Genomic DNA, 230,686 nt, shown 5'->3' on the forward strand with positions numbered 1-230,686 from the left:
GTTCGTCCGGGCTTGAGGCTCTTTAGCCCTTCAACACCATATAAAGTAAACCAATTTATCCATCTTCCAACGGAAGAGCGAGCAGCACAGAGCAGTTTGGCGACGTCGGTGACGGTCATTCCCCGATGCAGCATCAGTATGGCGATGAGTCGTCTGGAATGGTTTTTATCGCGAGTTTGTTGGGCTTCTTTACGCATTAGTCGTCGTTCTTCATCAGGGATTGCTGCTATGATCGGCATCGCTCAGTCCGGTTGGTGATTTGTTTTGATTTGGCGATTGATCAGATCGCACAACTCGGACTGAGTTCCCTTCGAGTGATCTACTATTTGGCGAAGCTATTTAGCCATCTGCAACTTGCTAGTTCCGTAGTTCCTTCAGTACATATCCCATTTGGAATAACGAACCAATGAAATATATCTTAGTATTTTAATCGTGATATATAAAAATTTTTTTATAATGTCATGATTTTTTCTGTTAGAAAATTAGGTAACTCTGCTTCGATTCATAAGAAGGCTTTGGCAGAATTCTCAGGTGCTAAAAGATACTCGGATGGTTTTAAGATAACGCTCCTGACGGGTTTTCTATCACATAGAAAGCCCGTCAGGAGCCAACAAGCGCAGCGCGTTAGCCGCAATCAATCTTCTCTTCTGTAACTTCGCGCATAAATATACGGTGCGACATATCCTTCGCGGTTGACGTCCATATAGTCCGACCACCACTGCATCATTTTGATTCTGGCTTCCAGATGCTCCGCTTTATGCACGTAGGCAGCTCGTACGCCGTTGCGCTTGCCGCTCAATGGCATCCTTTGACCAGCATCCGGACTCGTTCAGAGCGCTACAGGCCATGGTCCTGAAGCCGTGGCCGCAAATTTCTGTCTTGGTGTCAAAGCCAATCACGCGCAGCGCCTTGTTGATGGTGTTTTCACTCATCGGCTTGTTTAGCGTATGTGCGCCCGGAAAAACGAACACTGACTCGCCAGAAATCGCCTGAATTTGTTTCAGCAGAGCCACCGCCTGTCGTGACAGCGGCACCAGATGTTCATCCTTCATCTTTGAGCCACGCTCTGAGAATCGCACGCCGTTTACTGCCTCGCGCTGGGCGGGTACCGTCCAGATATGGGCTTTCAGGTTGAACTCGTCCCAGCGGGCAAGTCGGAGTTCACTGGAGCGCAGGAAAACATGCAGATTCAGCTCCATCGCCAGACGGGTCAGTATCCGGCCTTTGTAGTTCTCCATCTTCGCCAGCAGTTCAGGCAGGCGTTTCAGCGGCAGGGCGGGGTGATGTTGGGTCGCCATAGGGGTCACGACGCCATCTAAATCGTAAGCCGGATTGTATTTGATGACGCCCTGCTGCACGGCGTGGCGCATGATTTTGGTCAGATGCTGGCGCACCCGTCCGGCGACGTCATGCACGCCTTTGTCGTCAATGGCCTTAACCAACTGTGCCAGATGGTGGGTTTCGACCTGAGCGATATCCATTGCACCAATGGCGGGGAAAACGTAGCGTTTCAGGCAGATGAGGATTTTATCTGCATGGGCGTCCGACCAGAGCTTGAGGCTGCTGGTGTGCCACGCCATCGCGATATACTGAAAGGTGCGGGATTCCTCAACGGCGGGATTGTTCGATTTACGAAGCAGAGAAGGGCTGAGTCCAGACGCCAGCAGCTTCCGCGCCGCATCGCGCTTTTCGCGGGCTTCCGCCAGCGTAGTCTGAGGATAGGGGCCAAAGGCAAGACGGTTTTCCTTACCGCCGAAGCGATAGCGGAAATACCATAACTTAGCGCCGCGGGTGGATACCGTCAGGTACAGGCCTTGCGAGTCAGTGAGCTTGTAAGATTTTGCGAGAGGTTTCGCGGATCGGACTTTGCCGTCAGTTAACATATGAGGCTCACTCCAGTTGTCGAACCGAATGACCCGCAATCTGACCCAAAAATTCCCCGATACGAAGGGATAAATCAAAACGCATCGGAAAAGATTTTCACGCCAACTTACTGAATCGCAATAACATAGGGATTTATAGGGAGGCATAAAAAAGGAAAGGTGGTGCCCGGACTCGGAATCGAACCAAGGACACGAGGATTTTCAATCCTCTGCTCTACCGACTGAGCTATCCGGGCAACGGGGCGCATTAAACCGTATTTGGGTGCGCGTCGTCAACGGGTTTGTCAGCGAAAGCGCATAAAACCCTGCTGACTGACGACTTTTCAGACAAAGGATAGTGTGCGCCTGACGTCAGGTTAATGCGCCGTTCTTGCGGCATAACGCAAAGCGCAAAACATCCTCGGCCAACCGCTGGGCTGTTGCGATGCTGGAAGCCTGATGTTTGACCAGCAGGTTGCTGAGACAGCCTTCAAGAATTAGTTCCATTTGCTGCGCCACCATGTCTGGATCGTCGGTTTCCAATACTTCAAGCAAATCGCGGGTGTAACGATAGGATTCCTGTTTTTGCTGCTCGGCAATCTGATGAATAGGGTGAGTAATATCAGGAAAAAAACTACAGGCTGCAATAAACAGGCAGCCGGGGTAACGCTGTTTGGCGACGGCGTCATGCAGTACCTGATAGCGAGCAAGCAGTTTTTGTTCGGTGCTTTTGGTGTCATCCAGCAATAGTTGACGTCGCCAGATATCCACCTGCTGGCTGTGGTAACGCAGGCTGTCGTAAAGCAGTGCTTCGCGGTCCGGCCAAAAAGCTTGCAATTCCTCTATCGGGACATCCAGTTTTTTCGCCAGCATGTCTAATGTCGTCATGGCGAAACCGTGCTGCTCTAGCAGAGTGAGTGCATGTTCCAAAACCTCTTCACGTTGCATTGTTTCTCCTCCAGAAGAGCGAATAACAGACTAAGAAGTGTCGTTTAAGGTACAAATTTCTGCAAATGCGCCTGAAATTTTTCCGCGTCCATAAATCCGGTTACCCGTGAACCAGGGATCTCTTTTCCCTGTGCGTCAAAAAACAAAATGGTCGGCAATCCCAATATCTGCAATTTTTTTAGTATGGCATTCTGATCCGCATTGTTGGCGGTCACGTCCGCCTGTAATAAAGTCAGGCGCGACAATTGGCTTTGTACCCGATGGTCGCTGAAAGTGTATTTTTCAAACTGCTTACAGGCGACGCACCAGTCAGCATAAAGATCGAGCATGATCGATTGATGACTTTTCATCAGCGCGTTATTTAACCCAGCCAGGTTGGTGACCGGCGTAAACGTTAGCGCGGATGCAGCGGATTTTTGCTGTGAATCAACCGGAGAAAATGCCCAGTCTTGCAGAGGTCTTGCCGCCACCAGCGCGCCAGCCAACAACAATAGCTGAACGACGCGCATTGTCCCTGTGTGGCTGCGCAGGCTCAGGGCAAACGCCCAACCAAAGAATGCAACCCCAAGCAGGCTCCATAGCCTGATCCCCCAGGTTTCACCGAATATTCGTTCGAGTAAAAAGATTGGCAGGGCGAGAATGATGAATCCAAATGCCTCTTTGACATACTGCATCCACGGCCCGCTGCGCGGTAAAAGTCGATTGCCGAACAAGGTCGCCAGAATCAGCGGCAACCCCATGCCTAACGCGTACAGATAGAGCGAACCGCCGCCTGCGAGCAGGTTACCGCTTTGGGCAATATAAAGCAGGATGGCGCTGAGCGGCGCGGTGGTGCAGGGTGAGCAGATTAATCCCGCCAGTGCGCCCATAGCGAATACGCCCGTCAGCGATCCTCCTTGCTGGCGATTGCTCCATTCTGTCAATCGCGTTTGCAGGGAAGAAGGCAGTTGCAGGCTGTACAGGCCGAACATGGAAAGCGCCAGCGCAACGAACATCACCGACAGACCAATCAACACATACGGGTGTTGCAGCGCCGCCTGAAAACGCAACCCCGCCGCCGCCACGATCAGTCCGAGTAATGTATAGGTTAACGCCATCCCCTGGACGTAAGTCATGGCGAGCAGGCATGTTCGGCGCAGCGTCAGTTGCTGCTTTCTGCCGAGAACCAGAGCGGATATCAGCGGGTACATCGGTAATACGCAAGGCGTAAACGCCACGCCGATGCCAATCAGTAGCGCCCACCAGGGAGAGAACGGTAACGCGGTTTCCTGGCGTGACTGATGTGGCGTCGTGTCGCCGCCGGATGCCGGTAAAACCTGGCTTAGCGGGATAGTTCGTGTTTCGGGGGGATAGCAGAACCCGGCCTCGGCACAGCCCTGATAGGTTACCTGAATGGTCGCCGTGTTATCCGCCTGAACCAGCGGAATGGTCAGCGTCAACTGTTGTTTAAAGATGAAAACCTCACCGAAAAACTCATCCCGGTGGCTGAGACCGGGCGGGATATCGAACGTACCGATAACGGCGCGGTTTCCTTCAATCTTAATCTGCTGTCGATACAGATAGTAACCCGGTTGTATTTCCCAGCGTACGGTGAGTTGATTATCCCGTTGCTGAAAATCAAACGCGAAAGCCCGATCAACAGGTAAATACTGTGCATTCTGGTTGTTGCCAAACAACGTTTGACCAAACGGCGACGCCAGCGTAGTCGGCGCACTGAAGGCCGTCCATAGCAGGAAAATCAGCGTAAAGATGCGTTGAGCCATGTCAGATAATCGCTGTCGCCCCCCGATACCGGCAGTACCAGCAGTTCAGGCGTTTCATAAGGATGGTGGCGTTTCAGATGCGTCAGCAATGCCGACTGATGTGACGTATCGCTTTTGATCAGCATTTGTACTTCCGTTTGCCGCTCAAGTTTGCCCTCCCAGTAATAAAGTGATTGCGCGCCGGGCAACAGCGTCACGCAAGCCGCAAGCCGAGCTTCCAGCAACAGGTTGGCGAGCCGTTGTGCACAAGACTCATCAGGCGCGGTACAAAGTATAACGACGGCATCGCAGACAAGGCGGTCAGACATCGTATCCTCAGTGTCAGATGAACAAAATCATGATCGTAGAGCGGGACACTATACCTTGCTTTGCGGCATGAGGGGAATGGTACGGATCGAACCGCTGCGTCAATCCATAAGCGGGACGTTTTTTTCTTCCGCCTGAACGCGGCATAACATACAGGCACGCTATTCGTTGGGAACGGGCGTGCCTGGAATCGTTCAGATTATAGGTTTAAGGAAGCTCATTCTCGTCGGTATAACGTCTGGCTTTGTATGCCGGATGCATCAGATTCTGAATGGAAAAAATGTCATCCAGTTCCGCTTCCGTCAGCAAGCCTCTTTCCAGCACCACTTCACGCACGCTCTTGCCGGTTTCCGCACAGATTCTGCCGACGATATCGCCGTTATGGTGGCCGATAAACGGGTTCAGATAGGTGACGATCCCGATAGAGTTAAAGACATAAGCCTCACATACTTCTTTGTTGGCCGTGATGCCGTTAACGCATTTTTCCAGCAGGTTGTAGCAGGCATTGGTCAGGATATGCGTGGACTCGAACATGGCCTGGCCGATAACCGGTTCCATGACGTTCAATTGAAGTTGTCCCGCTTCTGACGCCATGGTGACGCAGGTGTCATTACCGATGACTTTAAAGCACACCTGATTAATCACTTCCGGCACCACCGGATTGACTTTGGCTGGCATAATTGATGAGCCCGCCTGCAACTCCGGCAGGTTGATTTCATTCAGACCGGCGCGCGGGCCGGAAGATAGCAACCGCAGGTCATTGCAGATTTTCGATAGCTTCACCGCCAGACGTTTCAGCGAGGAGTGAACCATCACGTAAGCGCCGCAGTCTGACGTCGCTTCAATCAGGTCTTCCGCTGGCACACAAGGTAAACCGCTGACTTCCGCTAACCGTTGTACCGCCAGTTGCTGGTAGCCTTCCGGCGTGTTCAGCCGGGTGCCGATCGCCGTTGCCCCCAAATTGACTTCCAGCAGCAACTCAGCGGTGCGCAGCAGATTTTTGTTTTCTTCTTTCAGCAGCACGTTAAAGGCATGGAACTCCTGGCCCAGCGTCATTGGTACCGCATCTTGCAACTGGGTACGACCCATTTTCAGGATCATTTCAAATTCTTTGGCTTTACGCTCAAATCCGTCGCCAAGTTGCGTCAGCGCATCGATCAACTTCAGGATGGAGGCATAGACCGCGATGCGGAATCCCGTTGGGTAGGCGTCGTTGGTGGACTGACATTTATTCAGATGGTCATTCGGATTCAGGTACTGGTACTCGCCTTTTTGATGGCCCATCAGTTCCAGACCGATATTGGCTAACACCTCGTTGGTGTTCATATTTAAAGAAGTACCGGCACCGCCCTGATAAGCATCGATCGGGAATTGATCCATGCATTTGCCATTGTTCAGCACTTCATCACAGGCCTGGATAATGACATCGGCAATTTTGCGGGGAATGGTTTGCAGTTCCTTATTCGCCAGGGCCGCGGCTTTTTTGACCATGACCATGCCGCGCACGAATTCAGGGATATCGCTTATCTTGCTGTTGCTGATATAAAAGTTTTCAATAGCCCTGAGCGTGTGGACGCCATAATAAGCATCTGCGGGAACTTCCTTAGTGCCTAACAGGTCTTCTTCAATACGAATGTTATCTGACATGAGAGCCTTCTCTTATTACGCTGCTGACATAAAATTTATGTGAAATAATTGTATTACCATAGATAACAATATCAGAACATTTAACTATTACTGCATGTGTTATCATGATGATATGCTGTAAAATCAAGGGAAATAGTAGCCTGGATCACTATCTGATCTTTCAACCATGCTCAGATAAATAAACTGTGATAGTCGTCACGAGTAACGGTTTAAGATAACAAATGGCGTTATCACAGCTTGAAAATAGCCGACTGCGCTACCATCTCAGTGAATTATAATGTGCAGTATAGTGATACCTGGTCATATTAGTTTTCAATAACATAATTTGTTTACAACAACTGCGTTTGTTTTTAACAGTAAGCATTTTCAATCAACAGGAGAATCGGGTGCGCTGGTTACCATTGTTATTAATCTTTCTTTTTGCCTACATAGAGATATCGCTGTTCATTCAAGTGGCAGAGGTGCTTGGCGTGGCGATAACCCTGTTGCTGGTGGTCTTCACTTCTTGTGTCGGCGTGTCGCTGGTACGTAACCAGGGCATGAAAACCATTGTCCAGATGCAGCAGAAAATGGCGGCGGGCGAGAGTCCGGCTGCGGAAATGGTGAAAAGCGTTTCACTGGTGCTGGCGGGATTTCTGCTGTTGATTCCGGGGTTTTTTACCGATTTTCTCGGATTGCTGCTGCTCTTGCCGCCGGTACAAAAACGTCTGACGTTAAAACTGATGCCTCATTTGCACATCTGGCGTTCCGGCCCCGGCGCGCCGCCTTCCGGCGGCAATACCTTTGAAGGCGAGTATCAACGTAAAGATGACGGGCGCAGAAATATTGAGCATCGTGATGAAAACGATGATCGTTGACGGCGAGTTGGGTTGCGTGACGAGCAAGGGTTATCTTACTGATAATCCTTGTTTTTTATTTTTTTGTGTATAAAAAAAAGACGCTTGATGCAAAAAAATTATATTTCCTCACTTGAAGGCGTTGGAAACGTCCCCATTTAGAACACCACAAGGTCGGATATGACTGCATATCCGGTGTTCATCCTAAAAACTGATATGGACTTTCTCAAAGGAGAGCTATCAATGAAAATTCGTCCATTGCATGACCGCGTGATCGTCAAGCGCAAAGAAGTAGAATCCAAATCTGCTGGCGGTATCGTTCTGACCGGCTCCGCCGCAGGTAAATCTACCCGTGGTGAAGTTCTGGCCATCGGCCATGGGCGCATCCTGGAAAACGGCGAAGTGAAGCCGCTGGATGTGAAAGTCGGCGATATCGTTATTTTCAATGATGGCTATGGCGTGAAAGCCGAGAAGATCGATAACGAAGAAGTGTTGATCATGTCCGAAAGCGACATTCTGGCAATTGTTGAAGCGTAATCATCTGAACTGAACGAATTTAAGGGAAATACACCAATGGCAGCTAAAGACGTAAAATTCGGTAGTGACGCTCGCGTAAAAATGCTGCGTGGCGTGAATGTACTGGCTGATGCAGTGAAGGTTACCCTGGGTCCGAAAGGCCGCAACGTAGTACTGGATAAATCCTTCGGTGCACCCACTATTACTAAAGACGGTGTTTCCGTCGCGCGTGAAATCGAACTGGAAGACAAGTTCGAGAACATGGGCGCGCAAATGGTGAAAGAAGTTGCCTCTAAAGCGAACGACGCCGCGGGCGACGGCACCACCACCGCAACCGTACTGGCTCAGTCCATCATCACTGAAGGCCTGAAAGCCGTTGCTGCGGGCATGAACCCGATGGATTTAAAACGCGGTATTGATAAAGCCGTTATCGCCGCGGTTGAAGAATTGAAAAAACAATCTGTACCTTGCTCTGATTTCAAAGCAATCGCGCAGGTTGGCACCATCTCTGCAAACTCTGACGAAACTGTCGGTAAACTGATTGCAGAAGCGATGGAAAAAGTGGGCAAAGAAGGCGTCATCACCGTTGAAGAAGGCACTGGCCTGCAAGACGAGTTGGACGTTGTGGAAGGTATGCAGTTCGATCGCGGCTACCTGTCCCCTTACTTTATCAACAAACCGGAAACGGGTTCTGTTGAACTGGAAAGCCCGTTCATCCTGCTGGCTGACAAAAAGATCTCCAATATTCGCGAAATGCTGCCGGTCCTGGAAGCTGTTGCCAAAGCCGGTAAACCGCTGCTGATCATTGCGGAAGACGTTGAAGGCGAAGCACTGGCAACGCTGGTGGTTAACACCATGCGCGGCATCGTGAAAGTGGCTGCGGTTAAAGCGCCGGGCTTCGGCGACCGTCGTAAAGCCATGCTGCAAGATATCGCTACCCTGACGGCCGGTACGGTGATCTCTGAAGAGATCGGTCTGGAACTGGAAAAAGCCACCCTGGAAGATCTGGGTCAGGCGAAACGTGTCGTCATCAACAAAGACACCACCACCATCATTGATGGCGTGGGCGATGAAGGCGCAATCCAGGGCCGCGTTACTCAGATCCGTCAGCAGATTGAAGATGCAACGTCAGACTACGATAAAGAAAAACTGCAAGAGCGTGTGGCTAAACTGGCCGGCGGCGTCGCCGTTATCAAAGTTGGCGCCGCAACTGAAGTTGAAATGAAAGAGAAGAAAGCACGCGTTGAAGATGCGTTGCACGCGACGCGCGCAGCCGTGGAAGAAGGCGTGGTTGCCGGTGGCGGCGTTGCACTGATTCGTGCCGCGACCTCTATTTCAGCGTCTGGTCTGAAAGGCGATAATGAAGATCAGAACGTCGGCATCAAAGTTGCGCTACGCGCAATGGAATCGCCGTTGCGTCAGATCGTGGTTAATGCCGGTGAAGAAGCCTCGGTTATCGCTAACACCGTGAAAGCGGGGGAAGGCAACTATGGCTACAACGCGGCAACGGAAGAATACGGCAACATGCTGGACTTCGGTATCCTGGATCCGACCAAAGTAACGCGTTCCGCTTTGCAGTACGCCGCGTCTATCGCCGGCCTGATGATTACCACCGAATGTATGGTTACCGATCTGCCGAAAGAAGATAAAGCAGATTTAGGCGCCGCTGGTGGTATGGGCGGCATGGGTGGCATGGGCGGTATGATGTAACGCGATAAGCGTTATGCAGGGCGCTACCTGCGCGGGAGCGCCCATTGTTAACACTGATGTTTCGAGTGCTTACGCCTCTCCCGCGAAAATAGCTGATATGTGATAAAACCCGATATTCCAGTCCATTTGTCTGGCAGGAATATCGGGTTTAATTTTGTGGATTGCCGCCAGTGTCTGCTATCGATCAACATCGGCGAATTCTCCTGTCGCTTTTATTCCCTTCTTGCTGAATGATCCTAATTCCGCGGCAACGCCTCGTTATCGGAACTTTCCCCTCTCTCTCACCACCTATACAGATATAGGGAATAGTGGTGCGAACGATGGTTGCTTCGAACGTAAAGTAGTATGCAAGGATAATGATGTCGTTCAAGAATCGCTGTTGAGTCAGGAGTGTTGAGGACACGGTTTATGCGACCTATCTTCGGGGCAGGACAGCCACCGTCAGCTTATATCGAGCCGTCCGGCATTCAGGACGCTCAGATTTCTCATTCTCGCTCTCCGAAAGTATCTGGCGCTGCGGCCCCTGCCAGCGAGCGTGTTTCGTCGTCCGGCTTGCCGCATGTGGAAAAAATCAGCTTAAAGCAGGCACTAACCAAAACAACGTCACTGAGTCGATTAGAACAACTTCCGCTGGGAGGTCGATTCTTGTCAGCACTGAGTTGCTTCAGACCTGCCCCATCATTACCTATTCCTCCCCGTGGCCCGGCATTCGGTCAATTCATGGCATCCGTGGATGCCGATGTATCAATGCTGGCAGATAAGACAGGCGTGGATAAATTTACGGCGGCGGAACAGATGCGCAAGGCCATAGAAACCGGCGATTTCGGTGCCAAGGCAAAGCCAGAGAATAAAATTCGTATGATGTTAGCGCTGTATTCGATACGAGAAACCGAGTCCGCCAGGCAAGAACTTGCATCAGTAATGGCTAAGCATCCGACATTCAGTTCGGTGAATATTGATAATGTATGGCGAATGCTGATCGACAGTTCCGCTCATGACGATGGCAGACACAATGGCTTACGTTTTGAAAATGAACCGGGTTACATCGCTGGCATGTACAGAGGATTAGCGCAGGTCTTGCATAACGATCTACGGGCCGATGGCGATATGTCCGGTAATGTCATGATCAAGCAACTGCATGATAAGGCTATTGATGGCGTTATCGATTTCAGCAGGCTTAAGCGAGCGGTGAATTTGGCCAGGACGGGCGACCCCGCCGAAGTGAAAGCGCTATTGGCCCACGTCGCTTCCTATACGAGTACCACCAGACCCGCGCATACGCCGGGCGTAACGGATGATGGAAGTGAGAATGTATTAAAGTTTATGGATAAAGGATACCGAACGGAGTCAGTATTTTTTAGCCTGAATCAGGGGAAAAATTGTTCGCAACAAGGATTTAATGAACTGCTTGACCGTTATTTTTCGTCAGCCAATGAACTGCCGTTCAGCTTTTGGAATTATAAAGAAAACAGGGGGGAGAGCATGGAAGGAGCATCATATGAGACAGCGACCGTTGGGCTATGCAGCCGCCCATTCGAAGAAATACCGCCTTCGTTACAGCCCGCTCCTTATACTAAATCGCAATTTAACCATTATCGGCAGGAGATTGCAGCGGCGAAAAATGATGACGATAAACTTTCGTCAATCGCACGTCTCTGTTGTAACCTGGAGCAGGCGCACTGTTTTACGGATGGTAATGCAAGGACGCTTGGATTTTTGCTGGTCAACCAACTTTTGCTCGAAAACGCCCTCAGCCCTACTGTTATCACCGATCCTAACCGCTTTGACGGTTTTTCCAATCAGGAACTGGTGGATGAAATCAAGAAAGGACAGCGGCTTTTTAACCAACTTTAGTCTACTCAATCCATTATCAATCAACATATGACCATCAGGTCGCTGCGTAACATAGTCAGCGCCTGCTTCTTCTCCCGCGCACTCTTGTATAGAGATATCATCCTGAAACCGATGTTGTATAAGAAGCATACTTATCGTTAACCGTGCGTTCAGAACATGTTATCAGGGCGCTATTCTGCGCTACAATATGGGACGTTTTCTTGGTTTATGCGTCAATCCTGAGTGGAGTAGGGTTAATGTCTGATGATGTACCCATTTCCCTGCGTGCTATCGAATGGTTTACCGATCCGCCAACAACCGTGCCCGCCAGCATTGAAGGCTGGCTGATGGAAACCGGTTCAATGACGCGTCGTCTCGATGACTGTTGCGAGCGACTGGTGGTAACGATCTGTAATGAGCGCTTTATTTTGCCGAGAGAGTTATTGAATGATGAGCTTGCACATTTGCCTGCCAGCGAGCATTACTGGTTGCGCGAGGTGGTACTGCATGGCGACGGGCGTCCCTGGTTGTTCGGTCGTACTTTGATCCCACAGCAAACTCTGGATGACGCAGGCGACGCCTTGACGAAAATCGGTAATACGCCGCTGGGTCATTATCTGTTTCAACAAGATGCGCTGACGCGTGATTATATTCATACTGGATGCTGCGCGGGTTTGTGGGCGCGGCGTTCCCGTTTGTGTCTTTCTGGCAGCCCGTTTCTACTGACTGAACTGTTTCTGCCAGAAGCACCGCTTTATTTTACGGATAGTTATGAAGGCTAGCCGGTAATTGAGGAGATGACTCCGTTGGAAAGAAGTATAACGGCGGGAAAATGGCTGGCGTATTGTCGTTTGATGCGCATTGATAAGCCGATCGGTTCCCTGTTGCTGCTATGGCCAACGTTATGGGCGTTATGGATGGCGGGCCGGGGCATACCCGATCCGTGGGTGTTGTTCGTGTTCGTCGCCGGTGTTTTTCTCATGCGGGCGGCAGGCTGCGTTATCAATGATTATGCTGATCGCCATTTCGACGGTCATGTGAAACGCACCGCCGCACGTCCCTTGCCCAGCGGCGAGGTCAGCGAACAGTCCGCTAAAGCGCTCTTTGTGATTTTGGTTCTGCTGGCGTTTGGTCTGGTGCTGACACTGAACAGGATGACGATTTGGCTGTCGGTCGGTGGTTTGGCGTTGGCCTGGGTATACCCTTTTATGAAGCGTGTCAGTCATTTACCTCAGTTAGTCTTGGGCGCGGCATTTGGCTGGTCGATCCCGATGGCGTATGCCGCCGTTAGCCAAACCTTACCGTTAACCTGCTGGATGATGTTTCTGGCGTATATCTGTTGGACGGTGGCTTATGACACGCAGTACGCCATGGTTGACCGGGATGATGATCTCAAGGTCGGTATTAAATCCACGGCGATCCTGTTTGGCCGTTTCGATACCTTGATAATCGGCCTGCTGCAATTGAGCATGCTGTTGTTGATGACCGTGCTGGGTTATCTGACATCACTGGGGCCGATCTTTTATGGCACGCTGTTGGTCGCCGCCGGGCTGTTTGTTTATCAGCAAAGGCTGATTGCCGGGCGGGAGCGCGACGCCTGCTTCAAAGCTTTTAAAAACAATAATTATGTCGGTATGGCCTTGTTTGCCGGTGTGATATTGGGATTGTAATATTGTGATTGCAGCGCGCAATGGTTCTGATAAAACGGCGGCGAAAGTTTCGCCGCCGTTTTATTGGCGTGTTATGCCTGAGGGGGAGCTTCCTGCGTCAACAACGTATCGCTTTCCATTTCTACCGGTGAACTGGCGCTTTCAATCGTCAATCTGACTTCCGGGGTGATCAAATTAGCCAGAATGTTGTAGATCGCCAGAATATCGCCATGGGCGGTCTCAGCACTGTCTGTGATATAGCCTTCGCTGCGCAACGTCGCAACCAATGTTGAGAAAACGGCTTTATCGAAGAATTCAGGTGCGTTAATGCCGTGCAGAACGGACAGGCGTTGCGCCATGTTCCGGCTCTCTTTTTCCAATGTCCCGCGATTGATATCGCGATTCGCGCCCAGCAATGACAACGTGATGGCATAACGTTGCAGGGTTTCTCGCACCCCCGCCGCTAACAGTTGCAGCGTGCGGATACGCGCAGGGTTGATGACCAGCACGCCTTCTTTGGCGCTCAATAGCTGTTGCCGTGTTAATTCGGCAACCAACGTGGATATCGCTTCCGGCAATTGTTCCGTGGAGTAATGCAGGAACAGTTCTGCCTGGAGCAACGGATAAATCAGGGTCACCTGACGAACGACTTCCGCAAGCGTAATACGGCGGTGGTGAATGGCTATGCTGGCAATCAGTGACGGCAATATCAACAGGTGCTGAATGTTATTGCGGTAATAGGTCATCAGCACGGCTTGCTCTCTGGGCAGGATAATAATGTCGCCGATACTGTCCTTCTCGACTTCAAATTTATCCATGCCCAACGCATGTTCCAGCAACTCATTCGCTGTCTTTTTCGGCGCCGTGATATCTTTATGATAGGGCGCGTTATGCAGAAGTTGCAGGTAACAATCCAACTGTTCCTGCATTTGTTCTCTGGTCAATGAACGCTGACGCGATGCCAGCAACGCTGTTGAACAGAGGTTCATCGCGTTTGCCGCCGCCGCGTTGTTGATGCGCACCATGATATCCATCGCGATATCCTGCACGGTCGGCGACAGCCAGCCTGGACGTTGCGCTTCAATCGGATCAATGGCATCACGCCATTGCGGAACATGCTGATTCAGATAGGTGGTCAACGGCAGCGGTTCGCCGAAATTCACGTAACCTTGTCCGAGATTGCGTAATTTACGCAAGCCTCGAACCATCTGTATAAAGCCTTCTTTTTCTTTAGTCGCGCCGCGCAACTCTTTCGCATAGGTGCCGACTTCCATGACGTGCTCATAGCCGACATAAATAGGCACCAGCGTAATGGGACGCGTACCGCCGCGCAGCATTGCCTGAATGGTCATCGCCAGCGTGCCGGTCTTTGGTTCCAGCAGGCGTCCGGTACGTGAGCGGCCCCCTTCGACAAAATATTCAACCGAGTAACCACGGGCGAAAAGTTCGCCCAAATATTCACGAAAAATAGTGGAATACAGTTTATTACCTTTGAAGGTGCGGCGAATAAAGAATGCGCCCAGCCGACGGAAGATCGGGCCGGCAGGCCAGAAATTCAGGTTGATGCCCGCCGCGATATGGGGCGGAACCAGCCCCTGGTGGTAAAGCACATAGGACAATAGCAGGTAGTCCATGTGACTGCGGTGGCAAGGCACGTAGACAATTTCATGTCCGTCCTGCGCCAGTTGGCGCACCCGCTCGGCGTTATGAACGTTAATGCCCTGATAGAGACGGTTCCATGTCCAGCCTAATACGCGGTCCGACAGGCGAACGGCTTCATAAGAGAAGTCGGCGGCGATTTCCTCCATCAGGGCTATCGCGTTTTGCTGCGCCTTTTCATGGGAGATTTTTTTGCTGCGCGCCTCGTCATCCACCGCCTTTTTGATCGCCCTGGAGTCAAGCAACTTGTTAAACAGTTCCTGACGTACCGGCAGACGCGGTCCTACCGCCGCCAGTCGTTGACGGGAGAAGTGCATACGCGCGACGCGCGCCAGCTTATGGGCGATGGTTTTGTCCGTTCCGTGCTCGGTTGCCATATAGCGTAATGACACCGGGCTGGAAAATCGGACAAAGCTGTCGCGCCCCAGCCACAGTACGGCAAAGAACTTCTCGATACCGTTCAGCAGCCGCAGATGCGGGGTCGCCTGATGTTGCCCTTCGCGACCAGGCGAACGGCCGAACATGACGGAAACCGGCACCATCTGCACGTCCAGATCGGGATTGGCGCGATGCAAATCCAGATAGTCATGAAACAGTTTTACCGATTTCTGCTTGGGAACGTAATAGCGGAAAACACGCGGGCCATCATTGATAAAGACATGACTGGGCAGTTCCACGCCGCGAATGTCCACGGGCAGCAGCGGATCGGGCAGACCAAGCGCCTGACATTTTGTCCGCAGCGTCATTAAATCTGCCTGAGAATTGTAAGGCAAAACATAGAGAATCGGACGTGAGGGGTCTAAACCCAGTTCAGTCACGGGATCTATGGGTATGACTTTACTTTTCACCAACAGCCTGAGTGGGAAACTCAATAATTTATAGTAAATTCTACGCCAACCTGACATAACGACTTGAAGCCTCTTGTTAGCAATGCGTCGCAAGGATACCAGAAACTGCGCTTGAGATCTGTTGTGATGAGACAACGGTTAAGCGCTAAAATGCGGGCGCGCACTGAATAAATAATGGTGGATGAATGAATAAAGCAACGGGAATAACCCGGATTATCAACGCAACCGGCTATTCGCTGAAAGGGCTGCAACAGGCGTGGCGGCATGAAGCGGCTTTCCGTCAGGAAACGGTATTGACGGTGGTCGGGGTGATTCTCGCCTGTCTGCTGCCTGTTATGCTGGTTGAAAAATTGCTGCTTATCGGCGTGCTGGTGTTGATCATGCTATTCGAATTGGTGAACAGTGCGATTGAAGCGGTAGTGGATCGCATCGGCACTGAACATCATGAATTATCCGGTCGGGCGAAAGATATCGGTTCGGCGGCGGTATTCGTCGCTATTTTGCTGGCGGTTGTCGTCTGGGGCAGTATTCTGTGGCGTTTTTTTGCGTAAAGGCTTGCAGGAATTAATAAAAAACCGGGGTTTACGCACATCCTGGTTCCCAATTAAGGATGACCTGTATATACTCACAGCAAGACTGTATAAACAACCAGGGGGCGGAATGAAAGTATTAACAGCCAGACAGCAACAGGTTTATGACCTGATACGCGATCATATCGTGCAGACCGGTATGCCGCCTACGCGCGCGGAAATTGCCCAACAATTGGGGTTTCGTTCGCCCAATGCCGCTGAGGAACATTTGAAGGCACTGGCGCGTAAAGGCGTGATTGAAATCGTATCCGGCGCTTCTCGCGGTATCCGTTTGCTGATGGAAGAAGAGACTGGCATTCCGTTGATTGGTCGTGTCGCCGCGGGTGAGCCGCTTCTGGCGCAACAACATATCGAATGTCATTATCAGGTTGACCCCGACATGTTCAAGCCCAGTGCGGATTTCCTGCTGCGGGTCAGCGGCATGTCGATGAAAGATATCGGTATTATGGATGGCGATCTGCTGGCCGTGCATAAAACGCAAGATGTCCGTAATGGTCAGATTGTTGTTGCCCGCATCGAAGATGAAGTGACGGTAAAACGACTAAAAAAACAAGGCAATACCGTTCATCTGCTGGCTGAAAACGAAGCGTTTTCACCGATTGTTGTCGATCTGCGTCAACAGAGCTTGTCCATTGAAGGGCTGGCGGTTGGCGTCATTCGTAACAGTGACTGGCACTGATTTCCCCCCCGATAGCGTTTTCCGATGATGATATAGTTTATCAATATAATTTTCCGACATTTTCCATATATCGCCCCGTTCCGGGGCGATGTGGTCTACCTCTTTTCCTCATGCATTGCACCTCGATTAATCACTCTGCGCTTTTATTTTTAGGGGATGTGATTGATACATTTATTTACAGTTGAGCGTAAATAAAAAGCGCTGATTACTTCCTGTTTTCGCTGTGTTTTTAAACTATGCTATTGCTCCGAAGTGAATTTTTTAGATTTACATTCCGATTTAAATAAAATATTCAGAATTATTTTCTATAATTAATTTTGAGGTAAGCATTATTATCTTCACTGATTGTGAAGCCACCGCTGTTTTGGTTGAGCCTAAACATCGCTGACAGGTTCTGGCAGGGCAAGATAAGACGTTGCGGCGGCGCTTACTGATACAGACAAGATTTATCTGAAACTGATAATGGGCATAAATCGCTATTTTTATGCCATCTGACCTAAGCTATGGAGATTATTATGAATAAAGACCAAGCCAGCGGTAACTGGAAGCAGTTTAAAGGTAAAGCGAAAGAGCAGTGGGGCAAACTGACCGATGATGACCTGACGGTTATTGAAGGCAAACGTGACCAACTGGTTGGCAAGATCCAGGAGCGTTATGGTTACGAGCAGGAAGCCGCTGAAAAAGAAGTGAAAGACTGGGAAAGTCGCCAAAAATACTTCTGGTAGAAGCTGTAAGTTCTTATTGCGTTGACCCCTATCGAGGAAAAACTCGCTCTCACGAATTGTCGTGAGAGTTAGCGCTTTTTGATCGGTATGCTGTGGTCGTGATCGCAATGATCCGTTTGCGGACATGCCGCCACTTCCTGACAACCTTTGCACAATCCATGCGCTTCAATCACGCTATGACGTAGGGTAAAGCCCGCCTGATATGCCAAATCACGCAGTGTTTCTTCCACGCCTTCCGTCTGACGCTCGGTAACCTGACCGCAGCGATCGCAAATAAACAGCGCGGAGGTATGGCTATGATCCTCAATATGATGACACAGCACATAGCTGTTGTTTGACTCGACTCGATGGATAAACCCTTGTTCCAGCAGAAAATCCAGCGCGCGATAAACGGTTGGCGGCTTAGCTTGCGGTTCTGATATCCGTAGGAGATCGAGCAGATCATAGGCGCTGATGGCGCCAGACTGTTGCGCCATCAGGCGTAACACCTCCAGTCGCTGTGGCGTCAGACGAACGCCACGCTGCTGACAAATCTGTTCAGCCTGGGCAAGTAGTTTGTCCTGTGAGGTTGAATCCATTGTCATATCACCTTGACGGAGGGAGGAATAAGGAGAATATCTTATCATGGCTGGAGAAAAACGCCGAACCAGCGGGCGCTGGTTCATAACGTGGGCGAGCGTCTCAGGCGACCAGATCGATTAACAGGGCGCGTAACGGTGTTCCAGCTTGCACAGTCAACGCCGTTTCATGCTGGATAAACGCGCCGTCGCCACAGTTCAGCGTCTGAAGCGCTGACTTCTCATGGATATTCATGGCGCCGTTGATTAGCTGAAGATAAGCCTGATTTCCTTGCAGCGTAATGGTTTGCTGCTCATTTTCTTGCAATTCCAGATGATGGATCCACACTTGTTGACGGAGTTGCAGACTGCCTTGATCGCCTTCCGGCGAAGCTAATAAACTGTGGCCGTTTTTGTTCAGCGACAGGCGTTGTAACGAACTGTTTTCGCGCGTTGGGCAGGCATCCAGCCACAATTGCAGACGTGTCAATGGTTTACAATCGCTGGTGTTGTATTCGCTGTAACTGACATTCGGCTGAGTTGCGAGCAGTAAAACTTCACCTTCTTTAGCGTGAAGGTGGTGACCGTTGCTGTCGCGGTATTCCGCTTCTCCCTGGAGAATGATATTTAAAATATCCACGCGTGGGTAAGTGCGCGGCTGGAATGAAGAGCCAGGCGCCAGCACTTCCTGATTTAATACCCGCAGCGAGGCATAACCCAGTAACTGAGGATCGAAGTAGTGTCCGAAGGAGAAGGTATAACGTGCTTGCAACCAGCCATAGTCAGCTTGACCGCATTGTTCTGCTGTTCTTTTTATGATCATGGTAATTGCCTTGAAGATTTATTTCTTAAACAGATAGTAATTGTGTGGACGCTGGATTGTTAGCTAGTTAATCTGGTGGGTATATTCAAAATTCCTGAATGAGTACGAAAATGTCTAAAGAACGAGCATTGACGTTGGAAGCCTTAAGAGTAATGGACGCAATTGATCGTCGGGGAAGTTTTGCCGCCGCCGCGGATGAGTTAGGACGGGTGCCTTCCGCTCTGAGTTACACCATGCAAAAGCTGGAAGACGAACTGGATGTGGCGCTATTCGATCGTTCTGGACACCGTACCAAATTCACCAACGTGGGCCGTATGTTGCTGGAGCGCGGGCGTATCCTGCTGGAAGCGGCGGATAAGCTTACGACGGATGCGGAAGCATTGGCCCGCGGTTGGGAGACTCACCTGACGATTGTGATGGAAGCATTGATCCCCTCTCAGCGACTTTTCCCATTGCTTGATAAATTGTCCCTGAAAGCCAACACGCAGGTTTCTCTACTGACTGAGGTGCTGGCAGGCGCATGGGAGCGTCTGGAACAAGGACGGGCAGATATTGTGATTGCGCCGGATATGCATTTCCGTGCGTCTTCCGAAATCAATACGCGCAAACTATATACGATGAAGAATGTCTATGTCGCCAGCCCGGATCATCCTATTCATCAGGAACCGGAGCCGCTGTCGGACGTCACCAGGGTAAAATACCGGGGGATTGCCGTTGCCGATACCGCGCGTGAACGCCCGGTGTTAACCGTACAGTTGTTGGATAAACAGCAGCGTCTGACGGTAAGCACGCTGGATGATAAACGCCGTGCTCTGCTGGCAGGGCTGGGGGTGGCGACCATGCCTTATCCGATGGTCGCTCAGGATATCGCCGAAGGCCGGTTACGCGTCGTCAGCCCCGAATACTCGATGGATAGCCAGATTATCATGGCCTGGCGGCGTGATAGCATGGGCGAAGCGAAATCCTGGTGCTTGCGGGAAATCCCCAAATTGCTCAATCAGGCGTGAGGCGCGACCAACGGCTGACAAGTTAGGCGCTTTGTCGTGAAGGCGGCCTGCCCCGGAAAAGGGAAGGCCGGGTGGGACGTTAATCCGCAAACTGTTTATCACGCCTGTGAGGGCTATTCAGGTCCTGTTCCGGGCCTTGCGAAATCACCCCATGTGGATTGATTGTGCCGTGGCTGCGGTAATAGTGGTGACGGATATGCGCCATATTCACCGTATCGGCGACGCCCGGCATCTGGTAGATATCGCGTAAGAACGCAAACAGATTCGGGTAATCACTTAAGCGGTATTTATCGCACTTAAAATGGGTATGATAGACCGGATCAAAACGTATCAGCGTGGTCCACAGCCGTAAGTCCGCTTCGGTTAACTGAGCGCCGGTCAGATAACGCTGTCGCGCAAGGATGGATTCCAGTCGCGATAGCGCGGCGAACACTTGCGTTGCGGCTTCATCATAAGCGGATTGACTGGTGGCAAAACCGGCTTTATAGACGCCATTGTTCACCTTGTCGTAGATCCAGCCGTTCAGTTCATCAATCAGCGGGCGCAGCGCAACCGGGTAATAATCGCCTGGTTTGGCGCCGACCTGATCGAACGCGCTGTTAAACATACGGATGATATCGGCGGATTCGTTGCTGACGATGGTATGTTGTTCCGTATCCCACAGTACCGGCACCGTTACCCGACCACTGTAATCAGGCTTTGCATGGAGATAGAGTTGATAGAGGAATTCGTGCTGATACAGTGAATCCCCCGTTGCATCTGGAAAATCGACATCAAAAGTCCAGCCATGATCCAACATCAGGGGATGAACCACGGAAACCGGAATATGTGTTTCCAGTCCTTTCAAATGACGCATCAATAAGGTGCGGTGCGCCCACGGGCAGGCAAGCGAAACATAGAGGTGATAGCGGCCCGCGGCTGCCTGAAAACCGCCATTGCCGCTAATGCCCGGTTGACCGTCTGCGGTAATCCAGTTGCGAAAATGTGATTCTGAACGCTTGAAATGTCCGCCGGTAGATTTTGTTTCGTACCAGGTGTCGTGCCATACGCCGTCAACCAGTTGCCCCATAAATCCTCCCACGAATCGAATAATGGCAAAACGACGACAAATTGTTCGTTTGTCGTCGTTTAAGTGGATATTAAGTGTAGTGCAGCCAAAACAGGCTAGGTCTTACCACTTTTTATTCAGTACACGGTCGATGCTGTATGCGCCTGGACCGGTTACCGCCAGGAGAATGTAGCCGCCTGCGATGGTCAGGTTTTTCAGGAACATCAACTGATTCACGCCATCAGCAAAGTTGGTGTGGAAAATCAGCGCGGTCAGGATGGTGAAGCCCGCAGTGAACAGCGCAACGGTGCGAGTCAGCAAACCGAACAGAATAGCCAGACCACCACCCAGTTCCAACAGAATGGTCAGCGGCAGCAGGAAGGTTGGCACCCCCATGGCCTGCATATACTGTTGGGTACCTGCATAGGCGTCGCCTAATTTGCCGTAACCTGCGGTAATAAACAGGAGCGGCATTAAAATGCGAGCGATCAGCAGTGCGGTACTTTCTAAATTTTTCATCATCTTCTCCAATCAATTTTTTTAAAATATACTTACCGTCGTGTTCTGGTGACTGGCTTATCGTGGTATCGGGCCGGTCATCAACTATGGGCAGATACTATAGGGACCTTGTATACCGTGCCAGCGAGTATAATTGTTGGTTTATTTCAGAAAAATTGATGTTTCACTAAAAAGCATCGTTATCCTGGCACTGGGCCGTACCGCTAATGAAATAGAGAAAGCTTTATACCCTTGATGGACCAAAACAGTCCGTTATATCCAGGTGTGTAGGGACGGTTCTAAGGTGGAGGCGACTGCTCAGCGCAGAAAGAGAGTTTTACGGATTAGCCTCACCGTCCCCCAGAGCCCTACAGCTCGTTTTCCCCAGCGCAACAAGCGGCTTGGATGACGCACATTATAAAGCGCGATGAGACCGGAGCCGACAATCCAATATCTACGCCACTGCACCAGACCGTGCCAGTAGCGATCGTATTTTGCGGTTGAATCCAGCCAGGCATTTTTTCCTGCACAAAGATCTAATCGTTGTTGCTGTATGGTGCGTAGCAGTTGTGCTTTTTTTCTGTCGCGCTGCTGCTGACTCATTTCAATTTATCCTCCAGCAACGCACGGTCGGTTTCCAACTCTTTACGGGTGGCTTTGAGCAGCGTGGATTTGCGTACTTTCACTAATACCCAGATGCCGATAATCAATGCCAGTCCAAGCAGGGTGGCGGTAATGCATCCCAGCGCAAACAGGCGATATTGGGGCTCAATGCTCAACACGATCGACGCAATCAGAGTCATTAAACCGAAGGTGGCGAACAGCAGCGTCAGACCCACCATTATCAGTAATTGAATCAGATTGGTTTTTTCTTCTTCCAATTCAATGACGGCCAGACGGACTCGCGTTTCCACCATGCTGACAAGGATGGAAATAATACGTTGAGCAGAGGCGATGGCCCCGCTTGCGGGGCCTTGTCGTTGTTTATCAGTCATAATGTCAGGTTAATTAGCGACGGGAGAGCAGAACACCGAGTACAACGCCAATGGCTGCACCGATACCAACACCTGTCCACGGGTTTTCACGCACGTAATCATCCGCGCATCCCATCGCTTCACGGGTCTGGCTGGCAATGCGCTCGCCAGTATCACTCAAGCGGGAACGGGTTTCTTTCAAGGCCGCTTCTGCTTTGCTGCGCAGTTTATCCAATTCTGCTTTGGATTTATCACTGGATGAACTTAATACTTCTTCGAGCGTGTCCGCCAGCGATTTTAATTCAGCGCGTAAAAACTCAGAATTTTGATCTTTAGCCATATTAAATAACCCTTAATGTTGTAAACCAGAGTTTTAACTATAGCCGAAGTTTTGATTTATGCCCGTAAAACGTGATGAGGATATTTCTGATAACGTGCTGTAAGTTTTAATGATTTGTGTCTGGTCATAAATTGGTCGCTAATGAATATGACGATGCTCACAACCTGTATTTTCACATCGTCACCCTAATTTTGACTGTTTCTGTGTGAGTTTTTGCTGCCAGAAAGGGGGGGGCGTCACGGTTTGCTGGGTAGTGATATTTGCTTTGGGCAGTGACAGACGCAGTATATTCCTGGCAGCGACGCTCTGCTCAGGCGAGGCCAGACGGACAACCATACTATCCTGGGCGGGGGTAATGCTTTTTATCGCAATGCCACGTTCATTGAGCCGTTGATAAATATAAAATCCGTCCGGCAGGGCGGCGCCCTGATAAAGCGGCTTGATGTGCAGCATCGCATCGTTCTGATAGCGGTGCGGCGATTGGCTGATCACCAGGATTGGCAACGCGATCAATAACAACAGGCGCCATATTTTTTTATGACGGCTATCCTTACCCTTCAAGCCGTCACTGCGTGACGTTGAAAAACTCGCCTGCGTTTTTTTAGGGTATAGCCAGCGGAGCGACACGGTTAATTTCCTTTTTCTGCATTAACAGTTCGTTTTTTACGCCAAAGTACAAATAATGAACCAAAGAGGCCGATAAACAACAAGGCTAACGGCAGCATCATCAGGAAAAACATTAATTCATCTTCGTATTTCAGAAATACGGGGGTTTTCCCCAATGCAAAACCCATCGAAACCAGAATCAGCACCCAGAGCAACGCGCTCATCCAATTAAAGAACTGAAAACGCGCATTGTCCAGACCGGACAGGCCGGCGATGGTAGGCAGCAGAGTACGCACAAATGCCAGAAAGCGTCCGATCAGCAGGGCAGAGAGGCCGTGGCGGTGGAAAAGCTGGTGCGCGCGTTGATGATAGTGCGCCGGTAAGTGTGATAACCAACTTTGTACTATTCGGGTATTCCCCAGCCACTTGCCTTGAATATAGCTCACCCAGCATCCCAGACTGGCGGCGGTGGTCAACAATACGATGGTAAAGGGGAAATTCATGGTGCCTTTGGCAACCAACACACCCACCAGAATAAGCAGGCTATCGCCGGGCAAGAAAGCGGCGGGCAAGAGGCCATTTTCTAAAAACAATATTAAAAATAGCAGTATGTAAATTGTCCAGACCAGTTTGGGGTCGGCTAAGATATCGAAATCCTGATGCCAGAGTGCGTTCAACAATTCTTTAATAATATCCATCCGGTATCCTAATACTACTGTATTTCATTCAATCCGGTTCTGTAAAAAGCGCCCGGTCATGCTAAGGGTGGTACGGTTCACCTGATAGTACATTCCAACACGTTATTATGATTATTAGATAAAATCCGCCATCCTGCTGGTGGTAAGCCTATCCGAGGGTGATATTCTCCGCTGTTTTCGCATTATCTGAATTGTGGGTAAAAGCCACTCACTTGCGAATTGTCCGCCATTAACGCGTTTTACCTGCGAAGCGACGCATTAAGCGTAATAAAAACACTCTAACTGTAACAAAATCGGTGTGGCTGAGACAGAAAAATATCACCGCAACCAAATGGATTTTAGGCGGTTTGCGGGCTGAATATTGAGGTTTCCGCCCTATTTTACACTCACTGACAGAAATCGACGCTTTTTGACTTATTGCCCCGCCTATCATTCCAGGGGCGATGGCGGGGGAAACATTAGAATTTATTGTTACTCATCTGATCCAGATGAACCACCGGATTTTCGGCAAACATATAACGATCCACATTGAATTCAAAGTCATCCGTGGTAGCCCGAAACAACATTTGCTTGGTATTTTCCAAATGTTGCCACATGGCGAGCTTGGCGGCGTGGGGATCTTTGCGAATCAGCGCTTTGAGGATCTGATCATGCTCGTCGCACCAGCTTTCGATAGACTTATCATCAATATGTTCATGTAGCTTGCGCCAGTACGGGTTATGGATGCGTTGACTCCACATTTTTTCCACAATGGTCGCCATCGCTGAGTTTTGTGTGGCGAGAGCAACCTGTACATGGAATTTCAGATCCCACTGCGAATCACGAAAGCGATCTTCCTGCCGGGCATGCTCCTGGATTTCCATCAACTGGATAATATCCTGCCGGGTGACCTGGGTTGCCGCGAACTCGGCGATATTGCTTTCGATAAGCTGGCGAGCCTGAAGCAGTTCAAACGGGCCGGCGGTGATAAACTCCGCATCGCCACGGGGGGCTAAGCGATTTTTCTGCTGGTTGGCGATGACATGAATACCCGAACCCTTGCGGACTTCAACATATCCTTCGACTTCCAGCATGATAATGGCTTCCCGCACCACGGTGCGGCTGACATTCATTTCTTCCGAAATATAGCGTTCTGCCGGTAATTTTTCTCCAACCGGATAAACACCGCTTTCAATACGCTGCGTTAATTCTGCGGCTAATTGTCGATAAAGACGTCGGGGTTCAGTAAGTTCCATGATACCTGCTGTTAGAGATGGCGATACTGAGCAACACAGGGCCTGAAGCGCTATCTTGTTAATCTCTGAGAATGATTTGTTATACCACCTGATATTAACCGCAACCCACGCTGCTGTCACTTAAATGACCAGTGGGTTGGCCGCGCTTGGTGATGCTTCTTCCGCCTGTGAGATTTTTGCGATCGTGGCCTCACTAATGGCAGGAGATATCGATCATAATTGGTATGATATCTTTAAGAAGTCATACCAATATGATACATAAAAGTGCGGTGAGGAAGAAAACATGTCCCCGTTTTTGAGTGAAGACTTTTTATTAGACAGCGAATTTGCCCGCCGGTTGTATTATGAATATGCTGTGGATCAGCCGATATTTGACTACCATTGCCATTTACCGCCAGAACAGATCGCGGAAAATTACCGCTTTAAAAATCTGTATGACATCTGGTTGAAGGGCGATCACTACAAGTGGCGCGCCATGCGTACCAATGGCGTGCCTGAACGCCTGTGTACCGGGGATGCCAGCGACTGGGAAAAATTTGCAGCGTGGGCGGCAACCGTTCCTCATACCCTCGGTAATCCGCTCTATCACTGGACTCATCTTGAACTGCGTCGCCCGTTCGGGATCACCGGCACGCTGCTGTCGCCATCAACGGCAGAAATGGTTTGGGAGCGCTGTAATGCGCTGCTGGAAGATGATGACTTCACCGCGCGCGGCATCATGCGGCAGATGAACGTGAAAATGGTGGGAACGACGGATGATCCGATTGACGATCTGCATCACCACCACGCCATCGCACAGGATAGTCATTTCAACATCAAAGTGTTACCGAGTTGGCGCCCAGATAAGGCGTTCAACATCGAACAGCCCGCGTTCAGCGATTACATGACGAAGCTGGGCGAGGCGTCCGACACCGATATTCGCCGTTTCAACGATCTGCAAGCCGCGCTGAGTAAACGTCTGGATCACTTTGCGTCTCACGGCTGCAAAGTCTCCGATCATGCGCTGGATGTGGTGCTTTTCGCCGAAGCGGACGACGCCGCGCTGGATCGTATTCTGGCTCGACGCCTGGCCGGGGAGATGCTGAGTGAATATGAAGCGGCGCAGTTTAAAACGGCGGTTCTGGTGTGGCTGGGCGCGGAATATGCGCGTCGCGGTTGGGTTCAGCAGTATCACATCGGTGCGTTACGCAATAACAACTTGCGTCAGTTCAAGCTGCTCGGGCCGGATGTCGGTTTTGATTCCATCAATGATCGTCCGCTGGCTCAGGAACTTTCACGCCTGCTCAGCAAACAGAATGAAGACAATCTGCTGCCGAAAACCATTCTTTACTGCCTGAATCCGCGTGATAACGAAGTTCTCGCCACCATGATCGGCAACTTCCAGGGTGAAGGTATGCCGGGCAAGATGCAGTTCGGTTCCGGTTGGTGGTTCAACGATCAGAAAGACGGCATGCAGCGTCAGATGATGCAGCTTGCACAGCTTGGTCTGCTGAGCCGCTTTATCGGGATGCTCACCGACAGCCGTAGTTTCCTCTCCTATACCCGGCATGAATATTTTCGCCGCATTCTGTGCCAGATGATGGGACGTTGGGTGGTGGATGGCGAAGCGCCTGCCGATCTGCCGTTGCTGGGCGAAATGGTGAAAAACATCTGTTTTGATAACGCCAAAAATTATTTTGCCATTGAACTGTAATGCCATTGACGAGCCTCGTTCGGGCTTGTCGTGTTGGTGAATTTTGCGCAGAGATAACGGTGATGTGGAATCAGCCAGCCGTGCCTGCAATGTGCGCTTTCGTCCTGAGGTAATCTGCTAATGCAAACGTTGAATCGTCATAATTTCCCCGGTCGTCAGCACCCGGATCGGGTCATTCAGTTTGGTGAAGGTAATTTTCTGCGCGCTTTCATTGACTGGCAGTTGGATTTGCTGAATGAGCATACGGATTTGGATGCGGGTATTGTCGTTGTTCGCCCCATCGATACGGATTTCCCTCCGGCGCTTGATACGCAGGACGGGCTGTATACCACCCTGATTCGCGGCCTGAACGAGCAGGGCGAAGCGGTGTGTGAGCCGCGTCTGATTCGCTCCGTAAACCGTGAAATCAACGTCTATCGCCAGTTTGATGACTATCTGGCGCTGGCCCGCGATCCCAATATTCGCTTTGTTTTTTCCAATACTACGGAAGCCGGTATCAGTTATCACGCCGATGACCGTTTTAGCGACGCGCCGCCAGCCAGTTTCCCGGCCAAGCTGACTCGCTTGCTGTATGAGCGTTTCAGTCACTTCAACGGCGCCGCGGATCAGGGTTGGGTGCTACTGCCTTGTGAATTGATTGATTATAACGGGGCGGCGCTGAAAGAACTTGTGTTGCGTTATGCCGAACAGTGGCGACTGTCGCCCCGCTTTGTTGCCTGGCTGCATGAAAGCAATACCTTCTGTTCAACGCTGGTGGACCGTATTGTCACCGGTTATCCGCGTGCGGAAGTCAGCGCGTTGCAGCAGGAACTGGGTTATCAGGATGTCTTTCTCGATACCGCCGAATACTTCTATCTGTTTGTGATCCAGGGGCCGCAGTGGTTGGCGGAAGCATTGCGTCTGAATTCGTTGCAACTGAACGTGCGCATCGTTGACGACATCAAACCGTATAAAGAACGCAAAGTCGCCATTCTGAATGGCGCGCATACGGCATTGGTTCCGGTCGCGTTTCTGGCTGGTATGGATACGGTTGGCGAATCGATGGATGATGCGCAGATTGGTCAATTTATAGAAAAAACCATCGCGCAAGAGATCATTCCGGCGCTCGACTTACCGCATGATGAACTCATGTCTTTTGCTCAGGCGGTATTAAGCCGTTTCCGCAATCCTTTTATCCAACATCAACTGCTGTCTATCGCGTTGAATGGCATGACCAAATTCCGCACGCGAATTCTGCCGCAGCTACTGACCTATCGCCAACGTCGGGGTGATCTGCCGCCGCGTCTGACCTTCGCGCTCGCGGCGCTGATTACCTTCTATCGTGGCGAGCGCCACGGCGAACGTTATCCGTTGCAGGATGATGCGCGTTGGCTGGAACGCTATGGCGCACTGTGGGGCGGGGTGAAAAACAACACGGTCAGCCTGGCGCAACTGGTGCATATCGTATTGAGTGACGAGGAACACTGGGAACAGGATTTGACACAAGTTCCGGGGCTGGCTGCGCAGGTAACCCGGCAGGTGCAAACCATTGTTGAGCACGGTATGCGATCAGCCGTGGCTGATTATTGCTGACAGCAGAAAGGGTTCTTCATGCAAAGCATTATAAAAATTCATTCTTTGGACAATGTGGCTGTCGCGCTGCGCGATTTGGAACAAAATGAAACGATAACGGTGGACAGCCATACGGTTAACCTGTTGCAACCGGTGGCGCGTGGGCATAAATTCGCGCTGGAAAGCCTCGCCGCCGGGGAGATGATCATCAAGTACGGCCTGCCTATTGGTCATGCGCTGGTGGCAATCGCGCCCGGCGAACATATCCATTCACACAATGCGAAAACTAACCTGAGTGATCTGGATAAATATCAGTACCAGCCGGCGTTCATCGATCTGCCGCAACCAATGCCGGATCGTGAAGTGCGGATTTATCGTCGCAACAACGGCGATGTCGGTATCCGTAATGAACTGTGGATCCTGCCGACGGTCGGTTGCGTCAACGGGATTGCCCGTCAGATCCAGCAACGTTTCCTGAAAGAAACGCAGGATGCGCAGGATATCGATGGCGTCTATCTGTTCAGCCATCCGTTCGGTTGTTCTCAGTTGGGGCAGGATCATCAGAATACGCGCACCATGCTGCAAAATATGGTTCGTCATCCGAATGCGGGAGCGGTACTGGTTATCGGTCTGGGCTGCGAGAATAATCAGGTGGACGCATTTCGCACCACGCTGGGCGAATATGATGCTCAGCGAGTCGGCTTTATGATTTGTCAGCAGCAGGATGATGAAGTGGAAGCGGGCCTGGAAAGGCTACGCATCCTGTATCAGGCGATGCGTAATGACAAGCGTTCGCCAGGCAAACTCAGCGAACTGAAATTTGGTCTGGAATGCGGTGGATCGGATGGTTTATCTGGGATTACCGCCAATCCGCTGCTGGGCCGTTTCTCGGATTATATGATTGCCAACGGCGGCACAACCGTGTTGACCGAAGTACCGGAAATGTTTGGCGCCGAACGCATTCTGATGAGCCGTTGCCATGATGTGGCCACCTTTGAAAAAACGGTGCATATGATCAATGCGTTCAAACAGTATTTTATTGCCCACGATCAGCCGATTTATGAAAATCCGTCGCCAGGCAACAAAGCGGGCGGCATCACGACGCTGGAAGAGAAATCGCTCGGCTGTACGCAAAAAGCCGGACAAGGCAAGGTGATGGATGTATTGAAATATGGTGAGCGCTTACTTACCCCAGGCCTTAATTTGCTCAGCGCGCCGGGTAATGATGCGGTGGCAACCAGCGCACTGGCTGGGGCCGGTTGTCATATGGTGCTGTTCAGCACCGGGCGCGGAACGCCTTACGGCGGTTTCGTCCCCACGGTCAAGCTGGCGACCAACAGCGATCTGGCGAACAAGAAGCCGCACTGGATCGACTTTGATGCAGGCCGCATGATTCAGGGGGTGTCGATAGAGGCATTGCTGACGCAGTTTATCGAACTGATTGTCGAGATTGCCGATGGCAAGCGGGCCAGGAATGAAATTAATGACTTCCGTGAACTGGCAATATTTAAAAGCGGTGTCACATTGTAAAGCGATAATATTCTAATTAATATAAAACAACATTTCATTTATTGGCGCCCGTGAGATACTCAATGCGATTCGCACGCTGATCTCGCCGATCGCCCGCAAAAAAGATGCCCGCCAGGGCAGGCATCGCGAAATAAGACGTTTCCTGCGTCGCAGGTATTACAGCATATTCAGGCGCTCTTTTTCCGCTAGTTTGGCGTCTTCGGCTTCACAAACCGCGGCAATAAAGATCACGTCCGTTGAGGAGTTGACGGCGGTTTCCGCAGAATCCTGTAACACGCCGATGATGAAGCCAACCGCAACCACCTGCATGGCGATATCGTTTGAAATGCCAAACATGCTGCATGCCAGTGGAATAAGCAGCAGCGAACCGCCCGCCACGCCAGACGCGCCGCAGGCGCAGATTGACGCAACCACGCTAAGCAGCAGAGCGGTCGGCAGATCCACATGAATGCCCAGCGTGTTGGCTGCGGCCATCGTCAGTACGGTAATGGTAATTGCGGCGCCAGCCATGTTAATGGTCGCGCCCAGCGGAATGGCGACGGAATAGGTATCTTCATCCAGATTCAATTTACGGCACAGTTCCATATTCACCGGAATGTTGGCGGCGGAACTGCGGGTAAAGAAGGCGGTAAATCCGCTTTCCCGCAGGCAACGCAATACCAGCGGATAAGGGTTTTTCCGCGTTTTCCAGTAAACAATCAATGGGTTAACGACCAACGCAACCAACAGCATGCCGCCGATAAGCACCATCAACAGATGCGCATAGCCCCACAGCGCGCCGAAACCGGTTTCCGCCAGCGTTGAGGATACCAGGCCAAAGATGCCCAGCGGCGCGAAACGAATCACCACGCGAACAATGAAAGTCACGGCGTCGGAAGCGTCGTTAATCATGGTTTTGGTGCTCTGAGCGCCATGACGGAATGCGATCCCCAGTCCAATGGCCCACACCAGAATGCCGATATAGTTCGCATTGAGCAGCGCATGAATGGGATTGGCGATGATGCTCATTAACAGCCCTTCCAACACGGCAACAATTCCTGATGGCGGCGTGATATCTTCCGCTTGCGCGTTGAGCACCAGCGTGGAGGGGAAGAGAGTGCTGAGCACTACGGCAACCAGTGCGGCGGAGAAGGTGCCAATAAGATAAAGCATCAATATCGGACGAATATTGGTTTTTTGGCCTTGCTGGTGGTTGGCGATGGATGCCATGACCAACATCAGCACCAGTACCGGGGCGACGGCTTTCAGCGCGCCGACGAACAGGGTGCCTAACAAGCCTGCGGCGATGGCGGCTTGCGGGGAAAGGGATGCCAGAATAATACCGGCAGCGAGTCCCAGGAGAATTTGTTGTACCAAACTGCCTTGAGTAAGGTACTGCAAAAAACGTGATTGATTCTTTTTCATATTTTTGACGGTGCGACCGTTTCCAATGCGTGGTTGTGTTTTACGGAAGTCTGCCTCAGGCGTGAATAACGACTGGTTTTTTATTTTTTTCCGTAACGAAATGTATTTGCGCGCATCAGTATATGAAAATTTGCTTGCTGGGAAAGAGTAAATGCCGTTTTTTCTGTTGCGGAGCGGAATTTATTCGGGCCTCGCGCTTTCCGCGCAACATCTGTCTGACGCGGAAAGCGCGAAGAGGCGAATTATTGTGCTGCGCGGCGGTTAACCCAAACGTTGATCAACATGGTGATAATCAAAATACCGGCGACCACACCGAGCGAAATGGCGATCGGAATGTGGAAGATATCGATCAACAGCATCTTGATACCGATGAAGATCAGGATCACAGCCAGTCCGTATTTCAGCAGAGAGAAACGTTCGGCAACGCCAGCCAACAGAAAATACATGGCGCGCAATCCCAGAATCGCAAACAGGTTAGAAGTTAAAACGATAAAGGGATCGGTCGTGACGGCAAAAATGGCCGGGATACTGTCAACGGCGAAAATCACATCGCTGATTTCCACCAGAATCAGCACCAGGAACAGCGGCGTCGCGTACAACAGCCCATTGCGACGGATAAAAAACTTATCGTTTTCGATCGTGTCGGTCATGCGCAAATGCCCGCGTATCCAACGCACCATCGGTTTATCGCCAATCGCGCCGTCATCCTCTTTGGCCATCGCCATCTTGATGCCGGTAAATAGCAGGAAGGCGCCGAACACATACAGCAGCCACTGGAATTGCGTGACCAGCCAACTGCCGCCGAACACCATCAGCGTTCTCAGCACGATGGCGCCCAGCACGCCATAAATCAGCACGCGGCGCTGATATTGCGGTGGAATGGCGAAATAGCTGAACAGCATTAGCCAGACGAAAACGTTATCAACGGCCAGCGCTTTCTCAATCAGATAACCGGTCAGGAAGGCCAGAGACTGGGTATTGGCGACTTCACGCCCCAGGGTTGCGTCCAGATACCACCAGAAGCCCGCATTGAACAGTAAAGAGAGTGTCACCCAGACAATGGACCACACGGCCGCTTGTTTGAATGTCATCACCGTCGACCCTTTTTTACCCTGATAGAGCAGGTCGATGGCCAGCATAACGATAACAATGGCAGCAAAGCTGCCCCATAACCACGGCGTGCCAATGGTGTGCATAGCAATATCCTTAAAATAAAAACAAAAACGGCCAACATCGGAAGACGTTGGCCGCTCGATCATCAAGCCGCAAATGAACCTCGCCTTCCGGCAAGGTCTCACTTACAACCGTCATGAAATTGTTTCATTAAGTTGCCCGGTAACCGGGTGCGTGACGCACCGTAATGACGATTAACCGGCGGAAAAGTTACTCCCCTTTGCCCGACAAAAGATAGGTGAAATACTGATCAAGGTCAAATAATTATCCGGCGGTTGTTTATATTGGGCTTCCCGCCGCCACCGTATCGGCAGGAAAAACCACCCCGGTTTGTCGGCGGATTTCGGTCAGTAACCCCGCTACCGTGCGTGAACGGGCAAGCTCCGCATGATTCAGATGATTATCCGCCACTAATGCGGCAAAGTTTTCCGCCTCATACAACATGCTGTTAATGTGTTGCGGTTGGCTGAGATCGAGTGATTTGCCGTCACGGGGAATGAAGGTGATCCGCTGGCATTCAGACAGTTTCTCAATAACCAGTGTACCTTCTTCCCCCTGAATCTCACTGGCAATGGCGGAGTGACTGACTTTGGAATGCACGATGGTTACATCAAAATCACCATAATTCATGATGATGCTGCCATGCGCGTCCACCCCGCTGTCCAGCAGCGTTGCGCTGGCCTGTATCGTACCTGGCTCTCCCCATAGCGCCACGGCGAATCCCAGACAGTAGTAGCCAATGTCCATGACGGAACCATTCGAAAACGCCGGGTTGAAGGTATTCGGATTTTCGCCCGCCAGATATTTCGGATAGCGGGAAGAGTATTGGCAATAGTTCAGCAGAACCTTGCGCAATTTGCCGACTTTCGGCAACGCCTGCTGCACCACGTTGAAGTTCGGCAGGCTGGCGGTTTTATAGGCTTCAAACAGCACCACCTGATTTTCTCTGGCGCAGGTGATCATCTGCTCGACTTCATACCGGTTGGAAGCCAGCGGTTTCTCACAGATAACGTGTTTGCCATGACGTAAAAACAGCAGAGATTGTTCACAATGCAGTGAATTGGGGCTGGCGATATAAACGGCGTCGATCAGATCGGATTTCGCCATCTCCTCCAGTGAGTCGAATAGCGTATCGACCAGATAGTCCGTCTGATATTGCTGCGCTTTCTCTGGCGTTCGCGAGTAGATGGCTGTCAGCTTCATTTTACCGGTTTCGTGGGCGGCATCGACAAACTGACGGGTGATCCAACTTGTTCCTATAATAGCAAAGCGAATCATAATTGTTTGGTATCCTGCTGAGAACCATACGAAACCTCAGATTACCATGAGGAAATGCCAAGGCAATGTTACTGTTTTAATGCTGTGGAAAAACACGCATTTTTCCAGCGTATTGAGAAAAGCATTTACTGGCGTGCGATTTTAAGGGATAAACAGCGCAAATTTTATGACTCAGGAGAGGCGAATGAGCCAACTCGAACTGGAAACGCATAGCCTGACGCTGGCGCGTTATCCTCAAGTGGCGGATAACTCGGCGCTACAGGCGTGGGAAGCGGCGGATGAATTCTTGCTGCGCGAGCTTGCCATGATGGAGATTGCCCCTGGGCCACGCCTGATTTTTAACGATGCTTTCGGCGCGCTGGCCTGTGGTTTACAGGCGCAATCGCCGATCAGCATCAGCGATTCTTTTATGAGCCAACTGGCGACACGCTATAATCTGGCGTTGAATAATTTTGCGGAAGATTCGGTCGAACAACTAAATAGTCTGGCGCCATTACCTGACTCGCCCGCGTTGGTGGTGATCAAAATTCCAAAAACCATGGCGTTGTTGGAGCATCAGTTGCGTATGTTGCGCAAGGTCGTTACCCCGCAAACGCGGATTATTGCCGCAGCCAAAGCCCGCGATATCCACACCTCTACTTTACAGTTGTTCGAGCGCATGCTGGGGCCGACTAAAACTTCATTGGCCTGGAAAAAAGCGCGCTTGATCCACTGCGAGGTCGCGGACTTAAAAGTAAGTGAGCAACCACTTACTTCTGTTTGGGATCTGGAAGAGTACGGTTACCGCATCCACAACCATGCGAATGTGTTCTCGCGCAGCGGGTTGGATATTGGCGCACGTTTATTCCTGCAACATCTTCCGCAACAGTTGTCAGGCAAGATTGTGGATTTAGGGTGCGGTAATGGGGTGATCGGGTTGGCGGCCTTGTCGGGCAATCCTGATGCATTCGTCAGCTTTTTTGATGAATCCTACATGGCGGTGGCGTCCAGCGAAATGAATGTCGAAGTGAACTGTCCGCAAGACAAAAATCGCTGCGGTTTTGCCGTTAACCACGGCTTGGCAGGCATCGGACATGACAGCTTGCAGGCGGTGTTGTGTAACCCTCCATTTCATCAACAACAGGCCGTTACAGACCAGATTGCCTGGCAGATGTTTCTTGATGCCCGTCGCTGCCTTCAGGTTGGCGGCGAATTACGCATTGTGGGCAATCGTCATCTGGATTACTTCCACAAGCTGAAACGCTTGTTTGGCAATTGTGAACTGATCGCCAGCAACGCCAGGTTTGTGGTGCTTCGGGCGGTAAAAACGGCGGCGTCTCGTTAATTCATATCATTAATGCCAGCCGGGTGGAGCAAGATAGGCGGTTTAAGGATGCGCCCGGTTGTTTGTTGTCCGGGCCGTGTGTCATTATAATCCGCCCAATAATCAACCGAAGGTCTGTTTCATGTGGATTGAAGAATTGGAAACGCGTCTGGAGGAGGCATTGCAGGCGTTGGAACGAAGTGTTCAACAGCAGCAATCCCGCTGGCGGGATGATTGCCAACAGTGGCAACAACAACTGTTATTGGCCGAGCAGCGTGAAGCGCAGCTTGCTTCACAGATTGAACAGTTACTGGCGCGGATGAACGCTATGGATAACTCGCCGGAACGTAATCCGCTGCTGCAAAAAGTAAAAATCATCAGCGCTCATCTTGATGCGCTGGCTAAAGATGCGTCAGCGTTCACGCGTTCGCTTCCCTAATCGGACGTGGTGAATGACGCGAAATAAGTCATCACCGACTTAACATAACTTTCCCGCTTTCTTACACAATTCCTCCGTACTCTCCACAATTGCTGCAAATGTGAAGTTATTCCTTGCAGAGATTTACGCTTGCTCTAATTAACTGAAGCTGTCACGCCTATACTTAGCTCCGATAGCACGACAATCGTCGTCAATGAGTTAAATCTGAGTGAGGGATATAATAATGCGTAAATTAACAGCGATATTGGTCGCATCGTCTCTGGCGTTGGGTTCAGTGAGCATTGTTCATGCGAATGAAACATCCAAAGGCGATATGCCGGAACACAAGATGATGATGAAGAAGGACGGCAAAGAGCACCGTGGCATGATGGGGCCTGACATGATGTTTAAAGAGTTGAATCTGACGGATGCGCAGAAACAGCAGGTTAGAGACATCATGAAAGACTCGCGTGAGAAAATGCATAAAGCCATGGTGGATGAGCAGCGTGAAATGCACAGTCTGATCGCCTCTGATTCGTTTGATGCACAAAAAGTTCAGGCGCAACTGGATAAAGCCGAAGAGATCCGTAAAACAAGAATGCTCAATGGGCTAGAAACCAAAAACAAGATTTACAACATCCTGACTCCTGAACAGAAAAAGCAATACAACGACAATTTCGAAAAACGTCTGACTCAGCCGCCGCAAAAACGTGATGGCAAGCCAATGCCTATGCCTGCTGAATAAACGGCAGATTGTTGAAACCGCCGGATTATCCCACTTCAGAATGTGTTGTGGCGGGATGGTTCGGCGGTTTTCTTTCATCTATTGCTTGACCTTCCCCTTAGTGGAACGTCTATCCTGAAAAATGAATTCCACTAGCTGAATGAGAGGTTACGATGAAAAAAGTAAATCTGTTAATAACCACGGTATTCCTGACGCCGCTTTTCGTTTTTGCTGCGGACAGTGCTCATAGTGGGCATGGGAGTTCAGGCGGTCATGACGCCGGGGACAAAACCGTGTCATCGCAACAGGCTTATACGAAAGGCATGGATGATATGCATGCCCGGATGATGGAAGGAATGAAGACCAGCGATCCTGATATTGCGTTTGCCAAAGGCATGATTGCTCACCATCAGGGGGCCATTGACATGGCGCAGACCGAGCTCAAATACGGTAAAGATCCTGAGTTACGCAAGCTGGCCGAAGAGATTATCAAAGCCCAGCAGCCAGAGATCGATCAGATGCAAGCCTGGTTGGAAAAGAACAACAAACCCTAACCGGCACATTGATTTAGCGCGGGCTTCAACCTGTCCACTCTGTATCTGGATGCGTTCCTGAACCGGGGCTTTGCCCGCTTTCGGAGAACGCGCTATTTTCCCCGTCAGACAAAGCGAACCTGATCCCGTTTCGGCTGACGGGCTATCACATCAGAAAAATTTAGTGATGTTTTTCACAAAATAAAACTCAGCGATAGCTTTCTCCGCATTGACTTGTTAGAAATAAGTCCAAGGACGCCACCAGAATTTTCTGGGCGAGACCTGGATAAAACAGTGTGCAACACACTGTTTTATCCAGGTTTTTTTTTGCTTTTTTCCTGCTGGCCAGCGGACACCAGCAAGGTGATGTGAATTGTGTGGAGCAATTGCAACCATTTACGAAACGGGAAGTGTCATTATGAATAGCAAAGCGCTCGCAGAAAGTATTCTGAGGTTGATCGGAGGAGAAGCGAACGTCTCTACTCTGGTGCATTGTGCAACACGCTTACGTTTTAAAATCGTGGATAACGCCAGGGTGGATTTGGCGGCGTTGGAAGCGTTGGATGGCGTTATCACCGTAGTCAAAGGATCAGGGCAGTTGCAGGTGGTTATTGGCAACCGGGTGCCGGAAGTTTATCGCGCCTTTGGTTCTATTTCGGATCTGCTTGAAGACGGCAATAGTAAGCGTCCGGCGGCGGAATCTGAAAAGAGCGTTTCAATCATGGGACGACTGATTGATTTGGTGGCGGGAATTTTTACCCCATTGCTGGGCGCAATGGCGGCGGCCGGGGTACTGAAAGGCGTGCTGGCCATCGCGATAGCGGCGGGATGGTTGAACAGCAAGGAAAGCACTTATGTCATTTTGCATGCCGCTTCCGACAGTCTGTTCTATTTTCTGCCGATGCTGCTTGCCATTACTTCGGCACGTAAATTTGAAACGAATATTTTTGTGGCGGTATCCATTGCTGGTGCTTTGGTTTATCCCACGATCCAGGGATTGTTTGACGCCGCTCAGCCCGTTACCTTCTTTGGTTTACCGGTGGTGATGATGAAATATACGTCATCGGTGATCCCCATTATCTTCAGCGTATGGTTGATGTCGTATATCGAACGTTTTCTGAATCGTCATATCCATGAAAGCGTGCGTAATATTCTAACGCCGTTCTTCCTGTTGGTGCTGATGGTGCCGCTGACGCTAATGACCATCGGGCCGATTGGGATCTCGGCCAGTGAGTTAATCGCCGCGCTGTTTGTGAAAATTTATAGCTTCAACCCGATTATCGCCGGGGCGCTGATTGCCGCCGCATGGCAGATTCTGGTGATTTTTGGCGTCCACTGGGGATTTGTCACCGTCTTTATCAACGATATTTCCGTCATGGGGCGGAGTTACCTCAAGGCTGCATCCAGTCCGTCGGTTTTTGCCCAGTCCGGGGCGTTGCTGGCCGTAATGCTGCGCACCAAAGATAAAAAACTCAAAGCGCTGGCGGGCAGTACCTTTATTGCCTCGCTGTTTGGCATCACCGAACCCGGCGTATACGGTGTCACGCTGAAGCTGAAAAAACCGTTTGTCTGTGCGGTGATCGCGGCCGCAATGGGCGGCGCGGTAGTGGGCTATGCCAAGAGTTCGGCGATCTCAATGGGGATGCCTGGATTGCTGACGCTGCCTATTTTCTATGGTGAAGGATTCCTGGGTTTTATCATCGGCTGTGTTGTCGCTTTTGTCGTCAGCCTGATATTAACCATGATTGTCGGATTTGATGAACCCAACGCGCCACCTGCTGCGCAATCGCCTGTGACGCCTGCGCCAGCAAAAAGCGATGCGTCAGTTGAAACCACCCGGTTGGCCGCCATGCCCGCCTTCAGCCAGCAGATAGGATCACCAGTGAAAGGTGAACTGGTGCCGTTGGCTGACGTTGACGATAAAGTCTTTTCCTCCGGTATCGTTGGCCCGGGGATCGCCGTCCGCCCACAGGAAGGGCGAATCTATTCGCCGGTAGACGGCGTTATCGCCAGCACTTTCGCCAGCAGCCACGCGATTGGTATTCGTTCATCCGCTGGCGTCGAAATCCTGATCCACGTAGGGATCAATACTGTGCAACTGCAAGGCAAATATTATCGTATGCAGGTTGCGGAAGGGGATGAAGTAAAGAAAGGGCAACTGCTGATTGAGTTTGATCTCGATGAAATAACAAAAGCAGGTTATGACATGGTGACGCCTGTCGTTATTACTAACGCAGAAGATTATCGCATATTTAGTCTCAGTACCGAACGTTATCAAAAAGCAGGCGATACTATCATTGCCTTGGCATAACGTTGAAAAAGGCGGAGAAGGTAATTCCTCGCGCATGAAATCAGGGCACGGGTTTTCGCTTAAACGCGTCATTAATAGCTGTGGAAAATTAAAATGTGTTATCCGAAATAATGTTGAGCATTGTTTATGATGGTTGACGATGTTTTTAATTATTCTTTTTTGCGCTCTTTCTTATTATAAATTGTACGACATTAACCGTTTTTTCAGGTGATGCTGCTCACGTTAGAAATTATAAATATTGAATTAATAACTTTGGTTAAATTAATTATAGTGACCTTAAATAGAAGGTAACTGATTTAATTATGGATTGAGATTATTCCTCATTCGACAGGATCGGTTTTTTTATCTGGTAAATAGCATGATGAATAGATGATTATCATTTTTTAACTTCATCAGGGATATGTCACTACGGAGTACGGTCACGTGGTGATTTTCGATATTAATAAGGAATAAATGATGAACAGAACACGTCTGACATTAAGAAAACGAGCGGTCACTTGGAGTCAGTGAAAATATGCTTTTTCCAACCAAACTGATGAGCAAAAAGCGGCGCAAATCCGTTTTACCGCGCCAGATGTTAAGGTCGTGACACCATTCATATTGTTCTGGAAGGTAAAGATAACGGCTTGCCGACACTAACATCTTATCGGCGGGCGATTGTGACGGTATTGCCCGCCGCGAGGTAATGCAGAGATGAAAGCGCAAGAAGAAGTATAAAATTGTGCGCTATTGCGATGGCGGTCTGACGAGCGCGGCGAGAACACGGCGCTCGTGCGGTAGTCACAGTGATTCGCCGTTGCTTTCAATCACGGCTTTGTACCAGTAGAAACTGTTTTTACGCAGACGGGTCAGTGTTCCTTGGCCTGTATCATCGCGATCGACATAGATAAAACCATAACGTTTTGACATCTGCGCTGTGCCTGCGCTCACCAGATCGATAGGTCCCCAACTGGTATATCCCAGCAACTCCACCCCATCGGCAATCGCTTCACGTACCTGAATCAGATGCTGGCGCAGATAGTCGATACGGTAGCTGTCGTTAATACTGTCGTCAGCCTCAACCACATCCCGTGCGCCCAATCCATTCTCTACAATAAACAGCGGCTTCTGATAGCGGTCATAAAGTTCGTTAAGCAAGAAGCGCAGCCCCTCCGGGTCTATCTGCCAGCCCCATTCTGACGCGCTGAGATGTGGATTGGGGATTAAACGCACAATGTTTCCACGCGAGGATTGATATTTCTCCGGCTCGAAGGTGGCGCAACCGCTCATGTAATAACTGAACGAGACGAAGTCCACCGTGTGGCGCATATCCTCTCTGTCCTGCTCGGTAATCGCCAATACAATGTTATTTTCCTGGAAATAACGCTTCATCCAGACCGGATAAGCGCCCCGCGCTTGGACATCGCCAAAAAACAGCCATTCCCGATTTTTTTTCTGCGCTTCCAGCACGTCTCTCGGATGGCAAGTCATCGGATAGCGCACGGCGCCCAACAACATGTTGCCGATTTTCGCATCCGGGATGATGTCATGGCAGGCTTTTACCGCACGGGCGCTGGCTACAAGTTGATGGTGGATAGCCTGATAGATGGCCTGTTGTGATGGCTCCCCACTCAACCCAACGCCGGTAAAGGGTGAATGTATCGCCATGTTGATTTCATTAAAGGTTAGCCAATACTTCACCTTATCTTTATAGCGAGTGAAAACGGTACGGGCATATTTTTCAAAATGGTCGATGGTTTCACGGTTGCCCCAACCGCCAAATTTCTTGACCAAACCATAGGGCATTTCATAATGGGATAGTGTAATTAATGGCTGGATCTGATATTTCGCCATCTCATCGAATAAACGATCATAAAAGGCCAATCCGGCTTCACAGGGTTCCGCGTCATCCCCTTCAGGGTAAATACGCGTCCAGGCGATGGAAGTTCGCAATACCTTAAAACCCATCTCAGCAAACAGTTGAATATCCTGCGGATAGCGATGATAAAAATCGATGGCGATGTCTTTGATACAACTGACGCCTTCTGTTCGCTCTGTCACCGGGCCATGTATGCCTTGTAATTGCAGATCGGAGGTAGAGACACCTTTACTGTCCTTCCGCCAAGCGCCTTCAACCTGATTTGCCGCCATAGAACCGCCCCATAAAAAACCTGCGGGGAATGCCTTCATTTTACCTCTCCTATTTCGCTGCCGATATTGCAGACTGAACCGAAGGGCTTAGCCAGATAATAGGCAAAAAAAACCTGGACGAAAGAGAGTGAACTTCACTCTCTTTCGTCCAGGTTTCGCCCGCGTAGCGCGGTCACGTCCTCTTGAAGAAACACTATACGATCCAACACGTCCACGACAATGCCATCCTTTGGTTATGTGATTCTTGTCACGACATTATCCGATCGCAGGAATATCCAGCGCTGCCGATAGCCTGATGGTATATGCCAGGGCAAGGCCCGCAGAGTTCGAGTTTAATTCGATGAAAAGTAGAAAAAGGAGGAACAACGTTGCGTGATGCTTTTGGGATATGGCGTTGAATATCTATAATCAATTCTACTGAGAAGTATATTAATTGATTGAATTTAAAAAGAAATTTATGGTGGCCCCTGTTGGGTTTGAACCAACGACCAATCGATTATGAGTCGACTGCTCTAACCACTGAGCTAAGGGGCCGGACGGGCGGAGATTATACGGTAATGTGCGGGGAAAGGTCTATAGCTCTTCAGCCGGATGGCTGTTTTCTACTCAGGATAGCTTATTGTTATTATTGTCAGATTTTGCGATAACAGCGGTAAACTCCACATCAAGGGGACGTATGATTACGGATATTCTGGCGCCAAATCTGTTAGTGGCTTTTTGTGGCATCAACCCAGGGTTATCGACGGCTCACCATGGGTATCATTTTGCCAATCCCAGCAACCGTTTTTGGAAAGTCATCCATCAGGCTGGGTTCACCGAGCGTTTGTTGAAACCGCAAGAAGAAGTGCATTTACTGGATACCGGCTGTGGCATCACGATGCTGGTTGAGCGCCCGACGGTAGAAGCGACGGAGTTGGCAGAACAGGAATTGTTGCAAGGCGGTGGGGCGGTTATTGAAAAAATGCGCCATTACCAACCGCGCGCGCTGGCCGTTTTGGGTAAGCAGGCATTCAGTCTGGCATTCGGTATTAAAAAGGTGGATTGGGGACGCCAGACATTGACCCTCGGCGATACTCAGGTCTGGGTTCTGCCTAATCCCAGCGGCTTGAATCGTGCGACGCTGGAATCGCTGGTGTTGTCCTATCGGGCGCTTTATCAAGCGCTTCAGGAAGGCTAGGCGGTCTGTGGAGAAATGCATGGCAAAAAATAACCCCGGCGCAAACCGGGGTTATCAGGAATGATGATTAATAATCGAACGAACTAATCATCCAGGAAGCTGCGCAGTACTTCTGAACGGCTAGGGTGACGCAGTTTGCGTAACGCTTTCGCTTCGATCTGGCGAATACGTTCACGTGTTACATCAAACTGTTTACCCACTTCTTCCAGCGTGTGATCGGTATTCATATCAATACCGAAACGCATACGCAGTACTTTCGCTTCACGTGCGGTCAGCCCTGCCAATACGTCGTGTGTGGCTGAACGCAGGCTTTCCGAGGTTGCGGAATCCAGCGGCAGTTCAAGCGTCGTATCTTCGATAAAGTCGCCCAGATGTGAATCTTCATCATCACCGATTGGCGTTTCCATCGAAATCGGCTCTTTAGCGATCTTCAGCACCTTACGAATCTTGTCTTCCGGCATCAGCATACGTTCGGCAAGCTCTTCCGGCGTCGGTTCGCGCCCCATTTCCTGTAGCATCTGGCGTGAAATACGGTTGAGTTTGTTGATCGTCTCAATCATATGCACCGGAATACGGATGGTACGCGCCTGGTCTGCGATAGAACGCGTAATAGCCTGACGAATCCACCAGGTGGCATATGTCGAGAATTTATAACCACGGCGATATTCAAATTTGTCTACCGCCTTCATCAGACCGATATTGCCTTCCTGAATCAGGTCAAGGAACTGCAAACCACGGTTGGTGTATTTCTTCGCGATGGAAATAACCAGACGCAAGTTTGCTTCAACCATCTCTTTTTTCGCACGGCGAGCTTTCGCTTCACCAATCGACATACGACGGTTGATGTCTTTGACCTGCTCGATGGTCAGACCGGTTTCTTCTTCAATCTGATGCAGTTTTTGCAGGCTGCGCTTAACGTCATCTGCTACATCATGCAACTTCTCTGACCAGGGTTTGCCCATCGCAATCGCGGCGGTAAACCAGCTTTCGCTGGTTTCATTGCCTGAGAACAGCGTAACGAAGTTTTTCTTCGGCATTTTACACTGTTCAACGCACAGCTTCATGATCAGACGTTCCTGAATACGCACACGATCCATCATGGAGCGCATGCTGTTGACCAGGAAGTCAAATTGTTTAGGCACCAGACGGAATTGTTTGAAGACTTCCGATAGATTCAGGATCTCCTGCGCCGCTTTCGCATGATTACGACCGTGCATCTTGATGACCTGACGCGTCGTTTCATATTGCTGACGCAATTCCGTAAATTTCTCACGGGCCAACTCAGGATCGATGCTGTTATCATCTTCGGTATCGTCGTCCTCTTCTTCCTCTTCGTCATCGTCCATTTCTTCGCTCGAAAGCTCAGAACCGACGTGAGTCGCGGTAGGCGCGATATCTTCCTCCGCATTCGGATCGACAAATCCGGTGATCAGATCGGATAAACGACTTTCACCTGCCTCGACACGATCATATTGTTCCAGCAGGTAAGTAATCGCTTCCGGGTACTCGGCAACGGAACACTGAACCTGATTGATGCCATCTTCGATACGCTTGGCGATATCAATCTCACCTTCACGCGTCAGCAGTTCAACGGTGCCCATTTCACGCATGTACATGCGAACCGGATCGGTCGTGCGGCCGATTTCCGATTCAACGCTGGATAGCACTTGAGCAGCAGCCTCTGCCGCATCTTCATCTGTGTCAGCGGTATTTTCTGCCAGTAAGAGATCATCCGCATCCGGTGCTTCTTCCATCACCTGGATGCCCATGTCATTAATCATCTGGATGATGTCTTCGATCTGATCGGAGTCGATGATATCTTCCGGCAGATGGTCATTGACCTCAGCATAGGTCAGGTAGCCTTGCTCCTTACCACGGGTGACAAGTAGCTTTAGCTGTGACTGCGGGTTTTGCTCCATAAGACGGTATCCACACTTCAGAGTATTTGGGTTGGTGTCGGTCGGCGTAATTCGCCAACAATAGCATTAGGGGTATTTTTCTTATCGCCGCAGCCCCTGTCACGGCTCTTTGCAGAGCTCAACTCCGCTATTTCTCGGCAATTAAGCCTCGGTAATTAGTTTTTTCTGGTTAACGCTAGTTGCAACGCCCAAAGTTCTTTTTTCTCTTTGGCGTTAAGCCCATGTGTTCTTTCACGCGCAATCAATGTTTCCTGACGCTGCTTTAGCAGTTGATCGTAGAGTTCCGCCAGGCTTATCCTGAACTTGTCGTCCAGTTCATCCTCTTCGATCATATGGTTCCAGGAAGCCATGGTTTCAAGCTGCTTGCGGTATTTACTGTCCCTGTATTTCTCAAGTAACAACCCCATGCTCATTCCGGGGCTGGCGTTACAGGTTTTTACCAAGTCCTGAAACAGAGACAAACCTGCGACCTTGCTTTCTTCAATCCCTTCCAGTGTAAGGTCAGGAACTTCCGCCGACAGTCTGGGGTTCTGCACCAAAAGCCCTATAAGTATACGCATAGTTGTGACTTTTAGCTGCGGCGGCTGATAGGGTTGAACCTGCTCCGCCACTTTTGGCAACAGTTTGTCCAACTGGCTGTCATCCAAAATCCCCAGTTTATTGCCAAGCTGCTGGCGCAAATATAAACGCTGCGTCTCGCCTGGAACCTGACCAATCAAGGGCAGGGCCAGCGTGCTGAGTTTAGTTCGTCCGTCGGGCGAACTCATGTCCACCTGCTGTTGTAATGTCTCAAAAAGAAATTGCGACAGCGGTAAGGCTTGCTCCATCCGCTGCTCGAAAGCGGCCTTGCCTTCTTTGCGAACCAGCGTGTCGGGATCTTCGCCGTCAGGCAGGAACATGAAACGTAGCTGACGGCCATCATTCAAATAAGGCAGCGCGGTTTCCAGCGCGCGCCACGCGGCTTCCCGGCCAGCGCGATCGCCGTCGTAACAACAGACGACCTGATCAGTGGCACGAAATAGTAACTGAATATGATCGGCCGTAGTGGATGTTCCCAACGAGGCAACCGCATAATCAATACCAAACTGCGCCAGGGCAACCACGTCCATGTACCCCTCAACCACCAGTAATCGTTTAAGTTCAGGGTGGTTTTGTTGTGCTTCATACAGGCCATAGAGTTGACGGCCTTTATGAAAAATCTCTGTTTCAGGCGAGTTCAGATATTTTGGCGTGCCATCGCCCAATACCCGACCGCCGAATGCAATAACCCGACCGCGCTTATCGCGGATGGGAAACATCACACGTTCGCGAAAACGATCGTAAGTGCGACCCTGATCATTAGTCACCAACATGCCGGCATCGTTCAATGTACTGCGAGCATCACTGTTGCGACCGAAACGTTTTAATGCGTTGTCCCAACCGGGAGGCGCAAAGCCAATAGCAAAATGACGAATCACATCGGCGCTTAATCCCCTCTGCTGCAAATATTGCAAGGCAGGGGCGCCAACGGACTGACTTAATGTTTGTTGATAGAACACACTCAATTGTTCCATCAAGGCATATAAATTTTGTCGTTGGTGACGTTCAAGCTGGGTTGGTCCAGTACCGGTTTCATACGGCACTTCAAGGCCATGCATCGTAGCCAGTTCTTCAATACTTTCGACGAATTCAAGCCGATCGTAATTCATCAAAAAGTCGACGGCGTTACCATGCGCGCCACAGCCAAAACAATGATAGAACTGTTTATCACCATTAACGGTGAATGACGGGGTCTTTTCGTGGTGGAACGGGCAACACGCATGATAATTTTTGCCCTGCTTTTTCAGTTTGACGCGCGCATCGATAAGATCGACGATGTCAGTGCGAGCAAGCAGGTCATTGATAAATACGCGTGGAATTCGTCCAGCCATAAGCCCCTGTTTCTTAACTTATAAACGATAGCTTATAAACGACAACAAGCCGCGCATTCCTTTCGGAAAGCACGGCCTTCGTATGCAACTGCTAAGTCTGCGGATTAATCACGCGGTGGAGGAAAGCCTCCTGAAAATTAATACAGACGAGTGCGGCGTGCGTTTTCTCGAGCCAATTTCTTCGCGTGACGTTTCACTGCGGAAGCTTTAGCGCGCTTGCGTTCGGTCGTTGGTTTTTCATAAAACTCACGACGACGTACTTCAGCTAAAACACCTGCTTTTTCACAGGAACGCTTGAAGCGACGCAGAGCTACGTCGAACGGCTCGTTTTCACGTACTTTAATTACCGGCATGTGCCTCTCACCTCAATAAATTCGGTTTGCCGCTGGCCTTGTGCCAGCCTTTTCAAAATGGTGCGGAATTCTACTGCAAACGGGGCGCCTTTGTAAAGCATTGCGGTGATCATAAAACACCCGGTCTTCGTCGGCACAGAAACCAGGGCGCTTATGGTAGACTATTTACCGCATGAAGCAAGCTGCATTAATGAAAGCTTGCCCCGTAATAAAAGTAGGAACAGCAATGCGCGTATTGGGTATCGAAACATCCTGTGATGAAACCGGCGTGGCCATCTATGACACGCAGGCTGGTTTACTCGCCAATCAACTCTATAGCCAGGTAAAACTGCATGCCGACTACGGTGGCGTAGTGCCTGAACTGGCGTCGCGTGATCACGTGCGTAAAACGGTGCCGTTGATCCAGGCAGCACTGCTTGAAGCTGGGTTAAAACCCTGCGACATTGATGGCGTGGCATATACCGCAGGCCCTGGACTGGTTGGCGCGTTGCTGGTTGGCGCAACTGTTGGGCGAGCGCTGGCATTTGCCTGGAATGTGCCGGCGGTTCCGGTTCACCATATGGAAGGACATCTGTTGGCGCCGATGCTGGAAGATAATCCGCCGGAATTTCCGTTTGTGGCATTGCTGGTTTCCGGTGGTCATACCCAATTGATTAGCGTGACGGGGATTGGCGAATATCAACTGCTTGGTGAATCGATCGACGATGCGGCGGGGGAAGCCTTCGATAAAACGGCAAAACTGTTAGGGTTGGATTATCCCGGCGGACCGATGTTGTCGAAAATGGCGCAGGCTGGCGACGCCGCGCGTTTTACGTTCCCGCGTCCGATGACCGATCGACCTGGCCTGGACTTCAGTTTCTCCGGTCTTAAGACGTTTGCCGCCAATACCATCCGTAATAATGATGATGATGCGCAGACACGCGCCGATATCGCTCGCGCATTTGAAGATGCGGTTGTCGATACGCTATCAATCAAATGCCGTAGAGCGTTGGATGAAACCGGCTTCAAACGTTTGGTTATCGCGGGAGGGGTGAGCGCTAACCAGACGCTGCGTCAGCGTCTGGGGGAATTGATGACCAAACGCGGCGGCGCGGTATTTTATGCGCGCCCTGAGTTTTGTACCGATAATGGCGCCATGATTGCCTATGCTGGCGTGGTGCGTTTGCAACACGGGCAAAGCCGTGATCTCGGTGTCGCCGTGTGTCCTCGCTGGCCGCTGGCCGAGTTGCCCGCCATTTAATCGATTATCACCAGCAACTTACATTACTGGTGATATAGCAATATCAATGTTTAGCAAAATTGCAGAGCGTTATCGCGGTTTTCCGTGATAACGCCCGTTATAATTCCTGCTCGAAAAGAATCAGAATGGCTTCATAGAGTTGTTTGACGCTGAAGCCTCTGGCTGGTGTGGTGAAAATGGTGTCATCCCCGGCAATGGTGCCCAGAATGCCTTCCGATTTTCCCAGGGAATCGAGCAGGCGGGCAATCAGTTGCGCGGCGCCTGGGCTGGTGTGGATCACCACTACGGCATCATTATAATCAACATCCAATACCAGATTTTTCAACGGACTGGTCGTGGTCGGCACACCAAGCTCTGCGGGCAGACAGTACACCATTTCCATTTTGGCATTGCGTGTACGGACAGCACCAAATTTAGTCAGCATGCGTGAGACTTTGGATTGATTGATGTTTTCGAATCCATCATCTTGTAAAGCCTGCACAATTTCGCTTTGGGAACTGAATTTTTCTTCCTTCAGCAGCGCTTTGAACGCTCTAACTAAATCTTCTTGTTTTATCGAGTTACGCATTCTGCACCGGATTAGCATTATTGTTGGTTTTATTATTATGCAGAGGAGTGAATTTTTATGCAATGAAAATGCCTATAACATCATCTGTCAGTGTTCACCACAGCTCACTAAGATAATTAAACGTTCATGGTATCGATAGGCTGAGAAATGTGTGACACATCACATAAAAGTGAATAAAATGTTATCAAGATGATGTTTTTTGCATATCGTTGCACGATGTAATGTAGCTGACCCGTTAATTGACCGTAGATCTTCGTCAGGTTACTCGCCTGATGCTCCATTAACTTTACTTACCTTACAAACGCATGACGATTTTTGGTTTATTATTAGGGACATAGTGTATTTTTTCGTCTCTTGCGACACATGCTGAACGGTGGGTTGAGGGGCGTTGCTCTATCTCTTCTCGAATTTGAGTTTATAACCATATGAGTTCACGGCACTTTTTTATTTTACGATAATAAGGAGTTTAGGATGAAAGTTGCAGTTCTCGGTGCAGCAGGTGGTATCGGTCAAGCCCTGGCGCTCCTCCTCAAAACCCAGCTTCCTTCAGGTTCAGAATTATCCCTTTATGACATTGCTCCGGTAACACCAGGTGTTGCTGTTGATCTAAGTCATATTCCGACGGCTGTAAAAATCAAAGGATATAGCGGCGAAGACGCAAAACCCGCGCTTGTTGGCGCGGATATCGTTCTTATCTCTGCGGGGGTGGCGCGTAAACCGGGTATGGATCGTTCAGATCTGTTCAATGTGAATGCCGGGATCGTGCGTAATCTGGTTGAACAGATCGCCATTACCTGCCCTAAAGCTTGCATCGGTATCATCACCAACCCGGTGAATACGACGGTTGCTATCGCCGCTGAGGTGTTGCGCAAAGCAGGGGTTTATGACAAGAACAAACTGTTTGGCGTCACCACGCTGGACATCATTCGTTCCAATACGTTTGTCGCTGAACTGAAAGGCAAACAGCCGCAGGACATCAATGTTCCGGTTATCGGCGGACACTCTGGCGTGACTATTCTGCCGTTGTTGTCACAAATCCCTGGCGTGAGTTTTAGCGAACAGGAAGTCATCGATCTGACAAAACGTATCCAGAACGCGGGTACGGAAGTGGTGGAGGCTAAAGCTGGCGGCGGTTCGGCCACGCTGTCGATGGGTCAAGCGGCTGCGCGTTTTGGTCTGTCTCTGGTTCGTGCCTTGCAGGGTGAAAGCGGTGTGGTGGAGTGTACATACGTTGAAAGCGACGGTGAGTATGCCCGCTTCTTTGCACAGCCGGTTCTGTTAGGTAAAGACGGCATTGTTGAGCGTAAAGCGATTGGTACGCTGAGCGATTTTGAACAGCAGGCGCTGAAAAATATGCTGGAAACCTTGAATCAGGATATCGCCCTGGGTGAGTCATTCATCAATAACTGATGGTGACATGGATTGACGTATCCTTATAAAAAAGCCGGAGATTTTATCTCCGGCTTTTTTACTCATTCACTATTATTATTGGGGCGGATTAATTTTTTTCTATCAATGAGTTGGTTGGTTTCTGGATCGTAATATCGGCTGGGCCATATCTCTGATGGATGAATGCCTAATGCATCGGCGATGAGCCATTCTCCCTTAGGCCAAGGCCGTGACAGAGCATTGGCGAGTGTTGATGAACTCAATCCGGCAGCACGTGATACCGCAGCCAGCGTAGTACCTTTCTTGCGCAGAGCAGCAATAATATCAGCGGGGTGCCAGTCATGTTTCCTTGAACTCATAATCCTTCCCTTATTTGCTGTAAGACGACTGTGTATTAGTGGTATAAATAACGGATGTTAGTTATTAACCGAACTAACATTCGTTATTATTTGGAAATAATATAGCATCAATTTTCTAAAATTTTCTCAAAAAATTTCCAAGTAAGTTGGTTTTTGTTAGGAGTAGCACTATCAGGATGAAAGGCGATGAAAAAAGAGTGGTTTGCAACCAGCGAACTGGTTGGCGTTGGCGGTCTTCCGAAATCAAGACAAGGGCTGAATAAGCGCGCGCGCGAAGATGGATGGGAAAAGCGCCGACGTAAAGGCGTTCAGGGGCGGGGAGTGGAATATTCGATTCACAGTCTGCCGGATTCGGTAAAAAAATCCCTATTGCTTGAAAGCGAGTCGCCGCCATATGCTATCAAGCAGCCTGCTACGCTGGCGGTTTGGATGCAGATTTATTCTCAACTCTCTGAAACAGAAAGAAATGAGCTTATTGCTTATATTCTGCGCGTCGGGGTGTCCGCCACGCTCAGGCAGTTAGGCATACTCTCGTCAGATGACGCCGCTGACTCTGATGATACGCCCGACGAATAGGTTTCAGTCTGTATTTGCCATCTGAAAGCTGTCTGGACGGATGGCAATGAATCTTTCTCACTATTTTGTTCTGCAACTTTGTTCTGCAACGCTGTTCTCATTCTCTTCCTCAAGCCATCTGGTTTACGCCATAAATGATGAATCACGCCAGTTTTAGTGGTACTAATAACGTGTGAAAGTTAGATGTTTAGGTAATAATAGTCTATTATATGGAAACTTTTTGGGGCAAAACTCATGTAACTGCCCGTACCGGACTAGCAAGGGAGTGATAAATATGGACAAAGAGTGGTTTTCAACCAGTGAATTGGTTGGGGTGGGCGGATTGCCCAAATCTCCCCAGGGACTAAATAAACGGGCTCGTGATGATGGCTGGGAGAAACGCCGACGCAAAGGCGTCCAGGGACGCGGCGTCGAGTATTCCATACGCAGTTTGCCGTATGAGGTCAGAAGCTCGCTAAAGATGAATGAAAACATGCCGCCAGCATATCAGGCGGAGAAACAGCCGGCGTTACTGACATCATGGGTGCATATTTTCAATCAGTTATCAGAAAGTGAGCAATCGCGACTGATTAATTTCATTTTGCGTGAAGGCACGCGAGCGATGCTGTCTCGTCTGGAGGATGTAACGGATGACCAGACAGCATAATCGGTAACGGGCCGTGCAACGCGTTCAGAAGTCGCGTTGCACGGCTAAATGCGCAAGACCTTCAAGTGCGGTGCGGAAAGGGGTTTCCGGGAGATGACGCAGCGCGTCAATTGCTTTATCGGCTTCTTCCTCTGCTCGCTGGCGCGTGTAGTCGAGCGAACCGCACTGCTGCATGGCGGTCAGTACCGGTTCCAGCAAATGACGTCCGTTGCCTTCTTCTATCGCCTGACGAATCATGGCGCTTTGCTCGACATTGCCATGGCGCATGGCATGCAGCAGCGGCAGTGTCGGTTTGCCTTCGTTGAGGTCATCGCCGGTATTTTTGCCCAGCGTCTGGCCGTCGGCGCTGTAATCCAGCAGGTCGTCAATAAGCTGGAACGCCGTACCCAGATAGCGGCCATAATCCCGCAACGCGGTTTCCTGATCCGGTGTGGCGCCGGAAAGAATAGCGGAAGCTTGAGCGGCCGCTTCGAACAGACGCGCGGTTTTGCTGTAAATAACCCGCATATAGCTTTCTTCGGTAATATCAGGATCGTTACAGTTCATCAACTGCAACACTTCTCCTTCCGCGATCACATTCACCGCTTCCGACATCAGCGCCAGCACCCGCAATGATTCCAGGCTGGTCATCATCTGGAAGGCGCGGGTATAGATAAAATCGCCAACCAATACACTGGCGGCATTGCCAAAGGCGGCATTTGCGGTTGCTTTGCCACGACGCATGTCGGACTCATCCACAACGTCGTCGTGCAGTAATGTGGCGGTGTGAATGAATTCTATCAGCGCCGCAACCGTAATATGCTTGTTGCCTTTATAGGCAAGCGACCTGGCGGCAAGAACCGCGATCATGGGACGGATACGTTTGCCCCCGCCGCTGATAATGTAATGACCTAGCTGGTTAATGAGAACGACATCCGAGTTGAGTTGTTCAAGAATGACTTCATTGACCGCGTTCATGTCTTGCGCGGTTAGCGCTGTAATTTGTTCTAGATTCATTTTGTGTGCCAGCTGTTTTCTTCAACATTACCGTAGGATAGCTGTTTCATAATCGGCATATGGATGGAACTTGTTGAGTTGATTGTACTTGAAAAATGAGAGAGATAAACGGCAGTTGATAGGTTGTATTCTTTTTCTTCACATCCTTCGATTATGCACTTGTCATCGTCAGGTTTTTTGCGTAGAATTCGCGCCCTATTGTGAATATTTATAGCACACTTTGAATAATCATACGTTGAGTGTGCGGAAAGCGGAGTTTTTTATGTACGCGGTTTTCCAAAGTGGTGGTAAACAACACCGAGTAAGCGAAGGTCAAACCGTTCGCTTGGAAAAGCTGGACATCGCAACTGGTGAAGCTATTGAGTTTGATCAGGTTCTGATGGTTGCCAATGGTGAAGAAATCAAAATCGGCGTTCCTTTCGTCGATGGCGGTAAGATCAAAGCTGAAGTTGTTGCTCATGGTCGTGGCGAAAAAATTAAGATTGTTAAGTTCCGTCGCCGTAAACACTACCGTAAGCAAGCGGGCCATCGTCAGTGGTTCACTGACGTGAAAATCACCGGCATCAGCGCTTAAGATTTAGGAGAGCGGATTAATGGCACACAAAAAAGCGGGCGGTTCAACTCGTAACGGCCGTGACTCAGAAAGTAAACGCCTGGGCGTAAAACGTTTCGGCGGCGAAGCAGTATTGGCTGGCAGCATCATCGTTCGTCAGCGCGGAACCAAGTTCCATGCTGGTAGCAACGTAGGTTGCGGGAAAGACCACACTCTGTTCGCTTTGGCTGACGGTAAAGTTCAGTTTGAAGTTAAAGGCCCGAAAAACCGTAAATACATCAGTATCGTTGCTGAATAATATTTCGCGTTAGGTCTTACAGATTTAAGCCCTGCAATTCGTTGCGGGGCTTTTTACATTTCTGATTCTGCGTAATCAACCAGAGAAAAGCATGAACACTAAACAACAGACAGGTATCGGTCTTGGTCTGGCGCTGACCACGGCAATATGCTGGGGGGCGTTACCGATAGCCATGAAACAGGTTCTGCCTGTCATGGAGCCTTATACTATTGTTTGGTATCGCTTCTTAATTGCATCAATAGGTCTCGGTGTGCTGCTTTTCTCACGCAATAAACTTCCGCCGATGCGTATTTTCCGGCGTCGGCGGTGGCTGATTGTCTTGCTGATTGCGACATGTGGTTTGCTGGGCAACTTTGTTTTTTTCAGTTCATCATTACAGTATCTTAGCCCAACGGCCTCTCAGGTTATCGGTCAACTTTCTCCTGTTGGTATGATGTTCGCCAGCGTCTTTATCTTGAAAGAAAAGATGCGTCCAACGCAAATTATCGGGGCCGTCACCTTGATTTGCGGTCTGATTCTGTTTTTCAACACTAGCCTGATAGAGATTTTCACTCGTCTGACGGATTACACGTTGGGCGTTATATTGGGGGTGTGCGCGTCAGCGGTATGGGTTTCTTATGGTGTGGCCCAAAAAGTGCTATTACGGCGTCTGACGTCGCAGCAGATCCTGTTTCTGCTTTATGTACTCTGCGTTCTGTTTATTACTCCTTTTGCCGATCCTGAAACTATTTTGCAACTCAGTGGCTGGCAGCTTTTATGTTTACTGTTTTGTGGTGCCAATACCCTGATAGGTTATGGCGCGTTGGCTGAGGCCATGGCTCGCTGGCAGGCGGCACAGGTCAGTGCGGTGATTACGCTCACGCCATTGTTTACGTTGCTCTTTTCTGATCTGCTGGCGTTGGCGTGGCCGGACTTTTTTGCCGCGCAGGTGCTTAACTGGGTCGGGTATTCAGGCGCTTTAATTGTCGTGGCCGGGGCGATGTTTTCGGCGATAGGACACCGTTTCTTCCCTGGGCGGCAACAAAATTCGCCGATCGTTATACCAAAATGAGCGAAGAATCATTTGCGTCAAATGATGTTTTGAGATTCCATGTGGGCTGTTTATTTTTAATACAGATGAAAAGATTGGTATAAGCGGGTACAATTCGCCCCCTTGCCGGAACAGGTTCTGGTGCGTCAGTTTTTTATGACAGATACATAATTGTTATCTGCCTTTAAATCAAAAAGTTACGCCGAAGAGAACCAATAATTAGCCTAAAACAAGTAGATATTCTCTATTGGTTTTTTGCGGAGAGAGTCAATGAAGTTTGTAGATGAAGCAACTATTTTAGTGGTTGCAGGTGACGGCGGTAATGGCTGTGTCAGCTTCCGCCGCGAAAAATACATTCCCAACGGTGGGCCTGATGGCGGCGATGGCGGCGATGGCGGCGACGTATATCTGCTGGCCGATGAAAACCTGAATACGCTGATTGACTATCGTTTTGAAAAATCATTTCGCGCTGAGCGCGGTCAAAATGGTCAAAGCCGTGATTGCACCGGTAAACGTGGTAAAGATATCACGATTAAAGTACCTGTCGGCACCCGTGTGCTGGACAAGGGAACTGGCGAAGTGCTGGGCGATATGACACGCCATCAGCAGAGACTGATGGTGGCCAAAGGTGGTTGGCATGGACTGGGCAACACCCGGTTTAAGTCTTCCGTTAACCGCGCGCCGCGCCAGAAAACGAACGGTACGCAGGGTGAAGAGCGTGAACTGATGCTTGAACTCCTGTTGCTGGCTGATGTCGGGATGCTGGGGTTGCCGAATGCGGGGAAATCGACGTTTATCCGCGCGGTTTCAGCAGCCAAGCCGAAAGTGGCGGATTATCCTTTCACCACGTTGGTGCCAAGCCTTGGCGTGGTTCGTATGGACAGCGAACAAAGCTTTGTTGTAGCCGATATTCCTGGTCTGATTGAAGGCGCTTCCGAAGGCGCGGGTCTGGGCATTCGCTTCCTTAAGCATTTAGAACGTTGTCGGGTTCTGTTGCATCTGGTTGATTTGGCACCGATTGATGAATCCGATCCGGTAGAAAATGCCAAAGTGATCATCAATGAATTGCAGCAATACAGCGCGGGTTTATCTGAAAAGCCGCGTTGGTTGGTTTTTAATAAAGTTGATTTAATCGATAAAGCAGAAGCGGAAAAACGCGCAAAAGAGATTGCAGCCGCGTTGGGCTGGGAAGAAAAGTATTACCTGATTTCCGCGGCTAACCGTGAAGGGGTCACTGCGCTGTGTTGGGATGTGATGAATTTCCTGAAAGTGCAGCCTAAAGCGATGGCGATCGAAGAAAGCACGCCAGAGAAAGTGGAATTCATGTGGGATGATTATCACCGGGAACAGTTGGCGGTCGCTGAAAGCGAAGCGGAAGAAGAATGGGATGATGATTGGGACGACGAGGATGAAGAAGGCGTCGAAATCGTTTATCAACGCTGATAGTCATCCGGGCTGATAAATCATATCCAGCCCGATGAGAAATGGCTGTCAGGCCACTCATTCCAAGCAAGCACAGCGCAGAAATATGCTGTGCTTTTTACTTTGGATTAATTGCTTTGATAAATGTCTTTGTATAAACGACTTTCAAACCGCACCAGAGGCACCCGGCGCGAGCGCTGGTCTTCCGGCGGAACGGCGTAACCGGAAAGGAATTGAACGAACGCCATCCGCTGGCCACTTGCCGTGGTAATGAAACCAGCCAGATTATAAACGCCTTGCAATGCGCCGGTTTTCGCGGAAACTTTACCATTCACACCTGCTTCATGTAATCCGCCCCGATAGCGTAACGTTCCGTCATAACCTGCAAGCGGCAGCATCGTAATATAATTCAGTTCCTGATCGTGCTGAGCGATATATTGTAATACCTGCATCATGGTTGCCGGAGAGATCAGATTGTGGCGCGATAGGCCTGAACCATCGACAACGATGCTGTTACCCAGATCGATTCCCGCTTTCTGACGCAATATTTGACGCACGGCGTCAGCCCCGGCACGCCAGGTGCCCGGCACATTGAAGCGTTCATGCCCGATAGTGCGGAAGACCGTATCCGCAATCATGTTGTCCGATTTTTTCAGCATGACGGTCAGTAGATCATGCAATGGCGCGGATTGGGTCTGCGATAACACTGTACCGGCGGGGCCCGGTTGAGTCTGGCGGCGCAAATTGCCTTTGATTCTGATATCCGCCTGTTGAAGCTCATCTTTTACAATGGCCCCGGCGTAACTGGCCCCATCCTGAATGGCAAACGCGAGTGGCAGCGGTTCAGCCCGCTGAGTCAGGCAACCGGTTAGCGTAAAACGATTCAGTTCTCCCGGCACAACGTCCAGTTCGCAGTATTGCGCGTCTGGAGAGCCTTTTGCCAAGGTGCGTACTTCACTGAACATTTGTACCGGATAGTAAGAAGCCACGCGGATAAACGCGTTATCGCCAGCTTTGGGCGCGCCATAGAGAGAAACGGAGAAGCAGTTGCGATCGACAATCGCCGCGGAAGGCGGCGCGCTGAAACACTGCGTCATGTCGTTCCATGGCCAGCCTGGTGCTTTGTCATGGCTGGCGAACACTGATGTGTCGATCATGACGTCCCCCGCAATTTCCTGTATGCCACGCTTTCTTAATTCCAGCACCATATTGCGTATTTGCTGGCGCTTCAGAGTAGGATCGCCGCTGAAGCGGACGATCAGATCGCCACGTAATATCCCGTTACTGACGGCCTCATGGCTTTCCATTGTGGTCACAAAACGGTAGTCTGGGCCTAACTGGAGTAGTGCCGCCAATGCGGTTATCACCTTTTGCGTACTGGCGGGTAGCGCCATTTGTTGGCTGTTAAAGGCCATTGCCGGTGTGGTCGCCCCGATTTTTTGCACAACCAGCGCTAGATTGGCGCCATCAGGCAAATATTGGATGTGATCTTCAACAGTCGCTGCATTGGCATGCAGAATAAAAGCGCAGGCAAGTCCGGTAACAATCGATGAAAAACGCATAATCTCAGCTAACAACAGGGTAACGTGTGGTCATACTACGGCGCAACACGGTCTAAAGTAAACGATGACCCTCATGGAACTCTGGGTTAAAATACGTATCAAAATGCAAAATCGATACCGGCCTGGACAGTTTGTTCCGGGACTGGTTGCTTTTGTTTTACGCCCGGAAAGCGCTGTCGTGCGCAGACACGATGCCGTATTTAATTTTTAACAGTCAGGATGACAACGACTTTGTAAGTCTAACGGATTTTTTTAGAGGTATAGACAATATGAAACAGTTTCCGATGACGTTGCGTGGCGCGGAAAAATTACGCGAAGAGCTTGAGTATTTAAAATCAGTTCGTCGGCCCGAGATTATCGCCGCGATTGCTGAAGCCCGCGAGCACGGTGATTTGAAAGAAAATGCGGAGTACCATGCAGCGCGTGAACAACAGGGTTTTTGTGAAGGTCGAATTCAGGATATCGAAGCTAAACTCTCTAATGCTCAGGTTATCGATGTAACGAAAATGTCCTCAAACGGTCGTGTGATCTTTGGCGCGACGGTGACCGTCATGAATCTGGATAATGAAGAAGAGCAGACTTATCGTATCGTCGGTGACGATGAGGCGGATTTTAAACAAAATCTGATTTCTGTTAATTCCCCGATTGCCCGCGGTTTGATTGGCAAAGAGGAAGACGATGTGGTGGTTATCAATACGCCGGGCGGTGATGTTGAATATGAGATCATCAAGGTTGAATATTTGTAATTTTTTCTGGATTGGCGATTAAAACAGCAAAGTTTGTAAAGAAAAGAAAAAGGCCGCTCGCGGCCTTTTCTCTAACAGGCAGGCATGGCACCTTTCCGTTAAAACAGCTTATGTTGAAATAAAAATTGCTATCGTGGTAACACAATTTTACGTTCTTTTGTCGGACGATAAAGTACCAGCGTATGGCCGATGACCTGAACGTTATTGGCGCCGGTTTCGCGAACAATTGCTTCAACTATCAAAGCCTTGGTTTCGCGATCTTCGGTAGCGATTTTTACTTTGATCAGTTCGTGATGCTCCAAAGCCTGTTCGATCTCAGCCAGAACACCTTCGGTGAGGCCATTATTGCCCAGCATGACAACCGGTTTTAACGGATGCGCCAGACCTTTCAGGTGTTGTTTTTGTTTGTTACTTAGGTTCATTGTCTTTTTTGCTTAGGTTGGGATTGAAAACGGGTCATTCTACCGCCATCTCATGATTATAACCAATCTCACGATGTCGATTGGAGATATGTGAGAAGAGAAAAATGCAGGGAAAGAAATAGTAAAGTGTTCCCCGCGTCCGCGCGGATAAACCGTTTCCACTCACCGAGAGCGTCTTACAAGAATAGTTGGAAAACAGATGGCTAATAAGAAGCGTTCTGCTAGCTCCAGTCGCTGGTTGCAGGAACACTTTAGCGATAAATATGTGCAACAGGCGCAGAAAAAGGGACTCCGCTCACGAGCTTGGTTTAAACTTGATGAAATACAGCAGAGCGACAAACTGTTCAGACCGGGTATGACCGTGGTTGATTTAGGCGCCGCGCCGGGTGGCTGGTCGCAGTATGTGGTGACGCAGATCGGCGGACAAGGCCGTATCATTGCCTGCGATATTTTACCGATGGATCCTATTGTTGGTGTCGATTTCCTTCAAGGTGATTTTCGTGATGAATTGGTCCTCAAAGCGTTGCTGGAGAGAGTGGGGGATAACAAGGTTCAGGTGGTGATGTCCGACATGGCCCCGAACATGAGTGGTACACCGGCGGTTGATATCCCGAAATCGATGTATCTGGTTGAATTAGCGCTTGAAATGTGTCGGGATGTATTAGCGCCAGGCGGAAGTTTCCTGGTGAAAGTGTTTCAGGGAGAGGGTTTTGATGAATACCTGCGGGAAATTCGTTCCCTGTTTACGAAGGTGAAGATTCGTAAGCCAGATGCTTCGCGCGCCAGGTCGCGTGAAGTGTATATTGTAGCGACAGGGCGCAAACTGTAGTACCCTAACGCTGTTTTTTAACACAGTTGTAATATGAGGTTAATCCCTTGAGTGACATGGCGAAAAACCTGATTCTCTGGTTAGTCATCGCAGTAGTGCTGATGTCCGTATTCCAGAGCTTCGGGCCCAGCGAGTCGAATGGCCGTAGGGTGGATTATTCAACCTTCTTGACTGAAGTGAATCAGGATCAGGTCCGTGAAGCACGTATTAACGGGCGTGAAGTTAGTGTTATCAAAAAAGATAGCAACCGATACACGACTTATATTCCTGTCAATGATCCCAAGCTACTGGATAACCTGCTAACGAAGAATGTGAAAGTCGTTGGAGAACCACCGGAAGAACCAAGCCTGCTGGCTTCGATCTTCATTTCCTGGTTCCCAATGCTGCTATTGATTGGTGTCTGGATCTTCTTCATGCGTCAAATGCAAGGCGGTGGCGGTAAAGGCGCCATGTCTTTTGGCAAAAGCAAGGCCCGGATGCTGACGGAAGATCAGATCAAAACGACTTTTGCTGACGTAGCGGGTTGTGACGAAGCAAAAGAAGAAGTAAGCGAACTGGTCGAGTATTTACGTGAGCCAAGCCGTTTCCAGAAACTGGGCGGCAAGATACCGAAAGGTATCCTGATGGTCGGGCCGCCGGGTACGGGTAAAACGTTGCTGGCAAAAGCTATCGCCGGTGAAGCGAAAGTACCTTTCTTTACTATTTCTGGTTCTGATTTCGTTGAAATGTTCGTCGGTGTCGGTGCTTCCCGTGTTCGCGACATGTTTGAGCAGGCCAAGAAAGCGGCGCCTTGCATCATCTTTATCGACGAAATCGATGCGGTAGGTCGTCAGCGTGGCGCGGGTCTGGGCGGTGGCCACGATGAGCGTGAGCAGACGCTGAATCAGATGCTGGTTGAAATGGATGGGTTTGAAGGCAACGAAGGCATTATTGTCATCGCCGCGACTAACCGTCCCGATGTACTCGACCCTGCGTTACTGCGTCCAGGCCGTTTTGACCGTCAGGTAGTTGTTGGCTTACCCGATGTGCGAGGCCGTGAGCAGATTCTGAAAGTACATATGCGTCGAGTGCCTTTGTCGCCAGATATTGATGCCTCTGTGATCGCGCGTGGTACGCCGGGTTTTTCCGGTGCGGATTTGGCTAACCTGGTCAATGAAGCGGCATTGTTCGCCGCACGCGGTAACAAGCGCGTTGTGTCGATGGTCGAGTTTGAAAAAGCGAAAGACAAAATCATGATGGGCGCTGAGCGCCGTTCTATGGTGATGACCGAGCAACAGAAAGAATCAACGGCTTATCACGAAGCAGGACACGCGATTATTGGTCGTCTGGTTCCTGAACACGATCCGGTGCATAAAGTGACGATTATTCCACGTGGCCGTGCGTTGGGTGTGACGTTCTTCCTGCCGGAAGGCGATGCGATCAGCGCCAGTCGTCAGAAGCTGGAAAGCCAGATTTCCACCCTGTACGGCGGTCGTCTGGCCGAAGAAATTATCTATGGTGCGGAAAAGGTTTCGACCGGTGCGTCGAATGACATTAAGGTAGCAACATCCATTGCACGCAATATGGTCACACAGTGGGGCTTCTCTGAAAAACTGGGGCCGTTGCTGTATGCCGAAGAAGAAGGCGAAGTGTTCCTGGGGCGTTCCGTTGCGAAAGCCAAACATATGTCTGATGAAACGGCCAGAATCATTGATCAGGAAGTGAAATCCCTGATTGAGCGGAATTATGTGCGTGCGCGTGAGTTGCTGATGGCAAACATGGACATATTGCATTCAATGAAAGACGCGTTGATGAAATATGAAACCATCGATGCCCCGCAGATTGATGATCTGATGGCGCGTAAAGATGTTCGCCCGCCGGCAGGCTGGGAGGAGTCTGGCTCGGATAGTAATTCTGATAACGGCGGTTCGCCAAAGGCGCCAACGCCAGTTGATGAACCCAATACCCCAAATCCGGGTAATACGATGTCAGAACAACTGAGCGATAAATAACGCGTCAGATTATATTTTGTTGCACGTAGTGTTTCTGCAAACCCCGGCTTAAAAGCTGGGGTTTTTTACTAATGAGTTTGCTGGAAAACGTTTAAGATAAGCCCTTGATGTCGAGGAATATGTCATGCAATTAATTGCCAGAGGGTCAATCCTGGATCTGTCTCGCCCCAATGTTATGGGCATTCTCAATGTTACACCTGATTCATTCTCTGATGGCGGCAAACACAACACTGTAGAGGCCGCGTTATATCATGCTCAGGAGATGATTGCCGCTGGCGCCACATTAATCGATATCGGCGGTGAATCGACTCGCCCTGGTGCTGATGATGTGAGTATCGAAGAGGAACTGGCGCGTGTAGTACCGGTGGTTGAAGCGTTGTCCGCACGTTTTGATGTATGGATTTCCGTCGATACCTCAAAGCCGGAGGTCATTACTGCCTCTGCTCAAGCCGGTGCGCACCTGATCAATGATATTCGATCGCTGCAAGAGCCGGGTGCTTTAGAAGCGGCGGCGGCAACGGGGCTGCCAGTCTGTCTGATGCACATGCAAGGGGGGCCGAAAACCATGCAGCATGATCCCCATTATGACGATTTGATGGCGGAAATCGGGGCGTTTTTACAACAGCATATCGATCGTTGCGTGAACGGCAATATTCCGAAAAATAAGCTATTACTTGATCCCGGCTTCGGCTTTGGTAAGAATTTGGCCCATAATTACGAGCTTCTGGCCCGGCTGGGGGAATTGCATCGCTTTGGACTGCCGTTGCTGGTGGGGATGTCCAGAAAATCCATGATTGGTCAACTACTTAAGGTGCCGCCATTACAACGCGTCCAGGGCAGCGTGGCGTGTGCGGTGATTGCTGCGATGCAAGGCGCGCAAATCATCCGCGTGCATGATGTAAAAGAAACCGTTGATGCCATGCGCATTGTTGAAGCGACGCTTGCAGCAAAGGAATAAAAACAACTATGAGTAATCGCAAATATTTTGGGACGGACGGCGTACGCGGCAAAGTTGGCGATACACCGATAACGCCTGACTTTGTGCTGAAACTTGGCTGGGCGGCGGGTAAGGTCTTGGCGCGCCACGGTTCCCGTAAGATCATTATCGGTAAGGACACCCGAATTTCCGGCTATATGCTGGAGTCTGCTCTTGAAGCGGGGCTGGCGGCAGCCGGTTTGTCCGCTTCTTTTACGGGACCGATGCCGACACCCGCGGTTGCTTACCTGACTCGTACCTTCAGGGCTGAAGCCGGGATCGTTATCTCTGCTTCACACAATCCTTACTATGATAACGGTATTAAATTCTTCTCTATTGACGGTACCAAATTGCCCGATGAGGTGGAAGAAGCCATTGAAGCCGAGATGGAAAAACCGTTGACCTGTGTGGAGTCCGCGGAATTAGGGAAGGCAAACCGTATTGTCGATGCGGCAGGTCGTTACATCGAATTTTGTAAAGGTACGTTTCCCAGCGAACTCAGTCTCAGCGGCTTGAAAATCGTGGTTGACTGTGCGAACGGCGCCACATACCACATTGCGCCAAGTGTGTTGCGCGAACTGGGCGCCAAAGTGATTTCCATTGGTTGTGAACCGGATGGAATGAACATCAATGAAGAATGCGGTGCGACGGATGTCAGACAGCTACAGGCCCGCGTTTTGGCTGAGAAAGCGGATGTTGGACTGGCATTTGATGGCGATGGCGATCGTCTGATTATGGTTGACCACCAGGGTAACAAAGTAGATGGCGACCAGATTCTGTACATCATTGCCCGTGAAGGTTTGCGTCAGGGACAATTGCGCGGCGGCGCGGTGGGCACGCTGATGAGCAACATGGGCCTGGAGCTGGCGTTAAAGCAACTGGGCATTCCTTTTGCCCGCGCCAAAGTCGGTGATCGTTATGTGCTGGAAATGATGCAGGCAAGAGGATGGCGTATCGGGGCCGAGAACTCCGGCCACGTGATTCTGCTGGATAAAACCACGACGGGCGACGGCGTGATCGCCGGTTTACAAGTGCTGACGGCGATGGTCAGAAACCACATGAGTCTGCATGACTTATGCAGCGGCATGACACTTTTTCCGCAGATTTTGGTTAATGTGCGTTTCTCTGGCGAACACGATCCGCTGGAGGATAAAACCGTGCAGCAGGTGACTCAGGATGTCGAAAAAGATCTCACTGGACGAGGACGTGTTCTGTTACGTAAATCGGGTACTGAACCGCTGATTCGCGTCATGGTTGAAGGTGAAAATGAAGCAACGGTAATTGAATTTGCGAATCGGATTGCGGATGCGGTAAAGGCAGTGGGTTAAAGGGCGTTAAACCCTGTCAAACAAATACATAGGGCTTTCGGTTATTATCATATGCTGAAAGCCGCTGTTTTTTTCTTCAATCAGCAAACGACGGTCAAATTACCCTTGCGTACTCTACAGCCTTTGGTTAGTATTCAGACCCGCTTGATATGGGATGAGTGTTCATTCGATTTAGCGGATTAGACGCGGTTTACCGCAAGAATATAGCATTCTCCATTGATTATGGGGAAAACGGTCACAGGTACAACTATGTACGAAGCTCTTTTAGTCATTTTCCTGTTAGTAGCGATCGGCCTTGTTGTCTTGATTATGCTGCAACAAGGTAAAGGTGCTGATATGGGCGCTTCGTTCGGAGCAGGTGCTTCTGCCACTTTGTTCGGTTCGAGCGGCTCCGGTAACTTTATGACTCGCCTGACGGCGATACTGGCGGCATTGTTCTTCATCATCAGCCTGGTGCTGGGAAATATGAGTTCATTGCAGAAGAAAGGCAGCGCCTGGGATAACCTGAGCCAGCCAGAGAACGCGGAGCAAACGACAACGCCTGCCGCGCCTGCTGCACCAGCCAGCGATATTCCGCAGTAATGGTTTGAAGTATTAACGATAGTCGTTACTGTGCAAAAGTTATTTTGATGCCGAGGTGGTGGAATTGGTAGACACGCTACCTTGAGGTGGTAGTGCCCGATTGGGCTTACGGGTTCAAGTCCCGTCCTCGGTACCAATACAGAATCAATAGACGTCGATGGACGTCTATTTTTTTGTATACAATAAAGCGGCATTGTTTATTTTCTGTGATGCAGCCCTGGATTGACAACCACACCGACTCAAAACGCTCCCGGAAAATCGGGGCGGTTCAGGTACGCCTCACTACAGCGTAGCCTTAACGCTGCCATTTATTCTCTTTGAGAACTATCACAACTTACGCATCTGCGACTTATAAACCTGACTTTATTTACCGACAATGGAATCCCCCAGGGCTGACAGAGGAGTGCTTATGCTCGCTGAAGACGCCATTACGAACATTCCAGGATGGAACACATTTCCCGCCCCTTTACAGCAGTCTTTGTGTCGTAAGACACGCATCCGATGCGAAAAAGCGGGCAGCATTGTGTTTCATCAGGGCGCTGATGTCGAAGTGATTGCCTGGACGCTAAAAGGCCATCTCTTCACGAGTGTCCATCACGCTAACGGAAACCAGACGCTGCTGAGTCATGTTCCGGTTGGCCGTCTGATCCTGTTTAATTTTATCTGGAAAAATGCGCCGCTGGATCGCAATTTTATCGCTATGACCGATGTAGCTCTGCTCATCCTGCCCCGCGCCAGTGCCATCCATTTACTAGCCCAGCACGATGAGCTAAAAATGCAAGTTATCGATTCCATTACCGAGCGGCTCAATGATCTGGACAGAGTAATATACACCCATAAAGTCGCCTCACGTGAGGCCAGCATCGCGGCTTTTCTGGTAGATTGCGAAGAAGGCCAGCATGGGACGCGTAACGAACACTATATTCCTTTCAGCATGCAGTTTATGGCCGAATGTCTGCGTCTTTCACGTCCGTTTGTGGCGAAAACGCTGAAACATTTTGCAGACCGGCAACTGATTGCACTCAACTATGGGCATATCGAAGTCCTGGATATTGATGGATTACGCCGTGTCGCCGCCTGTTAAATTCACCATTCATTTAATGCCTGAAATGTGAACCGTCTCGTGCATCAAATGTCAATTCTTTCCATTTCTCCGCCCCGTTACCTGCCAGGATAAGCAACCAACTTTTCTCTTTGGAGCAAAATCATGGCTATGCACGGTGAAGATTATCGTTTTGCGGCTTTAGCCCTTCCTCGGTCCCTGGATGCTTCCTTGTCCGATCCGCATATCATGACCAGAATGATGTTTTTCGTGAATCTGGTGACCACGGGCTCAATTTCATCTGCCGCGGAGCGGATGGGGATCTCCATTTCATCCGGTTCCCGCTGGCTGTCCGATCTGGAAAAAGAAATTGGTTGCCTGTTGTATCGCCGCAATAACAAGGCAATGCCGCTTACCGACGCCGGAGATTATCTGTACCGCAATTTTTGTTTGATTGGCGATAAAGTCAGCCAGCTTAAGCGTGAACTCACCTATTTTTCGACCCAACGCCGCGGCACGATCCGTATCTGCTGCACACCGGTTTATGCCGAAAAGTATCTGATCCCGGTGGTGGCGAACTATCTTGCAGGCAACCAAGAAGTGAATTTTGCTGTGCAGGTTTCTGCGTTCGGCATTCAGAACTGGAAGGATCACGATATTATTATTGGCGCGGTTAACGCGCAAAGTCAGCAACGGGATCAAGAGTTACCTCTGGTGAAACGTAATCTGATCGCCGAACCTTTTGTCACCGTTGCGGCACCGCAATATCTGTTAATGAACGGCACGCCTTTGCATCCCAGAGAATTGGTTCATCACCGTTGCCTTTTCGCCAGTTCCCTGACCGGCAGTAACGACTGGTCATATGAGATTAACCATGAGCGACATTTCTTTAAAATCCCGAAATCCCTGGAGGTCTGCGACAGCACCTTATTACATAAAGCGGTGATTTCCGCAGCGGGCATTGCATATCTGCCAGAATATGTCGTGCATCGGGATATTACCAAGGGTAAGTTGGTCCCGCTATTTAAAGACATGAAAACATCAGAATGGTTACTCAATCTTTATTATCCGGCGCGCAGTCAGATTACCGAATGTGTTTCATCGTTTAAACACTATTTAATTGAACAACACAATACTATTTTTACAAAATAGCAATGTGGTTTATTAATGCTAATCAATGTGGTTTCACTCTAAATAACGATTTGCATATTTGAAAAGCTTGTTTTTATTTATGCTATTCCAGCAGCGCAGTTAGGTTGTTAATCTTATTTTAGTATGTGACTTATCCCTTACAAAAAATATTACCCGCAGTCGATTTTTTTCATAAAAAACATGCTGTCTTTTATATAAGCCAGTGAAAAAATGATTAAATTTATTAACCGGGTGAGGATTATGCAAAATACAAATAAAATTATAGCGTCAACATCCCCCCCTTCCAACACCCGCAGCAACTTTGGCGGCTGGGGTTGGAGTATGGTCGGCTTTAGTATGCTGATGTACTACAACTTTGCCGCCTGGACCGCCGATGGCCTGAACGTCATCGTGCAGAGTTTTGTCGATCTGCACGGCTGGGATTTCGCCACGCTATTATCCTTTTCCACGCCCGCGGGCTGGATCGGCGTTATCGGCGCCCTGATGATCGCCGAAATGATCAAACGCAGAGGAGCCAAAATCGTCGCCATCGTCGGTTTGCTGGCGCTCGGTCTGACCATGATCTGGTTTGGTCGCGTGACCTCCTATATGGAATATGCCATTGGCCTCGCGCTCATGAACCTGCTGGCGACCGGTTGTTGTTTTAACGTGCCTGCCACGTTGCTCAACAGTTGGTTTCCACGCAAAAAAGGCCTTGCCCTGGGCTGGGCGACGATGGGGATGTCATTTTGTACCGCGACGCTCATTCCCATCATGTTTTTCCTGTTCGAACGTTTTGGCGTGCCGGGCGCCTATGGTGTGGTTGGCGGAGCGCTGATCACCCTCGGCGTCATTTCTATCTTCTGGATCCGCAACACGCCGGAAGAATTGGGACTGTATCCAGATAATGAACCTATCTCGCGCGAGCAGCAGGCGGCTAACCTTGCGGCGCAAGTTGATTATCAAAGTCCATTTACTTACCGCGTGCTGTTTCGTGATAGAGATATGTGGTTGATTTCCGTTGGTTTCGGCCTGCTGTGGCTGGTGGATATCGGTGTGGTCAGTCAGCTTATTCCACGTTTGATCTCCGTCGGTTATGAGAAAGAGACTGCTGTCTGGATGTTTACCAGCGCTGCGCTGATCTGCGCCATTTTCAGCTACTTCTGGGGCTGGATGGACGTGAAGATCGGTACCCGTAAAGCCAGTATCGCCTATGCATTCTTTTTCGCGCTAACTCATGCTTGCATGCTCGTCCGTGGTAGCAACCTCTTTACGTATTTCACCTTGTTGATGGTCGGCGCCAGCATCGCCGGGATAAAAGAACTGTGTACGTCAATGGTCGGTACCGTTTATGGACGTTATGACTTTGCCGCGGCCAACCGACTGGTTTCGACCATCGCTTGTTTATTCCGCGTCAGTTGCTTTGCGGTTGTCGCCGTCAGCCTTAAATATACCGGTGATTACGACGCCGCTTATATCTCTTTTATTGGTCTCGATATTATCGCTGCCGTACTCATCTTCATGATTAGGGATCAATGTAAAGGAAAGGAAGATATTTCCATCGCGTAATGACGTATTAACAGATTTTATTCAGGGCCAACACCATGCTGGAAAAAGAGCAAATATCAGCGCAACAGGCAGCTGCAATGATCGAAGATGGAATGACGATTATGATCGGCGGATTTATGGCAGTCGGTACGCCGGAAAATATTATTGATGCGCTCATCACCAGGGGCGTGCGTCATTTAACTATTATTGCCAACGATACCGGTTTTATCGATCGCGGGATCGGCAAACTCGTGGTGAATAAGCAGGTAAAAAAGATTATTGCCTCGCATATTGGTCTCAACCCGGAAACCGGCAAGCAAATATCCCGTGCAGATCTGGAAGCCGAACTGGTTCCGCAAGGAACGCTGGTGGAGCGTATCCGGGCCGGCGGCGCTGGGTTGGGGGGCGTACTCACTCGAACTGGTCTTGGCACTGTAGTGGCGGAAAAGAAGCAGCAGGTGATGATTGACGGCCAGTCATGGCTGCTGGAACGACCGTTGCAGGCAGATGTCGCGCTGATCCGCTGTTCCATTGCTGACCGGGCTGGCAATGCAATGTTTAACAAGACCACCAAAAACTTCAACCCCGTGATGGCAACCGCCGCCCGTGTGGTGATTGCAGAGTGCGAGAACATCGTACCAATGGATTGTACCGCCGCCGACCGTTACAACACGCCAGGCATCTTTATCGATTATCTGGTGAAAGGAGAATCAGGTCATGGATAAGCATGCTGTCAGGGAACGTATCGCCCGTCGGGTGGCGCAAGAACTGCATAAAGGCGATCTGGTTAACCTCGGCATCGGTCTGCCCACTCTGGTTGCCAACTATGTAGATGACCTTCTGGGCGTGATTTTTCAATCTGAAAACGGGCTGGTGGGGCTGGGCCCAATGCCGGGGAAGGAAAATATTGATGCCGATCTGACAAACGCCGGCGGACAACCCGTGACCGTCGTTCCCGGTGCGGCATTTTTTGATAGCGCCCTCTCATTCGCCATTATTCGCGGTGGCCACGTTGACGTCACCGTGCTGGGAGCGTTGGAGGTGGATCAGGAAGGTAATCTGGCTAACTGGATCATCCCCGGCAAGATGGTACCGGGGATGGGCGGCGCGATGGACCTGGTCAATGGTGCGAAGCGGGTCATTATCGCCATGGAACACTGCGATAAAAAAGGCCAGCCTAAAATCCTGCCGCGCTGCCAACTCCCTCTCACCGCGGTCGGTCAGGTCAATCTGATCGTGACGGAAAAAGCCGTTATTGAGGTTAACAACGGCCTGCTCCTGCGTGAAATCGCCGTGGATACCACCGTCGAAGCGGTGATTGCGCAAACCGCGGCAACACTGCGGATTTCAGAGACATTAACGCAATTTTCCTGAAAGGACAGTTCTAATGAAAGTGATCCCTGTTAGTGAAGCAAAACCCTACAGCCCGCCGTTACATCACGCGATGGTGGCCCTAAAGCTGTGCGATGCCCAACAGTTCTGGTGCGGCCTCTCACATTTTCTCCCCGGCGGCGGGGCGGAATGGGCATATGAAGACTCCCCGACCGAGAAGCTTTACATCGTACTGGAAGGTGCCATCACTATTCGTACAAAAATGGCAACCCGAGTCGTCAACAAAGGGGAGGCGGTATTTCTCGCGCCTTTTGAGGGGCGTGATGTGGTTAACCACACCAATTATCCAGCCAGCATGCTGGTCATTGCCAGCAATGCGTAATGAATAAGGAGCACACACCATGGATCAGTCCTGGGATAACAAAATAAAAGCGCTATTCAACCTGGAAAATAAAGTCGCCGTGATTACGGGGGGCGCGGGTGCGCTAGGTGAAGGCGTCGCCCGCGGTCTGGCTAACTTTGGCGTGAAAGTAGCCGTCACCGGGCGCACGCTGACAACGCTGGAAAAAACAGTGCGGCAGGTGCGGGAAGCCGGCGGCGAAGCGATTGCCATCGCCGCGGATATGACGGATGAAGAGGCCGTGAAAGTCGTGGCCGATAAGGTCATCGCCACCTGGGGAAAAGTCGATTATCTGATCAATATCGCGGGGATCGCGGTACGCCATCCGGCTGAAGCGTTCGATATCGGCGACTTCCGCAAAGTGATGGATATTAACGTCACCGGCACGTTTATTCCCTGCAAAGTATTTGGCGATGTCTTTATTAAGCAAGGATTCGGCAAGATAGTGAATACCTCCTCGGTTCGGGCTTTTGCCGGTCATCCCGGTGGCTACGCCGCTTACGGTACTTCGAAAGGCGCGATTAATCTGTTGACTAAACAACTGGCGACCGAGTGGGCAAAGTACAACATCAACGTCAATGCCGTCGCTCCGACCATTTTCTGGACACCGTTAACGCAGGAAGTTCTGGAAGATGAAAAGCTGAAAAAAATCTTCCTTGATCGTATCCCGATGGGGCGTGCCGCGATGGTGGAAGACATGGTCGGTTCGGTCGTCTATCTGTGCTCCTCTGCGGCGGATTTCATTACCGGCCAGATTATCTATATCGATGGCGGCTGCACGGCGGGCTAAGGAGAAGGGCATGAACCATCAGGTCACGCAAATTACGGTGTGTGGCGGCGGATTGATGGGCAGCGGCATTGCTCAGATCTTTGCGGCTAATGACGTCAACGTCACTATTTATGATATCGATGCCAGCGTGTATGCCGCACCGCAAACCATTCGCGCCAATATGCAACGCCTACAGGATGATGAGCGTCGAATTGAGCAAGTGCTTGCCCGTATCACTTTCAGTGACCGGCTGGCTGAGGCGATTGTCGGGGCGCAAATCGTCTTCGAATGCGTGCCGGAAAAGCTGGCGCTCAAGCAGCAGCTATTTCATGAACTGGACGCGATGTGTCCGCCTGAAACCATCCTGGCCTCCAACACATCTGTTATCAGCATCAGTGAAATCGCCCGCGACGTGCGGCATAAGCAGCGTGTGCTCGGTACTCATTTCTGGAATCCGGCATTTTTGATCCCGTTGGTGGAGGTTATTCGCACCGAATGGACGAACGAAGATGAATTTGAGCGCATGGTGTCTGTTCTCGCCTGGGCAGGAAAACGTCCGGTCAGGGTCAACAAAGATATACCGGGATTTCTGGTCAATCGTCTACAGCATGCCCTGTGGCGAGAAGCTATCTATCTGGTGGAGCAGGGTATTGCCGATGCGCAAACGGTGGACGAAGGCATTCGTTTTGGCTTCGGGCTACGCCTGCCAACGCTGGGGCCGCTGGAAAATGCCGATATGGTGGGGACTGACCTGACACTGGCTATTCACGACTATATTTTCCCTCATCTGAATAACGCCACGACGCCTTCCCCGTTGCTGCGCCAACTGGTGTCAGAAGGCAAGCTGGGCTTTAAATCCGGCGAGGGTTTCCAGTCGTGGGATGCCGCATCAATCAATGAAAGTCGTGAGCGGCTACTGAAGTATCTGCAACGCATCAATCAGATCACAGAGGAGTAATATCATGGGTAAGAAAATCTTTGTCGATTTAACACATCCTTTTAGCGCCGATACCCCTCGCTGGCCTTATTTTGATAAGCCAGTGATCGACAGCGCGCATACCATGGCGAAGGGCGGGGTATTAACTCAGAAAATTTCTTGCACCATGCATACCGGGACACACTGTGATGCGCCCCGCCATGTGATGGAAGTGGAATTTGATGGCAAAAGAGCGCGTTATACACATGAAATGCCGGTAGATGCTTATACCGGTGACGCCATTTGTCTGGAAATCAAGATCGGACGCTGGGAGCTTATTCAGCCGGAACATCTGGAAGACGCCTGCAAGCGTGCAAATATTAAAGCTGAAGAATTAGCTGGCATGGTGGTGTGCCTGAATACCGGTATGCACCGTAAATTTGATGATTCCAAAGAGTATTACCACTATTCCTGCGGCACAGGCGTCGAAGCCGGAAAATGGTTCGTCAAGCATAACGTCAAATGCGTGGCGATGGATATGCAGGCGCTTGACCACCCATTACATACGGCAATAGGCAATAATGGTGCGACACGGATGAATCTACTCGGTGCATCGGGTCGTCCGGTGACTGAAGAATATATTGAGCAGTTTGGCGAGGCGGCTTATGCGGAATTTGATAAAGATCTGTATATCAAATTGCATGGTCAGGAAGCCTATGACGCCAAGTTTGGCGATCTTGAAGCCATCGGTTGCTGGGGAACCTGGGAACCGTGCCACAAGCAGATGCTGGGCCACGGCATTGTCGGTGTGGAGAATCTCGGCGGGGATTTGGATAAAGTCGCGGGTAAACGGTTCCGATTTTTCTGTTTTCCCCTGCGCTGGTATTTAGGTGATGGTTCGATGGTGCGCTGCGTCGCGGAAATTGATGAAGACGATATTCTCGACGTACCGGACAGATCATATAGCTATGGCGGCTGTATTTAATTGAATATTAAATCACGCAAATCAATCTCAATATATATCGTCAGATAGTCATCAAATCTGTTTTATTTGCGTCATATTCCGTCACCCGGTGATTTAACTGAAAACGAATGGGCGTAAGAAAATAATCAACGCGCTGGTTCACCATTTATTTAATGATGAACCATGACGTAGCTATCGACAATATATCACTCTGTAACCCGAGGACTATTTATATGGGTATGAAGGATGTTGTCATTGTCAGCGCAGCCCGTACGCCAATTGGTTGTTTCGGTGGCGCACTAAAAGATCTCTCCGCCATCCAGTTAGGTGAATATGCCGTCTCAGCCGCGATATCGCGCGCAGCAATAAAAGCGAGCGAGGTTGATGAGGTCATTATGGGGAATGTGCTCGGCGCCGGTTTGGGCCAGAACATTGCCCGTCAGGTGGCCATTAGCGCCGGCATTCCCTTTGAAAAAAGCGCCTTTAGCGTCAGTAAAGTGTGCGGATCAGGGTTGAAAGCGGTCATTCTTGGGGCTCAGGCCATTGCCCTGGGGGATGCGGAGGTTGTGGTCGCTGGCGGCACAGAAAGTATGAGTAACACGATGTACCTCGCTTCTGCCGCTCGTTGGGGGCAACGGATGGGCGATAGCGCACTGGTAGACAGCCTGCTTAGCGACGGTTTAACAGATGCGTTTTCTGGCGAGCATATGGGCAATACCGCCGAAAATCTGGCGCAGAAATATCATCTCACCCGCGAGGCGCTGGACGCCTATGCCGCAGAAAGCCAGCAGCGGGCGGAATGGGCGCAAAAGAACGATCGCTTTGATAACGAAATCGTGCCGATCAAGATCATCAGACGTACAGAAGAACGCTGCATCAACGCCGACGAGTTCCCTCGTCACGGCACAACAGCGGAATCCCTTTCACGTCTGCGGCCAGCTTTCCGCCCGGAAGGGGTGGTCACGGCGGGAAATTCCTCCGGTATTAATGATGGCGCTGCCGCACTGGTACTGATGAGCCGGGAAAAGGCGCAGGCGTTACAGCTTCAGCCACTGGTTGTCATCCGCGCCTGGGGCGGCGGCGGCGTCGACCCGAAGATCATGGGGTACGGCCCGGTGCCGGCTACCCGGCTGGCGTTGGAGAAAGCAGGTTTGCGCGTGGAGGATCTCGACCTCATTGAGGCGAACGAAGCCTTTGCCGCACAGTCGCTGAGCGTGATGAAAGGATTGGGGCTTGATCCGCAAAAAACCAACGTCAACGGCGGCGCAATCGCGCTTGGACATCCTATTGGCGCTTCCGGCGCCCGGATTCTGGTCTCTCTGGTGTATGAAATGCAGCGCCGCCACGCGCGATACGGCCTTGCCACACTGTGTATCGGTGGCGGTATGGGCCTGGCGATAGTGGTGGAAAAAGAAGAATCTTGAGGAGTTAATCATGTCTGCTGAAAACAACGTTATTCTGACCGTCGCCTGTACCGGTGCATGGCCGCAAAAAAGCGATACCCCTTACATCCCGCTGACGCCGCAGGATCAGGCGGATGAGATCGTCCGTTGCTGCGAAGCCGGCGCGTCCATCGCCCATATTCATGTGCGTGACGATGAAGGCAAAGCGTCGATGGACTTTGATCAGTTCGTTGAAACCGTGCGTCTGGTGCGTGCGCGCTGCGATATCGTCATTAATCTGACTACCTCCGGCGGCCTCGGCCTGAGCGACGACATTCGGATGAAACCGTTCCAGTTGCTGCGCCCGGAAATGGCTTCCTTCGATGCCGGAACCATGAACTGGGCGCACGCGACGGTCTTTGAGAACAGCCCGCGTTTTCTGGAGAAACTGGCTATCAGTATGGCGGAATGCCAGGTCAAACCGGAGTTCGAGATCTTCGATGCCGGAATGATTTACAACGTACTCTATTACATGAAAAAAGGGCTGATTCAGGGACGCCCGCACTTTCAGTTCGTACTGGGCGCGCCTGGCGGCATGACGGCGGAAGTGCGTAACCTGATGTTCCTGCTTGATACCTGCAAACAGCATCTGAAGGATAATTTTAGTTGGTCAGCGTTGGGGATTGGCCGTGGACATCTGCCCATTATTTATGCGGCGCTGGCGTTGGGTGGCAATATCAGGGTGGGTATGGAAGACAATATCCTCTATCGCAAAGGCGAGTTGGCTCAGTCCAATACCTGGTTTGTCGAGCGCGTAAAACGTCTGGCGGGGGAAATGGACAAAACCATCGCCACGCCGGATAAAACGCGCGCCATTCTGGGGCTGACACAACCGCAACCCATCACCGCCTGAGTTCATCCTCATGGCGCAGCAATGAGGATGTCGCGAACATCATGAACGACATTGCGGGTAGGCGCTTTTTAACCTACCTGCTGGAATATTTTAATAATTAGAATTATTAATGATTTGTGGGCCAGAATAGGACTTTGCTTTCTTCCTGCTTCACAGGTATGATGCGTCCGCATATTCTGACCGCTGAATGACGTTTTACCGTTTGCGGGAAAGAATTCGGGAGGAACAAACCAGAGTACATGTGCATGGTTTAATAGACGCCTTTATGTATCAATACAATAGGTTAAATTTTCAATTTCCCTCCGGTGCTATTCCTATTGATAACTTGCATTTTTGCGGTTGTCAGCGTAGTATTTGCCACGTTTTCAGACGCGGGGTGGAGCAGCATGGTAGCTCGTCGGGCTCATAACCCGAAGGTCGTCGGTTCAAATCCGGCCCCCGCAACCACGTAACTTTCCTGGTTGAGTTTCTTTCAAAAAAACTGTTCAGTAAGTTTTCATCACTTCCACAGTCATTTTTGAAAGAATCCTTAACCGAAAGTTATGCCGCGTTGTTTAGCGGTATTAGGGTCCAGTTGCATAAAGCCCCGATATATCGGGGTTTTTTGTTATTTGGCAACAGAACTACTGGGCTATTAAGCCCTTTTTTTATGTCTTGGGGGTGGGCTTGTCCACGTTAGAGCAAAAGTTAACAGAGATGATTTCAGCGCCAGTCGAAGCATTAGGTTACGAATTGGTCGGAATTGAGTTCATCCGAAGTCGCCAATCGACGCTGCGTATTTATATTGATAGTGAAGATGGGATCACTGTTGATGATTGTGCTGATGTCAGCCATCAGGTCAGTGCGGTATTGGATGTTGAGGATCCTATTACTGTCGCCTATAACCTGGAGGTATCTTCTCCAGGGCTTGAACGCCCCTTGTTCACGGTAGAGCACTATGTGCGTTTCATCGGTGAAGAGGTCACGGTGGTGCTGCGCATGGCAGTCCAGAATCGTCGTAAATGGTTGGGCATTATCAAAGCCGTTGATGGCGAAATGATCACCATAACAGTGGAAGGTAAAGACGAAGTGTTCGCGCTGAGCAACATCCAGAAAGCGAATCTGGTACCCCACTTTTAAAGTTTGGATGAGGCAACTAGGATGAATAAAGAGATTCTGGCTGTTGTTGAAGCAGTTTCCAATGAAAAAGCCGTCCCGCGCGAGAAGATTTTTGAAGCGTTGGAAACCGCACTGGCGACAGCAACAAAGAAAAAATACGAGCAGGAAATTGATGTCCGCGTCAGTATCGATCGCAAAACGGGCGACTTTGATACGTTCCGTCGTTGGGTGATCGTCAATGAAGTGACTCAGCCGACGCGCGAAATTACGCTGGAAGCGGCTCAATTTGAAGATCCTGCGCTCGGTGTGGGCGATTACGTCGAAGATCAGATTGAATCGGTAACGTTCGATCGTATTACCACGCAAACGGCAAAACAGGTTATTGTACAGAAAGTCCGCGAAGCTGAACGCGCCATGGTGGTTGACCAGTTCCGCGAGCAGGAAGGCGAGATTATCACTGGGGTGGTGAAGAAAGTCAGCCGTGATAATATTTCGCTTGAAGTCAGGCCGGTCGATGGTTCCAACACAAGTGCCGAAGCGGTCATTGGCCGTGAAGACATGCTACCTCGTGAGAATTTCCGCCCTGGCGATCGTATCCGTGGCGTTCTTTACTCGGTTCGTCCCGAAGCACGTGGCGCACAACTGTTCGTCAGTCGTTCTCGCCCGGAAATGCTGATTGAACTCTTCCGTATCGAAGTGCCGGAGATCGGTGAAGAAGTCATCGAAATCAAGGCCGCGGCCCGCGATCCGGGTTCCCGTGCGAAAATTGCGGTGAAAACAAACGACAAGCGTATCGATCCGGTTGGCGCCTGCGTAGGTATGCGCGGCGCGCGCGTGCAGGCGGTATCCAGTGAACTGGGCGGCGAGCGTATTGATATTATTCTGTGGGATGACAATCCTGCTCAATTTGTTATCAATGCCATGGCGCCGGCCGATGTCGTCTCCATCGTGGTTGATGAAGATAGCTGTACGATGGATATTGCGGTTGAATCCAGCAATCTGGCGCAGGCGATTGGTCGTAATGGACAGAACGTGCGTCTGGCTTCCCAACTGTTAAAGCAGCATCGTTCAGATGATCGTTGGGAACTGAACGTGATGACGGTAGAAGATCTTCAGGCAAAGCATCAGGCTGAAGCGCATGCCGCTATCGATGTCTTCACCAAGCACCTTGATATTGATGAAGAGTTCGCCACGGTGCTGGTCGAGGAAGGCTTCTCTTCTCTTGAAGAACTGGCCTATGTGCCGATTAAAGAACTGCAAGCTATCGAAGGTCTTGATGAAGAGACCATTGAAGCCTTGCGCGAACGGGCTAAAGCCGCGTTGACCACGCTGGCGTTGGCGCACGAAGAAAGTCGCGGTGATGGCCAACCCGCGGACGATTTGCTCAGTTTACCTGGCCTGTCGCGTGAGATGGCATTCAAGCTGGCGGCACGCGGTGTTTGTACGCTGGAAGATCTTGCTGAGCAGGGCGTTGACGATCTGACGGATATTGAAGAACTGGATAATGAAAAAGCGGGTGAGCTGATAATGGCGGCCCGAAATATCTGTTGGTTTGGCGACGACAACGAATAACGAACTGTAGCAGGAAAGGAACAGCATGACAGATGTAACCGTAAAATCGCTGGCCACAGAGATTCAGACTTCGGTTGACCGCCTGATACAGCAGTTTGCTGATGCGGGAATTACCAAGTCTGCATCAGATTCTGTGACTCAGCATGAAAAAGAAACATTATTGGCGCACCTTAACCGTGATCGCGGGAGTGTGCCTGGTAAACTGACGTTGCAACGTAAAACGCGCAGCACATTGAATATTCCAAGCACTGGCGGTAAGAGTAAGTCGGTGCAGATCGAAGTCCGCAAGAAACGCACTTATGTAAAACGCGATCCTATGGATGCCCAACAACAGGCGGAAGAGGAAGAGCTGGCACGGCGTGAAGCGGAAGAACAGGCGCAACGCGCAGCTGAAGAGCAGACTAAACGCGAGGCTGAAGAGAAAGCCAAGCATGAAACTGCTGAAAAAGCTAAACGTGCTGCCGAAGAGCAAGCCAAACGTGAGGCCGCCGAAAAAGCTAAGCGTGATGTAGCGGAAAAAGAAAAAGTGACGAATCAACAAAACGAGAGTATGACCAAACCGGCTCAGGCTGAGAAAGCGAAACGCGAAGCTGAGGCTGCGGAACTCAAGCGTAAAGCGGAAGAAACTGCCCGCCTTAAAGTTGAGGAAGAGGCTCGACGTATCGCGGAAGAAGCCCGTCGTATGGCGGAAGAAAATGCCGGACGGTGGGAAGCGGAAAGCAATAAGCCTGAAGAAGCCGCAGATTATCACGTCACCACGTCTCATCACGCCCGTGAAGCGGAAGATGAAAGCGACCGTCAGGTCGAAGGTGAGCGCCGCAGCCGTGTTCGTAGCAAAACAACCAAGCAGAAGAAAGGCAATCGCCTGTCCGAGTCTAAAGCCGATCGCGAAGAAGCGCGTGCCGTTACCCGTGGCGGTAAAGGCAAACGTAAACCCAGTACGTTGCAGCAGAGCTTCAACAAACCTGTTCAGGCGGTTAACCGTGATGTGGTCATCGGCGAGACGGTGACTGTCGCTGAATTAGCCAACAAAATGGCGGTTAAAGGCTCTCAGGTTATCAAAGCGATGATGAAACTGGGTGCGATGGCGACCATCAACCAGGTTATCGATCAGGAAACCGCGCAACTGGTAGCGGAAGAAATGGGTCACAAAGTGATTCTGCGCCGTGAAAACGAGTTGGAAGAATCGGTAATGAGCGATCGTGATACGGGCGCCGCCGCGGAGTCTCGCGCGCCTGTCGTGACCATTATGGGTCACGTCGACCATGGTAAAACCTCACTGCTGGACTACATCCGCTCAACCAAGGTTGCGGCTGGCGAAGCGGGCGGAATTACCCAGCACATCGGTGCTTATCACGTTGAAACCGATAACGGCATGATCACCTTCCTCGATACCCCTGGACACGCCGCGTTTACCGCAATGCGTGCTCGTGGTGCTCAGGCAACGGATATCGTGGTGTTGGTCGTTGCGGCAGATGACGGCGTGATGCCTCAGACAATCGAAGCTATTCAGCATGCGAAAGCGGCTCAGGTGCCGGTTGTGGTGGCGGTGAACAAAATTGATAAACCGGAAGCCGATCCGGATCGGGTGAAAACCGAGTTGTCCCAGTACGGTATTATGCCGGAAGAGTGGGGCGGCGAATCTCAGTTTGTGCATGTGTCCGCAAAAGCTGGCACTGGCATCGACGAACTGCTGGACGCGATCCTGTTGCAAGCCGAAGTGCTTGAACTGAAAGCGATTCGCAGCGGCATGGCCAGCGGCGTAGTCATTGAATCCTTCCTGGATAAAGGTCGTGGTCCGGTTGCGACCGTTCTGGTGCGTGAAGGTACGCTCAATAAAGGCGATATCGTTCTGTGCGGCTTTGAATATGGTCGTGTGCGCGCCATGCGCGATGAACTGGGCCGTGAAATTATTTCTGCGGGGCCGTCGATTCCGGTTGAAATTCTGGGGTTGTCAGGCGTGCCCGCCGCGGGTGATGAAGCGACGGTGGTGCGTGATGAGAAGAAAGCACGTGAAGTGGCGCTCTATCGTCAGGGCAAATTCCGTGAAGTCAAACTGGCGCGTCAGCAGAAATCCAAACTGGAAAACATGTTCGCCAACATGACGGAAGGTGAAGTTTCTGAATTGAATATCGTACTGAAGTCCGATGTTCAGGGCTCTTGTGAAGCCATTTCCGATTCACTACAGAAACTGTCTACCGATGAAGTGAAAGTGAAGATTGTTGGTTCCGGCGTGGGAGGCATCACGGAAACCGACGCAACACTGGCTGCGGCTTCAAATGCGATTATCCTTGGCTTTAACGTTCGCGCCGATGCGTCCGCCCGTCGTATTGTTGAAGCGGAAAGTCTGGATCTGCGTTACTACTCCGTAATCTATGACCTGATTGATGAAGTCAAACAGGCGATGAGCGGTATGCTGGCGCCGGAATACAAGCAAGAGATCATCGGTCTGGCGGAAGTGCGTGATGTGTTCAAGTCACCGAAGTTTGGCGCGATCGCGGGTTGTATGGTCACGGAAGGTGTGGTCAAACGTCACAACAAGATCCGTGTATTGCGTGACAACGTGGTGATCTACGAAGGCGAACTGGAATCTCTGCGCCGCTTCAAAGATGACGTTAACGAAGTTCGTAACGGTATGGAATGTGGTATCGGCGTGAAGAACTACAATGACGTCCGTTCAGGCGATGTAATCGAAGTCTTTGAAACCATTGAGATTAAACGCACTATCGCTTAATGCGCTCTTGCGCGGCGCAGTGGGTTGTTTGTAAGGGGGGGCCTGGCGCCCCCCGATTTTTAATTGAGGATTGAATATGGCAAAAGAATTCAGCCGCACCCAGCGCGTGGCGCAGGAAATGCAAAAAGAAATCGCCATTATTCTTCAACGTGAAGTAAAAGATCCACGGATTGGTATGGCAACCGTTTCCGGCGTTGAAGTTTCCCGCGATCTGGCCTACGCAAAAGTATTCGTGACATTTCTGAATGATAACGAGCCGGAACAGGTGAAAACAGCGGTTAAGGCGTTGCAGGACGCTTCTGGGTTTATCCGTGTGCTGTTAGGTAAAGCCATGCGTCTGCGTGTTGTGCCGGAATTGACATTCGCTTATGACAATTCTCTGGTGGAAGGGATGAGAATGTCCAACCTGGTCACCAATGTGGTCAGAAATGATGCGGAACGTCGTTCTGCCGCGGGCGAAGAAGATCAGGAGGATTAATGAGTCGTCCTCGTCGCCGTGGCCGTGATGTACACGGCGTATTGTTATTGGATAAAGCTCAAGGCATGTCGTCTAATGACGTCTTGCAAAAAGTAAAACGGATTTTCAATGCCAATAAAGCCGGTCATACCGGGGCGTTGGATCCGCTGGCGACCGGTATGTTGCCCATCTGTCTCGGTGAAGCCACCAAATTTTCTCAATACTTGCTGGATTCCGATAAACGGTATCGTGTGATTGCCAGGCTTGGTCAGCGGACGGACACCTCGGATGCGGATGGAAACGTCATTGAAACGCGTCCGGTAAACGTTTCACCAGCGGATCTGGCACAGACGCTGGAAAGCTTTCGCGGCAAGACACAGCAAATTCCTTCCATGTACTCGGCCTTGAAGTATCAGGGACGCCCGCTCTATGAGTATGCGCGCCAGGGGCAGGTTGTGCCGCGCGAGGCACGTGAAATCACGGTCTATGAACTGCTGTTTATTCGTTGCGAAGGCGATGAACTGGAACTGGAGATTCACTGCTCCAAAGGCACTTACATTCGCACCATCATTGACGATTTAGGTGAGAAGTTAGGTTGCGGCGCGCATGTGATTTACCTGCGCCGTCTGCAAGTTTCCACCTATCCGACTGAGAAAATGGTGACGCTGGAGCAGTTGAACGACTTACTGGCGCAGGCGCAGGCTGACGATCAGGCGCCTGCGTTACATCTTGATCCGCTCCTGATGCCGATGGAGAGTCCGGTCATGGATTTCCCTGAAGTCAATTTGAATCCCATCGTCGCCGGTTACTTAAAACTGGGACAAGCGGTTCAGACGCCAGATACGCCGGTGCATGGCATGGTGCGCATCACGGAAGGCGAAGCGCATAAATTCATTGGTATGGGCGAAATTGACGGCGACGGACGAGTTGCGCCGCGCCGTTTGGTTGTTGAATTGCCGAATTAATCCGGCCTGATGCCGCCTTGCTATCGCAGAGGGCTGAGAGTAGAATAATGCGGCTTGACTATTGGGTGGCTGAATTAGAGATCGGCGCCTGTTTTTTATCTATAATGTATGGGGTATTACAATGTCTCTAAGTGTTGAAGCTAAAGCTCAAATCGTAGCGGAATTCGGTCGTGGCACCAACGACAGTGGTTCCACGGAAGTTCAGGTTGCTTTGCTGACCGCGCAGATCAACCATCTGCAAGGCCACTTTGCTGAGCACAAGAAAGATCACCACAGTCGTCGTGGTCTGCTGCGTATGGTTTCTCAGCGTCGTAAGCTGCTGGACTACCTGAAGCGTAAAGATGTAGCACGTTACACCAGCCTGATTGAACGTCTGGGCCTGCGTCGCTAAGTCTTCTGAGTTTCAGTAGGAAGGGGCCTCTTTGGGCCCCTTTCTTCTAGGAAGCGCTGGTAAAACAGCGTAATGTATTGTTGTTTAAATTATGATCTTTCATTACAGAGGTTCGCGCGGCTAATGAGAGGCTTTATCTGCATGAGCAGAATAAAGGTTGTCATTAGTCGCGAGGATGTAGTGCAAAGATCGGGAGTTCACTGGCGTGTCCATCCTGAATAAATGCGACATGCCCCAGTTAAGGATATTATTTTGCTTAATCCGATCGTTCGTAAGTTTCAATATGGTCAACATACCGTCACGTTAGAAACCGGTATGATGGCTCGCCAGGCTACCGCCGCTGTGATGGTAAGCATGGATGATACCGCTGTATTTGTTACCGTTGTTGGCGCCAAACACGCTAAACCCGGTCAGAGTTTCTTCCCGCTGACGGTCAACTATCAGGAGCGTACTTACGCTGCCGGACGTATCCCAGGCGGTTTCTTCCGTCGTGAAGGCCGTCCGAGCGAAGGCGAGACGTTGATTTCCCGTCTGATTGACCGTCCGATTCGTCCGCTGTTTCCAGAAGGTTTCCTGAATGAAGTTCAGGTTATCGCTACCGTGGTTTCTGTTAACCCGCAGGTTAACCCTGACATTGTCGCCATGATTGGCGCGTCTGCCGCACTGAGCCTGTCTGGTATTCCGTTCAGTGGTCCCATTGGCGCGGCCCGCGTCGGTTACCTGAATGATCAGTATGTACTGAACCCGACGACTGACGAACTGAAAGAAAGCCGTTTGGATCTGGTGGTGGCCGGTACTGAAGGCGCGGTACTGATGGTTGAATCCGAAGCTGATCTGCTAAGCGAAGATCAGATGTTGGGTGCGGTGGTATTTGGCCACGAACAGCAGCAGATTGTGATTGAAAATATCAACGCACTGGTTGCTGAAGCGGGCAAACCGAAGTGGGATTGGCATGCGCCGGAAGTGAATGCCGATTTACACCAGCGAGTACAGGCGCTGTCTGAAACGCGTCTCGGCGATGCTTATCGCATTACTGAAAAACAAGAGCGTTATGCGCAGGTTGACGTCATCAAGGCGGAAGTGGAAGCGGCATTGCTGGCGCAAGATGAAACATTGAACGCGGGCGAAATCCAGGAAATTCTGGGCAACATCGAGAAGGATGTGGTGCGTAGCCGTGTCCTGCGTGGCGAGCCGCGTATTGATGGTCGTGAGAAAGACATGATCCGCGGTTTGGATGTTCGTACCGGCGTATTGCCACGTACCCACGGTTCAGCGTTGTTCACTCGTGGTGAAACACAGGCGCTGGTTACCGCGACATTGGGTACTGAGCGTGACGCGCAAAATATCGATGAACTGACCGGCGAACGTACCGATCGCTTCCTGCTGCACTACAACTTCCCTCCGTACTCTGTCGGTGAAACCGGTATGGTGGGATCGCCGAAACGTCGTGAAATTGGTCATGGCCGTCTGGCAAAGCGTGGCGTATTGGCGGTTATGCCGAAAGCGAATGAATTCCCGTACACTGTGCGTGTGGTTTCTGAAATCACGGAGTCCAACGGTTCTTCCTCCATGGCGTCAGTCTGTGGCGCTTCACTGGCGTTGATGGATGCGGGCGTGCCGATTAAAGCGGCTGTCGCGGGTATCGCCATGGGGCTGGTCAAAGAAGGCGACAACTTTGTGGTGTTGTCTGATATCCTGGGTGATGAAGATCATCTGGGCGATATGGACTTCAAAGTGGCCGGTAGCCGTGAAGGTATCACTGCATTGCAGATGGATATCAAAATCGAGGGGATTACCCGCGAAATCATGCAGGTTGCTTTGAATCAGGCCAAGGGCGCGCGTCTGCATATCCTGGGTGTGATGGAACAGGCTATTAGCACGCCGCGCGGCGATATCTCTGAATTCGCGCCGCGTATTCATACCATCAAAATCAGTACAGACAAGATCAAAGATGTTATTGGTAAAGGTGGTTCGGTTATCCGTGCGCTGACTGAAGAAACCGGTACGACTATCGAGATCGAAGATGACGGCACGGTGAAGATTGCTTCTACAGATGGTGAAAAAGCGAAACATGCCATTCGTCGTATTGAAGAAATTACCGCTGAAATCGAAGTCGGACGTGTCTATCAGGGTAAAGTGACGCGTATCGTTGATTTCGGTGCTTTCGTTGCCATCGGTGGTGGTAAAGAAGGTCTGGTGCATATTTCTCAGATCGCTGACAAGCGTGTAGAGAAAGTGACTGACTACCTGCAAATGGGTCAGGAAGTGCCGGTCAAAGTATTGGAAGTTGATCGCCAGGGCCGTGTGCGTCTGAGTATTAAAGAAGCCAATACTCAGTCTCAGGACGTGGCGACGCCAATTTCTGAGGAAGAATAACTGTTATACAGTTGCAGCACCGAATCGTGTCAGTTAACGCCGAGGTGTTGCGTGTATCATAAGGATATGGATGTCCTTATGTTGAGCAGGCCGGGACAGGATGTTCATCCAATGTTTGTCTTCGGGAGTGGGAAATGAAGCCTTTCTTGCGCTGGTGTTATGTTGCAACAGCACTTATGCTGGCAGGATGCAGCAACACGGATTGGCGTAAAAACGCAGTATTGGCGATCCCGTTACAGCCTACTTTGCAGCAGGAAGTGATTCTGGCGCGCATGGAACAGATCTTTGCGAGCCGGGCATTAACCGATGATGAACGAGCACAGCTATTATATGAGCGCGGAGTACTGTATGATAGCTTAGGGTTACGAGCGTTGGCGCGAAATGATTTTTCACAAGCGTTATCGATCCGCCCTGATATTCCAGAGGTTTTTAACTATCTGGGGATTTACTTAACGCAGGCAGGCAATTTTGATGCTGCCTATGAAGCGTTTGATTCTGTACTAGAGCTTGATCCAACTTACAATTACGCGCGTTTAAACCGGGGCATCGCTTTGTATTATGGCGGTCGTTACCTGTTAGCGCAGGATGATCTGCTGGCGTTTTATCGAGACGATCCAAATGATCCTTTCCGTTCGTTGTGGCTATACCTCGTGGAGCGAGAAATCAACCCGGAGACAGCCAAAGTAGCGTTGCAGAAACGTTATGACGGAGCGCAGAAAGGGCCTTGGGGATGGAATATTGTCGAATTCTACCTGGGCAGTATCAGTGAAAAGACACTGATGCAGCGTCTACAGGAAGAAGCTACGGATAACACTTCGCTCGCTGAGCATCTCAGTGAAACTGACTTCTATTTAGGTAAGCACTACCTAAGTCTGGGGGACAAGAACACCGCTTTGGCGCTGTTCAAGCTGACGGTTGCCAACAACGTTCATAATTTTGTTGAGCACCGCTATGCATTGTTGGAATTGGCGCTATTAGGCCAAGAGCAAGACGACCTATCAGGATCGGACCAGCAATAGCTGACGAACAACTAATCAGCCTTAATGACTACGGTTATCACCTTAACAGGTGAGGGCTTTTTTGTTCGCTTTTTAATCCAATTTGAGCCGGTTCACACTTTTCAATGAAAATGACTGAAAATTTTCTCGATGAGTTATGTAGACTGGCCGCCATATACAATGAGGCACGTGTACATGACTGATTTATCAATTTCTTTTGCTGATTTGGGGCTGTCTGCTCCGATTATTAATGCCCTGACCGATCTGGGCTACGAAAAACCCTCGCCGATTCAGGCGGAATGTATTCCTCACCTGCTGAGCGGCCGCGATGTGCTGGGTATGGCACAGACCGGCAGTGGTAAGACGGCGGCTTTTGCTCTGCCATTACTCAATAATTTAAAACCTGAGCTAAAAGCGCCGCAGATGCTGGTATTGGCGCCGACCCGCGAACTGGCGGTACAGGTGGCTGAAGCCTGTAATGATTTTGCCAAACATATGCATGGCGTCAACGTGGTTGCCCTGTATGGTGGTCAGCGTTACGACGTACAGCTTCGCGCTTTACGCGGTGGCGCGCAGATCGTTGTCGGTACGCCGGGGCGTCTGCTTGATCACCTGAAACGCGGTACGCTGAACTTATCCAATCTAAGCGGCCTGGTGCTGGATGAAGCGGATGAAATGTTGCGTATGGGCTTTATTGATGATGTAGAAAACATTATGGCTCAGATCCCGGCTGAACATCAGACCGCGCTGTTTTCCGCTACTATGCCGGAAGCGATTCGCCGTATTACGCGTCGTTTCATGAAAGATCCTCAGGAAGTCCGCATTCAGTCAAGTGTGACAACGCGTCCCGATATCAGCCAGAGCTACTGGACGGTACAAGGCGTTCGCAAAAATGAAGCGCTGGTTCGTTTCCTGGAAGCTGAAGATTTTGATGCGGCGATTATTTTCGTTCGTACCAAAAATGCGACGCTGGAAGTGGCTGAAGCGCTGGAGCGTAGCGGTCATAACAGTGCGGCGTTGAATGGCGACATGAACCAGGCGTTGCGTGAACAAACTCTGGAACGTCTGAAAGATGGTCGTCTGGATATCCTGATTGCCACCGATGTTGCTGCTCGCGGCCTGGATGTTGAACGTATCAGTCTGGTGGTCAACTACGATATCCCGATGGATTCTGAATCCTACGTGCACCGTATTGGTCGTACTGGTCGCGCCGGTCGCGCCGGTCGCGCGCTGTTGTTTGTGGAAAACCGCGAACGCCGCCTGCTGCGCAACATTGAACGTACCATGAAACTGACGATCCCAGAGGTGGAACTGCCAAATGCGGAACTGCTGGGGCAACGTCGTCTGGCCAAGTTTGCCGCTAAAGTACAGCAACAGTTGGAAAGCAGCGATCTGGATATGTACCGTGCGCTGCTGACTAAACTGCAACCGCAGGAAGAACTGGATATCGAAACGCTGGCCGCCGCCTTGCTGAAGATGGCGCAGGGCGAACGTCCGCTGATCCTGCCGCCGGATCCGGTATTTGATCGTCGTCCGCGCCGTGAATTCCGTGAGCGTGATGATGCAGGTCGTGACGATCGTCGCCGTGATCCACGCGACAGCCGCGATGGTGAGCGGCCGCCACGTCGTGAGCGCCGTGATGCGGGTGATATGGAACTGTATCGTATTGAAGTGGGCCGCGATGATGGTGTTGAGGTTCGTCATATTGTGGGCGCGATTGCCAACGAAGGCGATATCAGCAGCCGCTATATTGGCAACATTAAACTGTTCGCTTCTCACTCGACGATCGAACTGCCAAAAGGCATGCCGGGCGATTTGTTGTCGCACTTTACCCGTACTCGTATTCTGAACAAGCCGATGAATATGCAGTTGCTGGGTGATGCTCAGCCGCATGAACGCCGTGAAGGTGGTGAACGTCGCGCCAGCCGTCCTGCCGGCCGTGGTGAGGGCGCACCGCGTCGCGCTTTCAGCGGCGAACGTCGTGAAGGTAATGGCGCTCCGCGTCGTGAGCGTTCTTTCAACCGTGATGCCGCCGCGCCGCGTGCTCCACGTCGCCGTCCAGCCGATGCGTAATACGTTGATGCCAGAGCAATAACCTCTCTGGCTGCGGAAAATCGGTTTTCTGATAAGAATCCCCCTTCACACAGAAGAGGGATTTTTTTTATCTCAGCACATCCTGTTGCACGCTCATGGCAATTTCAAACGAGCGCAAACGAGCCTGATGATCAAAAATCTGGCCGTTGATCATCAATTCATCCACCTGCGTTTCGCGTAGCAAACTCTGTAAGCCGTGTCTGACGGTTGTCTGGTCGCCGACGATCGACAGACGTAAAGCCTGGTCAGCGCCAAATTGCTCCGCGGGCGAGCAAATGGCGGCGATATCCTCCACCGGCGCGGGCAATGGCCCCGGTGCACCGCGGCGCAGATTGATAAAGTGCTGCTGTATTGAGGTAAAGAGGAAGCGGGCATCACGATCGCTGTCGGCGGCAACCACGTTGATACATGCCATCGCGTAAGGTTTAGGATGGGCAGCGGACGGTTTGAATGACTCGCGGTATACGTGTAGCGCTTGCAGTAGCATATCCGGCGCAAAATGAGCCGCGAACGCAAAAGGCAACCCCAAGGCCGCCGCCAACTGAGCGCTGTATAAGCTTGAACCCAATAGCCAGATTGGGATCTGTAGACCCTGTCCGGGGACGGCTTGAACCGGCTGGCCTGGCTGAACATCCGCAAAGTAGCGTTGCAGTTCCTGCACATCCCGTGGGAAATCATCAATATCGGCATTCAGATGGCGGCGTAGCGCCATCATGGTCCGTTGATCGGTGCCTGGCGCACGACCTAATCCAAGATCGATACGGCCCGGATAAAGCGACTCCAATGTGCCGAACTGCTCCGCAATCACCAAAGGCGCATGGTTAGGCAGCATGATGCCGCCTGAACCGAGGCGGATACGCTGCGTACCCGCGGCAAGGTAGCCAATCAACACGGAGGTGGCTGCACTGGCGATGCCTGTCATATTGTGGTGTTCCGCCAGCCAGTAGCGGTGGTAGCCCCAGTTTTCAGCATGTTGCGCCAGATCCAGCGAGTGGTGGAAGGCCTGACGCGGACTGGCGCCTTGCGGAACGGGGGCAAGATCAAGAACGGAAAACGTAACCGGATGATGGGACATAACGAAGCTCACTTTGTTGATGCGACAGGCAAAAATATCATGCCAGCCTCTGATGAGAGTGCCTATCAGTATTATGCCATTGCGCACGATTACACAACTTTTCCGCCAGCAAAAGCGAGCGGAAAACGCGCTTCCGCCCATTTAGACGCCGCACGCTATTGGACTAATTCCAACCCTGCGACGCGGCGCCAGTAACCGTTGCAATCTGCCTGATTAGTCAGCGTCAGGGGAGATTCGCCACGCTCATTGGCGCGGAATTTATCCAGCATCGTCAGAGTATCCATGCCGTCTGGAGAAAGCCGGACAATGTCCACCAGATCCCGCATTGAGGTCAGATCATTACCCAGGTTATAGCAATAGCCGCTTTGCGTTTGTATCCCGTTGAGTACAAACACCGGCTGATTTTCCTGCGACAGCACTTTTCGACCCTGTGGATAATTGATGCAACAGGTTTCACATTCGTCTTTGGCCCGATTTTCTGAACGAGCGGTAAAACAGCGGGCCGAGTATGCCAGCGGCAGATGTCCGTAGCTCAGGACCTCGACTTCGAATTGATGACGGAATCCAAGCTCGTCACACTGGTTCAACAGGTTGTACAGCCAGTCGTGCGAAAGTTCCACTGGCATACACCAACGCACCATGCCCTGTTTATACAGTAAACGCAGCGTATAGGCGTTGTAGCAATTCAGGGCATGTCCGGCGACGAAGGGCAGTCGGCGATCGGCTGCCATATTGACGGCGCCGAGATCGTTCGCTTCCAACAGAAACTCGCCGTTTTCCACATAGCGTTTCAGTTCATTCAATTCAGAAGGCGCCTGAAGCAATGCCAGTGTGGAAATCACCACCTGTTTGCCGCTGCTTGCAATCTGTCTGGCGAGATCCAGCCAGTCGTTGACCTTCATTGAGCGGCGTTTGCTGCATACCGTCTCTCCGAGATAAATGATATCGGCGCTGCTGTTCATGGCTGCCTGATAAAATGTTTCCACATCTTGTGTCGGCCAATAGTAGAGGATGGCGCCCAATGCATATTTCATATGTTCTCCAGCTACTGCCATTTCCGGTGGTACGCGCCCAGGGTGGTTTGCGTGCCTTCCGCTACCGCGCCCAGCGTATCCATCCATTCTTGCGTAGGGCTGAAGGTTTCAGGATTGGCCTGACAGCGATCAATCGCCTGTCGCCAGACGCGGGTTATCTGGCTGACGTAGGCCGGACTGCGCTGACGTCCTTCGATTTTCACCGAAGCGACATTGGCTGCCAGCAGTTCGGGCAATAGCGCCAGCGTATTCAGACTGGTGGGTTCTTCCAGTGCGTGATAGCGCTGACCGTCGACCAGATAACGTCCCTTGCATAACGTGGGATAACCTGCGTTTTCATGCATCTGATAGCGGTCGATCAACACGTTATTCAACCGTGACTCCATGCCCTTGGGCGTATCCTGCCAGCGGACAAAACGTGCCGGAGAGCAAGCGCCGACCGTGTTGGGCGATTCGCCGGTCAGGTAGGAGGAGAGATAGCACCGGCCTTCAGCCATGATGCACAGGCTGCCGAACGCAAACACCTCCAGCGGAACGGTTGTGGCGCGCGCCAGTTGTTTTACCTGATGGATAGAGAGCACTCGCGGCAATACCACGCGGGATACGCCAAAGTGACGCTGATAAAAATGAATCGCTTCCGTATTGGTGGCGGATGCCTGCACGGAAACATGACGTTCAATATTGGGATAGCGTTCCGCGGCGTATTCAAGCATGGCGAGATCCGCGAGGATCAGTACGTCAGCGCCAATTTGCGCCGCCATATCCACCGCGCGCCGCCAGCGCTGGTAACCATCGGGATGAGCAAAAGTATTGATGGCGATGTGAAGTTTACGGCGGTGGCGCTGAACATATTCACGCGCTTCCTGCAACTTTTTATCGGTAAAGTTCAGTCCGGCGAAATGACGCGCGTTGGTGTCGTCTTTCAGTCCGATGTAGACCGCATCTGCGCCATTATCAATGGCGGCTTTCAATGCCGGAAGATTACCGGCGGGACAAAGCAGTTCCATACCATTTCCTTCATTAATCAAAGTCCCGGCGAGAAAAACCAGCCAAAACGATCAATGATGTTTGCAGACTGAGATGTTTTTTATGACGGGCCGTTCTGCCTGTCACCTTTCGGACCGTCGCAAGCGACGATTGAAAATCGCTCTGCTCCCGGCGATTTTTTATCAGTCAATGAATGTTTTTAACGACAGAGGATCTTAATTAACCTGATGTTGACATACTTTGATTTAAACCAGCTTATACGTTAATGATGTGGACAACTTGAAATAGATAGAGGATCTGTGGATAACTGATTAAATTATTGACATAGACCGCTGCGGGTTTTATTTGATGTGGCACAATGCTGCCAGATTATCTGAAAAGTCAGCTTGCTTTAAGAGGAGTACGCCAGTGTTGGAAAAACTACGGGCGCGGATTGTGCGTCAAGGGCCGGGCTTGTTGGGTAAGCCGCTAAAGTTCACTCCTTTTGCTATACAGCGTCAGGTTCTGGAGCAGGTGTTGCGCTGGCAGTTTCGTCAGGCGCTGGATGACGGCGAACTGGAATTTCTGGCAGGACGCTGGTTGAAAATTGAAGTCCGCGATGTTGGGCTGCAATGGTTTATGACGTTGCGTGATAACCGTCTGGTAGTCAGCCATCAGGCAACGCCGGACGTTAGTTTTAGCGCCGATGCCAACGATCTCATTCTGATTGCGGCGCGTAAGGAAGATCCCGACACGTTATTCTTCCAGCGCCGTTTGCGTATCGAAGGGGATACCGAGCTTGGTCTGTACGTAAAAAACCTGATGGATGCGATTGAACTGGAAACCATGCCGACCGCGCTGCGCATCGCTTTGATGCAACTGGCTGACTTTGTTGAGGCGGGATTACAAGAGGGCGTGGTACAGACTGCCGATCACGCATCCGTTTCATGTTAGTCCGTGTTGAAATACCGGTTGATGCGGCGGGGATCGACAGCCTGTTGCGTCGTGTCTTCCCAACAGGCGCAGAGGCCGATTTGGTTCATCAACTGCGGGAAGATGGGCAACTGACGTTGGGTATTGTCGCAACGGATGATGAAGGGGGCGTGGTGGGGTACGCCGCATTCAGCCCGGTGCTAATCGATGGGGAAGATCAGCAATGGGTGGGGCTCGCGCCGCTGGCCGTGGAAGAAAATCTGCGCCGGCAAGGATTGGGCGAAAAACTGGTGTACGAAGGGTTGGATGCCCTTAACGAGTTCGGTTATACCGCCGTTGTCGTGCTGGGCGACCCTGCTTATTATTCTCGCTTTGGTTTTGTACCCGCCATTGAGCAGCAACTTCATTGCCGTTGGCCGGACAGTGCAGGCACCTTTCTGGTTTATCCGCTCTCGGATAATCCTTTGGCGGGTTCGAGCAGATTGCTGGAGTATGCTGAGCCTTTTAAACGTTTTCTTTAAGGGAAACGTTCGGATAATGACGAAGGTTGGTCTTGCACCAGCCTTTCTTTTTGACTTTTATTCAACTGCTTTACCTGATATTCAAGCTTTGAGGCGCTTGAGCGATTACCCGCCAGACAGTGAAAGACCAACGTCAGTTCGCCTTTTCCCCGTAACGCTTTCGCTCCTTTTCCTGCCTGATGCTGAGCCAGGCGTCGCGCCACATCCGTGGTAATGCCCGTGTAGAGCATGCCTGTCGCTGTTCTGAGGATATAGAGATACCAGCAGGGTTCGGTGAGATTTTTGCGCATGATTGACGCGAGTACCCGATAGGCGGCGAATGGCGTAGTTTTAATTTTACGGGGCTTTTCCTGTGTATTGAAGACATATCTGTCTGCAAATCGTGCTTATCCCACGATTTTTCCCCCTCTTGATTTATCGATTTTTGCTTCCTGTTGCCGGAGTTTACCGAAAGAAAACGCTATGATTAATGCAGGCAGTAATGATGCAATACAGCATTGTTTGTGAGATAAATCACATATAATTCCACTTCGTTACACTGTTTTTACATTAAGTGTGAATATAAGCACGAAATGGTCTGATGGTGCGTGGTCAAATACGCAGAGTGTTTCTGTAGGAAAAACGCCATCAGGTGTAGAGAAAGGCTATCTGCGGTGAGAGGGATGTCGGTGGCGGTGACAGGTGAGTTCCCCCTGAGCGCTATCTTCAAGCAACCAAGTCCGCTCGCCAAACGTACTGATATTGAACATATCCGTTGATGTTTCCCGCCGGTCAACCGGCTGACGAGTTGGAGTGTTGCATGACCACATTAACTGCCTCAGCACAGCGTGCGCTGGGGTTGATGGATTTAACTACCCTTAATGATGACGATACGGATGACAACGTGATCGCACTGTGTCATCAGGCTAACAGTCCGGCAGGAAAGACTGCCGCTATCTGCATCTATCCTCGTTTCATTCCCCTGGCGCGCAAGGTGCTGCGCGAGCAAGGCACGCCGGATATCCGTATTGCCACCGTGACCAATTTCCCGCATGGCTTCAATGATATCGATATTGCCGTAGCCGAAACCAAAGCGGCTATCGCTTACGGAGCGGATGAGGTGGATGTCGTGTTCCCCTATCGGGCGCTGATGGCGGGCGATGCGCAGTCTGGTTTTGCCCTGGTTAAAGCCTGCAAAGCGGCATGTCAGGCGGCCAATGTGCTGCTGAAGGTCATCATTGAAACCGGTGAACTTAAGCAGGAAGCCTTGATCCGTCAGGCCAGCGAAATCGCTATTGAGGCGGGCGCGGATTTCATTAAAACCTCCACCGGCAAGGTATCGGTGAACGCCACCCCGCAAAGCGCGGAGATCATGCTGAAAGTGATCCGCGATAAAGGCGTGGGCGATAAGGTTGGGTTCAAGGCGGCTGGCGGTGTCCGCAACGCCGAAGACGCTGCCATTTATCTGCAACTGGCTGATGACATTATGGGGCCGGATTGGGTTAATGCACAGCATTTCCGCTTCGGCGCCTCCAGTTTATTAGCCAATTTGCTAACGGTGTTAGGCCATCAGACGGCCGGACAGCCGAGCGGCTATTAATCACGCGGCAGTTCATGGTAGGGCGGTTTTCATTGCGTGGCCCATGCATTTTTCGCTAAGCAGGAGTGCAAGCCTTGTTTCTGATTCAGGAAATTATTCGTAAGAAGCGCGACGGCAATCCGCTGAATGCCGAAGAAATCCGCTTTTTCATTAATGGCGTACGTGATAACACGGTGTCTGAAGGGCAAATCGCGGCGTTGGCCATGACTATCTATTTCCACGATATGTCGATGGAAGAGCGGGTGGCGTTGACGCTGGCGATGCGCGATTCCGGCACGGTGCTTGACTGGAAAGGACTGAACCTGAACGGCCCGCTGGTGGATAAACATTCAACCGGCGGCGTAGGGGACGTGACTTCGCTGATGCTTGGGCCGATGGTCGCCGCCTGCGGCGGTTATGTCCCGATGATTTCAGGCCGCGGCCTGGGACATACTGGCGGCACGCTCGACAAACTGGAATCGATACCGGGTCTGGATATTTTTCCCAATGACAGCGCGTTTCGCCAAATTATCCAGCAAGTCGGCGTGGCGATTATCGGCCAGACCAGTTCATTGGCGCCCGCGGATAAACGGTTGTATGCCACGCGCGATATTACAGCCACGGTGGATTCTATCCCGCTGATCACCGCGTCCATTCTGGCGAAAAAACTGGCCGAAGGGCTGGATGCGCTGGTCATGGATGTCAAAGTGGGGTCTGGCGCATTTATGCCGACCTACGCGCAGTCCGAACAACTGGCTCAGGCTATCGTCGGCGTCGCCAATAATGCTGGTTGCCGGACCAGCGCGCTGTTGACCGATATGAATCAGGTGCTGGCTTCCTGCGCGGGTAATGCGTTGGAGGTGCGTGAAGCGGTACGCTTCCTGACCGGCGAGCAGCGCAATCCGCGTCTCTATGCCGTGACGATGGCATTGTGCGAAGAGATGCTGCTGGCGGGCGGCTTGGCCGCGTCGCCAGCCGATGCCCGTACCCGTTTACAGACCGTGCTGGATAATGGCGACGCGGCGGCGGTATTTGGGCGCATGGTTGCCGCACAACGCGGTCCGGCGGATTTTGTCGAGCGCTATGCGCGTTATTTGCCGGTTGCGATATTAAGTAAACCGGTATTTGCCGACCATGACGGCATCGTCACGGCGATGGATACCCGTTCACTGGGCATGGCGGTGGTGGCATTGGGCGGAGGACGCCGCCAGACCAGTGATTCGATTGATTACAGCGTAGGGCTGGACGAGGTGATTTGTCTGGGCGATCGGGTGGATCGACAGCGCCCGCTGGCGGTGATCCACGCCAATACGGAAGCGCAATGGCAGGTTGCCGCCACAGCGGTTCGCGCCGCCATTACGCTTGGCGAGGTCGCGCCTGCGGCCACCCCGATGGTCTATGGTCGAATCAGTGCTGAGGATTGATATTTTCCAATGCCGTCAGGCTTGGTTTGCAGCGCTTGACAGCGCAGGAGATGAATAATGAAACGTGCCTATATTATGGTACTCGACTCGTTTGGTATTGGTTGCAGCGCTGATGCCGAACGTTTTGGCGATGCGGGTTCGGATACGCTGGGCCATATTGCACAGGCTTGTGCGGCAGGCAAAGCCGATCAAGGGCGTAAAGGGCCGTTGCATTTGCCTAACCTGAGCCGATTGGGGCTGGGGCAAGCGGCGCAAGCCTCAACAGGAACATTCCCCGCCGGACTGGATGCACAGGCCGACATTATCGGCGCTTATGCGTTTGCCAGCGAGATCTCCTCCGGGAAAGATACGCCGTCGGGTCATTGGGAAATCGCCGGCGTGCCGGTACTATTTGACTGGGGTTATTTCAGGGATGAAGAAAACAGCTTCCCCCAGGAACTGTTGGACTTGCTGGTCGAACGCGCCGGTTTACCGGGCTATCTGGGCAACTGTCACGCTTCCGGTACGGTCATTCTGGATAAGCTGGGTGAAGAACATATGAAAACCGGGAAGCCGATTTTCTATACCTCGGCGGATTCCGTATTCCAGATTGCCTGTCATGAAGATACTTTCGGTCTGGAAAAACTGTATGAACTGTGTGAAATCGCCCGCGAAGCGCTGACCGAAGGCGGCTATAACATCGGGCGCGTCATTGCGCGTCCATTTATCGGCGATAAACCCGGTCATTTCGAGCGCACCGGCAACCGGCACGATTTGGCGGTTGAACCGCCTGCGCCGACCATATTAAAAAAACTAGTCGATGAGCGGGGCGGCGAAGTGGTATCGGTGGGGAAAATCGCTGATATTTACGCGCAGGTCGGCATTACGCAAAAAGTGAAAGCGACCGGTATCGATGCGTTGTTTGACGCCACATTGAAAGAGATGGATAAGGCGGGAGACAACACCATCGTATTTACCAACTTCGTTGATTTCGATTCCGCATATGGTCACCGTCGTGATGTCGCGGGTTATGCCGCGGCGCTTGAATTGTTTGACCGTCGTCTGCCGGAAATGCTCGCGCGCGTGACCGGGGACGATATGCTGATCCTGACCGCCGACCACGGCTGCGATCCGACCTGGCACGGCACCGAGCATACCCGTGAACATGTGCCGGTGTTGATTTACGGGCCGAAAGTGAAACCGGGTGGGTATGGACATCGTGAAACGTTTGCGGACATCGGTCAGACGGTGGCGAAATATTTTGGCTTATCCCCGATGGATTATGGCAAACCGATACTGTAGAACTCGCGGCGCATCAGTTGGGTGTGACGGATTTATTTTATGTTGATTAATAAGGAATAAGAGCATGGCAACGCCACATATTAATGCTGAAATGGGTGACTTCGCTGACGTAGTGCTGATGCCGGGCGATCCGCTGCGCGCCAGATATATTGCGGAAACTTTTCTGCAAGAGGCCCGTGAAGTGAACAATGTTCGCGGCATGCTGGGGTTCACTGGAACGTATAAAGGCCGCAAAGTATCGGTGATGGGACACGGTATGGGCATTCCTTCCTGTTCGATCTATGCAAAAGAATTGATCACCGAATTCGGCGTCAGGAAAATCATCCGCGTGGGCTCCTGCGGCGCGGTGCGCAGCGATGTGAAACTGCGTGACGTGGTGATCGGCATGGGCGCCTGTACGGATTCCAAAGTGAATCGTATGCGCTTTAAAGATCATGACTATGCGGCGATTGCCGATTTCGACATGGTGCGTAATGCGGTGGATGCGGCGCAAGCACAGGGTGTAGCCGTTCGCGTCGGTAATCTTTTCTCCGCCGATCTTTTCTATACGCCTGATCCGCAAATGTTTGATGTAATGGAGAAATATGGCATCCTTGGGGTGGAAATGGAAGCGGCTGGCATTTACGGCGTCGCTGCTGAGTTCGGCGCTAAAGCGCTGGCCATCTGCACGGTGTCCGACCATATTCGCTCTGGTCAACAAACCACCGCCGAAGAGCGTCAGACCACGTTCAATGACATGATCGAGATTGCGCTGGCGTCGGTTCTGCTGGGCGATAACGACTAAAAATCATACTGCGCCGGATAGCTTTATGCTATCCGCGTCAGGAAGGTGGCTGGTTTCAGCCATTGCTATCAATGGCATCAATCCGGTCGGGTTTGTCCCGGTGTGTGAATCTTACGTTGCGGGAAAACCCGCCGCTAGCTGATTCTGTGCAGATAAGGCGGCAGGAGGGGAACCGGAAGAACGGACAGGACTTTGAGTTTTTGCAGTGTCCTGATTTGCGCACGCTCAAGATGTTCATGCAGACTCATTGCCGCCAGTTCCCAGCTTTCCTGAAGCAGCATTTCATAGATGAGCCGATGCTCGTTGATGGTGGCGGTATCAACCGCGATGGCCAGCGTCTCATAGAAAATACGGGTCACGATGAGCGGAGACTGACTTTGCCGCAGAATTTCGATCAGCGTCCGGTTGCCGGCCGGCTCCAGACAAAAAAGGTGTAGATCATCCTCAACCCGCTCCAACGCTTCGGCAGTCACTTTACCTCTTTTCAGTTTTTCCAGCCGTTCCAGATTTTCCATGATCTGGTGTTGCGCAAGATAAGGCGCGGCTTTACGTAACGCAGCCGGTTCAAGGCAGGCACGGATCTGATAATGATCCCGGATCTCTCTGGCTGTCAGCGGCCCGGCCCGCCACTGCGAGTAAGGTTCTTTCTCAACCAGTCCCCGATCGCGCAGGCGTACCAGACTCTCACGAATAATATTACGGCTGACATTGTAAAAGGTTGCCGCCTGACCTTCATTAAGCTGGTAATGACCGAATACCATGCAGGTTGACAGGGCTTCTTGCAGATCGCTCAACACCTTTTCGCCGACGCTGCGGGTATCAACCAGAGCATGATCTTGATCGAGCCCCAGAATCGTGCGGTTTAACGCCAGACGCTGCGGTTCAACGTCCTCATCTTCGGCGGCGACAATAAATCCGCGTCCTTCAAAGCGGGCGATAAGTCTTTCTTTATGCAACAGGCCCAGCGCACGCCGTACAGGAACCCGGCTGGTGCCAAACAACTCGGCTAACGGCCCTTCCAGTAAGACTAATCCAGCCGGTACGGTTTGTGCGGTTATCGCTTTCCTGAGCGCCTGATGGATCATCTCATAGCGCGCCGCGCCGCGGGCTTCGGTTTTTACCTCTTTGCTTTCGTTAAGCATCCTTTGGCTCATTGATCCTCGCCTGAGTGAATACCGCATTATGACATACCACCGGATTAAGTTGCTCGTTCCTGCCAGGTGAACAACATGCATTTCTATGGTGCGCTCGCACAATAATGAATCATGATGATAAATATCCATTTTAGTGCATATTTATTATTCGCTCTGCGCAATGATCTTTTACACATTATATCCACGGATTAAAAGCCGCTTTATAACAGTGCGTTTTGATTATATCCACGCAATCAGAACAAAAACCAATGATCTTCGTCTATGTTTTGGCATTTTACTTGCTAGGTTAAAAATGTATTTTTTTATTAAAGATACATTTTAAGTGGTAAGGAGTGAGCGATAACGTCAATAGCATTTTTATGCCTTGCCGTCAGGCGGGGTGAATATCCGCCAGTTTGTCGCTCAGTGTCGAAACGGCAGCCCTTCAGTCTGTATCCGCTAACGGCTGTCATTTGTTTTTCTTATTACGAGTAATGGAGAAATAACATGGCGAAAGAGATCCTATGTGCATTCGGTGTTGATGTTGATGCGGTCGCAGGGTGGTTGGGTTCTTATGGCGGTGAGGATTCCCCGGACGATATCTCACGCGGGTTATTTGCCGGTGAAGTTGGGGCGCCGCGCCTGCTGAAGTTGTTCGCGGATCATCAGTTGCGCACCACCTGGTTTATTCCTGGTCACTCTATCGAAACCTTCCCTGAGCAGATGAAAGCCGTTGCGGACGCGGGACATGAAATTGGCGTGCATGGTTACAGCCATGAAAATCCTATCGCCATGACGCCCGCGCAGGAAGAAGCCATTCTGGATCGCTGCATCGATCTGGTCACCGATCTGTCAGGCAAACGTCCGACCGGTTATGTGGCGCCGTGGTGGGAATTCAGCAATGTGACGAATGAACTGTTGCTTAAAAAAGGCATCAAGTATGACCACAGCCTGATGCACAACGACTTCCACCCTTATTATGTGCGTGTCGGCGATAGCTGGACGCGCATTGACTACAGTCAGCATCCCGATAGCTGGATGAAACCGCTGGTGCGCGGTGAAGAGACTGATCTTATTGAGATCCCGGCGAACTGGTATCTCGATGATTTGCCGCCGATGATGTTCATCAAAAAATCCCCTAACAGTCATGGGTTTGTGAATCCGCGTCATCTGGAAGAGATGTGGCGCGATCAGTTCGATTGGGTCTATCGCGAGAACGATTACGCGGTTTTTACCATGACCATCCACCCGGACGTATCCGGGCGCCCGCAGGTGCTGTTGATGCTGGAGCGCCTGATTAAACATATTCAGCGCCACGAAGGTGTCCGTTTCGTGACCTTTGATGAGATTGCCGATGATTTCCGCCAGCGCCAGCCTCGCGGCCTGTAATTTTCTTCCACCAAAATAAATAAAGAGTGATAGAAAAATGAGCCTGTATAAGAAATCTACGATTAATGGCTGGCAACCCCAGCAACTGACCATCAGGGATGTAAAATTCGCCACCTGGATCGCGTTCTTTGCCTGGGTATTCGCGGTCTATGATTTCATTCTGTTTGGCACCCTGCTGCCTGAAATCGGCAATCATTTTGGCTGGAGTGAAGTTGAACAGGCTGAGATAGCCACCTGGGTTGCCGTCGGCGGCGCGGTGATCGCGCTGGCGATCGGCCCGCTGGTAGACCGGCTTGGCCGCCGTCTGGGGATTGTCATTACCGTGGGCGGCGCGGCGATTTGTTCCTTGCTGACGGCGGTGGGCGGCGCATGGGGTAAAGGCGCGCTGACGGCCATTCGCTCGGTGGCGGGGCTGGGTTATGCCGAGCAAACGGTTAATGCCACCTATCTGACGGAGCTTTATGCCGCGCTCGACGATCCGCGGCTGAATCGGCGCAAAGGATTTATCTACAGTCTGGTTCAGGGCGGTTGGCCGGTAGGCGCGCTGGTGGCGTCCGCGCTGACCGCTATCCTGATGCCGCTGATTGGCTGGCAAGGCAGCTTTATTTTCGCCGCCTTGCCGTCATTGGTGATCGCGGTGCTGGCCTTGAAACTGAAAGAAACGCCACAGTTTCAGGTTCATCAGTATATCCGTCAGTTGCGTCAGTCCGGTCAGGTCGATGATGCCCGTCAGGTGGCACAGGACTACCATATTCACTATGAAGAACATCAGCAAGCCGGTCTCGGCGCGGCTTTTCGCGGTGTGTCGCTGCGCGCCACGCTGGTGCTGGGCAGCGCTATCCTGATTAACTGGTTTGCCATTCAGATCTTCAGCGTACTTGGAACGACGGTGATTACCCGCACGCACGATGTCTCTTTCAGTAACTCGCTGCTGATCCTGGTGCTGTCGAATCTGGTCGGCTACTGCGGTTATCTGGTGCACGGCTGGCTTGGCGATCGCTTTGGCCGCCGCAATACCATCGCCGTGGGCTGGATGCTGGGCGGCGTGGCGTTTACCGGCATGCTGTACAGCCCGGATAGCTTCGCCATCATTGTCGTGCTGTACAGCATCGGTCTGTTCTTCCTTATCGGGCCTTATGCCGCCGCATTGTTTTTTATCAGCGAAAGCTTTCCCACCGCGATCCGCGCCACCGCCGGCGCGTTGATTGGCGCAATGGGGCCGGTGGGCGCGATCCTCGCCGGTATCGGCACCACCAGCACGCTGAGCAGTGGCGGCGACTGGCAGCAGGCCGCGCTCTGGTTCGGCGCGCTGCCGTGCTTTGTTTCCGGCATCATTATTTTGTTTGCCCGCCATGTGCGTGCGGAAGATGTGAAATAACCCCGCAGGAGAACGGCAATGTCTGAAACCTTAATTTCCTCGCCGGTGGCGTTGATTAGCGGCGCCGCCAGCGGTATCGGACTGGCGCTGGCAAAAACCTATGCGCGCCAAGGCGTGCGCGTCGCGGCAGGCTACTACCCGGCTGATCCGCACGATCCGATCAAGGCGCAAGCGGCGGTCGCCGCCGCTGGGGGCGAGGCGATCTGGCTGCCGCTGGATGTCGGTTCAACCGACTCGGTGGCCTCTTTTACCGCCCGCGCCTACCAGCATTTTGGTCGCATCGACTACATGGTGGCCAATGCGGGCGTGCTGCGCCGCTCCCCGATTGGGGAAATGAGCGACGCCAACTGGGACGACATGCTCAACGTGGATTTAACCGGCGTGATGCGCTGTTTCCGCGAAGCTTCCGCCTATCTGGGGACGGGCGGCAGTCTGGTCGCGGTGTCCTCTATCGCCGGAGCGTTTTATGGCTGGCAGGATCATGCGCACTATGCGGCGGCGAAGGCGGGCGTACCGGGGATTTGTCGCTCCGTGGCGGTGGAACTTGCGCCGAGGGGAATTCGCTGTAACGCGGTGATCCCAGGCCTGATCGAAACGCCGCAGTCGCTTGACGCCGAGAATTCGCTAGGGCCGGCAGGATTAAGGCAGGCGGCGCTCGGCATTCCATTGGGGCGGGTGGGCAAGCCTGAAGACGTGGCGAACCTGATCGCCTTTCTGACCAGCGATGAAAGCAGCTATATCACCGGCCAGAGCCTGATTATCGACGGCGGCCTGACCGTGCGCTGGCCTGACTAGGAGGACATGATGCTATTACACAACCGAAAAGTGGTGATTAGCGGCGCCGCCAGCGGTATCGGCATGGCGATTGCGCAACAGTTCGCCACCGAAGGGGCGCGTCTGCTGCTGGTCGATTATGACGCCGCCCGTCTGGATGGCGTGGTTAATGCGTGCCGCGCGCTCGGCGCGCAATGTCATGGCGCTGTTGCCGATGTCGGCGAGGTGGTTGGCGCGCAGCACGGCGTGGATCAATGTATCAACCATTATGGCGGTATCGATATTTTGGTGAACAACGCCGGGATATTGACTCAGGCGCGTTGCGGCGATATCACGCTGGCGATGTGGGATGAGATGATGGCGGTGGATTTACGCAGCGTGTTTATCGCCTCGCAGCGGGCGCTGCCGATTATGATGGCGCAAAAGTGGGGGCGGATTATCAACATCGCCTCGCAACTGGGGATCAAAGGCGGCGCCGAACTGTGTCATTACGCGGCCGCTAAAGCAGGCGTTATCGGGTTCACCAAGTCACTGGCGCTGGAAGCGGCGCCGTACAACGTACTGGTGAACGCCATTGCGCCGGGGCCGATTGAAACCCCGCTGGTTGAAGGCATCAGCAGCGCCTGGAAGCAGGCGAAAGCTGCGGCGTTGCCGCTTGGACGTTTTGGTCGCCCGGAAGAGGTGGCGCCGGCGGCGTTGTTGCTCGCCAGCGAACCGGGCGGCAATCTGTTCGTGGGACAGACGCTGGGGCCCAATTCCGGCGATGTCATGCCCTGACATAAGGAGAATGACGATGTGCGGAGTTTGCGGCTTGCTCGACAGCGGACCGCAGTGGAGCGATCCGCTGCAAAGTTCGCGGCCCCGTTATCAGCAACGGCAACAGCAGTTGGCGGTGTTGAACCAGGTGCTGGCGCCTTTCGGACTCAAGTTGAATGACTTTCATCAGCGCTGGATGTTGGCGGGGCCGACGGGACAACAGGTGATAGTCGATACGCTTGATCAACTTTGGCCGCAAGCGGAAAAAATCATCAGACGATCGCTCGATCCGCTGGATGATGGCTGGCTTGCGGCGCTGGAAAGCAAGGGGGAGTGATGCGTCGGGAAGAAAAGCTGGTGGTGCATGTTCTCAGCGGTTTTCTTGGCAGCGGAAAAACCACATTGTTGCAGCATTGGCTGCGCAGTCAGGACATCAATGATGTGGCGCTGCTGGTCAACGAGTTCGGCGAGGTCGGCATCGACCATTTTCTGCTGCAACAGGTGGCGCCGGATACGGTATTGCTGCCCAGCGGATGCGTCTGCTGCCAGATCCGGGGGGAGTTGAAACAGGCGCTGCTGGATCTGTATGAGCGCAGAGCGCGGGGAGAATTGCCGCCGTTCAGCCACATAGTGCTGGAAACCACCGGCCTTGCCGATCCCGCGCCGATCCTCTCCACATTGTTATATGATCGGCAGTTGCAATATCACTTCAGCCAGGGAAGTCTGATCACGCTGGTGGATGCCGAGCACGCCTGGCAACAGGCGGAAAATCAACCTGAATGGCTGACGCAAGTGACGGCGGCGGATACCTTGTTGTTGAGTAAAGGCGATCGCGTCGGTGCGGACGCCCTGGCGCCGCTCAGGGAGTACCTCGCCCGGCTCAATCCGCTGGCATGGATTGCAGACACGGCGCTCGCCCTTGCGCATCCCGACCAGCTGTTTACGACGCGCACGCCGCCGGGCGGGAGCGCCAGCGCGATTAAACGTCAGGTGTTCCGCTGGATGGGGAACGCGACGTCATCAACGGCGTCAGGCAATGTGTCGGCGCTTGCTGAGCCGCGCCATCCGCAAACCCGTACCTGCGTGATTACGCTGGCGGAAGAGATTAACTGGAGCGCTTTCGTCATCTGGCTGTCGCTGTTGCTGTATTGCCACGGTAAATCGGTGCTGCGTATGAAAGGAATTCTGAAGGTGAATGAAAGCGCCTCGCCCATTGTGATCCACGGCGTTCAGCACAGCCTGCATCCGCCGGAGCATCTGACGGCATGGCCGGGTACATTGCGCGAGTCGCAACTGGTATTTATTATGCGGGGCATTGAACCGGAAGCGCTCAGTCAGGCTTTTCTACGTTTTCAGCAGCCCTTTATCAGCGAAAAGGCCCGGCAATGACATCGGTTTTATCTTCTTCCAACATCACGTTGCGCGTACTGGGAACATCGGTCACGCTCCTGGAACTATTGCGTAAAAGGGCGCAGCAGGATCTCGGCGTCAACATTGAGTATCTGACGCATAACGTCGAGGACGCGCAGCGTATCGCGGTGATGCACCCCGAATGCTACGACCTGTACGATCAGTGGTTTCATAATATTGATTTCGTCTGGCCGGCGCGCGCGATCCAACCGCTGGAAATCAAGCGTCTGCGCTATTGGGATGAGATCAATAATTTGCCCAAGTTGGGTTCGCTGCTGCCCGGCGGACGTCCCGGCGACGGCAGCGTACCGGCTGATCGGCTGTACGTCCAGCGTGATAATCACCTTAGCAGTCGGCCAGCCGATCTTATCAGCATGCTGCCGCTCACCCACAATGCCGACAGCTTTGCTTATCACGCCGACCGGTTGCCCGATTCGTTGCGCGGCGAAGAAGAGAGTTGGGCGTGGCTGCTGCATCCCGCTTATACCGGGCAAGCGGCGTTGCAACATGATGCGGCGATGGGCGCGCTTGATGCGGCGCTGGCGGTGCAGGGCGCGGGGTTGACGCGTTTTGCCAGCGTAGGGAATCTGACGCTGGAAGAGATTGACGAACTGACGGATATTCTGGTCAGCCATCGCCGGCACGGTCATTTTGCCGCATTCTGGGCCACCCCGGATGAAGCCGGTAAACTGATTGATGATCGGCAGGTGGGGATCCAGAGCCTGTGGGCGCCGACTTACTTTCGCCACCATTTTCGCCAGAGCGGTTATAAGCTGGCGATGCCTCGTGAGGGCTACCGGGCCTGGTACGGCGGACTTTCGCTGTCGCGTTGTGCGACAGGGAAAGTAAAAGACGTCGCCTATGAGTATCTCAACTGGTGGCAGTCAGGGTGGCCGGGCGCGGTGATGGCAAGACAGGGATATTATATTTCCAATCCGCAGCGCAGCCGGGATTATCTGTCGGCGGCGGAATGGAATTTTTGGTACGACGGTCAACCCGCGTTGGAAACCTTACCCGATGCGTTTGGCGAGCCTTTGATTGCCAAAGGAGAACGCCGCGACGGTGGCTGTTATGCGCAACGCATGAGCCACATCGCGGTCTGGAATTCGGTGATGGATGAACACAACTATCTGGTTCGGCGCTGGCAGGATTTTCTTCATGCCTGACGGGAAACATCGACGCATTATCCCAGCGGCAGCGCCATGATGATCGCGTCTTCACGCCCCGCGGCGGTAGGGTAATAGTCGCGGCGTAGCGAAACTTCGTTAAAGCCCAGACTTTCATATAGCGCGATGGCCCGTTGGTTGGAGGCGCGGACTTCCAGCCACAACGTCAGAATGCCGCGTTTCTCCATCTCCTGAATGAGATGATCGAGCAATGTCCGGCCAAACCCCTGACGCTGGAAATCCGGGTGAACGGCGATGTTGAACAGAGTCGCCTCATCCAGCACTACCTGTGTAATGGCATAGGCGGCTATGCGTCCGTTGTGAGTCAGTTTCAGGTTGACGTAGCGCTCCCCTTGATTGCTGACAAAGGTCTTTTCCGTCCACGGAAAAGCATGACTGGCTTGTTCAATCTGAAAGGCTTGCGCCAGATCGGTAGGCGTCAGAGAAGATATCGTGTTCATGTTCGCAAATTTGTTGCCATAGCGCGCGCCTGGCGTCGGCACGCTGAGAAAGCTCGGTCAAAACCGGGCTGGTTAGCTGAACGCCTTCCAACGCAAGCGGCGCATCCACTCCCAGACGCCAACTGTGGCAGCGAATGTTCTCAGGGAGCATTATGGTTTGTTGCGGGGTCAGACAGTAGGTTTGCTCTGGCGTCAGCGCCAGACTACGTAACACATCGTGTAACAGCGGGGCGTCGTCGGGCAACGGTTCGGCGGATACGATCACCAGACGGACCTGCGCGGGCAGACTGACGGCAATTTCGCCCTGCAACGCAGACGGACGTCTCAGCGTCCACTGCGTAATGCCTAACTGTTGTAGCATCCAGTCACGTCTTGATTCCATGCTTTATCCTGTCTGGATCGCGATGACGCCGCGCTATACCTTTCACTTCTCAAGTCGCAGGGGCGTGGGCCGCCCGGCTGCATCTTGAAATCTATTGGGCTTATGCTAGCAAACCCATCGAACATGCGCCAACAAAGCTCTATAATCCCCGTTCAATTATTAAGGAGCTATAGTCTGATGTCCGCATTAACCCCTGCCAGTGAAGTCATACTGCGCCATAGCGACGAATTCGTCTCACGCCGGGTTCTGTTCGCCGGTGATTTACAAGACATGTTTCCAGCGCAGTTCGAGGCGTCTGATGTGCGTGTCCACGCCACGCAATTTCACCATTGGCAGCAGTTAAACCGGACGTTGGGCGAGCAGGTTCAGTATGGTTTGCTGGCCGATGCCGCGCTGGTGGCTGACTGCGACACCCTGATTTATTACTGGCCGAAGAGCAAGCAGGAAGCGCAATTCCAGTTGTTCAATCTGCTGTCGTTACTGCCTGTCGGCGCTGAAATTTTTGTGGTGGGCGAGAACCGCAGCGGCGTGCGCAGCGCGGAAAATATCCTGGGCGATTTCGCTGCGCTGGCGAAGATTGACGGCGCACGTCGCTGCGGACTTTATCATGGACGGGTTGAGAAGCAGACCACTTTCAATCTGGATGACTGGTGGGATGAATACCTTATTGACGGCGTGACGGTGAAAACCCTGCCCGGCGTGTTCAGTCGCGATGGACTGGATCCGGGCAGCCAATTGCTGTTGTCGACGTTTGAGCCGCATATGAAAGGCAAAGTGCTGGATATCGCCTGTGGCGCGGGGGTGCTGGCCGCTTCGCTGGCGAAGCAGTCGCCGAAAATCCGCCTGACGCTGAGCGATGTCAGCGCCGGCGCGATTGAATCCAGCAAGGCGACGTTGGCCGCCAACCAACTGGAAGGCGAAGTCATTGCCAGCAATGTTTATTCGGACATGACCGGTCGTTTTGACCTGATTATCTCCAATCCGCCGTTCCATGATGGTTTGCAAACCAGTCTGCAAGCGGTGGAACTATTGATTCGCGGCGCGGTGTCGCATTTGCCGATTGGCGGGCAGTTGCGCATTGTCGCCAATGCCTTCCTGCCGTATCCGGCATTATTGGACGCGGCCTTTGGCAGCCATGAAGTGCTGGCGCAAACTGGGCGCTTCAAGGTTTACCAGGCCACGGTCGGCCGGCCGCCCCGCACGGCGAAGAAAGGCCGTCGTTAACCTCTAAACATCAATCTGCGCCATGCTTTCTTTGCCATAGCGTTCTCCCGCTGCGGCATCGAAAGGGAAAAACGCTTCGATGGCGGACAGTTCTTCAGCCGTTAGCGTGACATCCAGCGCGGCGAGGTTTTCTTCCAGATAACGACGGCGTTTGGTTCCTGGGATCGGCACAATGTGTTCGCCTTGCGCCAGAACCCAGGCCAGCGCCAACTGTGATGAAGTGATGCCTTTTTGCGCCGCCAACTGGTTGATTTTATCGACTAATTGCAGGTTTTTGACAAAGTTTTCTCCCACAAAACGCGGGTTGTGGCGGCGGAAATCATCGGCGGCCAGATCATCCGTGTTGCGGATCGATCCGGTCAGAAAACCGCGACCTAACGGGCTGTAAGGGACGAAACCTACGCCAAGACGTTTACAGGCGGGCAATATGCTGATTTCCACATCCCGCGTCCATAGCGAGTATTCACTCTGTAAGGCGGTGATCGGATGAACCCGGTGGGCGCGCTCCAGAGTATCGGCGGATGCTTCACTTAATCCGATGTAACGGATTTTTCCTTCCCTGACCAGATCGGCCAGCGTACCGACGCTCTCTTCAATCGGCACCGCAGGATCGACACGGTGCTGATAGTAGAGGTCGATTTCTTCCACGCCCAACCGTTGCAGACTGTCTTCAACCGCACGCCGAATATATTCCGGTTTACCGCAGACGCTACGATCATTCTGATTGTTCAGATTACGCACAATGCCGAATTTGGTGGCCAGAAAAACTTGTTGGCGCTTGCCCTTGATCGCCTTGCCAACCAATTGTTCATTGGTATGCGGGCCGTACATATCGGCGGTATCCAGTAGCGTGACGCCTAACTCCAGCGCGCGATGCAGCGTAGCGATGGACTCTTTTTCATCCTGGGCGGTGAAGTAGAAATCGCTCATGCCCATGCATCCCAAACCTAACGCTGAAACGGATGGGCCATTAAGACCTAATTGACGTTGTAACATTGTGCCGTCCTCATGATGTGTTTGCCGTCAGATCAGTGTGGTTGTTTATCGAGCAAAGATAAATCATCTATTTTGTGCAACACTGTTCAAATATTAACAACAATGGTACATGACCATGGATCAGATTCAGGCGATGCGAATTTTTGTGCGTATTGTGGAACTGGGAAATTTTAGCCGTGCGGCCGAAAAGCAAGGGCTGCCGCGGGCCACCGTAAGCCATACCATCAAACAGCTTGAAGCGCGGCTGGGCGTGCGTCTGTTGCAAAGAACCACCAGGCAGGTGAAGATCACCGACGAGGGTCGGATTTACTATCAGCGCTGTATCCACCTGCTGGCCGAGATTGAAGAATCCGATACGCTTTTTACCCACCACAAACACCAGCCGGTGGGGAAAGTGCGAGTCGATATGCCGCATTCGTTAGCCAGAGATGTGGTTATTCCGGCGTTGGGGGCGTTTTACCAACGCTATCCGCAAATAACATTAATGCTGAGCGCCAATGATTCGGCGATTAACGTGCTGCGTGAAGGGGTTGATTGCGTACTGCGCGCCTGGCAGGTGGACGATGATTCGCTGGCGACCCGGCACCTGCCGCCCATGCCGCAGATAACCTGTGCGTCCGCGCATTATCTGGCGCAGTTTGGCACGCCTTTGTCATTGGACGATCTGGCCGGGCATCAGGCCGTTGGTTATTTTTCATTACGCTCCGAGCAGCTTTATCCGTTGGAATTCATGCAAAACGGCGAGCGGATGACATATAGGTTGCCGGGAAAATTGCAGGTGAACGGCGCTGATGCCTATATTGCCGGTTGCCGCGCCGGATTAGGGCTGATTCAGGCGCCGCGCCATGGTTTACAGCCGTGGCTGGACAGCGGCGAACTGGTGGAAATATTGCAAGACGCCCCTGCGCCGGATATGCCGCTATATGTGATGTATCCGCCCGGACGTTTTCTTGCGCCACGGATTCGGGTATTCATTGAATGGCTTAGTGAATGCTTTGCGCATGATACTGTCGTGAGATGATGATTTTTGCAGCAACTCCCGCATTTTCGGGGAAATAATCATTGACCTTAACGGTAAAACCTCTAGAATTCGCCTCCGTGGTGGCATTACGTAACGTAATGCGGACAGGTTTGCGAAGGTGGCGGAATTGGTAGACGCGCTAGCTTCAGGTGTTAGTGCCTTAACGGGCGTGAGGGTTCAAGTCCCTCTCTTCGCACCATATCACCATTAACGTGTTGCACGACAATTATCGTGTCCCACGACCATTTGTATCGCACAGCATTATTGCGAAGGTGGCGGAATTGGTAGACGCGCTAGCTTCAGGTGTTAGTGTCTTAACGGACGTGAGGGTTCAAGTCCCTCTCTTCGCACCATGTTGTGACCCGAATTATGTTGTCACTCGAATGGCACTGTCGATACGAATTGAGCTTTTTCTGTGCGAAGGTGGCGGAATTGGTAGACGCGCTAGCTTCAGGTGTTAGTGCCTTAACGGGCGTGAGGGTTCAAGTCCCTCTCTTCGCACCAATCCTTTCTTGATGTTTCCTGCTTTGATGCTATTTTCTTGCTGATGTTATCCCAGCGTGTTGAACATAATCGATACCACCGCCAGTCCGCCTGACAGCGCCACGCATGATGGCAGTAACAGATAGTGTCGCAAACGCTGATGAAACAGCATGAGCAGAGTTGCCAGCAAAGCGATGGCGATAATCAATTTAAGATGTAGCAGATTGAGACCCTGCATCGCCAGTAATAGCATGATCGCGCAGGGCAGTAATACGCCCCAGGCGCTGGACAGATGCTTTCCCATACACCCGCTTACTCCCCGCAATCCGCACGCGGTAATCATTGCTGTCAGCATTTTTTATCACCGCCAAACATGATAATGATAACCAATATCATATAAGAATTTATATCAATTACCAGTTTTTTGGCGCACACGCCTAGGCGTTGTAGGAGCGGCAATGGTCGACATTGTGACCTCAATGGTGCCGTAACTGTCCACGCAGCAGGGCGATCATGTTCTGAACGGCAGGGGAGCGCTCGTGCTTGCGCCAGATAACCGCGATTTGCGTCGTGATGTGCGGCAAGTCAATTTCATGGTAGGTGACGTTATCGGCTTTGATGCAGGATAGCGAGGCGGGGACGATGGTTACGCCAAATCCTGCCGCTACCATACCAATCGTCGCGGGTAGCTGAGGCGCGAACTGACTAAGTTTCGGCTCATAGCCGGACAGATAGCAGGAGCGGATGATCATATCGTGCAATCCCGGACAGACATCGCGCGGAAAAATGATCAGCGGTTCCTGTCGCAGTTCGCTCAACTGAATGCGTTTTTTCCTGCCCAACACATGATTTGCCGGTAGTACCAACTGCATCGACTCTTCCGTCAGAATTTCACCATTCACATCGTCGCCCACATTGCATGGCAGACGCAGAAAAGCCAGATCAATGTTTCTGTCATGCAGTTCCGTCAGTAACGTGGGGGCGTTGTCCTCCTGCGGCATGGCCAGTACGTTCGGATAGCGATGCTGGTAGGCATACAGCAACGCCAGCACCGCCGGATGGAAAGACGCTGACGAGGAAAAGCCCACATTAAAACTGCCTTTCTCGCCACGGGCAATGCTTTTGGCTTTGTCGAGCGCCATATCCGTCTGTTGCAGGATCTGGCGTGCGTCTTTATATAGCGCTTTGCCCGCCTCGGTCATTTCCACGCCGCGCGTCAGCCTTTTAAACAGCGGCGTGCCGATCTCCTGTTCAAACTTTTTAATCTGCTGGCTCAGCGGCGGTTGCGAAATGCCCAGCTTTTCCGCGGCTCGGGTGAAATGTCTGGCTTCGGCGACGGCGACAAAATAACGCAAATAACGTAGTTCCATTTACCAGGCTCCATATTTTTTAGATCTCGAAATAACAATATTTACATATTGGAATTTTGTACATTTCCGCGTCAATCTTAAAAAAAAGTTAGAAAAATTTAAGTAATAAACCACGCAAGAGAGGAGATATGCAAGAGAATATGGACGGAGATCCCTGTGTGCTGGAGATCGCGGATTATGCATTAACCCACCAGTGCCAGCATCCAGAGTGCGTTATCTATCAGGTGTCGTTGATGAGCGGGCTTATCAACGGCGTATATGAAGGCAACCGGACCATCGCCGAACTGCTGCAACATGGCGATTTTGGATTAGGAACATTTAACAATCTGGATGGGGAATTGGTCGCCCTCAATAGCCAGATTTTCCAGTTGCGCGCCGATGGCAGCGCGCGCATGGCGCGTCCGGAGCAGAAGACGCCGTTCGCCGTCATGACGTTCTTTCGTCCGACGGAGCAAATCCGCTTCGACAAGCCTATTGATCGCGACAACCTGCACCAGAAAATCGACGAGCGGATCGACACGGACAATCTCTTTTGCGCCCTGCGGATAAATGGCGATTTTCGTTACGTGGAAACCCGTACTGTGCCACGGCAGGAGCGGCCCTATAAACCGATGCAGGAAGCGATTGCCAGCCAGCCGACTTTCCATTTTGCACACTGTCGCGGCAGCGTAATCGGTTTCCGCAGTCCCGCCTATACCCAGGGAATCAATGTTGCCGGTTACCATGAACACTTCATTACCGACGATCGCAAAGGCGGCGGACACATCCTTGATTATGAAATGGAAAAAGGGATTTTGACATTTGGCGTGATTGCCAAATTGATTATCGACCTACCGCTGGATCGGGATTTTCTCAATGCCGATCTGTCATCTGAAAATCTCAATAGCGTTATCCAGTCAGTGGAAAGTTAATTGGCCAGTGGTCGTTATTTCATCGGAGTCATATTATGGAAAAATCAATCGAGCGATGCAGTTGGGACTGTGGTGCTTCTCTGATTGTGAAACATCTGGAACAACAGGGCGTTAAACATATCTTTGGCATCCCCGGCGCCAAAATCGACCGCGTTTTTGATGCGCTGGAGGATTCCCCGATCCAGACCATTCCGGTTCGCCATGAGGCAAACGGCGCTTTTATGGCGGCGGCGATAGGGCGTCTGACCGGCAAAGCCGGTGTAACGCTGGTCACCTCCGGGCCGGGATGTTCCAATCTGGTTACCGGACTGGCGACGGCAACATCGGAAGGGGATGCGGTGGTGGCGCTGGGCGGCGCGGTCAAACGGGCGGACAAGTACAAGTTGACGCACCAGAGCTTGGATACCGTCAGCCTGTTTAAGCCGGTGACCAAGTTCAGCGCGGAAATCATCGCGTCATCCGCCATTTCTGAGGTGCTGGCCAATGCTTTCCGCGCGGCGGAACTGGGACGTCCCGGCGCCGCGTTCATCAGCTTGCCGCAGGATATTATCAACGAACCGGTGGTCAGTCAGGTATTGGTTTGTCCGACACTGCCGATGCTCAATGGCGCGCCGCATCATGATATTGTCGAGGCGTCCCGCCTGTTGCGTCAGGCGAAAAATCCGGTTTTGTTGCTTGGGTTGATGGCGAGTCAGCCGGAGAATGCCGAGGCGCTGCGGCGTTTTTTACACCACAGCCGTTTGCCGGTAACCAGCACCTATCAGGCAGCCGGGGTTATCGATCAGGCGCATTTCGACCATTTTGCCGGACGGATTGGGCTGTTCAACAATCAGGCGGGCGACAAACTGTTGCAGCAGGCGGATTTGATTATCACTGTGGGTTACAGTCCGGTGGAATATGATCCTATGCTATGGAACAGCGGCAAGGCGACGCTGGTGCACATTGACGTGTTGCGCGCCGAGATTGACAGCGCCTATCGGCCTGATTATGAGTTGCTCGGCAATATCGCCCTGACCATTGATGCGCTCAGCGCGTGTATCGACACGCCGCTGCCGCTCTCTTCCCAGACACTGGCGGTGTTGGAAGAGCGTTGTCGTCAGCGCCACGATCTAAGCACGCGGGCGATCGACATGGGCGGGTTTGCAATCCATCCGTTGCGTCTGGTCAGGGTCATGCAGGATATCGTCAATAATGACGTGACGCTGTGTGTGGATATGGGCAGCTTCCACATTTGGCTGGCGCGTTATCTGTACAGCTTTCGCGCCCGTCAGATCCTGATGACCAACGGGCAGCAAACTATGGGCGTCGCGCTGCCCTGGGCGATTGCCGCCTCACTGGTGCAACCCGGCAGGAAAATCGTGTCGGTTTCCGGCGACGGCGGATTTATGCAGTCGAGTATGGAACTGGAAACCGCCGTGCGCCTGAACAGTAACCTGATGCATATTATCTGGGTGGATAACGCCTACAATATGGTGGAAATGCAGGAGCAGAAAAAATATCACCGCGCATCGGGGGTCAGGTTTGGCCCGATCGATTTCAAAGCCTATGCGGAAGCGTTCGGCGCCAGAGGGTTTGCGGTGGAAAGCGCCGATGAACTGGTCAGCAAGTTGCATCAGGCGATGGACGTGAATGGACCGTCGGTGATCGCGATACCGGTGGACTATTCTGATAACCATTGGCTGATGGAGAACCTGAATATCAGTATGTTGATATGAATATGCGCCGGTAACCGGGCGAGGCGGGATTTGTTATCGCAAATGAATATAAGTAGTATTGCTAATCGTTATCATTTCGTTTAGCGGAACATTTTCTTATGCCGATATTTTCTTATGCCCATAGCTAAAAATATCACCCGCCTTGCGCAACCGGCGGTCTTTCCCGCCGGTGATCGGCAATTGGCGGATGCATTGCATGCTATCCTGCGCCAGTATCGTCCTGATTGCCTTGATACGATCAAATTTGGCGAAGCGCCGCCGCCAGACGCCGTTACGCTGGCGGAATGGTCGCGGCCCGTGGTGTTTCGTCAGTTGCTGCAACGCTATGGCGATGAGTTATACCGGGCCTGCCCCGATCAGGCGCGCGAGGAAAAGCCGCTGCAATCGTTGTGGGCGCAGTGGTATGTCGGGCTAGTGGTTCCGCCATTGATGCTCGTGCTGCTCAAGCACACGGCGGCGCTGGATTGCTCATGGGCGCGCATTTACGTTGAGTTTCATCCTACCGGTCGTCCGGCGGCGTTTTATATCGCTACGCAGGTTGCCGCTGATATCGGCCCGTCGCCACACCAGCGGCTGGAAATGTTGTTGCATCAGCACCTCATCCCGGTGGTGACGGCGCTGGATGGTTTTGGCGCGCTGAACGGCAAATTGGTGTGGAACAATACCGGTTACCTGATGCACTGGTTTTTGGGGGAACTGGCGGCGTGTCTGCCGCAGGATGTGCTTACCGATGTGCAAAACCATCTGTTCTTTTCTCCTTCGCTGCTTGATGGCGGCGACAACCCGCTTTATCGCACGGTGATCCCGCGCGGGGGGATTATTCAGCGCCGCAGTTGCTGCCAGCGCTATCGCATCCCCGGCGTGGAAAAATGTCTGAACTGTACGCTCAATACGGCGGGATAACACGAGCGATCTTTCCGGCACGGTCAATGTCTGGCATCCTCACCGGGGTGTCTTTTTGCTATGATCCTGATTTCTCTGTGGGCGAAAGGACACGATAAAAGGGCGGCTTTCGTCAGGGACTTGAAACGGAAAATCAACATGATGCTCAAATCTGTCAGGCGGGTGATCAAACGGGTTGTCATTCTTTTTGCTGTGGTGGCGCTGACGCTGCTGGCGATCCGGGTTTACGATACCCAGAGCGGCCCGCCGCTGGCGCTCTGGCACACCTATGTCCCTGATGAGCTTTCAGCGGATGAGTTGGATAACGCGGATTGGGCGGCGTATCTGCGGGCGGAAAAACGCCTGTTTCAGCAGGTGAATCAGCATGTGACGCAGGCGCTGGACGCGGATGAGCAACGGCCCATTAACCGCTATTTTTCCGGCAGCCCGGTTTATCCGGGGAAATTCCAACATGACTGGAACCGTTCTTATAAACTGATGCCGGATGGCGCGCCGAAAGGCGCGGTGGTGCTGTTGCATGGCTTAACCGATGCGCCTTATAGCCTGCGGCATGTCGCCGAGCGTTATCGTCAGCGCGGTTTTGTGGTGGTGGGGATCCGTTTACCGGCGCACGGTACGGTGCCGGGCGCCCTGACGGATGTTCGTTGGCAGGATTGGCTGGCCGCGACGCGGCTGGCGGTGCGTGAAGCGGGGCGTTATATTGGCGCGGCGTCAGGCCGCGTTTTGCCGCTGCACATTGTCGGCTTTTCCAATGGCGGCGCGCTGGCGCTGAAATATGCGCTGGATGCGTTGGATGACACGACGCTGGCTCGCCCGGATCAACTGATCCTGATTTCACCGATGATCGGCATTACCAGCTACGCCCGTTTTGCCGGTTTAGCCGGGCTGCCGGCAATTTTCCCGCCGTTCGCCAAATCCGCCTGGCTGGGGATTTTGCCGGAGTTTAACCCGTTCAAATACAATTCATTTCCGGTGAATGGCGCACGCCAGTCATGGCTATTGACGCACGAACTGCAACGGCAACTGACCCGCAAAGCACAACGTCAGGCGCTGGCTGAACTGCCGCCGGTGCTGACGTTTCAATCGGTGATGGATTTTACCGTCAGCACCAGAGCGGTTATTACGGCGTTTTATGATTTATTGCCTGCTAACGGCAGCCAACTGGTGCTGTTTGATGTCAATCGCACTATCAGTTTTGGCTTGTTATTACGCGACTCCGCCAATAACGCCATCAGCCACTTGCTGCCTCCGGCTCCTCGCCGCTACGACACCACGGTGATTACCAACGCTTCGCCCGACAGCGCGCAAGCCATCGCGTTTGATGTCGCCGCCGGCATGACGCGGGAACGTTCCCGTGATTTAGCGATTGATTATCCGCCGGATGTTTATTCACTGTCGCATATCGCGCTGCCTTTTCCCGATTCGGACGCGCTGTACGGGCGTTTTTCGCAAAATCCCCATGAGTTTGGTTTGCCATTGGGGATGATTGCCGCCCGCGGCGAGCGTTCAGCGCTGGTGGTTGATCTGGATACATTGTTGCGTCTCTCCTCCAACCCGTTTTTTCCTTATCTGATACAGCGTATCGAAGAAAAAATTCCGCAATAGCCAGCGTTTTTCGTCCACCTCCGTCCGTCCTTGAGTCGCCAGGGCGGAGGAAACGGCACCGGTACCCTGGCTGACGGGGTTATTCAATCAGACGCAGTTCAGTCAATGAGTTGGCAATGCTGGAGAAGGCGGTGGGGAGATCGTTGACATTGGTGGCGTCGAAATAATAACCGCCCTGCACGCCGCTGGAGCACGTCTGCATCAGCGACTTGGTTCTGTCATTGATGCCGTCGCCCAGAACCACCGTATAGATCATGATATTTTGGCGCTTGATGTTTTCACACAGATCGGCGGTGAGTTTATTCAGCGTCTGATTACCTACCTGCCAGTCCTGCCTATTATTGCGTCCCTGATACAATTTTCCATAGGGAACGATGGCTGTCGAATTGTTATTCATCTCCTGCTCACTGCCGACTCGCAGGGAACTGAAATCGGAGCTATTGGAAAAGTAACGATCCAGCAGATGCTTATCATTGCTGAAACCTGCCAGCGTATCCTGATAACTACCTGATTGTGTTTCATTGCCGCGGGTGAGTTGATAATTGATGGTGTAGCTGACGGCGATCGGCTCGGCGTCAATAGCGACGTCGTCATAATGGTTGCGGGTATTGTTCGGATCGAGCGGGTCCAGACCGTTATTGCCATCGGTGAGCAGTACAATAACTTTGATCAGACCGGGTGTCTCATCACGCGGTTTTAAATCATCTCCCCAGCCTGAGTTTCCACGCCAGTTTGGATCCAGCATGCGCCACGACCACAACAGACCCAGCGGAATGATGGTTCGGCCATCAATACTCAAATCAGTAATTTTCTCTTTCAGTCTGGCGGCCTCGTTGTTCAGGAACGCCATCGCACGGCTGGAAGAACAGTTGGTATTGCTGTTGCCATATTGTATATAGCGTGACGGAAAGGCAAACCGCGCCACGAGCGTGTCGCCGACCTGTCGGGTATCGATAATCCGCTCGCTGCTGACGGAGAGGAGTTTAATCTCGTCACTTTTCCTGCCCAGTTTTTCCGCCATCTTCTCTGGGGTGAAGGTTTTCGTACCCCATGTCATCAGAGGCGTAAACCGTCCCGGCAACCCCGGCTCGGCTTTGAATGCGCCATCATAAGGCTCTAGCACGCAGCCATCCCAAACGCTGCCGGATTGAATGTAAGGATACTGTTGCGCCTCGGTATTCAGCCAGTAGCGTCTTTCATCGTTTTCATTGCCCACATACACGGTATCGGCAAACGGAACGATGCCGATAAATGTCTTGTCCAACTTGCCGCTGTTATCCGCCGCGCCGAGCACCTTATCCACCAGATCCGCGGACGCTTTTTTTAAGGTTTCAATTTTATTGCCTCTCATTGAACCGGTATGGTCGAGCGCCAGCACCATTTCAATATCGCTGCGGGTACGGCGCACCGCTTTGTTTTCGGCGTACAGTCTGAAAGCGGTTTGATTCAGATAACCGGTGATCAGCAACGGCAGCGTACCGCTGGCGGTCATATGCACCAGTTGTCCGGTTGCCTGACTCTGATCGTTGCTTTCCTCGCTGTAGTCGATGCTCACGTCGTCTTCCGCGATGGTACTGCCGAGAAAATTTTTCGGCATGTTGCTGTAAAAATAACTTATGGCATCCTGACGCCAGGCGGATTCGGCCTCAGCGCTCGCATTGGGTGTAAAATGGTCCAGATTGCGCCCAGCCGACAGCACCGTAATGTCCAGCGCATTTTGCAGTTTGCTTTGCGCCATATTGTAACGGATAAAGTCGATGGCGCTCAGCAGCGCCAGCGTGATGACAGGGAAGCAGATCAGGTAGGTGAGCGCGGCGGCGCCCCGCTGGTCGCGGCGCAGTTTCCGCCCTATTTGTCGTAATGTGGCCATCTTTGGTGTCATCCTTCACTTGATGGGTAAGTCGCTAAACCGTGGCCGGTAGAAGGCGCGCGCCGTCAATTGCTGTTCCCCTCCCAATTCCTGCCAGAAGGCGGAAGTGAGCGTGAATGGCGTGTAGCGATAAAACACCTCGACCACGATCGCCGAGTCATTGGCCGACGGCTGTGGGAAATTAGCGGGCGGTCGCAGTGTGGCGGCGACGGGATGCGTGTTTTGCTCGCCCTGATAAACTCTTTGCCATTCAGGTGTTGTCCGCCAGACGGCTGTCCCGGTACTGTCGGTATCCGTGGCGTACAGGCTGATGACCATGCCGCCGTAGCGACGGTAATCAAGCGGCGTCATCAGATCCTGCGCGATGGTGTGGTAAGTGCAGATATCGTTTGCCAGGCGGCACTGCTGGTTATCGTTCAACTCGCGCTGCATGGACAGACTGTTTGCGATGGTGAACGCGGCGCGATCCACCACCGACGCGGTTCTGAAGTAGTGATACAGTTCCATGCTGCCGATGACGATGAACACCGCCAGAGGGATGATCAACGCCGCTTCAATTGCCACCGCGCCTCGTCTGGCGAGCCAGAGGCGATTTTTTTTCAGGCGTAAACATAGGGTACGTAGATGTTTTTTCATGGTTCGTTCTGGATCAGAATGACGCGTTCAAAACGTATGCGATCACCGCCCAGCCAGGAAATCAAGCCGGTCATCCCTGGCCGGTAGAAACCTAGCCGATAGATCACCATATCCCCTCGCGCGCCGTCATCGCATTCCGGCTGATAATCGGCCTCCTCCCAATCGGGAAAGGGCGTATTATCGCCGGGCCGGTAGATTTTAACGTCGATATAAGATGGCCTGGCGGTACGAACCCAGGGCGAAAGCGTATCGTCCAGCACGGCTTGTACCGTCTGGCGGCAATCGCCGTTGATGCCGATACGCCCCATGCGCGCAATCCGGTTGGCGGCGGTGTCCAACTGCGCGTCCGCCAGCATGATGAAAGTGACTTCGATGGTGACGAACAGCACGGCGAACAGCAGCGGCGCGATCAGCGCATACTCCAGCGCGGCGATACCGCGTTGTCCGCGACGAAGGCGCCGACACCACTGGTGTCCATTAAGGCAACGCTTTAACATCGGATTGCTCCAGGTTCTGGCGCAGATAGCGATAAAACGTCAGATTATCCTGCACAATGTCGCGCGGTTGACTGGCTGTCAGAATCTCTTCCGCCGCGTCGTCCCGTCCCAACAAGCCGTAGGCCAACGCCAGATTATCCCGCTCCTGCGGCAGCGTATTGGTAATGCCATTGACGCCCAGCAGGATGTTTATCGATTCGCGCGCCTTACCTTCCAGCGCCAGCGACAGCCCCAGATTGGTACGCAAGGCCGCATCATCGGGATGCTGTTTTAATCCGCGCCGGTAGATGCTTTGTGCCTGAGCGTGTTCGCCAGTCAGATCATGGCTGACTCCCAGTCCCGATAATGCCAGCGGGTGATTGGGAAAACGCGTCAGGATCGTCTGGTAGCGCTCAATGGCTTGCGTAAACTGGCGCTGTCTGAGCAGAATGCGCGCCTGGCCCAGATACGCGTCGATGTTATTCGGCGCCAACTGTTGTGCGGTTGCATAGGCTTTACTGGCGGTTTCCAGTTCGCCGGATAGAAAGTGGGTGTCGGCCAGACCCAGCCAGCCCGCGGGCTGTTCGGGATTCGTCTGGGTAAAACGACGATAAATTGACCCGGCGACCTCAAGATCGCCGCTTTTCAAGGCGCTGGCGGCGATATTTAGTTCGCTCTGATCCGATTTCAGGCTGACTGGCTGTTTGCTGCGTTCACTATCAGGTTGAGACAACGCCTGACAGCCCGTCAACGAGGCAAGCAGGCAAAAGAGCATCATTGCACGATATTTTTTGTCCATCATGGTTACCTTATCTGTCTGTCGTTATCCTTACTACGTGAGTTATCCGTACTACATGCGTGATCAATACTGTGTGGCGAAAAATTCGATAATTCCCAACACGGCGGGGCCGGCGGCGACGATCAAGACGGTGGGCAGAATAAATAACATCATGGGCAGCGTAATTTTTACCGCTAGTTTGGCGGCAGCCTCTTCCAGACGCATCATGCGGGTGGTGCGTTCGGCGCGGGCCAGGATGCGCAGTGCTTGCGTAATGGCGGTGCCATATTGACGCGATTGCAGCAGCGTATTGACCAGTGTCTTGACCGATTCCAGCCCGGTGCGTTTCACCAGTCGATTGAGTACGGCTTCGGTATCGTTGCTGATTTGGAGTTCGCCGGATGTCAGCCGCAATTCGTCAGCCAGCACCGGACAAACCAGCGCCATTTCCTCGGCGACCCGCTGGATGGCGCTGTTCAACCCCAATCCAGAGTTGGTGCAGATAACCAAGAGATCGAGCGCATCCGGCAGGCTTTGCTGGATGATGTGCTGACGTCTGGCGACCAGTCTGTCGAGCACGATACGTGGCAGCAAGGTGCCGAGATAGAGGGCCAGCAGGCACAGCAGCACGCTGTATAGCGATTGGTCCGCCAGCAGAGGCCAGAACAGCACGATAACCAGCGCCAGCAGCGCGAACGATGAAATCAACGATAACGCAATGACCAACAGCAACGCTTTTGGCCCCCGGAAGCCCGCGCGCACCAGCTTATGCGATATTTCCAGCCGCTGGGCGGCATTGAATAACGGCGCCCGGTGTCCGAGGTGGTGCAACATCGCCATCAATCGGCGCAGCGCGTTATGGTGTTGCCAGCCGCGCGTTTGCGGCTGGATGTTTTTACGCCGAACTTCGTACTGCATCCGTTCCACCAGGCGGGCGCGTCGGCTGGCGCGGGCATAGAGATACAGTGCGACGCCGATCAGGGCGCACAATACGGGAAAGAGTCGAAGTAACATGACGTCAGATCTCCATTCTGGCGATTTTGCGGATCATCAAGACCCCCAGCGTGAGCATTGTCGCCGCCAGAAACAGCAGTTGTTTTCCAGCGGTGGTGTAAAACAGCACGTTGATGTAGTCGGGACTGAGCGCGAACAACGCGCCGCAAATGATAAACGGCAGCGACGTCAGGATAGTGCCTGATAAGCGGCTTTCCGCCGTCATCGCTTTGGTTTTCAGACGCAGGTCGCGGCGGTTACGAATAATGGTTGATAAATTTTCCAGCGATTCAGTCAACGAGCCGCCGGTGCTGCGCTGTAGCGACAGGCAAACGGCGAAAAAGGCGAAGTCGGGCAGTTCAATGCGCAGCACCGCTTCGTCCATGACTTCCTGCAAATCGTGTCCCAGCAGCAGACCGTCCCCAATGCGCCGGAATTCCGGTCCCAGCGGCGCGGCGAAGTGGTTACCGACGTTGCGAATGGATTGCGTAATCGGTATTCCGGCTTGGCTGGCGCGGGTGATCATATCAATGGCATCCGGCATCTGGATGAGAAAGCTCAGTTTGAAGCGTTCGACCAGTTTGCGGTAAATCACCAACGTCAATCCCACGGGCAGCGCGACAAACAGTAACGTAACGCTCCACCAGGCGACGGGTATCAGTCCGAAATAGAAGAGCGCCGACGCCGTCAGGATGATGGTGCCTTGCGCCGCGATAAGCTGCTGGTAGCTGCGGCGATTGCCCACTGTTTCCAGCCGGTTAAGATAATAACCCAGCGTTCCCATAGCCTTGCGCCGGTGACGCCGCCTGACTTCAGCCTGCGCCCGCTCCAGTTCCATTACGATTTTCTGGCGCGAGGCATGGCTTGAAATGCTGACCAGCGTTTTCAGCCGCTGGCGGATACGAGCGGTCGGACGTTGTTGCACGACATCGGCCAGCGTCATCGCCGCCAGCCCGAACAGAACGAAAATCGCAAAGGTGAGTACCAGAATGATATCGGAAAATGTCATGGTCGCATGGCCTCCTGCAGCGCGATTTCCATACCGTAATAACGTGCGCGTTCAGTGAAGATGGGTCGCATGCCGCTACTGTCGAAGGAACCGGAGACTTCATCCTCAAAGGCGCTGGCGTCATAGTTGAAGCGGAACAGATCCTGAGTCACGATAATGTCGCCCTCCATGCCTGCCAGTTCGGTAATACTGATGATGCGTCTCGAACCGTCGCGCATGCGTTCCACCTGCACGATCAGATGCACCGCGCTGGCGATTTGCCGCCGGATGGAGTACAGCGGCAAATTACCGTTAGCCATCAAGACCATACTTTCAAGCCGGATCAGCGCGTCACGCGGATTATTGGCATGCAGGGTGGTCATTGATCCGTCGTGACCGGTATTCATCGCCTGAAGTACGTCCAGCGCCTCCGCGCCGCGCGTTTCACCGAGGATGATTCTGTCCGGGCGCATACGCAGCGCGTTGCGCACCAAATCGCCTTGCGTAACCCGGCCTGTGCCTTCCAGGTTCGCCGGACGGGTTTCCAGGCGCAGGACGTGCGGTTGCTGAAGCTGGAGCTCGGCGGCATCTTCAACCGTAATCACGCGTTCGGCGGTGGAAATGAAGCGCGACAGCGCATTAAGCAGTGTGGTTTTCCCTGAACCGGTGCCGCCGGAAATAATCACGTTGAGCCGGCTGGCGGCGGCGATTTCCAGCACTTTCGCCATCGCCGATGACAGGCTGCCTTTGGACACCAGCCGTTTTAGCGTCAGATCCCGGCGGGAAAATTTACGGATGGAAATGGATGCGCCGTCGATGGCCAGCGGCGGCAGAATCACGTTTACCCGGCTGCCATCGGTCAGTCTGGCATCCACCATTGGGCTGCTTTCATCCACCCGCCGTCCCACGGATGAGGCAATACGCTGAGCCACGCTGATGACATGGGCGTTGTCGATAAATTTAAGCGGCGTCAGTTCCAGCCGCCCAAAGCGTTCCACGTAGATCTGATCGGGCCCGTTGACCATGATGTCGGACACTGTTTCATCTTGCAGCAAAGGCTCAATCGGTCCCACGCCGAACATATCATTGAGAATTTCCTGTCCCATCACACGCTGTTCACTGAGAGGAACCGACAGATTTTCCATCACCACGGTTTCAGCGATAATGGTTTCGATATCCGCTTTCACTTCTTCATAGGAGCGCGCCAGCGCGCCGGACACGTCGATGGTGGAAAATACCGCTTGTCTGATCAGGGCGTAATGCGCGGAGCGAATGACGGACGCCGTGTTCTCCGACGCGGTGTTCTCCGCGCGCGCCGGACTGATGGCGCTGATGGCGGAAATCGTCTGGATCAACGCATTGTCGTGCGCCGATGGCGATTCAGAAAAAACAGACTGACGTGTCGGCCCATATGTTGGCTTTGTTGCCGATTTGCGACCAAAGCTCATTTGTCACCTCTTTATTCTTAAGGGTAGCCACCAGGTATCGCGTGACCTGGTGTTTGCCTCTCCGGTCAACAGGTTGACGAGTTGCTTGATCCCCTGAGCAAACGGGCTGCTGTCGGGCAGCGGCGACGCGAGATTTTCCGACAGCGACAGCGCCAATGGATCGTGACCGATCGGAATGACCGGCAGTTCGATGGTTTTCACGAAGTCCTTGAGGTTGACTTTATTGCGGTTTACCGGCTGGGGTTGATTTACGATGCTGTACACCGTGGCCGGGTTCGGATGAGCCTCGATATGGCGTACCAGCCGCAGGAGCGTTCTGGCTGAATAGACCGATTGTTCCGCCACGACGCAGGCAAGATTGGCATTGAGAAACGCTTCTGACGCCAGCGCGCCGCCGCGCTGCGGGACATCCAGAATGATGTAATGGTAATACTGACTCAAGGTGGCGCACAGGTTGCTCAGTTTTCCTTCCTGAATGCTATAGGGATCGGCGTAGTCCAGTTCGGCGCTGAGCGCGTATAGCCGGTTATCCACCGTGGTCATGGTCCGTTCCAGATATTGCGCATCGAGGCGATCGGCGTTACCCATCACCTCGATCAGCGCGTTGCCGCCGGCAATGCCGAGCATACAGGCGCCGCTGCCGCCATATACATCGAGATCAAGGTAGACTATCCGCCGGTGCGTTCCGCCGGCGATAAGCCCTCTGGCCAGATGTACCGCCACGCTGCTGGTGCCGATACCGCCACGGGTGCCGACGACGGCAACGACTTTTCCCAGTCGCTGCTGACGAACCGGCGTGTTGCCTTCCTCGTCCAACACTTTGCGCAATAGGCCCGAACCCAACGGTTTGACCAGATAATCCTGCACGCCTTGTTGCAGTAGGCTGCGGTAGAGGCCCACATCATTGCGATCGCCGATGGCATACACCTGTACCCAGGGCTCGCAGGCGTCGGCCAGCCGGTTTAAATCATCCAGCGGGCCGTCTGAACCGGAGATATCCACCAGTAATCGACGCGGGGAGCGTTCGACTTTCTTCAGCCAGGCAATGGCCTCATCCACGCCGCCGCGCTCTACTTTGTAGTCGGTCAACGTACTGGACTTGAGGAAATGAGCGACTTCCTCTTTGCCTTCTGCATCCTGAATAAACGCAGCGAAATTGACGCTGCGGGCGTTGCCATGTTCTATATCCGTTAGCACACTCATAGACTGATATCCGTGTTATTTATCGATTTTCAACGTGGTGGACTCACGTAGTGGCTCAACCCGGTTTTCACGATAGCGAGTCACCGATACCGTCGCGGCCTCCGCCGCCGTACCTTTATAGCGCCGGGGAAGCTCTAAATCCCGCGGACGGACCAGGCTATGCGCCAGATTGGTGTAGGTGGCGCAGCCAAACGCCACCTGCGCGCGATTAGCGTTGTCCCAGTCGCGTTCAGGCTGCGCCAGCGCATAACAGGAAGGCGGGTACGCCACCCACTGTTTGCCGCGTTGTTTTAGCTGGATGCTCGATATATCCGGCATACCGTCCGGGTCGCGTTGCCATGACGAACAGCCAGCTACGCCTCCCAGTACGACTCCTCCCAATACCATCGCCAGAAGCAGACGGCAGGACGCGTGGCGTAATGTGACGGAAATCCGCATTGTTGTACTCCTATGCCATCAGTGGGCGGCGCTATCGCCGCATCCATGATTGTCAGTAAACAAAACCTGCCGCGCCGGTTAAGCGCGGTACCTTATTCTGATGAGGGTCAAATCCGGTTTTTTTCTGGAGCAGATACTCGATATCGGAGGCCGGGCGCATGCTGTTCAACGGCGTGGTCAACTGCCCCGGCGCGCTGGGGCGCACCAGATAAGGCGTGACTATCACCACCAGTTCGCTTTTGTTGTTGCGGTAATCCGAAGAGGAGAACAGTTTGCCGAGTACCGGCACAGAACCCAGACCAGGCACTTTGGACAGCACATCGGTGACGTTATGTTGCAGCAATCCGCCGATGGCGAAACTCTGACCGCTGGCCAGTTCCACTGTGGTTTCCACCCGGCGCACGGAAATACCGGGGATGGTCAGGTTTTCCATGACGATACTGCTGTTGGGATCGAGCTCGCTGACTTCCGGGCGGACTTTGATGCTGATGCGATCATCGGATAGCACCGTGGGCGTGAAGTCCAGCGCCACGCCGAAGGGCTTGAATTCGACGGTCATGGTGTCCGAGTCCTGCTTGACGGGAACCGGAAACTCCCCCCCCGCCAGGAAACTGGCGGTCTGGCCGGAAACCGCAGTCAGGTTGGGTTCCGCCAGTACGCTGATCAGGCCTTCTCTGTCCAGCACATCGATCATTGACTGAATCGAGGTATTGCCCCTGCTGTAACCGCCGAGGAAGGAATAACCCTCGCTTGCTTGTAGGTAGGACGAACCGTTGCCGCTGCTAAAATCACGACCGTTTCCCAGGCCGATGATAAAGTTTCCCGGTTTGGTCAATACATCCCAGTTGATGCCCAGTTTCTGCGTCACCTCGCGTGAGACTTCCGTCACCCGCACCCGCAGGTGCACCTGTACCGGACTGTTGACGCTCAGTTGATTGAGCAGTTGCTCCTTTTCGCCCAGATAAGGCCGTATGGTCTGGATGACGGCTTCGGCGCTCTCTGCGTTCGGCGCCATGCCCGAAACCATGACGGAACCGGGACCGGAGGCCAGCGATAACCGTAGCGTCGGGAAACGCTGGCGCAGCATGGTCTGCATTTCAGACAGGTTATGCCTTACGACCAGCGTACGTTGCAGCAATGTCTTGCCTTGCGCGCCCAGCACATACAGCGAAGTGCTGCCCGTGCGTTTGCCGAGCACCAGCACGGCGCCTTCCGCCGGGGATTGCACATCGGCGATTTCCGGGTCGGCAACGAATACCGTGGCGATTTCGCCTTTTACGCTAAGCAGTTTGCCTTCCCCGATCGACAGCGCCAGCATTTGTCGGGCTTGTGCGCCCGGAACCAGACTCAAGGCGGTGACTGCCATCAGCAGCGCCATAAGCGTATGTAATAACGTTTTAACGTGCATAGGGGGTAAATTCCTGTTCCTGTCGTTGGCTACCGCGCAAAATGATGACCCGATGAGAGGTTAACGAAGGGGGCTGTTTTTCTGCTGAAGCGTCCTGTTCTCCCGATAGTGCGCGTGAGATATCATTTCCCCATACCGGCTGGTTCTCTTTGCTGAGATCGCTGCTCCACGCCACGACGGACGCGGTTTTTGCCAGTGGATCGTTATCGGTGAGCATGTTGCGGTCTTCCACCGCGAAACTGCGCAGCGCCATCGACAGGCTGCCGAGTTGAGCGGCGACGGTAACGGCCTCTGCCGCTCGTTGCGCGACTTCGATGGTGACGGTTCTGGCGCGGTTCGGTTTGCTGTTTTCATCTATCCGACGCTGGAATTCCGAACCGACAGCAATTACGCGCACCCGTTCCACCACCGTTTCGCTGACCACCAGCCGATGCTTGGCATTCAGGCCGTTTTCCGCCTGATTGAGACGCTGTGTCAGGATGATATCGACGAAATCGCCCGGCTGGATCAACCCGGCATTGCCGGAAACATCGTCAATCGGCACGGAAACGGCGCGCGAGCCGGGTTTCAGCACGGCGGCCAGAAAGCCTGGCGCGCTGGGCCGAATAATGTCTTCGGCGGTAATGGGCGTCCCCGCGGTTACCTGTCTGCGCACCAACGCGCCATACAGAATGGCGTCGTCGCTGCCTTCAACCAACGCGCCTTTCGGCAGTTGGGATTTTGTATAGGTTTTCCAACTGAGATCGCCTTCGCGCATCAACAAGCCGGCCGGTAAGGTCGCCGCCGCCACGCGTACCCGGATGTTATCCTCACGGGAAATATTCTCGTCTGAGCCGCTGACGAACAGCACCCGGACGATCACTGTCAGTACGGCGGCGGCGAGCAGAATCAAGGCAAATTTCAGGAGAGAAGACATGGGTTGGCCGCTCCCGATTTGACTGATGCAACGTGCGAATGAGGGAAATAAGTAAACGTAAACATAGAGAGACCATCCTGGTTTTTGCTAATGAATAACGATGGTTTAAGTCGGTATCCAACCGTATTGCTCCGCCAGCGCGGTTATTCCTCCGCATACCAGCGCAACGCCATAAGGCACACCGCGACGTGCGGACAACGCTGCCTGCCATGCCGTCCCTGATGTGGTTTGCGACGTGCGGCATTTGTCCGTCAACCAGCCCGCCATACCCAGCAATGCCCCTGCCAGACTTACGACAATCAGCACGGCTGCTGAGGATGAAAGCCCTGCCCACAGCATCACTACCGTGCCTAATTTGACATCTCCGCCGCCGATGCCGCCGCGAGTGAATAGCAACAACAGCAGCAGGAATGCCGCCAGCGCCGTCACACCGTGGCCAATGAGTTGCGTCCAGTTCATGTCCATACCCCAGGCGTAAAAGGGAAAGAGCAAGGCATAGTATGCAATCCAGCGGTTTGGCAGACGGCGCCGAGTCAGGTCGGCGTGTGCCAGCAGCGCAAACAGGCCTGCCAGCAACACTAATACCGTCAGTTTTATGACGGGATTCATCATTTATGGATTAGGATTTGCATTACTGGCATCATTTACCGCGGTTTTGACACTCTGTCCGGCATCAGTGAACACCGTTTTTACGTCATTACCGAATTGTGTAACTCCTGCGACAATCACCACAACCAACACACCTGCAAGAATGGCATATTCCAGTGCAGACACACCTCGTTCATCCTTTTTCAATGCCTTAAATAAATCACGCATTAGCGTTTCTCCAATAGTTAATGTATTAAAATGAAAGTCCTATAATATAACCACAGCATTCAACCATAGCGGCGCTTAAGCGTCGTCACGGAAGTCGGGGTGTGATAGTCAAAAAAGGCTTCTCAAGTAAAATATAAGAGCTCACCATTATTTTTATGTAAAAATAATGGGCGGCTATTATTTTTCGAATGAATCATTAAGTTGAGGTGTCCATTTTATTATATTTGAATTATTATCCTGCTAATTAATTTGAATTGCTTTTACTTTTCTTTTTTATGTGTTTCTGTTATTTAAAATAATAAAATATAATGTTAATTATCATATAGTTAACTATTTTTATTTATTGGAAATAAATAAGGTTTTTACTCTTTTTTCACACAAATGAAAGCGTGATGAATATTTGATTAAATTAATTATTTCTCTATTTTTCGTTGATTAGGATTAGAAACAAAAAAAGAATTTAAAACAAATCATTTATACCGATCGATATTGGTTACTTTGATAGGCTAAACCTGTTTTATTTGTTATTTTGATCGTTTATGCCGATCGTTAGTTTGTCGGTAAATATAAGGTTTTATGAGGCGCTAATAGGAGATTCGGCTGCTGAATATTATTATGATGTGTATTTATCATGTCTTATCAGAAATTGACTGATTTCTTTTTTAATTAACGTTACTGGGTGGGGGTGTTGAAAGAAAAATATAAAATGTGATGTGTGTTGTGTTTTCTTCATAAATAAACCAACGTGGGGAAAATATTTTATGGTTATGTTAATTAATATTATAATTTGTGTTATTAAAAAATGTCGCTTTATTTTTTAATAATGACGTCAGATACATCAATTCATCTTCCTTTCACCCACCTTATGTGCTGTTTGTGCGCTAACTTTCCGCAGGGCAGGGGGCGTTGATCTATTGATCTATCTTGGTGTCGCGGTGTCATATCCAGCATGGAAGAAGATATCCTTGAAATAATCTAATTTCACATCATTTTCGCATTACATAATCTAATCCTTAAGGCGGCTTCCGTGAACGGGGATTTTCTAACTTATCCATCTTTTTTACTATTATTATATGTTAATTTTGTTTTTAATGGTTTCTAATGCTTTTTTATTTGTTTTTTATGGTTTTTTTAACTATTTGATTATGGTGGGGCAATGTATTCTTTTCGGGATATATATATTTTTACTTATGAATAAGCAGGTGGTTAACCGGGGCTTTCGATGATAAGTTCACCCACAGGGTATCGTTTGCGTCATGTCTTTTCTCCCCCCTGACAAGGCGCAAAACAGCGACAGAGGGAAAAGATGGTAAAGCAGACTCCGTTGTATCAGCAGCATCTGGCGGCCAGCGCCAAAATGGTTGATTTTCACGGCTGGATGATGCCGCTGCATTATGGCTCTCAGTTGGATGAACATCACACTGTACGCCGTGATGCCGGCATGTTTGATGTGTCTCATATGACGATTGTGGATTTACACGGCGCCAGAACGCGTGAGTTTCTCCGCTATCTGCTGGCCAATGATGTCGCCAGGCTGACACAGCCGGGTAAGGCGTTATACACCGGCATGCTGAATGCTTCCGGCGGCGTGATAGACGATCTGATCGTCTATTTTCTGACGGAAAATGAGTTCCGGTTGGTGGTGAACTCCGCCACGCGGGAAAAAGATCTGGCCTGGATCACCGAACACGCCAGGGCGTTTATGGTGGAGATTCATGAGCGCGGCGATTTGGCGCTGATCGCGGTACAGGGGCCAACGGCCCAGGAAAAAGTACAGTCGGTGCTGAAAGCGCATAACGCATTGAATGACGATCAGATTGGACGGATTGCCGGCATGAAGCCATTTTTTGGCATGCAGGCACAGGATTTCTTCATTGCCACGACGGGTTACACCGGCGAAGCCGGCTATGAAATTGCGTTGCCGCAGGAACAGGCGGCGAGCTTCTGGCAACAACTGTCCGCCGCCGGGGTTAAGCCTTGTGGGTTAGGCGCTCGCGACACCTTGCGGCTGGAAGCCGGGATGAATCTCTACGGCCAGGATATGGATGAAAGCGTCTCCCCGCTTGCTGCCAACATGGGCTGGACCATCGCCTGGCAACCGCAGGATCGTCAGTTTATCGGCCGCGAAGCGCTGGAAAAACAGCGTGAAAAAGGCACCGATCAATTGGTCGGGCTGGTGATGACCGAAAAAGGCGTGTTGCGTAATGATTTACCTGTGCGCTTTACTGATAGTGATGGTGTGATGCAGGAAGGGGTTATTACCAGCGGATCATTTTCACCAACGCTCGGCGTAAGCATTGCATTGGCGCGTGTGCCGACGGGCATTGGTGAGCAGGCTATCGTTCAGATCCGTAATCGTGAGCTACCTGTGCATGTCACCAAACCCGGTTTTGTCCGCGCCGGGAAACCCATTGTGCAGTATTAACCGTTTTGTGAAGGAAAAGAGAGGGTGGCAATGAGCGATGTACCAGCAGAACTAAAATATACCGCTTCGCATGAGTGGGTGCTGTCGGAAGGTGAAGGTGTTTACAGCGTGGGAATTACCGATCACGCGCAGGAATTGTTGGGCGATATGGTGTTTATCGATCTGCCGGAAGTCGGTGCGATCGTCGCGGCTGGCGATGATTGCGCGGTCGCCGAATCGGTAAAAGCGGCTTCTGATATTTATGCGCCGATCAGCGGCGAAATTATCGAAGTTAATGAAGAACTGGAAAATGCGCCCGAACTGGTTAACAGCGCGCCGTATAGCGATGGCTGGCTGTTCCGTATCAGATCGTCCGATGAGTCTGATCTGAATGAACTGCTTGATGCTGAAAGCTATCAGGCCTCGCTGGAAGAAGATGAATAATGACTGCGCCCCGGACTCTGCTGAGCCGGGGCGTTTTTTTGTTCCCTTGCCCGCTAGCAAATCAGGGCAATGGCATGTTTTACGCAGGAAATTTCCGTAATGACTCAGACTCTCAGCCAACTTGAACATGACGGCGCTTTCGTGGCACGCCACATCGGTCCTTCCGCCAGCCAACAGCAGCATATGCTGTCCGTGGTCGGCGCGGCGTCACTGGATGCGTTAATCCGGCAGATTGTGCCGGCTGATATTCAATTGCCCAGCCCGCCCGCGGTCGGCGAGGCGGCCAGCGAGCATCAGGCGTTGGCTGAGTTGAAAGCCATCGCCAGCCGTAATCAGCGGTATAAAAGCTATATCGGCATGGGATACAGCGCAGTGCTGATGCCGCCGGTGATCCTGCGTAACGTGCTGGAAAACCCAGGCTGGTACACGGCTTATACGCCCTATCAGCCGGAAGTGTCGCAAGGGCGTCTGGAAGCATTGCTGAATTTTCAACAGGTCACACAGGATTTAACCGGGCTGGAACTGGCTTCGGCCTCGTTGCTGGACGAAGCGACCGCAGCGGCGGAAGCGATGGCGATGGCAAAACGCATCAGTAAACTGAAGCAGGCCAACCGATTTTTTGTGGCTGACGATGTTCATCCGCAAACTCTGGATGTCGTGCGCACACGTGCTCAGACGTTTGGTTTTGACGTGGTGGTGGGCAACGCGGCAGCGGCGCTGGATGATGACGCGGTATTCGGCGTGTTGTTACAACTGGCGGGCACCACGGGCGAATTACACGATTACCGCAACCTGATGGCGCAACTGAAAAACCGCCAGGTGATTAGCTGTGTCGCCGCCGATATCATGGCGCTGGTCGCGCTGTCCGCACCGGGCAAACAAGGCGCGGATATCGTTTTCGGCTCTGCCCAGCGTTTTGGCGTGCCGATGGGATACGGCGGCCCGCACGCGGCCTTTTTTGCCTGCCGTGATGAACATAAACGCGCGATGCCGGGCCGGATTATCGGCGTCTCGTGCGACGCCGCCGGAAATGCCGCGTTACGTATGGCGATGCAGACCCGCGAGCAGCATATCCGCCGCGAAAAAGCCAACTCCAATATCTGTACCTCACAGGTGCTGCTGGCCAACATCGCGGGCCTGTATGCCGTTTTCCACGGCCCGGAAGGGTTGAAGCGCATTGCCGGACGCATTCATCGTCTGACGGATATTCTGGCGCTCGGCCTGCGTCAGACGGGTATGACGCTGCGTCATCAATCTTGGTTTGATACCCTGACGGTCGAGGTGGCGGATAAAAACGCCGTGCTTGGTCGTGCATTGAGTTTCGGCATCAACCTGCGGGGCGATCTGGATGGCGCGATCGGCATAACGCTGGATGAAACCACCACGCGTGACGATGTGCAGGCGCTGTTTGCCGTGCTGCTGGGCGACGCGCATGGCCTGGATATCGACGCGCTTGACACGGCGGTCAGCCAGCAATCGGACTCTATTCCCGCCGCCTTACAGCGCAGCGAGGCGATTTTAGCGCACCCGGTTTTCAATCGTTATCACAGTGAAACCGAAATGATGCGTTATCTGCATCGTCTGGAACGAAAAGATTTGGCGCTCAATCAGGCGATGATCCCGCTCGGTTCTTGCACCATGAAGCTGAATGCGGCGGCGGAAATGCTGCCGATTACCTGGCCGGAGTTTGCGGAGTTGCATCCGTTTTGTCCGCCAGAGCAGGCGCTTGGCTATCGGCAGCTGATCGAACAGCTTTCCGGTTGGCTGGTGCAACTGACAGGGTATGATGCGATCTGCATGCAGCCCAATTCGGGCGCGCAGGGCGAGTATGCGGGCTTGCTGGCGATCCGCCGCTATCATGAAAGCCGTCATCAGGCGGCGCGTAATATCTGCCTGATCCCCAGTTCCGCGCATGGCACTAATCCGGCGTCAGCACAAATGGCGGGCATGAGTGTGGTGGTGGTGGCCTGCGATAAGCAGGGCAATATCGATCTGCACGATCTGCGCGAAAAAGCACAGACGGCGGGCGAGCGCCTGGCTTGCATCATGGTGACCTATCCCTCTACGCACGGCGTTTATGAAGAAACCATCCGCGAGGTGTGCCAGATCGTGCATCAGTATGGCGGCCAGGTCTATCTGGATGGCGCCAACATGAACGCACAGGTCGGTATTACCACGCCGGGTTACATTGGCGCGGATGTGTCTCACTTAAACCTGCATAAAACGTTCTGTATTCCGCATGGCGGCGGCGGGCCGGGCATGGGGCCGATTGGCGTTAAAGCGCATCTGGCGCCGTTCGTGCCGGGGCATCAGGTAGTGAAAATCGACGGCGTTCTGACCGGGCAGGGCGCGGTATCCGCCGCACCGTTCGGCAGCGCCTCCATTCTGCCGATCAGTTGGATGTATATCCGCATGATGGGGGCGCAAGGGCTGAAACAGGCAAGTCAGATGGCGATCCTCAACGCCAATTATATCGCCGTCCGGCTGCAATCCGCGTTTCCGGTGCTCTATACCGGGCGGGATGGCCGCGTGGCGCATGAATGTATTCTTGATATCCGTCCGCTGAAAGAGAGCAGCGGCATCAGTGAAATGGATATCGCCAAACGCCTGATCGACTACGGTTTCCATGCGCCAACCATGTCATTCCCGGTTGCGGGAACATTGATGGTCGAGCCGACGGAGTCAGAGAGTCAGGTGGAGTTGGATCGCTTTATTGACGCAATGCTGGCGATCCGAACAGAAATTGATCGTGTGGCGCAAGGCGAGTGGCCGCTGGCGGACAACCCACTGGTGAACGCGCCGCATACGCAGTCGGAACTGGTCGCCGACTGGACGCATCCGTACAGCCGCGAACTGGCGGTGTTTCCAGCAGGAAGCGAGCATAAATACTGGCCGAGCGTAAAACGTCTGGATGACGTTTACGGCGACCGTAATTTGTTTTGCTCTTGCGTGCCGGTATCCGACTACGCGTAGATGCCAGGCTGATTAATACATTGGACCAGGGCCGCTCTTCTCACGGGAGCGGCCCTTTTTTCATCCCCGCTTTATCATGCCGCGATTGCCAGCGGAATTAATAATTCGCAGGAAAATATTTTCTTGCGGAAAACAAACTGTCACTAAACTGACGCCTCTCTGACATGCAAGCTCTCTATGGTAATGCCTCTGTGTTTCACACGATGTGGCAAATGCTTATGCGTGCAAAATGCTTTCCATACCTGGTGTTGCTGCCGACGCTGGTTTTCCTCTTCGCTTTCACCTATTTCCCGCTGTTGCGTTCGGTCATCGACAGTTTGTATGACGCCCGACTGAACGCCGATCAGCCGCGCTTTGTCGGCCTGGATAATTTTGTCCGTCTGTTGCATGACGATGTGTTCTGGCAGTCGTTGCTGAATAATGTGCTGTACATCCTGATGACGGTGATCCCCGGCGTATTGCTGGCGTTAGTGCTGGCGGTGGCGTTATGGGAAAATACGCGCCTCAATCGCTGGCTGCGCACCGCGTTTTTCTTTCCGATGATCATTCCGCTAGTGAGCGCGGCGACGCTGTGGCTGTTCATTTTCATGCCGGGCCTTGGCTTGCTGGATTATTATCTGGCGCAGGCGTTCGGGCCGATGAACAACAACTATCTGGGCATGAGCGACAGTGCGCTGGTGGCGGTAAGCGTTATCGGCATCTGGAAATTCGCCGGTTACTACATGCTGTTTTTCCTCGCCGGTTTACAATCCATTTCCACCTCGGCGCGTGAAGCCGCGCTGATGGAAGGCGCATCGAGATGTCAGATTTTTTTCTATATCACGCTGCCATTGTTGCGGCCAACCATCGCGTTTGTGGTGACGATCGCCTTTATTTACGCGATTACGCAGATCGACCACGTCGCGGTCATGACGCGCGGCGGGCCGAATAACGCCACTACTGTGCTGCTCTACTACATTCAGGATCTGGCGAACGATACCCACGATCTCGGCAAAGCTTCCGCCGCCACCTTTCTGACGCTGGTGTTGCTGTTTGCGTTTTCCATCATGAACCTGAAAGTGCTGGAAAAAGGGGCCCATTATGAGCGTTGAACACCGCCATCCGTTGCGTGTCGCCACGCGCTTTACGCTGCCGCTGTTATTGCTTTGCGCCGCCGTTCTGTGGATCAGCCCGTTTATCTGGATGCTGTCATCTTCCGTTAGCACCAGCAGTTTCGGCAGTGATATGGCCTCGCTCTTGCCTCGCTTGCCGTTGACGCTGGACAACTTTCGCGATGCGTGGGATAGCGCGGACTGGCTGCGTCTTTACGCCAATACCGTGATCTTTGCGCTGGGGACCTTTCTGGTTCAGCTGGTGACCATCACCACAGCCGGATACATCTTCGCGTATCACCAGTTTCGCGGCAAAACGTTGTTGTTTTACCTGCTATTGATTCAATTGATGATCATGCCGGTGGTGATGATGGTGCCGAACATGATGACGCTGAAGCAACTGGGATTGTTGAACACCCTGACCGGCGTGATGATGCCGTATTTCGCCTCGGCGTTTGGCGTTTTCCTGATGCGTCAGGCATTTCTCAACATCGCCAAAGAAATTGAAGAAGCGGCGCTGATGGAAGGATGCCGCTGGTGGCAGGTGGTGTTTCACGTGCTTATCCCCATGACCTGGCCCGCTATTCTGGCTTTCGCCACCGTCAGTATTACCTATCACTGGAATGAATATCTCTGGCCGCTGATGGTGCTCAACGATCCCGATAAGCAGGTGCTGACTATTGGTCTGGTGTCGTTCGCCATGGGTGCGGAATCCGGCGGGCAGTGGGGGTTGATCTGCGCCGGCACGCTGCTGGTGTGTCTGCCGCTGATGCTGGCGTTTGTGCTGTTCCAGAAGCAGTTTCTGAGCAGTTTTGGTTTTTCAGGCATTAAATAAGAGGTTGGCGTTATGTTACTGGCACAGATTTCCGATCTGCATTTTCGCAGTGAAGGCCGCAAGCTGTATGAATTTATTGATGTTAATGAGCAAAACGCCGAAGTCGTCAATCAGTTGAATGCATTGCGTGAGCGCCCGGATGCGGTGGTGATAAGCGGCGATATCGTCAACTGCGGACGTCCGCCGGAGTATCAGATGGCGCAACGTGTGTTGCAGATGCTGGATTACCCGTTGTATGTGATCCCCGGCAATCATGACGACAAGCGCCATTTTCTGAATGCCATGCGCCCGCTGTGTCCCTTACTGGGTGATGACCCGGAAAATATCCGTTACGCGGTAGACGATTTTCCCCTGCGTCTGCTGTTTATCGACTCCAGTCTGGCGGGGCAATCCAAAGGCTGGTTGACGCCATCAACGCTGGACTGGCTGGAGCAGCAACTGACGGCGCATCAGGCGCGTGAGACAGCGATTTTTATGCACCATCCGCCGCTTCCCCTCGGTTCCGCGCAGATGGACCCCATCGCCTGTGAAAACGGTGATGCGTTGCTGACCTTGATCGAACGTTTCCCGCAACTGACCAGGATTTTTTGCGGTCACACCCATCGCTTAATCATGACGCAATATCGTCAGGCGATCATCGCCACCGTACCCGGCACGGTGCATCAGGTGCCTTATTTTCATCATGATGATGCGCCTTATTACAATCTGGAGCCAGCCGCCGTGGTGATGCACCGCTATGTGCCGGTCACCGGTCTGGTCAGTTACAGCCAGTCGCTCGCCATGTTTCCCGGCCCCTATCTTTATGACTCACGTATCAGTTGCCCGGTGGATGAATAATGGCGGTGATTCGGTTACGCAATATCAGCAAACAATTTGAACAAACGCAGGCGCTGTCCTCATTATCGCTGGACATCGCCGATGGCGAATTTTTGGTACTGGTGGGGCCGTCCGGCTGTGGCAAAAGCACGCTATTGCGCATGCTGGCCGGTCTGGAGACGGTCAGTGCGGGGCAAATTCTGTTGGGCGAAGAGGACATGACCACCTGGAGTCCGAAACAACGTAATTTTTCAATGATTTTTCAGAATTATGCGCTGTTTCCCCACCTGACGGTGGAGCAGAACATCACCTTCGGCATGCGGATGCGCGGCGAACCGAAAGCGGACTATCCGCAACGTGTGCGACGGGTGGCTGATTTGTTGCAGCTTGAACCGCTACTCAAACGTAAACCGGGAAAACTCTCCGGCGGTCAGCGTCAGCGGGTAGCGATGGCGCGGGCGATTGTCCGCGATCCCCGGCTGTTTCTGATGGATGAGCCGCTCTCGAATCTGGATGCCCGACTGCGCAGCGAAGTGCGCGACGGCATCATGGCGCTGCATCGGCAGTTGAAAACCACCACCGTGTATGTCACGCACGACCAGATTGAAGCCATGACTATGGCGGATCGCATCGCCGTGTTGGATCGCGGCGTGCTGCAACAGGTCGGCACGCCGGAGCAGCTTTATTCGCACCCGGCCAATGAGTTTGTGGCGGGTTTTATCGGTACGCCGGCGATGAATATGCTCACGCTGCCCTGTAAGGGCGGACAGGCTTTTTTGCTGGAGCAGGCCATCGCGCTGCCGGTCACGGAAGAAACCCGTGCGATGGCGAGCGTGCGGCTGGGGATTCGCCCTGAGCATATTAGCGAACAAGCCGCGCCGGACGGTGGGTTGCAGTTGCCTGGTACGGTCATGCAGCGGGAATTGTTTGGGGCGGAGTACCTGATTCATGTGGCGACCCCACTGGGCGGGATACGTTATCGGCGGCCAAACCGCGATAGCGTGCCGGACATTGGTATGCCTCTGGTTCTCCATTTATCACCGCAGGATTGTCATTGGTTTTCCGGGCAAACCGCCCGTAATTTATCCCTGGAGAAAATAAATGCGTAAGCCGCGAATTATTGCACTGGCGCTGGCCTTGCTGATGTCTGGCCCGCTGCTGGCAAAACAGCGTATCGACTTCATGTTCCCGGCGCCGGTGGACGGCAAGTTGACGATGGAAATGACGCGCATCATCAAAGAGTACAATCAGTCGCAGGATCAGGTGGAAGTCCGTGGCATTTTTACCGGCGGCTATGATACGACCAAAGTGAAAGCTGAAGCGGCCGCGAAAGCGGGCGATCCGCCTGCGCTGGTGATTATGTCCGCCAATTTCACTGCCGATCTGGTCATCAAGGATCAGATCCTGCCGATGGATGCGTTGTTCAAATACGGCAACGAAAAAGCCGCCTCGTTCCTGAATAAAAACTTCTGGCCCGCATTGCATCAAAATGCGCAGGTAATGGGCGTGACTTACGCCATTCCGTTCCATAATTCGACGCCGATTTTGTATTACAACCAGGATATGTTGAAACAAGCGGGCTTTAACGAACCGCCGAAAAACTGGGATGAAGTGGTGACGATAGCGAAAAAGCTGACCGATCCGGCGAAAGGGCAGTGGGGCATCATGATCCCGTCCACCAATGATGACTACGGCGGTTGGATGCTATCGGCCCTGACGCGGGCGAACGGCGGCGATTATTATAATGCGGATTATCCCGGCGAAGTGTATTACAACACCGTCTCGACCAAAGGCGCGCTTCAGTTCTGGCGCAATCTGGTTTACCGCGACAAAGTGATGCCGGGGGGCGTATTGAACTCCAAGCAAATCAGCGCGGCTTTTTTCTCCGGTAAGCTGGGTATGGCGATGCTGAGTACCGGCGCATTGGGCTTCATGCGTGAAAACACCAGAGAGTTTCAACTGGGCGTGGCGATGATGCCGGAAAAAGCGCGTCGTGGCGTAACTATCGGCGGCGCGAGTCTGGTGAGTTTCAAAGGCATTTCCGAAGAGCAGAAAAAAGCGGCCTGGCAGTTCCTGAGCTATCTGGTCAGCCCGGAAGTGAGCGGACGCTGGAGTCGTTTTACCGGCTACTTCGCCCCGCGGATGGCGGCGTATGATCTGCCGGAAATGAAGGCTTATCTGGCGAACGATCCGCGTGCGGCGATTGCGCTGTCGCAGTTGCAGTACGCGCATCCGTGGTATGCCACCTATGAAACGGTGGCGGTGCGCAAAGCGATGGAAAACCAGCTTGCCGCGCTGCTGAACGATCCTGATATGAGCGTCGATAAAGCGGCGGCCACCGCCCAGCAGGAGGCGGATGCCATTATGAAGCCGTATGTGGAGCAAACGGCGCTCAAGCTACCGGAATAAAAATGATTTTTATCTGTTCAGCTTTTGTGAATTACTTTTACTCAGGCCAAAAGAGTATTTTTTATCTGGCGTAAAAGGGGCTGAGCCGGGAGATGACTTCAGGATGAACCGCATGGATGCGGTTCAAGCCAGTGTCGCGTCGGGAACGCGTCACTGGCGGTCCGTCAGAAGGCGTCTCCCTGCGAAGGAACCGCGTAGCGGCCCCGTTCCGCCAAAAGCCAAGGTCAAGGAGCGCCGCGCTTGAGCGCTCCTTGTCGGGCGTGACACGTTGTATACAGAGAACGGTGATGCTTATCACGCACGAAACAGGACACTGAACCGATAGAGTTAGTAAGTGTTCGAACCATGCAGAACCTACTGCACTTCCTTACTGTAACCATCCTTTGGCCTTGGCCTCTTCCAGATGTTGTTTCAGGTATTGCCACAGTTCAGGATTGATATTAGCGATAAAATCGGCGCGGCCTAACACCTGTTCCAGACGGATGCCGTTTTCCACCCAGCTTTGGCCGCCGTTATGCAGGTTCATCAGTATCGGCATGATGCGATCGAGCATCAGTGCGAATTGCGCGCTGGCGGTTTCCCCCGCTTCGTATTCCAGCCAGAGATGATGGAATCGCTGGCGCTGTGGTTCGGGCAATAAACCGAAAATTCGCGCCGCCGCCGCCACTTCCTGATCATGAATGGCAAGGCGGGCGGAGAGGTCGTAAACCATCACGTCACCGGCATCGATCTCGACGATATCATGGATCAACGCCATCTGGATCACGCGCTGAATATCCACCTCATCGCTCGCGTAAGGCGCCAGCGCCATCGCCGCGACCGCAAAATGCCAACTGTGTTCGGCGGAGTCTTCATGGCGATCGCTGCCAATGATTTTTGAACGGCGCTGTACGCACTTTAATTTATCAATTTCAATCAAAAAGCCGATAACACCGGTCAGCGAGCCGAAGTTCAGAATAGATGGAGCGGACGACATGAAAAACCACCTCTTGCAATGAAAACCAGTAAAAATGGCAGAGTCTTTTAACCATTAAAATCGCTATACCCATCGGTTTCGGGATGCAGAACGGGCAATGAACCTGCAACGGGAAAGATAAAAGGTATCGAAGCTGATAATTGTAGGGGATGCAACCGAAAATTTACATGAATGATTGCCGTATAAAGTTGAAATGTAATGTCACGTAATTATTTAGCTTACACCTGTATACTGAAACTATTCTCAGCTAAGCTGCTCAAAGGTTAACCGCCTGCGCTTGCCGATCAGGTGTCTCGGTTGCGCATCTGGCGAGCATATCCGTGCTGATTAAGGTCATTATGTCAAACAATGTACAGGCGCCAGGATACTCACTGGCAGAGGAGATCGCGAATAGCGTCAGCCACGGAATTGGTTTGGTTTTCGGTATTGTCGGGTTGGTGCTGCTGTTGGTGCAGGCAGTCAATAACGGCGCGGATGGTATCGCCATCACCAGCTACAGTCTCTACGGCGGCAGCATCATTCTCTTGTTTCTCGCGTCGACGTTGTACCACGCCATTCCTTCGCCGCGCATCAAACCCTGGTTGAAAAAATTCGATCACTGCGCCATCTACGTGCTGATTGCCGGAACCTATACCCCGTTTCTGCTGGTCGGGCTTGATTCGCCATTGGCAAATGGTCTGATGGTGGTGATCTGGAGTATGGCGCTGTCAGGCATCATCTTTAAGCTGGCCTTTGCCCATCGCTTTGAAGTGTTGTCGCTTATCACCTATCTGGCGATGGGATGGCTGTCGCTGGTCGTGATTTATCAGCTTGCCCTGGCGCTTTCCGCGGCAGGCATAACCCTGCTGGCGGTCGGCGGGATCGTCTACACGCTGGGCGTCATCTTCTACGCCAGTGAGCGTATTCCCTACAATCATGCCATCTGGCACGGTTTCGTGCTGGGCGGCAGCGTATGCCATTTTCTGGCGATTTATCTGTATGTGTGATTTGAACCATGCCGTTTGGCTACGCGCCCCGTGTGGGGCGCGGTATCACGTTCAGTCTGTGATTTCATAAGGCAGCGGCTGAATTTTCAACTGGCTATCGGCATCTTCCCGCACGCGCAACAGGCTGTCTCCCGCCAGATCGTTATTCATTACCACCTGAACCCACACACTTTCATCCTGTAAACGGCACGCTGCCAGCACGGTGCCGGTACGTCGCCAGTTTTCCCCTAATTGCAACTCCAAATCCTCTCCCGCTTCGGGAACACGGCTGGCCTGACCCGCCAGCCAATAGAGCGCACGTTTGTTGGCGCCGCGGTATTTGGCTCGCGCCACCATTTCCTGCCCGGCATAGCAACCCTTGCTGAAACTGATGCCGTTTAAGGCCTGTAGATTCGTCGCCTGCGGGATGAACTGCGCACTGTTTACGCTGTCAATAATCGGCAGACCGGCTTCGATATCCAAAGCTAGCCATTGGCGACTATCATTGAATGCGGTTTTCCCTTCAAGTCGCGCGATCAGTAAAGCGCTCTGGGCAGGCGTCAGCACCAGCAGAAAGCGTTCCGTCGGCAGGGAAAAATGCAGCAAGGTTGCGTCCTCAATCTGAACGACCGGATGCCCGGCATCTGGCAGGATGCTGAAAACGGACGACAACAATTCACGCATCCGGGCGCCTGCCGCTCCCAGCAGAACAACATTATCCTCTGCTACTATCGTAGTTTTAGAGAAAACAGCGTATTTTTTCAGTTCGCTAAGCTGGGCATCGCGTAAGTTACGGCGTTCAATAAATGCGAAGCCGTCACCATGTTGAAAAAGACGCAGGTTGCTCCACATTTTTCCTTTGGCGTCACAGTGGGCGCAAAGCGTGTGCTGGTCGGCAGGCAGGGCGGCAACATCGACTGTCACCTGTCCTTGCAGGTATTTGATGGTATCCGGGCCGGTTAAGGTCGCCAGCGCCCAGTCATCCAGAGAGATGAGGGTGGCGGGAAGCCGGGCTGAAGCACTCGGGCGCTGTGATGCAAAAGGAAATGGGTTGGCCATATTACGATCCTGCTGCGTTGATGCGGTATATGAATGGCCTAATGGTAAAATAGCGGCGACGCTTTGCAAGCGGTTATTGTGCGTAGCGTGTCGCAGCCTGGGTGCGATGGCATCGTAATGCAAGAGTAAAATATGTCAAAGTGTTACTATTAGTTGAGAGCCTGCGGGTGAAATCGGGTTACACTAGGGCGAAACATCGATAACAAGGTGAATATTAAGCATGGAAATCGATAATAAGTCACGGATCCACTGGGCGTGTCGCCGTGGCATGCGTGAACTGGATATTTCTATCATGCCGTTCTTCGAGCATGAGTATGACGCATTGAGTGATGAGGACAAACGAACGTTCGTGCGTCTGCTGCAATGCGACGATCCCGATTTGTTTAACTGGCTGATGAACCACGGTGAGCCGCAAGATGAGGCGTTAAAACGCATGGTTTCACTTATCCAGAAGCGAAATAAAGACCGTGGCCCAGTGGCAATGTGATATTCGTGTTTCCTGGCGCATGCAGCTTTTATCATTGATCGTGCATGGGCTATTGGTGTTACTGATACTGCTGGCTCCCTGGCCGGACGGTTATGCCGTGCTGTGGCTGGGCCTGGTTACGCTGGTGGTGTTCGGTTTTATTCGCAGTCAGCGGAATATCAAATCCCAGCAGGGGGAAATGTTGCTGCACAGCGAAACCTATCTGCGCTGGCAGCGTCAGGAATGGCAGATTATTAAACGTCCCTGGGTGCTGAAGAACGGCATCTTGCTCTCTCTGAGAGCGTCCGATGGGAAAGGACGGCAGCGATTATGGCTGGCCTCGGACAGTATGGGAAATGATGAATGGCGTTGTTTACGTCAACGGCTGTTACAGCATAAAAGTTGGGTCAGGTAACGTAATAAAAAAACAACGGCAGTGATTTACGGGGATTGCCGCAGCAGGTATCTTACACGCCGTTTAATGAGAGATAAGCTGATGACAACCCCTGCCAATAAATATGCGGCCCAAAAGACCGTGCTGCACCCGCGTAATCGCCATCGTGGTCGTTATGATTTTACTGCGCTGAAACAGAGCCATCCGGCGTTGATCCCGTTTGTAAAAGTGAATCGTTATGGTGATGAATCGGTGGATTTCGCCGATCCTGACGCGGTAAAAGTATTAAATCAGGCGCTGTTGCACCACTTCTATCAGATTGATCACTGGACGATCCCGGCGGGTTTTCTCTGCCCGCCCGTTCCCGGTCGCGCTGACTATATCCATCACCTTGCCGATCTGCTGGCTGAAGATAATCACGCCGTTATACCGCGTGAGGCGTCGATGCTGGATGTGGGCTGTGGCGCCAACTGCATTTATCCGCTGATTGGTCACCGTGAATACGGCTGGCGTTTTACCGGCAGTGAAATCAACCCGCAGGCGATGCAGGCCGCCAATGCCACTATCGAAGCCAATCCCGGTCTGAATCGTGTGATTCGCCTGCGCCGTCAGAAAAACAGCAAAGCCATTCTGACCGGCATTATCCATAAGAATGAAACCTTTGATGCGGTGCTGTGTAATCCGCCTTTCCACGCTTCGGCTGAGCAAGCGCATCAGGGGTCGCAGCGTAAACTGCATAATCTGGGACTGAACAAACATTCCCCACTCAATTTCGGCGGGCAGCAGGATGAACTCTGGTGCGACGGGGGCGAGATAGCCTTTATCAGTCAGATGATCGCAGAGAGCGCCGGTTTTGCCCGTCAATGCCTGTGGTTTACCTCGCTGGTATCCCGCAAGGAGAATCTGCCTGAGCTTTATCGTGCGCTGGAAGCGGTGGGGGCGGAAACGATCAGAACCATCAATATGGCGCAAGGACAGAAACAGAGCCGTTTTGTGGCATGGAGTTTTTTTGACGGCGCCGCCCGCGCCAGATGGTTACAGAAGCGGTGAGCGGCTGGACAATGACTTTTCTGCGCGAATGAAAAGTCATTATCATGTCTGTTACAGCAAGGTCGCCATTTCTTGCAGAATTTGCTCGCACCACTGTTCTATGCGCTCGTCGCTCAGATCGTATTGATTAACTTCATCCAGCGCCAGCCCGACAAACTGTTCGCCATTGGCGGTTAGCGGTTTAGGGCTGGTGAATTCGTAGCCTGCGGTCGGCCAATAGCCGATAAATTTCACGCCCAGCGGCAGCAGTTGGTCGTGCAGCATACCCAGCGCATCCAGAAACCACTCGCCGTAACCCAGTTGGTCGCCCATGCCATACAACGCCACGATCTTGCCGTTGAGATTCAGCGTGGCGAGTTGTCCCCAGATATTCTCCCAGTCTTCCTGAATTTCACCGAAATCCCAGGTTGGAATACCGAGGATCAGTATGCTGTAATCTTCCATATGCTGCGGATCAACATCTTTGACGTTGTGCAGATCCACCAGATCTTCACCCAGAATGACGCGGATCTTCTCCGCCGCCATTTCGGTATAGCAAGTGCTTGAGCCGTAAAACAGACCGATTTTCATAAGCAATAGAATTTGTCAGGTCAACGTGATGTCGGAAGCGGGTATTCTAGAGTGAGAACATCAGGAAAGAAAGGCGCAGTGAGGGCCATCGCCCTCACCGCAGGGAACTAGCCCAGAGACTGATGACGCGTTTCTTTACTCAATAGCAACGCAATCAGCGTCAGCGACGCCATGGCAGCCAGATATACGCCCACATAGAACAAACCGTAATTGGCCGTCAACCAGGCGGCGATATAAGGTGCCACCGATGCGCCCAGAATAGAGGAGACATTATATGAGAACGAGGCGCCGGTATAACGGACTTCCGTCGGGAACAATTCCGGCAGCAAAGCGCCCATCGGACCGAATGTCAATCCCATCAGGCTCAGGCCGAGCACCAGAAAACCCATGACCAGCGCCTGGTTGCCGGAACCGAGCAGTGACGGGAACAACATGGAAAATACCAGCATGATGCAGGTCACGATGATCATGGTTCTGCGGCGTCCGAAAGCATCCGCCAGATAGCCGGCGACAGGGATCGTCAGACCAAAACCGATAACCGCCACCATCAGCATCCACAAAAAGCTATTGCGTGAGAAACCGAGGCCGTCTGGAATCGGCTTGGTGCCGTAAGTCATGGAATACACGGTCATGATGTAGAACAGCGTATAGGTGGCCAGCATGATAAATGTGCCGAGGATCGTCACTTTCAGGTGTTTGCTGAGCAGCGTAGCCATCGGAATACGTACCTGTTTACCGGCTTTTACCGCCTTGGTGAAAACGGGCGCTTCATGCAGCGAAACCCGCACATACAGACCAATCAGCACCAATACGGCGGAAGCCACAAACGGCACGCGCCAGCCCCATGACATAAACTGTTCGTCCGTCAGCAGCCAGGACAGCAGCAGGAACGTTCCATTCGCAAAGAAGAAGCCGATTGGCGCGCCAAGTTGTGGGAATGAGCCGTACAATGCGCGTTTGCGCGCCGGAGCGTTCTCCGTTGCCAGCAGCGCCGCGCCGCCCCATTCGCCGCCGAGTCCCAGACCTTGACCGAAACGCGCCAGCGCCAACAGGATGGGCGCCATAATCCCGATGCTTTCGTAGCTGGGTAGCAAGCCGATCATGACCGTTGAAATCCCCATGGTCAGTAACGAAGCCACCAACGTGACTTTGCGTCCGGCGCGATCGCCGAAATGACCAAACAACGCCGAACCGATCGGGCGAGCCACGAAAGCAATGGCAAAGGTTGCCAGTGATTGCAGCGTGGCGGCGGTCGGATCGCCCTGCGGGAAGAAAATATGTGGAAACACCAGCACTGCGGCTGTGGCGTAGATATAGAAATCGAAGAATTCAATGGCGGTGCCCACCAGCGAAGCGATAACAACCTTGCTGCGTGAATTTACTGGCGGCGCCTCAGCTTCTGCGTCGATAGTTGGAGCGATGGTGGCTTGCATAATGTTTCTTTATTTTAACAACACGAACGATCATTCTACGCATAGAAAAACCGGCTTTTCAACGCCGATTATGTAGGGATAAGCCGGGCAGGGAAAAGGCGTTGAGGAGCCTGTTCCGGCATACAGACAATACGGAAAATATAATGTGCCAAGGGTCCATTTTTGCCGGAGAATGTTATGGTGATGTTGATGTTCGCGGAATAAGTGAGATCGCACAGAATCGTGCGCGCCTGAGGCGGCGCTCAGGCATAATAGGCGGACGAATCGAGAGGACACCGTGATGCAAGCTCAGGATCAGGCATTCATCGAACAATTTCTTGATGCGTTGTGGCTGGAGCGCAATCTGGCGGAAAATACGCTGGAGTCTTATCGGTTGGATTTACGCGCCCTGGCGGACTGGCTGGCGCACCATGATAATGATTTACTGCGCGCGCAGGCCATCGATCTGCAATCGTTTCTGGCTGAGCGCGTGGAAGGCGGTTATAAGGCCAGCAGCTCCGCACGTTTACTGAGTGCGATGCGCCGCTTGTTTCAGTATCTTTACCGGGAGAAAATCCGCAGTGACGATCCAAGCGCCGTGTTGTCATCGCCCAAGTTACCGCAGCGTTTACCGAAAGATTTGAGCGAAGCGCAGGTGGATGCCTTGTTGAATGCGCCGAATGTTGATCAACCGCTGGAATTACGCGATAAAGCCATGCTCGAAGTCTTGTACGCCACGGGTTTGCGCGTTTCTGAACTGGTGGGGCTGACTATTAGTGATGTCAGCCTGCGTCAAGGCGTGGTGCGGGTGATGGGCAAAGGCAATAAAGAGCGTCTGGTGCCGTTGGGCGAGGAAGCGGTGTACTGGATCGAGCAGTATCTTGAACATGGTCGACCGTGGCTGCTCAACGGGCGCACCCTGGATGTGTTGTTCCCCAGCAACCGCGCGCAGCAGATGACGCGTCAGACGTTCTGGCATCGCATCAAGCACTATGCGATGCTGGCGTCCATTGACAGCGGGAAACTGTCGCCGCACGTGCTCCGGCATGCGTTCGCCACTCACTTGCTGAACCACGGCGCGGATTTACGGGTCGTACAAATGTTGCTGGGCCATAGCGATCTTTCCACCACCCAGATTTATACCCATGTGGCGACGGAACGTCTGAAACAGCTACACCAGCAGCATCATCCGCGGGCGTAGCGAAAGATTTTTGCGGCGGCGTGGATCAATACGACGCATTGACAGATACATCGAAACAGGACTGACAACATGAAAAAAGGGCTATTACTGCTTTCTTTGCTGGCAGCAACGGCGACGGGTTTTGCTCATGCTGATGATTCGGCAATCAAACAGACATTGACTCGTCTGGGAATGCAGAATGCGCAAATCCAGCCTGCGCCGGTTGCGGGCATGAAAACGGTATTGACGGACAGCGGTGTGTTCTATATCAGCGAGGACGGCAAGCACCTGGTTCAAGGGCCGCTGTATGACGTTAGCGGCGTCTCGCCGGTCAATGTCACTAACCAGATCCTGAAGGGGAAAATGGATGCGTTGCAGGATCAGATGATCGTTTATAAAGCCGCGCAGGAAAAACACGTCATTACCGTATTTACCGATATCACCTGCGGTTATTGTCAGAAGCTGCATGAGCAGATGAAAGATTACAATGCGCTGGGAATTACCGTGCGTTATCTGGCGTTCCCACGTCAGGGGCTGAACTCGCCGGCGGAAAAAGACATGCAATCCATCTGGTGTATGGCGAACCGCAACAAAGCGTATGATGCCGCGCTGAAAGGCGATGAGATTTCACCTGCCACCTGTAAAACCAACATCGCTGGTCACTACCAGCTTGGCGTGCAGTTCGGCGTACAGGGAACACCGGCCATTGTTCTGGAAGACGGCGTGGTCGTACCCGGTTATCAGGCGCCGAAAGAGATGTTGGCGATGCTGGATGCACACAAGGCGTCGTTGAAAACGGGTGGTTGATGTAGCGTGGAACTGATAACTCAACTCCGTCGGCGTCCGCTGATGGAGGATATTGATTTACCGGCAACGATGCCGCCTTTGTTGCGTCGCTTGTATGCCCAACGCGGCATAAAAAGACCGCAGGAGTTAGCGCGTAGTCTGCGCGGCCTGTTGGATTACCGTCTGTTGAGCGGTATCGAACAGGCGGTAGATTTTCTGCAACAGGCGCTGGCCGAACAGCGCCGCATCGTGATTGTCGGGGATTTTGACGCCGACGGCGCCACCAGCACCGCGCTGACGGTGCTGGCGCTACGCGGCATGGGCGGCGTTAACGTTAAGTATCTGGTGCCGAACCGCTTTGAAGATGGTTACGGACTTAGCCCGGAAGTCGTTGCGCAAGCGGCGTCGCTGGGGGCGGAGATTATCATCACGGTGGATAACGGCATCTCTTCTCACGCCGGTGTGGAAGATGCGCATCGGCGCGGCATCGCAGTGCTGGTGACCGACCACCATTTGCCGGGAGAAACGCTGCCTGCCGCCGATGCCATGATCAATCCTAATCTGCGTGACTGTGCTTTCCCGTCGAAATCGCTGGCGGGCGTGGGTGTGGCGTTTTATCTGATGATGGCGCTGTTTGTGCGCCTGCGCGAAAGCGGCTGGTTTACCGAAAAAGCGCTGGCGGAACCGAAACTGGCGGAACTGCTGGATCTGGTCGCGCTGGGGACAGTGGCGGATGTGGTGCCGCTGGACGCCAATAACCGTATTCTGGTGGCGCAAGGGCTGAGCCGCATTCGCGCCGGCGTCTGTCGTCCCGGCATCAAGGCGTTGTTGGAAGTGGCGAACCGCGATGCCCGTCAACTGGTCGCCAGTGATCTGGGGTTTGCGCTTGGTCCACGGTTGAACGCTGCCGGACGGCTTGATGACATGACCGTGGGGGTGGCGTTGTTACTGAGTGACGACATCACCCAGGCGCGTATGCTGGCCAGCGATCTGGATGCATTAAATCAGGATCGCCGTGAAATTGAGCAAGGCATGCAGGTGGAAGCGTTGCGCCTGTGTGAAACGCTGGAGCGCAGCCGGGACGAACTGCCGTATGGTCTGGCGATGTACCACCCGGAATGGCATCAGGGGGTGGTCGGAATTCTGGCATCCCGCATCAAAGAGCGCTTTCACCGTCCGGTGATTGCGTTCGCACCGGCGGGTGGCGGCATTCTCAAAGGTTCCGGGCGTTCCATCGCCGGTTTGCATCTGCGTGATGCACTGGAGCGTCTGGATACGCTGTATCCGGGCCTGATGTTGAAATTCGGCGGTCACGCGATGGCGGCAGGGTTATCGCTGGCGGAAGATCAATTCGAGCGCTTCCGGTTATGTTTTGGCGAACTGGTCGGCGAATGGCTGGATGCTTCTCAACTGGAAGGCGTGATTTGGTCGGATGGCGAACTGGCGCTGCCGGAGTTGTGTTTATCCACCGCGGAAATGCTGCGGGACGCGGGGCCGTGGGGACAATCTTTTCCCGAACCGACGTTTGATGGCCGTTTCCGCATTCTGCAACAGCGGCTGGTGGGCGAGCGGCATTTGAAAGTGATGGTGGAGCCGATAGACGGCGGCCCGTTGCTGGATGGCATCGCGTTTAATGTGGATACGCTGATGTGGCCTGACAGCAGTGTGCGCTCAGCGGAGCTCGCCTATAAGCTGGATGTGAATGAGTTTCGCGGCAAACGGTCGGTGCAATTGCTTATCCAGCATTTATGGCCGCTATAACTTGACGGATGAAAGTCTATAAACCACGCGCTTAATCCGCTAGAATAGCCCGTTTCCGTTGTCGACGACTTAACGTAAGAACATAAAATCATGTTTGAAATTAATCCGGTAAAAAACCGCATTCAGGATCTGTCTGAACGTACCGCCGTTCTTAGGGGGTATCTTTGACTATGATGCCAAGAAAGAACGCCTCGAAGAAGTAAACGCCGAACTGGAGCAACCAGACGTCTGGAATGAGCCGGAACGCGCTCAGACGCTGGGGAAAGAACGTTCCTCGCTGGAAGCCATTGTGGATACCATCGACCAATTGACCCAGGGGCTGGAAGATGTCGCAGGTCTGCTTGAACTGGCGGTGGAAGAAGATGACGAAGATACCTTCAATGAAACCAGCGTGGAACTGGATGCGCTGGAAAACAAATTAAGCCAGCTTGAGTTCCGCCGTATGTTCTCTGGCGAATATGACAGCGCGGATTGCTATCTGGATATTCAGGCGGGTTCCGGCGGCACCGAAGCGCAGGACTGGGCCAGCATGCTGGTGCGTATGTACCTGCGCTGGGCGGAAGCCAAAGGCTTCAAAACCGAAATTATCGAAGAGTCTGATGGTGAGGTGGCCGGTACGAAATCCGCCACCATCAAAATCATGGGCGATTACGCGTTTGGCTGGCTGCGTACTGAAACCGGCGTGCATCGTCTGGTGCGCAAAAGTCCGTTCGACTCCGGTGGTCGCCGTCATACCTCGTTCAGTTCCGCTTTCGTTTATCCTGAAGTGGACGACGATATCGATATTGAAATCAATCCCGCCGATTTGCGTATTGACGTTTACCGCGCGTCCGGCGCGGGTGGTCAGCACGTTAACCGAACCGAATCCGCGGTGCGTATCACTCACATTCCGACCAACATTGTCACTCAGTGTCAGAATGACCGTTCCCAGCATAAAAACAAAGATCAGGCGATGAAGCAGTTGAAAGCGAAACTGTATGAGTTTGAGATGCAAAAGAAAAATGCTGAGAAACAGGCGATGGAAGACAACAAGTCGGATATCGGTTGGGGAAGCCAGATCCGCTCTTATGTACTGGATGATTCACGTATCAAGGATTTACGTACCGGCGTGGAAACGCGCAACACTCAGGCAGTGCTGGATGGCGATCTGGATAAATTTATTGAAGCAAGTTTAAAAGCGGGGTTATAAGAATTCACATGGCTGAATCACAATCACAGGGTGCCGATCTGGGGCAGGATCTGAATAACGAACTGAAAGCGCGCCGTGAAAAGTTGGCTGCGCTGCGTGAAAACGGCATCGCGTTTCCGAATGACTTTCGCCGTGACAGCACGTCCGATGGTCTGCACGCCGCCTACGACGACAAGGAAAACGAAGAGTTGGAAGCGCTGGACATCGAAGTGACCGTCGCCGGTCGTATGATGACCCGCCGCATTATGGGTAAGGCGTCTTTCGTTACGTTACAGGATGTGGGTGGTCGTATTCAGCTATATGTTTCCCGCGACGATCTGGCGGAAGGCATTTACAACGAGCAGTTTAAAAAATGGGATCTGGGCGATATCCTCGGCGCGCGCGGCAAGCTGTTCAAAACCAAAACCGGTGAATTGTCGGTTCACTGTACCGAACTGCGTTTGCTGACCAAGGCCTTGCGCCCGCTGCCGGACAAATTCCATGGTCTTGCCGATCAGGAAACCCGTTATCGTCAGCGCTATCTGGATCTGATCGCCAACGACGAATCCCGTAATACTTTCCGTATCCGCTCCAAAGTGATGGCGGCGCTCCGCCGCTTCATGGTGGAAAACGGCTTTATGGAAGTGGAAACGCCGATGATGCAGGTGATCCCCGGCGGCGCCGCGGCGCGTCCGTTTGTGACGCACCATAATGCGCTGGATATCGACATGTACCTGCGTATTGCGCCGGAACTGTACCTGAAACGTCTGGTGGTGGGTGGTTTTGAACGCGTATTTGAAATCAACCGCAACTTCCGTAACGAAGGGGTTTCTCCGCGTCATAACCCCGAATTCACCATGATGGAACTTTATATGGCGTATGCCGATTATAACGATCTGATCGTGTTGACGGAAAATCTGTTCCGCGCCTTGACGCAGGATGTGCTGGGTTCCACAACGGTGACCTATGGCGACCAGACTTTCGACTTTGGCAAGCCGTTTGCAAAGCTGACCATGCGCGAAGCCATCTGCAAATACCGCCCGGAAACCAACGTCGCCGACCTGGATGATCTGGCTAAAGCCACGGCGATTGCCGAGTCTCTGGGTATCAAGATCGAGAAAAGCTGGGGGCTGGGCCGGATCGTCACCGAGATCTTCGAAGAGACGGCGGAAAGTAATCTGATTCAGCCGACGTTCATTACCGAGTATCCGGCGGAAGTGTCGCCGCTGGCGCGCCGCAATGATCAGAACCCGGAAATCACCGATCGCTTTGAATTCTTTATCGGCGGACGTGAAATCGGTAACGGTTTCTCCGAATTGAATGACGCGGAAGATCAGGCCGAGCGTTTTGCGCAGCAAGTGAGCGCCAAAGATGCGGGTGATGATGAAGCCATGTTCTACGATGAAGACTACGTGACGGCGCTGGAACACGGTATGCCGCCAACCGCTGGTCTGGGCATCGGTATCGACCGTATGGTGATGCTGTTTACCAACAGCCATACCATCCGCGACGTTATTCTGTTTCCGGCGATGCGCCCGCAGAAATAATGCAACGATAAAAAACGGCGTGTACAGCGCCGTTTTTTATCCATTGTCGTCCCTCGTTTCCGGGGGATTTTTGCATCTTTCCCTGCTGATTTCTTTGTGGCGCCTATGCGCCTTCTTCTCTCATCGCCGCTGCGGTATTCCTGCTCAGAAGGTATAGATACGCGCTTCCCACGGCTTCATTTGGAGCGTTGTGCCTTGTTCCTGATCGCCGGCACGATTGGAAAGCTGCAACTGGTTGGCGGAAAGTCCGTCAGGCAGTGAATAATCCACCGTGTCGCCGGAGAAGTTCAGCACAATCAGATAACGGGCATTGTTTAACGTCCGGGTATAGGCATAGATTGACGGGTGTTTCGGATCAAGATCGCGGTAGTCGCCGTAAATCAGCGCGGGCGTTTTGGCGCGTAGCGCAATAAGACTGCGGTAATAGTGATAAATGGAAGCGGGATCGTCCACCGCTTGCCGGGCATTGATGGTGGTATAATTGGGGTTGACGGCCAGCCAGGGCTTCGCCGCCGCGGTAAAGCCGCCGTTGGCGGAATCATTCCACTGCATAGGCGTGCGGGCGTTGTCGCGGCCCACTTTGCGCAGACCATAAATATAGGTCATCGGGTTTTCCTGTCCGGTCAATACGCGCTGTTTCCATCCCTGGTGCGCTTCAATCGCGTTAAATTCCCGGATATCCTTGAAGGGATAATTGGTCATGCCCAATTCGTCGCCCTGATAGATAAACGGCGTGCCTTTTAGCGTGAGCAGCAGCGTGGCCATTAGCTTTGCGGAGTGGATCCGAAATTTCGGCGAATCATCCCCGAATGCGGACACCAGGCGAGGGTTATCGTGGTTGGACAAGAAAAGCGTATTCCATTCGCGAACGTTGAGCGATTTATCCTGCATATTGTAAACGGCTTTTAATTGCGGCAGCGTCCAGTTTTTCCACTGAAATCCTTTCCGGTTCACATGAATCGCATCAAAGTTAAAGGCCATATCGAGTTCCTGGCGGTCAGCGTCGATGAAATTATGCAGTTGGTCCAGCGTGATACCGAACGTTTCCCCAATGGTTACCGCATCATATTTTGACAACACTTCGCGATGCATTTCCTGTAGATAGTCATGTACGCGGGGGCCACTGGCATAGACATTGGCGAATTTCCTTATGTCCGGCAGATTCGGGAAGGTCTGGTCCTTGGAAATAAAAGAGATGGCGTCCATGCGGAAGCCGGCGACGCCCTTATCCAGCCAGAATTTCATCATCTGATAAATTTCCTGGCGAACTTTCGGATTATCCCAGTTCAGGTCGGGTTGGTTGGCGGCGAAATAGTGCAGGTAATACTCATTGGTTTCAGGATCGAGCGTCCAGGCCGGGCCGGAGAAAAAAGAAGGATAGTTATTCGGCGCTTTGCCGTCCTTGCCGGGACGCCATATATAATAATCGCGGTATGGATTGTCCTTTGATTTGCGGCTTTCCTGGAACCACTGATGCTCGTCGCTGGTGTGGTTGACGACCAGATCGATCACAAGACGCATATTGCGCTGTTTCATTTCCCGAACCAGTTCATCGAAATCCTCCATGGTGCCAAATTCCGGCATCACTTTGCGGTAATCGCGTACATCGTAGCCATTGTCCACATTCGGTGAATCGAAGTGCGGGCAGATCCAAATGACATTAACGCCAAGACCCTGAATATAATCGAGTTTAGATATAATGCCTTTCAGGTCGCCGATGCCATCGCCATTGGCGTCCTTATAAGAGCGGGGGTAGATCTGATAGACCACCGCTTCTTTCCACCATTTGGGATCATATCCGTTGATCAACGTTACTGACGGCGGCTCTGTCGCTTCGGTGGCCGCGGGGGCTGAACGGTTGTTACCTGCATATGCGCTGTTGCCTGAGGAAATCATCAGCCCGGTTACAGAGATAAGTGCAGCCGCACGCAACAATGTCGATATTTTTATCAACGCGGTATGTTTGCCTGGCTGAAACGCCGTCATTATCCGGCTTGCGATTGGTCGGGATTGGAAAGAGTTTTCATGTAGCAGCATGGCTTTTATCCTTTATATCTTTATTATTTACATATCAGTCCATTACATGCTTATCAATAAGCATGGGTGAGAGTTATGCTGGCTAAATAATTTAGCTAAAACGATTTAGCTAAAGAGTGTAAACTGCTGGATTTTGACTGACAAAATAATCAATTAAATTGTTTTAATATTTGTGACCGTCATAACAAATAAAACGGATGAACCCGATGGCATCGGGGATTTTGGCAACAACTGTTTGCTCACAACGCCAGCAATCAGCGGGTTTTTTGCTTGCCCGGCAACGGGATAACGCTATAATGCCAGGCGCGTATCTCTGCGAGTGTAGTTCAATGGTAGAACGAGAGCTTCCCAAGCTCTATACGAGGGTTCGATTCCCTTCACTCGCTCCAAGTTCTCTTCTGTGCATATCGCCTGAATTCAATAAAATTAAGTAAAATCAACGAATACAGGCTTTTCTGACCTCTTTGTTTCTACTCGCTCAAGCAAAGCCATTTCATTGTGGTAATCTTCAACTAACGCACAGCACTGTTTGCCGCTATTGCTGGTAAAGTGCAATCAAACAAAATGACCGGAATCCATATCGATAGAATCCGACCAATCTAAGGTTTTAATGACGTAAACCTTCTCTTAACGTTGGATTCTCAATGATGAAGAGAAGTAGGATTGAAAACGGATACCAACCAACACCCAGCCTGAAAAGTAAAAGCGATTATATAACCATTACGTTAAGGGCATTACCGCATGGAATTCAAAGATTATTATGCCGCGTTGGAAGTCGCCCCCTCAGCTGATCTGAAAGCGATTAAAACGGCTTACCGCAGACTGGCGCGCAAATATCATCCCGATGTGAGTAAAGAGCATGATGCGGAAAATAAATTCAAGGATATTGCCGAAGCCTATGAGGTGCTGAAAGACAGTTCACGTCGTGCCGAATATGACGAACTGAGACAGCATCGCAACGATCCGCGTTTCTCCGAACCACCGCCGGGTTATGATGACGGCGGCCCGCAATGGCATGGCGCGTCTGGCGGTCAGGATGACTTTTCCGATTTCTTCGAGTCTGTTTTTGGTCGTCGGGCAGCGCAAGGACAGCGTACTGCTTCTTCTCGGCACGCTTATGCTGCCCGTGGTCAGGATCTTGAGATGGAGATCCCACTGTTTCTGGAAGAAACGTTGACTGAGCAAAGCCGACCTATTTCTTATGCGTTGCCGGTTTTCGATGAACTGGGACGTCAGACGAAAGAAATAAATAAAACGCTGAATGTAAAAATTCCCGCCGGTGTGGGGGATGGTGAACGCATTCGTCTGAAAGGGCAGGGCTGTGCCGGTTTTGGCGGCGGTCCGAATGGCGATCTGTTTCTGACAATGCGTATTGTGCCGCATCCGTTGTTTGATATTGACGGACATAATCTGCATATCGTCTTGCCGCTGGCTCCCTGGGAAGCAGCATTGGGAGCCAGCATTGAAGTTCCTACCCTCACTGGAAAAATTGCCCTGACGATCCCACCCGGCAGTCAAAGCGGAAAACGGTTGCGCGTCAAAGGCAAAGGTTTGGTGGGGAAAAACGGAGCGGGTGACCTGTATGCCGTACTGAAAGTGATGATGCCGCCGACGTTGGATGAGAAAACCGCTGCACTGTGGAAACAGTTGAGCGAACAGGCGGCATTTAATCCTCGTCGTGAATGGGAGTCAAAATAATGGCGCAAGAAATGACATTTACCGTGGTGGAACTGTGCCAGTGCGTGGAGATCACTCAGGAGGAATTGATTGAAGTTGTAGGATTGGGCGTGATTGTGCCGCTTGAAGCGGATGAATCGCACTGGCGCTTTGACGATAGCGCGTTAACGTGTCTTCGGCGGGCGCAACGCTTACAGATAGAACTGGATCTCGACTGGCCGGGAGTCGCCATGACGCTGACCTTGTTGGATCAACTCGAAGAATTGAAAAAAGAAAATCAACAATTGCGCAGACAACTTGAACGTTTCATGATGACGTCCTGATTATGGTTCGCAGTGGGCTGAAGACTGTTTTTTAGCCCTCGGAGAGAAATGTATTAATAAAACTTAAGCATCAACGCTTGTTTAAATGGCATGCCGCAGTTGATTTTTCTTTGTCATTTTTCTGATTACAGATGAAAAGCCGCTGGATTTTCCCGCAAAGTATGTTTTTTCCTGGCTTTTCGTTTGCTAAATAATTTTTTCTTTTGTGTATTTTGAATATGTTTCTTGAATGAATAAAGCGCAACTAAAATTAGGAATAGCGCAAAGATTAACATGGTCATTTTTATCACATTGGGAGATGTTCGAGTTCATATGTCGTATAAATATGTCCTTGTATTCCATCGACTCCGCAGTTTTTCAGTAGGAAGTATTCAGATTGATTTTGTACTCCTTCAATAATGACGCCGTGGCAGTATCTTTTTATATTGGAGATAAGGGCGGGAAGCAGATGGGCTTTTCTCTTTCTTATCATTTCCCAGTAGAATGATTTATCTAATTTTACATAATGAAACAGTGACTGGCTGACGGCATAAATATTGGCATTCCCACGACCAAAATCATCCAGCCACAATGGATAGCGGTTATAAAGCTTTGAAAGAAGTGGATTACGTTTCCCATCATTGAGATTAGGAAATCCCTCGTTTATTTCAAGACGAACAAAAGATAGGTTTTCCAGCAGATTTTCTGTGTAGCGATCCTGGAATAAAAACAGCGCCATAGAAAAATCGAGATTTATCGAAAGCAGAATGTGGTTATTGATAAAGTATGATTTTTTTTCCGTCACACACTCCAGTTGATCGATAAACAGTTGCTGTTTGTCATCAATACTCATTTGCTGGATGTGTTCTTCTGTACACAAATCTTCTCCAAATCTTGTCAATAGTTCCATCGCAAACAAGATATTCTGACTGTTATGGATTGGCTCCATAACATAACGCCTTTTGGCCTCTGGAATTGGGTCCGCAATCATCATTGTGTCTCGGTTTAAATGTTTTCAGCATTATTGATCGATCTGTAAAACTGATCAATATTTTTGTTTTTACAACTAAAAATGGTAATTATGCCGATCGATCCGGCTGATTTTGATAGGTCAAACCATTGATCGTTATCAGAAAATATTATGGCAGGCATTTCATAGGTAATATCGAATAATTTGAAGTTAATTAACATGTAAATCTGATTGATAGTGTCAGTTTTACCGAATAATCATAAATCTATTCTTCAGCTATTTCTCTGCATCTTGAAATCTATTGCTTACCTGATGATTTCAATCAACGTCACGTTATTGAGTTTTCCGTGCAAACATTGTTTTATTTTTCATTCTGAAGTATTAACCATTTTGAGTGCGTGGGTAATCAAGTCTGTTAGCCGTCGTGGTCATCTTGCTGTCTGAACCGGAAATGTGTCATTTAATCTGAAATTCCAGGGGGAAGGATGTCAGTTTCTGCAAGAAATCAATTAATAGGCGTTGTTTATAGCGTCATCGAAGGGGCGGTTAATAACGAAGTCGTCCTGAAGCTTGAAGGTGGAGAGCAATTGACAACCGTGATTACCAAGGCAAGCAGCAATGCTTTGGAATTGGCTCCGGGTAAAACGGCGATTGCGTTAATTAAGGCGCCGTGGGTTATTTTGGCATCGTCAGATTGTGGATTGAATTTTTCAGCACGAAATCAATTTGCCGGAACGGTGAAGAAAGTCGTCAAAGGCGCAGTAAATTCTACCGTTCACGTTGAAACCAGTAATGGCCTATTGCTAACCTCCAGCATTACTAACGAAAGTATTGATGAAATGACGATTGTTGATGGCAGCAAAGTGATCGCTTTGATTAAAGCATCCAGTGTGATTCTGGCGACCCAAAAATAATGTTGCTTGATATTCAATTATGATGATAACCCTGATGGTTCCCCGTATGTTAGCGGGGAACCTATTTTATTGATGATAAATCAGGACAAAATTGTTCGTTTTTCGTCTGTTTTTTTCAGCCGCCTGAGTTTCTTTGAAATAAAGGCTTGCTATAAAAAATCATTCATGCGTTAATGACGTCATCGGCCTGTGATACAGACCTATTTATGAAAGACATTGTAATTAAGCGGTTCCTAGTTCAAGCGATGCACCCAATCTCTTATCCGACGAATTTCCTTCTTATAAGCGCCCATAAGTAATCACTGTAACAGTCCCTGTTCCGCCCTATAGTGGCTTCTAAATATATAAAGGAAATTCTCTATGTCTAATAAAATGACTGGATTGGTAAAATGGTTTGACGCTGGTAAAGGTTTTGGTTTCATCACCCCGACTGACGGCAGCAAAGATGTATTCGTTCACTTCTCAGCCATTCTTGGCCAGGGTAACGATTACAAAAGCCTGGACGAAGGCCAGAAAGTAGAATTCAACGTTGAAAGCGGCCAGAAAGGTCCATCAGCGGTGAATGTCAGCGTGATCTAATGGTCTTTTACTGATGACAGTTGAGCCGGCCATGTTGCCTTTGCCCATAATCATCAGAAAAAACAACTGATTATGTATTAAGCCCCTTAGAGATTCTGAGGGGCTTAATTATTTGTATTCTTATCACTCCTTTCCCCCTGTGAATTCGAGTATGATGTAAGTCGCCTCAGGCCTTCAGACAGGTTGGTTCGAGTACCTCCCATGGGACCCTTCATCATTATCAGCGTTTTCATCTGGTGTTAATCCTCGTGATTGTGATGGTTAGAATAAATTTTATGCATCATGGCAACTATAACGATGGGAAAGTGTCTCAATGAACGTAGCGCGCCAAGAACGGCGATTCTTTATGCGGTACGCATATTGACCACTTAACGATAAAGTTCATGAAGATTAAACAGCGATTTACCCAGTCATTACTTCATCCTCGCTATTGGCTTACCTGGTTTGGCCTTGGCATTCTGTTCCTCCTGGTACAACTTCCTTATCCCTTGTTGATGAAAATCGGCAGTAACGCCGGGCGCTTATCACGTCTTGTCCTGAAACGCCGTGTATCTATCGCCCGACGTAATCTTGAATTGTGTTTCCCCACTCTTTGCGTTGCAGAACGTGAAGCGATGATTGTCAACAATTTCGCCTCGTTGGGGATGGCGCTGGTTGAAACCGGTATGGCCTGGTTCTGGTCGGATCGCCGCGTGCGTCATTGGTTTGATGTGTCGGGACTGGAAAATTTACAGCAGGCTTGCGCTAAACAGCGCGGCGTGATGGTCATCGGCATCCATTTTATGTCGCTGGAACTGGGCGGCAGGGCGATGGGGCTGTGTCAGCCGATGATGGCGATGTATCGTCCGCACAATAATAAAGTGATGGAAAAGGTGCAGACCTGGGGACGTTCCCGTTCCAACAAGGCAATGATTGATCGCAAGGATCTGCGCGGCATGGTGCACGCGTTGCGGCGCGGTGAAGCGGTATGGTTTGCTCCCGATCAGGATTACGGTCCGAAGGGCAGTGTATTTGCACCGTTTTTTGCGGTAAAAAACGCAGCGACGACCAGCGGAACCTATACGATTGCTCGTCTGGCGAAGCCTGCCATGATCACGACGGTCTTGATCCGTAACCTGGACGCCTCCGGGTATCGTCTGGTGATCCAGCCTGAGCTTCAGGATTATCCTTATCACGATGAGCAAAAGGCGGCATGTTATATGAATAAGGTTATCGAACGCGAAATTATGCGGGCGCCGGAGCAATACCTTTGGCTGCATCGCCGCTTCAAAACGCGCCCGACGGGAGAAGTTTCACTCTATGCCTGAGAATGAATTTAAGCAAACCGGCACACCTTATCCTGATATCCGAGATTATTATTCGCTGGGATCACGGTGTGCGGAAACGACGCGGGGATAATGTTAATCCTTGCGTAGCAGCAAACCGCGCATCGCAGCGCGGCCCGGCGTCGCGATCTTTTCGCGGCGCGCCAGATAGCGATAGCAACCCGCCCCAAGAAAAGCGCCGATAAACCAACTGAAATTCGCCGCTGCCTGCCACCCCGGTGTGAAAGTGATAAACAGACCGATGCCTACAGAGGGTAATAGCGCCATCACCGCATTCGGATTGAAACCATTGCGATACCAATAGCGTCCTTTGGAAGAGGCATCGAACAGGTCGTCCACATAGATATTGCCGCCTTTGATGAGATAAAAATCCGTCAGCAGAATGCCAAACAACGGACCGATAAAAGCCCCCAGCACATCAAGCGTATAGTGGATCAATTCCGGCGACTGGAACAGATTCCACGGCGTCAGCAACACAGAACCCACGGCTGCGATCATCCCGCCGGTACGGAAACTGATACGTTGCGGCGAGCAGTTGGAGAAATCGAACGCCGGGGAGACGAAGTTGGCGACAATATTAATACCGATAGTGGCAATAATCATTGTCAGCAGACCCAGCGCCACCGCCACACTGTTACCCACGCGGCTGACAGTCTCGATCGGATCGGTAATCATCTGGCCGAACAGCGTCTGCGTACCGGAAACAATCACCACGGTAACGATAGAAAACAGCAGGAAATTGAACGGCAGGCCCCAGCGATTGCCGCGGCGGATTTCCTGCATGCTTTTGCCGTAACGGGCGAAATCGCCAAAATTGAGCAAAGGGCCGGAGAAATAGGAAACAACCAGCGCCGTAGCCGTAAGCATCTGCCACGTTTGTTCACCGGGGGTGAGTTGTTTGCTGCCAAGAGTAAACGAGATGTTTTCCAGACCGGTTTTGTAAATGATCCATCCGGCCAGCGCCAGCATCACGACATAAACGGCTGGCCCGGCAATATCGATAAAACGTTTGATGGCATTCATGCCGTGCCAGAACACCATGGCTTGCAACAACCACATCAGGCCAAAACAGATCCACCCCAGGGCCGAGAGGCCGAGCCAGTGACTTTGCGTCAGCGGCGTCAGTGAAGGATAGAACTTCAGCAGCACCAGCATCAGCGCGTTCGCCGCCAGATAGGTCTGAATACCATACCAGGCGAAAGCGATCAGGCCGCGGATCACCGCCGGGATATTGGCGCCAAACACCCCGAAAGCCTGACGGCACACCACCGCATAGGGTACGCCGCTGATCTGACTAGGTTTCGCCACCAGATTGGCGCACAGTTGCACAATGCAAATACCCGCCAGCAGGCATAACAACACCTGCCAGCTTGCCAGTCCCAGAGTGAAGAAGCTCGCTGCGACTACGTATCCTCCCATGCTGTGGACATCCGACATCCAGAACGAAAAAATGTTGTACCAGGACCAAGTCTGGACGCGGGTGGGTGCCAAATCGTCATTACATAATCTGGGACTGTAATGTGCCTGTGCGTCATGGTCTAACGGCGTATTTTCTGGCATGGAAACTGCTCCTTTTAACAACATTGGTAAAATGAATCACGTCGATGTATGCAAAAGGATGTTGCATTAACCAGGCCAGAATTTATTTTTTGTATACAAAAATGTTGATTTATGTATACGATTTAACAATGCAATGATGACGAGAAAAACCGATGAATTATACTTATGGACTTGAATCAGCAGCCCTTTTTGAACAAAAAGATGACGTTATTTATTACGCTTTGTTAAATGCGATTGTCGAACATCAGTTATTGCCCGGAACCAAATTGCCTGAAGAAGCATTGGCGGATGTCTTTGATGTCAGCCGCACCGGGATCAGAAAAGTGTTGCAACGTCTTGCTTCGGTGCAAATGATCACCCTAACGCCCAAACGTGGTGCACATGTTACGACGCCATCGGTGGAAGAAGCGCAAGCAATCTTTCAAACCCGCAGCCTGCTGGAATGCGCCAATTTGCCGCAAGTGGCGGCTCACTGCCAGACACCTCATCTGGCTGCGCTGGAAAATCTGGTACAGGCGGAGCAGCAGGCTCACCGCGATCAAAACGGCCCGGAGGCGATCCGCCTGTCCGCCGCCTTTCATATTCAACTGCAAGCTGTCTCCGGTAACGCGGTGCTGACGGCCATGGTGACGCAGTTGACTCAGCGCTCCTCACTGGTCATTGCCGCCTACGGCGCGCCTTGGGAGCAGGGATGCCGCTGTCACGATCATCAGGATCTCCTGATGCTATTGCGTGAGAAAAAGATCGAGGATCTGTCTGCCGAAATGCGGCGTCACTTTGCTGATATTGTCGCCAGCCTGCGTTTTGATCGGGATGAAGAGGTCGCGCCTGATTTTGCGCGTCTGTTTGGTCATCTTAAGGCGGGCAGAGCATGAAATCGTGTGTGATCCAGGTTATTAACCCGAATACCAGCCTTGCCATGACCAAGACGATAGGCGATGCCGCTCGCCGGGCGGCTGCGCCGGGAACGGAAATTATTGCGGTCAGCCCTTCGCAGGGCGTGCCGTCGATAGAAGGCCATTTCGATGAGGCGATCGCGGCAATTGGCGTACTGGAACAGATAAAACAAGGTAAAGCGCAAGGCGTTCAAGGGCATATTATCGCCTGTTTTGGCGATCCAGGGCTGCTGGCGGCGCGTGAGTCGGCCAGCGCGCCAGTGGTGGGGATCGCTGAGGCCGCCATGCATATGGCGACGCTCGTGGCGACGCGCTTTTCGATCGTCACGACGCTGCCGCGCACACTGATTGTCGCTCGTCATCTGCTCCAGCGCTATGGTTTTGAACATCATTGCGCCGGGCTGCATGCCATCGATCTGCCGGTGCTGGCGCTGGAAGCGCACGCAGATATCGCACAACAGAAAGTGCGGGAATATTGTATACAATCCAGCCGTCAGGATGGTACAGGCGCGATCGTGCTGGGCTGCGGCGGAATGGCCGATCTTGCATCTGCGCTGACGCAGGAATTGGGGATGCCGGTGATTGATGGGGTCAGCGCCGCCGTTAAACTGATCGAATCCCTGGCGTCGCTGGGGATAACCACCAGCAAGCGCGGCGATCTGGACTACCCGCTGGCCAAACCGCTGACTGGCATGTTTAACCAACTCCGTTAAGTAAGATCGCCACATGCAGTAAATCCTGTGGTAATGAGGAAGCCGAAATGAGGAGCGAGTGATGAAAAAGTCATCGGAAATGGAGCGTGATTATCCGCGTGATTTAATCGGCTATGCCGGTAAACCGCCTCACGCCAACTGGCCGGGTCAGGCGCGGATTGCCGTACAGTTTGTGCTCAACTATGAAGAGGGCGCGGAAAATCATGTCTTGCACGGCGATGCCGGTTCAGAGCAGTTTCTTTCCGATATTATTGGCGCGGCTAGTTATCCCGCGCGCCACATGTCGATGGATTCGCTCTACGAGTACGGTTCCAGGGCTGGCTTCTGGCGGATCCATCAGGAGTTTCAGCGACGCCGGTTACCGTTAACGGTGTTTGGCGTCGCGATGGCGTTGGCCCGCAATCCGGCGGTGGTGGATGCCATTATCGATGCGAATTATGACGTGGTCAGTCACGGCTGGCGCTGGATTCATTACCAGAATATGGACATCGCCACCGAACGACAGCACATGCAACGGGCGGTGGAAATGTTGACCGAACTGTTCGGCAAAGCGCCGTTGGGTTGGTATACCGGTCGTGACAGCCCCAATACCCGCCAACTGGTGGTGGAGCAAGGGGGATTTTTGTATGACAGCGACTATTATGGCGACGACCTGCCCTTCTGGACGAAGGTTCAACTTGCCGACGGCGAGATGCGACCGCACCTCATCATCCCTTATTCGCTGGAAACGAACGATATGCGCTTTGCCTCACCGCAAGGATTCAACAGCGGCGAGCAGTTTTTTACCTATCTGAAAGACAGCTTTGATGTGTTGTATGCCGAAGGGGAAACGTCACCGAAAATGCTATCGATAGGCATGCACTGTCGTTTGCTGGGACGACCAGGCCGTTTTCGGGCATTGCAACGCTTTCTCGATTACCTTCAGCAACATGATCGGGTATGGATTTGTCGTCGTCAGGAGATTGCCGAACACTGGCGTCAGCAGCACCCTTATCCAAGGGCCTGAAGACAGCGCTGAGGCGCTGAAAAGAAAATGGCCGCCGGATGGCAGCCATTTCGAGCATCATTATCGTACAAGGGCAATCAACGGAAGATGGCGTGGGAGTTGACACCGCGATAAGTTTTGCCCAACGCTTTTATTAATTGATTGATTTTACGGACAATTCGCATTTTCTTACCTCGCGCGCATACTTTCATAATTAGTGGTTGAATGTACCAAAGTCGATTTTGATGTTTTCAAACATAGCGATGATTTTGTTCAGCAGTTTCATATTGATCTCCTCGTCAGTGAATGTTTTTTGTGATGCTGTTCACGTTTTTAATCCTACTCGCGCTGATACGGCAGGTCAATTTTTTTGTGAACCAAATCACAAAAAAATGAATATTTAGTTTGTTTTAAATAAACCTGCATTTTGATTTCTGCTCGATCGTTTATTCAGTACGGGGTTTTAACCAATATCCTCATTAGCGCCCGCCGGGAAATCAACAAGTCTGCGACGTGAAAGTGCGAAAGCATAGGTAAATAGTCTTGTTTAGCAGTTGAAATAAACGCAGATGAAGCAGGATAATCACTCGCTTCAAATAACCCGGCAAAATTTTGTGGTTTTGCAGGCGATAAACTCATCGTCGGTGTGCAAGACCATAGGGTTCAATGGTGCGTCAGTCATGCTGATGTACTCCCGGTGCAAGGCCGGGTGAACCGCCTGTGATTTACCATTAAATAATGACATTTCAGGGGATACCACCATGTCAAATACGACACGTCAGGCTGATGCGGTACGTCCGCATAATGCGCTTGATGCATTTTTTAAAATCTCTCAGCGCGGGAGTAACGTGCGTCAGGAAGTGTTGGCGGGGTTAACCACCTTCCTGGCGATGGTTTACTCGGTTATCGTTGTGCCGGGCATGTTGAGTAAAGCGGGTTTCCCGCCGAACGCGGTATTTGTCGCCACCTGTCTGGTCGCCGGTTTAGGTTCATTGTTGATGGGCTTGTGGGCCAACCTGCCGATGGCGATTGGCTGTGCGATCTCCCTGACCGCGTTTACGGCTTTCAGTCTGGTGCTGGGGCAGCAGATTAGCGTACCGGTCGCGCTGGGGGCGATTTTCCTGATGGGGGTGCTGTTCACTCTCATCTCCGCCACCGGGATCCGTACCTGGATCCTGCGCAATCTTCCGCTGGGCGTCGCGCACGGTACAGGGATCGGTATCGGTCTGTTCCTGCTGATTATCGCCGCCAACGGCATTGGTTTGGTGATTAAAAACCCGATTGATGGTCTGCCCGTCGCGCTGGGGGATTTCACCTCATTCCCGGTGATTATGGCGCTGTTGGGGCTGGCGGCGACGATCGGTCTGGAGAAACGTCGTGTTCCCGGCGGCATTTTGTTGGTGATCATCGCCATCTCTCTTATCGGTTTGATTTTCGATCCGAGTGTGAAATATCAGGGCTTTTTTGCGCTGCCCAGTCTGACGGGCGCGGACGGCACCTCTCTCATCTTCAGTCTGGATATCATGGGCGCGTTGCAGCCGGTGATATTGCCAAGCGTACTGGCGTTGGTGATGACGGCGGTCTTTGACGCCACCGGCACCATTCGTGCGGTAGCGGGCCAGGCGAATCTGTTGGATAAAGACGGACAAATCGTCAACGGCGGCAAAGCATTGACGGCGGACTCCGTCAGCAGCATCTTCTCCAGCCTGGTGGGAACCTCGCCAGCGGCGGTTTACATTGAATCCGCCGCTGGTACGGCAGCAGGAGGCAAAACGGGTTTGACCGCCACAGTGGTCGGCGTGTTGTTCCTGCTGATTCTATTCCTGTCCCCGTTATCTTATCTGGTGCCGGGCTATGCGACGGCGCCGGCGCTGATGTATGTCGGCCTGCTGATGCTGGGCAACGTGTCCAAACTGAACTTTGACGATTTTGTCGATGCCATGTCCGGCCTGGTGTGCGCGGTGTTTATCGTGCTGACCTGCAACATCGTCACCGGTATCATGCTGGGCTTCGGTTCACTGGTGCTGGGCCGTATCTTCTCTGGTGAATGGCGCAAACTGAATATCGGTACGGTGCTGATCGCGATAGCGTTGGTGGTCTTCTACGCCGGTGGGTGGGCGTTGTAACCCGGCACGGCCTTCGGAGATTTCACGAAGGCCGTTTTATTCCTGTTTTTCCGCTGTTTTCTTGTCACACTGGCTGTGTCCGCTCATTCGTCTGACGCAAATTTCTGTTCCATTGATATCGCTTTTCCGTTTGCTTCTGGTTGATGCTGGGACGGTGCTCAGCAGGAAAACAATTACCTTTATTCTCCGCTAAGAAATTCATTTTCATGCTTCGATAAATGCGCTAAATATGAGATCGTACTTCACGGTCTAACGGATGGAAAACCAACTTTATTGCTGTAGGAGATAGTCTAAGGAAAGCATGGAAATCTTTTTTACGATCCTCATTTTAACCCTGATGGTGTCGTTATCAGGGGTGGTTACGCGAATTTTACCTTTTCAAATACCTTTACCGCTCATGCAGATTGCCGTCGGCGCTATATTGGCGTGGCCTCAGTTTGGTTTGCATGTCGATTTCAATCCTGAATTGTTCATGGTGTTGTTTATTCCGCCGCTGCTGTTTGCCGACGGCTGGAAAACCCCCACGCGCGAGTTTCTGAAACATGGCCGCGAAATTATTGGTCTGGCGCTGGTCCTGGTGCTGATAACGGTGGTGGGCATCGGTTACTTCATCTACTGGATGGTGCCGGGCATGCCGCTGATTGCGGCCTTCGCGCTGGCGGCTGTGCTATCGCCGACGGATGCGGTGGCCTTGTCTGGTATCGTCGGCGAGGATCGTATCCCGAAAAAACTGATGGGTATTCTTCAGGGCGAAGCACTGATGAACGACGCGTCCGGTCTGGTCGCGCTGAAGTTTGCGGTGGCGATCGCGATGGGGACGATGGTCTTCTCCGTGTCGGGCGCGACGCTGGCGTTTCTTAAGGTCGCGGTAGGCGGATTACTGGCCGGTGTCGCCGTCACCTGGCTGTACAGTAAATCCTTGCGCATTATTAGCCGTTGGAGCGGGGATGATGCCGCCACGCAGACGGTTTTGCTGCTGCTGTTGCCGTTCGCCTCTTATCTGATTGCGGAACACATTGGCGTATCGGGTATTCTGGCCGCGGTCGCCGCCGGGATGACCATCGGTCAATCCGGCGTCATTCGTAATGCGCCGCTGAACATGCGATTACGGGCAAACAGCGTCTGGTCGATGCTGGAATTTGTGTTTAACGGCATGGTGTTCATTATGCTGGGGCTGCAACTGCCGGGTATTTTGGAAACGTCGATTACCCAGGCGGAGTTGGATCCGACGGTAGAAACCTGGATGTTGTTTAGCGATATTGTCGTCATCTATACCGCGTTACTGCTGCTGCGTTTTTCCTGGTTGTGGGGAATGAAAAAATACAGCATGTATGTTCAGAAAAAGCGTCCTATGGAGTTCGGGCAATTTACCACGCGCGAGCTATGGATCGCCTCGTTTGCCGGGGTGCGTGGCGCGATTACGCTGGCTGGCGTGCTCTCGATACCACTGCTATTGACCGACGGCACGGCGTTCCCTTCGCGTTACCAACTGGTGTTTATTGCGACGGGGGTGATTCTGTTCTCTCTGCTGTGCGGCGTAATGGCGCTGCCTTTGCTGCTGCGTGGCGTTGTGGTGGCTGATAAAGCCGCTTATGCGAAAGAGGAACGTATAGCGCGCGTCGCCGCTGCGGAAGTCGCCATCGAAAGCCTGCATAAAATGGAGGAGCGCCTGGGGGCGGATCGCGAGGAAAATATCGATCCGCAAGTGCTCAAAGAAGTCAGCGCGCGCGTCATCGGTAATCTGCGACGGCAGGTGGTGGATAAAGACAATCTGGAAAACAGTTTGTTAATTGAAAATCTTGAACGGCGTTTTCGCCTGACCGCGCTGAACTCTGAGCGCGCGGAACTGTATCACCTGCGTGCAACCCAGCAAATCAGCAATGAAACATTGCAAAAAATGCTGCGTGAGTTGGATCTACTGGAAGCCGTGCTTATCGAACGAGGGTAGAGGCATAGCCGTCCTCAGCCCGTATGTCATTGATCTTTTTCCTCTCCTGTTAACCCCATCGCGTCAGCGGTGGGGCCTTTGCCGCATCCTTACCTGATCCTGACACGCCAAACCTGCTGTTGCGATGGTAAACTACTTGTCACTAAATGATAATGATTGTTATTATCTGTGAGGAAAATTCTTAGATCCGCCTTTTATGCCCATGTCGCGCCAGAGTCTGGTTGCGCTGGACACGGTCTGCTATGGCGGGCCGAAAATAATAAATTGAGTATTAACCATAAATTAAATAGGTGAACAGGCCTTGTTTGGTAGGGGAAAGTTATGCGCGTACTGGTAGTTGATGATGATTCCGTTCTGTGCCATTGGCTGGGTTCTAAATTACATTCGCACGGTCATTCATGCCGCATGGTTCATGATGGCGAGCACGCATTAAAAGCGATAAAAGATGAAGTTTATGATGTGGTGTTGCTGGATAGAATGCTGCCAGTGATGGACGGATTTACCGTATTGCGTGAATTACAGGGATCGCGTCATCCGCCCATTATGCTGCTTTCCGCGCTGGATCGGGATGTAGATCGGGTAATGGGATTGGAACTTGGCGCGGAAGATTACCTGGGTAAACCCTTTAATTTTAATGAACTCAGATTGCGGCTGGATATTATGGCGCGGCGCGGTAAACGCCATGCGGATAATTCTTCCGTCCTGACATTCGAAGACCTGCAACTTGATCGTCTGCAACGGGTGGCCTGGCGTGGCGGCAAGCGTATCGATCTGACGGATAAAGAAATCAAGTTATTGATTATTCTAATGGAAAATCCCGGTCAGGCGATAACCCGCACCATGTTGCTGGAGCGAGTATGGGGCTACAATTTCGATCCGCAAACCAATCTGATTGATGTCCATATGTCCAAATTGCGGGCAAAAATCGACCGGGGCTTTCCGCGGCCATTAATTAAAACATTAAGGGCAATGGGGTATTCATTAGGTTCTGTTGACAAGGATAGAACGGATGTCGGCAGCCACGCTGAATAAAATAAAGACCAGGAAACGGAATCGCCGTTGGCAGATAAAAATAAAACACTGGCAATTAATAGGCGCAAATCAATATCCCGGCTTTTTATGTACCGCTAATTTCCGCCAGGCTATCACCATTGCCTTTTTATTTTTGCTGATGATGCTGATGTGTATTATCGGTTTCAGTTTATTAAGTGAAACCCTGGTCAGAACGCATGTCCGTGAAGTTATTCTGGGTAATATTTATGATTATTCCATGCAGTCGCGTTTAAAAAATGCAAATAATCTGATCACCCAACTTCGGCAGGACAATCTGGCGAAAAATGATGAATTACCGCTATTTTTGGTAGCCGATAAAAACGGCGATGTCTTGTATCACAACCACCCGCTGAAGGATCTGCAAAACACCCCGTGCCGGATGGACGTGGCCTGCCTGAAAGCGACGCTGTCGAGTAAGCATGACGCCAATCTGATCGGGTTGTCCGTCATGTTGGACGATGGGACGGTGTTGTTTACCGCCTACAACATCAAACCGATGCTTGAGCGTGTGCGCACCATCCCGCTGGTGGCGGGCGCCGGGCTGTTTATCGTGCTGCTGTTCTGCCTGTTCGTCAGCCGTCACTTCAGCCTGCGGAGCCTGCGCAGCGTCGAGAAAATCCGCGCCGCGCTGCACCGCTACAGCACTGGCGAGCAGCAGGTGCGTATGCCGTTGTCGCGTTATGGCGACGACTTCGACAGCCTGAGCGCGGATATCAACCAGAATCTGGAACGCATCGAACGCCTGATGGAACAAGTGCGCAGCACTTCCAGCCATATTGCTCATGAACTGCGCACACCATTGACGCATCTGCAAAATCGTCTGTTCAACCTGACTGAACGTACCGGTCTGGCGGGCGATGTGCGTGATGAACTGAATCTGGCAGTGGAGGAAGTTCATAAAATTCTCGGCCTGTTCCGCACAGTGATGCGTATTGGTGAAATCGAAAGCGGACGCTGTGTGCATCAGTTTGAAAATATCGAAGCGCGACAATTGCTGGAAGAACTCGCCGAATATTACCAGCCGCTAGCGGAGGCGCGCGGCTGTCGTTTGTTGATAGAGATTAAGGCTGGCATCCAGTTGTTCGGCGATCGGGCGTTGATATTTCAGGCGCTGGCCAACCTGGTGGAAAATGCGCTCAAGTATGCCGCGCAGGGAAAAGAAATCACCCTGGGGATGACGTTATATCAAGGCTGGATCGCGCTGCGCGTTGCCGACCGTGGGCCAGGCATTCCCACGGTGCAGCATGAGAAGGCGCTACAACGCTTTCAGCGGCTGGACGTCAGGCCGCAACAGCCTGGCTACGGGCTGGGGCTGTCATTGGTGAAAGCGATTACCGATCTGCACGGCGGCAAGCTGTGTCTTGAGTCAGCCAATCCGGGATTGACGGTCTATTTATGTCTTAAACGTGTTAAGTCCGTATTAATTCCCCGGTAAATAACCTGCATATTTATTACCCTTGTATTTATTGTGAATTTATATCTTTCATTGATTTATCTGGTTAATTCAACGCGTTTAAAGATTAACTAATATTAATGTTCTGCTTCTTGTTGTTCATGATAATAAGTCTCATTATTAATCCTGTTATCGTCATGGCTCCCGTCAATTGCCATGATCCCTTTGGCTGCGGATAAGAGATATTTCCCATGAATAATATGAAAACCAAACTGCGTGTATTCCTGCGTGATGAAAGCGGTGTAACGGCGATTGAGTACGGCATTCTGGCGGCGGCGATGGCGGCGGCAATTGGCGCGATTTTCGGTAGCGACGGTATTTTTGTTCAGGCGCTGAATGAAAAATTCAGTGAAATCGCCGATCAGATCACCGGTTCCGGCACCAGCGGATCAGGCGCGTCAGGGACAGCGGCGAAATAATCCAGTGGTTGCGTATTCCGCTCAGTGGCTGCAAACGGCAGTGCTGGTTGGGTGTCTGTTGTGGTGTATCAGCACTGATCTGTTGGCGCGCAAGATCCCCAATCAGGCGGTTGTGGTCTTATTGCTGGGTTGGTTGCTTGCCAGCGCGTCGGTGGTCATGCAATCCGGCGCGCCAGATATGACAGCCTTGCGGCAGGCGCTGTGGGCGTTGCCGGGCGCGGTTATTGTTCTGATGGTTGGTTTTTTACTTTTTCTCACCGGCAGGTTGGGCGCGGGAGATGTAAAGCTGATGAGCGTGTTGTGTCTGTGGGTGGGACATGGACACCAGATCGTTTTTGTCATGGTCACCGCCTTGGCGGGAGGCGTGCTGGCGCTGAGTCTGCCGTTACTCAATACCGTGCCGGGTATCATCGGCATGGGTATTCAAACCACGAATCGGATGTTTAAAAGCCGGTTGCCCATGCCGCCCGATCTGCCCGCCGAACTTTCTCAGGGCATTCCTTACGCGCTCGCCATTGCCTTTGGCGCGATGTATGTCCTGATTTTTCCCTTGTTTTAGTTTCGTCGTCACGTTGAGACACGCACGGCTGAGGTAGAACCGTTGAAATGAAAATTAACTCTACATACGTACTGTCAGGGGCGTTGATTCTGGCAGGCATTGTCGCGCTGCTGGTGCGCAGTCATTTGTCGTCGCCGCCGCCCGCGCCACAGGTTGAGATAAAAGCGCCGCAGCAGGTCGCGGTTCTGGTAGCCGCCAAAGATCTCCATCCCGGCGATTTTCTGGATTCCTCCTCGCTGCGCTGGCAGGTCACTGAAGAGCCGGTATCGCGCACATTTAATTTTATCCGTGGTAAAGACAGCCAGACATTGCTGCTGGGCGCCACGCTGCGTGAAACGGTGACCGCCGGCACGCCGCTGACCAGCAATGTGGTGGTCAAGCCCAATGAACCGGGATTCGTCGCCGCCGTGTTGCGTAAAGGGATGCGCGCTATCTCGATTCCAACCAACGCGGTGGCCAGCAATGCCGGTCTGGTGGCGGCGGGCGATCGCGTTGACATTATCCTCAGCCTGAAAAAAGACGAACAGCCGGAACGACAAGCCAGCGGCAGCCAAACCATCGCCTTACCTCTACTGGCATCGCAAACCATCGTGCGCGATTTACGCGTTCTGGCGCTGAATAATCAAACCGACACCGACGTGCGCCCACGACAGGATGTGGTACAGGAAGATAGCGGCGAGACGGTGATGCCCAGCCGTAGCCGCCTGCCTGCCGGCAACAACCGACCGCGCACCGTCAGTTACCAGACGGTCACGGTCGAGGTCACGCCGCAACAGGCCGAAGTGCTGGCGGTGGCGAAAGAGGTTGGCATGTTGCATCTGGCTTTACGCAGTTCAACGCCGGACGAACAGGATGATGGCCGCCAGGATGCGACGCCGCGGGTCACCACGCTGACGCAAAGCACCAGCATCTATAACGGCCTGTCCGGTAGCGGTCATCAGGTTAAGGTTTTCCGGGGCGCACAGAAAGATGTCGTGATGTTCCCATCCCGCTAGCAGCAACCTCACCGCCGGTGAATGGCTGCAAGGTTGCGCATGAAAAAAATGAAGCCCATTACGGAAATTAAGTAAATGACGATCTTTTCCCTGTTTTTGAAATCGGACTTTTGGGATACACGTAAACGATGGCTGGCCGCCGTTTGTCTGACGATGCCGCTGCTGCCCGGCGCCGTTTTCGCTGCGGGAATGACCGAAGTCGCTGAAACCAACGTGGTGCGCATGACGGTGCATCAGGGACGCTTATTGCAACTGGATGCCTTACCCGACAGCGTATTGGTGGCTGACCCGGAAATCGCCAGTTTTGAACTGCCTTCTCCGGGCAACTTGTTCATCTATGCCAGGAACGTGGGAACCACCACGTTGTATGCCATGGACGAGAGCGGCAATGTCATCCATGCCATCCGCATCGTCGCCGAACACGATCTGAAAGCGCTGAGTGAAAGGATGAAGCGGGAATTTCCCAATGCGGATATCCAACTGGAAGCCGGGATCCCCAGCGGGGTGATCGTGCGCGGCAGCGTCGATACGCCGCAGGACGCCAAACGGGTGATCGACAGCGTACAGGCTTATATCGCCGCGTCTTCCTCTTCTTCCGCGAGCGGCGGTGGTGGCGGCGGCGGACAAGGTCTGCCCGGCAGCAGCGAGTCATCCGGCAAAGTCGTCAATCAACTCAAAATCAAAACCCCGTCGCAAATCAATATCCGCGTGCGGGTGGTGGAAGTCTCCCGCAACCTGACCCACGAATTGGGTTTCAACTGGGAAGCGTCGCTGAACCGGGGCAGCGCCAACTTCGGTCTGGGAACCGGTACGGTCGGCGGCTTTTTTGATTCCAGCACCGGGGCGTTTACCGGTGTTGAAGGCAGTAACTTTCTGGGCGTCAATGTCGGCGGCGGCGAGGGTTCGCTCAGCGGATTGTTATCCGCCATGAACAAACAAGGCATGGCTTCCGTGCTGGCGGAACCGAACCTGACGGCCATGTCGGGCGAAACCGCCGCGTTTGCCGCCGGCGGTGAAGTGCCCGTGGTCATCATTACCAATAACAACGTCAATATCGATTACAAATCCTACGGCGTGATCCTGCGCATGACGCCAACATTGCTCTCCGCCAACCGTATCAGTCTGCACATTGCGCCGGAAGTCAGTGAATTGACCTCCGTGGGCGCCGTTGAACTGGAAGGGGGATCGACCATTCCGGCGCTGACGGTGCGCCGCGCCGATACCACCGTTGAACTGGCCAGCGGACAGAGCTTTGCGCTGGCCGGCATGTTGCGCAGTTCCAACAGTCAGACCGTGACCGGGGTGCCGGGGCTGAGCAGCATTCCGGTGATTGGTCGTGCCTTTGAAAATGAATTAACAAGCCATGAGGAAACGGAACTGGTGATTATCGCCACCGCCTATGTGGTGGCGCCAGTGAATGCGGGTGATCTTCAGGTGCCGGGACAGGGCGTCAAAACACTGGACGCCGTGATGCCAAGTTATGGCGCGGTGGGTTATCTCTACTGAGCCTGATGATGAAGGGGGAACACAATGCATAAAAAGACGATTCGCAACGCCGGACGCGTCGCACGAAAACCTTCAGGCAGGCCGATTTCTGGCCTGACGCTGTGCGCCTGCGCCTTTCTGCTGGCGGCCTGTGGTGATAACTCCGTGAACAGCCAACGCATGCAGCGTTATGCGCAACCGGCGCTGGAGCCGATTGAAGTGCGTCCATCCTCGCTGGCGGTCACGTTGCAAGTGGCGGCGGACGGGCGGGGTTTTACCCCGGAATCACTTAAGCGACTCAATGTGATGCTGAAAGATCAAGGTCGGCTGGCCAAACAAACGCTGACGCTGATCCCCCGTACGGCGCGTGGCGAACAGATGGCGGGGCGGTTAGCTTTGGTGCTGAAAAACGCCGGAGCGGACGCGCGGAAAGTGAAACAGATGCGTATCGCGTCCGCCAGCGGTCAGTCCGGCGACCTGGAGGTGATTTCCCAAGCGCTGGCGGTAAAAACCGCCCGCTGTCAGGTGAACGATCCCGGTCTGCTGATGGTAAAGCCATTCGAAGGCATGGGCTACCTGGGCTGTGCGACCCAGAACAATCTGGCGATGATGGTCGCACAGCCGCGTGATTTGCTTCAGGCCAAAACCCTGGATGACGCGGACGGCGTGGTGGCGGTTAACAGCATCGAACGTTATCAATCCGATGAGGTAAAAGAGCTCATCGATATTGACTTTGATGACTAAGGGAGCGGCATGCCATGAGTGAAATGACCCTGGTTGACAACGAAGAACTGGCCGCGCCGCTGGCGGCGTTTGTTCACGCCGCGGAGGAGATCGCCGAGCTTGGCGATCAATTTACGCGCCTGAAACAGCAAGACGTGCCGGTGATGGCGGGCGGCGTGGCGGCGGCGCGCAAGTGGTGTGAATTGAATATCCCGCCGCGCATTCTGCTGGTGGATTTGCAAGGCGCGCGCTGGCCGTTGCCTGAACTGGAAGCTTTGCTCAGCATCTGCGGCCCGACCACGCAGGTGATCGCCACGGGCAAAGAACAGGATGTGGCGCTGTATCGCGCGCTGTTGCAGCTTGGGGTGGTGGACTACCTGCTGAAACCGTTCACGCTGGATCTGCTGGCTTCGACGCTGGCGAAATGCGCGGGCCAGCAAGCCGGGCCGGAGTATGCCCGCATGGGGCGCACTATCGCGGTAGTCAGCGCCAGCGGCGGTTGCGGCGGTAGTACGGTGGCGATGGGATTGAGCCGGTTGTTGTCCGGCGAACGTCATTTACCGGTGGCGCTGGTGGATTTTGACCGTCGTAACGGCGATCAACTGTTGTTGCAGGGACAAAGCGCCGATGCCGGACTGACCGCCGTGCTGGAAACGCAGGAACTGGATACCCGGCTATTGCAACGCGCTATGTTGCGCATTGATCCCCGTCTGCATCTGTTGGCGCAGCATCCTGAACTGGGCGAATTGAACCCGGTGGAGGTGGACAACGTGCTGAATCTCGGCAGCGCGTTGTGCCGCATGTTTAATCAGGTTATCTGGGATCTCCCCAGCAGTTATCCGCCTGGGGCGCTGGATGTGCTGACCTACGCCGATCTGCGCATCATCGTCACCGAACTGACGCTACAGGACGCCCGTAATATTCGTCGCGTACTGCATGAAATTGGCGATGAAAGCGAAGGGCAGCGCCTGTTGCTGGTGCATAACCAGAGCCGTTTCGCCGGGACAACCCCGCTGAGCCGTGAGCAGTTCGAGCAGTTTGTCGGCCGCAAAATCGATGTATCGCTGCCTCATGCCGGTCATACATTGGCGCAAAGCCTGACGCTGGGCGCGTTGAATCTGGCGGCGGCGCCCGCTTTCCAGCAGGCATTGCGCCAGTTGGTCGATCTGGCCTGCGGGGTGCGTACCCAACCGGCGGCAAAACGCTGGTTTTCCCGTTGGTTGAAACGGGCATGAATATCATCCGCATCACCCCGTTGCGACAAAGGGTTAACCGACTATGTTGATTCGTAAAAATAACCTGCAAAAAGGCGAGGCGCACAAAAATACGCCTCAACCGGCGACCGCCAACGTGACCGAACTGAAGGCGCGTCCGGCGGTAGAGAATCGTGCGCAGCCGACGGCAAATAATCCGCCGGCGTCAACCTCCGCCACCCGGCAGGCGGACAGCCGCAGCAGCCAGCGCCGTCTGATCCGCGCCCAGCTTTACGATCAGATCGATGCGGGCAAAGCGGCCATGATGACGCGCGACAAGCTGCTGGTGCAGATCGAAACCGTGATCCGCCGCATCTGCGATGAACAGCGTTTGCAGCTTTCTCGTCAGGAAGAGGAAGTGATTGCGGCGGAAATGCTGGATGAGATGACCGGTATCGGCCCCATCCAACCGTTGCTGGCCGACGACACGGTCAACGACATTCTGGTGAACGGGGCGAATCAGGTCTTTGTTGAACGCTTCGGCAAGCTGGAACTCTCGCCGATCACCTTTATTGATGAAGAACATGTGTTCAACACCGCGCAGCGTATCGCGGCGGCGGTGGGGCGGCGCATCGATGAAGCCAGCCCGATGGTGGACGCCCGTCTGCCGGACGGCAGCCGCGTGAATGTGATTACCTATCCGCTGGCGATCGACGGCACCACTATCTCTATTCGTAAATTCATGCGCCGTAATCTGTCGCTGGAAGCGCTGGCGGAGAGCCGCTGTATGTCCTACGCCATGGCCGATGTGCTGAATAGGGCGATGCAGGCGAAGATTAACGTAATTGTCTCTGGCGGAACCGGCGCGGGTAAAACCACGCTGCTGAACGCGTTATCGCAAAAGATCGGCAGCGACGAACGCATCATCACCATTGAAGACGCCGCCGAACTGCAATTACAGCAGGAGCATGTGATCCGGCTGGAAACGCGTCCCATCAGCGCCGAAGGCACTGGTCGGGTCGATCAGCGCGATTTGGTGCGCAACGCCCTGCGTATGCGTCCTGACCGCATCATCCTCGGCGAAGTGCGCGGCGGCGAAAGCTTTGACATGTTGCAGGCGATGAATACCGGTCATGACGGTTCATTGTGTACTGTTCACGCCAATACCTCGCGGGATTCGATACAGCGTCTGGAAAACATGGTGATGATGGCCAACATGCAATTGCCGCTGATGGCGATCCGCCGTCAGATCGCCAGCGCCGTGCATCTGATCGTACAGATAGAACGGATGCGCGACGGCGTGCGTCGCGTGGTATCGATCACTGAAGTCTGCGGTATGGAGAATGAAGTGATCCAGCTACAGGATCTGTTCACTTTCCAGATCACCGGCAAAGACGCACAGGGCAAACTGACAGGCGAATACGTACAGCACATTCAGCGCCCGCAGTTCTACAGCGATAAAGCGCATTTGTTTGATGCGTGACGACCCGCAGAGGAGATGCCGATGACCGCTTTACACCTGAATCTGATCACGCTGTGGGTATTTTGCGGCGTACTGCTGTTGTGCTTTGCCGTCTATCGCTGGCAAAAGGCGCGTCAACGTCTCGCTCAGCGCGAACAACGCTGGCGGCAGATTTTAGCGCAGGTGGAGCCGCCGCCGGCGCAGCCGGTTTCCGACTCTATTCTGCGTGATGAAATAAAAACGCCGTTGATGAACGTTCCTCTGCTGGGGCGCTGGCTGGCGGGGATCTGGTCGCAACTGGCGTTCATCGGCTGGAAAAAAAACCTGCGTCAACGAACGTTGATCCTGGCTGCGCTGAGTCTGACGCTGGGGATGGTCATGGGGCAACGTACTTTACTGCCATTGACGCTGGGGCTGGTTTTCTCTGCGCTGTTGTTTATCGCAATTGGCGCGGTGCTGTTTCGTGCCGCATTGCAAAAGCACCTGAAAGCCCTGCGCGAAAGCCTGCCGGAAGCGATTGACGCCATTACCCGCAGTTGCCGGGCGGGGGTGCCGGTGGCGAATACCTTTGCGATGGTGGCGGAGCATTTGAGCGGGCCACTGGCGCATGAATTTAATACCATCGATCACTGGCTGAAGCTGGGCATTCCATTACGTCAGGTAATTCAGGCATCGGCGCTCAGGGTGCCGATGGCGGAATATCGTTTCTTCGTGGTGATCCTGATCATCAACCAGGAAGCCGGCGGGCGTCTGGGAGAAACGCTGGAGCGCCTTTCCGCCACATTGCGCGCCCGCCGCGAGCTTCAGCTAAAAGTGCAGTCGAAAACCTCGGAAGCGCGGGCGTCCGCCAAAATCGTGGCGGCGTTGTTCCCCTGCTGTCTGGCCTATCTGTATCTGCGCTCTCCCGCTGATTTCAATTTTCTGTTTTCCGACCCGGTAGGAACCACGGTATTGATTTACGCCTTATGCAGCGTGGCGCTTGGGATGCTGGTGACGCATTTCATGGTCAGACGGATAAGCTGAGGACAAGGGAGAAGCCGACATGACGATATTCAACGATCCCCTGTTACTGATGGCGCTGGGCTTGATTGGCGCGGGGATAGTGATCGCGCGTTTCAATAACAGCCGACGGCGGTTCAGGCACTTGGCCGAGCGCATGCAGGCGCATTTACCCGCCGCCTCTATCGGGGCGGCCTCGCAGGATACGATCCTGCGAGGCCAGGGAACAACAATAACACCCTGGATGGAAAAAATGCTTTTACCGATAGCGCAACAGGGCTATCGCCTGTCTGGATCCGAACGGGATCGTCTTAATTTCCGCCGTCTGCTCGATCTGGCCGGATTCCGCCGTAACGAAGCGGTGGGCTGGCTGGTGATGGGCAAATTTTTCATGGGGTTGTTATGCGCGCTGACGCTGGTCTGGGGCGGGTTGCCGCCTGCCGACCGTCTGGGGCTGTCGGGGATCGCCGCCGGGCTGATTGGCTTCTTTGTCGGCGCCATGCTGCCGGAGTGGTGGCTGAAATGGCGCGCCGCCAGCCGGGGCGAAAAGTTGGCGCGAGCGGTGCCGGATGCGCTGGATTTGATGGTGGTCTGCGCCGAAGCCGGGCTACCCATTGGCCGGGTGTTGCAGGTGGTGGCGAAAGAACTGGGCTTGTCCTCGCCGGAAATGGCGGACGAGTTGCATTACACCGCCGCCGAGTTGCAGATCCTCGCCGATCGCACGCTGGCGATGATACATCTGGCGCAAAGAACCCGTGTCGCGGAAATAGAAAGTATGGTCGCCACCTTAATTCAGGCGGAACGTTACGGCACGCCGCTGTCGCAGGCATTACGCACCATTGCCGACGAAAGCCGTAAAACGTTGATCCTGGGGCTGGAAGAGAAAGCGGGCAAACTGCCGGCCCAGCTTAGCGTCCCGTTGATGGCGCTGATCCTGCCGCCGATTGTCGCGATTATGGCGTCGCCAGCGTTGGTGCGAGTGATTCGGCTACTGACGCAGTAACGGTGCCGGAATTCGTCATTCCCGCGCAGGCGGGGATCTTACAGCAGAAAAAGAAAGTATCGAGGGGATGCGAACATGTTTGGTCGGGTGAAAAAAATGGCAACCGAAGGTCGGTGGGGCGGTCGTCTGTTCCTGGTGCTGTTGTTGGGTTCGCTGGCGGGTTGCGGCAGCAGTTCAATGACGATTAAAGGCACCAAGGACGAAGGGCTGCGGCTGGCTCGCTTGCTGCGCGATCAGGGCCGACTTGAAGCGGCGACGGAAGTCTATGCCCGCATCGATAGTCGCGGCGAACTGAAAGGCGCTGAACTGCTGGAGTATGCCAGCGTCGCGTCGTCGGTACGTTCGCCGCAGCAAACGCTGGAATTGTATGGCCGCGCGCGACACGCGCTGGGCGGCGATACCAATAAACTTGAACCGCAGGAAGCGCTGGCGATTTGTTTAGGCATGGGACGCGCGCAGTTGGCGATGGGGCGTCATGCGATGGCGCGCCAGGATTTCGCCTGCGCCCTGCAAGCCCAGCCGGATAGCGCGGGCGCGCTCAATGGCATGGGCGTGGTGATGGAAGCGGCGGGTCAGCACCGCGAAGCGCGTCAACTGTTCGAAAAAGCGCTGCGGGTAAACCCGGCGGATGTGGCTGCCATCAACAATCTGGCGCTTTCCTGGCTGGTGAGCGGCGAGGCGGATAAAGCGATTGGTTTACTGCGCACGGTGGATAGCGGCAATCCCGCCGGCAAACTGAATCTGGCGCTGGCTTATCTCTACAACGATCGTCAGGAAGAGGCGCGCGGTACGTTGGCGACCATTGCTCAGCCGCAGCGCATTGACGTGCTGATGGACACGTTGAACCAGCGCGTCGCGCAGATGCGGCAAGAGAAAGATCGCGGCGAAACGCTGCTGTTGTCCAGCCGTCAACGTTTGCAGCTTAGCAACCCAGAAGAATGAAGATGTGCTGGCGCAACGATCGGGATTGGCGCGATACGCAAGGCGTGATCGCCGTGGAAGTCGCGTTTCTGGTGCCGGTGGTATTGGTCGGCGTGATGATGCTGTTCGAACTGGCGCGGATCGGCCTGGTGATCGCGGTAGGCAGTGCGGCGCTTGATAAGGCGGTGCAGACTTTTCGTCTCGATGATCTCAATACCGACAGCGCAGCGATGATGAGCGCCGATCTGAAGGAACGAATGATCAGCGCGTCTTATGGCTATCTGCGACAGCAGGATTTAACCGTCAGCGTCTTGCAATTCGACAACCTGAGTCAGCTTGGCGGGCTGGAAATCGCCTCTGACGAGGAAGAGGGCGCCGTCTCGAATACCTTGCCCGTTTGGTCGGTCACGGTGCAGATACAAAAGGCGTTCCTGACCCCGTTGCCGGAAGTGCTGACGCTGGGCGACACCTTTCGCTATCAGTACAAACATGTCTTCGGCACGGAACTGCGCAATGAAGAGTAATGGTTTGTCGCGGCTGCGGCGGTTTTACATGTCGAAACGCGCTTCCGTCGCGGTCGAAACCGCGTTGGCGCTGCCTATTGTGCTGGCGGTCGGCACATTGTGCGCGGATATCTACAGCGTCGGGCTGGAGCGCGAACGTATGGAGCAGCGGGCGGGCGCGCTGGTATCCATTCTGGGCATGCAGCAGGAACTGACGCGGGAAGGGCTGCAAGGTCTGCTGGATGCGGTATTGCCCGAACAACATTTGGGCAATTACCAGTTGCTGATAAGCAATGTGCGTCAGACCGGGGAAGTGTACTGGCAGCTTGACCGGGGCAACGCCGACGGGATATGCGGCGACAGCGTGGCGGCATACGGCGCCGCCTATCCGGGGGATTTGCCGGAAAAAGACCCGGAAAACGGCAGCGAACTAGTCTCGATGGTGGTGGTGGAGTGGTGTCGTGAAGGCAAGGATATCAGTTTGCTTGGCGGGCTATCGCTGAGCAACCTGCTGCATGTCACGCTGGTAAATCGGGTGGGGAATGGCGTGATTACGCTGGATACGGCGTTGGGGCGGGAGGCGGGACAGCCAGAGGAGGAGTATGACGATAATGAAGGATAATGCTGCCCGCCGTCGCTGGCGTTTACCGCGGGCTGTACGGATTTTTGCGCGCCAGGAGCGCGGCGCCGGGGCGTCGTTTTATGTGTTGGGCGTGATGGCCTTGCTGGTCAGCGCGGCGTTTATTGTGGATTCCTCCACCGCGACCGGCGATGCGACCCAGATTAAGCGCGCGACGGATGCGGCGGCGCTGGCGGTGGGCCATCAGGTCGTTATCAGCGGGAATGAAAACAGCGCCTTCGACCAGCAGCAAATGACGGAACTGGCCTTCGAGTACGTTAAAGCCAATCTGGGGCTGAATAGCAAGCTGGCTGAAGCGATAGCGCTCGACAACGTGATCGTCAGCGAGGGGCGCAGCGATGACGACTACCCGACCTATACCGTCACCGTCGCCTTTACCACCGCGCCTGCTTTGCTGCGTATGGGGAACCGCCAACAGGAGATTTACTCCACCGCCGAGGTGCGCAACCGATCGCTGGAAGTGGCGCTGATCCTGCCCAACTCCGCGACCGAGGACGGTGAAAATTTGGCCGTGCTGCGTCGCCTGGCCAACGAGTTTGCGGAAAGCCTGATCAGCGGTCAGGAAAACACCTGGTTGGCGCTGGTGCCGCATAGTCAGGCCGTCAGCGTCTACGACGCCGATTACCCTAATCGCATCAGACAGTGGGCCGCTTCGAGCGCGCTCAATCCGGTGGAACTCACCTCGTTGTTCCGTTCGGGCTACGGCAGTCTGGCTGATCGCCGCATCCCGGATCGCCGTTTCAACCTGCTGTGTATGTATCGGGGGCTGAATCGGGGTGAAAACTACTTCTGGGACGAGGCGCCAGCAGGACGGTTCGGCATCTACTATCGCGCGGATCTGCTGGCAAACGCTTATGAATCCTACGCCATCTCCTGGATCGGGCCGAACCCGGACTTTGGTCAGGCCAACGGCGTCAACGACACGCGCTATTTGATCGTGGATATGGGCTGCCCCTACGCGCCTTTGCTGCCGCTGACCAACGATCTCGACAAGATCGCCGCGCGGCTCGACGAAATGCGCACCGGCTTCAACATCAACTACGCCATTGCGATGGGCTGGGCGGCGATGGCGCTGGCGCCGGCATTTCGCGGCAGCGTCGGCTGGGGGCTGGAGGACGATCTGCCCAAAGATTTCGACCAGGGCAACGGCGAGCGCACCAAGGCTATCGTGATGCTGGTCAACTCCAGCGACATGCTGTGGTTCGACAGCGATTCTTACAACACCTACGTGGGTCAACCGCTCGATGGTTGTCGCGCGCAGACCGTGGGCAATAACGGTTGCAATGACGAGCGGTTGACTATCGAACGCTTTGCCAATCTGTGCGCCAGTTTCCGTGAACGCAACCTGCGATTTTTCCTGGTGGTGACCGGCAACGACGAGGAGGATAACGAATCGGACGGCGGCACTATCGCCAGCGCCTCGGCGTTCCGTCGCGTCGCCGATGCGGGACTGGCGGGCTGCGCCGATAAAAGCGCCGATCTTACCTATTACAACGGCGTGGATTTCGTCGCCTCGGAAAACAAGTTCCGGGAGCGCCTGAATGAAATTACTGACGAACTGCATCAGAAAAGCGGTTTCGTCCGGCTGATTGAGTAAAGGCCGCAGCGCCTTTTGACTGACAGGATATGACACCATGACCTATTCCCGTTCCACGGCGCGTCGGCGCCTTCCTCAACAGGCATGGGCGCTGGAGCCGCGCATGATGTTCGATGCCGCCGCCGTCGCCACGGCGGAAGCCGTGGTCGCCGCCACCGCTGACGCGCCCGGCGTGACCGCCAGCGGATCTGAGGCCACCATCAGCATTGATGAGTCCTCCACCGCGCAAAACGTGGATCTGTTCAGCGGCGTGACCGTCTCTAACGACGCCAGCGGCGAGGCGCTGAACAGTCTGGTGATCACCGTGGACAGCAGCGGCGACAATCAGGCGCTGATTATTGACGACAGCGCCATCGCGTTGACGACCGGTTCCGGCACCACCGCCGGCAACAACTATTTCTACTCGGTTCAGACCAGCGGCGGTTCCACTATCATTACCCTCAGCATCGCCTCTTCTGAGGCCTATGCCGCCTCGGACGTCGCCGCGCTGATCGACGGCCTCGCCTACAGTACGTTGGACAACACGGTGGAAAGCGGCACGATCACTGTTACGTTGACCAGCCTGCGCGACGACGGCGGCGAAACAGCCGAGTTAGGCATCCATTCCACCATCGCCATCACCAGCACTATCAACGTTGCGCCGGTGCTGTCTGACGACGGCGCGCTTGAGGCTGCCGAATCCTTTACCAGCGATGAGCTTGGCGGCAGCGCCGCAGTGGTTTATTCCGGCGATGGACAATACGCCTATGTTGGCGGCGAGAGCGGTATTTCGGTCTTTTCCATTGATGATACAGGGCGGCTGACGCTGGTACAGACCTTCGGTGACGAGGCCAATCTTGGCGCCGTCAGCCAGATGACGCTTAGCGCCGACGGTAAATCGATCTACACCCTTTCCGGCGGCAATATCATCACCCTGAACGTTGATACCGACGGTACGCTCAGCTACGGCGGCACCACCAGCGGAGAAAATGGCGTACTGATGGATCTGGCGCTTTCCGATGACGGCGGGCAACTTTATGTCACCACCGAGTATAACGGTCTGGTGGTTTTCACACGGGATGGCGGCACCGGCGCGCTCACCCCTCTTCAGACGGTGGATGAATCTTCACTGGGCGTGGTGCGAGCCGAAACGGTGATCAGCGCCAACGGTTATGTTTTCGTCATCGGCGATCAGACCTCGTTTGTGGCCTACACCGACACGCTGGCGGTACTGAAAATCAACGACGACGGCACGTTGACGATGATCAGTTCCGTGACGGCAGATGCGACCCGATTCTCCAGTTCGACGTATTCAATGGCCGTCAGCGAGGATGCCGCGTTGTTGTATCTGGGTAATTCGTCTGGCGGCATTCAGGTCTACCGCTTCGACGGTAGCGAACTGATCCTGATGGACAGCGTCACGCTTGACGGCGTGACCAGCATTGCCCTGAGCGGCGACGGCAGCCTGCTGTACGCCGCCGCCAGCGACGGAACTATCAACGTCTACGCGGCGGATGGCAGCGGCAACCTGGCCCTGGCGAGCAGCACTGTCGCCAGCGCCAGCGGCAGCGACATCGCGGTTTCCGGCGACGGCCTGTCCGTACTGGTGGCGGGCAGCGGCGGCGTGACGCGCTACAGCGCCGCGCAAACGCTCGTTCAGGGTTCCCAGGCTGTGTTCGCCAGCGGCATCACGTTGGCCGACAGCAATTTCGATACCCTCAGCGGCGGCGAAGGCAACTATAAGGGCGCCAGCATTAGCGTTAGCCCCAGCGTGACGGGCGGCAGCTTTGGCTTTGCCGACGGCAATGATTTGATTTACAGCGACGGCGCGATCTCGCTTAATGGCAGCGCGATCGCCACACTGAGCGAGAGTAACGGCGCGCTGACCGTCACGTTCACTGCCGATACCACCAGTGAGGTCGCCAACCGGGTGCTGCAACAGATCGCCTATGGCAACGACAGCGTCGCGGTCGGCAGCTACGTCCTGCTCACGGTTGCCGTCAACGACGGCGCGTTGACCAGCAACAGCGTGGTCGTCACGCTGAGAATCAATGGGGAGCCGCAGGTCAATAGCGACGCCGCCGCCGGCTATGCGCTGAGCAAGGCCACCAGTGAAACCGCCTACAGCTTTACCTTGTTCTCTGGTCTGTTTAATGATGCGGACGGCGATTCACTCACCTGGAGCGTCAGCGGACTGCCGGACGGACTGACCTTTAACGCCGCGACCCGTACGATTTCAGGCGCAGCCACGGAAGTCGGGACATTCACGCTCACCGTCACGGCGACTGACGCCACCGGCGCCAGCGCCGCGTTGGATCTGGATTTGGTGGTCGAGCAGATCGTCAACCGCGCTCCCGAAGTCAATGCGGCGGTCGGCACCACGCTGGATACCTTTACCAAAGGCGAATCCGGCAGCATTACGTTGGACGGCGGCTTGTTTACCGACGCCGACAGTCTCTACGGCGACAGGCTGACATGGAGCGTGAGCGGCCTACCAGAAGGATTGAGTTTCGATGCCGAGACGCTCGCCATCTCCGGCACAGCCAGCAATGCGGGCGATTACACCATCACCATGACGGCCACCGACCAGTCAGGGGCCAGCGCCGCCAGCGAACTGACGCTGCGGGTTATCACTCAGGCGGAGGCCGACAATAACGCGCCGGGACTGGTGGGCGACGCCAGCGCCCTGACCTATGCCAGCGATGGTTCGCTCAGCGGTTTCAGCCAGTACGTCAATAGCATCACGCTGTCTGATGACGGCACGATCCTGGTGATTGCCGCCAGCACCAGCAATAATGGTAATGGCGACAGCTACTTGTACGTCTACCGCCGCGACACGTCCAGCGGTGAGTTGGCTTTATTGCAGACCTTTACTCAGGGGACGGAAAACGATGGCGACGATGCCAACGGCATCGAGCTTGACGGTCTATCAGGCATTACCTCTGTATCTTATTCCAGCGACGGCAGCCTGCTCTACTTGTCCGGTTATGCTTCCACCGGCAGCAGCAGCGCCTATTCGATCAGCGTCTTCAGCGTCGGCGATGAGGGGTCGCTGACGCTAGTTGATCAGGTGGCTGATATCGCTGAAAAAGTGTTACAGATCGCCGTGGCGCAAGACAGCGGCGCGTTTTACGCGCTTTCGGCAACCACTGTCTATGCTTACCGCATCGGTGACGATGGCGCGCTCACGGCAATCGATGCGTATACGCCGGAAAGCGGTTTCGGCACGGCGGTCGCCATGCAAATCGACGACGACGGCAGCGTCTATGTGCTGAGCGGCGGACGCCTGACCGTCTACACCGTCGCCGCCGATGGCGGCCTGAGCTATGCTGGTCAACTGACGCGCAGCGGCACCACGCTGACCTGGCGCGATGCCGTCGGCGCCAACGCCACGGCGGGAACGCTCGGCAGTACCGGTGCCTTCAATGGCGCCAATGCGTTCGTGGTTTCCGATGCCGGTTACCTCTATCTCACCACCGGCAATGGTTTCCTGACCACATTGCAATACGACCGTTCAACCAACGCCATGAGTCTGGTTGATACGGTCAGCGCCTATTCCGCCCTGACCCAGTATCCGCATGGCATCGCCATGTCACAGGATGGCACCACTCTGTATGTGACGAGCGCCGCCAGTTCCAGATTGGTTATCTACACTATCGGCGAAGAGGGCAAACCGACCTATGCAAACATCGTCACGACGAGCGAAGGCATCTCAAAACTGGTGGTCAGCGCCGACGGCCAATCCGTCTATGGCGGCAGAAACCTCTATTTTGGCACCCCGCTTCTCAGTATGATCGGCGCCACTGGCGTCACCGTGACCTACACCGAAGGCGACACGATCAACCCGATCGCCAGCGTCGTGTTATCCGACGCCGACTACGATGCGCTAAATGGCGGCGCGGGCAACTATAACGGCGCGACGATTACGTTGGTACGCACCGACGGCGCCGACGGCAACGACAGTTACGGGTTCACCGACGGCAACGGTCTGACGCTGGCTGATGGCATAATCTCTCTGAACGGCGCAGCCATCGCCACGCTGGTCAGCACAGACGGCACGTTGACGGTCGCCTTCACCGCCGATGTCACCACCGCCACCGCTAACCTGGTGTTGCAACAGATCAGCTATACCAACGCCAGCAGCGATCCGGGCAGCAGCATCAGTCTTACGCTGAGCGTCGCCGACCAATACGCTTCCAGCCGCTTCGATCTGCTGCTGTCCGTCGCCGTGATTAATAATGCGCCTGTGTTGGAAACTGAAAGCCAGAACGTGACCTATATCAGCGGCGGCAGCGCGGTGAAACTGTTTAACGACAGCATGCTGTCCGGCGGGGAAGAGGATCAGGCGATCAGCGCCATCACCCTGACCGTTGCTGGTCTGGTGGACGGAGAACACGAAAAACTGCTGCTCAATGGCAACTACGTTTCGCTGACCGACGGCACAAGCCTGAGCAGTTACGTCATGGTGGATGTCGTCGAGAGCGATGGCAACGTCAATTCTTATACCTACGTTTACAATATCGACGTCAGCGTGACCGAGGGCGTTGCGACCGTTACGTTAAGCAATAATGAGGGCTTGCCGACGGCGGTTGCCGAGGCGGTGGTCAACAGTATCGCCTACCTCAATACCGCCTATGAAAACGCCCTTGAGGATGCGACCACCGGCGATCGCACCATTACGCTGACTTCCATTCAGGACAATGGCGGCACCGGCAACGGCGGCGTGGACACCACCGCACTGGCGATCGGCGCCACGGTCACGGTCAGCCTGACCAACAGCGCACCGGTCATCACCGCCAGCGATGCATCGAACAGCTATACCGAAAAGGGGGCGGCGACGGCGTTATTCAGTGACGTTGCGGTTTCCGCCGGTGAGCCGGGGCAGACTTTCATCAATATCGAACTGACGATTTCCGGCCTGAGCGATGGCGACAGCGAAGTGCTGGTCATCGACGGCGCCGTTGTCGCGCTGACCGCCGATGCCTACGGGGAAACCACCAACGGCTACGGCTACTACGTTTCCCTTGAGGGCGATACGGCAACGCTTTATCTCTACAGCAGTGATGGGATTGCGGTGAGCGACGCCACCGCGTTGATTGCCGGGCTTGCCTATGCCAACCAGAGCGATGATCCGACGCTGGGTACGCGCACCATCCGGCTTACCACCGTTCAGGACAACGGCGGCACGGCCAACGGCGGCGTTGATACCGTTTCACCCGGTATCGCGGCGAGCGTGACGGTGGTGGCGGTTAACGATGCGCCGCGGGTCAGCGCCACGCCTGTGGATACCCTCTACGCCACCGTCGGCAGCAGCGCCGCACTGTTCAGTGATGTCGTCATTTCGACGGTGGAAAGCGATCAACGCATTTCGTCGATTACCTTTACCGTTTCCGGTCTGGTGGACGGTAGCCGCGAAACGCTGACGGTCGGCGGCACCCGCATCGCGTTGATTGACGGCAGCGGCACGCTCGACAACGGCGACAGTTACACGGTGGCGCTTAACGGCGATACGGCCATAGTGACGATTGGCAGCGCCAGCGGTATGGCCGTTGATGCCGCCGTCAGCCTGATTGAACAGACCAGTTACGCGAATCTCAGCAACACCCAGACTGCCGGCCTGCGCACCATCAGCCTCAGCGTGCAGGACAGCGGCGGACAGGACAACGGCGGTAGCGATACCACCACGCTGGAAGCCGTCGCCGCCATTGACGTGGTGAATAATAGCGCGCCTGAGTTCAGCGCCGGCGCTGATTACACCAGTCTGGAGGCGGCAACCAGCCTGACGGCCATCAGCGGTCTTGCCGATATCGCCTCCGGCACCCTGTCCCCGGACGGCGCTTACCTGTATGTCGTCAGCAGCGCCGGCGATATCGCCATTTTCAGCCGCAACACCGCCAGCGGCGAACTGGCGCTATTGCAGACGCTGGACAGCGGCGTTTCTTCCGTTTCGCTGATTGAAGCGAGTGATGACGGCGGCACGATCGCGCTGCTTGGTGCGCAGGGCGACAGCATTACGCTTTTCGCTCGCAATGGCGCTGACGGCAGTCTGACGCTGGTACAGACATTGACCACGGAAAACGTAATTGATTTGGCGCTATCCGCTGACGGCGGCGCGCTTTATGTGGTGGATGGCAACTACTCCGGCCTGCTGGTCTACACCCTGAACGCGGACAGCGGCCAATACGCGTTGAGCCAGTCCATCACCGCCGCCACCGGCAGCGAACCTTATCTGTTTACCGCAGTGGGCGTCGACGTGGTGGGCGACTACCTGTATGTGGTTACCGATCCGGTCGCCGAGACGGTCGCCAATACCCTGATCGTCTATCAACGCGCGGAAGACGGCACGCTCGCCGCGCTCGCCTGGCTGCGTGACGGCGCGCTGGCTGGCGCAGGTACGGTCGATATGTCCAGCCCCGTCGATATCGCCGTTTCCAGCGATGGCGGAACGGTTTATGTCGCCAGCGAGGACAGCGTCGCCGTATTCAGCCTTGACGTCGCCAGCGGCGCGTTAAGTTACCTCGGCGCGGTGAGCGGCCTGTCCAACGTCACCGCCATCGCGCTGTCCGGCGACGACGGCACGTTGTATGTCACCGGTTCGGATAGCGGCATCAGCCGCTACAAGTCCGATGCCGGCGCATTGACGCTGCTTGAAACGCTCTCTGGCGCATCGATAACCGCACTGGCTGACGCGCAGCGCGTGGTGAGCGGCGCTCACGGCGCGGTGGCAGTTATTGGCGGCGGCGGTCTGGTCAGCCTGAACGATGCGCTGACGGATATCTCCCTTGATTATCACGAGCAGGGAACGGTCGTGCTGGCTGACGTCATCACCCTCAGCGACGCGGATTACGACGCGCTGGCCGATGGCGCGGGCAACTACAACGGCGCAACCATCACAGTTATCCGGGAAGGCGGCGCCGACAGCGCCGACAGCTACAGCATTGCCGACGGCAACGGTCTGACGCTGGCGGACGGTACGCTCTGGCTGGACGGCGCGGCCATCGCCGCCTTCACCAACAACGGCGGCGCGCTGACGGTGACCTTTACCGCCGAGGTGACGACGGTCATCGTCAATCAGGTGCTGCAACAGATTAGCTATACCAACACCAGCGCCGATCCGGGCGCGAGCATTCGGCTGGTGATCGGCGTGACCGATGCCTATGCCGCTGGTACTCAGATGGTGGCGGCGCTGAGCGTCGCCGAAGTCAACGACGCGCCGCTACTAAGCGCGACGCCGACCAATCCGGGCTACATGGCGGGGGACGGGGCGGTAGGGTTGTTCGATGGCGTTAGCGTTTCCGCCATCGAAAACGGTCAATCCATTGTCGCGCTGACCGTGACTGTCGCCGGCGTCGTTGACGCTGCCGAGAGCCTGAACATCGACGGTACGACCGTCATGCTGACCGATGGCGCCGCATACACCACTTCCAGCGGCCTGAACGTTACGGTCACGCTGGCTAACGGCGAAGCCAGGCTGACGATTAGCGGCAGTGACGGCATCAACGCCGCTGCGTTAGTCGAGGGGCTGGCCTATGCCAATCCCAGTTCGACCGTTACCAGCGGCGAACGCGTCGTCACCCTGACCGCAATACAGGATGACGGCGGCACCGCCAATGGCGGCGTGGATCGCCGTGTATTGGACATTGCGGCGGTGGTCAGTATCGCCAACAGCGCGCCGCAGGCCACCGACAGCGCGGCGAGCTTGCCGCAGGCCATGTATGCGGCGGCATACCGCGCTGTGCTGTCGTCCGATTGGTTCAGCGACGTTAACGGCGACGCGCTGACCTGGAGCATTGAGGGATTGCCGGACGGCCTGAGCTTTGACGCCGCTACGCTGACCATCAGCGGGCAAACGCGGGCGGTCGGCAGTTTCGAACTGACGCTGACGGTGAGCGACGGTCAGGGCGGAACGGCGACCCGGTTCCTGACGCTGGCGGTCGATAAACCACCGGTGACGCCGGTGGTTTTGCCCCTGACCGGCATGCCGGGCGACATGATGACGCGCTGGTGGGAAGCGCGTGAGGACGAGCGCGAGCGGCAGAATGAGACGATAAGCATTGCGCTGCGCGGGGCGGCGTCCACTCCGGCGGCTGAATCTGCGCCGCTGTCCGGCGAGGCGTTGTCAACGTCGCAGTATCCGCTGGTGAACGGGGAAATAGATTACGCAGATACGCCCTGGCGGTTGGAACCCATTATGACGCCGCTGATGCCAGCGCTGGAAGCGGTGGATTTCTCATCGCTGCGGACGACGAATGCGCCGGTCAGCGCGGCGGAAAATAGTTTGACCGGGGGGCGTATGCCGCTGGCGGAGAGCGCGGAGGGAAAGGCGGCGTTCTCCGCGCAACTGCACCAGTCGCAGACCGAGTTTGATGAACTTCTGACCGCATTGAATCTGTTAACGGAAAAGCGGGCATCACCTACGCAGTGACGCGAATTTTTTTCGATATAAATAACAATATCAACACACTACATTAGATGGGGAGAACCCTGGTGAATCAGCACATAGCAAAACTCTGGGATGGTCGGCAAAAAACGGCTGGCAAGCCAACATCCGCCGGTTCTCAGGCGCTGACATTGGCCATCGCGCTGGCTTGTCTGGGACTGGCCGGTTGTGCGGTAAAACCTGAACCGGTGACGATGGAACAGCAGGTGGCGCAGGCATTAAGCGATCGCACGCGGATGTTCGCTGATCAGGAGCCGGTACGCGGCATCATTACGCTGGATGAAGCGATCGCCCGTGCGTTGAAATACAACCTGCAACAGCGGGTTGCGCTCATGGAACAGGCGATGGAGGATAACCTGATCGGCGTTTCCAGTCTGGATATGTTGCCGAAGCTGGCGGCGCGGGCGGGGCTGCAAACACGTAACAACGTGGCGGGTTCCAGCAGTGAGTCGGTAACCACCGGCGAGCAGTCGCTGGAAGCGTCCACCAGTCAGGATAAAACCCTGCGTACCGCAGACCTGTCGCTGAGTTGGAATGTGCTGGATTTCGGCATCAGTTATTTCAACGCCAAAGTACAGGCGAATAAATCTCTGGCCGCCGAAGAACGCCGTCGCCGCGTGGTGGCGGATATTACCCGTCAGGTACGCACCGCCTATTGGGAAGCGGCCACCGCTCAGCGTTTGCAGCCGGAGGTGACGGCGGCGCTGGCCGAGGCGCGTCAGGCGCTGGCCTACGCCCGTCAGACCGAGCAGCAGCGTTTGCTGGCGCCGGTGGAAGCGCTGCGTTTCCAGAAAAACATGCTGGAAATGGTTCGCCAGCTTGAGATCGTCGATAGCGATCTGGTGATGGCCAAATCCCGGCTGGCATCATTGATGAACTTACCGCCTGCCAGCAAATTTGATGTGGTCGTCCCCGGCGAAAGCAGTCTGGTCACGCCGAAACTGGCCTATACCCTCGACGATCTGGAAAACTTTTCGATGGTGCAGCGGCCTGAGGTGCGTGAGGAACGTTATCTGGCGCGCAACGCGGTGCTGGAAACCCGTAAATCGCTGTTGCGCCTGTTGCCGGGCATCTCGCTGTTCGCCGGGATCAATGGCGACAGCAACAGTTATCTGGTCAATCATCAATGGGCCAACGCGGGTGTTCAGGTGAGCGGCAACCTGCTCAATGTGCTCGCCTGGTCGCCGGTGAAACGGGCGGGCGAGGCGAACGAAGAACTGGCGGCGGCGCGGCGTCAGGCGCTGCGCATGGCGGTATTGACCCAGGTGAATGTGGCGTGGCAGGAGTATCAGCAAAGTACGCGCATGTTCAATCGCTATCAGGAACTGGCGCGTATTCAGCGCGGAATTCTCCATCAGACCGAACTGACGGTACAAAACCGGGCCGCGACGCAGATGGAGCAGGTGCGCGTCAGCACGGAAACCATCCTCACCACGCGCGCGCGCGACCGTAGCTTCGCGCAGGTACAGAATGCGTTAGGCGCGGTGTATCAGGCCGCGGGGTTGGATGTGCTGCCCGATAATGTCGGCAATACCAGTCTGGCCGCATTGAGCGACACTATCGCCCGCACCACCGGGAATATTGAAAGCGGCGCGCTGCCGGTTCCCCGGTTGGCACTGGCCGCCGCGCCCGCGCCAACCACGGCGACAGCGACGTCCGTGGTCGGTAATCCGGCGGCAACGCCCGCGACCGCCAGCGTGAAGCCGTATCGCGTGGTGAATACCGACATGTGGGATAACCTGCAATCCTTACAGGCGGGAGGAACGCGCTGATGGGGTGGCGGTCATGGGGACTGGCTGGTGCGTTAATGGCGCCGCTGATGGGGCTGGCGGCGGAGTCCGGCGATATTCGCGTACAGCTTAGCGCTCAGCGTTATACCGTGCTGTCGAGCGAAATTGCCGCCAAAATCACCGATATCACGGTAAAAGAGGGCGAGCATTTTAAACAGGGCGATACGCTGCTGACATTCGACTGTGCGGTGTTGAAGGAAAAACTGAACTATGCCGCCGCCGCCGAAAATGCGGCGCGTAACAAACTGGCGATTGCCAATCGGCTGGATAAGCTCAATTCGATCAGCCTGTCTGAAGTGGATCAGGCACGCTCGGCGGTTGTCATGGCGCAGGCGGAAAGCGGCGTAAACCGCGCCATGCTGCAACGTTGCGCGATCAAAGCGCCATTTTCCGGTCGGGTCACGGAAACCAGGGTAAAACGCTGGGAATCGGTGGCGGAAGGCAAGGAACTGCTGGCGATTTATGATGACAGCGCCTTCGAACTGGAAATGATCGTCCCTTCCCGTTGGCTGGTGTGGTTAAAACAGGGCAATGCGTTTCAGGTGACGCTGGATGAAACCGGGTTGAGCTATGCGGCGCAAATCAGCCGTATCTCCTCGGCGGTCGATCCTGTCAGTCAGTCGGTGAAAGTGTTTGGCCGTATTACTCAATCCACCGCCGGGCTGTTGCCGGGGATGAGCGGGGTGGCGCAAATCGCGCCGCCAGCGGCAGGCGACGCGCCATGACCGGTAATCACACGGCGGCGCGGGCGGCAAACGAGTCGGATAGTCGGTTGGCGCTGCTGGCGGAGTTATTGCAGTTGCAAAGCCGGGCCAGAGCGCGGGAAACGCCGGACGAACTGGCGTTCCTGATGGTCAATGACACGCACGGGCTGGTGAAATATCGTCAGGCGTTGTTGTGGGATTGCGAAACACAGCGTCTGCGTACTGCTTCCGGGCTGGCGTCCATTGATGATAATGCGCCGTTTTGCATCGAATTTGGTCGCCAGTGCCGTCAGTGGCAGCAGGAGGATCGTCAGACTCAATCTTTGCGCTGGCGGGATCTTCCCGTTAATGACCCGTTGCTGTGGCAGGCATATCTGCCTGAATTTTTACTCTGGTTGCCGTTGCGACGTCCGCAAGGAGAAACCCCGCTGGTGCTGATTCTGGCCCGCGACAGCGCCTGGCAGCCAGCGGAATTGCTGTTGCTGGAAAAACTGGCGGATGCGTATTCCCATGCGTGGATCAGCTTGCGCAATACCCGGCGCGCCAACACCAAACGTCATCCCAGGCGGCGACGCCTGATACTGGCGGGTGCGATCGCGCTATTGCTGGCGCTGTTGTTCCCGGTGCGCCAGTCGGTGCTGGCGCCGGCGGAAATTGTCGCGCACCGTCCGGTGATGGTGCGTGCGCCGGTGGCTGGGGTGGTGGACGCCATTCTGGTGCGGCCCAATCAGCAGATTTCCGCCAATCAACCGCTGGTGCGCCTCGATGCCCGCGAACTGGAAAACCGGCTGGAGTCTTCCCGCCAGGCGTTTGCCGCCGCGGACGCCCAGTATCGTCAGGCGCAGCAACAGGCGCTGTTTGACGCCAATAGCAAAGCGAGCCTGGCGGTGCTGCAAAGCCGGCGCGAGCAGGCGCAGAGCGACATGCGTTTTCTGCAACGGCAACTGGAACGGATGCAACTGGCTTCCCCGCGCGACGGCGTGGCGATCTTTGATGACGCCAGCGACTGGATCGGGCGTTCCGTGGCGGTGGGCGAAAGGATCATGATGATCGCCGATCCGCGTGATGTCGAACTGGAAATCCAACTGCCCGCCGCCGATGCCATCGCGCTGGAACAGGGCGCGGATGTTCGCCTGTTTCTCAATGTCGCGCCGAATGCGGCGCAACGGGCGCAACTGGCGCAGATCGGCTACCGGGCCGCGCTGACGCCGGACAATGTGATGGCCTACCGGCTGAGGGCGCGCTTTACCCAGGATGATCCGCAATTGCGCGTCGGGCTGAAAGGCACGGCGAAATTGTACGGTCAGCGCACGCTGCTGATTGTCTATCTGTTGCGTAAGCCGCTGGCTTCGCTGCGCGTATGGTTGGGCTTGTAATGCGTCAGCTAGCCATGCCGAAAGCGTCATCCGCCGCTCAATCCGACGCCGCCGGGCTTGGCGCCTTGCGTGATGAACTGATCCTGCACCCCGGCCCCGCCAACCGCGATGGGTCGCCCAGTTGGACGCTGGAAGATCCGTTGCGCGGCTTGTTTTTTCGTATCGGCTGGGCGGAAATGGCGATGTTGTCGCGCTGGTCGCTGGGCAGCGTCGCCCGGATTGTCGCCGCGGTGAACCGTTCATCAACGCTGGTGATTGACGATAGCGACGTCCGCGCTTTCAACCAGTTTTTACAGGCCAATAATCTGTTGCGCATCGCGGGCGACGAGGCGCTGGCCCGGCTTGGACGACAACAGGCGAAAATGCGCGCCTCAATAGGCCGTAAACTGTTGAAGAATTATCTTTTCTTTCGTATTCCCCTGTGGCGCCCGGATCGCTTTCTGGCGGCAACCTTGCCCTGGGTGATGCCTTTTTTCAGCCGCGGCTTTTTCATTCTGACGCTGGGCGCGGCGTTGCTGGGGCTGTTTCTGGCTGGTCGTCAGTGGGAAACCTTCAAGCATACGTTTCTGTATTTTTTTTCGCTGGAAGGGGCGGCGCTGGCGTTGCTGACGCTGATGTTCAGCAAAATTCTGCATGAATTGGGACACGCCTATACCTGTAAACGTTTCGGGGCGAAAGTCGCCACCATGGGCGTCGCGTTTCTGGTGTTGATGCCGGTGTTGTATACCGATACTTCCGGTGCATGGAAGCTGACCCGCCATCGGCAGCGTATGGCGATTGGCGCCGCCGGGATGCTGACTGAACTGGCGCTGGCGGCATGGGCGACGCTGGCCTGGAGTTTCCTGCCGGACGGCATGCTGCGCAGCGCGGCTTTTATGCTGGCGACCACCACCTGGGTGATGACGCTGGTGATTAATCTCAGTCCGTTGATGCGTTTTGACGGTTATTTTCTGCTGTCCGACGCTTTACAGATCCCGAATCTGCAAAACCGGGGTTTTGCCCTGGCGCGCTGGCGGTTGCGCGAAGCGTTGTTCGGGCTGGGTGACGAACCGCCGGAGCTTTTCCCGCGTTGGTTGCGGCGCACGCTGGTGGGTTACTCCTTTTGTGTCTGGATTTATCGTTTCTTTCTGTTTACCGGCATCGCCCTGCTGGTTTATCACATGACGTTCAAGCTGCTGGGCATGGTGCTGTTTGCCGTGGAAATGGGTTACTTCGTGGTAATGCCGGTAGTGAACGAACTGCGTGAATGGCGTAAACGCCGCAAGGATTATCGTATGAATCGGAATATGATCGTGACGCTGACATCCGGCTGCGTATTACTGCTGCTGTTGACCCTTCCCTGGCAGCGCGGCGTTTACGCCCCGGCGCTGTTGCGTGCCGAACAACAAAGCAGCCTGTATATGCCGCTGCCCGCGATGATAAAGCGTATTGATGTTCAGGTTGGTCAACCGGTGCAGGCGGGACAAGTGCTGTTTACGTTATCCGCCGACGAGTTATTGCACGAACAGCAGCAGTTGGCGCGACAGATAGCGACGCTGAATTGGCAAGGGGCGTTTCAGGTGTTCAACAAGGAAGCCGTGGCAGAACATCAACGGGTGAAACAGGAATATGACGCCGCCCGGCAACGGCTCAACGTGTTGCAAAGACAGTCGGCGCAGTTGATCGTCAAGGCGCCGATAAGCGGCGTGGTGGCGGATATGGCGACGCCGCTGGCAACCGGCGAGTGGCTGGCGCAGGGCGAATGGCTGGCGGTGATCACCAAACCGACTGGCGGTCTGGTTGAAGCCTTCGTATCGGAAAAAGACTGGCAGCGCCTGAAAACCGGCGGGCAGGGGCATTTTTATCCGCGTGATGTCAGCAGCCCCGCGTTGCCGGTAACGATCGTGGATATCGACCATACGGCGACGCGCGATCTAAGCGCGGTGCCGGAACTGACTTCGATCTACGGCGGCGATATCGCCACGTTGAGCGATGGGCAGCGTAAACTGCATCCTGAACAAGCCGTCTACCGGGTGGTGCTCAGTTTGCCTGCCGACGGTCAGCGGCAACAGCGGATTCAACAGCAGATAGTACGTGGCACGGTGGTGATGGATGGCGATGCGCAAAGCCTGTTGGTTCGCGGCTGGCGCTGGGCGTCGGCGGTGTTGATTCGGGAAATCGCGTTTTAATCAGGCGTCTGACTCGCCGGGTGATCCGGCAAGCCAGACGTTTACCGTCAGAGACAACTGGCGCCCTGTTCCGCTCCGGTGATGCTTTCCCGCAACGCCCTGAACAGTTCACGTCCCGTACCAACGTGTGACGCGGATAAATCAGGCTGCGCCGCGCTGCGGCGTTCCAGTTCGACTTCATCCACCAACAGATTGATTTCGCCGCGAATGCCGTCAACCTGAATCATATCGCCATCCCGCACTTTAGCCAGCAGACCGCCGCTATACGCTTCCGGCGTGACATGGATTGCCGCAGGCACTTTGCCGGAAGCGCCGGACAGACGGCCATCGGTGACCAGCGCGACGTTAAAACCGCGATCCATCAACACGCCCAGCGGCGGCATCAGCTTGTGCAGTTCCGGCATCCCGATCGCCTTCGGCCCCTGAAAACGCACCACGATCACGCAATCCCGATCCAGTTTTCCGGCATTGAACGCGGCATCAATATCATATTGGCTTTCAAACACCACCGCTGGCGCTTGAATGACCTGATGATCTTCTGGCACGGCGGAGGTTTTCATCACCGCGCGGCCCAGATTGCCGGATAAAACCTTGGTGCCGCCGTGCTTGACGAACGGCGTATCCAGCGTCGCGATCACCTCTTTATCCAGCGACGCGTGCGGGCCGTCGCGATACACCAGTTTGCCGTCTTCAAGGAACGGTTCCTGCGTATAGCGCTGCAAGCCGAAACCGGCGACGGTATGGACATCTTCATGCAGCAAACCGCCTTGCAGCAACTCACGGATCAACAGCGAGACGCCGCCAGCTGCCTGAAAATAGTTGATATCGCCAGGGCCGTTGGGATAAATGCGGCACAGTAGCGGCACCACTTCCGACAATTCTGAGAAATCATCCCAGGTGATGGTGATCCCGGCGGCTTTCGCCATCGCCACCAGATGCATGGTGTGGTTGGTTGAACCGCCGGTCGCCAGCAACGCGATAATACCGTTGACGATGACTTTTTCATCCACCAGACGGCCTACCGGCAAATAATCGCCAGCGGTTTGGGTCATGCGGGTGACCTGACGCGCGGCGGCTTCGGTCAGTGCATGGCGCAGCGGAATATCGGGATAGACAAAAGACGAACCGGGCAGGTGCAGCCCCATGATCTCCATCACCATCTGGTTGGAGTTGGCGGTGCCGTAGAAGGTGCAGGTGCCGGGCGAATGGTAGGCGCTGGCTTCGGATTCCAACAGGGCGTCGCGGCCAACTTTACCTTCGGCATACAGTTGGCGGATACGCACCTTCTCTTTATTGGAAATACCGGTACGCATCGGGCCGGCCGGCACGAAGACGGCGGGCAGGTGGCCGAACGCCATCGCAGCGATAAACAGACCGGGGACAATCTTATCGCAAACGCCGAGAAACAGGGCGCCGTCAAACATATTGTGAGACAGGCCGATCGCCGCTGACATGGCGATCAAATCGCGGCTGAACAAAGACAGTTCCATACCGTCCTGTCCTTGCGTCACGCCATCGCACATGGCCGGCACGCCCCCGGCCACCTGACCGATAGCGCCAACGGCGTGCAGCGCTTCTTTGAGCAGAGCGGGGTAATGTTCATACGGCTGATGCGCGGACAACATATCGTTATAGGACGTGATGATGCCGATATTGCTTTTAACCATATTCTTCAGGCCGGATTTATCATCGGGCGAGCAGGCGGCGAAACCGTGGGCCAGATTACCGCAGGCCAACTGCGAACGGTGTACGGTTTTACTTTTTGCCGCGTCAATGTTGGCCAGATAGCTGGCTCTGTCAGCCTGAGAACGCGATATGATGTTCTGGGTAACGCGTGCAACGGTAGGATTCATGCTATGCCCCATTTTCTTCAAGATTGATGACTTAAATCGTTAAACGCGGGTCGCGCCAAAAATAAATAGCTGTGCCGCCGGGTTAAAGCCGGTGTTGTTATTTTCTTGAGATAAACGGCGTTATCGTTCTAATGACGGAACACGGATAAACTTTCAGCGGGTGAATAGAGAAGTACGTCAGCTAATTTAAAGTCCAAACCGGGTTTTACCTTATTGACTGGCTTATTGACATCATCGGTCTATCACCTGATTTATTTCGCGCATCAAGGTACGCTTTTATGCAATAAGGTTACTATATACTCGAATGATACCGGTAACAATGCATTTTTATCACTGGCTTTACTCGATTCAGCCAGTGTTTAAGTGGTTTTGTGACGAGTGTCACATTGTGGTTTTCGAGCCGCATCCGGGTATTTTTCCGACAGCGGCAAAGGCGCAGTAACACACCATGAAATTCCAGCGGGAGATTAGATTGATAATAAACAGGAAAACGAACGGAATAAGTAAATTCCGGTTAAGTAATGGCAGTCGAAAATATCAGCAAGGGCGTGGCGAATTGCGCTGAGAAATCTTTTTATAAAAGTCCAACCATTCATTTAGCGAAAACTACGAATAAATGTTGTGCGCTGAAAAATACCATAATGACCATCGCAACAGAGATTTTCCAGGGTAACGGACTGATTAGTATGGACAACAGACAGACCTGATTTTCTTTGTTAAACTATGTTACCGGATAACGACATCTTAATTGATTGAAAATGAAGAAAAAAAGACCTGGACTACAGGATGTGGCCAACCAAGTTGGCGTCACGAAGATGACGATCAGTCGTTATCTGCGCGATCCACTCATGGTTTCCGTGGCGTTGCGCGACAAGATAGCCGCTGCGCTGGATGAGCTTGGCTACATTCCTAATCGAGCGCCTGAAATTTTGTCCAACGCCACCAGCCGGGCGATTGGCGTATTATTGCCTTCACTGACCAATCAGGTATTTGCCGAAGTATTGCGTGGCATTGAAAGCGTCACCGACTCTCATGGTTACCAGACCATGCTGGCGCACTATGGTTATCATGTCGAACGTGAAGAGAGGCGCCTGACGTCTCTGCTTTCCTATAATATCGATGGGCTGATTCTGGCTGAGCGCGCCCACACCGAACGAACGCGGAAGATGATTGAGGTGGCGGGCATTCCGGTGATTGAAATTATGGATAGCGAATCGCCGTGCATCGATTTGGCGGTCGGGTTCAATAACCATGAGGCGGCTTACCAGATGACCAAAACCATACTTGAATATGGACACTCCCGCCCGGTCTATCTCGGCGCCCGTCAGGATGAGCGTACCATCATCAAAATGCAGGGTTATGAGCAGGCCATGCGCGATTACGGCCTGACGCCCCGCAGCGTCTGTACGGAGCGTTCATCTTCTTACAGTCTGGGCGGTGAATTGATGAAGGAAGCGCGCCAGCGCTATCCCGATACTGATAGCCTGTTCTGCACCAACGATGATATCGCCATCGGCGCCGCCTTTGAGTGCCAGCGTCAGGGGCTGCGTATTCCCGGAGATATGGCGATTGCCGGTTTTCACGGCCACGATATCGGTCAGTCGATGGTGCCCAAACTGACCAGTGTGTTGACGCCGCGAGAAAAAATGGGGCAAGTCGCGGCGGAGCGGCTTCTTGCCCGTTTACGCGGAGAAACGGTGATCCCGCAACGGTTTGATTTGGGGTTCACTATCTTGCACGGGGAAAGTATTTAAACCCCTTAACGACGGGATATCACGCCAGCATTGCGCAAGGCGCTAACGCCTTGAGCGACGACTTCGTCGAAACTGCCGCTGATATCGATAGGCACAACGTCAACTTCGTCCGCAGCTGGTTCTTCCAGGGCTTCAAACTGACTTTTCAGCAGATCGGTGGGCATAAAATGACCGGCGCGCGCTTTCAGACGTTCCATAATGACGTCGAAGCTGCCTTTCATATACAGGAAGAGCATTTCCGGGTTGTCTTCACGTAGACGGTCGCGATAGCGACGCTTCAGCGCGGAGCAGACGATCAGACCAACCTCGTTTTTATGGCGCAGACTATAAGCGGCATCGCTTAGCCGTTCGAGCCATGGCGCGCGATCATTGTCGTCTAAGGGATGACCGCTGGCCATTTTTTGAATATTAGCCCGTGGATGCAGGTCATCCCCGTCGATAAATTTAGCCCCCAATGCGTGGGCAATGGCTGCGCCTACGCTGGATTTACCGCAACCCGACACACCCATGATAATTATGCTTTGTCCCGCCATAAGTTTGATCTCTATCTCAAAATGAATATTTAGCCTTCTCAATAGTTCCTTATTTTATCACGTTACCGGTATCATGATACCGGTAACAAACAAGGGTGTGATAAATATCACAAAGAGAACGAAAAACAATCATATTAGTTATTGTAGATAAAACATGAAAAACAGCTGAATGTTTTTAAACAATGTGTGGTGTTGGACCATAAAAAAAACAATGTCATCTTTATGAAAAATAATCGTTTTTTGAATTACCTATGATAACTGGGTCAGAACTGTACGATACATATACCGGAGAATTATTATGCCATTAATCATTGTAGCGATTGGCGTAGCCCTACTACTGCTACTGATGATCCGTTGCAAGTTGAACGGTTTTATTTCATTGATACTGGTCTCACTGGCGGTCGGTCTTGCCCTTGGTTATACCACCCAGGGCGCCTTCAACGTCAATGGCGTTATCACTTCCATTAAAAATGGGGTGGGCGGCACATTGGGAAGCCTGGCGCTGATTATGGGGTTTGGCGCCATGCTGGGCAAACTACTGGCTGACTGCGGGGGCGCTCAACGCATCGCCACCACGCTGATTGAAAAATTCGGCAAAGACCGTATCCAGTGGGCTGTGGTGCTGACCGGGTTCGTGGTCGGTTTCGCCTTGTTCTATGAAGTCGGCTTTGTGCTGTTGTTGCCGTTAGTCTTCACGATTGCGGCGGCTGCGCGTATTCCGCTGTTGTTCATCGGTGTGCCGATGGCGGCGGCGTTGTCGGTAACCCATGCGCTGTTGCCGCCGCATCCCGGCCCGACCGCTATCAGTATCCTGTTTAAAGCTGATATGGGCAAAACCCTGCTGTTCGGGACATTAATCGCTATCCCGACTGTCATTCTGGCTGGTCCGGTTTATGCCCGTTTCCTGAAAAGCATAGATAAGCCGGTTCCCGAAGGCTTGCATAACCCGAAAGTCTTTACCGAGAGTGAAATGCCTGGCTTCGGCATCAGCGTGGCGACCACACTGATCCCGGTGATCCTGATGGCCGGTCGCGCCGTTGCGGAAATGACGTTGCCGAAAGGCCATACGCTGTTGTCTTACGCCGAATTCCTGGGCGATCCGGTGATGGCTACCATGATCGCCGTGTTGGTCGCTATCTTTACCTTCGGCCTTAACCGTGGCCGCTCGATGGAACAGGTGATGGATACCATTGGCGACTCGATCAAGATTATCGCCATGATGCTGATGATTATCGGCGGCGGCGGCGCCTTTAAACAGATTCTGGTCGATGGCGGCGTGGCAACATATATTGAGACGTTGATGGCCGGCAGCACATTGTCGCCGCTGTTGATGGGATGGGTGATTGCCGCAGCGTTGCGTCTGGCATTGGGGTCGGCGACCGTGGCGGCGATGACGGCGGGCGGTATTGTCGCGCCGCTGTTGACCATCACCGGCGTGAGCCCGGAACTGATGGTGTTGGCGGTAGGTTCCGGCAGCGTTATCTTCTCCCACGTCAACGATCCTGGTTTCTGGTTGTTTAAAGAGTATTTTAATCTGACCATCGGCGAAACCATCCGGTCGTGGTCGGTACTGGAAACCATCATTGCGGTTTGCGGGCTGATTGGTTGTCTGCTGTTGAATATGGTTATCTAGCATTCGGCTGGCAAAAACGACACGGGGCAATGCCCCGTGTCGTTTTTTTAATTTAATCCCCGGCTCCTGGTCAGCGGAAACCGGCGCGATCCTCAAGACGAGGACGTGCTCATGGCCTGTTTTTCTTCCAGTAGTTTTTCCACCACGCCCGGATCGGCCAGGGTAGATGTATCCCCCAGATTACTGGTGTCGCCCGCGGCGATTTTGCGCAGAATGCGGCGCATAATTTTACCGGATCGCGTTTTCGGCAAAGCGTCTGTCCAGTGGATAATATCAGGCGTCGCGATCGGCCCTATCTCTTTGCGTACCCAGTTACGTACTTGCGCGTATAGCTCGCTGGACGGCTCTTCGCCGTGATTGAGCGTGATATAGGCATAGATGGCCTGACCTTTCAGATGGTGCGGAATGCCGACCACCGCGGCTTCGGCGATTTTTGGGTGAGCGACCAGTGCGGACTCGATTTCCGCCGTACCCAGGCGATGGCCGGAAACGTTGAGCACATCGTCAACACGACCGGTGATCCAGTAATAGCCGTCTTCGTCCCGGCGCGCGCCGTCCCCGCTGAAGTACATCCCTTTAAACGTAGAGAAGTAGGTTTGCTCAAACCGATCATGATCGCCGAACAGGGTTCTTGCCTGACCGGGCCAGGAGTCGATGATGACCAGGTTGCCTTCGCAGGCGCCCGTCTGCGGGTTGCCGAGATTGTCCACCAGCGCGGGTTGCACGCCAAAGAAAGGGCGTGTCGCGGAGCCGGGCTTGGCTTCGATCGCGCCGGGTAGCGGGGTGATCATAAAACCGCCGGTTTCTGTCTGCCACCAGGTATCCACGATCGGGCATTTCCCATTACCAATCTTGTGGAAGTACCACTCCCAGGCTTCCGGGTTAATCGGTTCGCCGACGGAGCCCATGATCTTCAGGGACGCGCGCGACGTGCCTTCAATCGCTTTGTCGCCTTCCGCCATCAACGCACGGATAGCGGTGGGCGCGGTATAAAGAATATTGACCTGATGTTTGTCGATAACCTGCGCCATACGACGCGCGTCCGGCCAGTTGGGAACGCCCTCAAACATCAGAGTAATGGCGCCGCAGGCCAGCGGGCCGTATAACAGATAGCTGTGGCCGGTTACCCAGCCGACATCCGCGGTACACCAGTAAATATCCCCCGGATGGTAATCAAAGACGTATTTGAACGTCAGCGCGGCATAAACCAGATAACCGCCGGTGGTATGCAGCACGCCTTTGGGCTTGCCGGTCGAGCCGGAGGTATAAAGGATGAACAGCGGATCTTCGGCGTTCATCTCTTCTGGTGGACAATGATCGCTCGCTTGTTCCATCAACTCGTGCCACCCGTGATCACGTCCGCTTTCCCATTCACATTGTGTTCCGCTACGGCGGAATACGATGACGCTGGTGATGGTGGCGACCGCAGGGTTTTTCAGCGCTTCATCAATGTTTTTCTTCAGTGGAATAACCCGCCCGGCGCGGATGCCCTCATCCGCAGTGATCACCAGTTTGGCGTTGGAGTCAATAATGCGTCCGGCGATGGCGTCCGGTGAGAAACCGCCAAAAATAACGGAATGAATAGCGCCGATGCGCGCGCACGCCAGCATCGCGACGGCGGCTTCCGGCACCATCGGCATATAGATAGCCACCACATCGCCTTTTTTGACCTGCTGAGACTTCAGGACATTGGCGAAGCGGCAAACGGACTGATGCAATTGCCGATAAGTGATCTGTTTGCTTTCTTTGGCGTCATCGCCTTCCCAGATGATCGCTGTTTGATCGCCACGTTCGGCGAGATGGCGATCCAGGCAGTTGGCGGCTACATTTAACGTGCCATCTTCAAACCAACGAATACGGATGTGTCCGGGATCGAACGACGTATTCTTGACGTGTTGATAAGGTTTGATCCAATCAACAATTTTCCCTTGTTCGCCCCAGAAGGACGTGGGGTCATCAACGGAGTGCTGATACATTTTTTTATATTTGTCGGCATTTATCAGTGCATTTCCCGCAATTGAGGCAGGGATTGTATATTTATGATGTTGAGTCATGTCGCTTCTCCTTAAATATGTTAAGGATATGTCAATGATTGGTTAAACATGTTTAATCACTCACATTTGTTTCTTTTTTGCGCGATAGATCACGCAACGAAGGAAAAGCACCGAAGAATTACTTAAAGGATAGCCAACATGTTCATGAAATAGACAATTAGTAGGTAAAGAAGCGAATATCATAAGTGATATTCTTCACAACATAAAAATTGTGGACATACAGTGTCCGTCAATGAGCACTTGACGATCAATTTATTGTTTTCAATAGGTTGAGTCTATTATTCTTTGGTTTTTGATCGCCATTTACGATCAAAAAGCATAAAGATCCCTGTTATTCAGCCGATAGTGAGATTACCGTTCGAGGTATATTTCTGTTGATATTCACGATTTGCCTGAATGGGCGAATTTGAATGTTAAATTTTTGTTCTCATTGTTGCGCATCTGTTAGCTATTAACAAAATAGATTTATCTGATTATCAAAGAGCAACAAAGTATAGATAATCTACAATCTGTGAAGATGGTAGGGCGATAAACTATCTCTCCATTAACTGTTTGCCGCGAATTATGGCGTCAGTTGGGCGGAAGTAAAAGCTAACTGTTATTTTTTTGTTTTTATTCAATCAGATCCGGTTTTCAGAACGAAACAATTTAGATAACTACACTGTGCCGGATGTTGCGCGATCTCCGGTGAGTTTGATGCTTATCGATAGCGTGCTGTGAGCAATGTTCACCAGTAGTGCTGGACGATACCTTCTACATAGCATGAAGCAGAGGAAATAATGAGTCTGATATTTGGCAGTAATGAGATCATCAGCATGCTAAGCCAACCTGTTGAGAATGAGCGGCGCGCAGTAGCGGTTATCGATGAAAAGTGCAAAGTGGTTTGTGCCAATTCAGCGTTTAATGCCCACTTTGGCTTGCATTCTGAAATGAATACGCAGGTTTCCATTGATGATGTACTGCCGATTAATGTGAAATTTGCTTATCAGGATTTCATGACGAATTCTGAGGTATTAAGCACGCATGTCGTCTCTGACTTGCTGTCTGATGGTTTTACCAAAAAACAATTGGGGACGTTGTCCTTTTCCAAACTAAATGTTGAAAACCGTGTGTTGTCATTGTTGATCCTGAACCATGAATCGCCGGAGCCAACCACAAATCTGGCTTCCTGATACCGTGAGTGCGCGCAGGCTTAATATAGTATCATGCCGATTTTAGTGGAAAATATCGCTATAAGTAATATTATCGATATATTAAGAATAAGCAGTACGAACGAATAGTAATCGATTACACACTATCATACCGTCTCATACCGTCACGTCTTACTATATTGACTCGCTTCCCAGCCTGTTAATCTATAATTATCTTTGTATCACTACACTTCCCGATGGGGTTATTCCTGGCGGCACAGGTTTCACCTATCTATAAAAACAATGACGGACCACGTTGTTCGGCGCGTTCATTGGCAAAATTGTCTGGCGTTTCTCAATTATTTTTCGCTTTGCGGTTCCCCTTGCTGTTCGTTCAGTTGGCATATCTTCTGAAAACCATAATTCATCAAGATAAAGGGGATAAATGCATGGCGGGATTTCGTACTCACTTGTTGGCTCGCGCCTTACGAATGGCGGTGTCGGGGGCGGCTTGCAGTATGGCGTTGCCCGTTGTGTCGGTTTACGCCGCTTCTGCGGCAACCGTGCAATCCTATGCGGTACCGGCCGGTCCGCTGAATCAGGTATTAAATCAGTTCGCGCAACAGGCGGGCGTGTTGCTTGCTTATGATCCGGCATTGGCGGCGGGCAAGAACAGTTCGGGGTTGCAAGGCCGTTATGACGTACAGCAGGGATTTCAGCATATTCTCGTTGATAGTGGTCTGACCGCGCAATACAGCGCCGATGGCGGGGTGACGCTGGCGCCGCAATCCGCCAGTGCGCCCGTGCCAGATTCTGCCACGGCGCAGACTAAAAACGAACAGATCGTGGTAATGGCGCCGCCAAATACGGCATTGAAGCTGGATGTGCCGCTATCGGAAACTCCGCGCGCCGTTTCGGTGGTGACGGATACGCAGATCCAGGCGCGTGGGGCGCAAAAAATTGATCAGGCTTTGCGTTATAGCGCCGGTATTCTGGCGACGCCCTATGGCCCGGATAATAAAACCGAATGGATAAATATTCGGGGATTCAGCGATCAAAACCGTTTTCAGAACGGTTTAAGCACCCTGAATGAAGATGGCTTTTATACCCAACAAATGGAGCCGTTTGGCGTTGAACGTATCGAAGTGCTGAAAGGGCCGGCATCGGTACTTTACGGGCAAAACCCGCCGGGAGGCCTGGTTAACGTCATCACCAAACGGCCAACTCGTTTGCCGCAAGGACTGATTGAACTGGAATACGGTTCCGACGACTATCGCCATCTGGCAATCGATAGCGCCGGGCCGCTCAACGACGACGGTTCGATATTGTATCGTGTGGTGGCGTTGGCGCGTGATACGTCCGGCGAAGTGGATTTTGCGAACAGTAAACGTTTATATCTGGCGCCGAGCATCACTTTTCTTGGTGAGGATACCGAACTGACGGTTCTGGCGAGTTATATGGATACGCAGTCCGGGATGACCAACGGATTCAAGCTGCCTTACGGTACATTGCATAACACGCCGTTTGGTAAAGTGGGCTATAAAACCTCTCTCGGCGAACCTGATTTAAACCGTCACAATACGCGCCAGTTTAATCTTGGGTATGAGTTGACGCACCATTTGAACGATACTTGGATGTTTCAGCAGAATGTAAATTATGCCTATCAGAATCTGGACTTACGCGGCGTGTATGCGATGGGACAGGTGGATGACCGACACGCCAGCCGCGGACTGACCTACCGCGACGGCTTCGCGCAAAACTGGGCGCTCGACAATCGTATGGTGGGTGAATGGCGGTTTGACGATATTGAGAATACCTTGCTGCTGGGGTTTGACTACCGTCGTTCCAATACGCAGAGTCATGATGCCGATCTCTCTCCTTATAACAGCGCACACTACCAGTTTATCAGCGATCCGATTGATATTTTTAATCCGGTGTATGGCAACTATACCTTGCGAGACGACCAACTCTCTTACCACCGTTCTGGCCGCCACCAAAATGGTTACTATATTCAGAATCAGATCAAATATAACGACAGACTGATTCTCCTGCTGGGCGGTCGTTACGATCAGTCCAAATCCCGTACCCAAAATGAAATCATGGGTAACGATTCCCGCACGGATGATGACAAATTCACCAAGACAGCGGGTTTGATGTATCTGTTTGATAACGGATTATCGCCTTATATTAGCTATGCTGAATCTTTCCAGCCGATTGCCGACTATGATGCTTCCGGCCAGCAATATAAGCCGACAATGGGTAAGCAGACGGAAGTGGGCGTGAAATACACGCCTGATGGTTTTAATGGTTACGCTTCGGCTGCAATCTTCGATTTACGTCAGGATAATATCCTGACCACGGATATCGATAATCCCATTCGCCGGGTTCAGGCGGGCAAGGCCCGTTCCCGCGGGATTGAATTGGCGTTTAGCGGCGAGGTATATCAGGGCTTAACGGTAACCGCCAACTATACGTATAACGAAGTGGAAACCACCAATTCCGGTGTTGCCGGAGAAAGCGGAAGCCGTTTACCCGGCTTGCCCTTGCATAATGCGTCGGCCTGGATCGCCTATGCCTTTAACGGGCGGTTTGAAGGACTCTCTATTGGCAGCGGCGTGCGCTATGTGGGAAGCACCTTCGGCGATAAAACCGAAAGCCCCGATCTAAAAGTACCCGCTTATACATTGTGGGATGCCATGATCGCCTATGATTTCAGTAAAAACTGGCGTTTGCAGGTGAATGCCACCAATCTGACCAATAAGGAATATGTCAGCGCCTGTGATTTCTGGTGTTACTACGGCGAAGGGCGCAATGTCAGCGCGAATATCAGTTATCGTTGGTAGTTGGCCGGAGGAAGCCATCCGGCTTCCTGTTACCGCGAATATTCATTGACTTTACCGATAATGATAATGAAAATCATTTCATTGCTATCAGGTTGAGTCATTTCCGTGAATAGTCCTGCGTTTGTAGCGTCCAATCAAACTGAGTCTTTACGGGTTCAGCAGATTTATCATGAACACCATGCCTGGCTACAGGCATGGTTGCGGCGACGTTTGGGGTGTTCGCAACAAGCGGCTGATTTGGCGCAGGATACATTCTTACGTCTTATCAGCCAGCGCCAGGCAACGCAACTCAGAGAGCCACGCGCCTGGCTTACCACGGTGGCGCACGGTTTGGTAGTGAACCACTGGCGACGTAAAGATATCGAAAAGGCCTATCTTCAGGTGTTGGCTGAGCAGGAATTTGCCGTTGTCCCCTCGCTTGAACAGCAGGCCATGATCATTGATGCGTTGCTTGAGATCGCGCGTATGCTGGCGACGCTGCCCGCCAAAGTCCGTCAGGCGTTTCTGTGGGTGCATCTTGATGGATTGACTTACCAGCAAGTCGCTGAGCGGTTGATGGTTTCTGAAAGAATGGTGAAAAAGTACATGGCGCAAGCGATGCTTAATTGTCTGCTTTGTCAGGATCTATGATCTCCGCGACCCAATCCGATATCCCAAAAGAGGTTTTACAGGCTGCGGCAGAGTGGTACGCCACTTTGTATGATGAAACGTGCACCGAATTCGATCGACAGGCCTGGCGTCAGTGGCTGGGACGTGATGAAACACATCGTGTGGCCTGGCGGCAGGTTGAGCAGATTCATGCGCGCTTTCATGAGGTCGATAGCCAACTGGCTTCTTCGGTATTGAACAAACATGGCGCTGAGCGCCGCCGGCTGCTCAAACTGCTGGTGATTGCCGGTATTACCGGCGGCGTCGGTTTCAGTCTGCCCTGGGAAAGCTATGCTGCCGATTATCGAACCGGTACGGGAGAAACCCGTGAGTTGACGATCGCTGATGGCCTGACCATGTGGCTGAATACGGACTCAGCCTTGAATCAACGGGACAAAGGAACGTTTAAACTGATTCAGGGGGAATTGATGCTGGAAAACCGCACCACTCAGCCGACCCGCCTGATGACATCACATGGCAGGATTGATGCGCCGCTGCCTTGTCAAATCGCTGTGCGCTACACCCCGGCTCAGAGTGTCTTATCCGTCTTTGGCGGTGAGGCGGCATTGCACGTCGCGACATTGACCCGGCGAGTGACGGCGGGCCAGCAGGTCGCTTTTACTCACGAGCGGTGCGATGCGCCTGTGCCTGTCGAGAATTTCCGTCAGAGTTGGCGCTCTGGCAGATTGGTAGTGGATAACATGCCGCTGGCGCGTTTGATCGATGAAGTATCCCGTTATCATCACGGTTATTTCCATGTGGATAAGCCGGTGGCCGGGTTACGGATTTCCGGCGTTTTCCCGTTGCATGAGCGTGATCGTCTATTGGACGCGCTGGTTCGCGCGTTACCCATCAAAGTGACAAAACGTCTTGGCTGGTGGGTTGATATCAGTTCGCGTTAAAACTCACTGGCGTTTTTGTAGCAAAAGGCTAAAAATAGCCCCTTACCCATCCGTTTGTGGTCTGTATGGCAGTTCCCGGTTATCGGTTGTGCAGGATATTCCCGCCATCTTTTATAAAAAACGCTTTCATATCCGCTATCCGCGCCAGAAAGTCAGGACGTCACTGACGGGAAGGGCCGTGCATGCCTATTTAGCATTTCTTATCAATACAGGACGTCATCATGCAGTTACTGAATTTGAAACAAGCCCGATTGTTGAGCTTTTTCTTTATTATGGGCGGCCTGTTGATTCTACTGCCGTTGCGTTTACTCACGTGTTTCATCGCCGGTTTTCTGGTTTACGAAATTGTGAACCTGTTGACGCCCTATTTTCAAAAGGTGATCGGCGGCAAACGGGCGCGTTGGATGGTGGTGGCGATTATCAGTACGTTGGTCGTCAGCCTGTTGAGCCTGCTGTTCGGCAGTCTGGTGGGGTTACTGATGCAGGAAATGAGAGACACCGCCGCCTTTAACCTGCGTATCGCCTATATCCTCAATGATATCCAGCGACAGTTGATGCACTATTTGCCGGGATATCTGCCGGTGAGCGTCGAAGAACTTCAGCATGAATTTTTACTATGGATTCAGCAACATATCGCTATCTTGCAGAACATGGGGAAAAGTTTTCTGCATGGTTTCGTCACGATGCTGATTGGCATGGTGCTGGGGGCGATTATTTCTTTATATAACGTTGATAATAATGATGAAGGGCCGTTGCTTAAAGCGGAGTTGTTGCGTCGGATCGTATTGTTGTCCGCATCATTCCGCAACATCGTTTTTGCGCAGGTCAAAATCTCTGCGGTAAATACGGCGCTTTCCGCCATTTTCATTCTGGGCGTGCTACCGTGTTTCGGTATTCATCTGCCGTTTTCTAAAACGCTGGTGATATTGACGTTTGTGTTTGGTTTATTGCCGGTCATCGGTAATTTGATCTCCAATTCCATTGTCTTCATTTCAGCGCTTTCCATTTCGCTGCCAATCGCCCTGATTGCGTTGGTCTATCTGATGTTGATTCACAAGTTAGAGTATTTTCTGAACGCAAAAATCGTCGGAACCCGGATCAAAGCGCATGCCTGGGAAATCCTGTTGGCGATGCTGTTATTTGAAGCGGCTTTTGGGTTATCCGGCGTGATTGCCGCGCCCATTTATTACGCTTACCTGAAAAGCGAACTGAAAGAAGCCGCCTTGATTTAATTCTTCATACCGGCAGACGAGTACTCTGATCGCCTGCCGTTTGGCTCTGTCGCCTTATATTCCGCCGTCATGTCGCATCAACGGCCCATTCTTCTCTTTTGCGGAATGATAAAATCCGCCCTGTTATGTATTGTTTGGATGTAGAAAACATGAGTAAAGAAGTTGGTATTATTGTTCGTAGTCTGCTTTTTTCCCTGATGCTGGCTGCGGTTGTCGGGCTGGTATTACTCCTGATATTTGTTGATGTGCTGGTTTTTCATAACGATATGAGAGAGATATCCGTTACCGAATTTTCCCAGGAGTTGTTATTACTGTTAACCGGTGGACTATTTCTTGGTATGGCGATTAAATCGGCGTTGTATCGCGGGGGTTACCTACTTATCGCCGGATTCTTTTTTTGTCTGTTTATCCGGGAAATTGATTTTTTTCTTGATGGCATCGCCCACGGTAGCTGGTTTTATTTCGCCATGCTGTGCGCCATCGGCTGTATTGGTTATGCCCTGTGGTCGAGAAACAGCACCCTCGCCGGATTAGCGCATTTTTTCCAGCATCCGGCTTATGGCTATATGGTGTGTGGGTTGCTGGCGGTTCTGGTTTTTTCCCGACTGATCGGTGTGAACAGACTATGGCTGACGCTGATGAATGAGGGATATGTGCGTACCGTGAAAAATATGGCGGAAGAAGGCACCGAATTGTTTGGTTATACGCTGTGTCTGATTTCAAGCGTGCTCTATTATCGTTCCGTCCGGCATAGTCTGTAGACCTGTGTTGCTGGCGCCAGCCTTTGATGGGGAACATCATCTTTGTTCCAGCCATGCCAACGCATCTCTGGCGAACGCGATTCTTTGATCTTCTATGGCGGTATTGTAAGTCACTTCCTCGGCGCAGCCGTCATTTTCATAGGTGGTGCGAGTATTGAGATGCTGATGAAAATGATCGCTGAGTTGGTTTTGTATTGATGCCGGCAATGAATTAAAGACTCTGCGCGACGTTGTCAACTGATAAAAATCCGCAGGCAGTACATGCTCAAATTCACGCCTCGACAGGCTATCCGCATCGTCGATGTCATACTCATTGTCTCCATCTATTTTTGCATAGTTTTGCTGGTGTAAACGCGTGATGGCGTCTTCATTGCGCGCCATCGCTTTGGCGTCGTTAAGCGCAAAGATATTGCAGCCAGAAAGAGTTTTCTGCGCTCCGGTGTACAGCACCGTTAACGCCGCATTAAGGCCGGGAAGATGTATAGCGATATCCGTATCGGTGAAAGGGGAACGATAGGCATCCACGACAACCAGCGATATCTTTCCATTTTTTTTCTCTGCCTCCATTGCCACGCTATGTGGCGTATCGCCTGGCTCATCATCAATGGCAATGTTAACAATGGCGTGCCATTTGGTGTCGTTTCCCATGTTTTGCAACGCGTTTTTCAGTTCCCCACCTCTTCTTTCCGAGATGTTCAGCAGGCCTATTTGTAAGTCAAACTTATAATTCTGCGCCTGGATAAGGTATTTTTGTAGCTGCATTTCCTCCGCTCCGACATCTGGTTGTATTGCGTTATTCGCGCTGTGTTCAAGTTTGTGCAGATAATCATTCATCTGCCTTTTTAATGCGCGCGGGTTATAGCTTTCCGATGAATTTGATATGGGTGCAGACACCACCCTCACTGACGATGACGTGGACTCGTTTGCCCTTTGCGCCGGGGGAGATGGCGGTTGAAAGTAATGAGATAATATAGCGGGAATTCGCATTATGGCGACCTTTCATCCATGCAGGTATCAGGTAAACAAAAACATTCTCTGAGCGTGTACATTCTTTGAGTGCGCAAACGTGCAGGTTGGTTCCGGTCTATCAGGCATGGACACCCGTGGTCGCAAGCAAGCGGATTTGTGCGGTGAGAGGAAATGGGAGAAGAAACGGTTGGAAACGCAGGCTGGCTTCCAACCGGAACAAGCGGATTAAGGGGTAACGTTGGCGTCTTCCGCCGCCTGAACTTCCGCGTCTGATGTCGCCGCATCTATTTGCGGCGCGGCATTTGCCTGTAGTGAATCGTCTTGTAAAGCGTCGTCCATAGCATCATCCGGTACAGCATTATTTTGTGCTGCGTCGCTCTGCGGTTGCGCGTTCGGGGCAACCGGCGCGGCGACGGATTCAACCGGAACAGTCGGCGTTTCCGGTTCGATAAGGCCGTTAATTTTGACGGGAATACCAGAACGCGTTTTGATTGCTTCATCGACTTCGCGGGTATTCACACTGGCATCGGCCAGAACCTTACTCACCTTTTCCGTAATGCTGATAGGCGCTGGCGCATCAGAGCGGAATTCTTCCACGGTTCGAGACAGCGGATGGTGGACTTCCACATAGCGTGAACCATCCGGTTCGACGGTGGCCTTCACCGGTTCATTAATAAACTGTACGCGCGTCCCTACCGGAACGTGGTCGAACAGATATTTAATGTCATCGGCCCGCAGGCGCACACAGCCGTGACTGACGCGCAGGCCGATACCAAAGTTGGCGTTGGTGCCGTGGATGGCGTAGAGATTACCGATATACAGCGCGTACAGCCCCATCGGGTTATCCGGCCCTGCCGGGTACACTTTCAGCAACGTCTCTCCGCGTGCGGCATATTCGGCGTGCATCTTGGCGGTCGGCGTCCAGGTCGGACCGGCTTTTTTGCGCTGAACGGAGGTCGTCCAGTTAATCGGCGTATCTGTACCTAATTCGCCGATGCCGATAGGTAGAACGATGACGGTTTTGCTGCCTTTCGGGTAGTAATACAGACGCATTTCCGCGCTATTAATCACAATACCTTCGCGCGGCGCATCCGGCAGGATCAACTGATGAGGAATAATCATCTTGCTGCCCGGTCGCGGCAGGTAAACATCCACATCCGGGTTCGCTTCCATCAAATTGCTCAATCCCATCTGGTATTGGGCGGCGAAAGCTTCTAACGGCAAGGTGCTGTCTGCCGGGACGGTCATTTCGATATTTTCCCCCACCAGACGACTATTGGCCGCAGGCAGTGGGTAGACAACGGCAAAGGCGGCCTGGCTGAATGCGGCGGCGGCCAGAACTAGGGTAAGGATCGCGCGAATACTCATTTTCATGTCTTAGTTGAAGGGTAAATGCCATACCAGCGGTAATGGGTTTGGTTTATGGTCGATGGCGACCGGATGCGCATTATATGTTCAGAACGCTATAAGAGGGAAACAACATGTGCAACAAATCACACTTTTTGGCCGCCCCGGTGAAAAGCCCTGTTTGCCGGGGCGATGCGGCGTCATGAATCGCCGTCAAGCGTCGGTGTTTTAAAACGGCGATTAGCCAATACCGGCAACATCTGACGGGCATAGGCCAGTCGTTCCGGCTGGATATCGGCATAGAGCAGGGCGGGGACTTCCGGCGCCTGAACTACGACAACGCCCAATGGATCAACGACCATGCTGTTACCGATATTCTTAACGCCGCATTCTCCGACAGCAACGAGATAGACGGTGTTTTCCAGCGCTCTGGCACGCACCAGCAGTTCCCAGTGAGTCTCTTTCAACGGGCCTTTAATCCAGGCGGAGGGCAGCACCAGCACATCCGCGCCGTCCAAAGCCAGACGCCTGGCCAGTTCGGGAAAGCGGATGTCATAGCAGGTCATCAGGCCGATATTCAGTCCGGCGATGGTCAGCAACGGCGGGATGTCCTCGCCAGCCAGTACATTTTCCGATTCCTGCATGCAAAATGCGTCATACAGATGCAGTTTTCGATACTGTGCAACAATTTCACCGTCGCGGATCGCCACCAGCGTGTTCCAGACTTTTCCCGCGCCGTTCGGAATATGCACGCACAATATCGTCGTCATCTCGCTGCCTTTACTGGCGGTCAGCAACTGGCTAATAAAGGGGCCGTCAAGGGGTTGGGCGGCGGTCAGCACCATGTTGGGATTGGTGATATCCCGCGCCAATACGCCTTCGGGCAGCACGAGTAAGTCGGCGCCGTTTTTCCGGGCGGCTGACATGAAGGCCGATATTGTCGTGAGATTGTTTTTCCATTCACGGTCAACCGCGAATTGTCCCAATGCGACTTTCATACTCGCTCCTGCTACGTATAACACAGCCCTGAATGGCCGGTTGATGGTCATCACTTTGCCCGTTCAGGACATTATCCGCGCTTGGCCGGCATCATGCGCAGCAGCGTGTTGTCTTTCATCACATAGTGATGGAACAGAGCAGCGACGGTATGCAGGCCGATAAGCCAGTAGCCAAGCGGCGCGAGAATTTCATGCCAGTCAATCAAGGTTCTGGCAAGTTCCAGATTCGGCACGGCGGACGTTGGCATATCAATGCCAAACAGCATCCAATCCCGGCCCCGGTAATAGCGCGACGCGACGCCCAATACAGGCAGGACGATAAACAGCAGATAGATAACGATGTGCGTCAATGTCGCCAGCGCGGATTGCCAACGCGGGGGCGTAGGCGTAATCGTCGGCGAAGTATGGCGTGCACGTAAGAACAGGCGCGCCAGCATCAGTACCAGCACCAGCACGCCACAACTAAAATGGGTGACAATCATGACGGTTCGCAGCAGCGAGCCACGTTCAGCGAACCCGCGCAGTTCTATCGTGGCATAGGTCACCACGAGCAACAAAAAAACCAGCCAATGCAGCGCGATTTGCGGTGGCGCGAATTTTCCCTTCATCTCTTTTCCTCAGTCATGCGTGAACCTGTTTGATACGGTAACGGGAGAGTCGTTGGATAAAATATAAGGTAACTCCCGTGTTGTCAGTAGCTATAACTGGTTTTCATTTCAGACGATGCATAGATGAAAGAAAAACCGGCCAGAGCCGGTTTTGAGTTATCGCGCATTATTCCTGCGGATTTTTCTCCGCTTTACCCGCCATCATGGTCAGAAAATCAAAGCGACGACGCAGATCCTGCTCGGCTTCTTCATAGAGCAACGCCGTTTCTTCCGGCATCTGACTGTTCAGGCGGCGGAAGCGCTGTTCTTTGAGCAAGGTTTCACTCAGGCTGCTGGATGGTGGTCGTGAATCCGTCACCAGCGCGGCTTTGCCTTCCTCAACACGGCGTGGATCGAAGCGATAAAGCGGCCAGAAACCGGTGGTGGTGAGTTGGCGCATCTGGTCATGGCTGAACGCCAGATCGTAGCCGTGTTCTTCACACGGACTGTAAGCAATGATCAACGACGGCCCCGGCCAGGCCTCGGCCTCCTGAATGGCTTTCACTGTCTGGTTCAACTGCGCGCCTAATGAAATCTGCGCCACATAGACGTGGCCGTACATCATCACGTTGATGCCCAGATCTTTGCGTGCCTTACGTTTGCCTTTTTCACCAAACTTGGTCACCGCGCCCAGTGGCGTGGCTTTGGATTGTTGCCCGCCGGTGTTGGAATAACATTGCGTATCCAGCACCAGCACGTTGACGTTTTCACTCAGGCTCATGACGTGATCCAGACCGCCATAGCCGATGTCATACGCCCAACCGTCGCCGCCAATCAGCCAGATGGATTTATCCACCAGATGATCGGCATCCGCAGTCAGCGCACGGGCGTCGTCGCTGTCCATATTCGCCAACAGCATGCGCAATTGTTCAATCTGCTGACGGCGCAATTCCGGTGCGATGGCTTCTTCCTGCAAGGCGGCGACCAAGTCAGCCGGTAACTGCGGCGCCAGTTTGTGCAGCAAACGAAGGACGCGTTGACGGTGCTGATCGACGCTTAAACGGAAACCAAGACCAAATTCGGCATTATCTTCGAACAGCGAGTTGGCCCAGGCCGGCCCACGCCCGTTGGCATCGGTGGTCCACGGAGTGGTGGGCAGGTTACCGCCATAAATGGAGGAACAGCCTGTCGCGTTCGCCACCAGCAGACGATCGCCGTAAAGCTGGGTCAGCAGTTTGATATACGGCGTTTCACCACAACCGGAACAGGCGCCCGAATACTCGAACAGCGGTGAAATCAACTGAGAAGTACGGATATCGATGCGCTCCAGACTGGATTTATCGATTTCCGGCAGTTGCAGGAAGAAATCAAAGTTCTGTTTTTCAACATGCAGATTGTCCAGTCGGGATGCCATATTAATGGCTTTGATCGCTGGATCTTGACGATCTTTCGCCGGACAGACTTCCACGCACAGGTTGCAGCCGGTGCAATCTTCCGGCGCGACTTGCAAGACATATTTCTGACCGCGCATATCGCGGGCTTTTACATCCAGAGATTGCAGCGATGCTGGCGCGGACGCCATGATATCGGCAGGCACCACTTTGGCGCGGATGGCTGAATGCGGGCAGGCGGCTACACAGTGGTTGCACTGGGTGCAAAGCTGGGGTTGCCACAACGGAATTTCTTCCGCAATGTTGCGTTTTTCCCATTTTGTCGTCCCCGTCGGCCAGGTGCCGTCAGGGGGCAGGGCGGAAACCGGTAGCGTATCGCCCAAACCGGCCAGCATGGTGGCGGTCACGGTTTTCACAAAATCCGGCGCCGCATCGGAAACGACCGGCGGGCGTTGCGGGCTATCGGGATTAACCGCCTCCAGCGGCACGGCGGAAAGCGCTTCTAATGTGGCGCTCAGGGCGCGCCAGTTGCGTTCAACCAGTTCCTGACCTTTGCTGCCGTAGCTTTTGGCGATTGCGGCGCGTAGTTTTTCAACCGCAAGATCGCCAGGCAGGATCTGTGACAGATGGAAGAACGCCATTTGCATCACGGTATTGATGCGCGCGCCCAATTGACATTCGCGGGCGATTTTCGCCGCGTTGATGCAATACACCTGCGCGTTACGGATCTTGAGGCCCGCTTGTACTTCCTGCGGCAGACGATGCCAGAGATCGTCGCTGGCATAAGGCGCGTTAATCAGAAAGATACCGCCAGGCTTTAGCCGTTCCACCATGCTGTATTTATCAATGAACTGCCATTGGTGACAGGCGACAAAATCGGCCTGCTCGATCAGGTAAGCGGAATTAATCGGATGCGGCCCCACGCGCATATGAGAAACGGTCAAACTGCCTGCTTTTTTAGAGTCGTAAACGAAATAACCCTGCACAAACATCGGCGTAGTTTCACCCACGATCTTGATGGCGTTCTTGGTCGCTGAAACCGTGCCGTCGCTGCCTAATCCATAGAACAGCGCTTCCAGCGAAGATGTCGACGGCAGCCGCTGTTCCGGCAGCGGCAGAGAAAGATGAGTGACGTCATCATAGATGCCGACAGTGAAGCGGGGACGTGGGTTGGCAAGCGCTAACTCATTAAAAATCGCCTGTACGCACTGAGGTGTGAACTCTTTCGACGACAAACCGTAGCGGCCGCCGATCACCCGCGGCATTAATGCGCGCTCACCCGTGGAAAACGCTTCGGCCAGCGAAGTCATCACATCCAGATACAGCGGTTCAGCCAGCGCTCCCGGCTCTTTGGTACGATCCAACACAGCAATGCTTTTTGCTGTTTGTGGAATGGCGGTCAGCAGATGTTTGGCGGAGAACGGGCGATAGAGGCGGACTTTAACCACGCCGACCTTTTCTCCGCGGGTGAGTAGGGTGTCGATCACCTCTTCACAGGTGCCGACGCCGGAACCCATCAGCACAATAACCTTGGTCGCTTGCGGGTGGCCGTAATACTCAAAAGGCTGATACTGACGTCCGGTTGCTCTGGCGAAGCTATTCATGGCCTGTTCGACGTGTTCACAGGAGGCGTTGTACCAAGGGTTAGTCGCTTCCCGCGCCTGGAAGAATGTATCCGGGTTGGAGGCGGTGCCACGGATCACCGGGCGTTCAGGTGTAAGCGCTCGCTCACGGTGGGCATCAATGGCTTGCTGGGGCAACAACTGGCGGATAACGTCATCGCTCAGCGGTTCAATCTTGTTGATTTCATGCGAGGTACGGAAACCATCAAAGAAATGGATAAACGGCAGGCGACTGTTAAGACTGGCTATCTGCGAAATTAACGCGAAATCCTGCGCTTCCTGTACGTTGCTGGCGCACAGCATGGCGCACCCAGTCTGGCGGACGGCCATCACATCGGAATGATCGCAGAAAATCGAAAGCGCATGGGTAGCGACCGTGCGTGCTGCGACATGAAGCACAAAGGGCGTGAGTTCGCCTGCGAGCTTATATAATGTCGGGATCATCAGCAGCAACCCCTGCGACGAGGTAAAGGTGGTCGCCAGGGTTCCGGTTTGCAGCGCGCCATGAACGGTAGCGATCGCGCCGCCTTCCGACTGCATTTCAACCACTCGCGGCGTATCGCCCCATATATTCAGGCCCCCATCGCTGGACCAGGCAGCGGCTTGTTCGGCCATAGTTGAACTGGGCGTAATAGGGTAGATGGCGATGACTTCATTCGTCCGCCAGGCTACGGAAGCGACTACGTTATTACCGTCGGTGGTGATCATGACTTAGCCTTTTTGCTCACTAAACGAAAATGTAATATTTATTCTGGGGATTATCGCATTTCAAAGAATGAAGAGGATGACTCGATTTACGCAGAGTTGTTTCAAATTATTTGTTTTAAATTATTTGTATCGACCGACGCCTATTATACACCGATGAAGGATAAACGCCGCTTTCCCGCGCGTGATCGCCAATGACGGGATTCAGCTAAATGATGGAAAACTGATATGGGCGGCATGGTGTGGGGGTGTTTGCGTTTCGTGCATTTCACGCTGAAAATGGGTGATGAAATTAATCAGCGCAGGCGAATGTGTCGTGGACTCATGGCGGGTGATCAGGCCAATATCCCAGATCATACCGCTGTCGGTTATAGGAATTAACATCATACCGTCGCGCAGCAGCGGGCGGGCCAGCCCTTCGACGAACACAAAAACGCCTTTGTTCAGCGTTACCAGATCATAGGCGACATGCAGGTCGTGACTGATGCGGGTATGGATGCGCGGCGAAACGCCAGCCTGATGCAGATGCTGCAAAATGGTTTCCTGAAGTCGGAAGGTTTCATCCAGCATAATCAGGGAGACATCCACCATATCGGTCAAGCGGATGGGGCGTGTTTTTGTCAATCGCGCCAGACGATGTTGCTCATTACTGACCAGCACGATCCGCTCCTGCTTGAGACTGATATAGCGTAAGCGTGTGGTATCACTGGGCCTGACGGTGATCGCCATATCCAGCGATCCGTTATCCACGCGAGCTTCACATTCAATATCGGAATGTTCGGACAGTTCACAGTCCGCTTCTTTATTTGAGGCGAGAAACTCCATCACCCGTTGCACGCCCAGGCTTTGTAGCGTACCGGGCGAAAAGCCCAGACGGTAGTGCGGGGGTTCATGATACTGTTGCCTGGCTCGTATATCGTTCTCCAGTACGGAGATACTGTCGATGACGCTCAGGGTTTTGGCATAAAGGTAGTCTCCCATCGCTGTCGGAGACATGCCGCGAGAATTGCGTTGGAACAGGGTGACGCCCAGTTCGGTTTCCAGATTAAGGATCTGCCTGCTCAGCGCTTGCTGGGAAATAAACAATTTTTGTGCGGAATGAGTCAGGCAACGATCCTCATACACCTGAACAAAATATTTCAGTGTGACAATATCCATATGCCATCACTCCCATCATCAATGAGCGCGTCAAGATTGGAACCCAGTGTAACCAGCCCTTTTCCGTCAAAATATGACCGCTATCATAGGAATAAAAAACACGTATAAATAAAAGGGATATTGCGCACAGTTTTGCTGTGCGCAAGGGGGTGAGTGAAGATGATTCCCTATTGCCTCATTGCAGAGGCAGACTGATCCCCAGGTGAACCATCGACATATTCACATCATTTTTGGCGAACAGAGCGATCAGAACGCGGCAGGAGACGGAAAATGTGCCGAAATCGTAGCCGACCATCGGGCCGACCGCGGCATATTCAGTTCGTTTCCCTTGCTTATGGAACCCCGGCATAGCGGCGACTTTTTGCCCTTGTATCTCGTCATCGCTGAACTGGCGGGTATAGTTGCCAATCATACCTAATACCCAGTTATCGACCGCTTTGGTTGCCGTCGCATCCAGATAATAGAGATGACCGGTTTGATAGTCGGTCGTTTTGTTGCGCGTGTTGATGTTGAAAATATTATTCAACGTGAAGGCCCAGTCATCCCGCAGATAGGTGATGGCGAGATTTGGCTGAAAAATATAGAAATTGTTGGCTGTGGAATTCCCCTGCATAACGTTCCTGCCGGCAGTTTCACTATAGCGGTATTCAAACTTGCCATTCTTCAGGCTGATCCCCGCGCCAAATCCCATGAACAGGCCGTTGCCCAGATCCCACGACAGCATCAGGGGCGTGAGCGTGGTGTTGAGTAGTCCGTCGTAATTATCGGTGCTTGTCGATAGGCCGTTATCGGTTTTGGCGCGGATCACGCGATACGGCTGGACTACGCTGAGCCCGTAACGAGCGCCCAGCATTTCCCAACCCGGCACCCATAATAGCGACGCCGCGGAACTGATAACCTTGAGTTTTACGCTGCCGCCGGGCGTTTGGGCTTTATCGCCGTTTTCATCCCGCAGAGAGCCGGTTTCATAAGAGCTTGCCAGAGAAAAATAGAGCCCGTCCGGTGGCAATAGACCGGCCGCGTTTCCTGTGGTGGCGCCCGGTTGCAAGGGTGTGACATTTTCCACGCCATACACCGCAGGAACCGCCATTATCGCTGAGGTCAGGAGTGTGATTCGAATCAATCTATTGATATTATTCATTATTCCCCCAGTGCATGTTCTGCACGATGGGGAGGCTGCGCTCCCCATCACGGCGTGCGGGAGGTTATTATTATTTCAGCGCACGGATATAGGCTGCGGCATTGACGCCGGACAGACGGCCTGAGGTGATCGCAAAGGAATAGGCCGATCCTGATGCCCACAGCGTGTAGGTTCTGCCATACAGTCCGCCAGCATCAAGGCCGGTGGCGTAGAGTCCTTTGATGACGTTATCCTGTTTGTCCGTCACCTCCATTGCCGGCGTGATCCGCATCCCGCCGAGGGTGCCGAAATAGTGAGGTTGAACTTTCAGCGCATAATAGGTCGGGCCGGTCAGCGGCATCACGCTGGCAGGATTTCGGACAAAATCCTCATCCACATTCTTCTCTTTAATCTGGTTATAGCGGGTGATTGTCGCTTTCAGCCGTTTGGGATCGACAGCGATCTTTTTAGCCAGTTCATCCAGCGAGCTTGCCATCACGACTTTGGCGCTGCCCGCTTTGATGGCGTTATCGACCTCTTTCTTCACATTGGTGAGTTTCTTCATCACCGGAATAATGACGCCCATCCCGGTTCTGGCGCCCTGTTCTTCGACATATTTCACCGTGTTGTCGTCAAAAATGGACCAGACAAAGCTGTCCCGTTGCGCTTCGATCGCGTTACCGGCAATGACAAAGCTTTGCACGACCGTTTCATCGATAAAGCGATCGCCATATTTGTTAACCCATAAATTGGGTTCCCACGCCATTGCCTGCAAATCGCCCACCAGTGGAATGCCTTTATCCGTCACCGCGGGGTGCATCATCAGCCCAAGTCCGACAGTATCCGCACCGACGCCCATCGCCATGTCAATGCCGTCGCCAGTCTTGTTCAGATTGGCAAAAGGCTTGATTTTTTCCGGATCAAAGGGCGTCCAGGCCTTGACTTTCTCTTTGCTGTCCTGAAATCCTCCGGTCGCCAGTATCACCGCTTTTGCCAGTATGGTGATCTTGTTGCCATCGGCATCTTCCGCTTCAACGCCCTTGATGGCGCCATTTTTATAGATTAGTTTTTTCCCTGGTGTTTTATACATAACCGTCACGCCCAACTCGTTGGCTCGCTCCACCATCCGCTTAATGAGCGCTGCCCCATGATGGGCGTTGCCGTAATCTTCCACGATATGCCATACCCGCGGTTCATGAGGGGATATCTGGGTGACGTAGAAATTGACGCCTTGATTTTCCAGCCAACGGATCGTTGCGCTGGATTCCTTCAGATACATTCTCACCACGGAGGGATTCACCCGGTAGGATTGATTAAACTCCATTGAGGTTCGATAAGCTTCTTCGGCGGTCATGGTGATCGAGTTTTTACGGGTTTGATTGGTGTTGACGCCAAAGAGTCCTTCGGCAAAATTGGAACTGCCGCCAGCTATCGCCTGTTTTTCCAGCGCGATAACCTTTAGTCCCGCTTCCGCCGCAGAGACGGCGGCGGATACGCCTGCTCCCCCGAATCCAACCACCACAACATCGGTTTCCATTTTACGTTCTTGTGGGACACTGTTTTGTGCGTGGCTGAGGGAGAGGCTGAAGATGAAAAGAAAGCAACCGATAGCGGTATTTCTTCTTAATCTGCTCATAGCGTTGTCTTCCTGTTATTGTAGGGTGGATGCCTTGTTTCCTGGTTATATCGTCTGCCTGTTCTATGATGAAAAAGGTATTCTGATGCAGCTTGATAAGAGGTCTGGATATTTTCCTAACGGCCATTCTGTCCCCGTATCGGTATGAGTTTTTAGGGGATAACAAGGCATGTTTTCACTATAACTGTATGAGATACATCGTAAAAACACTCTTTATTTGTAGTAGCCACAACCTCAGGTTGTGGCGTGCCGGGACAGAGGGGGTTGCCCGGATTTTGTTAATGTCAGGTTGACGAGAGCGGAGGAAAAGGTTCCCGTTAATCAAGGAACATCACGATGGTGAATGTATTAAAAGATAAGCTTGTTTCTATATTGGCAGCGCTACAGGAGCAAGGGATGACCCCGGAACAAGCCTTCGAACATATCCTTCAGGCTCTTGGAAACAACATCAGCGAGATCACGCAGATTTCTGTGATTACGCCGGGACTGATTGCCGATGTCTTGCATACGGTGTATCAGGATGAGATTTCCGCCCGTCAAATCGCCATGATCCTGCAACGATTAGGCTATAACAGACAGGCGGTGGCCGGTGCGTTACGCCAGCAATTTCCTGAACTTTCCCGTGCAAGCGGCGGGGCGATGGGAAGCTGATCCTCATTACGTCTGCCCGGCAAGTCAGTCGGGCAGCACGCCCGGTCTATTCATTGGTTATCACTAATAGATAACGACATTCACTTTGATGAGGATTATGAAAAGTGACCGGATGCCTCACGTCAAAATTCAGGCAATCACCTGGCGTGAGTGCAAAACGTTCATTATGGTATTCGACGGTCAACGCGCCTTCAATCAGCCACAGCCGCTGTTGGTAGGGATGACTGTTCCAGCGTGGATAGCTGACTTTGGCGAAAGCGGGAAGCATAATTTCAATCATTTCCAGCCCGGTGGCCGCTTCCCGCTCTGAAACCTGCCGCCGCAGATAGTGCCATTCAGGATCACGCCATGTTTCCTGCTCCGCTTTTCTCCGTAGCCGTTGGCGCGGTGGTTGGTCATTGCTTAAAAGCTGAGTAATGGGGACGCCCAATCCCGCCGCCAGTCGTCCGAGGATCGTGGCGCTGGGGCTGCTCGCTTTGCGTTCGATTTTAGAAATCATGGCCTTACTAACGCCCGACTGATGAGCCAGCAATTCAATACTCATGTTTTTAGCTTTACGTAATTGATAAAGCTGCGCAGCGATCACCTCGTCTATTGACACGGGAATCTCCTTTTGATTACTTTGGTGGAATAAATTCTACTATAGTATTTATTCGTTCAAAAGGTAACAGAAAATGAAACGAGTTGTCTGTACGGAAGCACGTCATGCACAGCAGATTTTGGATATTTTCAATGAGGCCATCATCAATTCAACGGCGCTGTATGATTACCAACCGCGACCATTGGCGAGCATGACGACCTGGTTTGCGCAAAAAAAGATCCACAATTTCCCTGTCATTGGCTATGAAAACCAGCAGGGCGAGTTATTGGGATTTGCCACCTATGGCACATTCCGTGACCGGCCCGCTTACAAATATTCCGTTGAACATTCAATTTACATTCATAAGGATCACCGGGGAAAAGGGCTGGGTAAACGGTTACTTCAGCAATTGATTGAAGCGGCGCAAGCGCAGGAAATGCATACTCTGGTTGCCGGTATTGATGCGGAAAACCGCGCCAGTATCGTCTTGCATGAAACGCTGGGTTTTCATCATGCTGGCACTATCCCCCAGGCTGCATTTAAATTTGGACGTTGGCTGGATCTGGTGTTTTATCAGTTAATCCTGGATACGCCGCGCCACCCGACGGAAGCGTCGTTCACGCAGACAAGTTAAATGCCATACTTATCCGAGAGCGTACAATTGGATGAATATTCGGTCATGCGGCAGGGAGGCTATCAGGTTTAGGAACGGCATCGCGCTTCAGATGAGGTATCCATGTATCACAGCATCAGTGGAGAGGATTATCATAAAATATTCGTCGTCGGTGATATCCACGGCTGTTATCAGTTATTGCTGGATGCGCTGAACGCGAGGAAATTCGATCGTCAAACTGATCTGCTGATATCGGTCGGGGATTTGATTGATCGCGGCCCCGATAGCTTGGCTTGTCTGGCGTTGCTGGATAAACCCTGGTTTACCGCTGTGTGCGGCAATCATGAACAAATGGCGCGAGAAGCGCTGAACGAAGGCAATCGCTGGCTTTGGGCGCGCAACGGCGGTTCATGGTATACCGGGCTGAGTGACGTCGATAAGCGTCTGGCGGCTGACCTGATAGCCCAAACCGCAAACCTGCCGCTGATCATTGATGTCAATATCGCCAGCCGCAACTATGTGATTGCCCATGCTGATTACCCTGCGGAGGATTATGCGTTTGGCAGGCAGGTTGACGAGGATGAGCTTGTCTGGGGACGCAATCGTATCACGCGGGCAATGGCGGGAGCAGGCAACAACATTACTGGGGCGCATCTGTTTATCTTCGGACACACGCCGCTCCACAAACCCTTGATATTTTTTAACCAGCTTTACATCGATACCGGCGCTGTGTTCGGTGGTCGGCTGACATTGATTGAACTGCGTTGACCCGGTAATCTGATTTTTTAACTTAATGATATTAATATAATAAAGATGAATTAAGACTTTGCTGGCGTACCTGGAAGCATTCTAATAATGAAAAGGCACAGGGCTTTTTTGCTATATTATTTTCATCAACGGCGATATAGCATTTAGTAAAGCGTTACCGGCTGTCCTGCCCGGCATACTTCCAGTCTTGGGGTTGTAGGTATAGCCACCTCATATGAATAATTCCGGCAAATTGCCGTGCATGTAAGTATATAAAATATGCAATATCAAAAGATAGGTTGAATACTGCGTAAGCAGAAAAGGGTTTGTGAGGCCAAAATAAAAAAGATTATGCGCAAAACTGCCCATCATTTTAATTAGATAATTTTATTTTAATAATCAATCAATTAATAGGTGATAAGTCGGTGAGCAACTGACGAGTGACTGATCACTCTGTAGCAAGATTTAGGACATGTATAGCCACCGTATACCACTAATATCTGGATTCAGGCGGATAATCATGGATACAAAAAAGCCCGCAGTTCAAAAGTGGGATGCGGGCTTTTTGTTCTTCATCGGCCTTATCTGGACTGGGGTAATCTGAATAATTCACGTAACATCATGATATTCATGTTTTAAGTGTGATTTCAGACTTTGTTGGTATACCTAAACGTATACCAATGCAGAAAAGTGATAGGGTTTTTTGCTAACGTTCTCACCCTACTAGCCCCACCTTTTTGTCACCTCAAATCATGACAATTCTTTGATAAATACACGCGAATATCACTTTTTAGTGGTTTTGGTGTGTACTTAATCCTGAAGGATGCTTATCAAACTAGTTCAAATGAGGCTAATTCTTTTAACAGGGTATTTGTGATAGGAAGATAGAGCGAATTAGGCTTACGTTGAAAGGCAACAAACCCATATTTCAGATAAAAATTCTTTGCAGCCTGATCTTTGGCATCGACATGTAAAGCCCATATTCCTGTTGTCGAGCGCGAGACATTGAGGAGCGCATCAACAAGTAATGAACCGCCTATGCCTTTTCCCGCAAATTCAGAATCGACGGCAAGGCGACCAAGTAATGCAGCGGGTACAGAAGGATAACGCGGAAGTTTCTTGGTAATCGTCTCGGGTAGGCCGCTGATGTCGATTGCACTGGAAGACAACGTATAAAAGCCTGCTACGTTATTGTTTTCATCAACGGCAACATAACATTTAGTAAAGCGTTCCCGGCTGTCCTGCCCGGCGTACTTTTGCAGGTAAGTATTTAACTCAGGAACGCCGCAATTAAAATCTTTCTTGTTATGGTTTTTGGCAAGTAGCGTGTAGGTCAATAAGCTCATTTTATCTTCCCAACGCTTTACGCCTTTGCATTGCGCTTAATAATGCAGGGGAAACCGGTGATTCGGATAGCAGTGAGTCAGCAAATTGCTTTTGGTCTTCAATTGCCAGTCTCAGGATCGCGGTTTCCTCTACGGCTCTTTTAGCGGCTTCCTGTGTTGCTGTGATAATAAAATCCGTCATTGTGCGCCCCTGCAACTCAGCGGCATGTTTGATCAATGCGTGGAGTTCCGAAGGAATGCGCGCTTCCAGTCTTGCGGTTGTAGGCATAGTTACCTCATATTCATAATTCCGGCAAATTGCCGTACAAATAGTATATGAAAGATACATAGCAAAAGATAGTCTGAGTATTCGCATCGGGGTCAGTCCAACGTTTAGGCCCAACGAAAACAATAGAGCTTTTCGTTGGGCCTATCAATGGGCCTAAAAGGTTCGGATTTAATTAGTTCTCTTCGGACTTCGCGGGACAAATTGAAGGTACAAAAAAGCCCGCAGGGCTTGCACCGTGCGGGCTCTTAGGACTTCATCGGGTGACTCTGGTAATCATCGATGGAGAATTTTGGTGGAGCTGGGGGGATTTGAACCCCCGTCCGGAATTACTCTACCGTCGGTACTACATGCTTAGTCTAATCTTTGCATTCGCCTGCTAGCTGCGGACAGACACGCCACTAACAAACTAGCCTGATTGGATTTAACGCTTCAACCCCAGGCAGGGCATCCACGCGATCTCTTTTAGGTTTGACCTCTCTTGATCCCCGTCCTAAGAGCGGAGGCTAGGGAGAGAGGGCTCTAAGCAGGTTATTAAGCTGCTAAAGCGTAGTTTTCGTCGTTTGCGACTATTTTTTTGCGGCTTTTTACGAGGCCAACCGCCCCTCGGCATGCACCTTGGGCTTTGCAAATCCCGTCGAATCCAGAATCAGCCCCCAAGAAACTTCCGCCAGTATACCAGAACTTATACCGCTTAAGCCACTGACTTAGCGGTTAGCATTCTTCATGATGCGGGCTTTGTCTAATTTCCATTCACGTTCTTTGATGTCATCACGTTTATCGTGATCTTTCTTACCTTTGGCAACGCCAATTTTGACTTTGCTCCAGGCGTTTTTCCAATACATGGATAAGGCGACAACCGTGTAACCTTCACGGCTGACACGACCAAACAGCGAGTCTAATTCTCGCTTATTCAGTAAGAGTTTACGGGTGCGCGTAGGGTCACAAACCACATGTGAAGACGCAACATTCAGCGGGGTGATCGTGGCGCCGAATAGAAACGCTTCACCGTCCCTGAATGTGACGTAGCTGTCGCTGATGTTGGCTTTGCCTGCTCGCAGTGATTTTACTTCCCAACCTTGCAACGCCAGCCCAGCCTCAAATTCTTCTTCAATGAAGTATTCGTGGCGAGCACGCTTGTTTTGCGCAATGGTAGCGGAACCGGGTTTATACGCTTTTTTCTTTGTCATAGTGCCGTCATTATACTGGATGTCAAAGGGAATGAAATCCCCGCCGTGCATCAGAGCGATTGTTGATGATATCGTGCGATAGTGCTCGCAGAATTTTTGTCTGCCAGCCCATCAATGCTATTATTTTGCGCGTTTTTTGAATCACGGAAAATTGTATGCCTAAAATTAGTCGTTCGGCACTGGTTCCCTTCAGTGCGGAGCAGATGTACCAACTGGTCAATGACGTTGCTTCTTATCCCGCCTTTTTGCCGGGATGTACGGGCAGTCGAATACTTTCATCGACGCCTGATGAAATGACGGCCGCGGTTGATGTTGCCAAGGCGGGCATTAGTAAGACATTTACCACACGCAATACGTTGACCAATAACCAAAATATCAATATGCAGTTGGTCGATGGTCCTTTTCGCCAATTAAGCGGTGACTGGCATTTTACGCCGCTGAGCGCGGATGCCTGCAAAGTGGAATTGCACCTTGATTTTGAATTCACCAATGCGCTGATTGAACTCGCTTTTGGTAAAATTTTCAAGGAACTGGCGGGAAGTATGGTGCAGGCTTTTACCCAGCGCGCCAAAGAGGTCTACAGTGCCTGACATCAGTGTGGATGTGGTATACGCGCTGCCGGAGCGACAATATTTG

At 52.8% G+C, this 230,686-nt stretch carries 207 protein-coding genes, 8 tRNA genes, 1 other RNA gene and 1 pseudogene (1 of these 217 cut by a window edge); 140 read left to right on the forward strand and 77 right to left on the reverse strand.

The annotated features are described in order from the left end of the window. The 7 genes and pseudogenes from NC856_RS06850 to aspA all read right to left on the reverse strand — a co-directional run. Positions 1-239: helix-turn-helix domain-containing protein (locus tag NC856_RS06850; protein ID WP_264089694.1), on the reverse strand; the 239-nt coding region annotated here is incomplete at its 3' end. A gap of 395 nt (positions 240-634) precedes the next feature. Next, a pseudogene (locus NC856_RS06855) lies at positions 635-1,883 on the reverse strand (tyrosine-type recombinase/integrase). A 160-nt stretch (positions 1,884-2,043) separates the two neighbouring features. Next, a tRNA-Phe gene (locus NC856_RS06860) sits at positions 2,044-2,119 on the reverse strand. Positions 2,120-2,234: 115 nt separating this feature from the next. After that, a complete protein-coding gene (locus NC856_RS06865; RefSeq protein WP_264089695.1) occupies positions 2,235-2,810 on the reverse strand; it encodes a transcriptional regulator in 576 nt (191 codons plus the stop codon). Positions 2,811-2,854: 44 nt separating this feature from the next. Beyond that, positions 2,855-4,573 carry a protein-disulfide reductase DsbD gene (locus NC856_RS06870; protein ID WP_264089696.1) on the reverse strand — a complete coding sequence of 573 codons (1,719 nt, stop codon included), beginning with the start codon at positions 4,571-4,573 and terminating at the stop codon, positions 2,855-2,857. Continuing rightward, positions 4,549-4,881, reverse strand: a complete 333-nt coding sequence (gene cutA, locus NC856_RS06875) for a divalent cation tolerance protein CutA (protein WP_264089697.1) — start codon at positions 4,879-4,881, stop codon at positions 4,549-4,551. Before cutA ends, NC856_RS06870 begins: the two co-directional genes overlap by 25 nt. Before the next feature lie 205 nt (positions 4,882-5,086). After that, positions 5,087-6,526: an aspartate ammonia-lyase gene (aspA, locus tag NC856_RS06880; protein WP_264089698.1), complete on the reverse strand. Its 1,440-nt coding sequence runs from the start codon at positions 6,524-6,526 to the stop codon at positions 5,087-5,089. Between the two features lie 386 nt (positions 6,527-6,912). Here aspA and NC856_RS06885 point away from each other — a divergent pair, with 386 nt between their 5' ends. The 6 genes from NC856_RS06885 to ubiA all read left to right on the forward strand — a co-directional run bounded on the left by NC856_RS06885 (position 6,913) and on the right by ubiA (position 13,091). Beyond that, positions 6,913-7,383, forward strand: coding sequence for an FxsA family protein (locus NC856_RS06885; protein ID WP_264089699.1), 471 nt, complete (start codon positions 6,913-6,915; stop codon positions 7,381-7,383). A gap of 222 nt (positions 7,384-7,605) precedes the next feature. After that, positions 7,606-7,899, forward strand: coding sequence for a co-chaperone GroES (locus tag NC856_RS06890; RefSeq protein ID WP_048636335.1), 294 nt, complete (start codon positions 7,606-7,608; stop codon positions 7,897-7,899). 36 nt (positions 7,900-7,935) lie between these two features. Next, positions 7,936-9,588, forward strand: a complete 1,653-nt coding sequence (groL, locus tag NC856_RS06895; RefSeq protein WP_113869143.1) for a chaperonin GroEL — start codon at positions 7,936-7,938, stop codon at positions 9,586-9,588. 408 nt (positions 9,589-9,996) lie between these two features. Next, positions 9,997-11,442, forward strand: a complete 1,446-nt coding sequence (locus NC856_RS06900) for a Fic family protein (RefSeq protein WP_264089700.1) — start codon at positions 9,997-9,999, stop codon at positions 11,440-11,442. A 236-nt stretch (positions 11,443-11,678) separates the two neighbouring features. Next, complete coding sequence (gene ubiC, locus NC856_RS06905) at positions 11,679-12,203, forward strand: chorismate lyase (protein WP_264089701.1); 525 nt, start codon at positions 11,679-11,681, stop codon at positions 12,201-12,203. A 15-nt stretch (positions 12,204-12,218) separates the two neighbouring features. Next, positions 12,219-13,091, forward strand: a complete 873-nt coding sequence (ubiA, locus tag NC856_RS06910) for a 4-hydroxybenzoate octaprenyltransferase (protein WP_404802312.1) — start codon at positions 12,219-12,221, stop codon at positions 13,089-13,091. Positions 13,092-13,162: 71 nt separating this feature from the next. Here the strand turns inward: ubiA and plsB are convergent, their stop codons facing one another. Beyond that, a complete protein-coding gene (gene plsB / locus NC856_RS06915) occupies positions 13,163-15,634 on the reverse strand; it encodes a glycerol-3-phosphate 1-O-acyltransferase PlsB (RefSeq protein WP_264089703.1) in 2,472 nt (823 codons plus the stop codon). A 128-nt stretch (positions 15,635-15,762) separates the two neighbouring features. On the opposite strand from plsB, the gene NC856_RS06920 reads away from it, so the two are divergent. From NC856_RS06920 to NC856_RS06930, 3 genes are all read left to right on the forward strand, one after another. After that, complete coding sequence (locus NC856_RS06920; RefSeq protein ID WP_264089704.1) at positions 15,763-16,128, forward strand: diacylglycerol kinase; 366 nt, start codon at positions 15,763-15,765, stop codon at positions 16,126-16,128. Between the two features lie 109 nt (positions 16,129-16,237). Beyond that, positions 16,238-16,846, forward strand: coding sequence for a transcriptional repressor LexA (lexA, locus tag NC856_RS06925; protein ID WP_264089705.1), 609 nt, complete (start codon positions 16,238-16,240; stop codon positions 16,844-16,846). Positions 16,847-17,361: 515 nt separating this feature from the next. Next, positions 17,362-17,571: a CsbD family protein gene (locus tag NC856_RS06930; protein ID WP_113869133.1), complete on the forward strand. Its 210-nt coding sequence runs from the start codon at positions 17,362-17,364 to the stop codon at positions 17,569-17,571. 68 nt (positions 17,572-17,639) lie between these two features. On the opposite strand, the gene zur is transcribed toward NC856_RS06930, so the two are convergent. Continuing rightward, positions 17,640-18,149, reverse strand: coding sequence for a zinc uptake transcriptional repressor Zur (zur, locus tag NC856_RS06935; protein ID WP_264089706.1), 510 nt, complete (start codon positions 18,147-18,149; stop codon positions 17,640-17,642). A gap of 103 nt (positions 18,150-18,252) precedes the next feature. Further along, positions 18,253-18,951 carry a pirin family protein gene (locus NC856_RS06940; protein ID WP_264089707.1) on the reverse strand — a complete coding sequence of 233 codons (699 nt, stop codon included), beginning with the start codon at positions 18,949-18,951 and terminating at the stop codon, positions 18,253-18,255. A 110-nt stretch (positions 18,952-19,061) separates the two neighbouring features. Between NC856_RS06940 and NC856_RS06945 the strand changes: the two genes are divergently transcribed. Beyond that, on the forward strand, positions 19,062-19,958 hold the full coding sequence (locus tag NC856_RS06945) for a LysR family transcriptional regulator (RefSeq protein WP_264089708.1): 897 nt from the start codon (positions 19,062-19,064) through the stop codon (positions 19,956-19,958). A 79-nt stretch (positions 19,959-20,037) separates the two neighbouring features. Here the strand turns inward: NC856_RS06945 and NC856_RS06950 are convergent, their stop codons facing one another. The 8 genes from NC856_RS06950 to exuR all read right to left on the reverse strand — a co-directional run bounded on the left by NC856_RS06950 (position 20,038) and on the right by exuR (position 25,357). Continuing rightward, complete coding sequence (locus NC856_RS06950; RefSeq protein ID WP_264089709.1) at positions 20,038-21,027, reverse strand: glutathione S-transferase family protein; 990 nt, start codon at positions 21,025-21,027, stop codon at positions 20,038-20,040. Between the two features lie 102 nt (positions 21,028-21,129). Next, on the reverse strand, positions 21,130-21,525 hold the full coding sequence (locus NC856_RS06955) for a DoxX family protein (RefSeq protein WP_113869123.1): 396 nt from the start codon (positions 21,523-21,525) through the stop codon (positions 21,130-21,132). Positions 21,526-21,822: 297 nt separating this feature from the next. After that, complete coding sequence (locus NC856_RS06960) at positions 21,823-22,107, reverse strand: YqjK-like family protein (protein ID WP_264089710.1); 285 nt, start codon at positions 22,105-22,107, stop codon at positions 21,823-21,825. Continuing rightward, positions 22,104-22,499 carry a phage holin family protein gene (locus tag NC856_RS06965; RefSeq protein WP_264089711.1) on the reverse strand — a complete coding sequence of 132 codons (396 nt, stop codon included), beginning with the start codon at positions 22,497-22,499 and terminating at the stop codon, positions 22,104-22,106. The genes NC856_RS06960 and NC856_RS06965 overlap by 4 nt, the downstream gene beginning before the upstream one ends. Positions 22,500-22,512: 13 nt before the next feature. Then, on the reverse strand, positions 22,513-22,818 hold the full coding sequence (locus NC856_RS06970) for a DUF883 family protein (RefSeq protein ID WP_264089712.1): 306 nt from the start codon (positions 22,816-22,818) through the stop codon (positions 22,513-22,515). Between the two features lie 180 nt (positions 22,819-22,998). After that, entirely contained in the window at positions 22,999-23,379 is a 381-nt protein-coding gene (gene mzrA / locus NC856_RS06975; protein WP_264089935.1) for an EnvZ/OmpR regulon moderator MzrA, read from the reverse strand. A gap of 68 nt (positions 23,380-23,447) precedes the next feature. Beyond that, positions 23,448-24,122 carry a DedA family protein gene (locus tag NC856_RS06980; RefSeq protein ID WP_264089713.1) on the reverse strand — a complete coding sequence of 225 codons (675 nt, stop codon included), beginning with the start codon at positions 24,120-24,122 and terminating at the stop codon, positions 23,448-23,450. Positions 24,123-24,580: 458 nt separating this feature from the next. Beyond that, positions 24,581-25,357, reverse strand: a complete 777-nt coding sequence (gene exuR, locus NC856_RS06985) for a transcriptional regulator ExuR (RefSeq protein ID WP_264089714.1) — start codon at positions 25,355-25,357, stop codon at positions 24,581-24,583. Positions 25,358-25,640: 283 nt separating this feature from the next. Between exuR and uxaC the strand changes: the two genes are divergently transcribed. The 3 genes from uxaC (at position 25,641) to NC856_RS07000 (ending at position 30,131) form a co-directional block, all read left to right on the forward strand. After that, positions 25,641-27,050, forward strand: coding sequence for a glucuronate isomerase (gene uxaC / locus NC856_RS06990; RefSeq protein ID WP_264089715.1), 1,410 nt, complete (start codon positions 25,641-25,643; stop codon positions 27,048-27,050). A gap of 120 nt (positions 27,051-27,170) precedes the next feature. Then, positions 27,171-28,622, forward strand: coding sequence for a tagaturonate reductase (locus tag NC856_RS06995; protein ID WP_264089716.1), 1,452 nt, complete (start codon positions 27,171-27,173; stop codon positions 28,620-28,622). A gap of 18 nt (positions 28,623-28,640) precedes the next feature. Continuing rightward, the gene (locus NC856_RS07000; RefSeq protein WP_264089717.1) at positions 28,641-30,131 is read left to right on the forward strand and encodes a UxaA family hydrolase; all 1,491 of its coding nucleotides are present in this window, start codon (positions 28,641-28,643) and stop codon (positions 30,129-30,131) included. Positions 30,132-30,287: 156 nt separating this feature from the next. Here the strand turns inward: NC856_RS07000 and sstT are convergent, their stop codons facing one another. From sstT to NC856_RS07015, 3 genes are all read right to left on the reverse strand, one after another. Continuing rightward, positions 30,288-31,535, reverse strand: a complete 1,248-nt coding sequence (gene sstT, locus NC856_RS07005) for a serine/threonine transporter SstT (RefSeq protein WP_264089718.1) — start codon at positions 31,533-31,535, stop codon at positions 30,288-30,290. A 242-nt stretch (positions 31,536-31,777) separates the two neighbouring features. After that, positions 31,778-32,731, reverse strand: a complete 954-nt coding sequence (locus tag NC856_RS07010; RefSeq protein WP_264089719.1) for a TerC family protein — start codon at positions 32,729-32,731, stop codon at positions 31,778-31,780. Between the two features lie 256 nt (positions 32,732-32,987). Next, positions 32,988-33,986, reverse strand: a complete 999-nt coding sequence (locus NC856_RS07015; RefSeq protein WP_264089720.1) for a Gfo/Idh/MocA family protein — start codon at positions 33,984-33,986, stop codon at positions 32,988-32,990. Positions 33,987-34,170: 184 nt separating this feature from the next. On the opposite strand from NC856_RS07015, the gene rlmG reads away from it, so the two are divergent. The 6 genes from rlmG (at position 34,171) to NC856_RS17825 (ending at position 39,961) form a co-directional block, all read left to right on the forward strand. Then, the gene (rlmG, locus tag NC856_RS07020; RefSeq protein ID WP_264089721.1) at positions 34,171-35,310 is read left to right on the forward strand and encodes a 23S rRNA (guanine(1835)-N(2))-methyltransferase RlmG; all 1,140 of its coding nucleotides are present in this window, start codon (positions 34,171-34,173) and stop codon (positions 35,308-35,310) included. Between the two features lie 121 nt (positions 35,311-35,431). After that, positions 35,432-35,728 (forward strand): hypothetical protein, encoded by a 297-nt coding sequence (locus NC856_RS07025; protein WP_264089722.1) that lies wholly within the window; start codon positions 35,432-35,434, stop codon positions 35,726-35,728. A gap of 223 nt (positions 35,729-35,951) precedes the next feature. Continuing rightward, positions 35,952-36,452, forward strand: coding sequence for an ATP-independent periplasmic protein-refolding chaperone Spy (gene spy / locus NC856_RS07030; RefSeq protein ID WP_264089723.1), 501 nt, complete (start codon positions 35,952-35,954; stop codon positions 36,450-36,452). 152 nt (positions 36,453-36,604) lie between these two features. Then, positions 36,605-36,985, forward strand: a complete 381-nt coding sequence (copM, locus tag NC856_RS07035; protein ID WP_264089724.1) for a CopM family metallochaperone — start codon at positions 36,605-36,607, stop codon at positions 36,983-36,985. A gap of 397 nt (positions 36,986-37,382) precedes the next feature. After that, positions 37,383-39,275, forward strand: a complete 1,893-nt coding sequence (locus tag NC856_RS07040) for a beta-glucoside-specific PTS transporter subunit IIABC (protein WP_264089725.1) — start codon at positions 37,383-37,385, stop codon at positions 39,273-39,275. 605 nt (positions 39,276-39,880) lie between these two features. Further along, positions 39,881-39,961 carry a hypothetical protein gene (locus tag NC856_RS17825; protein ID WP_404802316.1) on the forward strand — a complete coding sequence of 27 codons (81 nt, stop codon included), beginning with the start codon at positions 39,881-39,883 and terminating at the stop codon, positions 39,959-39,961. Between the two features lie 94 nt (positions 39,962-40,055). Here the strand turns inward: NC856_RS17825 and NC856_RS07045 are convergent, their stop codons facing one another. Both NC856_RS07045 and NC856_RS07050 read right to left on the reverse strand, forming a co-directional pair. Next, complete coding sequence (locus NC856_RS07045; protein ID WP_264089726.1) at positions 40,056-41,444, reverse strand: glycoside hydrolase family 1 protein; 1,389 nt, start codon at positions 41,442-41,444, stop codon at positions 40,056-40,058. Positions 41,445-41,863: 419 nt separating this feature from the next. After that, positions 41,864-41,939, reverse strand: a tRNA-Ile gene (locus NC856_RS07050). 142 nt (positions 41,940-42,081) lie between these two features. Here NC856_RS07050 and mug point away from each other — a divergent pair. After that, on the forward strand, positions 42,082-42,582 hold the full coding sequence (mug, locus tag NC856_RS07055) for a G/U mismatch-specific DNA glycosylase (RefSeq protein ID WP_264089727.1): 501 nt from the start codon (positions 42,082-42,084) through the stop codon (positions 42,580-42,582). Between the two features lie 83 nt (positions 42,583-42,665). Here the strand turns inward: mug and rpoD are convergent, their stop codons facing one another. From rpoD to rpsU, 3 genes are all read right to left on the reverse strand, one after another. Beyond that, positions 42,666-44,501 (reverse strand): RNA polymerase sigma factor RpoD, encoded by a 1,836-nt coding sequence (gene rpoD / locus NC856_RS07060; RefSeq protein WP_264089728.1) that lies wholly within the window; start codon positions 44,499-44,501, stop codon positions 42,666-42,668. A 155-nt stretch (positions 44,502-44,656) separates the two neighbouring features. Further along, positions 44,657-46,411, reverse strand: a complete 1,755-nt coding sequence (gene dnaG, locus NC856_RS07065) for a DNA primase (RefSeq protein WP_264089729.1) — start codon at positions 46,409-46,411, stop codon at positions 44,657-44,659. A 137-nt stretch (positions 46,412-46,548) separates the two neighbouring features. Next, positions 46,549-46,764 (reverse strand): 30S ribosomal protein S21, encoded by a 216-nt coding sequence (gene rpsU, locus NC856_RS07070; RefSeq protein ID WP_001144069.1) that lies wholly within the window; start codon positions 46,762-46,764, stop codon positions 46,549-46,551. Between the two features lie 226 nt (positions 46,765-46,990). Here rpsU and tsaD point away from each other — a divergent pair, with 226 nt between their 5' ends. Then, positions 46,991-48,004 carry a tRNA (adenosine(37)-N6)-threonylcarbamoyltransferase complex transferase subunit TsaD gene (tsaD, locus tag NC856_RS07075; RefSeq protein WP_264089730.1) on the forward strand — a complete coding sequence of 338 codons (1,014 nt, stop codon included), beginning with the start codon at positions 46,991-46,993 and terminating at the stop codon, positions 48,002-48,004. A 97-nt stretch (positions 48,005-48,101) separates the two neighbouring features. Here tsaD and argR read toward each other — a convergent pair whose 3' ends face one another. Then, on the reverse strand, positions 48,102-48,572 hold the full coding sequence (gene argR / locus NC856_RS07080; RefSeq protein ID WP_113868380.1) for a transcriptional regulator ArgR: 471 nt from the start codon (positions 48,570-48,572) through the stop codon (positions 48,102-48,104). A 471-nt stretch (positions 48,573-49,043) separates the two neighbouring features. Between argR and mdh the strand changes: the two genes are divergently transcribed. Continuing rightward, positions 49,044-49,982, forward strand: coding sequence for a malate dehydrogenase (gene mdh, locus NC856_RS07085; protein WP_264089731.1), 939 nt, complete (start codon positions 49,044-49,046; stop codon positions 49,980-49,982). Positions 49,983-50,044: 62 nt separating this feature from the next. Here mdh and NC856_RS07090 read toward each other — a convergent pair whose 3' ends face one another. Then, positions 50,045-50,320 carry a helix-turn-helix domain-containing protein gene (locus tag NC856_RS07090; protein WP_264089732.1) on the reverse strand — a complete coding sequence of 92 codons (276 nt, stop codon included), beginning with the start codon at positions 50,318-50,320 and terminating at the stop codon, positions 50,045-50,047. A 186-nt stretch (positions 50,321-50,506) separates the two neighbouring features. On the opposite strand from NC856_RS07090, the gene NC856_RS07095 reads away from it, so the two are divergent. Beyond that, the gene (locus NC856_RS07095) at positions 50,507-50,896 is read left to right on the forward strand and encodes a DNA-binding protein (protein WP_264089733.1); all 390 of its coding nucleotides are present in this window, start codon (positions 50,507-50,509) and stop codon (positions 50,894-50,896) included. Between the two features lie 274 nt (positions 50,897-51,170). After that, complete coding sequence (locus NC856_RS07100; protein ID WP_264089734.1) at positions 51,171-51,542, forward strand: DNA-binding protein; 372 nt, start codon at positions 51,171-51,173, stop codon at positions 51,540-51,542. Positions 51,543-51,566: 24 nt separating this feature from the next. On the opposite strand, the gene ispB is transcribed toward NC856_RS07100, so the two are convergent. After that, complete coding sequence (gene ispB / locus NC856_RS07105) at positions 51,567-52,538, reverse strand: octaprenyl diphosphate synthase (protein ID WP_264089735.1); 972 nt, start codon at positions 52,536-52,538, stop codon at positions 51,567-51,569. Positions 52,539-52,800: 262 nt separating this feature from the next. Between ispB and rplU the strand changes: the two genes are divergently transcribed. The 4 genes from rplU (at position 52,801) to cgtA (ending at position 55,862) form a co-directional block, all read left to right on the forward strand. Further along, a complete protein-coding gene (gene rplU, locus NC856_RS07110) occupies positions 52,801-53,112 on the forward strand; it encodes a 50S ribosomal protein L21 (protein WP_113868393.1) in 312 nt (103 codons plus the stop codon). Positions 53,113-53,131: 19 nt separating this feature from the next. Then, entirely contained in the window at positions 53,132-53,389 is a 258-nt protein-coding gene (rpmA, locus tag NC856_RS07115; protein WP_109491399.1) for a 50S ribosomal protein L27, read from the forward strand. Positions 53,390-53,480: 91 nt separating this feature from the next. Then, positions 53,481-54,440, forward strand: a complete 960-nt coding sequence (locus NC856_RS07120; RefSeq protein ID WP_264089736.1) for a DMT family transporter — start codon at positions 53,481-53,483, stop codon at positions 54,438-54,440. Positions 54,441-54,689: 249 nt separating this feature from the next. Continuing rightward, positions 54,690-55,862: an Obg family GTPase CgtA gene (gene cgtA, locus NC856_RS07125; protein ID WP_264089737.1), complete on the forward strand. Its 1,173-nt coding sequence runs from the start codon at positions 54,690-54,692 to the stop codon at positions 55,860-55,862. Between the two features lie 107 nt (positions 55,863-55,969). Here the strand turns inward: cgtA and dacB are convergent, their stop codons facing one another. After that, positions 55,970-57,403, reverse strand: coding sequence for a serine-type D-Ala-D-Ala carboxypeptidase (gene dacB, locus NC856_RS07130; protein ID WP_264089738.1), 1,434 nt, complete (start codon positions 57,401-57,403; stop codon positions 55,970-55,972). 269 nt (positions 57,404-57,672) lie between these two features. On the opposite strand from dacB, the gene greA reads away from it, so the two are divergent. Then, complete coding sequence (gene greA, locus NC856_RS07135; protein WP_264089936.1) at positions 57,673-58,149, forward strand: transcription elongation factor GreA; 477 nt, start codon at positions 57,673-57,675, stop codon at positions 58,147-58,149. A gap of 128 nt (positions 58,150-58,277) precedes the next feature. Here greA and yhbY read toward each other — a convergent pair whose 3' ends face one another. After that, positions 58,278-58,571, reverse strand: a complete 294-nt coding sequence (yhbY, locus tag NC856_RS07140) for a ribosome assembly RNA-binding protein YhbY (protein ID WP_264089739.1) — start codon at positions 58,569-58,571, stop codon at positions 58,278-58,280. 199 nt (positions 58,572-58,770) lie between these two features. Between yhbY and rlmE the strand changes: the two genes are divergently transcribed. The 28 genes from rlmE to NC856_RS07275 all read left to right on the forward strand — a co-directional run bounded on the left by rlmE (position 58,771) and on the right by NC856_RS07275 (position 87,338). Further along, on the forward strand, positions 58,771-59,400 hold the full coding sequence (gene rlmE, locus NC856_RS07145; RefSeq protein WP_264089740.1) for a 23S rRNA (uridine(2552)-2'-O)-methyltransferase RlmE: 630 nt from the start codon (positions 58,771-58,773) through the stop codon (positions 59,398-59,400). A gap of 56 nt (positions 59,401-59,456) precedes the next feature. Next, positions 59,457-61,391, forward strand: a complete 1,935-nt coding sequence (ftsH, locus tag NC856_RS07150; protein WP_264089741.1) for an ATP-dependent zinc metalloprotease FtsH — start codon at positions 59,457-59,459, stop codon at positions 61,389-61,391. A gap of 124 nt (positions 61,392-61,515) precedes the next feature. After that, positions 61,516-62,349, forward strand: coding sequence for a dihydropteroate synthase (gene folP / locus NC856_RS07155; RefSeq protein WP_264089742.1), 834 nt, complete (start codon positions 61,516-61,518; stop codon positions 62,347-62,349). Positions 62,350-62,357: 8 nt separating this feature from the next. Continuing rightward, a complete protein-coding gene (gene glmM, locus NC856_RS07160) occupies positions 62,358-63,695 on the forward strand; it encodes a phosphoglucosamine mutase (RefSeq protein WP_264089743.1) in 1,338 nt (445 codons plus the stop codon). 249 nt (positions 63,696-63,944) lie between these two features. Then, positions 63,945-64,277, forward strand: coding sequence for a preprotein translocase subunit SecG (secG, locus tag NC856_RS07165; RefSeq protein WP_264089744.1), 333 nt, complete (start codon positions 63,945-63,947; stop codon positions 64,275-64,277). A gap of 49 nt (positions 64,278-64,326) precedes the next feature. Further along, positions 64,327-64,413: transfer RNA gene (locus NC856_RS07170), tRNA-Leu, on the forward strand. Between the two features lie 273 nt (positions 64,414-64,686). Further along, positions 64,687-65,361, forward strand: coding sequence for a Crp/Fnr family transcriptional regulator (locus tag NC856_RS07175; RefSeq protein WP_264089745.1), 675 nt, complete (start codon positions 64,687-64,689; stop codon positions 65,359-65,361). 123 nt (positions 65,362-65,484) lie between these two features. Beyond that, on the forward strand, positions 65,485-66,471 hold the full coding sequence (locus tag NC856_RS07180) for a LysR family transcriptional regulator (RefSeq protein ID WP_264089746.1): 987 nt from the start codon (positions 65,485-65,487) through the stop codon (positions 66,469-66,471). A gap of 240 nt (positions 66,472-66,711) precedes the next feature. Then, positions 66,712-68,019: an MFS transporter gene (locus tag NC856_RS07185; RefSeq protein ID WP_264089747.1), complete on the forward strand. Its 1,308-nt coding sequence runs from the start codon at positions 66,712-66,714 to the stop codon at positions 68,017-68,019. A gap of 38 nt (positions 68,020-68,057) precedes the next feature. After that, positions 68,058-68,723, forward strand: coding sequence for a CoA transferase subunit A (locus tag NC856_RS07190; RefSeq protein WP_404802317.1), 666 nt, complete (start codon positions 68,058-68,060; stop codon positions 68,721-68,723). Further along, positions 68,716-69,372: a 3-oxoacid CoA-transferase subunit B gene (locus tag NC856_RS07195; RefSeq protein WP_264089749.1), complete on the forward strand. Its 657-nt coding sequence runs from the start codon at positions 68,716-68,718 to the stop codon at positions 69,370-69,372. The genes NC856_RS07190 and NC856_RS07195 overlap by 8 nt, the downstream gene beginning before the upstream one ends. Before the next feature lie 13 nt (positions 69,373-69,385). Beyond that, positions 69,386-69,712, forward strand: a complete 327-nt coding sequence (locus NC856_RS07200; protein WP_264089750.1) for a cupin domain-containing protein — start codon at positions 69,386-69,388, stop codon at positions 69,710-69,712. A gap of 19 nt (positions 69,713-69,731) precedes the next feature. Continuing rightward, positions 69,732-70,520, forward strand: coding sequence for an SDR family NAD(P)-dependent oxidoreductase (locus NC856_RS07205; protein WP_264089751.1), 789 nt, complete (start codon positions 69,732-69,734; stop codon positions 70,518-70,520). A gap of 10 nt (positions 70,521-70,530) precedes the next feature. Next, positions 70,531-71,457 (forward strand): 3-hydroxyacyl-CoA dehydrogenase family protein, encoded by a 927-nt coding sequence (locus NC856_RS07210; RefSeq protein WP_264089752.1) that lies wholly within the window; start codon positions 70,531-70,533, stop codon positions 71,455-71,457. A gap of 4 nt (positions 71,458-71,461) precedes the next feature. Then, the gene (locus NC856_RS07215; protein WP_264089753.1) at positions 71,462-72,400 is read left to right on the forward strand and encodes a cyclase family protein; all 939 of its coding nucleotides are present in this window, start codon (positions 71,462-71,464) and stop codon (positions 72,398-72,400) included. 212 nt (positions 72,401-72,612) lie between these two features. After that, the gene (locus NC856_RS07220; protein WP_404802313.1) at positions 72,613-73,803 is read left to right on the forward strand and encodes an acetyl-CoA C-acetyltransferase; all 1,191 of its coding nucleotides are present in this window, start codon (positions 72,613-72,615) and stop codon (positions 73,801-73,803) included. A 10-nt stretch (positions 73,804-73,813) separates the two neighbouring features. Then, positions 73,814-74,674, forward strand: coding sequence for a BKACE family enzyme (locus NC856_RS07225; protein ID WP_264089754.1), 861 nt, complete (start codon positions 73,814-73,816; stop codon positions 74,672-74,674). Between the two features lie 370 nt (positions 74,675-75,044). Beyond that, a tRNA-Met gene (locus NC856_RS07230) sits at positions 75,045-75,121 on the forward strand. A 219-nt stretch (positions 75,122-75,340) separates the two neighbouring features. Further along, a complete protein-coding gene (gene rimP, locus NC856_RS07235; RefSeq protein ID WP_147247268.1) occupies positions 75,341-75,793 on the forward strand; it encodes a ribosome maturation factor RimP in 453 nt (150 codons plus the stop codon). 21 nt (positions 75,794-75,814) lie between these two features. After that, positions 75,815-77,344 (forward strand): transcription termination factor NusA, encoded by a 1,530-nt coding sequence (gene nusA / locus NC856_RS07240; protein WP_264089755.1) that lies wholly within the window; start codon positions 75,815-75,817, stop codon positions 77,342-77,344. 25 nt (positions 77,345-77,369) lie between these two features. Then, positions 77,370-80,078, forward strand: coding sequence for a translation initiation factor IF-2 (gene infB, locus NC856_RS07245; protein WP_264089756.1), 2,709 nt, complete (start codon positions 77,370-77,372; stop codon positions 80,076-80,078). 76 nt (positions 80,079-80,154) lie between these two features. Next, on the forward strand, positions 80,155-80,556 hold the full coding sequence (rbfA, locus tag NC856_RS07250; protein ID WP_264089757.1) for a 30S ribosome-binding factor RbfA: 402 nt from the start codon (positions 80,155-80,157) through the stop codon (positions 80,554-80,556). Then, positions 80,556-81,500, forward strand: coding sequence for a tRNA pseudouridine(55) synthase TruB (truB, locus tag NC856_RS07255; RefSeq protein ID WP_264089758.1), 945 nt, complete (start codon positions 80,556-80,558; stop codon positions 81,498-81,500). Before rbfA ends, truB begins: the two co-directional genes overlap by 1 nt. Before the next feature lie 121 nt (positions 81,501-81,621). After that, the gene (rpsO, locus tag NC856_RS07260; RefSeq protein ID WP_264089759.1) at positions 81,622-81,891 is read left to right on the forward strand and encodes a 30S ribosomal protein S15; all 270 of its coding nucleotides are present in this window, start codon (positions 81,622-81,624) and stop codon (positions 81,889-81,891) included. Positions 81,892-82,143: 252 nt separating this feature from the next. Beyond that, entirely contained in the window at positions 82,144-84,267 is a 2,124-nt protein-coding gene (gene pnp, locus NC856_RS07265) for a polyribonucleotide nucleotidyltransferase (protein WP_264089760.1), read from the forward strand. Positions 84,268-84,401: 134 nt separating this feature from the next. Beyond that, a complete protein-coding gene (gene nlpI / locus NC856_RS07270) occupies positions 84,402-85,286 on the forward strand; it encodes a lipoprotein NlpI (RefSeq protein ID WP_113865815.1) in 885 nt (294 codons plus the stop codon). A 110-nt stretch (positions 85,287-85,396) separates the two neighbouring features. After that, positions 85,397-85,468 carry a protein YrbN gene (gene yrbN / locus NC856_RS17830; protein WP_377805042.1) on the forward strand — a complete coding sequence of 24 codons (72 nt, stop codon included), beginning with the start codon at positions 85,397-85,399 and terminating at the stop codon, positions 85,466-85,468. Then, positions 85,461-87,338: a DEAD/DEAH family ATP-dependent RNA helicase gene (locus NC856_RS07275; protein WP_264089761.1), complete on the forward strand. Its 1,878-nt coding sequence runs from the start codon at positions 85,461-85,463 to the stop codon at positions 87,336-87,338. The genes yrbN and NC856_RS07275 overlap by 8 nt, the downstream gene beginning before the upstream one ends. An 88-nt stretch (positions 87,339-87,426) precedes the next feature. Here the strand turns inward: NC856_RS07275 and NC856_RS07280 are convergent, their stop codons facing one another. The 3 genes from NC856_RS07280 to ubiU form a co-directional block, all read right to left on the reverse strand. Continuing rightward, positions 87,427-88,434: a luciferase-like monooxygenase gene (locus NC856_RS07280; RefSeq protein ID WP_264089762.1), complete on the reverse strand. Its 1,008-nt coding sequence runs from the start codon at positions 88,432-88,434 to the stop codon at positions 87,427-87,429. 155 nt (positions 88,435-88,589) lie between these two features. Then, positions 88,590-89,468 carry a U32 family peptidase gene (locus NC856_RS07285; RefSeq protein WP_264089763.1) on the reverse strand — a complete coding sequence of 293 codons (879 nt, stop codon included), beginning with the start codon at positions 89,466-89,468 and terminating at the stop codon, positions 88,590-88,592. 11 nt (positions 89,469-89,479) lie between these two features. Continuing rightward, a complete protein-coding gene (gene ubiU, locus NC856_RS07290; RefSeq protein ID WP_264089764.1) occupies positions 89,480-90,475 on the reverse strand; it encodes a ubiquinone anaerobic biosynthesis protein UbiU in 996 nt (331 codons plus the stop codon). Positions 90,476-90,863: 388 nt separating this feature from the next. On the opposite strand from ubiU, the gene ubiT reads away from it, so the two are divergent. Then, positions 90,864-91,388, forward strand: coding sequence for a ubiquinone anaerobic biosynthesis accessory factor UbiT (gene ubiT, locus NC856_RS07295; protein ID WP_264089765.1), 525 nt, complete (start codon positions 90,864-90,866; stop codon positions 91,386-91,388). Further along, positions 91,382-91,888, forward strand: coding sequence for a GNAT family N-acetyltransferase (locus tag NC856_RS07300; RefSeq protein WP_264089766.1), 507 nt, complete (start codon positions 91,382-91,384; stop codon positions 91,886-91,888). The genes ubiT and NC856_RS07300 overlap by 7 nt, the downstream gene beginning before the upstream one ends. Here the strand turns inward: NC856_RS07300 and NC856_RS07305 are convergent. Next, positions 91,885-92,178, reverse strand: coding sequence for a GIY-YIG nuclease family protein (locus NC856_RS07305; protein WP_264089767.1), 294 nt, complete (start codon positions 92,176-92,178; stop codon positions 91,885-91,887). The two genes, NC856_RS07300 and NC856_RS07305, sit on opposite strands and share 4 nt — an antisense overlap. Positions 92,179-92,687: 509 nt before the next feature. Here NC856_RS07305 and deoC point away from each other — a divergent pair. From deoC to deoD, 4 genes are all read left to right on the forward strand, one after another. After that, complete coding sequence (gene deoC, locus NC856_RS07310) at positions 92,688-93,467, forward strand: deoxyribose-phosphate aldolase (protein ID WP_264089768.1); 780 nt, start codon at positions 92,688-92,690, stop codon at positions 93,465-93,467. Positions 93,468-93,541: 74 nt separating this feature from the next. After that, positions 93,542-94,870: a thymidine phosphorylase gene (gene deoA, locus NC856_RS07315; RefSeq protein ID WP_264089769.1), complete on the forward strand. Its 1,329-nt coding sequence runs from the start codon at positions 93,542-93,544 to the stop codon at positions 94,868-94,870. Between the two features lie 57 nt (positions 94,871-94,927). Next, positions 94,928-96,151, forward strand: a complete 1,224-nt coding sequence (gene deoB / locus NC856_RS07320) for a phosphopentomutase (RefSeq protein WP_264089770.1) — start codon at positions 94,928-94,930, stop codon at positions 96,149-96,151. Between the two features lie 64 nt (positions 96,152-96,215). After that, on the forward strand, positions 96,216-96,935 hold the full coding sequence (gene deoD / locus NC856_RS07325; protein WP_264089771.1) for a purine-nucleoside phosphorylase: 720 nt from the start codon (positions 96,216-96,218) through the stop codon (positions 96,933-96,935). 134 nt (positions 96,936-97,069) lie between these two features. On the opposite strand, the gene NC856_RS07330 is transcribed toward deoD, so the two are convergent. Next, positions 97,070-98,077, reverse strand: coding sequence for a GntR family transcriptional regulator (locus NC856_RS07330; RefSeq protein WP_264089772.1), 1,008 nt, complete (start codon positions 98,075-98,077; stop codon positions 97,070-97,072). 498 nt (positions 98,078-98,575) lie between these two features. Here NC856_RS07330 and NC856_RS07335 point away from each other — a divergent pair, with 498 nt between their 5' ends. Genes NC856_RS07335 through NC856_RS07365 form a run of 7 tightly spaced genes read left to right on the forward strand, consistent with a single transcriptional unit; the run spans position 98,576 to position 104,941 of the window. After that, positions 98,576-99,457, forward strand: coding sequence for a polysaccharide deacetylase family protein (locus tag NC856_RS07335; RefSeq protein ID WP_264089773.1), 882 nt, complete (start codon positions 98,576-98,578; stop codon positions 99,455-99,457). Between the two features lie 37 nt (positions 99,458-99,494). Continuing rightward, positions 99,495-100,835 (forward strand): MFS transporter, encoded by a 1,341-nt coding sequence (locus NC856_RS07340; protein ID WP_264089774.1) that lies wholly within the window; start codon positions 99,495-99,497, stop codon positions 100,833-100,835. An 18-nt stretch (positions 100,836-100,853) separates the two neighbouring features. After that, positions 100,854-101,630, forward strand: a complete 777-nt coding sequence (locus NC856_RS07345; RefSeq protein WP_264089775.1) for an SDR family NAD(P)-dependent oxidoreductase — start codon at positions 100,854-100,856, stop codon at positions 101,628-101,630. A 9-nt stretch (positions 101,631-101,639) separates the two neighbouring features. After that, entirely contained in the window at positions 101,640-102,386 is a 747-nt protein-coding gene (locus NC856_RS07350; protein WP_264089776.1) for an SDR family NAD(P)-dependent oxidoreductase, read from the forward strand. Between the two features lie 16 nt (positions 102,387-102,402). Beyond that, positions 102,403-102,702 (forward strand): hypothetical protein, encoded by a 300-nt coding sequence (locus NC856_RS07355; protein WP_264089777.1) that lies wholly within the window; start codon positions 102,403-102,405, stop codon positions 102,700-102,702. Next, positions 102,702-103,754: a CobW family GTP-binding protein gene (locus NC856_RS07360; protein WP_264089778.1), complete on the forward strand. Its 1,053-nt coding sequence runs from the start codon at positions 102,702-102,704 to the stop codon at positions 103,752-103,754. Before NC856_RS07355 ends, NC856_RS07360 begins: the two co-directional genes overlap by 1 nt. Continuing rightward, complete coding sequence (locus tag NC856_RS07365; protein WP_264089779.1) at positions 103,751-104,941, forward strand: ABC transporter substrate-binding protein; 1,191 nt, start codon at positions 103,751-103,753, stop codon at positions 104,939-104,941. Before NC856_RS07360 ends, NC856_RS07365 begins: the two co-directional genes overlap by 4 nt. A 17-nt stretch (positions 104,942-104,958) precedes the next feature. Here the strand turns inward: NC856_RS07365 and rimI are convergent, their stop codons facing one another. Both rimI and NC856_RS07375 read right to left on the reverse strand, forming a co-directional pair. Then, complete coding sequence (gene rimI / locus NC856_RS07370) at positions 104,959-105,402, reverse strand: ribosomal protein S18-alanine N-acetyltransferase (RefSeq protein ID WP_264089780.1); 444 nt, start codon at positions 105,400-105,402, stop codon at positions 104,959-104,961. Further along, complete coding sequence (locus NC856_RS07375) at positions 105,347-105,784, reverse strand: DNA polymerase III subunit psi (RefSeq protein ID WP_264089781.1); 438 nt, start codon at positions 105,782-105,784, stop codon at positions 105,347-105,349. The genes rimI and NC856_RS07375 overlap by 56 nt, the downstream gene beginning before the upstream one ends. 177 nt (positions 105,785-105,961) lie before the next feature. On the opposite strand from NC856_RS07375, the gene rsmC reads away from it, so the two are divergent. Continuing rightward, the gene (rsmC, locus tag NC856_RS07380) at positions 105,962-107,008 is read left to right on the forward strand and encodes a 16S rRNA (guanine(1207)-N(2))-methyltransferase RsmC (protein ID WP_264089782.1); all 1,047 of its coding nucleotides are present in this window, start codon (positions 105,962-105,964) and stop codon (positions 107,006-107,008) included. 3 nt (positions 107,009-107,011) lie between these two features. Here the strand turns inward: rsmC and NC856_RS07385 are convergent, their stop codons facing one another. Beyond that, complete coding sequence (locus NC856_RS07385) at positions 107,012-108,004, reverse strand: aldo/keto reductase (protein ID WP_264089783.1); 993 nt, start codon at positions 108,002-108,004, stop codon at positions 107,012-107,014. A 115-nt stretch (positions 108,005-108,119) separates the two neighbouring features. Here NC856_RS07385 and NC856_RS07390 point away from each other — a divergent pair, with 115 nt between their 5' ends. From NC856_RS07390 to NC856_RS07405, 4 genes are all read left to right on the forward strand, one after another. After that, positions 108,120-109,025, forward strand: coding sequence for a LysR family transcriptional regulator (locus NC856_RS07390; RefSeq protein WP_264089784.1), 906 nt, complete (start codon positions 108,120-108,122; stop codon positions 109,023-109,025). A gap of 112 nt (positions 109,026-109,137) precedes the next feature. Then, positions 109,138-109,224, forward strand: a tRNA-Leu gene (locus NC856_RS07395). Positions 109,225-109,291: 67 nt separating this feature from the next. Beyond that, a tRNA-Leu gene (locus NC856_RS07400) sits at positions 109,292-109,378 on the forward strand. 64 nt (positions 109,379-109,442) lie between these two features. Beyond that, positions 109,443-109,529, forward strand: a tRNA-Leu gene (locus NC856_RS07405). Positions 109,530-109,575: 46 nt separating this feature from the next. On the opposite strand, the gene NC856_RS07410 is transcribed toward NC856_RS07405, so the two are convergent. After that, positions 109,576-109,863: a DUF1435 domain-containing protein gene (locus tag NC856_RS07410; protein WP_264089785.1), complete on the reverse strand. Its 288-nt coding sequence runs from the start codon at positions 109,861-109,863 to the stop codon at positions 109,576-109,578. A 121-nt stretch (positions 109,864-109,984) separates the two neighbouring features. Continuing rightward, positions 109,985-110,878, reverse strand: coding sequence for a LysR family transcriptional regulator (locus tag NC856_RS07415; protein WP_264089786.1), 894 nt, complete (start codon positions 110,876-110,878; stop codon positions 109,985-109,987). Between the two features lie 128 nt (positions 110,879-111,006). On the opposite strand from NC856_RS07415, the gene budA reads away from it, so the two are divergent. From budA to NC856_RS07435, 4 genes are all read left to right on the forward strand, one after another. Beyond that, positions 111,007-111,789 (forward strand): acetolactate decarboxylase, encoded by a 783-nt coding sequence (budA, locus tag NC856_RS07420; protein ID WP_404802314.1) that lies wholly within the window; start codon positions 111,007-111,009, stop codon positions 111,787-111,789. Positions 111,790-111,824: 35 nt separating this feature from the next. Then, positions 111,825-113,504 carry an acetolactate synthase AlsS gene (gene alsS / locus NC856_RS07425; protein WP_264089787.1) on the forward strand — a complete coding sequence of 560 codons (1,680 nt, stop codon included), beginning with the start codon at positions 111,825-111,827 and terminating at the stop codon, positions 113,502-113,504. Between the two features lie 114 nt (positions 113,505-113,618). Further along, complete coding sequence (gene fhuF, locus NC856_RS07430; protein ID WP_264089788.1) at positions 113,619-114,407, forward strand: siderophore-iron reductase FhuF; 789 nt, start codon at positions 113,619-113,621, stop codon at positions 114,405-114,407. Between the two features lie 138 nt (positions 114,408-114,545). Beyond that, positions 114,546-116,012: an alpha/beta hydrolase gene (locus tag NC856_RS07435; RefSeq protein WP_264089789.1), complete on the forward strand. Its 1,467-nt coding sequence runs from the start codon at positions 114,546-114,548 to the stop codon at positions 116,010-116,012. Positions 116,013-116,091: 79 nt separating this feature from the next. On the opposite strand, the gene NC856_RS07440 is transcribed toward NC856_RS07435, so the two are convergent. From NC856_RS07440 to NC856_RS07500, 13 genes are all read right to left on the reverse strand, one after another. Then, complete coding sequence (locus NC856_RS07440; RefSeq protein ID WP_264089790.1) at positions 116,092-117,882, reverse strand: TadE/TadG family type IV pilus assembly protein; 1,791 nt, start codon at positions 117,880-117,882, stop codon at positions 116,092-116,094. 15 nt (positions 117,883-117,897) lie between these two features. Then, the gene (locus NC856_RS07445; RefSeq protein WP_264089791.1) at positions 117,898-118,518 is read right to left on the reverse strand and encodes a TadE/TadG family type IV pilus assembly protein; all 621 of its coding nucleotides are present in this window, start codon (positions 118,516-118,518) and stop codon (positions 117,898-117,900) included. Next, complete coding sequence (locus tag NC856_RS07450; protein WP_264089792.1) at positions 118,515-119,015, reverse strand: TadE/TadG family type IV pilus assembly protein; 501 nt, start codon at positions 119,013-119,015, stop codon at positions 118,515-118,517. Before NC856_RS07450 ends, NC856_RS07445 begins: the two co-directional genes overlap by 4 nt. Continuing rightward, the gene (locus NC856_RS07455) at positions 118,996-119,796 is read right to left on the reverse strand and encodes a tetratricopeptide repeat protein (protein WP_264089793.1); all 801 of its coding nucleotides are present in this window, start codon (positions 119,794-119,796) and stop codon (positions 118,996-118,998) included. The genes NC856_RS07450 and NC856_RS07455 overlap by 20 nt, the downstream gene beginning before the upstream one ends. A 60-nt stretch (positions 119,797-119,856) precedes the next feature. Beyond that, complete coding sequence (locus NC856_RS07460) at positions 119,857-120,786, reverse strand: type II secretion system F family protein (RefSeq protein WP_264089794.1); 930 nt, start codon at positions 120,784-120,786, stop codon at positions 119,857-119,859. Positions 120,787-120,790: 4 nt separating this feature from the next. Beyond that, positions 120,791-121,774: a type II secretion system F family protein gene (locus NC856_RS07465; RefSeq protein ID WP_264089795.1), complete on the reverse strand. Its 984-nt coding sequence runs from the start codon at positions 121,772-121,774 to the stop codon at positions 120,791-120,793. Beyond that, positions 121,771-123,201, reverse strand: a complete 1,431-nt coding sequence (locus tag NC856_RS07470) for a CpaF family protein (protein ID WP_264089796.1) — start codon at positions 123,199-123,201, stop codon at positions 121,771-121,773. The genes NC856_RS07465 and NC856_RS07470 overlap by 4 nt, the downstream gene beginning before the upstream one ends. A gap of 3 nt (positions 123,202-123,204) precedes the next feature. Continuing rightward, positions 123,205-124,404, reverse strand: coding sequence for an AAA family ATPase (locus NC856_RS07475; RefSeq protein WP_264089797.1), 1,200 nt, complete (start codon positions 124,402-124,404; stop codon positions 123,205-123,207). Between the two features lie 15 nt (positions 124,405-124,419). Next, positions 124,420-124,842, reverse strand: coding sequence for a CpaD family pilus assembly lipoprotein (locus NC856_RS07480; protein ID WP_264089798.1), 423 nt, complete (start codon positions 124,840-124,842; stop codon positions 124,420-124,422). Positions 124,843-124,894: 52 nt separating this feature from the next. Further along, positions 124,895-126,250 (reverse strand): type II and III secretion system protein family protein, encoded by a 1,356-nt coding sequence (locus NC856_RS07485; protein WP_264089799.1) that lies wholly within the window; start codon positions 126,248-126,250, stop codon positions 124,895-124,897. After that, on the reverse strand, positions 126,240-127,166 hold the full coding sequence (gene cpaB, locus NC856_RS07490) for a Flp pilus assembly protein CpaB (protein ID WP_264089800.1): 927 nt from the start codon (positions 127,164-127,166) through the stop codon (positions 126,240-126,242). The genes NC856_RS07485 and cpaB (NC856_RS07490) overlap by 11 nt, the downstream gene beginning before the upstream one ends. A 105-nt stretch (positions 127,167-127,271) precedes the next feature. Continuing rightward, positions 127,272-127,778, reverse strand: coding sequence for an A24 family peptidase (locus NC856_RS07495; protein ID WP_264089801.1), 507 nt, complete (start codon positions 127,776-127,778; stop codon positions 127,272-127,274). Beyond that, positions 127,779-127,982 (reverse strand): Flp family type IVb pilin, encoded by a 204-nt coding sequence (locus tag NC856_RS07500; RefSeq protein ID WP_264089802.1) that lies wholly within the window; start codon positions 127,980-127,982, stop codon positions 127,779-127,781. A gap of 1,306 nt (positions 127,983-129,288) precedes the next feature. On the opposite strand from NC856_RS07500, the gene gcvT reads away from it, so the two are divergent. The 8 genes from gcvT to NC856_RS07540 all read left to right on the forward strand — a co-directional run bounded on the left by gcvT (position 129,289) and on the right by NC856_RS07540 (position 138,954). Beyond that, on the forward strand, positions 129,289-130,407 hold the full coding sequence (gcvT, locus tag NC856_RS07505) for a glycine cleavage system aminomethyltransferase GcvT (protein ID WP_264089803.1): 1,119 nt from the start codon (positions 129,289-129,291) through the stop codon (positions 130,405-130,407). 30 nt (positions 130,408-130,437) lie between these two features. Beyond that, positions 130,438-130,830 (forward strand): glycine cleavage system protein GcvH, encoded by a 393-nt coding sequence (gene gcvH / locus NC856_RS07510; RefSeq protein ID WP_264089804.1) that lies wholly within the window; start codon positions 130,438-130,440, stop codon positions 130,828-130,830. Positions 130,831-130,929: 99 nt separating this feature from the next. After that, positions 130,930-133,803, forward strand: a complete 2,874-nt coding sequence (gene gcvP, locus NC856_RS07515) for an aminomethyl-transferring glycine dehydrogenase (RefSeq protein WP_264089805.1) — start codon at positions 130,930-130,932, stop codon at positions 133,801-133,803. Positions 133,804-134,021: 218 nt separating this feature from the next. Continuing rightward, positions 134,022-134,894 (forward strand): carbohydrate ABC transporter permease, encoded by an 873-nt coding sequence (locus NC856_RS07520; protein WP_264089806.1) that lies wholly within the window; start codon positions 134,022-134,024, stop codon positions 134,892-134,894. Further along, positions 134,884-135,729, forward strand: a complete 846-nt coding sequence (locus NC856_RS07525) for a carbohydrate ABC transporter permease (protein ID WP_264089807.1) — start codon at positions 134,884-134,886, stop codon at positions 135,727-135,729. The genes NC856_RS07520 and NC856_RS07525 overlap by 11 nt, the downstream gene beginning before the upstream one ends. A 12-nt stretch (positions 135,730-135,741) precedes the next feature. Further along, positions 135,742-136,566, forward strand: a complete 825-nt coding sequence (locus NC856_RS07530) for a phosphodiesterase (protein WP_264089808.1) — start codon at positions 135,742-135,744, stop codon at positions 136,564-136,566. Further along, complete coding sequence (locus tag NC856_RS07535; RefSeq protein ID WP_264089809.1) at positions 136,566-137,654, forward strand: ABC transporter ATP-binding protein; 1,089 nt, start codon at positions 136,566-136,568, stop codon at positions 137,652-137,654. The genes NC856_RS07530 and NC856_RS07535 overlap by 1 nt, the downstream gene beginning before the upstream one ends. Then, on the forward strand, positions 137,647-138,954 hold the full coding sequence (locus NC856_RS07540) for an ABC transporter substrate-binding protein (protein WP_264089810.1): 1,308 nt from the start codon (positions 137,647-137,649) through the stop codon (positions 138,952-138,954). Before NC856_RS07535 ends, NC856_RS07540 begins: the two co-directional genes overlap by 8 nt. Before the next feature lie 367 nt (positions 138,955-139,321). Here the strand turns inward: NC856_RS07540 and NC856_RS07545 are convergent, their stop codons facing one another. After that, positions 139,322-139,930, reverse strand: coding sequence for an HD domain-containing protein (locus tag NC856_RS07545; protein ID WP_264089811.1), 609 nt, complete (start codon positions 139,928-139,930; stop codon positions 139,322-139,324). Between the two features lie 338 nt (positions 139,931-140,268). Here NC856_RS07545 and trhA point away from each other — a divergent pair, with 338 nt between their 5' ends. Continuing rightward, the gene (gene trhA, locus NC856_RS07550) at positions 140,269-140,916 is read left to right on the forward strand and encodes a PAQR family membrane homeostasis protein TrhA (RefSeq protein ID WP_264089812.1); all 648 of its coding nucleotides are present in this window, start codon (positions 140,269-140,271) and stop codon (positions 140,914-140,916) included. Between the two features lie 51 nt (positions 140,917-140,967). Here the strand turns inward: trhA and ygfZ are convergent, their stop codons facing one another. Next, complete coding sequence (gene ygfZ, locus NC856_RS07555) at positions 140,968-141,954, reverse strand: tRNA-modifying protein YgfZ (RefSeq protein WP_264089813.1); 987 nt, start codon at positions 141,952-141,954, stop codon at positions 140,968-140,970. A 220-nt stretch (positions 141,955-142,174) separates the two neighbouring features. On the opposite strand from ygfZ, the gene sdhE reads away from it, so the two are divergent. The 3 genes from sdhE (at position 142,175) to rlmF (ending at position 143,864) form a co-directional block, all read left to right on the forward strand. After that, positions 142,175-142,441, forward strand: coding sequence for an FAD assembly factor SdhE (gene sdhE, locus NC856_RS07560; RefSeq protein WP_264089814.1), 267 nt, complete (start codon positions 142,175-142,177; stop codon positions 142,439-142,441). Continuing rightward, positions 142,422-142,835, forward strand: a complete 414-nt coding sequence (locus NC856_RS07565; RefSeq protein ID WP_264089815.1) for a protein YgfX — start codon at positions 142,422-142,424, stop codon at positions 142,833-142,835. Before sdhE ends, NC856_RS07565 begins: the two co-directional genes overlap by 20 nt. 81 nt (positions 142,836-142,916) lie before the next feature. Next, positions 142,917-143,864: a 23S rRNA (adenine(1618)-N(6))-methyltransferase RlmF gene (gene rlmF / locus NC856_RS07570; protein ID WP_264089816.1), complete on the forward strand. Its 948-nt coding sequence runs from the start codon at positions 142,917-142,919 to the stop codon at positions 143,862-143,864. A gap of 51 nt (positions 143,865-143,915) precedes the next feature. Here rlmF and fldB read toward each other — a convergent pair whose 3' ends face one another. Together fldB and NC856_RS07580 are read right to left on the reverse strand one after the other, a co-directional pair. Continuing rightward, on the reverse strand, positions 143,916-144,434 hold the full coding sequence (gene fldB / locus NC856_RS07575; protein ID WP_264089817.1) for a flavodoxin FldB: 519 nt from the start codon (positions 144,432-144,434) through the stop codon (positions 143,916-143,918). 107 nt (positions 144,435-144,541) lie between these two features. Next, entirely contained in the window at positions 144,542-145,867 is a 1,326-nt protein-coding gene (locus tag NC856_RS07580; RefSeq protein ID WP_264089818.1) for an MFS transporter, read from the reverse strand. Positions 145,868-146,147: 280 nt separating this feature from the next. On the opposite strand from NC856_RS07580, the gene xerD reads away from it, so the two are divergent. From xerD to lysS, 5 genes are all read left to right on the forward strand, one after another. Beyond that, positions 146,148-147,047, forward strand: a complete 900-nt coding sequence (gene xerD, locus NC856_RS07585) for a site-specific tyrosine recombinase XerD (protein WP_264089819.1) — start codon at positions 146,148-146,150, stop codon at positions 147,045-147,047. A 69-nt stretch (positions 147,048-147,116) separates the two neighbouring features. Beyond that, a complete protein-coding gene (dsbC, locus tag NC856_RS07590) occupies positions 147,117-147,833 on the forward strand; it encodes a bifunctional protein-disulfide isomerase/oxidoreductase DsbC (RefSeq protein ID WP_264089820.1) in 717 nt (238 codons plus the stop codon). A 6-nt stretch (positions 147,834-147,839) separates the two neighbouring features. Next, positions 147,840-149,573, forward strand: coding sequence for a single-stranded-DNA-specific exonuclease RecJ (recJ, locus tag NC856_RS07595; protein ID WP_264089821.1), 1,734 nt, complete (start codon positions 147,840-147,842; stop codon positions 149,571-149,573). 90 nt (positions 149,574-149,663) lie between these two features. Continuing rightward, positions 149,664-150,762 (forward strand): peptide chain release factor 2 gene (gene prfB, locus NC856_RS07600; RefSeq protein WP_264089822.1). Its coding sequence is split into 2 segments (ribosomal slippage): positions 149,664-149,738 and positions 149,740-150,762, totalling 1,098 coding nucleotides; the frame shifts between segments, so codons are not numbered across the junction. 8 nt (positions 150,763-150,770) lie between these two features. After that, the gene (gene lysS, locus NC856_RS07605) at positions 150,771-152,288 is read left to right on the forward strand and encodes a lysine--tRNA ligase (RefSeq protein WP_264089823.1); all 1,518 of its coding nucleotides are present in this window, start codon (positions 150,771-150,773) and stop codon (positions 152,286-152,288) included. A 144-nt stretch (positions 152,289-152,432) separates the two neighbouring features. Here the strand turns inward: lysS and NC856_RS07610 are convergent, their stop codons facing one another. Then, positions 152,433-154,325, reverse strand: coding sequence for a glycoside hydrolase family 13 protein (locus NC856_RS07610; RefSeq protein ID WP_264089824.1), 1,893 nt, complete (start codon positions 154,323-154,325; stop codon positions 152,433-152,435). A gap of 315 nt (positions 154,326-154,640) precedes the next feature. On the opposite strand from NC856_RS07610, the gene NC856_RS07615 reads away from it, so the two are divergent. The 3 genes from NC856_RS07615 to NC856_RS07625 all read left to right on the forward strand — a co-directional run bounded on the left by NC856_RS07615 (position 154,641) and on the right by NC856_RS07625 (position 156,325). After that, a tRNA-Gly gene (locus NC856_RS07615) sits at positions 154,641-154,714 on the forward strand. A gap of 352 nt (positions 154,715-155,066) precedes the next feature. Further along, the gene (gene cbpA, locus NC856_RS07620; protein ID WP_264089825.1) at positions 155,067-156,023 is read left to right on the forward strand and encodes a curved DNA-binding protein; all 957 of its coding nucleotides are present in this window, start codon (positions 155,067-155,069) and stop codon (positions 156,021-156,023) included. After that, complete coding sequence (locus NC856_RS07625) at positions 156,023-156,325, forward strand: chaperone modulator CbpM (protein ID WP_264089826.1); 303 nt, start codon at positions 156,023-156,025, stop codon at positions 156,323-156,325. The genes cbpA and NC856_RS07625 overlap by 1 nt, the downstream gene beginning before the upstream one ends. A gap of 286 nt (positions 156,326-156,611) precedes the next feature. On the opposite strand, the gene NC856_RS07630 is transcribed toward NC856_RS07625, so the two are convergent. Continuing rightward, entirely contained in the window at positions 156,612-157,298 is a 687-nt protein-coding gene (locus NC856_RS07630; RefSeq protein ID WP_264089827.1) for an EAL domain-containing protein, read from the reverse strand. Between the two features lie 461 nt (positions 157,299-157,759). Here NC856_RS07630 and NC856_RS07635 point away from each other — a divergent pair, with 461 nt between their 5' ends. From NC856_RS07635 to lpxP, 3 genes are all read left to right on the forward strand, one after another. Further along, positions 157,760-158,188 carry a TOBE domain-containing protein gene (locus tag NC856_RS07635; protein WP_264089828.1) on the forward strand — a complete coding sequence of 143 codons (429 nt, stop codon included), beginning with the start codon at positions 157,760-157,762 and terminating at the stop codon, positions 158,186-158,188. Between the two features lie 360 nt (positions 158,189-158,548). Beyond that, positions 158,549-158,767, forward strand: a complete 219-nt coding sequence (locus tag NC856_RS07640) for a cold shock domain-containing protein (RefSeq protein ID WP_264089829.1) — start codon at positions 158,549-158,551, stop codon at positions 158,765-158,767. Positions 158,768-159,150: 383 nt separating this feature from the next. Continuing rightward, a complete protein-coding gene (gene lpxP, locus NC856_RS07645) occupies positions 159,151-160,074 on the forward strand; it encodes a kdo(2)-lipid IV(A) palmitoleoyltransferase (RefSeq protein ID WP_264089830.1) in 924 nt (307 codons plus the stop codon). 93 nt (positions 160,075-160,167) lie between these two features. Here lpxP and NC856_RS07650 read toward each other — a convergent pair whose 3' ends face one another. After that, a complete protein-coding gene (locus NC856_RS07650; protein WP_264089831.1) occupies positions 160,168-161,652 on the reverse strand; it encodes an NCS1 family nucleobase:cation symporter-1 in 1,485 nt (494 codons plus the stop codon). A gap of 152 nt (positions 161,653-161,804) precedes the next feature. On the opposite strand from NC856_RS07650, the gene NC856_RS07655 reads away from it, so the two are divergent. From NC856_RS07655 to NC856_RS07775, 25 genes are all read left to right on the forward strand, one after another. Further along, positions 161,805-162,527, forward strand: a complete 723-nt coding sequence (locus NC856_RS07655; RefSeq protein WP_264089832.1) for a GntR family transcriptional regulator — start codon at positions 161,805-161,807, stop codon at positions 162,525-162,527. After that, on the forward strand, positions 162,524-163,261 hold the full coding sequence (locus tag NC856_RS07660; protein WP_264089833.1) for an aspartate/glutamate racemase family protein: 738 nt from the start codon (positions 162,524-162,526) through the stop codon (positions 163,259-163,261). The genes NC856_RS07655 and NC856_RS07660 overlap by 4 nt, the downstream gene beginning before the upstream one ends. Before the next feature lie 61 nt (positions 163,262-163,322). After that, complete coding sequence (gene puuE / locus NC856_RS07665) at positions 163,323-164,267, forward strand: allantoinase PuuE (protein ID WP_264089834.1); 945 nt, start codon at positions 163,323-163,325, stop codon at positions 164,265-164,267. Positions 164,268-165,007: 740 nt separating this feature from the next. After that, on the forward strand, positions 165,008-166,372 hold the full coding sequence (locus tag NC856_RS07670; RefSeq protein ID WP_264089835.1) for an NCS2 family permease: 1,365 nt from the start codon (positions 165,008-165,010) through the stop codon (positions 166,370-166,372). A 301-nt stretch (positions 166,373-166,673) separates the two neighbouring features. Next, complete coding sequence (locus tag NC856_RS07675) at positions 166,674-168,320, forward strand: Na+/H+ antiporter (RefSeq protein WP_264089836.1); 1,647 nt, start codon at positions 166,674-166,676, stop codon at positions 168,318-168,320. A gap of 321 nt (positions 168,321-168,641) precedes the next feature. Beyond that, positions 168,642-169,352 carry a response regulator transcription factor gene (locus tag NC856_RS07680; RefSeq protein WP_264089837.1) on the forward strand — a complete coding sequence of 237 codons (711 nt, stop codon included), beginning with the start codon at positions 168,642-168,644 and terminating at the stop codon, positions 169,350-169,352. Further along, positions 169,330-170,808, forward strand: a complete 1,479-nt coding sequence (locus NC856_RS07685) for a sensor histidine kinase (RefSeq protein WP_264089838.1) — start codon at positions 169,330-169,332, stop codon at positions 170,806-170,808. Before NC856_RS07680 ends, NC856_RS07685 begins: the two co-directional genes overlap by 23 nt. Before the next feature lie 209 nt (positions 170,809-171,017). Further along, positions 171,018-171,245, forward strand: coding sequence for a Flp family type IVb pilin (locus tag NC856_RS07690; RefSeq protein ID WP_264089839.1), 228 nt, complete (start codon positions 171,018-171,020; stop codon positions 171,243-171,245). Between the two features lie 4 nt (positions 171,246-171,249). Further along, a complete protein-coding gene (locus NC856_RS07695) occupies positions 171,250-171,804 on the forward strand; it encodes an A24 family peptidase (protein ID WP_264089840.1) in 555 nt (184 codons plus the stop codon). A gap of 47 nt (positions 171,805-171,851) precedes the next feature. Then, the gene (cpaB, locus tag NC856_RS07700; RefSeq protein WP_264089841.1) at positions 171,852-172,799 is read left to right on the forward strand and encodes a Flp pilus assembly protein CpaB; all 948 of its coding nucleotides are present in this window, start codon (positions 171,852-171,854) and stop codon (positions 172,797-172,799) included. Positions 172,800-172,874: 75 nt separating this feature from the next. Beyond that, positions 172,875-174,305, forward strand: coding sequence for a type II and III secretion system protein family protein (locus NC856_RS07705; protein ID WP_264089842.1), 1,431 nt, complete (start codon positions 172,875-172,877; stop codon positions 174,303-174,305). A 24-nt stretch (positions 174,306-174,329) separates the two neighbouring features. Beyond that, a complete protein-coding gene (locus NC856_RS07710; RefSeq protein WP_264089843.1) occupies positions 174,330-175,028 on the forward strand; it encodes a CpaD family pilus assembly lipoprotein in 699 nt (232 codons plus the stop codon). 14 nt (positions 175,029-175,042) lie between these two features. Beyond that, the gene (locus NC856_RS07715; protein WP_264089844.1) at positions 175,043-176,242 is read left to right on the forward strand and encodes a hypothetical protein; all 1,200 of its coding nucleotides are present in this window, start codon (positions 175,043-175,045) and stop codon (positions 176,240-176,242) included. Between the two features lie 43 nt (positions 176,243-176,285). Next, entirely contained in the window at positions 176,286-177,683 is a 1,398-nt protein-coding gene (locus NC856_RS07720; protein ID WP_264089845.1) for a CpaF family protein, read from the forward strand. 21 nt (positions 177,684-177,704) lie between these two features. Next, on the forward strand, positions 177,705-178,685 hold the full coding sequence (locus NC856_RS07725; RefSeq protein WP_264089846.1) for a type II secretion system F family protein: 981 nt from the start codon (positions 177,705-177,707) through the stop codon (positions 178,683-178,685). A 19-nt stretch (positions 178,686-178,704) separates the two neighbouring features. Further along, positions 178,705-179,664 (forward strand): type II secretion system F family protein, encoded by a 960-nt coding sequence (locus tag NC856_RS07730; protein ID WP_264089847.1) that lies wholly within the window; start codon positions 178,705-178,707, stop codon positions 179,662-179,664. A 96-nt stretch (positions 179,665-179,760) separates the two neighbouring features. Next, entirely contained in the window at positions 179,761-180,606 is an 846-nt protein-coding gene (locus tag NC856_RS07735) for a tetratricopeptide repeat protein (RefSeq protein ID WP_264089848.1), read from the forward strand. Between the two features lie 2 nt (positions 180,607-180,608). Further along, a complete protein-coding gene (locus NC856_RS07740) occupies positions 180,609-181,109 on the forward strand; it encodes a TadE/TadG family type IV pilus assembly protein (RefSeq protein WP_264089849.1) in 501 nt (166 codons plus the stop codon). After that, positions 181,099-181,710, forward strand: coding sequence for a TadE/TadG family type IV pilus assembly protein (locus tag NC856_RS07745; protein WP_264089850.1), 612 nt, complete (start codon positions 181,099-181,101; stop codon positions 181,708-181,710). Before NC856_RS07740 ends, NC856_RS07745 begins: the two co-directional genes overlap by 11 nt. After that, positions 181,700-183,325: a TadE/TadG family type IV pilus assembly protein gene (locus NC856_RS07750; RefSeq protein ID WP_264089851.1), complete on the forward strand. Its 1,626-nt coding sequence runs from the start codon at positions 181,700-181,702 to the stop codon at positions 183,323-183,325. Before NC856_RS07745 ends, NC856_RS07750 begins: the two co-directional genes overlap by 11 nt. Positions 183,326-183,362: 37 nt before the next feature. Continuing rightward, positions 183,363-191,729: a putative Ig domain-containing protein gene (locus tag NC856_RS07755; protein ID WP_264089852.1), complete on the forward strand. Its 8,367-nt coding sequence runs from the start codon at positions 183,363-183,365 to the stop codon at positions 191,727-191,729. 62 nt (positions 191,730-191,791) lie between these two features. Beyond that, on the forward strand, positions 191,792-193,516 hold the full coding sequence (locus tag NC856_RS07760) for a TolC family protein (protein WP_404802315.1): 1,725 nt from the start codon (positions 191,792-191,794) through the stop codon (positions 193,514-193,516). Continuing rightward, positions 193,516-194,259, forward strand: a complete 744-nt coding sequence (locus NC856_RS07765) for an efflux RND transporter periplasmic adaptor subunit (protein WP_264089854.1) — start codon at positions 193,516-193,518, stop codon at positions 194,257-194,259. The genes NC856_RS07760 and NC856_RS07765 overlap by 1 nt, the downstream gene beginning before the upstream one ends. Continuing rightward, the gene (locus tag NC856_RS07770; protein ID WP_264089855.1) at positions 194,256-195,614 is read left to right on the forward strand and encodes an efflux RND transporter periplasmic adaptor subunit; all 1,359 of its coding nucleotides are present in this window, start codon (positions 194,256-194,258) and stop codon (positions 195,612-195,614) included. Before NC856_RS07765 ends, NC856_RS07770 begins: the two co-directional genes overlap by 4 nt. Beyond that, positions 195,614-197,782, forward strand: coding sequence for an HlyD family efflux transporter periplasmic adaptor subunit (locus NC856_RS07775; RefSeq protein WP_264089856.1), 2,169 nt, complete (start codon positions 195,614-195,616; stop codon positions 197,780-197,782). The genes NC856_RS07770 and NC856_RS07775 overlap by 1 nt, the downstream gene beginning before the upstream one ends. Positions 197,783-197,829: 47 nt before the next feature. Here NC856_RS07775 and edd read toward each other — a convergent pair whose 3' ends face one another. Next, positions 197,830-199,635 carry a phosphogluconate dehydratase gene (gene edd, locus NC856_RS07780; RefSeq protein ID WP_264089857.1) on the reverse strand — a complete coding sequence of 602 codons (1,806 nt, stop codon included), beginning with the start codon at positions 199,633-199,635 and terminating at the stop codon, positions 197,830-197,832. A gap of 758 nt (positions 199,636-200,393) precedes the next feature. On the opposite strand from edd, the gene gntR reads away from it, so the two are divergent. Next, positions 200,394-201,389, forward strand: a complete 996-nt coding sequence (gene gntR, locus NC856_RS07785) for a gluconate operon transcriptional repressor GntR (protein ID WP_264089858.1) — start codon at positions 200,394-200,396, stop codon at positions 201,387-201,389. Positions 201,390-201,394: 5 nt separating this feature from the next. Here the strand turns inward: gntR and NC856_RS07790 are convergent, their stop codons facing one another. Beyond that, positions 201,395-201,922: a gluconokinase gene (locus NC856_RS07790; protein WP_264089859.1), complete on the reverse strand. Its 528-nt coding sequence runs from the start codon at positions 201,920-201,922 to the stop codon at positions 201,395-201,397. A gap of 298 nt (positions 201,923-202,220) precedes the next feature. On the opposite strand from NC856_RS07790, the gene gntT reads away from it, so the two are divergent. Next, positions 202,221-203,555: a gluconate transporter gene (gene gntT / locus NC856_RS07795; protein ID WP_264089860.1), complete on the forward strand. Its 1,335-nt coding sequence runs from the start codon at positions 202,221-202,223 to the stop codon at positions 203,553-203,555. A gap of 92 nt (positions 203,556-203,647) precedes the next feature. On the opposite strand, the gene acs is transcribed toward gntT, so the two are convergent. Continuing rightward, entirely contained in the window at positions 203,648-205,609 is a 1,962-nt protein-coding gene (acs, locus tag NC856_RS07800) for an acetate--CoA ligase (protein ID WP_264089861.1), read from the reverse strand. A gap of 779 nt (positions 205,610-206,388) precedes the next feature. Here acs and NC856_RS07805 point away from each other — a divergent pair. From NC856_RS07805 to NC856_RS07830, 6 genes are all read left to right on the forward strand, one after another. Beyond that, a complete protein-coding gene (locus tag NC856_RS07805; protein ID WP_264089862.1) occupies positions 206,389-206,781 on the forward strand; it encodes a transcriptional regulator in 393 nt (130 codons plus the stop codon). Between the two features lie 407 nt (positions 206,782-207,188). After that, positions 207,189-209,582 (forward strand): TonB-dependent siderophore receptor, encoded by a 2,394-nt coding sequence (locus tag NC856_RS07810; protein WP_264089863.1) that lies wholly within the window; start codon positions 207,189-207,191, stop codon positions 209,580-209,582. Positions 209,583-209,687: 105 nt separating this feature from the next. After that, on the forward strand, positions 209,688-210,212 hold the full coding sequence (locus tag NC856_RS07815; RefSeq protein WP_264089864.1) for a sigma-70 family RNA polymerase sigma factor: 525 nt from the start codon (positions 209,688-209,690) through the stop codon (positions 210,210-210,212). Beyond that, complete coding sequence (locus tag NC856_RS07820) at positions 210,209-211,132, forward strand: DUF4880 domain-containing protein (protein WP_264089865.1); 924 nt, start codon at positions 210,209-210,211, stop codon at positions 211,130-211,132. The genes NC856_RS07815 and NC856_RS07820 overlap by 4 nt, the downstream gene beginning before the upstream one ends. Positions 211,133-211,353: 221 nt before the next feature. Then, a complete protein-coding gene (locus NC856_RS07825) occupies positions 211,354-212,364 on the forward strand; it encodes an AI-2E family transporter (protein ID WP_264089866.1) in 1,011 nt (336 codons plus the stop codon). A 149-nt stretch (positions 212,365-212,513) separates the two neighbouring features. Next, positions 212,514-213,125: a hypothetical protein gene (locus NC856_RS07830; RefSeq protein WP_264089867.1), complete on the forward strand. Its 612-nt coding sequence runs from the start codon at positions 212,514-212,516 to the stop codon at positions 213,123-213,125. Positions 213,126-213,161: 36 nt separating this feature from the next. Here the strand turns inward: NC856_RS07830 and NC856_RS07835 are convergent, their stop codons facing one another. From NC856_RS07835 to NC856_RS07870, 8 genes are all read right to left on the reverse strand, one after another. Then, on the reverse strand, positions 213,162-214,112 hold the full coding sequence (locus tag NC856_RS07835) for a YopJ family acetyltransferase (protein ID WP_318841935.1): 951 nt from the start codon (positions 214,110-214,112) through the stop codon (positions 213,162-213,164). A gap of 207 nt (positions 214,113-214,319) precedes the next feature. Then, positions 214,320-215,468, reverse strand: coding sequence for a L,D-transpeptidase family protein (locus NC856_RS07840; RefSeq protein WP_264089868.1), 1,149 nt, complete (start codon positions 215,466-215,468; stop codon positions 214,320-214,322). A gap of 173 nt (positions 215,469-215,641) precedes the next feature. Further along, a complete protein-coding gene (locus tag NC856_RS07845) occupies positions 215,642-216,439 on the reverse strand; it encodes a deaminated glutathione amidase (protein ID WP_264089869.1) in 798 nt (265 codons plus the stop codon). A 71-nt stretch (positions 216,440-216,510) separates the two neighbouring features. After that, positions 216,511-217,047 carry a cytochrome b561 gene (gene cybB / locus NC856_RS07850; RefSeq protein WP_264089870.1) on the reverse strand — a complete coding sequence of 179 codons (537 nt, stop codon included), beginning with the start codon at positions 217,045-217,047 and terminating at the stop codon, positions 216,511-216,513. 166 nt (positions 217,048-217,213) lie between these two features. Next, positions 217,214-220,747 (reverse strand): pyruvate:ferredoxin (flavodoxin) oxidoreductase, encoded by a 3,534-nt coding sequence (gene nifJ / locus NC856_RS07855; protein ID WP_264089871.1) that lies wholly within the window; start codon positions 220,745-220,747, stop codon positions 217,214-217,216. Positions 220,748-220,948: 201 nt separating this feature from the next. After that, complete coding sequence (locus NC856_RS07860) at positions 220,949-221,902, reverse strand: LysR family transcriptional regulator (RefSeq protein WP_264089872.1); 954 nt, start codon at positions 221,900-221,902, stop codon at positions 220,949-220,951. Between the two features lie 175 nt (positions 221,903-222,077). After that, positions 222,078-223,043 carry a SphA family protein gene (locus NC856_RS07865; protein ID WP_264089873.1) on the reverse strand — a complete coding sequence of 322 codons (966 nt, stop codon included), beginning with the start codon at positions 223,041-223,043 and terminating at the stop codon, positions 222,078-222,080. Positions 223,044-223,113: 70 nt separating this feature from the next. Beyond that, complete coding sequence (locus NC856_RS07870; protein WP_264089874.1) at positions 223,114-224,658, reverse strand: FAD-dependent oxidoreductase; 1,545 nt, start codon at positions 224,656-224,658, stop codon at positions 223,114-223,116. 336 nt (positions 224,659-224,994) lie between these two features. Here NC856_RS07870 and NC856_RS07875 point away from each other — a divergent pair, with 336 nt between their 5' ends. Continuing rightward, on the forward strand, positions 224,995-225,309 hold the full coding sequence (locus NC856_RS07875) for a hypothetical protein (protein ID WP_264089875.1): 315 nt from the start codon (positions 224,995-224,997) through the stop codon (positions 225,307-225,309). Positions 225,310-225,355: 46 nt separating this feature from the next. On the opposite strand, the gene NC856_RS07880 is transcribed toward NC856_RS07875, so the two are convergent. Beyond that, positions 225,356-225,910 carry a helix-turn-helix domain-containing protein gene (locus NC856_RS07880; RefSeq protein WP_264089876.1) on the reverse strand — a complete coding sequence of 185 codons (555 nt, stop codon included), beginning with the start codon at positions 225,908-225,910 and terminating at the stop codon, positions 225,356-225,358. Between the two features lie 73 nt (positions 225,911-225,983). Between NC856_RS07880 and NC856_RS07885 the strand changes: the two genes are divergently transcribed. After that, positions 225,984-226,523 (forward strand): GNAT family N-acetyltransferase, encoded by a 540-nt coding sequence (locus NC856_RS07885; RefSeq protein WP_264089877.1) that lies wholly within the window; start codon positions 225,984-225,986, stop codon positions 226,521-226,523. A gap of 102 nt (positions 226,524-226,625) precedes the next feature. Continuing rightward, positions 226,626-227,270, forward strand: coding sequence for a metallophosphoesterase (locus NC856_RS07890; protein WP_264089878.1), 645 nt, complete (start codon positions 226,626-226,628; stop codon positions 227,268-227,270). 809 nt (positions 227,271-228,079) lie between these two features. On the opposite strand, the gene NC856_RS07895 is transcribed toward NC856_RS07890, so the two are convergent. From NC856_RS07895 to smpB, 4 genes are all read right to left on the reverse strand, one after another. Further along, positions 228,080-228,595, reverse strand: a complete 516-nt coding sequence (locus tag NC856_RS07895) for a GNAT family N-acetyltransferase (protein WP_264089879.1) — start codon at positions 228,593-228,595, stop codon at positions 228,080-228,082. A 1-nt stretch (position 228,596) separates the two neighbouring features. Beyond that, positions 228,597-228,863, reverse strand: a complete 267-nt coding sequence (locus NC856_RS07900; RefSeq protein ID WP_264089880.1) for a type II toxin-antitoxin system TacA family antitoxin — start codon at positions 228,861-228,863, stop codon at positions 228,597-228,599. 290 nt (positions 228,864-229,153) lie between these two features. Beyond that, positions 229,154-229,517: a transfer-messenger RNA gene (ssrA, locus tag NC856_RS07905) on the reverse strand. 50 nt (positions 229,518-229,567) lie between these two features. Continuing rightward, the gene (gene smpB, locus NC856_RS07910) at positions 229,568-230,050 is read right to left on the reverse strand and encodes an SsrA-binding protein SmpB (protein WP_113868785.1); all 483 of its coding nucleotides are present in this window, start codon (positions 230,048-230,050) and stop codon (positions 229,568-229,570) included. 155 nt (positions 230,051-230,205) lie between these two features. Between smpB and NC856_RS07915 the strand changes: the two genes are divergently transcribed. After that, complete coding sequence (locus NC856_RS07915) at positions 230,206-230,640, forward strand: type II toxin-antitoxin system RatA family toxin (protein WP_264089881.1); 435 nt, start codon at positions 230,206-230,208, stop codon at positions 230,638-230,640. Continuing rightward, positions 230,633-230,686 carry the 5' portion of an RnfH family protein gene (locus tag NC856_RS07920; protein WP_264089882.1) on the forward strand. Its footprint extends 231 nt past the window's final position, so the window shows 54 of its 285 coding nt (coding positions 1-54); its start codon is at positions 230,633-230,635; its stop codon lies off the right edge, out of view. Before NC856_RS07915 ends, NC856_RS07920 begins: the two co-directional genes overlap by 8 nt.

It is taken from the genome of Brenneria izbisi, assembly GCF_025840185.1.
GTDB lineage: Bacteria > Pseudomonadota > Gammaproteobacteria > Enterobacterales > Enterobacteriaceae > Brenneria > Brenneria izbisi.

What these genes read in the sequence shown, in the direction of transcription:
- NC856_RS07350 (WP_264089776.1), top strand. Translation starts at nt 101,640, where the DNA reads ATGCTATTACACAACCGAAAAGTGGTGATTAGCGGCGCCGCCAGCGGT.
- NC856_RS07875 (WP_264089875.1), top strand. Translation starts at nt 224,995, where the DNA reads ATGGTGAATGTATTAAAAGATAAGCTTGTTTCTATATTGGCAGCGCTA.
- cpaB (WP_264089841.1), top strand. Translation starts at nt 171,852, where the DNA reads ATGAAAATTAACTCTACATACGTACTGTCAGGGGCGTTGATTCTGGCA.
- copM (WP_264089724.1), top strand. Translation starts at nt 36,605, where the DNA reads ATGAAAAAAGTAAATCTGTTAATAACCACGGTATTCCTGACGCCGCTT.
- fhuF (WP_264089788.1), top strand. Translation starts at nt 113,619, where the DNA reads ATGCCCATAGCTAAAAATATCACCCGCCTTGCGCAACCGGCGGTCTTT.
- NC856_RS06920 (WP_264089704.1), top strand. Translation starts at nt 15,763, where the DNA reads ATGAATAAAGCAACGGGAATAACCCGGATTATCAACGCAACCGGCTAT.
- NC856_RS06960 (WP_264089710.1), bottom strand. Translation starts at nt 22,107, where the DNA reads ATGAGTCAGCAGCAGCGCGACAGAAAAAAAGCACAACTGCTACGCACC.
- NC856_RS07580 (WP_264089818.1), bottom strand. Translation starts at nt 145,867, where the DNA reads ATGCAAGCCACCATCGCTCCAACTATCGACGCAGAAGCTGAGGCGCCG.
- NC856_RS07690 (WP_264089839.1), top strand. Translation starts at nt 171,018, where the DNA reads ATGAATAATATGAAAACCAAACTGCGTGTATTCCTGCGTGATGAAAGC.
- NC856_RS07045 (WP_264089726.1), bottom strand. Translation starts at nt 41,444, where the DNA reads ATGAAGGCATTCCCCGCAGGTTTTTTATGGGGCGGTTCTATGGCGGCA.
- NC856_RS07885 (WP_264089877.1), top strand. Translation starts at nt 225,984, where the DNA reads ATGAAACGAGTTGTCTGTACGGAAGCACGTCATGCACAGCAGATTTTG.
- greA (WP_264089936.1), top strand. Translation starts at nt 57,673, where the DNA reads ATGAAACAGTTTCCGATGACGTTGCGTGGCGCGGAAAAATTACGCGAA.
- gcvH (WP_264089804.1), top strand. Translation starts at nt 130,438, where the DNA reads ATGAGCGATGTACCAGCAGAACTAAAATATACCGCTTCGCATGAGTGG.
- deoD (WP_264089771.1), top strand. Translation starts at nt 96,216, where the DNA reads ATGGCAACGCCACATATTAATGCTGAAATGGGTGACTTCGCTGACGTA.
- NC856_RS07705 (WP_264089842.1), top strand. Translation starts at nt 172,875, where the DNA reads ATGACGATCTTTTCCCTGTTTTTGAAATCGGACTTTTGGGATACACGT.
- NC856_RS07465 (WP_264089795.1), bottom strand. Translation starts at nt 121,774, where the DNA reads ATGACATTTTCCGATATCATTCTGGTACTCACCTTTGCGATTTTCGTT.
- NC856_RS07635 (WP_264089828.1), top strand. Translation starts at nt 157,760, where the DNA reads ATGTCAGTTTCTGCAAGAAATCAATTAATAGGCGTTGTTTATAGCGTC.
- NC856_RS07455 (WP_264089793.1), bottom strand. Translation starts at nt 119,796, where the DNA reads ATGATGGACAAAAAATATCGTGCAATGATGCTCTTTTGCCTGCTTGCC.
- NC856_RS07305 (WP_264089767.1), bottom strand. Translation starts at nt 92,178, where the DNA reads ATGCGCAAAAATCTCACCGAACCCTGCTGGTATCTCTATATCCTCAGA.
- NC856_RS07200 (WP_264089750.1), top strand. Translation starts at nt 69,386, where the DNA reads ATGAAAGTGATCCCTGTTAGTGAAGCAAAACCCTACAGCCCGCCGTTA.
- rlmG (WP_264089721.1), top strand. Translation starts at nt 34,171, where the DNA reads ATGAGCCAACTCGAACTGGAAACGCATAGCCTGACGCTGGCGCGTTAT.
- NC856_RS07470 (WP_264089796.1), bottom strand. Translation starts at nt 123,201, where the DNA reads ATGAGCTTTGGTCGCAAATCGGCAACAAAGCCAACATATGGGCCGACA.
- NC856_RS07365 (WP_264089779.1), top strand. Translation starts at nt 103,751, where the DNA reads ATGACATCGGTTTTATCTTCTTCCAACATCACGTTGCGCGTACTGGGA.
- NC856_RS07095 (WP_264089733.1), top strand. Translation starts at nt 50,507, where the DNA reads ATGAAAAAAGAGTGGTTTGCAACCAGCGAACTGGTTGGCGTTGGCGGT.
- uxaC (WP_264089715.1), top strand. Translation starts at nt 25,641, where the DNA reads ATGTCCCCGTTTTTGAGTGAAGACTTTTTATTAGACAGCGAATTTGCC.
- NC856_RS07640 (WP_264089829.1), top strand. Translation starts at nt 158,549, where the DNA reads ATGTCTAATAAAATGACTGGATTGGTAAAATGGTTTGACGCTGGTAAA.
- NC856_RS07285 (WP_264089763.1), bottom strand. Translation starts at nt 89,468, where the DNA reads ATGAAATATGCATTGGGCGCCATCCTCTACTATTGGCCGACACAAGAT.
- nusA (WP_264089755.1), top strand. Translation starts at nt 75,815, where the DNA reads ATGAATAAAGAGATTCTGGCTGTTGTTGAAGCAGTTTCCAATGAAAAA.
- nlpI (WP_113865815.1), top strand. Translation starts at nt 84,402, where the DNA reads ATGAAGCCTTTCTTGCGCTGGTGTTATGTTGCAACAGCACTTATGCTG.
- trhA (WP_264089812.1), top strand. Translation starts at nt 140,269, where the DNA reads ATGTCAAACAATGTACAGGCGCCAGGATACTCACTGGCAGAGGAGATC.
- ubiA (WP_404802312.1), top strand. Translation starts at nt 12,219, where the DNA reads ATGACTCCGTTGGAAAGAAGTATAACGGCGGGAAAATGGCTGGCGTAT.
- NC856_RS07860 (WP_264089872.1), bottom strand. Translation starts at nt 221,902, where the DNA reads ATGGATATTGTCACACTGAAATATTTTGTTCAGGTGTATGAGGATCGT.
- alsS (WP_264089787.1), top strand. Translation starts at nt 111,825, where the DNA reads ATGGAAAAATCAATCGAGCGATGCAGTTGGGACTGTGGTGCTTCTCTG.
- sdhE (WP_264089814.1), top strand. Translation starts at nt 142,175, where the DNA reads ATGGAAATCGATAATAAGTCACGGATCCACTGGGCGTGTCGCCGTGGC.
- ubiU (WP_264089764.1), bottom strand. Translation starts at nt 90,475, where the DNA reads ATGGAACTGCTTTGTCCCGCCGGTAATCTTCCGGCATTGAAAGCCGCC.
- dacB (WP_264089738.1), bottom strand. Translation starts at nt 57,403, where the DNA reads ATGCGTTTTTCATCGATTGTTACCGGACTTGCCTGCGCTTTTATTCTG.
- NC856_RS07500 (WP_264089802.1), bottom strand. Translation starts at nt 127,982, where the DNA reads ATGCGTGATTTATTTAAGGCATTGAAAAAGGATGAACGAGGTGTGTCT.
- NC856_RS07175 (WP_264089745.1), top strand. Translation starts at nt 64,687, where the DNA reads ATGCTCGCTGAAGACGCCATTACGAACATTCCAGGATGGAACACATTT.
- NC856_RS07210 (WP_264089752.1), top strand. Translation starts at nt 70,531, where the DNA reads ATGAACCATCAGGTCACGCAAATTACGGTGTGTGGCGGCGGATTGATG.
- NC856_RS07025 (WP_264089722.1), top strand. Translation starts at nt 35,432, where the DNA reads ATGTGGATTGAAGAATTGGAAACGCGTCTGGAGGAGGCATTGCAGGCG.
- NC856_RS07545 (WP_264089811.1), bottom strand. Translation starts at nt 139,930, where the DNA reads ATGTCGTCCGCTCCATCTATTCTGAACTTCGGCTCGCTGACCGGTGTT.
- ftsH (WP_264089741.1), top strand. Translation starts at nt 59,457, where the DNA reads ATGGCGAAAAACCTGATTCTCTGGTTAGTCATCGCAGTAGTGCTGATG.
- cpaB (WP_264089800.1), bottom strand. Translation starts at nt 127,166, where the DNA reads ATGTCTTCTCTCCTGAAATTTGCCTTGATTCTGCTCGCCGCCGCCGTA.
- NC856_RS07725 (WP_264089846.1), top strand. Translation starts at nt 177,705, where the DNA reads ATGACCGCTTTACACCTGAATCTGATCACGCTGTGGGTATTTTGCGGC.
- NC856_RS07650 (WP_264089831.1), bottom strand. Translation starts at nt 161,652, where the DNA reads ATGCCAGAAAATACGCCGTTAGACCATGACGCACAGGCACATTACAGT.
- acs (WP_264089861.1), bottom strand. Translation starts at nt 205,609, where the DNA reads ATGACTCAACATCATAAATATACAATCCCTGCCTCAATTGCGGGAAAT.
- NC856_RS07440 (WP_264089790.1), bottom strand. Translation starts at nt 117,882, where the DNA reads ATGGCCACATTACGACAAATAGGGCGGAAACTGCGCCGCGACCAGCGG.
- deoB (WP_264089770.1), top strand. Translation starts at nt 94,928, where the DNA reads ATGAAACGTGCCTATATTATGGTACTCGACTCGTTTGGTATTGGTTGC.
- ygfZ (WP_264089813.1), bottom strand. Translation starts at nt 141,954, where the DNA reads ATGGCCAACCCATTTCCTTTTGCATCACAGCGCCCGAGTGCTTCAGCC.
- plsB (WP_264089703.1), bottom strand. Translation starts at nt 15,634, where the DNA reads ATGTCAGGTTGGCGTAGAATTTACTATAAATTATTGAGTTTCCCACTC.
- NC856_RS07415 (WP_264089786.1), bottom strand. Translation starts at nt 110,878, where the DNA reads ATGGAACTACGTTATTTGCGTTATTTTGTCGCCGTCGCCGAAGCCAGA.
- NC856_RS07830 (WP_264089867.1), top strand. Translation starts at nt 212,514, where the DNA reads ATGAGTAAAGAAGTTGGTATTATTGTTCGTAGTCTGCTTTTTTCCCTG.
- glmM (WP_264089743.1), top strand. Translation starts at nt 62,358, where the DNA reads ATGAGTAATCGCAAATATTTTGGGACGGACGGCGTACGCGGCAAAGTT.
- lpxP (WP_264089830.1), top strand. Translation starts at nt 159,151, where the DNA reads ATGAAGATTAAACAGCGATTTACCCAGTCATTACTTCATCCTCGCTAT.
- NC856_RS07375 (WP_264089781.1), bottom strand. Translation starts at nt 105,784, where the DNA reads ATGGAATCAAGACGTGACTGGATGCTACAACAGTTAGGCATTACGCAG.
- NC856_RS07685 (WP_264089838.1), top strand. Translation starts at nt 169,330, where the DNA reads ATGTCGGCAGCCACGCTGAATAAAATAAAGACCAGGAAACGGAATCGC.
- ubiC (WP_264089701.1), top strand. Translation starts at nt 11,679, where the DNA reads ATGTCTGATGATGTACCCATTTCCCTGCGTGCTATCGAATGGTTTACC.
- NC856_RS06950 (WP_264089709.1), bottom strand. Translation starts at nt 21,027, where the DNA reads ATGGGGCAACTGGTTGACGGCGTATGGCACGACACCTGGTACGAAACA.
- cutA (WP_264089697.1), bottom strand. Translation starts at nt 4,881, where the DNA reads ATGTCTGACCGCCTTGTCTGCGATGCCGTCGTTATACTTTGTACCGCG.
- NC856_RS07185 (WP_264089747.1), top strand. Translation starts at nt 66,712, where the DNA reads ATGCAAAATACAAATAAAATTATAGCGTCAACATCCCCCCCTTCCAAC.
- NC856_RS07220 (WP_404802313.1), top strand. Translation starts at nt 72,613, where the DNA reads ATGGGTATGAAGGATGTTGTCATTGTCAGCGCAGCCCGTACGCCAATT.
- ispB (WP_264089735.1), bottom strand. Translation starts at nt 52,538, where the DNA reads ATGAATCTAGAACAAATTACAGCGCTAACCGCGCAAGACATGAACGCG.
- cbpA (WP_264089825.1), top strand. Translation starts at nt 155,067, where the DNA reads ATGGAATTCAAAGATTATTATGCCGCGTTGGAAGTCGCCCCCTCAGCT.
- NC856_RS07450 (WP_264089792.1), bottom strand. Translation starts at nt 119,015, where the DNA reads ATGTTAAAGCGTTGCCTTAATGGACACCAGTGGTGTCGGCGCCTTCGT.
- NC856_RS07790 (WP_264089859.1), bottom strand. Translation starts at nt 201,922, where the DNA reads ATGGCGGGACAAAGCATAATTATCATGGGTGTGTCGGGTTGCGGTAAA.
- rimI (WP_264089780.1), bottom strand. Translation starts at nt 105,402, where the DNA reads ATGAACACGATATCTTCTCTGACGCCTACCGATCTGGCGCAAGCCTTT.
- mug (WP_264089727.1), top strand. Translation starts at nt 42,082, where the DNA reads ATGATTACGGATATTCTGGCGCCAAATCTGTTAGTGGCTTTTTGTGGC.
- NC856_RS07755 (WP_264089852.1), top strand. Translation starts at nt 183,363, where the DNA reads ATGACCTATTCCCGTTCCACGGCGCGTCGGCGCCTTCCTCAACAGGCA.
- NC856_RS06980 (WP_264089713.1), bottom strand. Translation starts at nt 24,122, where the DNA reads ATGGATATTATTAAAGAATTGTTGAACGCACTCTGGCATCAGGATTTC.
- rsmC (WP_264089782.1), top strand. Translation starts at nt 105,962, where the DNA reads ATGTCCGCATTAACCCCTGCCAGTGAAGTCATACTGCGCCATAGCGAC.
- NC856_RS07355 (WP_264089777.1), top strand. Translation starts at nt 102,403, where the DNA reads ATGTGCGGAGTTTGCGGCTTGCTCGACAGCGGACCGCAGTGGAGCGAT.
- NC856_RS07720 (WP_264089845.1), top strand. Translation starts at nt 176,286, where the DNA reads ATGTTGATTCGTAAAAATAACCTGCAAAAAGGCGAGGCGCACAAAAAT.
- dnaG (WP_264089729.1), bottom strand. Translation starts at nt 46,411, where the DNA reads ATGGCTGGACGAATTCCACGCGTATTTATCAATGACCTGCTTGCTCGC.
- truB (WP_264089758.1), top strand. Translation starts at nt 80,556, where the DNA reads ATGAGTCGTCCTCGTCGCCGTGGCCGTGATGTACACGGCGTATTGTTA.
- NC856_RS07330 (WP_264089772.1), bottom strand. Translation starts at nt 98,077, where the DNA reads ATGCTTAACGAAAGCAAAGAGGTAAAAACCGAAGCCCGCGGCGCGGCG.
- rpsO (WP_264089759.1), top strand. Translation starts at nt 81,622, where the DNA reads ATGTCTCTAAGTGTTGAAGCTAAAGCTCAAATCGTAGCGGAATTCGGT.
- NC856_RS07845 (WP_264089869.1), bottom strand. Translation starts at nt 216,439, where the DNA reads ATGAAAGTCGCATTGGGACAATTCGCGGTTGACCGTGAATGGAAAAAC.
- NC856_RS07300 (WP_264089766.1), top strand. Translation starts at nt 91,382, where the DNA reads ATGTTAGTCCGTGTTGAAATACCGGTTGATGCGGCGGGGATCGACAGC.
- NC856_RS07680 (WP_264089837.1), top strand. Translation starts at nt 168,642, where the DNA reads ATGCGCGTACTGGTAGTTGATGATGATTCCGTTCTGTGCCATTGGCTG.
- rplU (WP_113868393.1), top strand. Translation starts at nt 52,801, where the DNA reads ATGTACGCGGTTTTCCAAAGTGGTGGTAAACAACACCGAGTAAGCGAA.
- NC856_RS07750 (WP_264089851.1), top strand. Translation starts at nt 181,700, where the DNA reads ATGAAGGATAATGCTGCCCGCCGTCGCTGGCGTTTACCGCGGGCTGTA.
- NC856_RS07870 (WP_264089874.1), bottom strand. Translation starts at nt 224,658, where the DNA reads ATGAGCAGATTAAGAAGAAATACCGCTATCGGTTGCTTTCTTTTCATC.
- rbfA (WP_264089757.1), top strand. Translation starts at nt 80,155, where the DNA reads ATGGCAAAAGAATTCAGCCGCACCCAGCGCGTGGCGCAGGAAATGCAA.
- NC856_RS07485 (WP_264089799.1), bottom strand. Translation starts at nt 126,250, where the DNA reads ATGCACGTTAAAACGTTATTACATACGCTTATGGCGCTGCTGATGGCA.
- NC856_RS07655 (WP_264089832.1), top strand. Translation starts at nt 161,805, where the DNA reads ATGAATTATACTTATGGACTTGAATCAGCAGCCCTTTTTGAACAAAAA.
- aspA (WP_264089698.1), bottom strand. Translation starts at nt 6,526, where the DNA reads ATGTCAGATAACATTCGTATTGAAGAAGACCTGTTAGGCACTAAGGAA.
- NC856_RS07810 (WP_264089863.1), top strand. Translation starts at nt 207,189, where the DNA reads ATGGCGGGATTTCGTACTCACTTGTTGGCTCGCGCCTTACGAATGGCG.
- folP (WP_264089742.1), top strand. Translation starts at nt 61,516, where the DNA reads ATGCAATTAATTGCCAGAGGGTCAATCCTGGATCTGTCTCGCCCCAAT.
- NC856_RS07000 (WP_264089717.1), top strand. Translation starts at nt 28,641, where the DNA reads ATGCAAAGCATTATAAAAATTCATTCTTTGGACAATGTGGCTGTCGCG.
- deoC (WP_264089768.1), top strand. Translation starts at nt 92,688, where the DNA reads ATGACCACATTAACTGCCTCAGCACAGCGTGCGCTGGGGTTGATGGAT.
- secG (WP_264089744.1), top strand. Translation starts at nt 63,945, where the DNA reads ATGTACGAAGCTCTTTTAGTCATTTTCCTGTTAGTAGCGATCGGCCTT.
- NC856_RS07775 (WP_264089856.1), top strand. Translation starts at nt 195,614, where the DNA reads ATGCGTCAGCTAGCCATGCCGAAAGCGTCATCCGCCGCTCAATCCGAC.
- NC856_RS07610 (WP_264089824.1), bottom strand. Translation starts at nt 154,325, where the DNA reads ATGCTGCTACATGAAAACTCTTTCCAATCCCGACCAATCGCAAGCCGG.
- NC856_RS07445 (WP_264089791.1), bottom strand. Translation starts at nt 118,518, where the DNA reads ATGAAAAAACATCTACGTACCCTATGTTTACGCCTGAAAAAAAATCGC.
- NC856_RS07015 (WP_264089720.1), bottom strand. Translation starts at nt 33,986, where the DNA reads ATGATTCGCTTTGCTATTATAGGAACAAGTTGGATCACCCGTCAGTTT.
- NC856_RS07710 (WP_264089843.1), top strand. Translation starts at nt 174,330, where the DNA reads ATGCATAAAAAGACGATTCGCAACGCCGGACGCGTCGCACGAAAACCT.
- NC856_RS06970 (WP_264089712.1), bottom strand. Translation starts at nt 22,818, where the DNA reads ATGGCTAAAGATCAAAATTCTGAGTTTTTACGCGCTGAATTAAAATCG.
- NC856_RS06995 (WP_264089716.1), top strand. Translation starts at nt 27,171, where the DNA reads ATGCAAACGTTGAATCGTCATAATTTCCCCGGTCGTCAGCACCCGGAT.
- NC856_RS07520 (WP_264089806.1), top strand. Translation starts at nt 134,022, where the DNA reads ATGCGTGCAAAATGCTTTCCATACCTGGTGTTGCTGCCGACGCTGGTT.
- NC856_RS07410 (WP_264089785.1), bottom strand. Translation starts at nt 109,863, where the DNA reads ATGCTGACAGCAATGATTACCGCGTGCGGATTGCGGGGAGTAAGCGGG.
- NC856_RS07530 (WP_264089808.1), top strand. Translation starts at nt 135,742, where the DNA reads ATGTTACTGGCACAGATTTCCGATCTGCATTTTCGCAGTGAAGGCCGC.
- cgtA (WP_264089737.1), top strand. Translation starts at nt 54,690, where the DNA reads ATGAAGTTTGTAGATGAAGCAACTATTTTAGTGGTTGCAGGTGACGGC.
- NC856_RS06865 (WP_264089695.1), bottom strand. Translation starts at nt 2,810, where the DNA reads ATGCAACGTGAAGAGGTTTTGGAACATGCACTCACTCTGCTAGAGCAG.
- NC856_RS06955 (WP_113869123.1), bottom strand. Translation starts at nt 21,525, where the DNA reads ATGAAAAATTTAGAAAGTACCGCACTGCTGATCGCTCGCATTTTAATG.
- NC856_RS07335 (WP_264089773.1), top strand. Translation starts at nt 98,576, where the DNA reads ATGGCGAAAGAGATCCTATGTGCATTCGGTGTTGATGTTGATGCGGTC.
- NC856_RS07385 (WP_264089783.1), bottom strand. Translation starts at nt 108,004, where the DNA reads ATGTTACAACGTCAATTAGGTCTTAATGGCCCATCCGTTTCAGCGTTA.
- NC856_RS06940 (WP_264089707.1), bottom strand. Translation starts at nt 18,951, where the DNA reads ATGATCATAAAAAGAACAGCAGAACAATGCGGTCAAGCTGACTATGGC.
- budA (WP_404802314.1), top strand. Translation starts at nt 111,007, where the DNA reads ATGCAAGAGAATATGGACGGAGATCCCTGTGTGCTGGAGATCGCGGAT.
- rpmA (WP_109491399.1), top strand. Translation starts at nt 53,132, where the DNA reads ATGGCACACAAAAAAGCGGGCGGTTCAACTCGTAACGGCCGTGACTCA.
- NC856_RS06965 (WP_264089711.1), bottom strand. Translation starts at nt 22,499, where the DNA reads ATGACTGATAAACAACGACAAGGCCCCGCAAGCGGGGCCATCGCCTCT.
- rpsU (WP_001144069.1), bottom strand. Translation starts at nt 46,764, where the DNA reads ATGCCGGTAATTAAAGTACGTGAAAACGAGCCGTTCGACGTAGCTCTG.
- argR (WP_113868380.1), bottom strand. Translation starts at nt 48,572, where the DNA reads ATGCGTAACTCGATAAAACAAGAAGATTTAGTTAGAGCGTTCAAAGCG.
- NC856_RS07040 (WP_264089725.1), top strand. Translation starts at nt 37,383, where the DNA reads ATGAATAGCAAAGCGCTCGCAGAAAGTATTCTGAGGTTGATCGGAGGA.
- puuE (WP_264089834.1), top strand. Translation starts at nt 163,323, where the DNA reads ATGAAAAAGTCATCGGAAATGGAGCGTGATTATCCGCGTGATTTAATC.
- mdh (WP_264089731.1), top strand. Translation starts at nt 49,044, where the DNA reads ATGAAAGTTGCAGTTCTCGGTGCAGCAGGTGGTATCGGTCAAGCCCTG.
- cybB (WP_264089870.1), bottom strand. Translation starts at nt 217,047, where the DNA reads ATGAAGGGAAAATTCGCGCCACCGCAAATCGCGCTGCATTGGCTGGTT.
- NC856_RS07890 (WP_264089878.1), top strand. Translation starts at nt 226,626, where the DNA reads ATGTATCACAGCATCAGTGGAGAGGATTATCATAAAATATTCGTCGTC.
- smpB (WP_113868785.1), bottom strand. Translation starts at nt 230,050, where the DNA reads ATGACAAAGAAAAAAGCGTATAAACCCGGTTCCGCTACCATTGCGCAA.
- gcvP (WP_264089805.1), top strand. Translation starts at nt 130,930, where the DNA reads ATGACTCAGACTCTCAGCCAACTTGAACATGACGGCGCTTTCGTGGCA.
- NC856_RS07090 (WP_264089732.1), bottom strand. Translation starts at nt 50,320, where the DNA reads ATGAGTTCAAGGAAACATGACTGGCACCCCGCTGATATTATTGCTGCT.
- tsaD (WP_264089730.1), top strand. Translation starts at nt 46,991, where the DNA reads ATGCGCGTATTGGGTATCGAAACATCCTGTGATGAAACCGGCGTGGCC.
- sstT (WP_264089718.1), bottom strand. Translation starts at nt 31,535, where the DNA reads ATGAAAAAGAATCAATCACGTTTTTTGCAGTACCTTACTCAAGGCAGT.
- gntR (WP_264089858.1), top strand. Translation starts at nt 200,394, where the DNA reads ATGAAGAAAAAAAGACCTGGACTACAGGATGTGGCCAACCAAGTTGGC.
- NC856_RS07010 (WP_264089719.1), bottom strand. Translation starts at nt 32,731, where the DNA reads ATGCACACCATTGGCACGCCGTGGTTATGGGGCAGCTTTGCTGCCATT.
- groL (WP_113869143.1), top strand. Translation starts at nt 7,936, where the DNA reads ATGGCAGCTAAAGACGTAAAATTCGGTAGTGACGCTCGCGTAAAAATG.
- NC856_RS07535 (WP_264089809.1), top strand. Translation starts at nt 136,566, where the DNA reads ATGGCGGTGATTCGGTTACGCAATATCAGCAAACAATTTGAACAAACG.
- NC856_RS07765 (WP_264089854.1), top strand. Translation starts at nt 193,516, where the DNA reads ATGGGGTGGCGGTCATGGGGACTGGCTGGTGCGTTAATGGCGCCGCTG.
- NC856_RS07895 (WP_264089879.1), bottom strand. Translation starts at nt 228,595, where the DNA reads ATGAGCTTATTGACCTACACGCTACTTGCCAAAAACCATAACAAGAAA.
- NC856_RS07740 (WP_264089849.1), top strand. Translation starts at nt 180,609, where the DNA reads ATGTGCTGGCGCAACGATCGGGATTGGCGCGATACGCAAGGCGTGATC.
- NC856_RS07345 (WP_264089775.1), top strand. Translation starts at nt 100,854, where the DNA reads ATGTCTGAAACCTTAATTTCCTCGCCGGTGGCGTTGATTAGCGGCGCC.
- NC856_RS06890 (WP_048636335.1), top strand. Translation starts at nt 7,606, where the DNA reads ATGAAAATTCGTCCATTGCATGACCGCGTGATCGTCAAGCGCAAAGAA.
- zur (WP_264089706.1), bottom strand. Translation starts at nt 18,149, where the DNA reads ATGGATTCAACCTCACAGGACAAACTACTTGCCCAGGCTGAACAGATT.
- NC856_RS07715 (WP_264089844.1), top strand. Translation starts at nt 175,043, where the DNA reads ATGAGTGAAATGACCCTGGTTGACAACGAAGAACTGGCCGCGCCGCTG.
- NC856_RS07195 (WP_264089749.1), top strand. Translation starts at nt 68,716, where the DNA reads ATGGATAAGCATGCTGTCAGGGAACGTATCGCCCGTCGGGTGGCGCAA.
- NC856_RS07480 (WP_264089798.1), bottom strand. Translation starts at nt 124,842, where the DNA reads ATGCGGATTTCCGTCACATTACGCCACGCGTCCTGCCGTCTGCTTCTG.
- NC856_RS07835 (WP_318841935.1), bottom strand. Translation starts at nt 214,112, where the DNA reads ATGCGAATTCCCGCTATATTATCTCATTACTTTCAACCGCCATCTCCC.
- exuR (WP_264089714.1), bottom strand. Translation starts at nt 25,357, where the DNA reads ATGGAACTTACTGAACCCCGACGTCTTTATCGACAATTAGCCGCAGAA.
- NC856_RS07900 (WP_264089880.1), bottom strand. Translation starts at nt 228,863, where the DNA reads ATGCCTACAACCGCAAGACTGGAAGCGCGCATTCCTTCGGAACTCCAC.
- NC856_RS07805 (WP_264089862.1), top strand. Translation starts at nt 206,389, where the DNA reads ATGAGTCTGATATTTGGCAGTAATGAGATCATCAGCATGCTAAGCCAA.
- NC856_RS07340 (WP_264089774.1), top strand. Translation starts at nt 99,495, where the DNA reads ATGAGCCTGTATAAGAAATCTACGATTAATGGCTGGCAACCCCAGCAA.
- fldB (WP_264089817.1), bottom strand. Translation starts at nt 144,434, where the DNA reads ATGAAAATCGGTCTGTTTTACGGCTCAAGCACTTGCTATACCGAAATG.
- NC856_RS07625 (WP_264089826.1), top strand. Translation starts at nt 156,023, where the DNA reads ATGGCGCAAGAAATGACATTTACCGTGGTGGAACTGTGCCAGTGCGTG.
- NC856_RS06870 (WP_264089696.1), bottom strand. Translation starts at nt 4,573, where the DNA reads ATGGCTCAACGCATCTTTACGCTGATTTTCCTGCTATGGACGGCCTTC.
- NC856_RS07540 (WP_264089810.1), top strand. Translation starts at nt 137,647, where the DNA reads ATGCGTAAGCCGCGAATTATTGCACTGGCGCTGGCCTTGCTGATGTCT.
- NC856_RS07745 (WP_264089850.1), top strand. Translation starts at nt 181,099, where the DNA reads ATGAAGAGTAATGGTTTGTCGCGGCTGCGGCGGTTTTACATGTCGAAA.
- NC856_RS07525 (WP_264089807.1), top strand. Translation starts at nt 134,884, where the DNA reads ATGAGCGTTGAACACCGCCATCCGTTGCGTGTCGCCACGCGCTTTACG.
- NC856_RS07735 (WP_264089848.1), top strand. Translation starts at nt 179,761, where the DNA reads ATGGCAACCGAAGGTCGGTGGGGCGGTCGTCTGTTCCTGGTGCTGTTG.
- gcvT (WP_264089803.1), top strand. Translation starts at nt 129,289, where the DNA reads ATGGTAAAGCAGACTCCGTTGTATCAGCAGCATCTGGCGGCCAGCGCC.
- NC856_RS07840 (WP_264089868.1), bottom strand. Translation starts at nt 215,468, where the DNA reads ATGAAAATGAGTATTCGCGCGATCCTTACCCTAGTTCTGGCCGCCGCC.
- gntT (WP_264089860.1), top strand. Translation starts at nt 202,221, where the DNA reads ATGCCATTAATCATTGTAGCGATTGGCGTAGCCCTACTACTGCTACTG.
- NC856_RS07225 (WP_264089754.1), top strand. Translation starts at nt 73,814, where the DNA reads ATGTCTGCTGAAAACAACGTTATTCTGACCGTCGCCTGTACCGGTGCA.
- NC856_RS07390 (WP_264089784.1), top strand. Translation starts at nt 108,120, where the DNA reads ATGGATCAGATTCAGGCGATGCGAATTTTTGTGCGTATTGTGGAACTG.
- nifJ (WP_264089871.1), bottom strand. Translation starts at nt 220,747, where the DNA reads ATGATCACCACCGACGGTAATAACGTAGTCGCTTCCGTAGCCTGGCGG.
- rlmF (WP_264089816.1), top strand. Translation starts at nt 142,917, where the DNA reads ATGACAACCCCTGCCAATAAATATGCGGCCCAAAAGACCGTGCTGCAC.
- NC856_RS07675 (WP_264089836.1), top strand. Translation starts at nt 166,674, where the DNA reads ATGGAAATCTTTTTTACGATCCTCATTTTAACCCTGATGGTGTCGTTA.
- NC856_RS06930 (WP_113869133.1), top strand. Translation starts at nt 17,362, where the DNA reads ATGAATAAAGACCAAGCCAGCGGTAACTGGAAGCAGTTTAAAGGTAAA.
- lexA (WP_264089705.1), top strand. Translation starts at nt 16,238, where the DNA reads ATGAAAGTATTAACAGCCAGACAGCAACAGGTTTATGACCTGATACGC.
- NC856_RS07120 (WP_264089736.1), top strand. Translation starts at nt 53,481, where the DNA reads ATGAACACTAAACAACAGACAGGTATCGGTCTTGGTCTGGCGCTGACC.
- lysS (WP_264089823.1), top strand. Translation starts at nt 150,771, where the DNA reads ATGGCTGAATCACAATCACAGGGTGCCGATCTGGGGCAGGATCTGAAT.
- NC856_RS07275 (WP_264089761.1), top strand. Translation starts at nt 85,461, where the DNA reads ATGACTGATTTATCAATTTCTTTTGCTGATTTGGGGCTGTCTGCTCCG.
- NC856_RS07360 (WP_264089778.1), top strand. Translation starts at nt 102,702, where the DNA reads ATGCGTCGGGAAGAAAAGCTGGTGGTGCATGTTCTCAGCGGTTTTCTT.
- spy (WP_264089723.1), top strand. Translation starts at nt 35,952, where the DNA reads ATGCGTAAATTAACAGCGATATTGGTCGCATCGTCTCTGGCGTTGGGT.
- NC856_RS07215 (WP_264089753.1), top strand. Translation starts at nt 71,462, where the DNA reads ATGGGTAAGAAAATCTTTGTCGATTTAACACATCCTTTTAGCGCCGAT.
- NC856_RS07495 (WP_264089801.1), bottom strand. Translation starts at nt 127,778, where the DNA reads ATGATGAATCCCGTCATAAAACTGACGGTATTAGTGTTGCTGGCAGGC.
- NC856_RS07460 (WP_264089794.1), bottom strand. Translation starts at nt 120,786, where the DNA reads ATGTTACTTCGACTCTTTCCCGTATTGTGCGCCCTGATCGGCGTCGCA.
- NC856_RS07730 (WP_264089847.1), top strand. Translation starts at nt 178,705, where the DNA reads ATGACGATATTCAACGATCCCCTGTTACTGATGGCGCTGGGCTTGATT.
- dsbC (WP_264089820.1), top strand. Translation starts at nt 147,117, where the DNA reads ATGAAAAAAGGGCTATTACTGCTTTCTTTGCTGGCAGCAACGGCGACG.
- NC856_RS07865 (WP_264089873.1), bottom strand. Translation starts at nt 223,043, where the DNA reads ATGAATAATATCAATAGATTGATTCGAATCACACTCCTGACCTCAGCG.
- NC856_RS07915 (WP_264089881.1), top strand. Translation starts at nt 230,206, where the DNA reads ATGCCTAAAATTAGTCGTTCGGCACTGGTTCCCTTCAGTGCGGAGCAG.
- NC856_RS06900 (WP_264089700.1), top strand. Translation starts at nt 9,997, where the DNA reads ATGCGACCTATCTTCGGGGCAGGACAGCCACCGTCAGCTTATATCGAG.
- NC856_RS06945 (WP_264089708.1), top strand. Translation starts at nt 19,062, where the DNA reads ATGTCTAAAGAACGAGCATTGACGTTGGAAGCCTTAAGAGTAATGGAC.
- xerD (WP_264089819.1), top strand. Translation starts at nt 146,148, where the DNA reads ATGCAAGCTCAGGATCAGGCATTCATCGAACAATTTCTTGATGCGTTG.
- NC856_RS07820 (WP_264089865.1), top strand. Translation starts at nt 210,209, where the DNA reads ATGATCTCCGCGACCCAATCCGATATCCCAAAAGAGGTTTTACAGGCT.
- NC856_RS07205 (WP_264089751.1), top strand. Translation starts at nt 69,732, where the DNA reads ATGGATCAGTCCTGGGATAACAAAATAAAAGCGCTATTCAACCTGGAA.
- rlmE (WP_264089740.1), top strand. Translation starts at nt 58,771, where the DNA reads ATGGCTAATAAGAAGCGTTCTGCTAGCTCCAGTCGCTGGTTGCAGGAA.
- NC856_RS07475 (WP_264089797.1), bottom strand. Translation starts at nt 124,404, where the DNA reads ATGAGTGTGCTAACGGATATAGAACATGGCAACGCCCGCAGCGTCAAT.
- NC856_RS07660 (WP_264089833.1), top strand. Translation starts at nt 162,524, where the DNA reads ATGAAATCGTGTGTGATCCAGGTTATTAACCCGAATACCAGCCTTGCC.
- rpoD (WP_264089728.1), bottom strand. Translation starts at nt 44,501, where the DNA reads ATGGAGCAAAACCCGCAGTCACAGCTAAAGCTACTTGTCACCCGTGGT.
- edd (WP_264089857.1), bottom strand. Translation starts at nt 199,635, where the DNA reads ATGAATCCTACCGTTGCACGCGTTACCCAGAACATCATATCGCGTTCT.
- NC856_RS07435 (WP_264089789.1), top strand. Translation starts at nt 114,546, where the DNA reads ATGATGCTCAAATCTGTCAGGCGGGTGATCAAACGGGTTGTCATTCTT.
- NC856_RS07180 (WP_264089746.1), top strand. Translation starts at nt 65,485, where the DNA reads ATGGCTATGCACGGTGAAGATTATCGTTTTGCGGCTTTAGCCCTTCCT.
- NC856_RS07670 (WP_264089835.1), top strand. Translation starts at nt 165,008, where the DNA reads ATGTCAAATACGACACGTCAGGCTGATGCGGTACGTCCGCATAATGCG.
- NC856_RS07100 (WP_264089734.1), top strand. Translation starts at nt 51,171, where the DNA reads ATGGACAAAGAGTGGTTTTCAACCAGTGAATTGGTTGGGGTGGGCGGA.
- NC856_RS07770 (WP_264089855.1), top strand. Translation starts at nt 194,256, where the DNA reads ATGACCGGTAATCACACGGCGGCGCGGGCGGCAAACGAGTCGGATAGT.
- NC856_RS07825 (WP_264089866.1), top strand. Translation starts at nt 211,354, where the DNA reads ATGCAGTTACTGAATTTGAAACAAGCCCGATTGTTGAGCTTTTTCTTT.
- infB (WP_264089756.1), top strand. Translation starts at nt 77,370, where the DNA reads ATGACAGATGTAACCGTAAAATCGCTGGCCACAGAGATTCAGACTTCG.
- yhbY (WP_264089739.1), bottom strand. Translation starts at nt 58,571, where the DNA reads ATGAACCTAAGTAACAAACAAAAACAACACCTGAAAGGTCTGGCGCAT.
- NC856_RS07630 (WP_264089827.1), bottom strand. Translation starts at nt 157,298, where the DNA reads ATGATGATTGCGGACCCAATTCCAGAGGCCAAAAGGCGTTATGTTATG.
- NC856_RS07280 (WP_264089762.1), bottom strand. Translation starts at nt 88,434, where the DNA reads ATGTCCCATCATCCGGTTACGTTTTCCGTTCTTGATCTTGCCCCCGTT.